Source organism: Streptomyces sp. NPDC002994 (assembly GCF_040611155.1).
In the GTDB taxonomy this organism is placed as follows: Bacteria; Actinomycetota; Actinomycetes; order Streptomycetales; family Streptomycetaceae; genus Streptomyces.
The window spans coordinates 1-187,145 of the sequence record NZ_JBEXNQ010000018.1 but is presented as its reverse complement, the minus strand read 5'-3'; the positions used below and the strand labels follow the sequence as shown (position 1 = coordinate 187,145).

At 70.4% G+C, this 187,145-nt stretch carries 183 protein-coding genes, 1 rRNA gene, 4 pseudogenes and 2 riboswitches; of the genes and pseudogenes, 92 read left to right on the top strand and 96 right to left on the bottom strand.

All coding sequences use genetic code 11. From position 1 onward, the window contains the following. The 6 genes from ABZX79_RS24545 to ABZX79_RS24520 all read right to left on the bottom strand — a co-directional run. A partial coding sequence (locus ABZX79_RS24545; protein ID WP_355261534.1) for a condensation domain-containing protein occupies positions 1-1,584 on the bottom strand: 1,584 nt, incomplete at its 3' end. A 95-nt stretch (positions 1,585-1,679) separates the two neighbouring features. Further along, positions 1,680-1,898, bottom strand: a complete 219-nt coding sequence (locus ABZX79_RS24540) for an MbtH family NRPS accessory protein (protein WP_355261531.1) — start codon at positions 1,896-1,898, stop codon at positions 1,680-1,682. Between the two features lie 267 nt (positions 1,899-2,165). After that, complete coding sequence (locus ABZX79_RS24535) at positions 2,166-4,484, bottom strand: MMPL family transporter (RefSeq protein ID WP_355261528.1); 2,319 nt, start codon at positions 4,482-4,484, stop codon at positions 2,166-2,168. A 165-nt stretch (positions 4,485-4,649) separates the two neighbouring features. Beyond that, a complete protein-coding gene (locus tag ABZX79_RS24530; protein ID WP_355261525.1) occupies positions 4,650-4,898 on the bottom strand; it encodes a hypothetical protein in 249 nt (82 codons plus the stop codon). Next, complete coding sequence (locus ABZX79_RS24525) at positions 4,898-5,188, bottom strand: winged helix-turn-helix domain-containing protein (protein ID WP_355261523.1); 291 nt, start codon at positions 5,186-5,188, stop codon at positions 4,898-4,900. The genes ABZX79_RS24530 and ABZX79_RS24525 overlap by 1 nt, the downstream gene beginning before the upstream one ends. Positions 5,189-5,618: 430 nt before the next feature. Further along, positions 5,619-6,383: a 4'-phosphopantetheinyl transferase superfamily protein gene (locus ABZX79_RS24520; protein WP_355261519.1), complete on the bottom strand. Its 765-nt coding sequence runs from the start codon at positions 6,381-6,383 to the stop codon at positions 5,619-5,621. 246 nt (positions 6,384-6,629) lie between these two features. On the opposite strand from ABZX79_RS24520, the gene ABZX79_RS24515 reads away from it, so the two are divergent. Continuing rightward, the gene (locus ABZX79_RS24515) at positions 6,630-8,231 is read left to right on the top strand and encodes a tryptophan halogenase family protein (RefSeq protein WP_355261516.1); all 1,602 of its coding nucleotides are present in this window, start codon (positions 6,630-6,632) and stop codon (positions 8,229-8,231) included. A 61-nt stretch (positions 8,232-8,292) separates the two neighbouring features. Then, positions 8,293-9,645, top strand: a complete 1,353-nt coding sequence (locus tag ABZX79_RS24510) for a cation:proton antiporter (protein ID WP_355261513.1) — start codon at positions 8,293-8,295, stop codon at positions 9,643-9,645. Here ABZX79_RS24510 and ABZX79_RS24505 read toward each other — a convergent pair. From ABZX79_RS24505 to ABZX79_RS24495, 3 genes are all read right to left on the bottom strand, one after another. Continuing rightward, the gene (locus ABZX79_RS24505; RefSeq protein WP_355261510.1) at positions 9,642-10,031 is read right to left on the bottom strand and encodes a winged helix-turn-helix domain-containing protein; all 390 of its coding nucleotides are present in this window, start codon (positions 10,029-10,031) and stop codon (positions 9,642-9,644) included. The two genes, ABZX79_RS24510 and ABZX79_RS24505, sit on opposite strands and share 4 nt — an antisense overlap. A 282-nt stretch (positions 10,032-10,313) precedes the next feature. Beyond that, positions 10,314-11,411 carry a hypothetical protein gene (locus tag ABZX79_RS24500; protein ID WP_355261507.1) on the bottom strand — a complete coding sequence of 366 codons (1,098 nt, stop codon included), beginning with the start codon at positions 11,409-11,411 and terminating at the stop codon, positions 10,314-10,316. A gap of 72 nt (positions 11,412-11,483) precedes the next feature. Further along, a complete protein-coding gene (locus ABZX79_RS24495) occupies positions 11,484-11,978 on the bottom strand; it encodes a phospholipase (protein ID WP_355261504.1) in 495 nt (164 codons plus the stop codon). Positions 11,979-12,395: 417 nt separating this feature from the next. Between ABZX79_RS24495 and ABZX79_RS24490 the strand changes: the two genes are divergently transcribed. Together ABZX79_RS24490 and ABZX79_RS24485 are read left to right on the top strand one after the other, a co-directional pair. Further along, entirely contained in the window at positions 12,396-12,782 is a 387-nt protein-coding gene (locus ABZX79_RS24490; protein WP_355261501.1) for a hypothetical protein, read from the top strand. Between the two features lie 21 nt (positions 12,783-12,803). After that, positions 12,804-13,064, top strand: a complete 261-nt coding sequence (locus ABZX79_RS24485) for a hypothetical protein (protein ID WP_355261498.1) — start codon at positions 12,804-12,806, stop codon at positions 13,062-13,064. Between the two features lie 136 nt (positions 13,065-13,200). Here ABZX79_RS24485 and ABZX79_RS24480 read toward each other — a convergent pair whose 3' ends face one another. From ABZX79_RS24480 to ABZX79_RS24470, 3 genes are all read right to left on the bottom strand, one after another. Further along, positions 13,201-13,587: a hypothetical protein gene (locus ABZX79_RS24480; protein WP_355261495.1), complete on the bottom strand. Its 387-nt coding sequence runs from the start codon at positions 13,585-13,587 to the stop codon at positions 13,201-13,203. Positions 13,588-14,434: 847 nt separating this feature from the next. After that, positions 14,435-14,857, bottom strand: a complete 423-nt coding sequence (locus tag ABZX79_RS24475; RefSeq protein ID WP_355261492.1) for a secondary thiamine-phosphate synthase enzyme YjbQ — start codon at positions 14,855-14,857, stop codon at positions 14,435-14,437. Positions 14,858-14,906: 49 nt separating this feature from the next. Further along, positions 14,907-15,197, bottom strand: a complete 291-nt coding sequence (locus tag ABZX79_RS24470; protein ID WP_355261489.1) for a hypothetical protein — start codon at positions 15,195-15,197, stop codon at positions 14,907-14,909. A gap of 75 nt (positions 15,198-15,272) precedes the next feature. On the opposite strand from ABZX79_RS24470, the gene ABZX79_RS24465 reads away from it, so the two are divergent. Continuing rightward, the gene (locus ABZX79_RS24465) at positions 15,273-16,397 is read left to right on the top strand and encodes an NAD(P)-binding domain-containing protein (protein WP_355261486.1); all 1,125 of its coding nucleotides are present in this window, start codon (positions 15,273-15,275) and stop codon (positions 16,395-16,397) included. 24 nt (positions 16,398-16,421) lie between these two features. On the opposite strand, the gene mltG is transcribed toward ABZX79_RS24465, so the two are convergent. Together mltG and ABZX79_RS24455 are read right to left on the bottom strand one after the other, a co-directional pair. Beyond that, positions 16,422-17,243, bottom strand: a complete 822-nt coding sequence (mltG, locus tag ABZX79_RS24460; RefSeq protein ID WP_355261483.1) for an endolytic transglycosylase MltG — start codon at positions 17,241-17,243, stop codon at positions 16,422-16,424. Between the two features lie 146 nt (positions 17,244-17,389). Further along, positions 17,390-19,201, bottom strand: coding sequence for an ABC transporter ATP-binding protein (locus ABZX79_RS24455; protein WP_355261480.1), 1,812 nt, complete (start codon positions 19,199-19,201; stop codon positions 17,390-17,392). Between the two features lie 109 nt (positions 19,202-19,310). Here ABZX79_RS24455 and ABZX79_RS24450 point away from each other — a divergent pair, with 109 nt between their 5' ends. From ABZX79_RS24450 to ABZX79_RS24435, 4 genes are all read left to right on the top strand, one after another. Next, the gene (locus ABZX79_RS24450; protein ID WP_355261477.1) at positions 19,311-19,766 is read left to right on the top strand and encodes a MarR family transcriptional regulator; all 456 of its coding nucleotides are present in this window, start codon (positions 19,311-19,313) and stop codon (positions 19,764-19,766) included. A gap of 20 nt (positions 19,767-19,786) precedes the next feature. Beyond that, the gene (locus ABZX79_RS24445) at positions 19,787-22,726 is read left to right on the top strand and encodes an FAD-binding and (Fe-S)-binding domain-containing protein (RefSeq protein ID WP_355261474.1); all 2,940 of its coding nucleotides are present in this window, start codon (positions 19,787-19,789) and stop codon (positions 22,724-22,726) included. A gap of 62 nt (positions 22,727-22,788) precedes the next feature. Continuing rightward, complete coding sequence (locus tag ABZX79_RS24440; RefSeq protein WP_355261472.1) at positions 22,789-23,868, top strand: dihydrodipicolinate reductase; 1,080 nt, start codon at positions 22,789-22,791, stop codon at positions 23,866-23,868. Next, complete coding sequence (locus ABZX79_RS24435; RefSeq protein WP_355261469.1) at positions 23,865-24,347, top strand: carboxymuconolactone decarboxylase family protein; 483 nt, start codon at positions 23,865-23,867, stop codon at positions 24,345-24,347. Before ABZX79_RS24440 ends, ABZX79_RS24435 begins: the two co-directional genes overlap by 4 nt. Here ABZX79_RS24435 and ABZX79_RS24430 read toward each other — a convergent pair. Both ABZX79_RS24430 and ABZX79_RS24425 read right to left on the bottom strand, forming a co-directional pair. Continuing rightward, positions 24,334-25,980 carry a GMC oxidoreductase gene (locus ABZX79_RS24430; protein ID WP_355261466.1) on the bottom strand — a complete coding sequence of 549 codons (1,647 nt, stop codon included), beginning with the start codon at positions 25,978-25,980 and terminating at the stop codon, positions 24,334-24,336. The two genes, ABZX79_RS24435 and ABZX79_RS24430, sit on opposite strands and share 14 nt — an antisense overlap. Positions 25,981-26,101: 121 nt before the next feature. Beyond that, complete coding sequence (locus ABZX79_RS24425) at positions 26,102-27,721, bottom strand: peptide-N4-asparagine amidase (RefSeq protein ID WP_355261463.1); 1,620 nt, start codon at positions 27,719-27,721, stop codon at positions 26,102-26,104. A gap of 176 nt (positions 27,722-27,897) precedes the next feature. Here ABZX79_RS24425 and ABZX79_RS24420 point away from each other — a divergent pair, with 176 nt between their 5' ends. The 3 genes from ABZX79_RS24420 (at position 27,898) to ABZX79_RS24410 (ending at position 32,035) form a co-directional block, all read left to right on the top strand. Further along, on the top strand, positions 27,898-29,748 hold the full coding sequence (locus ABZX79_RS24420) for an ABC transporter ATP-binding protein (protein WP_355261461.1): 1,851 nt from the start codon (positions 27,898-27,900) through the stop codon (positions 29,746-29,748). Beyond that, complete coding sequence (locus ABZX79_RS24415) at positions 29,745-31,535, top strand: ABC transporter ATP-binding protein (protein ID WP_355261459.1); 1,791 nt, start codon at positions 29,745-29,747, stop codon at positions 31,533-31,535. Before ABZX79_RS24420 ends, ABZX79_RS24415 begins: the two co-directional genes overlap by 4 nt. An 89-nt stretch (positions 31,536-31,624) precedes the next feature. Further along, a complete protein-coding gene (locus ABZX79_RS24410; RefSeq protein ID WP_355261456.1) occupies positions 31,625-32,035 on the top strand; it encodes a DUF6234 family protein in 411 nt (136 codons plus the stop codon). Positions 32,036-32,446: 411 nt separating this feature from the next. Here the strand turns inward: ABZX79_RS24410 and ABZX79_RS24405 are convergent, their stop codons facing one another. The 5 genes from ABZX79_RS24405 to ABZX79_RS24385 form a co-directional block, all read right to left on the bottom strand. Beyond that, positions 32,447-33,937, bottom strand: coding sequence for a SulP family inorganic anion transporter (locus ABZX79_RS24405; protein WP_355261549.1), 1,491 nt, complete (start codon positions 33,935-33,937; stop codon positions 32,447-32,449). A gap of 20 nt (positions 33,938-33,957) precedes the next feature. Then, positions 33,958-34,566 (bottom strand): carbonic anhydrase, encoded by a 609-nt coding sequence (locus ABZX79_RS24400; RefSeq protein ID WP_355261453.1) that lies wholly within the window; start codon positions 34,564-34,566, stop codon positions 33,958-33,960. A gap of 84 nt (positions 34,567-34,650) precedes the next feature. Then, a complete protein-coding gene (locus ABZX79_RS24395; protein WP_355261450.1) occupies positions 34,651-35,040 on the bottom strand; it encodes a hypothetical protein in 390 nt (129 codons plus the stop codon). A 180-nt stretch (positions 35,041-35,220) separates the two neighbouring features. Continuing rightward, positions 35,221-37,176: an FAD-dependent oxidoreductase gene (locus ABZX79_RS24390; RefSeq protein ID WP_355261447.1), complete on the bottom strand. Its 1,956-nt coding sequence runs from the start codon at positions 37,174-37,176 to the stop codon at positions 35,221-35,223. 69 nt (positions 37,177-37,245) lie between these two features. Continuing rightward, complete coding sequence (locus ABZX79_RS24385) at positions 37,246-38,037, bottom strand: metal-dependent hydrolase (protein ID WP_355261444.1); 792 nt, start codon at positions 38,035-38,037, stop codon at positions 37,246-37,248. 122 nt (positions 38,038-38,159) lie between these two features. On the opposite strand from ABZX79_RS24385, the gene ABZX79_RS24380 reads away from it, so the two are divergent. The 4 genes from ABZX79_RS24380 to ABZX79_RS24365 all read left to right on the top strand — a co-directional run bounded on the left by ABZX79_RS24380 (position 38,160) and on the right by ABZX79_RS24365 (position 43,638). Continuing rightward, positions 38,160-40,673: a DUF3516 domain-containing protein gene (locus tag ABZX79_RS24380; protein WP_355261441.1), complete on the top strand. Its 2,514-nt coding sequence runs from the start codon at positions 38,160-38,162 to the stop codon at positions 40,671-40,673. A gap of 16 nt (positions 40,674-40,689) precedes the next feature. Then, on the top strand, positions 40,690-41,568 hold the full coding sequence (locus tag ABZX79_RS24375) for an acyl-CoA thioesterase II (RefSeq protein WP_355261439.1): 879 nt from the start codon (positions 40,690-40,692) through the stop codon (positions 41,566-41,568). Positions 41,569-41,702: 134 nt separating this feature from the next. Continuing rightward, positions 41,703-43,154: an aldehyde dehydrogenase family protein gene (locus ABZX79_RS24370; RefSeq protein WP_355261436.1), complete on the top strand. Its 1,452-nt coding sequence runs from the start codon at positions 41,703-41,705 to the stop codon at positions 43,152-43,154. Between the two features lie 16 nt (positions 43,155-43,170). Then, entirely contained in the window at positions 43,171-43,638 is a 468-nt protein-coding gene (locus ABZX79_RS24365; protein WP_355261433.1) for a VOC family protein, read from the top strand. A gap of 223 nt (positions 43,639-43,861) precedes the next feature. Here the strand turns inward: ABZX79_RS24365 and ABZX79_RS24360 are convergent, their stop codons facing one another. The 3 genes from ABZX79_RS24360 to phnA all read right to left on the bottom strand — a co-directional run bounded on the left by ABZX79_RS24360 (position 43,862) and on the right by phnA (position 47,813). Continuing rightward, positions 43,862-45,013, bottom strand: a complete 1,152-nt coding sequence (locus ABZX79_RS24360; RefSeq protein ID WP_355261430.1) for a TIGR03364 family FAD-dependent oxidoreductase — start codon at positions 45,011-45,013, stop codon at positions 43,862-43,864. Positions 45,014-45,085: 72 nt separating this feature from the next. Further along, on the bottom strand, positions 45,086-46,426 hold the full coding sequence (locus tag ABZX79_RS24355; RefSeq protein WP_355261427.1) for an MFS transporter: 1,341 nt from the start codon (positions 46,424-46,426) through the stop codon (positions 45,086-45,088). Between the two features lie 145 nt (positions 46,427-46,571). Beyond that, a complete protein-coding gene (gene phnA / locus ABZX79_RS24350) occupies positions 46,572-47,813 on the bottom strand; it encodes a phosphonoacetate hydrolase (protein ID WP_355261424.1) in 1,242 nt (413 codons plus the stop codon). 206 nt (positions 47,814-48,019) lie between these two features. Here phnA and ABZX79_RS24345 point away from each other — a divergent pair, with 206 nt between their 5' ends. The 4 genes from ABZX79_RS24345 to ABZX79_RS24330 all read left to right on the top strand — a co-directional run bounded on the left by ABZX79_RS24345 (position 48,020) and on the right by ABZX79_RS24330 (position 50,724). Further along, complete coding sequence (locus ABZX79_RS24345) at positions 48,020-48,925, top strand: LysR family transcriptional regulator (RefSeq protein ID WP_355261421.1); 906 nt, start codon at positions 48,020-48,022, stop codon at positions 48,923-48,925. 98 nt (positions 48,926-49,023) lie between these two features. After that, positions 49,024-50,112 (top strand): GntR family transcriptional regulator, encoded by a 1,089-nt coding sequence (locus ABZX79_RS24340; protein ID WP_355261418.1) that lies wholly within the window; start codon positions 49,024-49,026, stop codon positions 50,110-50,112. A 100-nt stretch (positions 50,113-50,212) separates the two neighbouring features. After that, positions 50,213-50,383 (top strand): hypothetical protein, encoded by a 171-nt coding sequence (locus ABZX79_RS24335; protein WP_355261415.1) that lies wholly within the window; start codon positions 50,213-50,215, stop codon positions 50,381-50,383. A gap of 50 nt (positions 50,384-50,433) precedes the next feature. Further along, entirely contained in the window at positions 50,434-50,724 is a 291-nt protein-coding gene (locus ABZX79_RS24330; RefSeq protein ID WP_355261412.1) for a hypothetical protein, read from the top strand. 12 nt (positions 50,725-50,736) lie between these two features. Here ABZX79_RS24330 and ABZX79_RS24325 read toward each other — a convergent pair whose 3' ends face one another. The 4 genes from ABZX79_RS24325 to ABZX79_RS24310 all read right to left on the bottom strand — a co-directional run bounded on the left by ABZX79_RS24325 (position 50,737) and on the right by ABZX79_RS24310 (position 54,943). After that, positions 50,737-51,708 (bottom strand): hydroxyacid dehydrogenase, encoded by a 972-nt coding sequence (locus ABZX79_RS24325; protein WP_355261409.1) that lies wholly within the window; start codon positions 51,706-51,708, stop codon positions 50,737-50,739. A 68-nt stretch (positions 51,709-51,776) separates the two neighbouring features. Continuing rightward, positions 51,777-52,628, bottom strand: a complete 852-nt coding sequence (locus ABZX79_RS24320) for a carbohydrate ABC transporter permease (RefSeq protein WP_355261406.1) — start codon at positions 52,626-52,628, stop codon at positions 51,777-51,779. 12 nt (positions 52,629-52,640) lie between these two features. Beyond that, positions 52,641-53,624, bottom strand: a complete 984-nt coding sequence (locus tag ABZX79_RS24315; RefSeq protein ID WP_355261403.1) for a sugar ABC transporter permease — start codon at positions 53,622-53,624, stop codon at positions 52,641-52,643. After that, the gene (locus ABZX79_RS24310) at positions 53,624-54,943 is read right to left on the bottom strand and encodes an extracellular solute-binding protein (RefSeq protein WP_355261400.1); all 1,320 of its coding nucleotides are present in this window, start codon (positions 54,941-54,943) and stop codon (positions 53,624-53,626) included. Before ABZX79_RS24310 ends, ABZX79_RS24315 begins: the two co-directional genes overlap by 1 nt. A gap of 196 nt (positions 54,944-55,139) precedes the next feature. On the opposite strand from ABZX79_RS24310, the gene ABZX79_RS24305 reads away from it, so the two are divergent. Beyond that, a complete protein-coding gene (locus ABZX79_RS24305) occupies positions 55,140-56,042 on the top strand; it encodes an SIS domain-containing protein (protein ID WP_355261397.1) in 903 nt (300 codons plus the stop codon). A gap of 12 nt (positions 56,043-56,054) precedes the next feature. On the opposite strand, the gene ABZX79_RS24300 is transcribed toward ABZX79_RS24305, so the two are convergent. Then, positions 56,055-57,305, bottom strand: coding sequence for an amidohydrolase family protein (locus tag ABZX79_RS24300; RefSeq protein WP_355261394.1), 1,251 nt, complete (start codon positions 57,303-57,305; stop codon positions 56,055-56,057). A gap of 161 nt (positions 57,306-57,466) precedes the next feature. Between ABZX79_RS24300 and ABZX79_RS24295 the strand changes: the two genes are divergently transcribed. Next, complete coding sequence (locus ABZX79_RS24295) at positions 57,467-57,958, top strand: glutathione peroxidase (protein ID WP_355261391.1); 492 nt, start codon at positions 57,467-57,469, stop codon at positions 57,956-57,958. Between the two features lie 69 nt (positions 57,959-58,027). Here ABZX79_RS24295 and ABZX79_RS24290 read toward each other — a convergent pair whose 3' ends face one another. After that, positions 58,028-59,254: an acyl-CoA dehydrogenase family protein gene (locus ABZX79_RS24290; protein WP_355261388.1), complete on the bottom strand. Its 1,227-nt coding sequence runs from the start codon at positions 59,252-59,254 to the stop codon at positions 58,028-58,030. A 139-nt stretch (positions 59,255-59,393) separates the two neighbouring features. Between ABZX79_RS24290 and ABZX79_RS24285 the strand changes: the two genes are divergently transcribed. Continuing rightward, on the top strand, positions 59,394-60,041 hold the full coding sequence (locus ABZX79_RS24285; protein ID WP_355261385.1) for a TetR family transcriptional regulator: 648 nt from the start codon (positions 59,394-59,396) through the stop codon (positions 60,039-60,041). Between the two features lie 130 nt (positions 60,042-60,171). On the opposite strand, the gene def is transcribed toward ABZX79_RS24285, so the two are convergent. Beyond that, positions 60,172-60,717 carry a peptide deformylase gene (def, locus tag ABZX79_RS24280; protein WP_355261382.1) on the bottom strand — a complete coding sequence of 182 codons (546 nt, stop codon included), beginning with the start codon at positions 60,715-60,717 and terminating at the stop codon, positions 60,172-60,174. A 160-nt stretch (positions 60,718-60,877) separates the two neighbouring features. Between def and ABZX79_RS24275 the strand changes: the two genes are divergently transcribed. From ABZX79_RS24275 to ABZX79_RS24255, 5 genes are all read left to right on the top strand, one after another. Continuing rightward, positions 60,878-62,116: a MurT ligase domain-containing protein gene (locus ABZX79_RS24275; RefSeq protein ID WP_355261379.1), complete on the top strand. Its 1,239-nt coding sequence runs from the start codon at positions 60,878-60,880 to the stop codon at positions 62,114-62,116. A gap of 195 nt (positions 62,117-62,311) precedes the next feature. Continuing rightward, complete coding sequence (locus tag ABZX79_RS24270; RefSeq protein ID WP_355261376.1) at positions 62,312-63,040, top strand: glutamine amidotransferase; 729 nt, start codon at positions 62,312-62,314, stop codon at positions 63,038-63,040. 137 nt (positions 63,041-63,177) lie between these two features. Then, positions 63,178-64,203 (top strand): 6-phosphofructokinase, encoded by a 1,026-nt coding sequence (locus tag ABZX79_RS24265; RefSeq protein ID WP_355261373.1) that lies wholly within the window; start codon positions 63,178-63,180, stop codon positions 64,201-64,203. Between the two features lie 124 nt (positions 64,204-64,327). Beyond that, on the top strand, positions 64,328-65,287 hold the full coding sequence (locus ABZX79_RS24260) for a cytochrome c oxidase assembly protein (RefSeq protein ID WP_355261370.1): 960 nt from the start codon (positions 64,328-64,330) through the stop codon (positions 65,285-65,287). Between the two features lie 79 nt (positions 65,288-65,366). Further along, complete coding sequence (locus ABZX79_RS24255) at positions 65,367-65,525, top strand: hypothetical protein (protein ID WP_215128910.1); 159 nt, start codon at positions 65,367-65,369, stop codon at positions 65,523-65,525. A gap of 68 nt (positions 65,526-65,593) precedes the next feature. Here ABZX79_RS24255 and ABZX79_RS24250 read toward each other — a convergent pair whose 3' ends face one another. Both ABZX79_RS24250 and ABZX79_RS24245 read right to left on the bottom strand, forming a co-directional pair. Next, the gene (locus ABZX79_RS24250; protein ID WP_355261366.1) at positions 65,594-65,995 is read right to left on the bottom strand and encodes a subtilase-type protease inhibitor; all 402 of its coding nucleotides are present in this window, start codon (positions 65,993-65,995) and stop codon (positions 65,594-65,596) included. A 175-nt stretch (positions 65,996-66,170) separates the two neighbouring features. After that, positions 66,171-66,872, bottom strand: coding sequence for a TetR family transcriptional regulator (locus ABZX79_RS24245; RefSeq protein ID WP_355261363.1), 702 nt, complete (start codon positions 66,870-66,872; stop codon positions 66,171-66,173). Positions 66,873-67,111: 239 nt separating this feature from the next. Between ABZX79_RS24245 and galE the strand changes: the two genes are divergently transcribed. From galE to ABZX79_RS24225, 4 genes are all read left to right on the top strand, one after another. Further along, entirely contained in the window at positions 67,112-68,161 is a 1,050-nt protein-coding gene (gene galE, locus ABZX79_RS24240) for a UDP-glucose 4-epimerase GalE (protein WP_355261360.1), read from the top strand. Between the two features lie 11 nt (positions 68,162-68,172). Beyond that, on the top strand, positions 68,173-69,492 hold the full coding sequence (locus tag ABZX79_RS24235) for a UDP-glucose/GDP-mannose dehydrogenase family protein (protein WP_355261357.1): 1,320 nt from the start codon (positions 68,173-68,175) through the stop codon (positions 69,490-69,492). 100 nt (positions 69,493-69,592) lie between these two features. Beyond that, on the top strand, positions 69,593-74,026 hold the full coding sequence (locus ABZX79_RS24230) for an aminotransferase class I/II-fold pyridoxal phosphate-dependent enzyme (protein WP_355261546.1): 4,434 nt from the start codon (positions 69,593-69,595) through the stop codon (positions 74,024-74,026). Positions 74,027-74,033: 7 nt separating this feature from the next. Then, positions 74,034-74,771, top strand: coding sequence for a class I SAM-dependent methyltransferase (locus tag ABZX79_RS24225; protein ID WP_355261354.1), 738 nt, complete (start codon positions 74,034-74,036; stop codon positions 74,769-74,771). Between the two features lie 3 nt (positions 74,772-74,774). On the opposite strand, the gene ABZX79_RS24220 is transcribed toward ABZX79_RS24225, so the two are convergent. Beyond that, positions 74,775-76,583 (bottom strand): glycoside hydrolase family 15 protein, encoded by a 1,809-nt coding sequence (locus ABZX79_RS24220; RefSeq protein WP_355261351.1) that lies wholly within the window; start codon positions 76,581-76,583, stop codon positions 74,775-74,777. A 182-nt stretch (positions 76,584-76,765) separates the two neighbouring features. Here ABZX79_RS24220 and ABZX79_RS24215 point away from each other — a divergent pair, with 182 nt between their 5' ends. The 5 genes from ABZX79_RS24215 (at position 76,766) to ABZX79_RS24195 (ending at position 80,158) form a co-directional block, all read left to right on the top strand. After that, on the top strand, positions 76,766-77,341 hold the full coding sequence (locus tag ABZX79_RS24215) for a GNAT family N-acetyltransferase (RefSeq protein ID WP_355261349.1): 576 nt from the start codon (positions 76,766-76,768) through the stop codon (positions 77,339-77,341). A gap of 109 nt (positions 77,342-77,450) precedes the next feature. Next, a complete protein-coding gene (locus ABZX79_RS24210; RefSeq protein ID WP_355261346.1) occupies positions 77,451-77,954 on the top strand; it encodes a PEP/pyruvate-binding domain-containing protein in 504 nt (167 codons plus the stop codon). Next, the gene (locus ABZX79_RS24205; protein ID WP_355261343.1) at positions 77,938-78,126 is read left to right on the top strand and encodes a hypothetical protein; all 189 of its coding nucleotides are present in this window, start codon (positions 77,938-77,940) and stop codon (positions 78,124-78,126) included. Before ABZX79_RS24210 ends, ABZX79_RS24205 begins: the two co-directional genes overlap by 17 nt. Positions 78,127-78,333: 207 nt before the next feature. Then, complete coding sequence (locus tag ABZX79_RS24200) at positions 78,334-79,047, top strand: lysophospholipid acyltransferase family protein (RefSeq protein WP_355261340.1); 714 nt, start codon at positions 78,334-78,336, stop codon at positions 79,045-79,047. A 64-nt stretch (positions 79,048-79,111) separates the two neighbouring features. Beyond that, positions 79,112-80,158, top strand: coding sequence for an NAD-dependent epimerase/dehydratase family protein (locus ABZX79_RS24195; protein ID WP_355261337.1), 1,047 nt, complete (start codon positions 79,112-79,114; stop codon positions 80,156-80,158). Between the two features lie 56 nt (positions 80,159-80,214). On the opposite strand, the gene ABZX79_RS24190 is transcribed toward ABZX79_RS24195, so the two are convergent. The 8 genes from ABZX79_RS24190 to ABZX79_RS24155 form a co-directional block, all read right to left on the bottom strand. Next, positions 80,215-81,792, bottom strand: a complete 1,578-nt coding sequence (locus ABZX79_RS24190) for an alpha/beta hydrolase (RefSeq protein ID WP_355261334.1) — start codon at positions 81,790-81,792, stop codon at positions 80,215-80,217. Between the two features lie 171 nt (positions 81,793-81,963). Then, positions 81,964-82,731 (bottom strand): urease accessory protein UreD, encoded by a 768-nt coding sequence (locus ABZX79_RS24185; protein ID WP_355261331.1) that lies wholly within the window; start codon positions 82,729-82,731, stop codon positions 81,964-81,966. Continuing rightward, positions 82,728-83,405: an urease accessory protein UreG gene (gene ureG, locus ABZX79_RS24180; protein ID WP_355261328.1), complete on the bottom strand. Its 678-nt coding sequence runs from the start codon at positions 83,403-83,405 to the stop codon at positions 82,728-82,730. Before ureG ends, ABZX79_RS24185 begins: the two co-directional genes overlap by 4 nt. A 30-nt stretch (positions 83,406-83,435) precedes the next feature. Then, a complete protein-coding gene (locus ABZX79_RS24175; RefSeq protein ID WP_355261325.1) occupies positions 83,436-84,152 on the bottom strand; it encodes an urease accessory UreF family protein in 717 nt (238 codons plus the stop codon). A gap of 2 nt (positions 84,153-84,154) precedes the next feature. Continuing rightward, complete coding sequence (locus ABZX79_RS24170; RefSeq protein ID WP_355261322.1) at positions 84,155-85,876, bottom strand: urease subunit alpha; 1,722 nt, start codon at positions 85,874-85,876, stop codon at positions 84,155-84,157. Further along, positions 85,869-86,180 (bottom strand): urease subunit beta, encoded by a 312-nt coding sequence (locus ABZX79_RS24165; RefSeq protein ID WP_355261319.1) that lies wholly within the window; start codon positions 86,178-86,180, stop codon positions 85,869-85,871. Before ABZX79_RS24165 ends, ABZX79_RS24170 begins: the two co-directional genes overlap by 8 nt. A 16-nt stretch (positions 86,181-86,196) precedes the next feature. Next, positions 86,197-86,499: an urease subunit gamma gene (locus ABZX79_RS24160; protein ID WP_355261316.1), complete on the bottom strand. Its 303-nt coding sequence runs from the start codon at positions 86,497-86,499 to the stop codon at positions 86,197-86,199. Between the two features lie 409 nt (positions 86,500-86,908). Beyond that, positions 86,909-87,190 (bottom strand): type II toxin-antitoxin system Phd/YefM family antitoxin, encoded by a 282-nt coding sequence (locus ABZX79_RS24155; RefSeq protein ID WP_355261313.1) that lies wholly within the window; start codon positions 87,188-87,190, stop codon positions 86,909-86,911. 63 nt (positions 87,191-87,253) lie between these two features. Here ABZX79_RS24155 and ABZX79_RS24150 point away from each other — a divergent pair, with 63 nt between their 5' ends. From ABZX79_RS24150 to ABZX79_RS24135, 4 genes are all read left to right on the top strand, one after another. Further along, positions 87,254-87,898: an ATP-dependent Clp protease proteolytic subunit gene (locus ABZX79_RS24150; protein ID WP_355261310.1), complete on the top strand. Its 645-nt coding sequence runs from the start codon at positions 87,254-87,256 to the stop codon at positions 87,896-87,898. Positions 87,899-87,906: 8 nt separating this feature from the next. Further along, a complete protein-coding gene (locus ABZX79_RS24145; protein WP_355261307.1) occupies positions 87,907-88,215 on the top strand; it encodes a hypothetical protein in 309 nt (102 codons plus the stop codon). A gap of 313 nt (positions 88,216-88,528) precedes the next feature. Next, positions 88,529-88,712, top strand: a riboswitch (cyclic di-AMP (ydaO/yuaA leader). Positions 88,713-88,714: 2 nt separating this feature from the next. After that, on the top strand, positions 88,715-89,188 hold the full coding sequence (locus tag ABZX79_RS24140; protein WP_355261304.1) for a C40 family peptidase: 474 nt from the start codon (positions 88,715-88,717) through the stop codon (positions 89,186-89,188). A gap of 43 nt (positions 89,189-89,231) precedes the next feature. Continuing rightward, positions 89,232-89,618 (top strand): VOC family protein, encoded by a 387-nt coding sequence (locus tag ABZX79_RS24135; RefSeq protein WP_355261301.1) that lies wholly within the window; start codon positions 89,232-89,234, stop codon positions 89,616-89,618. A gap of 31 nt (positions 89,619-89,649) precedes the next feature. Here the strand turns inward: ABZX79_RS24135 and ABZX79_RS24130 are convergent, their stop codons facing one another. Further along, positions 89,650-90,288, bottom strand: a complete 639-nt coding sequence (locus ABZX79_RS24130) for a LysE family translocator (protein ID WP_355261298.1) — start codon at positions 90,286-90,288, stop codon at positions 89,650-89,652. A gap of 84 nt (positions 90,289-90,372) precedes the next feature. On the opposite strand from ABZX79_RS24130, the gene ABZX79_RS24125 reads away from it, so the two are divergent. Next, on the top strand, positions 90,373-91,287 hold the full coding sequence (locus ABZX79_RS24125; RefSeq protein WP_355261295.1) for a LysR family transcriptional regulator: 915 nt from the start codon (positions 90,373-90,375) through the stop codon (positions 91,285-91,287). Between the two features lie 26 nt (positions 91,288-91,313). Here ABZX79_RS24125 and ABZX79_RS24120 read toward each other — a convergent pair whose 3' ends face one another. After that, a complete protein-coding gene (locus tag ABZX79_RS24120; RefSeq protein ID WP_355261292.1) occupies positions 91,314-91,769 on the bottom strand; it encodes an ATP-binding protein in 456 nt (151 codons plus the stop codon). A gap of 227 nt (positions 91,770-91,996) precedes the next feature. Here ABZX79_RS24120 and ABZX79_RS24115 point away from each other — a divergent pair, with 227 nt between their 5' ends. Next, entirely contained in the window at positions 91,997-92,857 is an 861-nt protein-coding gene (locus ABZX79_RS24115) for a helix-turn-helix transcriptional regulator (RefSeq protein WP_355261543.1), read from the top strand. A gap of 9 nt (positions 92,858-92,866) precedes the next feature. Further along, a complete protein-coding gene (locus tag ABZX79_RS24110) occupies positions 92,867-93,085 on the top strand; it encodes a DUF397 domain-containing protein (protein WP_355261289.1) in 219 nt (72 codons plus the stop codon). Positions 93,086-93,088: 3 nt separating this feature from the next. Here the strand turns inward: ABZX79_RS24110 and ABZX79_RS24105 are convergent, their stop codons facing one another. Further along, on the bottom strand, positions 93,089-94,246 hold the full coding sequence (locus ABZX79_RS24105; RefSeq protein ID WP_355261286.1) for an 8-amino-7-oxononanoate synthase: 1,158 nt from the start codon (positions 94,244-94,246) through the stop codon (positions 93,089-93,091). A gap of 178 nt (positions 94,247-94,424) precedes the next feature. Here ABZX79_RS24105 and bioB point away from each other — a divergent pair, with 178 nt between their 5' ends. From bioB to ABZX79_RS24080, 5 genes are all read left to right on the top strand, one after another. Next, positions 94,425-95,579, top strand: a complete 1,155-nt coding sequence (gene bioB, locus ABZX79_RS24100) for a biotin synthase BioB (protein ID WP_355261283.1) — start codon at positions 94,425-94,427, stop codon at positions 95,577-95,579. Next, positions 95,572-96,885 carry an adenosylmethionine--8-amino-7-oxononanoate transaminase gene (locus tag ABZX79_RS24095; protein WP_355261280.1) on the top strand — a complete coding sequence of 438 codons (1,314 nt, stop codon included), beginning with the start codon at positions 95,572-95,574 and terminating at the stop codon, positions 96,883-96,885. Before bioB ends, ABZX79_RS24095 begins: the two co-directional genes overlap by 8 nt. A gap of 251 nt (positions 96,886-97,136) precedes the next feature. Continuing rightward, positions 97,137-97,832, top strand: coding sequence for a dethiobiotin synthase (gene bioD, locus ABZX79_RS24090; RefSeq protein ID WP_355261277.1), 696 nt, complete (start codon positions 97,137-97,139; stop codon positions 97,830-97,832). Between the two features lie 26 nt (positions 97,833-97,858). Then, positions 97,859-98,221, top strand: a complete 363-nt coding sequence (locus tag ABZX79_RS24085) for a VOC family protein (RefSeq protein WP_355261274.1) — start codon at positions 97,859-97,861, stop codon at positions 98,219-98,221. A gap of 39 nt (positions 98,222-98,260) precedes the next feature. Next, positions 98,261-98,986, top strand: a complete 726-nt coding sequence (locus ABZX79_RS24080; protein WP_355261271.1) for a class I SAM-dependent methyltransferase — start codon at positions 98,261-98,263, stop codon at positions 98,984-98,986. A 10-nt stretch (positions 98,987-98,996) separates the two neighbouring features. Here ABZX79_RS24080 and ABZX79_RS24075 read toward each other — a convergent pair whose 3' ends face one another. After that, positions 98,997-99,368, bottom strand: a complete 372-nt coding sequence (locus ABZX79_RS24075) for a fic family toxin-antitoxin system, toxin component (protein ID WP_355261268.1) — start codon at positions 99,366-99,368, stop codon at positions 98,997-98,999. Then, positions 99,365-99,592 carry an antitoxin gene (locus ABZX79_RS24070; RefSeq protein WP_214978322.1) on the bottom strand — a complete coding sequence of 76 codons (228 nt, stop codon included), beginning with the start codon at positions 99,590-99,592 and terminating at the stop codon, positions 99,365-99,367. The genes ABZX79_RS24075 and ABZX79_RS24070 overlap by 4 nt, the downstream gene beginning before the upstream one ends. A 101-nt stretch (positions 99,593-99,693) precedes the next feature. Here ABZX79_RS24070 and ABZX79_RS24065 point away from each other — a divergent pair, with 101 nt between their 5' ends. From ABZX79_RS24065 to mug, 6 genes are all read left to right on the top strand, one after another. Then, a complete protein-coding gene (locus ABZX79_RS24065) occupies positions 99,694-100,119 on the top strand; it encodes a GNAT family N-acetyltransferase (protein ID WP_355261265.1) in 426 nt (141 codons plus the stop codon). Positions 100,120-100,277: 158 nt separating this feature from the next. Next, complete coding sequence (locus tag ABZX79_RS24060) at positions 100,278-101,651, top strand: hemolysin family protein (RefSeq protein ID WP_355261262.1); 1,374 nt, start codon at positions 100,278-100,280, stop codon at positions 101,649-101,651. Then, complete coding sequence (locus tag ABZX79_RS24055; RefSeq protein WP_355261259.1) at positions 101,648-102,670, top strand: hemolysin family protein; 1,023 nt, start codon at positions 101,648-101,650, stop codon at positions 102,668-102,670. Before ABZX79_RS24060 ends, ABZX79_RS24055 begins: the two co-directional genes overlap by 4 nt. Before the next feature lie 83 nt (positions 102,671-102,753). Beyond that, a complete protein-coding gene (locus ABZX79_RS24050) occupies positions 102,754-103,533 on the top strand; it encodes an SGNH/GDSL hydrolase family protein (protein WP_355261257.1) in 780 nt (259 codons plus the stop codon). Between the two features lie 96 nt (positions 103,534-103,629). Continuing rightward, positions 103,630-105,072: an adenylosuccinate lyase gene (gene purB, locus ABZX79_RS24045; protein WP_355261254.1), complete on the top strand. Its 1,443-nt coding sequence runs from the start codon at positions 103,630-103,632 to the stop codon at positions 105,070-105,072. Between the two features lie 10 nt (positions 105,073-105,082). Beyond that, complete coding sequence (gene mug, locus ABZX79_RS24040) at positions 105,083-105,640, top strand: G/U mismatch-specific DNA glycosylase (protein ID WP_355261251.1); 558 nt, start codon at positions 105,083-105,085, stop codon at positions 105,638-105,640. 28 nt (positions 105,641-105,668) lie between these two features. On the opposite strand, the gene ABZX79_RS24035 is transcribed toward mug, so the two are convergent. Then, positions 105,669-106,106 (bottom strand): hypothetical protein, encoded by a 438-nt coding sequence (locus tag ABZX79_RS24035; protein WP_355261248.1) that lies wholly within the window; start codon positions 106,104-106,106, stop codon positions 105,669-105,671. Between the two features lie 40 nt (positions 106,107-106,146). Further along, the gene (locus ABZX79_RS24030; RefSeq protein WP_355261245.1) at positions 106,147-106,884 is read right to left on the bottom strand and encodes an ABC transporter permease; all 738 of its coding nucleotides are present in this window, start codon (positions 106,882-106,884) and stop codon (positions 106,147-106,149) included. Between the two features lie 61 nt (positions 106,885-106,945). Between ABZX79_RS24030 and ABZX79_RS24025 the strand changes: the two are divergent. Next, positions 106,946-107,089: pseudogene (locus tag ABZX79_RS24025) on the top strand (LuxR C-terminal-related transcriptional regulator); the annotation flags it as partial. 99 nt (positions 107,090-107,188) lie between these two features. Next, positions 107,189-108,346: an ROK family transcriptional regulator gene (locus ABZX79_RS24020; protein WP_355261242.1), complete on the top strand. Its 1,158-nt coding sequence runs from the start codon at positions 107,189-107,191 to the stop codon at positions 108,344-108,346. A 43-nt stretch (positions 108,347-108,389) separates the two neighbouring features. Here the strand turns inward: ABZX79_RS24020 and ABZX79_RS24015 are convergent, their stop codons facing one another. Both ABZX79_RS24015 and ABZX79_RS24010 read right to left on the bottom strand, forming a co-directional pair. After that, positions 108,390-109,154 (bottom strand): GntR family transcriptional regulator, encoded by a 765-nt coding sequence (locus ABZX79_RS24015; RefSeq protein ID WP_355261239.1) that lies wholly within the window; start codon positions 109,152-109,154, stop codon positions 108,390-108,392. A 138-nt stretch (positions 109,155-109,292) separates the two neighbouring features. Further along, complete coding sequence (locus ABZX79_RS24010) at positions 109,293-110,174, bottom strand: RNA polymerase sigma-70 factor (RefSeq protein WP_355261236.1); 882 nt, start codon at positions 110,172-110,174, stop codon at positions 109,293-109,295. 149 nt (positions 110,175-110,323) lie between these two features. On the opposite strand from ABZX79_RS24010, the gene ABZX79_RS24005 reads away from it, so the two are divergent. The 3 genes and pseudogenes from ABZX79_RS24005 to ABZX79_RS23995 all read left to right on the top strand — a co-directional run. After that, positions 110,324-111,154 carry an alpha/beta fold hydrolase gene (locus tag ABZX79_RS24005; RefSeq protein WP_355261233.1) on the top strand — a complete coding sequence of 277 codons (831 nt, stop codon included), beginning with the start codon at positions 110,324-110,326 and terminating at the stop codon, positions 111,152-111,154. Positions 111,155-111,345: 191 nt separating this feature from the next. Then, positions 111,346-112,983 carry an alkaline phosphatase D family protein gene (locus tag ABZX79_RS24000; protein ID WP_355261230.1) on the top strand — a complete coding sequence of 546 codons (1,638 nt, stop codon included), beginning with the start codon at positions 111,346-111,348 and terminating at the stop codon, positions 112,981-112,983. Positions 112,984-113,090: 107 nt separating this feature from the next. Next, a pseudogene (locus ABZX79_RS23995) lies at positions 113,091-114,443 on the top strand (GNAT family N-acetyltransferase); the annotation flags it as partial. On the opposite strand, the gene ABZX79_RS23990 reads toward ABZX79_RS23995, so the two are convergent. Further along, positions 114,421-115,674, bottom strand: coding sequence for an aminotransferase class I/II-fold pyridoxal phosphate-dependent enzyme (locus tag ABZX79_RS23990; RefSeq protein ID WP_355261227.1), 1,254 nt, complete (start codon positions 115,672-115,674; stop codon positions 114,421-114,423). The pseudogene ABZX79_RS23995 and the gene ABZX79_RS23990 sit on opposite strands and share 23 nt — an antisense overlap. A 59-nt stretch (positions 115,675-115,733) precedes the next feature. Here ABZX79_RS23990 and ABZX79_RS23985 point away from each other — a divergent pair, with 59 nt between their 5' ends. The 4 genes from ABZX79_RS23985 to ABZX79_RS23970 all read left to right on the top strand — a co-directional run bounded on the left by ABZX79_RS23985 (position 115,734) and on the right by ABZX79_RS23970 (position 120,223). After that, entirely contained in the window at positions 115,734-116,255 is a 522-nt protein-coding gene (locus ABZX79_RS23985) for an Lrp/AsnC family transcriptional regulator (RefSeq protein ID WP_355261224.1), read from the top strand. A 49-nt stretch (positions 116,256-116,304) separates the two neighbouring features. After that, a complete protein-coding gene (locus ABZX79_RS23980) occupies positions 116,305-117,996 on the top strand; it encodes a DUF885 domain-containing protein (protein ID WP_355261221.1) in 1,692 nt (563 codons plus the stop codon). 108 nt (positions 117,997-118,104) lie between these two features. Then, positions 118,105-118,980 (top strand): ATP-grasp domain-containing protein, encoded by an 876-nt coding sequence (locus ABZX79_RS23975; protein ID WP_355261218.1) that lies wholly within the window; start codon positions 118,105-118,107, stop codon positions 118,978-118,980. Positions 118,981-119,425: 445 nt separating this feature from the next. Then, positions 119,426-120,223, top strand: coding sequence for an ATP-grasp domain-containing protein (locus ABZX79_RS23970; protein ID WP_355261215.1), 798 nt, complete (start codon positions 119,426-119,428; stop codon positions 120,221-120,223). A gap of 12 nt (positions 120,224-120,235) precedes the next feature. On the opposite strand, the gene ABZX79_RS23965 is transcribed toward ABZX79_RS23970, so the two are convergent. Then, positions 120,236-120,742 (bottom strand): rhodanese-like domain-containing protein, encoded by a 507-nt coding sequence (locus ABZX79_RS23965; protein ID WP_355261212.1) that lies wholly within the window; start codon positions 120,740-120,742, stop codon positions 120,236-120,238. Positions 120,743-120,836: 94 nt separating this feature from the next. Between ABZX79_RS23965 and ABZX79_RS23960 the strand changes: the two genes are divergently transcribed. Beyond that, positions 120,837-121,283: an Lrp/AsnC family transcriptional regulator gene (locus tag ABZX79_RS23960; RefSeq protein ID WP_214978733.1), complete on the top strand. Its 447-nt coding sequence runs from the start codon at positions 120,837-120,839 to the stop codon at positions 121,281-121,283. On the opposite strand, the gene ABZX79_RS23955 is transcribed toward ABZX79_RS23960, so the two are convergent. The 4 genes from ABZX79_RS23955 to ABZX79_RS23940 form a co-directional block, all read right to left on the bottom strand. Beyond that, positions 121,273-124,920, bottom strand: coding sequence for an SMC family ATPase (locus ABZX79_RS23955; RefSeq protein ID WP_355261208.1), 3,648 nt, complete (start codon positions 124,918-124,920; stop codon positions 121,273-121,275). The two genes, ABZX79_RS23960 and ABZX79_RS23955, sit on opposite strands and share 11 nt — an antisense overlap. Next, positions 124,917-126,086: an exonuclease SbcCD subunit D gene (locus ABZX79_RS23950; protein WP_355261205.1), complete on the bottom strand. Its 1,170-nt coding sequence runs from the start codon at positions 126,084-126,086 to the stop codon at positions 124,917-124,919. The genes ABZX79_RS23955 and ABZX79_RS23950 overlap by 4 nt, the downstream gene beginning before the upstream one ends. Positions 126,087-126,242: 156 nt before the next feature. Then, a complete protein-coding gene (locus ABZX79_RS23945; RefSeq protein WP_355261202.1) occupies positions 126,243-126,869 on the bottom strand; it encodes a YigZ family protein in 627 nt (208 codons plus the stop codon). Between the two features lie 31 nt (positions 126,870-126,900). Then, positions 126,901-127,455 carry a DoxX family protein gene (locus ABZX79_RS23940; protein ID WP_355261199.1) on the bottom strand — a complete coding sequence of 185 codons (555 nt, stop codon included), beginning with the start codon at positions 127,453-127,455 and terminating at the stop codon, positions 126,901-126,903. Between the two features lie 195 nt (positions 127,456-127,650). On the opposite strand from ABZX79_RS23940, the gene ABZX79_RS23935 reads away from it, so the two are divergent. Next, positions 127,651-128,049, top strand: a complete 399-nt coding sequence (locus tag ABZX79_RS23935) for a CoA-binding protein (protein ID WP_355261196.1) — start codon at positions 127,651-127,653, stop codon at positions 128,047-128,049. Between the two features lie 241 nt (positions 128,050-128,290). On the opposite strand, the gene ABZX79_RS23930 is transcribed toward ABZX79_RS23935, so the two are convergent. Both ABZX79_RS23930 and ABZX79_RS23925 read right to left on the bottom strand, forming a co-directional pair. Continuing rightward, on the bottom strand, positions 128,291-128,845 hold the full coding sequence (locus ABZX79_RS23930) for a YbaK/EbsC family protein (RefSeq protein ID WP_355261193.1): 555 nt from the start codon (positions 128,843-128,845) through the stop codon (positions 128,291-128,293). A 190-nt stretch (positions 128,846-129,035) separates the two neighbouring features. Continuing rightward, on the bottom strand, positions 129,036-129,791 hold the full coding sequence (locus ABZX79_RS23925) for an acyltransferase (RefSeq protein WP_355261190.1): 756 nt from the start codon (positions 129,789-129,791) through the stop codon (positions 129,036-129,038). Between the two features lie 144 nt (positions 129,792-129,935). On the opposite strand from ABZX79_RS23925, the gene ABZX79_RS23920 reads away from it, so the two are divergent. Beyond that, a complete protein-coding gene (locus tag ABZX79_RS23920; protein ID WP_355261187.1) occupies positions 129,936-130,466 on the top strand; it encodes a gamma carbonic anhydrase family protein in 531 nt (176 codons plus the stop codon). A gap of 40 nt (positions 130,467-130,506) precedes the next feature. On the opposite strand, the gene ABZX79_RS23915 is transcribed toward ABZX79_RS23920, so the two are convergent. Continuing rightward, positions 130,507-131,208, bottom strand: coding sequence for a DedA family protein (locus ABZX79_RS23915; protein WP_355261184.1), 702 nt, complete (start codon positions 131,206-131,208; stop codon positions 130,507-130,509). Between the two features lie 133 nt (positions 131,209-131,341). Beyond that, positions 131,342-131,779: a DUF4442 domain-containing protein gene (locus tag ABZX79_RS23910; protein ID WP_355261540.1), complete on the bottom strand. Its 438-nt coding sequence runs from the start codon at positions 131,777-131,779 to the stop codon at positions 131,342-131,344. Between the two features lie 109 nt (positions 131,780-131,888). Here ABZX79_RS23910 and ABZX79_RS23905 point away from each other — a divergent pair, with 109 nt between their 5' ends. Continuing rightward, entirely contained in the window at positions 131,889-132,878 is a 990-nt protein-coding gene (locus tag ABZX79_RS23905) for a hypothetical protein (RefSeq protein WP_355261181.1), read from the top strand. A gap of 14 nt (positions 132,879-132,892) precedes the next feature. Further along, positions 132,893-133,260, top strand: a pseudogene (locus ABZX79_RS23900) (MFS transporter); the annotation flags it as partial. On the opposite strand, the gene ABZX79_RS23895 reads toward ABZX79_RS23900, so the two are convergent. From ABZX79_RS23895 to ABZX79_RS23885, 3 genes are all read right to left on the bottom strand, one after another. Next, a complete protein-coding gene (locus tag ABZX79_RS23895; RefSeq protein ID WP_355261178.1) occupies positions 133,222-134,067 on the bottom strand; it encodes a fused MFS/spermidine synthase in 846 nt (281 codons plus the stop codon). The pseudogene ABZX79_RS23900 and the gene ABZX79_RS23895 sit on opposite strands and share 39 nt — an antisense overlap. A gap of 90 nt (positions 134,068-134,157) precedes the next feature. Continuing rightward, positions 134,158-135,339 carry an elongation factor Tu gene (gene tuf / locus ABZX79_RS23890; RefSeq protein WP_355261175.1) on the bottom strand — a complete coding sequence of 394 codons (1,182 nt, stop codon included), beginning with the start codon at positions 135,337-135,339 and terminating at the stop codon, positions 134,158-134,160. 93 nt (positions 135,340-135,432) lie between these two features. Beyond that, positions 135,433-135,600, bottom strand: a complete 168-nt coding sequence (locus tag ABZX79_RS23885) for a hypothetical protein (protein ID WP_355261172.1) — start codon at positions 135,598-135,600, stop codon at positions 135,433-135,435. A 124-nt stretch (positions 135,601-135,724) separates the two neighbouring features. Here ABZX79_RS23885 and ABZX79_RS23880 point away from each other — a divergent pair, with 124 nt between their 5' ends. Both ABZX79_RS23880 and ABZX79_RS23875 read left to right on the top strand, forming a co-directional pair. Beyond that, positions 135,725-136,432, top strand: a complete 708-nt coding sequence (locus ABZX79_RS23880; protein WP_355261169.1) for a TVP38/TMEM64 family protein — start codon at positions 135,725-135,727, stop codon at positions 136,430-136,432. 143 nt (positions 136,433-136,575) lie between these two features. Further along, positions 136,576-137,451: an undecaprenyl-diphosphate phosphatase gene (locus ABZX79_RS23875; protein ID WP_355261166.1), complete on the top strand. Its 876-nt coding sequence runs from the start codon at positions 136,576-136,578 to the stop codon at positions 137,449-137,451. Positions 137,452-137,470: 19 nt separating this feature from the next. On the opposite strand, the gene ABZX79_RS23870 is transcribed toward ABZX79_RS23875, so the two are convergent. Further along, positions 137,471-138,313 carry a pentapeptide repeat-containing protein gene (locus tag ABZX79_RS23870; RefSeq protein ID WP_355261163.1) on the bottom strand — a complete coding sequence of 281 codons (843 nt, stop codon included), beginning with the start codon at positions 138,311-138,313 and terminating at the stop codon, positions 137,471-137,473. Positions 138,314-138,436: 123 nt separating this feature from the next. Here ABZX79_RS23870 and ABZX79_RS23865 point away from each other — a divergent pair, with 123 nt between their 5' ends. The 4 genes from ABZX79_RS23865 to lnt all read left to right on the top strand — a co-directional run bounded on the left by ABZX79_RS23865 (position 138,437) and on the right by lnt (position 141,404). Further along, positions 138,437-138,610 (top strand): hypothetical protein, encoded by a 174-nt coding sequence (locus ABZX79_RS23865; RefSeq protein WP_355261160.1) that lies wholly within the window; start codon positions 138,437-138,439, stop codon positions 138,608-138,610. A gap of 245 nt (positions 138,611-138,855) precedes the next feature. Further along, on the top strand, positions 138,856-139,227 hold the full coding sequence (locus ABZX79_RS23860) for an alkyl sulfatase C-terminal domain-containing protein (RefSeq protein WP_355261157.1): 372 nt from the start codon (positions 138,856-138,858) through the stop codon (positions 139,225-139,227). Continuing rightward, the gene (locus ABZX79_RS23855; protein ID WP_355261154.1) at positions 139,224-139,706 is read left to right on the top strand and encodes a nuclear transport factor 2 family protein; all 483 of its coding nucleotides are present in this window, start codon (positions 139,224-139,226) and stop codon (positions 139,704-139,706) included. Before ABZX79_RS23860 ends, ABZX79_RS23855 begins: the two co-directional genes overlap by 4 nt. A 102-nt stretch (positions 139,707-139,808) precedes the next feature. Further along, positions 139,809-141,404, top strand: a complete 1,596-nt coding sequence (gene lnt / locus ABZX79_RS23850; RefSeq protein ID WP_355261151.1) for an apolipoprotein N-acyltransferase — start codon at positions 139,809-139,811, stop codon at positions 141,402-141,404. Here lnt and ABZX79_RS23845 read toward each other — a convergent pair. Together ABZX79_RS23845 and ABZX79_RS23840 are read right to left on the bottom strand one after the other, a co-directional pair. Beyond that, the gene (locus ABZX79_RS23845; protein WP_355261148.1) at positions 141,325-142,233 is read right to left on the bottom strand and encodes a Gfo/Idh/MocA family oxidoreductase; all 909 of its coding nucleotides are present in this window, start codon (positions 142,231-142,233) and stop codon (positions 141,325-141,327) included. The two genes, lnt and ABZX79_RS23845, sit on opposite strands and share 80 nt — an antisense overlap. Before the next feature lie 10 nt (positions 142,234-142,243). Further along, the gene (locus ABZX79_RS23840) at positions 142,244-143,476 is read right to left on the bottom strand and encodes an FAD-dependent monooxygenase (RefSeq protein ID WP_355261145.1); all 1,233 of its coding nucleotides are present in this window, start codon (positions 143,474-143,476) and stop codon (positions 142,244-142,246) included. A gap of 77 nt (positions 143,477-143,553) precedes the next feature. On the opposite strand from ABZX79_RS23840, the gene ABZX79_RS23835 reads away from it, so the two are divergent. The 3 genes from ABZX79_RS23835 (at position 143,554) to ABZX79_RS23825 (ending at position 145,513) form a co-directional block, all read left to right on the top strand. Next, positions 143,554-144,165, top strand: a complete 612-nt coding sequence (locus ABZX79_RS23835; protein ID WP_355261142.1) for a TetR family transcriptional regulator — start codon at positions 143,554-143,556, stop codon at positions 144,163-144,165. Positions 144,166-144,206: 41 nt separating this feature from the next. After that, positions 144,207-144,719 carry a DinB family protein gene (locus tag ABZX79_RS23830; RefSeq protein ID WP_355261139.1) on the top strand — a complete coding sequence of 171 codons (513 nt, stop codon included), beginning with the start codon at positions 144,207-144,209 and terminating at the stop codon, positions 144,717-144,719. 287 nt (positions 144,720-145,006) lie between these two features. Further along, positions 145,007-145,513 (top strand): hypothetical protein, encoded by a 507-nt coding sequence (locus tag ABZX79_RS23825; RefSeq protein ID WP_355261136.1) that lies wholly within the window; start codon positions 145,007-145,009, stop codon positions 145,511-145,513. Positions 145,514-145,538: 25 nt separating this feature from the next. Here ABZX79_RS23825 and ABZX79_RS23820 read toward each other — a convergent pair whose 3' ends face one another. Together ABZX79_RS23820 and ABZX79_RS23815 are read right to left on the bottom strand one after the other, a co-directional pair. Continuing rightward, positions 145,539-146,012, bottom strand: a complete 474-nt coding sequence (locus ABZX79_RS23820; protein WP_355261133.1) for a hypothetical protein — start codon at positions 146,010-146,012, stop codon at positions 145,539-145,541. A 58-nt stretch (positions 146,013-146,070) separates the two neighbouring features. Continuing rightward, the gene (locus ABZX79_RS23815) at positions 146,071-147,084 is read right to left on the bottom strand and encodes a transcriptional regulator (protein WP_355261130.1); all 1,014 of its coding nucleotides are present in this window, start codon (positions 147,082-147,084) and stop codon (positions 146,071-146,073) included. A gap of 103 nt (positions 147,085-147,187) precedes the next feature. Between ABZX79_RS23815 and ABZX79_RS23810 the strand changes: the two genes are divergently transcribed. Then, positions 147,188-147,595 carry a DUF3224 domain-containing protein gene (locus tag ABZX79_RS23810; RefSeq protein WP_355261127.1) on the top strand — a complete coding sequence of 136 codons (408 nt, stop codon included), beginning with the start codon at positions 147,188-147,190 and terminating at the stop codon, positions 147,593-147,595. A 9-nt stretch (positions 147,596-147,604) separates the two neighbouring features. Here the strand turns inward: ABZX79_RS23810 and ung are convergent, their stop codons facing one another. The 6 genes from ung to ABZX79_RS23780 all read right to left on the bottom strand — a co-directional run bounded on the left by ung (position 147,605) and on the right by ABZX79_RS23780 (position 153,011). Further along, positions 147,605-148,288: a uracil-DNA glycosylase gene (gene ung, locus ABZX79_RS23805; RefSeq protein ID WP_355261124.1), complete on the bottom strand. Its 684-nt coding sequence runs from the start codon at positions 148,286-148,288 to the stop codon at positions 147,605-147,607. A 68-nt stretch (positions 148,289-148,356) separates the two neighbouring features. After that, a complete protein-coding gene (locus tag ABZX79_RS23800) occupies positions 148,357-149,940 on the bottom strand; it encodes an ABC transporter substrate-binding protein (RefSeq protein WP_355261121.1) in 1,584 nt (527 codons plus the stop codon). 128 nt (positions 149,941-150,068) lie between these two features. Beyond that, positions 150,069-150,836 (bottom strand): SDR family oxidoreductase, encoded by a 768-nt coding sequence (locus ABZX79_RS23795; protein ID WP_355261118.1) that lies wholly within the window; start codon positions 150,834-150,836, stop codon positions 150,069-150,071. Between the two features lie 16 nt (positions 150,837-150,852). Then, entirely contained in the window at positions 150,853-151,614 is a 762-nt protein-coding gene (gene fabG, locus ABZX79_RS23790; protein ID WP_214971524.1) for a 3-oxoacyl-ACP reductase FabG, read from the bottom strand. 159 nt (positions 151,615-151,773) lie between these two features. Then, complete coding sequence (locus ABZX79_RS23785) at positions 151,774-152,160, bottom strand: DUF3037 domain-containing protein (RefSeq protein WP_355261115.1); 387 nt, start codon at positions 152,158-152,160, stop codon at positions 151,774-151,776. After that, positions 152,157-153,011, bottom strand: coding sequence for a HipA family kinase (locus ABZX79_RS23780; protein ID WP_355261112.1), 855 nt, complete (start codon positions 153,009-153,011; stop codon positions 152,157-152,159). Before ABZX79_RS23780 ends, ABZX79_RS23785 begins: the two co-directional genes overlap by 4 nt. 65 nt (positions 153,012-153,076) lie before the next feature. On the opposite strand from ABZX79_RS23780, the gene ABZX79_RS23775 reads away from it, so the two are divergent. Next, entirely contained in the window at positions 153,077-155,197 is a 2,121-nt protein-coding gene (locus ABZX79_RS23775) for a prolyl oligopeptidase family serine peptidase (protein WP_355261109.1), read from the top strand. Positions 155,198-155,257: 60 nt separating this feature from the next. After that, positions 155,258-155,740: a Rieske (2Fe-2S) protein gene (locus ABZX79_RS23770; protein ID WP_355261106.1), complete on the top strand. Its 483-nt coding sequence runs from the start codon at positions 155,258-155,260 to the stop codon at positions 155,738-155,740. On the opposite strand, the gene ABZX79_RS23765 is transcribed toward ABZX79_RS23770, so the two are convergent. Then, positions 155,727-156,377, bottom strand: coding sequence for an isochorismatase family protein (locus ABZX79_RS23765; RefSeq protein WP_355261103.1), 651 nt, complete (start codon positions 156,375-156,377; stop codon positions 155,727-155,729). The two genes, ABZX79_RS23770 and ABZX79_RS23765, sit on opposite strands and share 14 nt — an antisense overlap. Before the next feature lie 133 nt (positions 156,378-156,510). Here ABZX79_RS23765 and ABZX79_RS23760 point away from each other — a divergent pair, with 133 nt between their 5' ends. Continuing rightward, positions 156,511-156,978 (top strand): pyridoxamine 5'-phosphate oxidase family protein, encoded by a 468-nt coding sequence (locus tag ABZX79_RS23760; protein ID WP_355261100.1) that lies wholly within the window; start codon positions 156,511-156,513, stop codon positions 156,976-156,978. 42 nt (positions 156,979-157,020) lie between these two features. Here ABZX79_RS23760 and ABZX79_RS23755 read toward each other — a convergent pair whose 3' ends face one another. Continuing rightward, a complete protein-coding gene (locus ABZX79_RS23755) occupies positions 157,021-157,926 on the bottom strand; it encodes a LysR substrate-binding domain-containing protein (protein ID WP_355261097.1) in 906 nt (301 codons plus the stop codon). Positions 157,927-158,000: 74 nt separating this feature from the next. Between ABZX79_RS23755 and ABZX79_RS23750 the strand changes: the two genes are divergently transcribed. Further along, the gene (locus tag ABZX79_RS23750) at positions 158,001-158,969 is read left to right on the top strand and encodes a DMT family transporter (protein ID WP_355261094.1); all 969 of its coding nucleotides are present in this window, start codon (positions 158,001-158,003) and stop codon (positions 158,967-158,969) included. Positions 158,970-159,092: 123 nt separating this feature from the next. Here the strand turns inward: ABZX79_RS23750 and ABZX79_RS23745 are convergent, their stop codons facing one another. Continuing rightward, on the bottom strand, positions 159,093-160,427 hold the full coding sequence (locus ABZX79_RS23745; RefSeq protein WP_355261091.1) for an aminotransferase class I/II-fold pyridoxal phosphate-dependent enzyme: 1,335 nt from the start codon (positions 160,425-160,427) through the stop codon (positions 159,093-159,095). 35 nt (positions 160,428-160,462) lie between these two features. On the opposite strand from ABZX79_RS23745, the gene ABZX79_RS23740 reads away from it, so the two are divergent. Both ABZX79_RS23740 and ABZX79_RS23735 read left to right on the top strand, forming a co-directional pair. Beyond that, the gene (locus ABZX79_RS23740) at positions 160,463-161,125 is read left to right on the top strand and encodes a pyridoxamine 5'-phosphate oxidase family protein (RefSeq protein ID WP_355261088.1); all 663 of its coding nucleotides are present in this window, start codon (positions 160,463-160,465) and stop codon (positions 161,123-161,125) included. A gap of 83 nt (positions 161,126-161,208) precedes the next feature. Then, a pseudogene (locus tag ABZX79_RS23735) lies at positions 161,209-161,356 on the top strand (FMN-binding negative transcriptional regulator); the annotation flags it as partial. A 60-nt stretch (positions 161,357-161,416) separates the two neighbouring features. Here the strand turns inward: ABZX79_RS23735 and ABZX79_RS23730 are convergent. The 3 genes from ABZX79_RS23730 to ABZX79_RS23720 all read right to left on the bottom strand — a co-directional run bounded on the left by ABZX79_RS23730 (position 161,417) and on the right by ABZX79_RS23720 (position 164,170). Beyond that, positions 161,417-162,394, bottom strand: a complete 978-nt coding sequence (locus ABZX79_RS23730; protein WP_355261085.1) for an EamA family transporter — start codon at positions 162,392-162,394, stop codon at positions 161,417-161,419. A gap of 161 nt (positions 162,395-162,555) precedes the next feature. Beyond that, positions 162,556-163,593, bottom strand: coding sequence for an EamA family transporter (locus tag ABZX79_RS23725; protein WP_355261082.1), 1,038 nt, complete (start codon positions 163,591-163,593; stop codon positions 162,556-162,558). Between the two features lie 40 nt (positions 163,594-163,633). Continuing rightward, positions 163,634-164,170 (bottom strand): Clp protease N-terminal domain-containing protein, encoded by a 537-nt coding sequence (locus ABZX79_RS23720; RefSeq protein WP_355261079.1) that lies wholly within the window; start codon positions 164,168-164,170, stop codon positions 163,634-163,636. A 199-nt stretch (positions 164,171-164,369) separates the two neighbouring features. On the opposite strand from ABZX79_RS23720, the gene ABZX79_RS23715 reads away from it, so the two are divergent. Continuing rightward, entirely contained in the window at positions 164,370-164,798 is a 429-nt protein-coding gene (locus tag ABZX79_RS23715; RefSeq protein ID WP_355261076.1) for an SRPBCC family protein, read from the top strand. 111 nt (positions 164,799-164,909) lie between these two features. On the opposite strand, the gene ABZX79_RS23710 is transcribed toward ABZX79_RS23715, so the two are convergent. Then, entirely contained in the window at positions 164,910-165,500 is a 591-nt protein-coding gene (locus tag ABZX79_RS23710; RefSeq protein WP_355261073.1) for a PadR family transcriptional regulator, read from the bottom strand. Positions 165,501-165,615: 115 nt separating this feature from the next. Between ABZX79_RS23710 and ABZX79_RS23705 the strand changes: the two genes are divergently transcribed. Then, positions 165,616-165,846, top strand: coding sequence for a hypothetical protein (locus ABZX79_RS23705; RefSeq protein ID WP_355261070.1), 231 nt, complete (start codon positions 165,616-165,618; stop codon positions 165,844-165,846). Between the two features lie 75 nt (positions 165,847-165,921). Beyond that, positions 165,922-166,749: a PhzF family phenazine biosynthesis isomerase gene (locus ABZX79_RS23700; protein WP_355261067.1), complete on the top strand. Its 828-nt coding sequence runs from the start codon at positions 165,922-165,924 to the stop codon at positions 166,747-166,749. Positions 166,750-166,809: 60 nt separating this feature from the next. Here ABZX79_RS23700 and ABZX79_RS23695 read toward each other — a convergent pair whose 3' ends face one another. After that, the gene (locus ABZX79_RS23695) at positions 166,810-167,610 is read right to left on the bottom strand and encodes a CPBP family intramembrane glutamic endopeptidase (RefSeq protein WP_355261064.1); all 801 of its coding nucleotides are present in this window, start codon (positions 167,608-167,610) and stop codon (positions 166,810-166,812) included. Between the two features lie 164 nt (positions 167,611-167,774). Between ABZX79_RS23695 and ABZX79_RS23690 the strand changes: the two genes are divergently transcribed. Next, positions 167,775-169,547 carry a substrate-binding domain-containing protein gene (locus ABZX79_RS23690; RefSeq protein ID WP_355261061.1) on the top strand — a complete coding sequence of 591 codons (1,773 nt, stop codon included), beginning with the start codon at positions 167,775-167,777 and terminating at the stop codon, positions 169,545-169,547. 21 nt (positions 169,548-169,568) lie between these two features. Here the strand turns inward: ABZX79_RS23690 and ABZX79_RS23685 are convergent, their stop codons facing one another. Further along, a complete protein-coding gene (locus ABZX79_RS23685) occupies positions 169,569-171,077 on the bottom strand; it encodes a glutamate-cysteine ligase family protein (RefSeq protein ID WP_355261058.1) in 1,509 nt (502 codons plus the stop codon). A 496-nt stretch (positions 171,078-171,573) separates the two neighbouring features. Between ABZX79_RS23685 and ABZX79_RS23680 the strand changes: the two genes are divergently transcribed. Then, positions 171,574-172,179 (top strand): hypothetical protein, encoded by a 606-nt coding sequence (locus tag ABZX79_RS23680; protein ID WP_355261055.1) that lies wholly within the window; start codon positions 171,574-171,576, stop codon positions 172,177-172,179. A gap of 338 nt (positions 172,180-172,517) precedes the next feature. Beyond that, the gene (locus ABZX79_RS23675) at positions 172,518-172,715 is read left to right on the top strand and encodes a DUF5999 family protein (protein WP_355261052.1); all 198 of its coding nucleotides are present in this window, start codon (positions 172,518-172,520) and stop codon (positions 172,713-172,715) included. An 82-nt stretch (positions 172,716-172,797) separates the two neighbouring features. Here the strand turns inward: ABZX79_RS23675 and gcvP are convergent, their stop codons facing one another. Beyond that, positions 172,798-175,683, bottom strand: a complete 2,886-nt coding sequence (gene gcvP, locus ABZX79_RS23670) for an aminomethyl-transferring glycine dehydrogenase (protein ID WP_355261049.1) — start codon at positions 175,681-175,683, stop codon at positions 172,798-172,800. A gap of 203 nt (positions 175,684-175,886) precedes the next feature. Further along, positions 175,887-175,983, bottom strand: a riboswitch (glycine riboswitch). 123 nt (positions 175,984-176,106) lie between these two features. Here gcvP and ABZX79_RS23665 point away from each other — a divergent pair. Continuing rightward, positions 176,107-176,475 carry a PRC-barrel domain-containing protein gene (locus ABZX79_RS23665; protein ID WP_355261047.1) on the top strand — a complete coding sequence of 123 codons (369 nt, stop codon included), beginning with the start codon at positions 176,107-176,109 and terminating at the stop codon, positions 176,473-176,475. Between the two features lie 377 nt (positions 176,476-176,852). On the opposite strand, the gene ABZX79_RS23660 is transcribed toward ABZX79_RS23665, so the two are convergent. The 11 genes from ABZX79_RS23660 to rrf form a co-directional block, all read right to left on the bottom strand. Further along, entirely contained in the window at positions 176,853-178,316 is a 1,464-nt protein-coding gene (locus tag ABZX79_RS23660; RefSeq protein ID WP_355261045.1) for a DNA polymerase IV, read from the bottom strand. A 109-nt stretch (positions 178,317-178,425) separates the two neighbouring features. Continuing rightward, entirely contained in the window at positions 178,426-179,055 is a 630-nt protein-coding gene (locus ABZX79_RS23655) for a MerR family transcriptional regulator (protein WP_355261042.1), read from the bottom strand. A gap of 176 nt (positions 179,056-179,231) precedes the next feature. Then, positions 179,232-179,705, bottom strand: coding sequence for a bifunctional nuclease family protein (locus ABZX79_RS23650; RefSeq protein ID WP_006123076.1), 474 nt, complete (start codon positions 179,703-179,705; stop codon positions 179,232-179,234). A gap of 53 nt (positions 179,706-179,758) precedes the next feature. Continuing rightward, positions 179,759-180,502, bottom strand: coding sequence for a MerR family transcriptional regulator (locus ABZX79_RS23645; RefSeq protein WP_355261039.1), 744 nt, complete (start codon positions 180,500-180,502; stop codon positions 179,759-179,761). A 17-nt stretch (positions 180,503-180,519) separates the two neighbouring features. Next, entirely contained in the window at positions 180,520-181,437 is a 918-nt protein-coding gene (locus tag ABZX79_RS23640) for an FHA domain-containing protein (protein WP_355261537.1), read from the bottom strand. 82 nt (positions 181,438-181,519) lie between these two features. After that, positions 181,520-182,326 (bottom strand): DUF881 domain-containing protein, encoded by an 807-nt coding sequence (locus tag ABZX79_RS23635; protein WP_355261036.1) that lies wholly within the window; start codon positions 182,324-182,326, stop codon positions 181,520-181,522. Positions 182,327-182,331: 5 nt separating this feature from the next. Continuing rightward, complete coding sequence (locus ABZX79_RS23630) at positions 182,332-182,664, bottom strand: small basic family protein (RefSeq protein ID WP_023543062.1); 333 nt, start codon at positions 182,662-182,664, stop codon at positions 182,332-182,334. Next, positions 182,661-183,581 carry a DUF881 domain-containing protein gene (locus ABZX79_RS23625; RefSeq protein ID WP_355261033.1) on the bottom strand — a complete coding sequence of 307 codons (921 nt, stop codon included), beginning with the start codon at positions 183,579-183,581 and terminating at the stop codon, positions 182,661-182,663. The genes ABZX79_RS23630 and ABZX79_RS23625 overlap by 4 nt, the downstream gene beginning before the upstream one ends. 97 nt (positions 183,582-183,678) lie before the next feature. Then, positions 183,679-186,174: a mannose-1-phosphate guanyltransferase gene (locus tag ABZX79_RS23620; RefSeq protein WP_355261030.1), complete on the bottom strand. Its 2,496-nt coding sequence runs from the start codon at positions 186,172-186,174 to the stop codon at positions 183,679-183,681. 118 nt (positions 186,175-186,292) lie between these two features. Beyond that, positions 186,293-186,901 (bottom strand): CDP-alcohol phosphatidyltransferase family protein, encoded by a 609-nt coding sequence (locus ABZX79_RS23615; protein ID WP_355261027.1) that lies wholly within the window; start codon positions 186,899-186,901, stop codon positions 186,293-186,295. Positions 186,902-187,044: 143 nt separating this feature from the next. Beyond that, positions 187,045-187,145: ribosomal RNA gene (gene rrf / locus ABZX79_RS23610) — 5S ribosomal RNA — on the bottom strand; the annotation flags it as partial.

Genomic DNA, 187,145 nt, shown 5'->3' with positions numbered 1-187,145 from the left:
CTCCTCACCACCGGCAACCACCGCGACAGCATCCGGCGTCGCCACCACCCGCTCCTCAAACACCTCATGCACACACCGCGACACACCCTCCAACGACCCCACCGGCCCCCCACCCAGCAACAACTCCCGCTCGGCCTCGTCGAGGATGTCGAGCCGGGACAGCGGGCGGGCGCAGTCTGCGACGGCGGACTCCAGCAGACGCACGAAGTGCCGCGTCATGCGCTCGACGGTGTCCCGCTCGAAGAGCGAGCCGGCGTACACCAGCTGCCCCTCGAAGGAGCCGGCCGCCGCGTCGTTGATCTGGAGCTCCAGATCACACTTGGCGATCCGGCTCGTCATCGGGTACGGCCGCACGTCCAGGCCCGGCAGGTCGAGTCCGCCGTCACCACGCTGGTGCATGGTCATGGCCACCTGGTAAAGCGGCGTACGGGACATGTCGCGTTCCGGCCGGAGGGCGTCGACCAGCTGGGCGAACGGCACGGCCTGGTGGTCGTACGCGTCGATGAGCGTGGCGCGGGCGCGCGAGACCAGGTCGGAGAAGCTCGGGTCGCCCTCCCAGCGCCCGCGCATCACCAGGCTGTTGATGCCGTAGCCGATCAGCCTGTCCAGCTGGGGGTGGGTACGGCCCGACACGGTCGTACCGACCGGTACGTCGCGCCGGCCCGTGTAGCGGCCGACCAGCGCCTGGAAGGCCGAGAGCAGCACGACGAAGGGCGTGGTGTCGTGGCGCCGGGCGATGTCCCGTACGGCGGTGGACAGGTGCGCGGACAGCGTGAAGGCGACCTCCGCTCCTTCGTGGCTACGGAACGCGGGCCTCGGCCGGTCCGCCGGCAGGTCGACGGGTGCCATGTCCGCGAGCTGCCCGCGCCAGTAGTCCAGGTGCCGGGACAGGGCGTCACCGGAGACCTCGTGGCGCTGCCAGGCCGCGTAGTCGGCGTACTGCACCGGGAGTTCGGAGAGCGGCGAGGGGTGCCCTTCGCGGAACGCGGAGTACAGGGCGGCGAGTTCGCTGCCGAAGACGCGAGTGGACCAGGCGTCGAAGGCGATGTGGTGGAAGACCACGGTGAGGATGTGGTCGTCCGGCGCCAGGCGTATCAGTCGCGCTCGGGCGGGCCATTCCTGCTCCACATCGAAGGGGGTGACGGCCTCCTGGGCGACCAGACCGGACGCCCAGCCCGGTGCGTCGAGCGCCCCGTTGCCCGGGTACTCGGCCAAAGGGAGGTCCGCTTCGGCAACGGCATCGTCGATGATCTGCACCGGCTCGGTGCCGGACAGCGCGTACCGGGTGCGCAGGATCTCGTGGCGGACGGTCAGCTCCGTCCAGGCCCGGCGCAGCGCCGCGACGTCCAGCGCTCCTCGCATCCGGAACGCGAACGGCACCAGATATTCGGCGCTGCCAGGTTCGAGCCGGTTGAGGAACCACATCTGCTGCTGCCCGTGCGACAGGCGCAGCGGGGCCGACCGGTCCACGGGGCTGATCCCCGGCCGGCTGCCGCGCGACGACGCCCCGCTGAGCCGCCGGCGGAGGAGCTCCTCCCGAAGAACGTCGACGCTGGCGTTTCGCTCGTTGTTCCCGGCGCTCATCTGCGTTGCTCCTCCTGCCACCGTTACTGCGTAGCCAACTCGATGTGGGACATTGATCACTGTTCTTCAACCGGCGTCGCTCTTCGGCCGGAAAATCAGTGAGCTGCCTGCTTTTCCATGCGTCGGCGCAAGCTCAGCGGACGCATATCCGTCCATACCTCGCCAATGTGCTCAAGGCACTCCGCGCGCGACCCGGTGGTGCCTTCGGCGCGCCACCCCGCAGGCAGCTCGCGGTCGGCCCACCAGATCGAGTACTGCTCTTCGTCATTGACCACGACGTGGTAGGTCTGGTCGTCGTCCCGCTCTTCGGCCATCAGAAATCCTCACGTGAGAGACGGAGATTCCGTATTCCTCGAATGCACTGCGATCAACGTCTGCAGTTTTCTCGCGGACCCGATACTTCGGCTATATCGCAGCTATGCGCGAACAGCGAGGGCGGGCAAGGCCGCTGAACGGGCGCCACTGAATGGACACAACGCGCTCAGGCCCGGGAGCCGGCGGTTGCCGAACTCCCGGGCCTGAGCGCCGTATTACCCCTCGCGGGGCGGCGAGGAGGTAAGGAGGTTGAGGTACGTCCCGTCCTACTGCACGGGGGATTGACTGACGGGACGTACCGGTTCGGGGCCCGGCGCCGCGGTATGCCGCGCCGCCGGGCGTCCGCGCCTGCCCTGGGAGGCGGACCAGGCGCGGTCACCGAGCAGGGCCATGGCGGCCGGAAGGAGCACTCCTCGGACGATGGTGGCATCGATGAGAATGGCCACCGCCATCCCGATGCCCATCATCTTGTACTCGATGGCGGTGAGGCTGACGAACACCGTGAACACGGCCGTCATGATGACGGCCGCGCTGGTCACCACACCGGCGCTGCTGCTGATGCCGCCGACGATCGCGTCGCGCGATGTCGCGCCGTTCGTCCAGCGCTCCTTGATCCGGCTGAGGATGAAGATGTGGTAGTCCATGCTCAGGCCGAACAGGATGACGAACATGAACAGCGGCAGCCAGGCGACCACTCCTCCGTAGGAAGTGAAGCCGAGCAGCGACCCCAGGTGTCCTTCCTGGAACACCCAGGTCAGTACGCCGTAGGCCGCGCCGATGGAGAGCAGGTTGAGCAGGATCGACACCAGCGAAATGGACCAGGAGCGGAAGGCGATGACCAGCAGGACGAAGGCCAGCGCCAGGATGAAGACGAAGACAGCGGCGGTGCGGCTGTTGAGCTGTTTGGCGAAGTCGTACGGCTGCGCCGTCTTTCCTCCGACCGCGTAGTCGAGTCCCTCCATATTGCCGAGGGCCGCGGGCAGCACCGTGTCCCTCAGCTTCTCCAGAGACCGGTTGGACGTGTCGTCGGTGCCCTTGCCGACGAGCGGTACGCGCACCACCATCGCGTCCCCGACCGGCACCGCCGTGATCGGCTCCGCGATCCCGTTGCCCGGAGTGGCCGCCTCCTTGTGCAGGACGTCGATCGCCTCCCGCAGGGCGGGGGTGTCGGCGCTCGTGCCGTCCTTGGTGCTGATCGCGACGCGCGCCGGGCTCGCCGCGCCGGGGAAGGCGTCGTTCATACGCACCGCGGCGTCCACCGGTGCGACACTGCGCGGCAGGCTGTCGGTGGTGGCCGGGTCCTGGAGTCGCATGCCGAGCGCGGGCAGCGCCATGGCCACCAGTACCAGCGCGGCGATGCCGCCCGTGAGCGCGGGGCGACGTACCACCGTACGGGCCACCGAGGACCACGTGCGGGACTCGCGCGCCACCGTCCTGCGTCGGCCGAGCCACGGGACACGGGCCTTGTCGATGCGGTGTCCCAGGGCGGCGAGCAGCGCCGGCAGCACAGTGACGGAACCGATCACCGTCAGGCCCACGACCACCACGGTGCCGGCGGTCAGACCCTTGAAGACGTCGAGCCCGCTGAACAGGAGGCCGCACACACAGACCATCACGGTGATCCCGGACACCACCACGGCGTGGCCCGACGTGCGAGCCGCGATCGCGAGCGCCTGGTGGGTGTCGCGTCCCGCGTGCCGTTCCTCCCGTTCCCTGCGCAGATAGAACAGCGAGTAGTCGATGCCGACCGCCATGCCGATGAGCAGCACGATGGAGGAGGCGGCGCTGTTGACCGGCACCACCTTGCCGATGGTCTGGAGGAGGCCGAAGGTGGCGACCACCGCCGTCGCGGAGAGGAGCAGGGGGATGCCCGCGGCGATCAGCGAACCGAAGACGACGAGCAGGATCACCAGGGTGAGGGGCAGCGAAGTGACCTCGGCGCGCTTGAAGTCGTCCTTGATCGCGTCGTCGACCACCGCGTTCAGGCTGCGGTCTCCAGCCTGCACGATCCGCACCTGCGGATGGCTGTCCTGCACCTTCTTCACCGCGTCGACCACCGCGGTGTAGTGCTGCTTCTGCTTCTCGATGGGCCCGGAGATCTCGAAGGTCACCAGGCCTGACCGGCCGTCGTCCGACACCCAGCGCTCGCTGTTGCCGTCCAGCGGTGAACCGATGTCACGGACCGCTTCGCCGGTGCCGCGCAGCGCCAGCACCAATTCCTCGGCAGCCGACCGGAGCCGGGGGCTCTCCGTGAACTGCGGGCCGTCGGCCTCGCGTGACTGAATCAGTACGTTCTCGCGGATGGAGTCGCCGTCGTCCTGGGCGCGCACGATCTGCTGCGCCTTGCCGGCGCCGCCGGGGTCGGTGGAGCGGGCGTCGTGTCCGCTGATCAGCGTGCTGGACAGTACGGCGACGACAACCAGGGCCAGCCAGCCGGTGATCGCCAGGGCCCGGTGCCGGACCGACCATCCGGCGACGGTCTCCACGATCCCACCACGGGCGGGCCGTCCGGAATCGGAGGTGAGCGGTGCGTCCGGCCTTCCCTTATCGGGAGGAGTGTGGTTCGACTTGCCTTTGCGCAGCATAAACTGCTCTCCTTAACATGGAGGAGCGTTTCCAGGGAAAACTCGCCAACAGCGAGGGACATGCCTTCCGAATCTGGGCCGTCGAGTTGCCGCTCGGCGGCCCAGTCACTTGCTTGCCTACGCGCTCGCGCGCTTAATGACTCACGCGCCTGGGCGCTTAGGAACTCACTCAACTTCCTTGAGAATCCGCTCCATTGATTCCATCCGCTCCCGCAGCCCAGCCAATTGGCGTTCGGTCTCCTGTTGGGCGACGACGGCCTGCTCGGCCAGCTTGCGGTACTCCTGCTCGCGCGCCAGCAAGGCCTTGGCACGCCAGGTGGACCCGAACTGCCAAATGATCATGGTGACCACCGCAGTGACCAGAACGAAGGCGCCCATGACGCCGATGACTTCCTGCCAGTCGGTCTCGCTCATCAGACAGTCCCCTTCCCGTCACGCTGAGGCGCGCTGGTCAGAGTCGGCATCACGGCCGCGATCGAATCCGGCGTCAGGTAGACCGCGAAGGGGGTCACCTCGTAGAACTTCATCGCTTTCCCATCGGGTGAGATCTCCAGCTGCGCCGACACGAGCCCTGCCGTCTCCAGCTTCTTCAGGTGGACCTGGAGCAGCGCTCGGCTGATCCCCATGTCCCGAGCCAACTGGCTCACGTACTTACGCCCGCCGGCCAGCACCGCCACGACCCGCAGACGGTGAGGGTTGGCCAAGGTCGCCAACATCAGCACCAACTCGTCCCCGGTTGGCAGAGGCCTCTTCATAGCAGTACCCAGCACATGCCAAGAAACGTTAGCAGGTACTCATTCCTCTTGTCACCTGCAAGCAGGACGGTGGTCGCCCCGGCCGAGGCAGCCGGCATCGGGCCGATCCGGCTGCCGACGGGCAAGCCGACCGTTCGGTGACGGTGCCTGGCCTGCCCGCCGGCCAGCAACGGACCGTACGATGGCCGGGGTCGTCGCCGCGGCCGTCGCCGTAGATGCCCCGGCTCTCGGTGAACGGCGGGCACCGGCAGCTGTTCCAGCTTCCCGCAGCGGAGCAGAACGGACGCTGTTCACGCCGTCGGCACCGAGAGTGCAGCCGGCGCCAGGCACGGTCCCGAGGGCGCTCACGCCGCAGTCGCCGCCAGCCTTCGCACCCGCCCTATGCGCGGCCCGCGCCGTGCGCGGCCGACACGCCGTCCTGCTCACGCAGCACCACGGACCGGACGCTCCCGGCCTCCTGGGCCAGCGCGCCGGAGAGGCCGGGTGGCAGGCCGAGGTCCTGCACATGCCACCGTCCGGCGACAGCCGGTTCCGTGTGCTCGACGGTCACCGGCCCTGCTTCGGCGGGCGACACGTCCAGAGCCCGCAGATCCGCGACGACACCGACACCGCACGCCTTGAGCACCGCTTCCTTGCGGGTCCAGGCCCGGTAGAACAGCTTCTGCCGCTCCTCGAGCGGATCCGTGCTCAGCATCCGCGCGAGCTCGTCGTCAGTCAGCGCGTCCTCGATGATGCGGTCGATTCCGGTGCGCTGTTCGATGTCTGCACCCACCCGTGTCCCTGCCGTCACGGCGAGCAGCCAGTACGGTCCCGACCGGGAGAGGCTGAAGTCGAGAACGGTGACCGGGCCCACGATCCGGGGCCGTCCGTGTCCCAGGTCGCCGCAGCGCGGACAGGCATGCCGGCCGAACCGTACGGCCTCGGGCGGTACGCCCAGGTAGTGGCCACCGAGGATGCGGCGGACCGCCGCGTGCGCGCCCGCGTAGTGCGCCGCGGCCGCCTGGCGACCGGACCTGCTGCGGACCAGGCGCAGTTCGTCGTCACTGAGCAACGCCGCGTCAAGCGGCAGGAGCCGGTCGCCCGCCCGGCCGTGCCAGACGTGGACGGCGCCCGTCGTGCGGAAGCGGCCACTGGTCGCAGTCATACCGGGGTGCTCCTCGCTCGCAGTCACTCGAATTCGCTCGTGGGACGGGACGTGCGTCCGCATGATCCGGCCGCCGCCTATACCCGTCCTATAGGCGCGTCGCGCGTACTCCGACGCAGCGGTGGGCGAACTGGCGGCCGCAGCAAAGGAGTTGCTTGCTTTGAGCACCTATAGGCCCGTGATAGGGCGCCCTCCGACCCTGAGTGGACTTCAGCGCCGACCGCTCCGGAAGAAGAGAGTCCGCATATGCGCAGCACCGACAACCGGATCCAGAAGGTCGTGATCCTCGGGGGTGGTACAGCCGGCTGGATGACCGCCGCCTACCTGGGCAAGGCCCTCCAGGACACCGTCGACATCACCGTCCTCGAAGCTCCCGCGATTCCCCGTATCGGCGTCGGTGAGGCCACCGTCCCCAACCTGCACCGAACGTTCTTCGAGTACCTCGGTATCGCCGAGGACGAGTGGATGCGCGAGTGCAACGCGAGCTTCAAAATGGCGGTCCGCTTCGTCAACTGGCGTACGGACGGGCGCGGCGAGGCCCAGGCCCGCACACTCGACAACGGAGGGCCCGACCACTTCTACCACCCGTTCGGGCTGCTCCCCGACTACGACCAGACGCCGCTGTCCCACTATTGGTTCAACCGCAAGCACGAGGGCCGTACGCAGGAACCCTTCGATTACGCGTGTTTCCGCGAGCCACCGGTCATGGACGCCCTCAGAGCCCCACGCTGGATGGACGGCAAGCCCGCCACCCGCTACGCCTGGCACTTCGACGCCCAGCTGGTCGCCGACTTCCTGCAGCGCTTCTCCACGAGCAAACAGGGCGTGCACCACGTGCAGGACGAGATGACCCGCGTGGAGCAGGACGAGCGCGGTTTCGTCACCGCCCTGCACACCAAGTCGGGGCAGGTACTGGAGGCCGACCTGTTCGTCGACTGCTCGGGCTTCCGCGGCCTGCTCATCAACCAGGCACTCGGCGAACCGTTCATCAACATGAGCGATCACCTGCTGTGCGACAGCGCGGTCGCCACCGCGGTCCCGCACGACGACGAGAAGCACGGCATCGAGCCGTACACCTCCGCAATCGCCATGTCCTCGGGCTGGGCGTGGAAGATCCCGATGCTCGGCCGCTTCGGCACCGGCTATGTCTACTCCAGCCGGTTCAGCTCCCAGGACGAGGCCACCGAGGAGTTTTGCGCGCTGTGGGGTCTCGACCCCGAGGAGACGAAGTTCAACCACGTGCGCTTCCGGGTCGGCCGCAACCAAAGGGCCTGGGTCAACAACGTCGTCAGCATCGGCCTCTCCTCCTGCTTCCTGGAGCCCTTGGAGTCCACCGGGATCTACTTCATCACCGCCGCGATCTACCAGCTCGCCAAGCACTTCCCCGACCGCACCTTCAACAAGGCGCTGGTCAACCGCTTCAACAACGAGATCGAGGTGATGTTCGACGACACGCGGGACTTCATCCAGGCCCACTTCTACTACGCGCCGCGCACCGACACCGCGTTCTGGCGGGAGAATAAAAAGCTCACGCTGCCGGACAACATCCGGGAGAAGATCGCCGCGTACCGGGCCGGGCTGCCCATCAACTCCCCTGTGACCGACGAGAGCACGTACTACGGCAACTTCGAGGCGGAGTTCCGAAACTTCTGGACGAACGGCAGTTACTACTGCATCTTCTCCGGCCTCGGCCTCGAACCGGACGCCCCGCTGCCGGTGCTTGCCCACAAACCCGAGTCGGTCGCGGGCGCCGAGCCGCTCTTCGACCTGGTGAAGCAGCAGCAGCAGAACCTCGTCGACACGCTGCCGTCCACATACGACTACCTGCGCCACCTGCACAACAGCTGATCCGACCGCCCCAGCCCGGCGGCCCCGGTCACCGGACCTCCCCGCGCAGAAGGAGCCACTCGTGTCCGCATCCGATCCAGTGCCCGACCTGCTGATCGCCATCCCTGCAGTGATCGTCGCCTGCCGGGTCGGGGCCGCTCTCGCCCGCCGCGTCGGCCAGCCTCCGGTGGTCGGCGAAATCGCCACGGGCATCCTGTTGGGACCGTCGCTGCTCGGCTGGCTGTGGCCGGAGGCACAGGCCTGGCTGATACCGTCGGCCGCCATCCCCTACACCGGCGCGCTGGGCCAGCTCGGGCTGCTGGTGTTCATGTTCCTCATCGGCCTCGAACTGGACCTGGGGGCGCTGCGCGGTCTCGGCCGTACAGCGCTCGCCGTCAGCCAGGCCAGCATCGCCCTGCCGATGCTCCTGGGGGCCGCGCTGGCCTTCGGCATGTACGGGCCGCTCGCCCCCGAGGGCACGGAACGACTGCCGTTCGTGCTGTTCATCGCCGTGGCTCTGAGCATAACGGCCTTCCCTGTGCTGGCCCGTATCCTCACCGACCGCGGGATCTATCACACCCCCCTCGGCGCCCTCGCCATGGCGAGCGCGGCCTTCAACGACGCCATGGCGTGGTGTCTGCTCGCGATCGTCGTGACCATCACGCAAAGCGGCTCCGCGCTGGATCCGGTCCTCACCGCCGCCTTGTCGGCGGTCTTCCTCACGGTCATGCTGTACGTCGTACGGCCGGTCCTCGCCCGCTGGGGAACGAGGGCTGCCCGAGCGGCGAAGTCCCGTGCGCCGAAGCCCGGCTGGGACTCGGCGGCCGCCGGGCAGGACAGCCTCGTCCTGGTCGTCCTGTTCGCCGGGCTCTGCCTGTCCTCGCTCGCCACCGACCGCATCGGCCTTCACGCATTGTTCGGCGCGTTCGTCTTCGGCATGGCGATGCCACGGGAGTCACTCCAGATCGAGCACGCCGCCTCTCGGCTGCGCACGGTGGTCATCCCCCTGCTCCTGCCCCTCTTCTTCGCTCATACGGGGCTGCGCACCGACATCGCCATGCTCGGTGACGACCCTGCGCAGTGGCTGTGGGCCGGCGCCGTGCTCGCCGTCGCGGTGATCGGCAAATGGGGGGGCAGCGCCGCGGCGGCCCGCGCCTGCGGTCAGGACTGGCGGAGTGCGCTGTCGCTGGGCGCGCTGATGAACTGCCGCGGACTGACCGAACTCGTCATTCTCAACATCGGCCTGGAGCTGGGCGTGATCGGCCAGGACCTGTTCACCATCCTGGTCCTGATGGCCCTCATCACGACCGCGCTCACCTCCCCGGCCCTGACCCGGCTGCGCCGCCGGGACGATCCGTCCGGGTCGTCACCGGACGAGGAGCGCGGGGCTCCGGCAGCGGCCGGGCACGACGTCGGCCGGGTCGCGGGAGGTTAGGAAGGGTCGTCGGGCTCCCGCGCGTCGACCGGCTCGTGGCCATCGGCCGAAGTCCAGTCTTCGGCCGACGCCGTACCGATACCTCCCCGGTACTCGTCTGCCTGCACAGCCGCCAGAATCATCTTGACGTCCACGTTGAGTTCGAACGGCCGCAATTCGAAGTATTTCAGCGCCTTTCCGCCGTCGGACAGATCCAGACTGCCCGCGACGAGCCCGACCTTTTCCAAGCGCTCCAGATGCAAGTACAGCAGCGGGCGGGATATTTCGAGACGGCGGGCCAGCTCGCTGACGTACATCCGGCCGTGGGCGAGCTCGGCGATGACCCTCAAGCGCTGCGGGTGCCCGACGGCAGCCAGCACAGCCAAGAGCTCGTCGCCGCCGACCATTACCCACCTCTGATCCTGGAGGAATCCGTACGGCGAGACTTGCCCACGACCTGGACGGCTGTCAAGCAATATGAGAACCACCGAAGGCCCCACCGGCAGCGGATACTTGGATTCCGGTACTGCACCTGCGGTTGAGGTGACGAGGCCGCAGTTCTAGGGGCTGCGGCCTCGTCGTTTGTAGTGGCTGGTTCGGGCCGGCGAGCCCCTGACAGCGCGGCAAAGCGCTCGGCTGCGAAACCCCAGCCGAGCGCCTGCATAAACTGCTCGCGGCCTGGCGGAACGTCAAACAGCTGTCAGGGGCGGCAGTTTGACGGAGTACTGGGAATTGGACCAAAACTCCGTGTAGTGGGCCGATGCCCACAGTGTGCCGTCGGGGGCGCCGGTCAGACGGAAGACGTTGATGTAGCTGACGTACCCCGGATCGTCGATCGGGTTGGGCACCTGGTCCCAGGACCGGCCGTTCCACTTCACGATTCCGGAACTCCCGTTGTAGCCCTCGACGACCAGGCCGGCGTGCAGCTTGCCGTTGACCCACGTCAGTTCCGTAACGGATACGGCACCGGGGGCCGTTACGTCCGCACGGCTCCACGTCGTGCCGTTCCAGCGCAGGACAGCGGTGCCTCCTGCGGCCCATATTTCATCGGTGCCGTGGCCGGTGATTTCGGACAAGGCTCTGATGCCCGCAGGAAGGGCCACCTGCTTCCAGGCCGACCCGTCATAACGGGTCACGTAACCGAGGCAGTTGGTGCCCTTCACGTCCGTGCACGTCTGGCCGGCCGCCCAGATGTCGGTCGCGGAGTTCACGTGCACGGAAGTGAGCGTGGTCCTGCCGCCTGCCGGCTGGGGCAACTTGGCGATCTTCCACGCGGAGCCGTTCCAGTGGCCGACCGTCGCGGGCAGCGCGGTGGCGCCGGCCTGGGTGGTGGTGCCCACCGCCCAGACGTTGTCGGCAGAGACGGCCTGGACGTCATGGAACGTCGCGGTTCGGTCGGCCGGGTTGCGCTTCTGCCAGACCGAGCCGTTCCAGTGGCTCACCTGCGAGGAATGGTCGTAGTTGTTCCCCACGACCCAGAAGTCCTTGTCTGAAGTGGCCGCCCAGATGCTGCTGTCCGGCTGATCGGCCGGCTTGGGCAGCTGGGTCCTGGTCTTACCCTCGTACAGCCAGTAACTGGAGACCTCACCGCCGCCCGGATCGCCCCCGTAGTAAATCCCGCCCCGTGCGAAGGCGGTGTCGCCGTCGACGGGTAGGTAGTCATCGACCCAGGTGGCGGTGGCGGGGTCCGGGACGTCCTCCCAGCCGTTGGCTGCCGCGGCGGCCGGCGCTCCCGCGATGCCTGTCACCACACCGGCCGTGGCCAGGGCGACGAGGCATCTTCTCAACTTGTGGGCATTCCTGCTGATCACTCATCCTCCAGGGAGTGGGAGAGGGCGCGGTAGACAACCGTGCGCCGACTACGCTCTGGTGTCTGCCGCGGCGTCTACCGCCGCCGAGAAGCCGAACTTGTCAACGGCCTGGTAGTACGTCCATGCGGCTGCGTCGCAGGAGGTCTTCTTGACGCCCGAGTACGCGGAGCAGACCCGCTTGAGGTCCGCGTAGAAGGCATCATCCAGGCGGGCCTTGTTGCTGCTGAAGGTTCCGGCTGCCTTGTAGTTGCGGTAGCCGAAGTCGTGGCGGGCGCACGCGTTCTGGAACGGGAAGCCGAAGGGGTTGTCCGGCGATGTGGTGCAGTAGTCCGTGGACCAGTCGAAGCCGTACGCGCTCCAGGAGCCCTGGTTGTCGCGGGCGGCCGCCCAGACGTTGTAGCTGCTGGCGCTGGTCTGGGTGAAATTGCTCAGAACCTGTGGCTTGTCGGCGGGCGCGGCGTTGGCGGGGGACGCCGCCAGGCCGAGCGCGAGGGGCAGGGCGAGGGCTGCGGCGAGGGACGACGTAACACGACGGCTGCGCATCAAGAGCCTCCGGCAAGGGTGGGGGGTTCCACTGCCTGCGAGGGGATTCGCGGGCTCGGCCCAGCCTTCTGGAGGGTGCTACAGCTCACCTATACCGGGCACCTGCTGAGGTGCATGCCCACGGCAGCCTCGGGGACGCCAGTTGGCGGGGCGACCGCCGCGCTGGACTCGCCCTCCGCCACCAGGGCCGGCACCGGAAGGTGCAGATCCCTGTGGCGCGGCGCTCGAAGTACAGTGCGGAGTTCTGTTCCGACGCGTTCGCGTCGGGCGGGCCTCAACCTGCGACCCGGCGCCCGGTCGACTCGCCGTCGGCGACATGTGCCGCGTCGGCATCCCGCCGACTCTTGTCCACGTCATCGACGTCGCCCACTACGACCCGCCCCAGGAGACCGGCCGGCTGCCGCGCCCCCGCCGGAAGTGGTCGTTCTGTTCGTGGGCCGCTCGTACGATTCCCGCCTGGAGGAACAAGGCGAAAGCTTCGACCCTGACGATGATATTCCGCTTACCTTCGACCTGGTCTTCCGCCCCTACGCCTTCCTCGAGCCCGGCGACGAGGTCGCGGACGCCGCCGGCCGGCCCTGTAACTTCGACGACCCATGGAACTGGCATCCCTTCGACGGCGCCGAACCTCATGAGCCCACCTGGCCGCTCACCCTCCTCGCCCACAACAGCCAGGCCGACGTGAAGGCCACCAAAGCGGCAGCCGCCGTCGCCAACGCCACGAGAAACGGCTTCCACCAGGAGGAACGCGCCCGCTGGAGCGCCATGGCCCGAGCGAACCCCACGCCGTCCGTGAACCGTTGACGCACACCGGCTCCGGCAACGATGTCCTGCCGTGACTCCGCCGACAACGTGGACGTGGCGGTGGCCGACCCCAACGCCACCGAGATCGCTGCCCCCTTCCCGGAACGCCGGGCGGTATGCGACCGCCACATCGTCTGCCGACCGCCGACCGCCGACCGCCGGCTGAGCGGCGTTCTCTCACGCGCCGAAATCCTCTCCGGCGGCACACCGCGCGGGGCCGCAGGCCCTGATCGCGCTCCGCGCCTGCGCACCCTGTCCCTGGCTCTGCTCGGACTGCCGTAGGAGACAGCAGACAGGCCTGGAGGTCGCCGGACACCAGCCCTGCAGTCGCGGCCGAAGGCGCTACCCGAGGAACACCGGACGTGAGCGGGCCCACGCGTCAGTCCTGACCTGATCAGAAGGTATGTGATTGCTGGGATCAGTCGTTGTCCTCACCCACATCGTATGGAAACTCGGCGCTGCGCTGCTCCTCCTGGGCCAGGAGGTCCGCGTAACGGGCCGTCAGGTCCCCGTCGCCGCAGGACCGCGCGGCGGCGTGGGCCGCGCGGTACAGGATCGGCGGTCGGCGGTGGACTGTGCCGAGAAGAGCCATGCCGGTGATGAGGGTCTGGTGGGCGAGGGCAGAATTGCAGGAGTCGGCGGCTGAACGTGCGAGCAGGAAGTGCTCCTCGGTGAGGGCGAGGGCAATGGCCGTGTCTCGCCAGTCGCCGTCGGCACGGGCGGGCTCGATGTCGAAGAGTGCAGGCCGGTCGGAACCTGGCGTCGGGGCCGACGGGCCGTCGAGGACGGTGAGCGCACGTTGCATCGACGTCCATGCCCGGTCGAGGTCGCCGGCCTGTCGTTCCAGGGCGGCCAGGCGGGTGTACGCGGAGCCACGGGCCAGGTCGGTGTCATCCGGACGAAGAGCTCGGTGGGGCGGCGCAGGGACAGCCCAAGGGCCGCGAGAAGTTCGTCGCGGCGGGCGTCGAGGCCGGGGGCGTAGGAGGTGCGGATATCGGCCTCCGCTTCAAGGGCCGCAGCGAACACTTGCTCCTCTCCGGTTTCCGGCGGGAGGTGCAAGTGATCCCGCCAGCCGGGGAGGCCGGTCAACAACTCCAGCGCGTCGGCGATGCTTTCGGCGATCAGACCCGCAAGCCCCTCCGAGTCGGCGTACAGCACACCTTCGTCGCCACAGAGGAAATAGGTGCCGCCGGTGTCGTCGCCGGCGATCCCCACCAGCGGCGCACCCGATGCCAGACGGACATCCTCACCGTGGTCCGCCCGGCCGATGTCGAAGTCGAAGGGAAAAGCGGCGAGTTCAGCAAGGCGCGGGTTCTGCCGGAGCTGGTCGAGGAGGCGGGTGTCGGAACGGGACATGCGACGGACCGTAACAGCCTGCGGGACGGGCGCTGTCGCCTGGACGATGCCCGCACAACCATGGCCTCACCAGGGCGTACGGGGATCGCGGCGGTGGTCCGACGGGTGTCGCGGGATGCGCGACGACCCTGGTTGTCCGCGTCGCCGCCCCTGACCCTCCATGGGCGGACAAGGCACGCGCACGCCGAGCGTGATCGCGCTGGCCTGCGCAGATCACCACAACCCGGATCCCGGGCGAACCAGACGCCATTTCGTGGGGCGGGCCGGATTCCGACACTGCTGTGCCGTCACATGCGTCACCCGAGGAAGCTCAGCCTGACCTGGCGATCGGGGTTGTCCTTGTTGGTGTCGACCAGGCAGACGGACTGCCAGGTGCCCAGTTCCAGCCGGCCGCCGACCACCGGCAGCGTGGCGTGCGGTGGTACCAGGGCCGGGAGGACGTGGTCGCGGCCGTGGCCCGGGGTGCCGTGGCGGTGTTGCCAGCGGTCGTCGGCGGGGAGCAGGTGGTGCAGCGCCGCGAGGAGGTCCGAGTCGCTGCCCGCGCCCGTTTCGAGGATCGCGATACCGGCCGTCGCGTGCGGGACGAAGACGTTGAGCAGGCCGTCCCTGCCGCGCGCCGCCTGCTCGAGGAAGCGCTCACACTCCTGGGTCAGGTCCGCCACGGTCTCGTCCGAGCCTGTGGTGACGTTCAGGATGCGGGTGGTGAACACGTCGGACATGCCTCCATGATGTCTCACGAGCTCGTCCGAGGAGTGGGAGGAGTGGGGTCTACGCGCCCGGCAGGGTGTCCAGGTCGGGCTGGACCTCTACCGTGCATTCGGCGTCCTCCGGGCCCACGCCCTCCGCGTCGCGCCATACGCAGATGCGTACGTGGTGGACACCCGAACCCTCGTGATCCCACTCCGTCGCAAGGTCACGCACCACCACCGCGGCCACGAATTCGGCGTCCTCCGGCGGGGTGGCTGTGGTGATGGTGCCCCGGTAACGGGCGCCCAGGGGGTGCCAGCCGGCGCTTCCTGCGGGTGCGTCCACTCGGTACACGTATTCGACGGGGGTCATTCCGGCACCGTACCCGCATCGCACGGGATTACGTGGGGCGGGAAGATCCGGCCCCATCGCCCCGTTAGTAGAAACATGAACAATATTGGGGTGCGGGATGTGGACGTCGTGGTGATCGGTGCCGGGCAGGCCGGTCTCTCCAGCGCCTACCACCTGCGGCGCGCGGGCCTGGAGCCCGGCCGCGACTTCGTCGTGCTGGACCACTCCCCGCACCCGGGCGGCGCGTGGCAGTTCCGGTGGCCCTCGCTGACGTACGGGAAAGTCCATGGGATGCATGCACTTCCGGGCATGGAACTGACGGGCGCCGACGACGACCGCCCCTCCTCCGAGGTCATCGGGGAATACTTCGCGACGTACGAGCGCACCTTCGGCCTGCGTGTGCACCGGCCCGTGGACGTGTCGGCCGTACGTGAGGGAGAGGGCGGGCGGCTGCTCGTCGAGACCCCGCAGGGCATCTGGTCGGCGCGCGCCCTGATCAACGCCACGGGCACCTGGGACCGGCCCTTCTGGCCCCGCTACCCCGGCCAGGAGACGTTCCGCGGACGGCAGCTGCACACCGCGAACTACCCGGGTCCGCGGGAATTCGCCAGGCAGCGGGTGGTCGTCGTGGGCGGCGGGACCTCGGGCGTACAGCACCTGATGGAGATCGCCGGCGCCGGGGCGCGGACGACCTGGGTGACGCGGCGGCCGCCGGTCTTCCGCGACGGCCCGTTCGGCGAGGAGCAGGGGCGGGCCGCCGTCGCGCTCGTCGACGAGCGGGTGCGGCGCGGGCTGCCGCCGCAGAGCGTCGTGTCGGTGACCGGACTGCCCGTCACGGAGGCGGTCGCGCGGGCCCGCGCGGAGGGCGTGCTGGACCGGCTGCCGATGTTCGACCGGATTACGCCGAACGGGGTGGCCTGGGCCGACGGACGCACGGTCGACGCGGACGTCATCCTGTGGGCCACCGGATTCCGTGCCGCGATCGACCACCTGGCGCCGCTGAAGCTGCGCGAGCCGGGGGGCGGCATCCGCGTGGAGGGCACGCGGGCGACCCGCGACGAGCGGATCCACCTGGTGGGCTACGGGCCTTCGGCCAGCACCATCGGGGCCAACCGGGCGGGGCGGGCCGCCGTACGCGGGATCATGCGGCTGCTGGAACGGGAGCGGCGGACGGAAAGGGAGCGGCGGACGGAAAGGGAGCCGGTCGCGGTCGGCGGCTGAAGAAGAGGTCGGTGGCTGAAGGAGTCAGCCGCCGTTCTTGCTCGCGCCCTTGCGGTTCGCGTTGAACTCCGCGACGTTCTTCCGCTGTTCGGCGTAGCTGTCGGTGAAGCGGGTGTCCCCGGGCGCGACAGTGACGAAGTACAGCCAGTCCCCCGGCGGCGGGTCGAGCGTCGCGTCCATCGCCTGGCGGCCCGGGTTGCCGATCGGGGTCGGCGGCAGGCCGGCGCGCTCGTACGTGTTGTACGGGGTGTCGATCTTCGTGTCCGCGTGGCTGGTGTCGAGGGTCGAGCGCTTCAGTGCGTAATTGATCGTCGAGTCCATCTGGAGCAGCATGCCCCGCGTCAGCCGGTTGTCGATGACGCGTGCGACCTTCCTCATGTCCTCGGCGGTCTCGGCCTCGGCCTGCACGATGCTGGCGATGACGACGTTCCGGTAGGACGCGGGAGTGGCGCCGAAGTTCTTACGGGCCGTGTTGACCATGTACGAGAGCAGGCTCGCCGGCGTCGTCTTGTCGTCGATGGGATAGGTGGCCGGGAAGAGGAATCCCTCCGGGTTTCCCTTGGCCGCGCGCGGCAGGTTGAGGTTCGCCTCGGCCGCCGCCTTCTCGGTGGTTCTGGGCGCGACGCCGAGCGCCTTGTCGACCGCGGCGTACACCTGGGACGACCGCCATCCCTCCGGAATCAGCAGGCTCCGCGGCTCGCGCTTCTCCTCCCTGAGCAGCAGCAGAGGCACCAGGACCGCGGCGGTCGCCACTGTTGCGGCCAGTCCCGCGACCAGCAGCAGTCGGGCGCGGCGCGTCAGACGGGGGCTGTTCGCGGGCCGTTTCTGTGCGGACTCGTTCTCCATGTGGGCACGCTAACTCGCCTCACTCGCCGTTCCTGGGATGCCGAGAACGGCAATCGGGCCGGCTGGTCCGACCGAGGTCTCGCCCGGCGCCGCTTCTCCCCCGTCCCGGGGGAGGGGCGGCGCTGTCGCGTCACCACCCATGACTCTCAGGTGGCGGCGGGCGAGAGCCTGGCGTCCCTGCGCACGAGGGCGGCGTACCGGCCGTCCCGTGCGAGCAGTTCCTCGTGCGTGCCGCGCTCGACGGTCCTGCCGCCGTCGAGGACGACGATCTGGTCGGCGTCCCTGACCGTGGAGAGCCGGTGCGCGATGGTGATGGTCGTGCGGCCCGCCGACAGCGCGTCGATGGCCTGCTGCACGGCATGCTCCGTACGGGTGTCGAGCGCGCTCGTCGCCTCGTCGAGGATGAGGACGGGCGGGTCGCGCAGGATGGTCCTGGCGATCGCCAGGCGCTGCTTCTCGCCACCGGAGAAGCGGTATCCCCGCTCACCGACCAGCGTGTTGTACCCGTCGGGCAGTGAGGCGATGTGGTCGTGGATCTGCGCCGCCTCGGCGGCCGCGCGCAGTTCCTCGTCGGTCGCGTCCGGCTTGGCGAAGCGCAGGTTCTCGGCGACGGAGGCGTGGAAGAGGTACGTCTCCTGGGAGACCACGCCGACGGCGCGGGCCAGCGTGTCGAAGTCCAGGTCGCGCACGTCGACGCCGTCGAGGGTGACGCCGCCGTCCGTCACGTCGTACAGCCGGGGCACCAGATAGCTGAGGGTGCTCTTGCCGGAGCCCGTCGGTCCGACGACCGCCAGGCTGCCGCCCGCCGGGACCGTGACGTCGATTCCGGTGAGCGTGGGGCCGGCCTTCTCGTCGTACGTGAAGTGCACGTCGTCGAAGCGAACTTCGCCGCGGATCTTCTCCAGCCGGACCGGCTTGTCGGGCTCGGTGATGTCCACCGGCAGGTCGAGATACTCGAAGATCCGCTGGAAGAGCGCGAGCGAGGTCTGCATCTGCACACCGGTCGACAGGAGGCTCACGGCCGGCCGGAACAGGCCCTGCTGGAGCGATACGAAGGCGACGAGCGTACCGAGGGAGACCGCTGCCCCGCCGGTCTGCATGGTCAGGCCGGCCGCCCAGTAGATGACGGCGGGCATGGCGGCCATCACGATGCCGATGGTGGACATCCGCCAGCGCCCCGCCATGTTGGAGCGCACCTCGAGGTCGACGAGGCGCTCGGACTCGTCGGCGAAGGACTTGGTGAGGGAGTCGGCGCGGCCCATGGTGCGGCCGAGCAGGATGCCGCTGACCGACAGCGACTCGGTGACGGTGGCGGCCATGGAGGCCATCTGTTTCTGCCGCTGCGTGGTGATCTTCTTGCGCTCGCGGCCGACCCGGCGGCTGATCCACACGAAGACCGGCAGCAGGAGGAGGGAGACGACGGTCAGTCGCCAGTCGAGGGCCAGCATGGCGACGACCGTGGCCACGACCGCGGTGAGGTTCGAGACGAGCGAGGTCGCGGTGGAGGTCACCGTCGCCTGCATGCCGCCGATGTCGTTGGCGATACGGGACTGCACCTCGCCGGTGCGGGTCCTGGTGAAGAAGGCGAGCGGCATGCGCTGGAGCTGGGCGTAGACGGCGGTGCGCAGGTCGTGCATGACGCGCTGGCCGACCGTCGTGGAGATCAGGGTCTGGAGCACGCCGAAGACGCTCGTCACCACGGCGGTCAGGATCATGCCGAGGGCGAGCAGGCTCAGCAGTCCCGTACGCCCCTGCGGGATGGCGGTGTCGAGGATCTCCCGGAGCATGAACGGGGAGGCGACGGCGACGAGCGACGAGGCGGCGACGAGCAGGCCGACGACGGCCAGCCGGCCCCGGTAGGGGCGGAAGAGCCGGAGAATGCGGCGCACCTGCGCGGGCTCCTCCGGCTGGGCCGGATCGCGGGCCGGGGGTGTCCACGTGGGCCGGTCGGGATGCATGGGCTCCTTCGAGAGGGTGAGGTTACGGATTTTCAGAGCCTAGCCGATTGTTACCTGTACTCACAATGACTGTATTCATAATGAGCATGGTCCTGATAATGTTCCCGGTATGAGCACCTCAGACGCCGACGGCCTGCTGGCCGAGCAGCTGCTCCGGCTGACGCGCCGGCTTCACCGGATCCAGCGCGAGCAGATGGACCCGATCGGCATCACGCCCGCGCAGTCACGCCTGCTGCGCACCGTTTCGCACTACGACCTGCACCACGAGCCGCCGCCGAGGATGGCCGACCTCGCCAAGCGCCTCGACGTGGTCCCCCGGGCCGTGACCACGCTCGTCGACGGCCTGGAGGCGAGCGGGCGGGTGCGCCGCGTGCCCGATCCCACCAACCGACGGGTGATCAGGATCGAGCTCACCGACACCGGCCGCGCCACGCTCCGCGCCCTGCGCACCGCGCGCCGCGACGCCGCGGAGGACATCCTGGCTCCATTGGACGCCGATCAGCGCGAGGTGCTCGGCGGCCTGCTGTCCGCTCTGGTCGACGGAATGCCGGAGCGCCGCTGCTGAGTCGAGGGGACTGACCCGCATTGCCTCTGCTGGAGCCCGACCCCGGATCCCTGCGCCCCGCCGCCCCGCACGGCCCCGCCCCCGACCGAGTGCCGGACGCCATGGCCGGCGGCACACCGGAGCCGCTGCGCGGCGAGCTGACCGCGCTCCTCGGCCCGGACAAGGTGCTGTGGAAGGTCTCCGACCTCGTGCGGTACGCGTGCGACGCCAGCCCGTACCGCTTCGTCCCCCAGGTCGTCGTGGTCGCCGAGGACATCGACGACATCTCGGCGGTGCTCTCGTACGCCCACGGCAGGGGCCGCGAGGTCGTCTTCCGGGCAGCGGGCACCTCGCTCAACGGCCAGGCCCAGGGCGAGGACATCCTCGTCGACGTACGCCGCCACTGGGCAGGCATCGAGGTCCTGGACGGTGGCGCCCGCGCCCGGATCCGCCCGGGGACCACGGTCGTACGGGCCAACGCCTCCCTCGCGCGCCACGGCCGCGTCCTCGGCCCCGACCCGGCGAGCGCCATCGCCTGCACGATCGGCGGCGTCGTGGCGAACAACGCGTCCGGCATGACGGCGGGCACCGCCCGCAACTCCTACCGCACAGTCGCCTCCCTCACCTTCGTGCTGCCGACCGGCACGGTCGTCGACACCGCGCACCCGGCAGCCGACGAGGAACTGGCGCACGCCGAGCCCGGCTTGTGCGCGGGGCTCATGGCGATCAAGGCGGAGATCGAGGCGGACGCGGAGCTCACCGCCCGTATCCGCGCCAAGTACGAGATCAAGAACACCAACGGCTACCGGCTCGACGCCTTCCTCGACGGCGCGACGCCCGTGGAGATCCTGCGGGGCCTGATGGTCGGCTCCGAGGGCACCTTCGGTTTCCTCTCCGAGGTCGTCTTCGACACGCTGGAGCTGGACCGCGAACTCTCCACCGCGCTGCTCTTCTTCCCCACGCTGTCCGCCGCGGCCGCCGCCGTCCCCCGCTTCAACGACGCGGGGGCGATCGCCGTCGAGCTGATGGACGGCAACACGCTGCGCGCCTCGGTGAGCGTCGAGGGCGTACCGGCGGACTGGGCGCGGCTGCCCCAGGAGACGACGGCGCTGCTGGTCGAGTTCCGGGCGCCGGACGAGGCGCGTCTCGCGACGTACGAACGGGCCGCGGCCGAGGTGCTGAGCGGGCTCGAACTCGTCGTACCGGTCGCCTCGGTGACCAATGAGTTCACCCGGGACGCGAAGACGATCGCCGGGTACTGGAAGGCCCGTAAGGCGTTCGTCACGGCGGTCGGCGGCGCCCGCCCCGCCGGTACGACCCTGATCACCGAGGACTTCGCCGTACCGCCGTCGCGGCTCGCCGAGGCCTGCGAGGCCCTCCTGCGGCTCCAGAGCCGGCACGGATTCGACGCGGCCGTCGCGGGTCACGCCGCGCACGGGAATCTGCACTTCCTGCTGGCCTTCGACGCCGCCGACCCCGCGGACGTGGCGCGGTACGCCGCTTTCATGGACGACTTCTGCCGGCTGACCGTCGAGCGCTTCGACGGCTCGCTCAAGGCCGAGCACGCCACCGGCCGCAACATCGCGCCGTTCCTGGAGCTGGAGTGGGGAGCGAAGGCGACGGAACTGATGTGGCGTACGAAGCAGGTCATCGACCCCGACGGAGTGCTCGCGCCGCGCATCGTCCTGGACCGCGACCCGAAGGCGCATCTGCGCGGCCTCAAGACCATCCCCAAGGTCGAGCTGATCGCCGACCCGTGCATCGAGTGCGGCTTCTGCGAACCGACCTGCCCGAGCGCCGATCTGACGACCACTCCGCGCCAGCGCATCGTGCTGCGCAGGGAGATGACGCGCCAGCCGGCAGGTTCACCGGTCCAGGACGGGCTGCTCGACGCGTACGGGTACGACGCGGTGGACACGTGCGCCGGGGACTCGACCTGCAAGCTCGCCTGCCCTGTCGGTATTGACACCGGCGCGCTGATGAAGGACTTCAGGCACCGCAGGCATTCGCCGCGCGAGGAACGGATCGCGGCGCTGACCGCCCGGCACTTCGGTGCCGTCGAGGCGTCCGCGCGCCTCGCCGTGGCGGCCGCGGACCGCGCCGGCGACCGACTCCTCCAGGCGGTCACGGGCCTGGCCCGTAAGGCGGTACGCCCGGACCTGGTGCCGCAGTGGCTGCCGCAGCTCCCCGGCGCCGCCGCCAGGCCCCTCCCCCGCACCGCGCGCACGGGCGCGCACGCCGTGTACTACCCGGCCTGTGTGAACCGCGTCTTCGGCGAGCCGGAGGGCTGTCGGGGGCCCTCGCTCCCGCAAGCCGTGGTCGCCGTGTCGCGGCGCGCCGGACGGCCCGTGTGGATCCCCGGTGACGTGGTCGGCACGTGCTGCGCGACGATCTGGCACTCGAAGGGCTACGCGGCGGGCACCACGGTCATGGCGAACCGCATCGTCGAGACCGCCTGGGGCTGGACGGCCGGCGGCACGCTGCCACTGGTCGTCGACGCGTCGTCCTGCACGCTGGGCATCGCGCACGAGGTGGTGCCGTACCTCACCGAAGCCAACCGCGAGCTGCACGCGGAGCTGACCGTCGTCGACTCGGTCGTCTGGGCCGCCGACGAGCTGCTGCCGCGTCTGACGGTGCTGCGCAGGGCGGAATCCGCCGTCCTGCACCCCACATGCTCCATGCGGCACTTGGGCGACGAGGAGCACCTGCGCACCGTCGCGCAGGCGTGCGCCGAGGAAGTCGTCGTACCGGACGACGTACGCTGCTGCGCGTTCGCCGGCGACCGCGGGATGCTGCACAAGGAGCTGACGGAGTCGGCGACGGCGCGGGAGGCGGCGGAGGTCGGGGTGCGCGAGTACGACGCGTATCTCAGCGCGAACCGGATGTGCGAGGTGGGGATGGAACACGCGACGGGCCGCGCCTACCGGTCCGTACTGCTGGAGCTGGAGCGCGTGACCCGCCCCGCCGGCCTGGCCGGATAACTCCCTTTTATTTACGGTCACATGCCTGGGAACCGAAGGGACCTCGCGCTACCCTCCGCCGCATGATTTCCACGGTGGTATGGGGCACCGGCAACGTCGGCCGCGCGGCTGTCCGTGCCGTCGACGCCCACCCGGCGCTGGAACTCGCGGCCGTTCTTGTCCACGACCCCGGCAAGGTCGGCCGCGACGCGGGGCATCTCGGCGGGCTCGGCCACGAGCTGGGGGTCGCGGCGACCGACGACATCGACGCGGTGCTCGCCGCCGGCCCCGACGCCGTGGTGTACGCGGCGTCCGGCGACCTCCGCCCCGACGAGGCCCTGGCCGACATCGTCAGGGCGATCCGCGCCGGAGCCGTGGTCGTCACCCCCGCGATGTACGCGCTCTACGACCAACGAGCCGCCCCGCCCGAGTTGCGCGAGCCCGTGCTGGCCGCCGTCGCGCACGGCGGCGGCTCGCTGTTCGTCTCCGGTGTCGACCCCGGCTGGGGCAACGACGTACTGCCCCTGCTGATCAGCGGACTCGCCACCACCGTGGACGTGATCCGCTGCCAGGAGATCTTCGACTACTCCACCTACGACCAGCCCGACTCGGTCCGCGATCTGGTCGGCATGGGCCGGCCGATGGATTACGAGCCGCTGATGCTCGCACCGACGGTCCCGACGATGGTGTGGGGCGGGCAGATACGGCTGATGGCCAGGGCGCTCGGCGCCGAACTCGACGAGATCCGCGAGACCATGGCCCGGCGCCCGCTCGACGCCACGGTGACCACGCGAACCATGGGCGAGTTCGAGGCAGGCACTCAGGGCGCGGTGCGGTTCGAGGTGCAGGGCATCGTCGCGGGCGAACCCCGCATCGTCATCGAGCACGTCACCCGCATCCACCCGTCCTGCGCACCCGACTGGCCGGCGCCGCCCGACGGCGCCGGCGCGCATCGGGTCATCATCGAGGGCCGCCCGCGCATCGAAGTCACGGTCGAAGCCACCGACGAGGGCGAGAACCGGTCGGCGGGCGGGAACGCCACCGCGGTCGGCCGGCTGGTGGGCGCCATCGACTGGCTCGTGGACGCGAAGCCCGGACTCTACGACGCCCTCGACGTCCCCCTGCGCCCCGCCGTCGGCAAGCTCGGAAGGAGCCAGCGATGAACATCGACATCCCCGAGGGCAAGAACGCGATCGAGTACGTGTGGGGCGAGATGGTCCCCGGCATCGGGCCCGCCGCCTCGAACTTCTCCCTCGCGGTGTACGCCCACACCGCCCTGGGGCTGCGCGAGTTCGAGGCCGCTCGCCTGCGGATCGCGCAGCTCAACGGGTGCGCCTTCTGCCTCGACTGGCGGACCGAACGGGACGGACAGAAGGTCGAGGAGGAGTTCGCCGACGCGGTGACGCACTGGCGCACCACCGACGCCTTCGACGACCGCACCCGCCTGGCCGCCGAGTACGCCGAGCGGTACGCCCTGGATCACCACGGCCTCGACGACGAGTTCTGGTCGCGGATGACGGCGTACTACAGCCAGCGCGAGATCGTGGAGCTGAGCATGAGCATCGGCTCCTGGCTCGCGTTCGGCCGGCTCAACCACGTGCTGGGCCTCGACACCGTGTGCGTGATCGCTACAGATCGGTAGCGATGATCCTTTCGATGTTGCGTTCGGCGAGCGCGGTGATGGTGACGAACGGGTTGACACTGGCGTTGCCGGGGATCAGCGAGCCGTCGATGACGTACAGGCCGGGGTGACCGTGAAGACGGCCGTAGTTGTCGGTGGCCTTGTTCAGCACAGCGCCGCCGAGCGGGTGATACGTGAGGTGATCGCCCCAGATCTTGTACGAACCGAAAAGGTCGGTCCGGTAGATCGTCCCCTCCTTCGCGTTGATCTTGTCGAAGATCGTCCTGGCTGCGTCGATGGACGGCTGCTTCCACGCGGTCTGCCAGTTCAGGTCCGCCTTCTGGGTCGCGGCGTTCCAGGAGAACTCGGCGCGGTGCGGGTTCTTGGTGATCGACAGATAGAACGAGGCGTACGTCTCGATCCCGGTCGGCAGCGGCGCCACCTCGGCGAACGCGCCGCCGGCCGCCCAGTTGTCGATGCCGGCCGTGGGCATGGACGACTGGAGCTTGCCGGTCGCGTCCCACATGTGGTTGGCACGGCCGCACATGACGTTGCCGTTGTCGCCCCAGCCCTTGCCGGTCTCGTCGTTCAGACCGGGCAGCGCGCCGGTCGCCTTGAGCTTGATCAGCAGCTTACTGGTGCCGACACTGCCCGCCGCGAAGAAGACCTTGTCCGCGCTCACGCTCTTGGTGGCCGTGGTGGCGCCGCCGGTGTTGATCTGCTCGATGACGACCGTGTAGCCGCCGCCGGACGCCGCCGGGGTGACCGAAGTGACCCTGTGCAGCGGCGAGATGGTGACCTTGCCGGTCGCCGTCGCCCTCGCGAGGTAGGTCTGGAGCAGCGACTTCTTGCCGTGGTTGTTGCCGTAGAGGACCTCGCCCTCCAGCGCCGATGTGGGGACGGCTCCGGCCGCCTCCTGCTTCATGTACTCCCAGTCGTAGACGTTGGGCACGAAGACGAAGGGGAAACCGGAACGCTGGGCGTGCTTCCGGCCGACCCTCGCGTACTGGTAGCACGCGGCGCTCTCCCACCAGGCGGGGTCGACGGAGCTGACCCCGAGCCCGGCGTTGGCGCGCGGGTAGTAGACGTCGTACATCTCGGCGGCGTTGACCGTCGGGAGGACGGAGCCGAAGTTCTCGCGTCTGGGGGTGACCGCCATGCCGCCGTTGACCAGCGACCCGCCACCGACGCCGCGGCCCTGATAGACCGTGATGCCGCTGAAGTCCTCGGCGTCCAGGATGCCGGTGTGGCGGGGGACGTCCTTGTCGAGCGGGAAGCCGAGGAAGTTGCTGAGGGGCTGTTTGGTCTTGGTGCGGAGCCAGAACGACCGGTAGTCCGGCCTGGTCGTGTTGGCGAAGATCTTGCCGTCCGGACCGGGCCTGTCCCAGGACATGCCCATCTCGATCATGTGCACGTCGACGCCCGCCTGGGCGAGACGCAGAGCGGCGACCGAGCCGCCGTATCCGGTACCGATCACCAGCACCGGAACGTGAGCCCCGGAGGCGATCGGAGCGGCAGCGGGGGCGGCCTTCGCCCGAGCCGCCGGGGCGTGCCCGGCGAGGGCAACGCCCCCCAGAATGGAACCAGTTCCAGCGATGAACCCACGACGCGAGACGCCCTTGGAACCGGCACCACGCCCGCCAGTGGCAGTCATGTGATGTTCCTCACTCTCAGGTGAATGGGAACAGGTTCTACTGCTGCTGGCTTGTGAAGTCACTACATACCTGCAAGTAATCTGGTAGGTGCCCGGCCGCGTACCGACCGGGCACCGCCGGTCAGCAGCGCAGCCGGTCCTCCGTCACCGTTCCCTGCGCCGTCTTGATGCTCCGGTCGTAGCAGCCCGCCGTCCCGTACAGCCGGTAGCGCTCACTCGACGTGCCGACCGCGTGCCGCTGGTCGCGCGGGACGTTCGCGGTGTACGTCGCGTCGCCCTCGTACGCGTCGTCGAACCGAGACCAGGACACCCGTTTCCCGCCGCGCTCCGTGGAGGTGTCGGCACGGTCGCCGAGCGCGAGCACGGTACGCAGCCGGTCGCCGGCACCGAGGGTGGTCGTGCCGTCCATCGTGTACGTCCGGTGGGCGCGCACGGCGGTGGCCGGGCCGCGGCCGTCGGTGGTGACGGTCTCGTTGTCCGTCCACCTGCCCTTGAGGGCGTCCAGCTTCTCGCCGTCGGTCCAGCGGTGGACGGAGGTGTTGGTAAGCCTCCGGTCGACGGTGGTGACGACGCGCCCGTGCGAGGTGTTCACATGACCGGAGACGGTGAGCCGGTGACCACCCTTGGTGTCGAGGCGGTATTCCGAACCCGGCGTGTACGTGGAGGAGTTGGCCGGTGAGCCGTTGTCGTGCCGGGTCAGCGCGCCCGTAACCACCTTGCTCCCCTTGTCCTGCCACACCAGCACATTGACGGGCGTGCTCCAGCCGGTCCGCCCCTCGGGGACACCGACGACCGAGACCTCCACACGGTGCGGGCGGCCGTCGTTGAGCCTGCCCGCGAAGGGCGTCAGGTCGTACTGGATGGGCTTGATGTCGAAGGCGCGTGGGCCGGGGATCACGTACCAGAGGAAGGGGTTGGACCAGCCGCCCGTCCACACCGTCGGGAACGGCGCCGCGATTCCCGCGAGTTGCCCGTCGACCTTGATCTGGACCTCCCGGTAGGGGCCGTCCGGGGTCTTGCAGGAGTACGGCGCCTCCTCGGGGACGGACAGGTACCAGTACTCCTCGCAGCCGCCGCCCGAGCCCGTCGCGTACACCTCGGCGAGGATGCGTTCGGAGTTGCGCGGGGTGGTGAGGGAGTCCCCGCCGTCGAGGGTGAGGACGCGGTCCGGCGTGTTGGCGGCCGGCTTGGTGCGGCCTTCGGCGGCGTAGAAGGTCAGGGTCGCCCTGACGTCGATGATGCCGGTGTACGTCTCGTTGACGACATTGCCGATGAGCATTTCGACAGGCTGTTCGCGGCGCAGGGTGTCGCTGTAGCGGGTGACGTCCTTCTCCACGGACCAGGCGATTCCTTCGGGAGAGGGCTGCGGGGTGGAGGTGCGCAGTACCTCCACCCCGCCGATGTGCAGGTAGCCGAGGCGGTCGTACTGCCGTCCCGCGACCTTGCCTTCGAGGCGGAGCACCACCTTGCTCCAGCGGTCGCCGCAGTCCTTCGGGGGCGCGTATCCGCCCCGGTACGGCGTGAAGTCGCGGAACTGGGCCTGCGCGACGGTGACGTGGCAGGACCGGGTGCCGGGGGTCTCGACGGGTGGCGCGGCGGTGACGGGATCGTGCCAGTCGCGGCCGAATTCGACGGGCGGCTCAGCTGCGGCGGTGGCCGCTCCGGCCTGGCCCGCCCCGAACACCGATCCGGCGGCCAGGGCCAGGGCGGCGAGCACGCACATGACTTTTGGTCGTCTCATGCGTCAGGAGTGAAGCGTGGGACGGCCCGGAGCACCAGAGCGAGATGTTGGATCTTGGCGCGTTCTGTGTGCCGGCGCCCATAAATCGATTGCGATTTCAGGTGGAAAAACGCGAACCTTGCACGGTTTCGCCAGCCCAAGCCAACCCAAGCAAGCACACCGAGCCGTGGGACGTCATGCAGATTCGCGATCTTCCGTATCCCGATCCGGGCGTCCCCGACGTCCGGTCCGGTCCCCGATTCCTCTACTGGCTCGGGCGGAACCAGCTCGGCGGGCAGCTCAAGTCGCTCTCCTGGGGCCTGCTGCACCAGTTCGGTGTGGCAGGCCTGCCGCTGGGCGTGGGGCTCGCCGTACAGGCCGTGGTCGACAGATCCGGCAGCCGGCTGGCACTGGCCGCCGGGCTGATCGCCCTGCTGGGTGTGGCCGTCGCCCTCGGCGACACCATGCTGCACAGGACCGCCGTCACCAACTGGATCACCGCCGCCGCACGCGTGCAGCAGCTGCTGGCCCGCAAGACGGCGGAACTGGGGTCCGCGCTGACCCGCAGGGTCGCGGCGGGCGAGGTCGTCGCGGTCTCCACCGGCGACGTCGAGAAGATCGGCTGGTTCGTCGAGGCGCTCTCACGCTTCGCCGCCGCCGCGCTCACGCTCGTCGTCGTGTGCGTGGGGCTGATGGTCTACCAGCCCGCGCTCGGCATCGTCGTGGCCATCGGGGTGCCCGTACTGGCCCTGGCCGTACTGCCCTTGCTGCCGAAGGCGACCCGGCGGGCGGATGCCCAGCGCGAGAAGGCCGGCAAGGCCACCGAGCTGGCGTCCGACACCGTCGCGGGCCTGCGCGTACTGCGCGGTATCGGCGGCGAGGACCTGTTCCTCGGCCGCTACCGCAGCGCCTCGCAGGAGGTACGCAAGGCGGCAGTGCGCAGCGCCCGCATGTGGGCGCTGATCTCGGCCGTCCAGGTGCTGCTGCCGGGCCTGCTGCTGATCACGGTCGTGGTGTACGGCGCGAAGCTCACCCTCGACGGCCGGATCGCGGTCGGCGAACTCGTCACCGTCTACAGCGCGGTGACGCTGCTGCTTTATCCTCTCCGGCACTTCGAGGAGATCGCCATGGCGTACTCCTTCTCGCGGCCGTCCGCCAAGCGGGCCGCGCGGGTGCTGGCGCTGGAGCGCACGGCGTACGCGCCGGGTGACCCGGCGGCTTCCGCCGCCGAGGAGACCCCGGCCGGCGACCTGTACGACCCGGCCACCGGACTGCTCGCCCCCGCGGGCCGGCTCACCGCCGTCGTGTGCGGCGACCCGGACCTGGCGGGCGTGCTCGCGGAGCGCCTCGGCGGTCACGCCACCACGGACCCCGCCACCGGTGAAGCGGCGCCGCCTTCGGCGCTGCTCGGCGGGGTGGCGCTCGACGACCTGCCGCTCATCACCGCGCGCGGTGCGGTCCTGGTCCAGGACAAGGACCCGGTGCTGCTCTCGGGCACGCTGAGCGAGCTGCTCGACGTACCGGCTTCGGGGAACGTGGCGGCGGCGGACGCGCTGGACGCGGCCCAGTGCGACGACGTACTGGCCGCGCTCGCCCAGGCGTCGACGGACAGCACGGACGACCCGATGCGCACCCGCATCACGGAGCGCGGGCGTTCACTCTCCGGCGGCCAGCGTCAGCGCCTGGCGCTGGCGCGCTCGCTGGTGACCGACCCCGAGGTGCTGGTCCTGGACGAGCCGACCTCGGCCGTCGACTCGCACACCGAGGCGCGGGTCGCGGCGGGCGTGAAGCGGCTGCGGACGGGGCGTACGACCGTCGTCTTCGCGTCGTCGCCGCTGCTGCTCGACCAGGCCGACCGGGTGGTGCTCGTCCACGAGGGCGAGGTCGCCGCGGTGGGGGTGCACCGCGAACTGCTGCGCACCGACGCGCGGTACCGCGCGGTAGTCACCCGCGAGACAGATGCCGAGGACGCCGCGAGCGCCGAGAGCGCGCGGGCCATGGAACAGGCCGACGTACCCGTACTGGAAGAAATCGAGGAATCAGCATGATCGGCGTGGCGCCACCGACGTACGACCCGGCGGCACCGGAGTCGGCTGGGTTGTTGCCGACTCTGCCCGTCGGCAGTCCGGCGACCGTACGGACGTACGTGAGCGAGCTGATGCGGCGGCACCGCAGGGCGTTCGCCGTGCTCGTGTCGTTCAACGCGGTCGCCGTCATCGCCTCGATGGCGGGCCCTTACCTCCTGGGCTCGCTCGTCGAGGATCTGGCGGCCGGGGCGCGTGAGCTCCACCTTGAGCGTACGGCGGCGATCTTCGCGCTCGCCCTGCTCGTCCAGACGCTCTTCACCGGCCAGATGCGGCTGCGGGCCGCGATGCTCGGCGAGGAGATGCTGGCCGACCTGCGCGAGGACTTCCTCGTACGGGCGGTCGGTCTGCCGCCGGGCGTGCTGGAACGGGCGGGCACCGGTGATCTGCTGTCGCGCATCACCACCGACATCGACCGGCTGGCCAACGCGATGCGCGAGGCCGTGCCGCAGCTCGCCATCGGGGTGGTGTGGGCGGGGCTGCTGATCGGCGGCCTCACCGTCACCGCGCCGCCGCTGGCGCTGGCGGTGCTGGTGGCCGTTCCGGTGCTGGTCATCGGGTGCCGCTGGTACTTCAAGCGGGCGCCGTCGGCGTACCGCTCGGAGGCGGCGGGGTACGCGGCGGTCGCCGCGATGCTCGCCGAGACGGTGGACGCGGGGCGGACCATCGAGGCGCACCGCCTCGGCGGGCGCCGGGTGGCCCTGTCGGAGCGGCGGGTCAGGGAGTGGACGGCGTGGGAGCGGTACACGCTGTGGCTGCGGACCGTGCTCTTCCCCGTCATCAGCGTCACCCACATGACGATCCTCTGCTCGGTGGTGCTGATCGGCGGCGTCTTCGTCCTGGAGGGCTGGATCAACGTCGGACAGCTGACGACGGGCGCCCTGCTCGCGCAGATGCTGGTCGACCCGGTCAACCTCATCCTGCGCTGGTACGACGAACTCCAGGTCGCGCAGGTGTCGTTGGCCCGGCTCGTCGGCGTACGGGAGATCGAGCCGGACGCGGGTGACGCGAAGGTGGCGCCGGACGGGCGTGCGGTGCGCGCCGACGCGGTGCACTTCGGGTACCGGGCGGACGTCGACGTACTGCACAAGGTGACGCTGGACGTGGCGCCGGGAACGCGGATGGCCCTGGTCGGTCCCTCGGGCGCCGGAAAGTCAACCCTCGGACGGCTGCTCGCGGGGATCTACGCGCCGCGTACGGGGGAAGTGACCCTGGGCGGCGCCGAGTTGTCGCGGATGCCGGCCGAGCAGGTGCGCGCGCATGTGGCGCTGGTCAACCAGGAGCACCACGTCTTCGTGGGCTCCCTGCGCGACAACCTGCTGCTGGCCCGCACAAGCGCGCAGGACACCGACCTGTGGGCGGCGCTCGGCGCGGTGGACGCGGACGGCTGGGCGCGGGCGCTGGACGACGACCTCGACACCGAGGTCGGTTCCGGCGGCCACGCGCTCACCCCTGCGCAGGCGCAGCAGATCGCGCTGGCCCGACTGGTGCTCGCCGACCCGCACACGCTGGTGCTGGACGAGGCGACGTCACTGCTCGACCCGCGCGCGGCCCGCCACTTGGAGCGCTCGCTGGCCCGCGTCCTGGACGGCCGTACGGTCGTGGCGATCGCCCACCGGCTGCACACCGCGCACGACGCGGATGTGATCGCGGTGGTCGAGGAGGGCCGGATCACCGAACTGGGCAGCCACGACGAACTGGTGGCGGCAGACGGCGCGTACGCGGCACTCTGGCGCTCCTGGCACGGCTAGCGGCGGCGGGGGCAGCGGATCTCGCGGTCTTCGCCGATCTGAGTACGCGCACTCATGCGCCCCGCGCGCGCCGGCGCCAGTGTGCAGGCATGAGCAACGCTCGCAGTCGTCCCCGTCTTGCCGCCGACGTCCTGGCAGCACTCGCCGCGCTCCTCGTCGAGGCAACGGTGGTGGTCGGCGTGTGGTTCGTCGTCGGCATCAACGCATGGGCGGACAACAAGAGCGGCCGCGAGCCGGAGGGGCTGTCCTACGGGGCGCAGATGCTGATCGGCGCCGGCGCCGCGGGGGCCGTCGCGCTCGTCGTTGCCGTCTTCTGCGGCCGCGCCCGGATGTGGGTGACCACCTGGACGCAGGCGCTGGCAGCCGTGGTGCTCACCGTGGGCGTCCTGGGCTCGTTCGCGTACGAGCGCCACACCGCGCCCCCGCCCGCGCGGCCGGACCACGTGTGGGAACAACCGCCGTGCCGCAGCGGCACCGACTGCAGCGAGAGCGGCGGCTAGAGCCGGCACCGGGCGCGCCCGGCGTCTCGCAGGACCCCACCCCGTGCGGGGCGGAGTACGTAAGCGCGGTGGCCCCCACCCGAGCGGACGCCGTCCGTGCCCGACCTGGCCACGGGGGGCATGCCGCCCCGCCCACATGGACTCCCCCGTGCACCGCGGAGCGCGTAAGCACGGTGGACCCCCACCCGAGTGGGACGCCGTCCGTGCGCGACCTTGTCGCACCGGGGTGTCCGCCCCGCATGGACCGTCCCGCGCGAGGCGGGGTGCGTAACTGGGGTGGACCGCCACCCCAGAGGCGCCCTCCGTGGGCGCCCTCGTCGCACGGCGGGATGTCCGCCCCGCCCCACATGGACTGCCCCGTGCGGGGCGGGGCGCGTAAGCGCGGTGGACGCCGGCGCCGCTGCGCGTCGGTCAGGCCGCGACGTGTACTGGCTTCACCCCCGCTTCGTTGTGGCGCTCCGCCCATGCCGTCAGGGCCGCGCCGCAAGCGTGATCCACGTGGCGCAGGCCCGAGAGGTCGAGCTCGATCGGCCGGTCGCGGGGCAGCGCCTCCAGTTCGTCGAGGAGCTTCGGGAGCCGCAGGAAGGTCGCGTTGCCGAGGACACGGACGCGTACCGGGCCCTGCTCGTCCTCGTCGCCGCCAGAGACCTCCACATGGACGTGCGAGATCTCCCACGCCGACTTCGCGACCGCCAGCAGCAGGCCGATCAGTACCCCTTCGAACATGTTGGTCACCACGATCGCGAGCGCCGTAGTGCCGAGCACCACCGCCTCACCGCGGTGTTCGCGCCACAACGGGACGAGTTCCTTCACCGGGATCAGCTTCCAGCCCGCGTGCACCAGCACACCGGCCAGCGCCGCCACCGGAATCACGCCGAGCGCCGCCGGGAACGCCGCGGCGAAGACGAGCAGCCATACCCCGTGCAGCACGCGGGAGGCCTTGGTGCGCGCCCCCGCCTGCAAGTTGGCGGAGCTGCGTACGATCACCGCCGTCATCGGCAGCGCGCCGAGCATTCCGCACACCGCGTTGCCCGCGCCCTGGGCGACGAGTTCCTTGTCGTAGTCGGTCCTCGGGCCGTCGTGCAGCCGGTCCACCGCGGCCGCGCTGAACAGGCTCTCGGCCGACGCGATCAGGGTGAAGGCGACCACCGTGCCCAGCAGACCGACCTCGGCGAGCTGTGCCAAGTCGGAGACGCCCGGCGGCTGTACGGCGTCGAGCAGCCCCTTCACCTCGACCCGCGCGACCGGCGGGTCGAAAACTACCGCCGCCACGGTCGCGAGGGCGACCGCCGCGAGCGGGGCGGGCAGCACGCGCGCCGCCGCGGGAATCCTCGGCCACAGCACCAGCACCGCCACCGTGCCGACCCCGATGCCCAGCGCGGCCAGGGCCGGTCCCGAGCCAAAGGTGTCGGCCGCCAGCCCCGGCAGGCCGCCGATCTTCGCGAGGCCTCCGGCGGGCGCCCCGGCGTCGGCCAGGGCGTACAACTGGCCGGCGATCAGCACCAGGCCGATACCGGCGAGCATGCCCTGCACCACCGCGATCGAGATCGCCCGGAACCAGCGGCCCAGCCGAAAGGCGCCCATCGCGAGCTGCAGCACTCCGGCGCCCAGCACGATCGCGCCGAGTGCGCCGATCCCGTACTCCTGCACGGCCTCGTACACGAGCACGGTCATCCCGGCCGCCGGGCCGCTGACCTGGAGTGAGCTGCCGGGCAGCAGTCCGGTGACGAGTCCGCCCACGATCCCGGTGACCAGGCCCAGTTCGGCGGGTACGCCGGAGGCGACGGCCACGCCCACGCACAGCGGCACCGCCACCAGGAAGACGACGAGCGAGGCGGTGAAGTCGGCACGGAGGTCACCCGGACCGCGCCGTCCCCCGAAGCGCTTCGCAACGGCCTTGATGACGGTGTTCACACCGGCGCTCACAGCGGGAGGAACGCGTCGGCGGCAGGCTGGTGCGCCAGGACCAGTCCCGTGTCCACGGCGTAGAACCAGCCGTGCAGCCGCAGTTGTCCGGCGGCCAGCCGCTCTGCCACGCAGGGGTAGGCGCGCAGCCGCTCCACCTGCTCGCGGACGTTGCGCTGGACGGCCGCCGCCACCTCCGTGTCGGCGTCCGCGTGGAGTTCCGCCAAGTCGTCCGGCAGCTGGCTGTTCAGCCAGCCCTCGACCGCCGGTACGGCGCCGAGGTCCTCACCGCGCACCCGCGCGCCGATGGCCCCGCAGTGGGAGTGCCCGCACACCACGATGTCGGGGACCCGCAGCACACTCACCGCGTACTCGATGGTCGCGGCCTCACCGCTCGGCCGGTCCGGGCGGTAGCCGGGCACCGCGTTGCCCGCCGTACGCAGCTCGAAAAGCTCGCCGGGGCGCGCGCCGGTGATCAGGGAAGGAATGACGCGGGAGTCGGAGCAGGTGATGAAGAGCGCCTGCGGTGACTGGCCTGCCGCCAGCCGCCCGAACCACTCGCGCTGCTCGTCGCGCGCCGCTATCCGTTCGCCCAGGGAGCGGGCATGGTCGATGAAGGTCTGCATGGGGGGGTCGCCTCCAGGAGCGATGACAGTGCCGGGATGTGACGGATCAGTACGTACGGGAATCGGTCCGTACGGGCCGCGTCATCAGCAGCGGAAAACCTGGAGGGCGACGGGGAAGTCCCCGGATCTCGACGGCGCGTGGCAGTACGCCGCGCCGCCGTCGGCGGGAAGGGCGTGCCGCGGGAGCTCCACGGGCGGGGAGGACAGGGCGCAGACCGCATGGACGGCCGTCTGCGGGGCGCCGGTCTCCGGCCGCTGCGCCCGGCGGACCTGACCGTGGTGGGCCGTGGAATCGGAGTCGGGGGGCGAACAGGAACCCTGCGCGGCCACCGGCGGCGCCGTCCCGGGTTCGGCAACGGCCGCGGGACCGTCAGCAGAAGGCTTCGCCACGGCGTGGCCGGTCGCCACCGTGAGGGAGAGCAGAGCGAATACCGCCAGCAGCAGCGCCTTGGCGGCCGCGGTGATCCGCAGCACTGTTTCCCCTCCCCGTGACGTCGTATCGAAGATCGCCACCATTGTGTCCTGGAAGAGGTACTGGACAGCAACTCGGGAATTTACAACGCCGTTAACTCTCCGCGAACAGGTCCACATCACCCCCGCGGGGACGGTCCGGACGGCGACGGCCGCCCGGACCGCTCCCGCGGCACGACGCTGTCAGCGGCTGCCGTGTACCTCCAGCGCCGCCCGGACCGCGGACTCCAGCGCCCCTTCGATCCAGGCGGGCTTGAGCGAGGTGTGACACCCGGCGAAGTGCAGCGGGCCTTCGCGGGTGCCCATGTCCGGGAAGATTTCGGTGTGCTGGCCGGGCAGGAGTACGGACGCCTCCCCGTAGGCGTACGGGTCGCGCTGCCAGCTTTGCGTGCGGCCGACGCCGGTGAAGAAGACCTCCAGCCGCTGCCCGTACACCTCCTGCATGCCGCGCAGCGCCAGCGCGTACCGGGCCTCGTCGTCGTAGGAGTCCCAGCGCCGGGCGTCGTCCGCCCAGCTGTACGAGGCCAGTACGACGCCTCCGTCGCTGCCCGGCACGGGGTGGGACGGGTTGAACATGAAGCGGTTCGGGTTGTCGGTCACCGACCCGCCGCCGATGACCTCCGCCGCCTCGGGCTGGTCGCGGGAGACCCAGCAGTGTGCCGCGTAGTGCGTGCGCTGTGCCTCGGAGAGGTGCCCGGGCGGCACGGAGGGGTGGGCTCCGAGCAGCCGTCCGTCGTTCGCGACCCGGCCCTTGCGGTAGGCGTCGTACAGGCCGGGGTCCATGGCGTTCAGCTCGCGCCGCCAGTCGTCCTCGCTCAGCTCCCACCACCGGCGGCTGAATTCGAGCAGGACCTTGGTGGCACTGTCGTAGTGCACCTCGCAGACGGCCCGGCGCTTGCCGTACGAGAGCTGGGGCGAGACCTGGACGTGCCGCAGGCCGGAGAAGGGGATGGTGACGATGGCGGTGTCGCCGGAGAACTGCTCGCGCACCACTTCGCCGTCGCGCCCCTCGGAAACGGTGTGCAGCCGCACGCGCGGCCCCGGGGCGCCCGCGTCGCGGGTTTCGATGCGGGTGACGCGCCGGTCGAAGCGCACTTCGTCGCGTACGTCGTCGAGGAGGGCGTCCGCGAGGACCGCGGTGCCGCCGGTCAGCTCGTAGAACTTGGTGCCGGGGCTGATCAGGGACGCGCCCATGAAGCTGTGCATGAAGGACAGCGGGAGCCGGGACGTCATGTTCTCCAGCGTGCCGATGAGGTCGATCGTCCGCGTGTCGAGCTTCGCGTGCTCGGTGAGGAAGCGGTACATCGACCAGTCGCCGAAGCGCTGGACGATCCGGGCCCAGCCTTCGACCAGCTGGGGCATCGGCTTGTTGACGCGGGTGCCGTCGGGCCGGCGGGTGCTGTACTCGTCGCGGACCGGGTCGAGGGCGCGGCGGACGATCTCGGAGGCGGGGACATTCACGTACTCGCGCGGCACGCCGAAGGACCGGTTGATCGCCTGCGGGTTCTTCGCGTAGTCGCCGCGCCGGGCCCTGATCCCGTTGACGCGGATCCATGTGCGGTACACCGGCTTACCGTCGGGGTCGGTGTCGATGTAGTAGAAGGGCCGGCGTTCGATGCCGAGATGGTCGATCAGCCCGATGACCAGGGGGTGGCTGCCGGGGATGCGCATGGCGCCCGCCTCGGCGTACTGCTTCGGATCGGCGAACGGCTGCTTGGCGTTCTCGTGGCCGCCGGTACGGAAGGTCTTGATGCGGCCACCCGCGCGGTTTCCGTTGGCCTCCACGACGGTGACCCGGTGACCGGCTCGCTTGAGCAGCGACGCGGCGACCATCCCGGCCGGTCCCGCGCCGATGACCAGCACCTTCTTCCGCGCGGCGCCGGCCCTCGGGAGCCCGTCACGGAGAAGGATCTTCTCGTACCTGGGGACGAGGGGTTTGTTGTCCTCATCGACCACCAGCAGGGCGCGGGCGACGGTGAGGCACGTCTGCCAGTCGGCGGTGGAGCGGGGCGCGGCGGGCGCGGCGGCGGCCGCCTCTGCGGGAGCAGCCGCCCCGGCGACGGTGGTGACGGCGGCGGCCGTAGCCACCGCGCCGGTACGGGCACTGAATTGACGACGCGTCAACTTCGGGGATTCCATGATCTCAAGAACTGGATCTTGGCCCGCGCGGCAGCGGGTCCGCGTCAGGATTCACCCGAACGGAACGCGTCATATGAAGTTCATCGCCGCCGCGCCGCCCACTCCCCCGAGCAGCATGAACACCGGCATGAGCACCTTCAGCTCCACCCAGCTGCCCGCGCGGAACCGCAGCGCCTTCGGCGGGCCGATCGGGTACCAGCGCTTGCGGCCGACCGGGATCGGCCACAGGATCGGGCAGCCGGAGACGGTGAGCGCGTCACCGATGTCGTGCACCAGCGCACCGAGCACGATCGGCAGGCCGAGCCACAGGTACTCCTGGCCGTCGCCGGTGAACAGCCAGTCGGCGCCGTTGCCCGGTTTGTCCAGTACGCCCGCCAGAATCCACGCGCTCGTCGCGCCGAGCAGCCACACCAGGATGTCGCTGGACATCCTGGCGGCCCGCCACAGCAGGCCTTCCACCGCCAGCACCAGGTGGATGAAGAGGAGCGCGAGGACCGCCCAGCGTCCGCCGGTGTACGCCAGGGCCGACGCACCGGCGCCGATCATGACCGCCCACAGCCAGGTGTGGGTGAGGGTGCGGTGGCCGCCGGTCCTGCGCGGGTCGGAGGGCTTTTTTGTCGCCTTGTAGACGGCATACGACAGCTTGTCGACGATCTCGCACATGCCCTTGGACACCGGTCCGAAGGCGCGCGAGATGGTCGCGGACTTGTGGTCGAGGTCGGGAGCGAGGGCCGCGCCCGCGCAGATCAGGGCGCCGACGACGATCACGGGCCACGGCATCGGATGTCCGGCCGCGGCTGCCGCCGCCCCCACCCCCAGCCAGGCCGCTGCTCCTGACAGTGAGTGCGCCGGTCCCATCATGGTCGTTCCCCGCCCCGTTTGCTCTTGTGGTGTGGCCCAGTTGACACGGCAGCGTATCGCTCGTGATCTTCGTGCGACCGACCGGTTCCCTGTTCAGGGGGGAAGCCAGGCAAGATGGGGGCGTGACCCTTATCGATCAGATGCCCCCGACCGCCGACCCCGATGCCCTTTTCGAGGCTTTCTCCTCATGGGCCGAGGGCCAGGGCATCAGTCTCTATCCCGCTCAGGAGGAGGCGCTGATCGAGGTGGTCTCGGGCGCGAATGTGATCTTGTCCACCCCCACCGGCTCCGGCAAGAGCCTGGTGGCGGCCGGTGCGCACTTCACCGCCCTGGCCCAGGACAAGGTGACCTTCTACACCGCGCCGATCAAGGCGCTGGTCTCGGAGAAGTTCTTCGACCTGTGCAAGCTCTTCGGTACGGAGAACGTCGGCATGCTGACGGGCGACGCGTCCGTCAACGCCGACGCCCCGGTCATCGCCTGCACGGCGGAGGTACTGGCCTCCATCGCGCTGCGCGACGGCAAGCACGCCGACATCGGCCAGGTCGTGATGGACGAGTTCCACTTCTACGCCGAGCCGGACCGCGGCTGGGCCTGGCAGATCCCGCTCCTGGAACTGCCGCAGGCGCAGTTCATCCTCATGTCCGCGACGCTCGGCGACGTCTCGATGTTCGAGAAGGACCTGACCCGCCGCACGGGCCGCCCGACATCCGTCGTGCGCTCCGCGACCCGCCCGGTCCCCCTCTCCTACGAGTACCGCCTGACACCCATCACCGAGACCCTGACCGAGCTGCTCGATACCAAGCAGGCGCCGGTCTACATCGTGCACTTCACGCAGGCGGCGGCCGTCGAGCGGGCGCAGTCGCTGATGAGCATCAACATGTGCTCGCGCGAGGAGAAGGACCGGATCGCCGAGCTGATCGGCAGCTTCCGCTTCACCACGAAGTTCGGCCAGAACCTCTCGCGGTTCGTGCGGCACGGGATCGGCGTCCACCACGCGGGCATGCTGCCCAAGTACCGCAGGCTCGTCGAAAAGCTCGCGCAGGCAGGCCTGCTGAAGGTCATCTGCGGTACGGACACGCTCGGCGTCGGCGTCAATGTCCCGATCCGTACGGTCCTCTTCACGGCCCTCACCAAGTACGACGGCACCCGCGTACGCACCCTCCGCGCCCGGGAGTTCCACCAGATCGCGGGCCGCGCCGGCCGGGCCGGCTTCGACACGGCGGGCTTCGTCGTCGCGCAGGCGCCCGAGCATGTCGTCGAGAACGAGAAGGCGCTCGCCAAGGCGGGCGACGACCCGAAGAAGCGCCGCAAGGTGGTCCGCAAGAAGGCCCCCGAGGGCTTCGTGGCCTGGTCGGAGACGACCTTCGACAAGCTCATCGGCTCCGACCCCGAGCCGCTGACCTCCCGCTTCCGCGTCACGCACACCATGCTGCTGTCGGTCATCGCCCGCCCCGGCAATCCCTTCGCCGCCATGCGCCACCTCCTGGAGGACAACCACGAGCCGCGCAAGGCGCAGCTGCGGCACATCCGCCGGGCGATCGCCATCTTCCGCTCGCTGCTCGACGGCGGCGTGGTGGAGATGCTGGAGACCCCGGACGCCGACGGCCGTTCCGTACGCCTGACCGTCGATCTCCAGCATGACTTCGCACTCAACCAGCCGCTGTCGACCTTCGCGCTGGCCGCGTACGAGCTGCTGGACCCGGATTCCCCCTCGTACGCCCTGGACATGGTGTCCGTCGTCGAGTCGACCCTCGACGACCCCCGCCAGATCCTCGCCGCCCAGCAGAACAAGGCGCGCGGCGAGGCGGTCGGCCAAATGAAGGCGGACCGCGTCGAGTACGAGGAGCGCATGGAGCGGCTCCAGGAGATCACGTACCCGAAGCCGCTGGAGGAGCTGCTGTGGCACGGGTACAACGTGTACCGCAAGAGCCACCCGTGGGTCGGCGACCACCCGGTGTCGCCGAAGTCCGTGGTGCGTGACATGTACGAGCGGGCCATGACGTTCGCCGAGTTCACCTCGCACTACGAGCTCGCCCGCACCGAGGGCATCGTGCTGCGCTACCTGGCGGGCGCGTACAAGGCCCTTGAGCACACTATCCCGACCGACATCAAGTCCGAGGACCTGGAGGACCTGATCGCCTGGCTCGGTGAGCTGGTCCGCCAGGTCGACTCCAGCCTCCTCGACGAGTGGGAGCAGCTGGCCAACCCCGAGGTGGAGACGGCCGAGCAGGCGCAGGAGCGCGCCGACCAGGTCAAGCCCGTCACGGCGAACGCGCGGGCGTTCCGGGTGCTCGTACGCAACGCCATGTTCCGCCGCGTCGAGCTGGCCGCCCTGGACAACGTCCGGGAGCTGGGCGAGCTGGACGGCGAGTCCGGCTGGGACGAGGACAAGTGGGGCGAGGCCATGGACGCGTACTGGGACGAGTACGACGACCTGGGCACCGGGCCCGACGCCCGCGGTCCGAAGCTCCTGATGATCGAGGAGGACGCCGAGCACGGACTGTGGCGCGTCCGCCAGATCTTCGCCGACCCGAACGACGACCATGACTGGGGTATCAGCGCGGAGGTCGACCTCGCCGCCTCGGACGAGGAGGGCCGGGCGGTCGTCCGCGTCACCTCGGTAGGCCAGCTGTAGAAGAGGAGAAGCACCCGTGACGACGAACCCCGCCGAACGGCTCGTCGATCTGCTCGACCTGGAGCAGATCGAGGTCAACATCTTCCGCGGCCGCAGCCCGCAGGAGTCCCTGCAACGGGTCTTCGGCGGGCAGGTCGCGGGCCAGGCCCTAGTCGCGGCGGGACGTACGACCGAGGGTGAGCGGCCCGTGCACTCGCTGCACGCGTACTTCCTGCGGCCCGGCCGCCCCGGCGTGCCGATCGTCTACCAGGTGGAGCGGGTGCGGGACGGGCGTTCCTTCACCACCCGGCGGGTCACGGCGGTCCAGCAGGGCCGGACGATCTTCAACCTGACCGCTTCCTTCCACCAGCCGGAGGAGGCCGCCTTCGAGCACCAGCTGCCGCCGCGCCTCTCCTTCCCGGACCCGGATTCGCTGCCGACGGTGGTGGACGAGATCCGCGAACACCTCGGGGAGCTGCCGGAGGCGCTGGAGCGGATGGCCCGCCGCCAGCCCTTCGACATCCGGTACGTCGACCGGCTGCGCTGGACCGCCCAGGAGATCAAGGCGGCGGACCCGCGCAGCGCGGTGTGGATGCGGGCGGTCGGACCGCTGGGCGACGACCAGCTCGTACACACGTGCGCGCTGGCGTACGCGTCCGACATGACGCTGCTGGATGCGGTCCGTATCCCGGTCGAACCCCTCTGGGGCCCGCGCAATTTCGACATCGCGTCGCTGGACCACGCGATGTGGTTCCACCGGCCGTTCCGGGCGGACGAGTGGTTCCTGTACGACCAGGAGTCCCCCATCGCGACGGGAGCACGGGGGCTGGCGCGCGGCCGGATCTACGACCGTGCGGGCAACTTGCTGGTGTCGGTGGTGCAGGAGGGGCTGTTCCGCCGGCTGCCGCCGTCCTGACGCGGATAGGGCCCTGCTATGGGGCGCATTCGTGAATCGCGCATTGTGACGAGCCCTCCTCCTGCGCGAGCCTGGCCAGGTCCGGCCTCCCATCGGGTGCCGGTGAGTCCAGCGCGTCCAGTGAAGGGGAGGGCATGGCAAAGCACCTTCGGCTCAACTTCATCGACGGACAGTGGATCCCGGCGGAATCGGGACAGCTCCGCGAGAACATCAATCCGGCCGACTTCGCCGACGTCATCGGTGAGTTCGCCGAATCCGGCGGGGTCGACGTGGACCACGCGGTCGAAGCGGCCTCGGCCGCACTTCCCGCCTGGCGCGGGCTCGGGCCGGTCAAGCGGGCGGCGTATCTGGCCGGCGCCAGTCGCCTCCTCGGCGAGCGCGCCGAGGAGGTCGCCGCCGTCATCACGCGCGAGCAGGGCAAGCTGCTGAGCGAGGCGCGCGGCGAGGTGAGCAGGGCGCGGGCCGTCGTCGACTTCACGGCGGGGCAGGCGCGGCTGCTGGGCGGGGTGACGGCTCCGGCGGAGGAGGAACGTACCTTCGCGTACACCTTCAGGAAGCCGATCGGGGTCGTGGGTCTCGTGGCGCCGTGGAACTTCCCGCTGGCCATACCCCTGTGGAAGGTCGCACCCGCGCTGCTCTCCGGGTGTACGGCGGTGCTGAAGCCGTCGCCCCTGACACCGCTCACCTCGGCGCTGCTGGTCGAGATCTTCCAGCAGGCGGGCGTGCCCGACGGGGTGCTGAATCTGGTGCAGGGCGATGTGGCGGCGGGTGAGGCACTGGTGGCCAACGCGGAGGTGGCGGGCATCAGTTTCACCGGTTCGCTGCCGGTCGGCACCGCCATCCACGCGGGCGGGGCGCACCGGCTGCTCCGTACGCAGCTCGAACTCGGCGGCAAGAACGCGCTGATCGTGTGCGACGACGCCGATCTCGGCAAGGCGGTGGACGCGGTCGTGCACGGCGCGTTCGGGCAGGCGGGGCAGCGGTGTTCGGCGACGAGCCGGGCGGTGGTGGATGTGCGGGTGCGGGATGAGTTCCTGGAACGACTCGTCGAACGGGTCGCGGACCTGCGGGTCGGGCCCGGGGACGATCCCGCGTCGCGGATCTGCCCGGTCGTCAACACCGCGCGCATGGACGCGGCTCTGGCGGCGATCGCGGGGGCGCAGCGGGACGGCGGCAAGGTGCTGTGCGGGGGCGGACGGGAGGAGCGGGAGGATCTGGCGGAAGGGTGTTACGTACGGCCGACTGTCATCCGCGATGTGCCGTGGGACAGCGAGCTGGCCCAGGAGGAGGTGTTCGGGCCGGTGCTGGCGGTGGTCGACGCGGAGGGGTTCGACGAGGCGATGTCGATAGCCAATTCGGTGAAGTACGGGATGTCGGGGACGATTTTCACTGCCTCGCAGTCGCGGGCGTTCGAGGCGATCGACCGCTTCGAGGCGGGGATGCTGCATGTGAACCGGCCGGGTGTCGGGGCGTACGCGCATCTGCCGCATGTCGGGTCGAAGGCGTCGCAGTACGGACCGCCGGAGTGCTCGCCGCAGGTGTGGGACTTCTACACGGAGTGGCGCTCGGCGTGCATCAGTTACTGAGGGGCATGCTGAGGCCATGACTTCTTCCTCTTGGCCTCGGCATCTCGACGTGGGGGCCGTGCGATTCGCACGGCCCACCGCGCGTTACGACGACGTCCTTGCCTTCTACCGTGACGACTTGGGGCTGCCGGTCCTCGGGCAGTGGCGGGGGCATGAGGGGCATGCTGGGTACGACGGGTTGCTGTTCGGGCTGCCGGGCAGTCCGGTGCACATGGAGATCACGCAGCACGGTTCGCCACCGCGAGTTCCGGAGCCGCATCCCGAGAACCAGCTCGTGCTGTACCTGCGGGGCGCGGCTGCGGTGGACGCGGCGGTGCGGCGGATGCGGGAGCGGGGGCATGAGCCGGTGAAGGCGGCGAATCCGTACTGGCCGGAGCGGGGCGCGGTGCTTTTCGCCGACCCGGACGGCTGGCTTGTGGTGCTGGCGCCGTGGGTGTTCGGGGAGGATCCGGTCCCTGTGCCGGTGCCTATGCGGCTGGCGTAGGGCTTTTCCCCCACCCCGCCCCTTCCCGAAACTGGGGCAAGCCCCAGGCCCCGGACGGGCTGGATGGTTGCCGCAACGCGGCACTATTCAGCCCCTCCGGCGTTTGAGGAGCGGGGTCTGGGGCAGCGCCCCCACGCGGCGGAGCCGCAAAGTGTCACAGCGGGAAGGGGCGGGGTGGGGAAAAGGCCCGCCGCAGGCGCCCCGCCCCCGCCCCCGTGCCGGGTCAGCGGCCTGCGATTACCTCCTCCGCCAGGCCGAAGGAAAGCGTCATCCCGGCGCCGCCCACTCCATTGACCACCGTGACGCCCGGCTCGGGCTCCGCGATCAGGTCGGTACGGCCGTCCCGCAGCGACGGGTAATAGCCGGCCCACCGCTCCGTGATCTCCGGATTCGGCAACTGGGCGAACGTACCGAGGTAGTCGACGATCGCCCGGTTGATCTCCTCGCTCTCGAACGGGTCGAGCGTCTTCGCGTACGCATGGCTGTCGCCGATGGTCAGCCGGCCGTCCGCGGTCTGGGACAGGAGGACGTGGATGCCGTTCTCGCGGTGGAAAGGCATCTGGTCAGCCATCCGCGCCGCCAGCCGCTCCTTCGACTCGCAGTCGTCGAACGCCGCGTAGTGCAGCAGCGTCAGACCGCCGCACAGCATCGGGCCGAGCTGCCAGCCGTCCGGCTGCGGGCCCGTGCGCAGCATCTGGAGCTTGCAGCGCATCAGGTGCCGCTGCGAGGCGAAGACCTCGGGGTAGAGGGTCTCGAAGTCGTTGCCGCTGCACACGAAGACGCGGCCGACCTCCCAGTCGCCCGCCGTGGTCGACACGCCGGGCAGGTTGATGCCGCGTACGGTCGTGCCGAACCGTATGTCGACGCCGTACTCGGCGGCCAGGTGCGCCGCGACCGCCGGTATCGCGCGGCGCGGGTCCACGTTCAGCTCGGTCGGGCTCCACATCGCGGCGAGCAGCCCGTCGGCGCGCGCCGTGGTGCTGCGCTCCAGCGTCTCCCGCGCCGTGATCATCCGGGCACCGCGCTCCCGAGCCGGCGGCGTGATCGCGAGGAACTCCTCCAGGACCGCGACCTCGTCGGGATGGTGGGCGAGGTGCAACGAGCCGCTCTGGGCAGCCCACAGGCCCGTCTTGGCCGCGATCTCCAGCCAGATCTCGCGGCTGCGCAGCGCCCGCTCGTAGATCGCGCCGCGCTGCTGGCCGATCGACCAGATCATGCCGAAGTTGCGGATGGAGGCGCCGACGGCGAAGTCGTCGCGCTCGAACAGGACGACACGGTCGCCCCGCTTGGCGGCGGCGAGCGCGTGGGCGAGGCCGACGATGCCTCCGCCGACCACGGCGGTGTCGGCTCGGTTGACGGTCGTCATGGTCGTCATGGGGTCCGGTCCCCTCTCAGGGCGTACAGCGGGAAGGTGAAGGCGCGGCACGGGACGTACCGTTACGTACCGTTACGCGGTACGGGGAAGCCTGTTCCAGTGCGGCAGCATCAGCAGGCCCGCCAGCAGCGCGGCCCCGGCGAAGCCGGTGAACAGCGCCTCGCCCGACAGGAAGCCCGGCAGCAGTCCGCCCAGGATCGCGCCGACCGAGCCGCAGCCGTTGACCAGACCGGCGGCGGTGCCCGCGCCCTTGGCGGAGCCGAAGTCGACCGCGGCGACGCAGGAGATCATCGCGTCGGCGGCGTACACGGAGAGGCCGATCACCGCGAGGACGGCGATCATCACCTGGGCGCTGCCGGCCGCCGTGAGCGGCATGAACAGCGCGAGCGCGCCCGTCAGTACACCGAGCGCGATGACGCAGGCCGGCACGCGGCGGGACTGGAAGACCCGGTCGGAAAGCCAGCCGACGAGGACGGGAGCGAGTACGCCCGCGACGCCGAAGGCGACCGGGATGAGCGTGGCGCCGACTTTGTCGATCTCGGGGAGGCGGCGGCTTACGATCACCGGGCCCCAGAGGAGGATGGCGTACCGGGCGGGCTTGAGCAGGAAGTACGCGAGGCCGAGTGTGAGCACCATGCGGTCGCGCAGCGTGTCGCGGTAGAGCGCGAGGCCGGTGACCGCCGGGGCCTCGGTGGAAGCCGGTGCGTCGTCGGTGTGCTCGTCCAGGCCCGCGTCCTTGGGCGAGTCGCGCTGGAAGAGCAGGAAGAGCACCAGGACGACGGCGAGGCTCGCCGCGCCGGCCAGGAAGGCGACCCGCCAGCTGTCGAACACCGCGTACGCGATCCAGCCGAGGAACGGCGGGGCGGCGAGACCTCCGAACGCGTAATTGGTGCTCCACAGCCCCAGGACGCGGCCGCGCTCCTTCACCGTGAAGAAGTTGCCCATGTTCTTGCACAGCGGCGCCCAGCCCGCCGACTGCGAGAGCCCCTGGAGGACCATCGCGCCGCCGAACACCAGCAGGGCACTGCTCACGCCCATCACGCAGGCCGCGACGACCGCCCCGATCATGCCGCCGATCACCACGACGCGCGGACCGAAGCGGTCGGCCCACATGCCCCACAGGAATTGGCCGGCGGCGTAGGCGGCGAGGTAGACCGCGTCGATGACACCGAGCGCGCGCTCGGTGAGCACCGTGTTCACCGCGGGGTCTTCCAGGATGCCGAGCTTGGCGACGGAGAAGGCCTGCCGTGCGAAGTAGAAGCCCGCGTACGCGAGCCAGGTGATCGCGAATATCTGCCGGCGCCAGCGCGCGGCGCGGGCGGACCGCAGGACCGGTGAGACCTGGTCCAGCGCTTCGCGAGTGGTGATCTTGGTTCTTGGTTCTGGTCCTTGCTGTGGTGCGAGGTCGGCCATGGCGGTGTCCTGTCCTCGACGTACGTGAAGGGTTGGGGAGTTGTACGAGTTGAGCGGTCGTACGCGGGTGTGGCTCGGCCCCGGCGCACGCCTCAGCAGCGCGCCGGGGCCGGGTCAAGGGGGAAGGGGGGAAGGGGGAAGGGCGTCAGGCGGTGAGCGAACGGCCCGCCGCCAGGGCGTTGCCCACCCAGTAGGCGTCGAAGTTGCGCAGCCGGTGCCCCTCGGGAAGCGGCCCGGTCGGTGTGTTCACCAGGAACGGCACCTTCTGCTCGGTGAGCCCGCCGTGCGAGCGCAACGGCTCCTTGAAGCCGGAGATGTCGTGCCGGGCGGGGGTGGTGCCCAGCGCCGTGTTGCGCTCGGCGATGACGACGATGTCGCCGATCCGGTCCCCGGGGAGTTCGAAGCGCTCACACGCCTCCTCGCGGGTCAGGACGGTGTCCACGCCGTCCAGCGCGGCGATTTCGCCCACCAGGGCCGCGATGTCGGCGTCCGCCGGCAGGTGCACGGTGGCGTACGACCCGAGCGCGCCGTGGTGCACGGTGTACGGGTCGGTGATCGGCAGGATGACCCGCGCCGCCGCCGCGCCGAGCCGCGCGTCCAGGACGTCCTGGAGGAAGACGACCTGCGCCACGCCCTCCGCGTCGCTCTTGGCGTTCATGCCGTGGTCGGCGGTGACGACGAGGACCGCGCCGAGGGCGTCGATCTGCTCGAAGTAGCCGTCCAGCATGGCGTAGAAGTCGTTCGCGACGGGGGACCCGGGCGCGTGCTTGTGCTGGATGTAGTCCGTCAGCGACAGATACATCAGGTCGGGACGGTCCTTTTCCAGTACGTCGGTGCCCGCGGCCATCACCAGCTCGCTCAGCTCCGCGCTGTAGACGGAGGGCAGTTCCATGCCGACGCGTTCGAGGACCTTGCTGATGCCGTTGTCCTCGTCCGTCACCTGGTCGGCCTTCTCGGCGGAGAACACCACCCCGTCGACCAGGTCACGGCCGAGCAGCCGGCGCAGCTTGTCCTTCGCGGTGATGACCGCGACCTTCGCTCCCGCCCGCGAGAACTCCGCGAACAGCGTCGGTACGCGCAGCAGAGCCGGGTCGTTCATCATGACCTCGGTGCCGGTCCCGGTGTCGTAGAAGTAGTTGCCGCAGATGCCGTGCACGGCGGGCGGCGCGCCGGTGGCGATGGAGAGGTTGTTGGGGTTGGTGAAGGACGGCATGGTGCAGTCCGCCCGCAAGTCGCTGCCGCGCTCCAGCATTTTCTCCAGGAAGGGCATCCGGCCGTCCGCGATCGCCCGCTCGTGATAGGCGTCCTCGCTGCCGTCGATACAGACCACGACGACGGGCCGCTGGGGCCAGGCGTAGCCGCGCCCGTTCACCTCGAGCACCTTCATGTACGGATCCACCCCTGAGGTCGAAGTAACGAAGCGGTGGTTCCCGCGTCGTGCTCCATGGGTAGCACCGGGCGGGGCCGCCGCAGAACCCACGGGATTGCTATGACGGCCATAGCCGATTTCAGGCCATCCCGGCCCCTCCCCAGCAGGTCGTTTCGCGGCTAGGCTCACCGCTCACCGCGCCGGTGATCAACGTCAGGGGGCCCGTGGAACTCAACCTCCACCGACTGTGGATCTTCATGCAGGTGGTCGAGCACCACGGCTTCTCGGCGGCCGCGCAGAAGCTCTACATGAGCCAGCCGTCCGTCTCCAACCAGGTGCGCCGGCTCGAACAGTCCCTGCGCGTCACGCTCATAGACCGCTCGGGCGCCCGGATCCGGCCGACCGCCGAGGGCGAGGTCCTGGCCGAGTACGGGAAGCGGGTCTTCCTCCTCGCCGACGAGGCCGTCGCCGCCGTACAGCAGGTCAGCGGTCTCGCGTCGGGACGACTGCTGGTGGGCGGCACGACCACGGTGGGGACGTACCTGCTGCCGTCACTGGTCGCCCGCTATCAGGAGCAGCATCCGGGCATCGAGTGCGACATCTTCGTCGGCAACAACGAGGCGGTGCTTGAGCGCCTGCTCGGCGGCGCCATCGGCATCGCGGTGGTCGCGGGCGCCCCGGCGGCGACGCAGCTCGTGATGGAGACCGTCCTGGACGAGCGGCTGGTGCTGATCGCCGCGCCTTCACACGCACGGGTGGGCACCGGCGACGTACAGCCGTCGGATCTCGCGGGTTCGCGCTTCCTGCTGCGCGAGCCCGGCTCGCAGACCCGTGAGCTCCAGGAGCAGGTGCTGGCGGATTGGGGGCTCGCGGACGTCTCGCACAGTGACATCTGGGGCCCCGAAGCGATCAAACAGTGTGTGGCGGCGGGCCTCGGGGTCTCACTGATCTCGGAACACGCGGTCGTCGACGACGTACGGGCCGGAACGCTGGCCGTGATTCCGGTCAGCCCCAGGCCGCGGCCCCGCCCCATCAATCTCGTACAGCGCCGCGACCGACTGCTGTCCCCGGCGGAACGAGCCTTCGTGGGACTGCTGCGGCAGGTCGGCAGCTGGCCGCGGGAGCTCTGAATTGCCTGCGGACGTCAGAGAGCTCCGAGGATAGGATTCAAGGAGCATTCCGCCGGTAATCGCGGATTGCTCCTTTCATTGAGTGCCCAGGGGGGACCGTGTCGGCCCGAGAGCTCAAGTTCCGCAAACTCACCGCCGATCTGCGGCGCGGCATCCACGACGGCACCTGGCCCCCCGGCAGCAAGCTGCCCACCGAGCGGGCGCTCGCCGCCGAGACCGGCCTGTCCGTCACCACGGTCCGCAGGGCGTACGAGGACCTGGTCGCCCAGGGCCTGGTGGAGCGGCGGCAGGGCGCGGGCACGTTCGCGCTGGGCCGCCCGCCGCGCGTACCGGACAGGCGCAGGATCGTCGGCGTACTCGTGCCGGACACCGCGCTCTACTACCCGCGTGTCCTCCAGGGCATCCAGGAGGTCCTGGCCGAGGCCGGCGCCCAGTTCGTGCTGGCGTGTTCCCACTACGACCCGAAGGCGGAGGACGCGGCGATCACCGAGCTGCTGTCGGCGGGAGTGCACGGGCTGCTGCTGGTGCCCGGGCTGCACGCGTCCGACGATCCGGCCCGGCGTACGGACGAGCTGCTGCGGCTGCCGGTGCCGGCCGTGCTGGTGGAGCGGCGGCTCGCGGCGGCGGGGCCCGGCGATCCCACGGAGCACGTGTGCACGGACCACGAGGGTGGCGCGTACGACGCGGTACGGCATCTGCGCGCCCTCGGGCACGAGCGGCTGGGGCTCGTCGTCCGCGTCGACGCGCCGACCGCCGCGCCCATCGGGACGGGGTTCGCCCGCGCCGTCGCGGACTTCGGGCTGCCCGAGCCGGCGTACGACAGTGCGCCGATGGACGCCTGGGGCGCGGAGCGCGCCGACGCGACCGTGGCGCGGTTCGTCGCCGCCGGGGTTACGGGGGCGCTGTGCTTCGGGGACCGTGAGGCGGCGCTGGTGCAGTCGGCGGCGCGGCGGGCGGGGCTGCGCGTACCGGAGGACCTGGCGATGGTGAGCTACGACAACGAGTTCGCGGACGTGGCGGAGATCCCGCTGACGGCGGTGTCCCCGCCGAAGTTCCAAGTGGGTCGGCTGGCCGCGCAGATCCTGCTGCGCCGGCTGGCGGACGGCGACGCGTCGCCGCTGCATCAGGTGCAGTTGCGGCCGAATCTGGTGGTACGGGCGTCGTGTGGTGGGCGCGGGGACGGCTGAGCATCTGCCCGCCGAGGCCGGCGAACGTACCCCCGCACTGGTTTTTGGTACGGGCGCATGCCCGTAGCGATGTCCTGGGGGCGCCGCAGGGAGGATGCACATGAGCACCACCGCGCGCGAAGAAGGACAGCATCGCCAACCGGATCGACGCGCAGGCACGGGCCGCGGCGTACGGAGGACTCGTCAACCGGTGGTCCTGCTGTGGACCAGCCCACTGGCGAAGAAGTGGTCCGAGGCCCGGCCCGAGGAGCCGGGGGAGGTGGCGCGCTGAAGTCCGCCCTCCTGTGGTCCGACCCGCAGCCGGCGACTCCTAGGTAGGTCGTGGACGTCAGCTGCGTCACGGACGGCGGCCTGTTCGTCTACAAGGTCTTGGCGGCCGGCCGCTCCACGTACGCGGACCTCCGCTCGCAAGCGACCCGCCTCCTCGAGATCAACCACACCCTGCCCAGCCCCGCCGACGGCCTCTATCTGGTTCTCTGCGAACCGCCCGCCGAGGACTGCTCGGCCAACACCGTCCGCGACGTCTTCGGCGTCCACGTCCTGTGGCGCATCCCACCGCACAGCTGGGGCGGCCGCGACACGAAATCCGCGTTGGGCCTGAGCCAGGAGTAACACCGACGGGCGTCAGGCGATGCGGGGCAGGTCCTGCGCCCGCACCTCTCCCAGCAGCCGCTCACCCGCCACGAACCGCTCCGCCTCCGCCACCGCGAACTCCCCCAGCAGCCGCACCTCCGTACCCATCGCCCCGGCGATGTGCGGCGTGACCAGGACATTCGGCAGCCCCAGCAGCACGTGCCCCGGCGGCAGCGGTTCCGGGTCGGTGACGTCCAGTACCGCGTCGATACGCCCGTCCGCGCAGTGCGCGGCCAACGCCTCCGTGTCGACGAGCCCGCCCCGCGCGGTGTTGATGAGAATCGCGCCATCACGCAGCAGCGCGAGCGCCCGCGCGTCGATCAGATGCCGGGTCCCCGGCAGCAGCGGCGCGTGCAGCGTGACGATGTCCGAGGCCGTCAGCAAGGCGTCCAGAGCGACCAGTTCGCCGCCCAGCGCAGCCGCCTCCGCAGCCGCCAGGTACGGGTCGTGCACCAGCAGCCGCACCCCCGCACCGGCCAGCCGCGCCAGCACCAGCCGCCCGATCTTCGACGCCCCGACGACCCCGACCGTACGGTCGAGGAATCCGGTCGCCGGAGACACCGTCAGGTCTCGGGGGCGGCCCGCCCGGTACTCCCCCGCCGTCCGGAACGCCCGCTTGGCCGCGAGGTGGATGGCCGCCACCGTGTAGTCGGCGACCGGCCCCGCGTTGGCGGGCGCCGCCGACGAGACGGTGATGCCCCGCTCCCAGACCTCGGGGGCGAGCACCTGCTTGACCGAGCCCGCCGCGTGCATGACGGCCCTCAGGCGCGGCGCGTCCGCGAGCACCCCCGCGTCGACCAGCGGGCACCCCCACCCCGAGATCAGCACATCCGCGCGGGACAGCGCTTTGCGCGCCTCCGGCCGCCCGAAGTCGTCGACCACCAGGTCCGGTACGTCGAAGCCGGCGGCCAGCCGTGCCCGTACGCCGCCGGGGAGGGCGAGCGCGGCCACGTCCGGGCGCATGGCGATGAGAGCCGTAAGTCGAGATGACGGTGACGGTGACACAGTGCGGTTTGCCTTTCCATTGCCGGCTACTTGCCGGATCCGAGCGTCATGCCCTCGATGATGCGGCGGCCGAGCCAGACGTAGAGCGCCACCAGCGGCAGCACGACCACCGCGATGCCCGCGAACAGACCGCCCCAGTCGGCCCCGTTGTACTGCATCTGCTGCATGAAACCGAGCAGCGCCAGCGGCAGTGTCTGGAGTTCCTGCTCCTGGATGAAGACGAGAGCGAAGAACGTCTCGCCCCAGTGCTGGATGACGTTGAGCAGCAGCAGAGTGATCAGCCCCGAGCGCGCCAGCGGCAGCATGATCCGCCAGAAGGTGTACGAGGGTGAGGCGCCGTCCAGGGCCGCCGCTTCCTCCAGCTCGGCGGGCAGCGACCGGAAGAATCCGGTCAGGAAGAAGACCGCGAACGGCATCGAGGTCGCGGTGTAGAGCAGCCACAGCCCCCAGAGGTTGTTGACCAGGCCCAGCGGCGCCATGACCTGGTACAGCGGCAGGAACACGGCGTGCGCCGGGATGCCGAGGCCGATGGCGAAGAGGGAGGTGCCGGCGCCCGCGCTCCGCGCCCCGAGCCGGCTCAGGGCGTACGAGGCGGGGGCGGCCAGGAGTGCGGTAGCCAGCGCCGTACCGCCCACCAGCAAGAGGGAGTTGAGGGTGGCTGGGCCGAAGTTACCCGCGTTCCAGGCACGTTCGAAGTTCTCCCAGTGCGGCGCGCCCGGCACCGACCAGGGCGAGGCGATGATCTCCCGGGTCTCCTTCACCGAGGAGGCCAGGATCCACACCAGTACGAGGACGTTGAAGGCGACGAACGCCCAGACCAGCGGGGCGCCGAAGAGGCGCTGGGCCCGCCCGGCGCGGAGAGTTGAAGCAGAGCTCACGGTGTTCCCCGTTCAGAATTCGAGCGCTTCGCGCCGCATCATCCGGCGGATCAGCACCACCAGGACGCCGACGAGCGCGAGGGTGACGATCGCGGAGGCCGCGGCGATGCCGTACTGCGGGACGCCGGTCGGCGCGAAGACCGAGGTGTAGGCGTACAGCGACGCGGTCCAGGTGGCGGTGGCCGGCATGGAGCTGGTCGACCCGGCCATGGCGAGGATGAACTCGAAGGTCTTCATCGCGTTGATGGTCCACAGCACCGCGCAGATCCCGATGACGTCCCAGGACAGCGGCAGCGTGACGTGCCCGAACCGCTGCCAGGCGTTTGCCCCGGCCAGGGCGCAGTCCTCGTACAGGTACGGCGGGATCCGATCCACGGCCGCCATGATGATCGTGGTGTAGTAGCCGGTGCTCATCCAGATGATGCCCAGCATGATGATCTTGAACTGGTTCTCTTCGGCGAGCCAGGCCGGCGGGTGCGCGACGCCGATGGAGCGCAGGGCTTCATTGAGCAGGCCGTCCGCCTGGAAGAGGAATCCCCAGAGGATCGAGATCACCAGCGCCGGCACGATGTTGGGGAAGAAGATCACCGAGCGGGCGGTGGACCGCCCCGCCAGATCGCGCAGCAGCATCGTCAGGACGAAGCTGAGCAGGAAGGTGACGGCTCCGCCGCCGAAGAGCAGCAGCAGCGTGTTGCCGAAGGACGTCCGGAAAGCCGGGTCCTGGAACATCCGGGTGTAGTTGTCCGCACCCACCCACTCCATGGGCCCCGCTCCTGCCCACTTGTGCAGGCTGATCCAGGCGGTGGCGACGACCGGTGCGAGCAGGAACGCGGCGTACAGGAGGAAGGCCGGGAGGACGAAGGGGAGGTACAGGCGCTTGCGGTGGGCGGCGAACGGGCCCTCGGCGCCCCGGTCCGCCGCAGCCTTGCCATCCTTGCGGCGGCGGCGGACCGAGGCGGTGGGGCGGGTGCCGTCGCCGGCGACGACAGTGGTCATCAGCCGGTCCGCTTCCAGTGGTCGGCGCTCTGCGCGGCGAGCTGGTCGCTGAAGTCCTGCGCGGAGATCTTGCCGGTCACCAGCCTGGTGTGCAGCGGGTGGAAGGTCTTCGTCCACCACTCGGCGAAGTCCATGTCGACGCCGTCGAAGGTGTGGTACGGGGTGTTCTCCTTCAGGGACTTGGCGGCGTCGGCCATGGCCGGGGCGACCGTGATGTCCTCGCGGGCGACGATGCCCTGCGCCTCGTCGGCGTACGCCTGCATCTGCTGCTTGCTGTAGAGGAAGGCGACGAACTTACGGGCCGCCTCGCCCTGCTTCGCCTTGCTGGGGACGACCCAGCCGAAGGTGGTCGCCTCGACGGGCGTGCCGGCGCCGGGCGCCCCGTCCGTCGGGAACGGCAGCATCTTGAAGTCGAAGCCGGACTTGGCGTACGGCTTGGTCTCGCCCGCGATCCATGAGCCCATCAGGAGGAAACCGGCCTTGCCCGTCGCCCACTTCTGCTGGATCGCGGGGAACTTGCTGGCGTCGTAGCCGTCGGCGAAGTACCCGCCCTTGGCGAGACTCGACACACGCTCCGCCGCCTTGACGTAGGCGGGTTCCTTCCAGAGCTTGCCCGTCTTGTCGGCGGCGGCCCGGTGGAAGGAGCCGGGACCCTTCGCCGCCACGACGAAGTTGCTGTACCAGTAGGCGCTGTAGTCGGGGATGTCGGCGTCGAGGGCGAGCGGGGCGCGGCCCGCCTCCTTCTCGGCGTCGAGCGTCGCCCGGAAGGCGTCCCAGTTCTTCGGGGATTTGCGGCCGAGCGCGGGGAAGGACTTCCCGTCGTACCAGAGGCCGCCCGCGACGACGGCGTACGGCAGGACGACCTGCTTGCCGTCGGCCTTGCCCAGTTCGAGGTACTTCTCCGGCACCACGTCACCGACTGTCTTGCCGCTCTCGCCGGGGATCGGCTCCTTGAGTACGTCCCAGAGATCAGCGGCCGAATTCGTCGACACCATCATCGACTTGACCTGGGGAAGGTTACGGTCGATGAGGTCGGCGGCCGGTACGCCCCGGAGCGTCGGCTGGAGCTTCTTCAGTACGTCGCGCCCCTGCCACTGCACCTTGACCTTGATGCCGGTCTCGGCGGTGAAGTCCTCGATGGCGGCGGACAGGGCCTTCTGCTGCGGCTCGCCCTCCTTCCACATGGACCAGTACGTGAGCTCCTTGCCACTGCCCGCGGCGCCGCCGCCACCTGCCGCGCCCGCGCACCCGCCCAGCCCGAGAGTGAGCGCCCCGGCCGCGCACATGGCCGCTGTCCGCCGGATCCACCGTCTGTTCATCGCCCTGCTCCTCAACACCGTGCCTCGTTGTCTGTTGAGCGGCAGGTCTACTGACCGATGAAGCACGCAATCAATAAGCAATCACCGAAGTGATACGGAAAATTTCGATGATTGCTCGCTCATTGCTCATTGCAGTGGTGCGCGGACGGGGCTAAAACATCTCCCCACAGCCAAGGAAAAAGGAAAAGGGGACTCCATGAGCGCCGCCGCACGACACGTCACCGCGGAAATCGCGAGCCAGCCGGAGTGCTGGACCAGGGCGGCGGAGCTGGCGGTCTCCGCCGCCGACCGGCTGCCACACCCCGGCGAGCGGGTGGCGGTCGTCGGCTGCGGTACGTCGTATTACATGGCCAGGGCCTACGCCGCGCTGCGGGAGGCCGCCGGCCTCGGCGAGACCGACGCGTTCCCGGCCTCCGAGGCGGCGCTCGGCCGCCCGTACGACCGGATCGTGGCGATCAGCCGCTCCGGTACGACGAGTGAGGTGCTGTCGCTGCTCGGCAAGGTCGCCGGGCGCATCCCCACCCTCGCCCTGACCGGCGTCGCGGGCTCCTGGGTCGCCGGCCGCGCGGACGCCGTCATCGACCTCGGCTTCGCCGACGAGAGCTCCGTCGTCCAGACCCGGTTCGCCACCACCGCCCTCCAGTTGCTGCGCGCCGGCCTCGGCACCGACCTCACGCACTCCGTCACGGACGGGGAACTCGCCGTCGTCGAGCCGCTGCCGCGCGCCTGGCGCGAGCGTACGCAGTTCACCTTCCTCGGCAGCGGCTGGACGGCCGGTCTCGCCGACGAAGCCGCGCTGAAACTGCGCGAGGCCGCGCGGGCCTGGACCGAGTCGTACGCCGCGATGGAGTACCGCCACGGCCCGATCAGCATCAGCGACGAAGCGAGCCTGGTGTGGTCCTTCGGCGAGCCCCCGGCCGGCCTGGAGGACGAAGTGGCCGCCACCGGCGCCCTGTTCACCGCCGACGCACTGGACCCAGTGGCCTCCCTGGTCCGCGCCCAGCACCTCGCCGTGGAACTCGCCGCCCGTCGCGGCCTGAACCCGGACCGCCCGCGCCATCTGTCGCGCTCGGTGATCCTGGCGGGGGCGGCCGCCTGAGCGAGGTCCGACTCATGCGAGATTGCCGAGGTCCTTGCAGGTCACGCCGTCCTTCATGACGAGCAGAATGTTGGCGGGCGTGCCGAGGGCGGCGATGTCGGTCAACGGGTTGCCCCGTGCGACGACGACGTCGGCACGCTTGCCTGCCTCCAGCGTGCCGATCTCGTCCGCCAGCCCGAGGAGTTCGGCGGCCTCACTCGTCCCGGCACGGATCGCGCCCATCGGCGTCATCCCGCAGTCGACGAGGTACGCCAGCTCCCGCAGGTTCGTGCCGTGTTCCGCGATGCCGCAGTCGGTTCCCATGGCGACGCGGACGCCCCGCGCGACGGCGTGCGGGATGTGCCGGCGGGCGACGGCCTGCCAGTGCTTCTTCTTCTCGTACGCCCAGGCCGCCACCTTCTGCGGGTCGGGGTCGGTGTTCGCGGTGGTGAGCGTCGGCACGAGAAACGTGCCGCGCTCCAGCATCAGGTCGATCGCCTCGTCGTCGATCGCGTAGCCGTGTTCGACGCTGGCGACTCCGGCGCGTACGGCGTTGAGAATGCCGCCGCGGCCCTGGGCGTGCGCGGCCACCTTCGTGCCCCGGTGGCCTGCCGCGATCTCGGTGATCGTACGGATCTCGTCCTCCAGGAAACCGTCGTCGTCCGGATGGTCGGTCGGACTCCACACGCCGCCGGTGGCCGCGACCTTCACGCAGTCGGCGCCCTTGCGGAGCACCTCGCGCACGGCCCTGCGACATTCGGTGGGCCCGTCGGCGAGGCGGCCCATGACGGGGTCGTTCTCGCCGTTGTCGGTGGCCGCCCGGAAGTCGCCGTGGCCACCGGTGGGGGTGAGCATGGCGACCGCGACGAGCAGGCGCGGACCGGCGAGCAGCCCCGACTCGACGGCCTCCCGGTGGCCGGCGTCCGCGCCGCCGAGGTCGCGGGCGGTGGTGACGCCCGCGTCGAGGGTGAGCTTCATGCGCGGCGCGGCGAGAAACGTCCGCAGCGAGGGGGGCATCGCGGCGACCTCGGCGTGGCTGAGCGCGCCGCCGGGCGCCGCCATGTGCACGTGGCAGTCGATGAACCCGGGCAGGATGGTGTTCCCGTGTACGTCGATACGCCGCGCCGGGGCGGGCAGTGCGGGGAGGCGAAGTTCCCCGGACGGCCCCGCCCAGCGGATGAACCCGTCCTCGATGAGCACCGCTCCGTCCGCGACCGGCTCGCCACCGGTGCCGTCGATGAGCAGGCCGTTGTGGAGGAGTACGGGGGTGCTGGGGCCGGTCATGGCGCGATTCCTTCCCAGGAGTGGTGCGTGCACCACCACACGGTGGTGTAAGCGTCCTCGGCCGGAACCTCGGTGCCCTTGAGCGGGGAGTGGTCTGAAACAGTACGAACCAGTGACCGACGGCCGGGAGCACCGGCCGCCCATAGCCATAGGAGACGGCGATGAGCCTGTTCGACATCCCCCTGCGCACGCTGACCGGTGAGCCGACCACCCTGGCGGCCTACGAGGGCAAGGCGGTGCTGGTGGTGAACGTCGCGTCCAAGTGCGGACTGACCCCGCAGTACGCCGGCCTGGAGCGGCTCCAGCAGACGTACGCGGACCGGGGCTTCACGGTGCTCGGTGTGCCGTGCAACCAGTTCGCGGGTCAGGAGCCGGGCAGCGCGGAGGAGATCAGCACCTTCTGCTCGGCGAGCTACGGCGTGACGTTCCCGCTGCTGGAGAAGATCGAGGTCAACGGCGATCACCGGCACCCGCTGTACGTCGAACTGACCTCGGCGAAGGACGAGGCCGGCGAGGCCGGGGACGTCCAGTGGAACTTCGAGAAGTTCCTGGTGAGCTCGAAGGGCGAGGTCGTCGGCCGGTTCCGCCCGCGCGTGGAGCCGGAGGCGGCGGAGGTCGTGGCGGCGATCGAGGCACAGCTCCCGTCGGCCTGACGGCACGTACACGCGAAGGCGCCGTCCCCCCGGTGTGCGGTGGGACGGCGCCTGCCGTACGCCGACGGGCTAGCGGATCGGCATGCCCGACAGCGTGCGGGCGATCACCAGGCGCTGGATCTCACTGGTGCCCTCGAAGATCGTGTAGATCGCGGCGTCGCGGTGCATGCGCTCCACCGGGTACTCGCGCGTGTAGCCGTTGCCGCCGAGGATCTGCACGGCCTGCGCGGTGACCTTCTTGGCCGTCTCGCTGGCGAACAGCTTGGACATCGAGCCCTCGGCCGAGGTGAACGGCTTGCCCGCGCTCGCCATCCAGGAGGCCCGCCAGACCAGCAGCCGCGCCGCGTCGATCTGGGTGCGCATGTCGGCGAGCTGGAAGGCGACGCCCTGGTTGTCGATGATCGGGCGGCCGAACTGCTCGCGGGTCTTGGCGTAGTCGAGTGCGACCTCGTACGCGGCGCGGGCGGTGCCCACCGCCATCGCGCCGACGGCCGGGCGTGACGCCTCGAAGGTGGCCATCGCGGCGTTCTTCACGCGCTCGCCGCCCTTCTCGGCGCGCTCGCGGGCGCGGGCGAGGCGCGCGTCGAGCTTGTCCTTTCCGCCGAGCAGGCAGTGGCCGGGGACGCGGACGTTCTCCAGGACGACCTCGGCGGTGTGCGAGGCGCGGATGCCGTGCTTCTTGAACTTCTGGCCCTGGGAGAGGCCGGGCGTACGCGGCGGGACGATGAAGGAGGCGTGGCCCTTGGAGCCGAGCTCGGGGTCGACGAGGGCGACGACGACATGGACGTTGGCGATGCCGCCGTTGGTCGCCCAGGTCTTGGTGCCGTTCAGCACCCACTCGTCCTTGGCTTCGTCGTATACGGCGCGGGTGCGCATCGCCGACACGTCGGAGCCGGCGTCGGGCTCGGAGGAGCAGAAGGCGGCGACCTTGACGTCGTCGGGGTCGCCGTACATCTGCGGGATCCAGGTGCCGATCTGCTCCTCGGTGCCGTTGGCGAGGACGCCGACGGCGGCCAGGCCCGTACCGACGATGGACAGGGCGATGCCCGCGTCGCCCCAGAACAGCTCCTCCATCGCCATCGGGATGCCGAGGCCCGTCGGGTCGAAGAACTGCTGCGCGTAGAAGTCGAGGGAGTAGATGCCGACCTTGGCCGCCTCCTGAATGACAGGCCAGGGCGTCTCCTCGCGCTCGTCCCATTCGGCGGCGGCCGGGCGCATCACATCGGCGGCGAACCCGTGGATCCAGTCGCGGACCTGCTTCTGGTCGTCGTTGAGTTCGAGCGTGAACTCGGCCATCGTCCCCTCCAGGCGTTACTTGCGGTAACAGGAGTCTGTTACCGGTAAGTAGACCGTGTCAACTGCGGCAACACGGCCGACGGTCATGGTGTTACGTTTCCCAGGCGTCACGGAATCGCTTTGGGCGGGGAGACACATCATGGAAACCACACAGCAGGACGCTCAGCAGCGCTCGGCTGCCGCACGGCGACGGCGGGAGCTGCTCGAGGCGGCGGACCGCGTGGTGCTGCGGGACGGGCCACAGGCTTCCATGAACGCGATCGCCGCGGAGGCGGGGATCACCAAGCCGATCCTGTACCGGCACTTCGGGGACAAGGGCGGGCTCTACCGCGCGCTGGCCAAGCGCCACACCGATGCGCTGCTCTCGGCGCTGCGGGCCGCGCTGGACGCGCCGGCCGAGCGGCGGCAGCGGGTCGAGGCGACGCTGGACACGTACCTCGCGGCGATCGAGGCGCTGCCTGAGGTGTACCGGTTCCTGATGCACCCCGCCGAGGACGCGCACCAGCCGGAGCAGGGCTTCGACGTCGGCCGCCACTCCGCTCCGCTGCTGCGGCGGCTCGGGGAGGAGCTGGCGATGGTGATCGCGGAGCGGGTGGACCTTGGTCCGGGCAGCGAGCAGCTGGCGCGGGTGTGGGGGCATGGGATCGTCGGCATGATGCACGCGGCGGGTGACTGGTGGCTGGGCGAACGGCCGTGCTCGCGCGAGCAGTTGGTGTCCAGCCTCGCAGACTTGCTCTGGGGCCGCCTGGCCGCCGCCGGCGACCGCGTGGACGGCCCCGGCTTCTGACGCCGGCCCACGGCCACACCGGTGCGCGGAGCCTCTTCCGCCACCCGCGCCCCTTCCCGGCTGTGACATGTGCGGCTCCGCCGCACATGTCACAGCCGGGAAGGGGCGCGTAGGGGAAAAGCCACCAGCCCTAACCCCGGCCACCCCACGGCGCCCGCCGCGCCGCCCGCAGGGCCTTCGCTCGGCGCCAGCCGGTGAGGCGGTCCGTGTAGACACGGCCGGACAAGTGGTCGCACTCGTGCTGCAGGCAGCGAGCGAAGAAGCCCGTGCCCTCCACCCGCACCGGCGCGCCCGTCACCGAAACCCCCTCCACCACCGCCCGGTCGAACCGCTCCGTGCCCGCCTCGATACCCGGCAGCGACAGGCACCCCTCGGGACCGCGTACGGTGATGCCGTCGGCCTCGACCAGGCGTGGGTTGACGATGTGACCGACATGCCGGACATCTTCATCGTCCGGACAGTCGTAGACGAAGACACGCAGCGGTACGCCGACTTGATTGGCCGCGAGGCCAACCCCCTCGGCGGCGTACATCGTGGCGAACATGTCCTCGACGAGCCGGACCAGCGAGGGACCGAAATCGGTCACCGTCTCGCAGGGCGCGTGCAGCGCCGGGTCACCGAGCAGTGTCATGGGTCGTACGAGCCCGGAACTGCCGGGAATCGGGCGGTGTCGCATGGCGGAAAGCGTACGGGCAAACGTACGTTCCACCGGCGGCCGCAGCGCCCCGGTGGTGCCGGGGTGCGGGGGCCCGGCTGGATCTCGATAGGCTGAGCCCCGACGTTGACCGGTGGACCTGGGGCAAATGCGGCGCCGGATGCAAGGAGGATCAGTGACGATGGCAGGCAACACGGAGCCGTTGTCGCCGCGGGCCAAGCTGGCCGTGACGGCAGGCAAGGCCGCGGCGGCGGTGTCCCGCGCCGCGGGACGCGGCAGCGGATCCGTGATCGGCGGCAAGGTGGCGCTCAAGCTCGACCCCGACCTGCTCGGGCGGCTCGCCCAGCATCTCGACGTCGTGCTCGTCTCCGCGACGAACGGAAAGACGACCACGACCCGGCTCATCGCCGAGGCTCTGCGGGCCAGCGGCCCGGTCGTCTCCAACGCGCTCGGCGCCAACATGCCGGCGGGCATCACCTCCGCCCTGGCAGGCGGCTCGGACGCGAAGTACGGCGTGATCGAGGTCGACGAGAAGTACCTCGCCGGAGTCGCGCGCGATGTGACGCCGAAGGCGATCGCACTGCTCAACCTCTCCCGCGACCAGCTCGACCGCGCCGCCGAGACCCGGATGCTCGCCGAGAAGTGGCGCGAGGGCCTGTCCGGCACGAAGGCCGTCGTCATCGCGAACGCCGACGACCCGCTGATCGTCTGGGCCGCGTCGTCCTCGCCGAATGTGGTGTGGGTGGCCGCCGGTCAGGAGTGGAAGGACGACGCCTGGTCGTGCCCCTCCTGCGGCGGCGTCATGCAGCGCCCCGGCGACGACTGGTTCTGCGGCGAGTGCGGCTTCCGCCGCCCGGCCCCGAGCTGGGTGCTGAGCGGCGACCACGTCATCGACCCGCACGGTTCGGCCTGGCCGATCCACCTCCAGCTGCCCGGCCGCGCCAACAAGGCGAACGCCGCCACCTCGGCTGCGGTCGCGGCCGTCTTCGGTGTGCCGCCGCAGGTGGCGCTGGAGCGGATGTACGAAGTCCAGGCCGTCGCCGGCCGGTACGACGTCGTCCAGTTCCAGGAGCGCGAGCTGCGGCTGCTGCTGGCGAAGAACCCGGCGGGCTGGCTCGAAACGTTTTCCCTCATCAACCCGCCGCCCACGCCGGTCATCCTGGCCGTCAACGCGCGCGGCGCGGACGGCACGGACACCTCCTGGCTGTGGGACGTCGACTACACCCGCCTCGCCGGCCACCCGATCTTCGTGCTCGGTGACCGCAAGCTGGACCTCGCCGTGCGCCTCGAAGTCGCGAACCTGGACTTCCGGGTCTGCGAGACGCTCGACGAGGCCGTGCAGTTGGCGCCGCCCGGGCTGATCGAGACGATCGCCAACTACACCGCGTTCCAGGACCTGCGCCGCCGCGTCGGCAACTAGGGGGGCGTCCGGTCGATCTCCGCGGCGTCGCGGTGTCTGGCACGCGTATCTGCCGTGTTGTCGTCGGTCGCCGACGCTCCGCGTCGGCTCCCTCCTCCGCCTCGCAGCTGCCCGCACCAGACACCGCTCCTTCTCCCACGGAGATCGACCGGACATCCCCCTAGCCCCGCGTACACCGGAAAAGGACAAGCAAGCATGAGCGACAACAGCCTGCGCCTGGTGTGGATCTACCCGGACCTGCTGAGCACGTACGGCGACCAGGGCAACGCCCTCGTCGTCGAGCGCCGGGCCCGTCAGCGCGGTCTCGACGTGCACCGTGTCGACGTACGCAGCGACCAGGCGATCCCCACTTCGGGCGACATCTACCTGATCGGCGGCGGCGAGGACCGGCCGCAGCGCCTCGCGGCCGAACGGCTGCGCCGCGACGGCGGTCTGGAGCGCGCGGTCAGCAACGGCGCGATCGTCTTCTCGGTCTGCGCCGGGTACCAGATCCTCGGCCACGAGTTCATCAACGACCTCGGCGAGCGCGAGCAGGGCCTCGGGCTGCTCGACGTGGTCAGCACGCGCGGCGAGGGCGAGCGGTGCGTCGGCGACGTCCTCGGGGACATCGACGAGCGCCTCGGCCTGCCGCCGCTGACCGGGTTCGAGAACCACCAGGGCATCACCCATCTGGGCCCCACGGCGCGGCCGTTCGCCCGGACGCGGATCGGCAAGGGCAACGGAACCGGTGACGGCACTGAGGGCGCGTACAACGACACCGTCTTCGGTACGTACATGCACGGTCCCGTGCTCGCCCGCAACCCCCTCATCGCGGACCTGCTGCTGAAGCTGGCCCTCGATGTGAACGCGCTGCCGCCCACTGACGACCGGTGGTACGAGGCGCTGCGCGCCGAGCGCATCTCGGCGGCGACGCAGCCTGCCTGACGGCCGGCTGACGCCCGGCTGTCGTCCAGCAGTCGGACTGCCGGTTCGGCCCCGTCACTCTGCGCGAGTAGGGTGACGGGGATCCAACCGGACGACGTGGTCCGGTCACCGGCCCACGTTGCAAAGGTATTCCGGGCATGCGCATTGGTGTACTCACTTCCGGCGGCGACTGCCCCGGCCTGAACGCCGTCATCCGTTCCGTCGTGCACCGCGCCGTCGTCGATCACGGCGACGAGGTCATCGGCTTCCACGACGGGTGGAGGGGTTTGCTGGAATGCGACTACCGCACGCTCGACCTTGACGCGGTAGGCGGCATCCTGGCCCGTGGCGGCACGATTCTCGGCTCTTCCAGGGTCCAGCCCGCGCATCTGCGGGACGGCGTCGAGAAGGCCCGCGGCCATGTCGCCGACCTCGGACTCGACGCGATCATCCCGATCGGCGGCGAAGGCACGCTGAAGGCGGCGAACCTGCTGTCCAACGCGGGGCTGCCGATCGTCGGCGTACCGAAGACCATCGACAACGACATCGCCTCGACCGACGTCACCTTCGGGTTCGACACGGCGGTCGGCGTCGCGACCGAGGCCCTCGACCGGCTCAAGACCACCGCCGAGTCGCACCAGCGCGTGCTGATCGTCGAGGTCATGGGGCGGCACACCGGCTGGATCGCGCTGCACTCCGGCATGGCGGCCGGCGCGCACGCCATCGTCGTACCCGAGCGGCCCTTCGACATCGGTGAGCTGACCGAGCTGGTCGGCAAGCGCTTCTCGGCCGGCAAGCGGTTCGCGATCGTCGTGGTCGCCGAGGGCGCCAAGCCTCGTGAGGGCTCCATGGAGTTCGACATCGGCGGCAAGGACATGTACGGGCACGAGCGCTTCGCGGGCGTCGCCCGGCAGCTGTCCATCGAGCTGGAGGAGCGCCTCGGCAAGGAGGCCCGGCCGGTCATCCTCGGCCACGTCCAGCGCGGCGGCACTCCGACGGCGTACGACCGCGTCCTCGCCACCCGCTTCGGCTGGCACGCGGTGGAGGCGGCGCACCGCGGTGAGTTCGGGATGATGACGGCGCTGCGCGGCACGGACATCGTGATGGTTCCGCTGGCCGAGGCCGTGGAGACGCTCAAGACGGTGCCCACCGAGCGGTACGCCGAGGCAGAGTGCGTGCTCTGATCAACTTGGTGCGTGTCTGAACTACTGCCCCCGGCCGCGGACGCGGCCGGGGGCAGTTCTAGTCTGTAGCGGACAACCGGCACGAATTGGGTCGCCCCCACATCGCCCCCACGGGAGTACGCAGATGGATCACAGCGGGCACGGCAGCGGCATGAACATGGATCTGCCGCCGTTCACGCTGGGACGGGGGCTGGAGTTCTCCCCCGACCTCTTCTTCCTGGTGGGGTGCCTGCTGGCGCTCGCCCTGTACGGGTGGGGCGTGGTGCGGCTGCGTCGGCGCGGTGACACCTGGCAGGTCGGCCGGACGATCTTCTTCGTCGTCGGCGTGCTGAGCGTGGCGCTCGTGATGTGCACCAAGCTCAACGACTACGGCATGGTCATGTTCAGCGTGCACATGGTGCAGCACATGGTCATCAGCATGCTCTCGCCGATCCTCCTGCTGCTCGGCGCTCCGGTGACGCTGGCGCTGCGCGCGCTGCCGGTGGCCGGGCGCGGGAACCGCAAGGGTCCGCGCGAGGTGCTGCTGATGCTGCTGCACAGCCGCTACATGAAGATCGTCACGCATCCGGCGTTCACGATCCCGCTGTTCATCGCGAGCCTGTACGCGCTCTACTTCACGCCCGTCTTCGACTTCCTGATGTCGAGCAAGCCGGGGCACGTCGGCATGATGGTGCACTTCCTCGCCGTCGGCCTGGTCTTCTTCTGGCCGATCATGGGCATCGATCCGGGGCCGCACCGCCCGGGTTATGTGATGCGGATGCTGGAGCTGTTCGCCGGTATGCCGTTCCACGCGTTCTTCGGCATCGCGCTGATGATGGCGACCCAGCCGATGATCGGTACGTACGCGAACCCGCCCGCGTCGCTGGGCATCGACGCGCTGAGCGACCAGCACGCGGCGGGTGGCATCGCCTGGGCGTTCTCGGAGATCCCGTCGGTGCTCGTGCTGATCGCGCTGGTCTTCCAGTGGTACCGGTCCGAGCAGCGGGTCGCGCGGCGCTCGGACCGGGCGGCGGACCGCGACGGCGACCAGGAGCTGGCGGCGTACAACGCCTATCTCGCCTCGCTCCAGGCGCGCGGCCGCTAGCCGGCCGGTAACGTCGGCACAGTAGCGCGGGAGCACTTTAGGGGTGACGATGGCCCTCCATCAGAAGGAGGGGGTGCGCATGCCCGGTTCTGCCAAGTCGATGGGGGTGCTCACCGTCGGGACGCTGATAGTCATCTCGGCGTACACGGCGGCACTCGGCAGCAACGGCTGGCTGTGGTTCGGCTGGGTCGTGCTCGGACTGGTCACGGTCGGGATGGCCGCGTCGCGCAGCCGGTGAGGAGCTGACAGCCCGAGCAGCTGCTGAAACGAAACTTCACTGCGCGACGCCGCACGGGCACCGCGTGATCAGAAGCGGAAGACCGGCCCGGTCGCGGTGTCGAGCACGCACGCGTTCGGGTAGGTCTTGTGCCATGCCATCGGTACGCCGCGCCAGCTGCCGGAGGCGCTGACGGTCACCGGCTCGTACTGCTTGGTGCACGCGCGCGGGTTCCCGGGCAGCGTGTCGAAGTCACCCTTCGCCTTCTCGAGCGCCGCGCACGCGCCGGTGGCGTCCGGGTGGGGCCCTGAGGGCCCGGGAGCGCACTGGAGCAGGACACCCCGGACCCAGGTGCTCCCCGAGCCCGAAACGGTGAGGAAGAGGCCGCTGGGCGACTTGCGGTCATCGGTGTCGGCCGCCGCCCGAGCCGGCACGGCCGCAGCGGCGAGGGCGAGCAGGGCGACTGCGGTGACCGTGGCTTTGGAGCGCATCCGGACCTCCTGGGGCGGGGACGGGGTTGCCTGGCGGCTGGGTGCCGGGGAGAGCCAGGCCACCCCCCGCCACGGCCACCGGCAAGCGACCGCGCCGCCCTCGTCGCACACACGAGTACGCGCACTGCTCCGTACGGCGCAGACGGGGCGCGCGGCCCCTGCGCCTGCCGGCACGTCACCCCAGCAGGGCGTCCAGGCCCGCGGCCAGCCCCTCGGGGCCGCCGCGGCCGGCCATCGCGACGGCGGTGGACCGCAGCCGTGGCAGCTCGGCCGCCGGCATGCGGTGCAGACCCAGCCGGAAGGCCGGGTCCGGTTCGCCCGGCTCGTCGTCCATGGCCCGCAGCTCGACCAGGAGGTAGCCGAGCAGCCAGGCGGTGAAGGTCCGGTGGATCTCCACGGCCGTGCGCTCGCCGAACCCCGCGTCGTACAGCAGCGCCAGGACGCGTTCGTCGCCGCGCAGTACGGGAAGGGGCCTGCGAGCCAGCGGCGTGGACAGCATGCGGGTGGCCAGCAGGGGCACGACGTGCGGGTGGCGCAGGGCGACGCGGTGGGTGGCGAGCGCGATGCGGTGCAGTTCGCGGCGCCACTGCGCCGGGTCGGTCGTGGTCCCCGGCGCCTGGTTCAGTTCTTGGTGCAATTCCTGCCAGAAGGCCTCCACCAGCCCGTCCAGCAACGCGTCCTTGCTCGGGGCGTAGCGGTACAGGGCCATCGCCTCGACGCCCAGCTCGGCGCCCAGTTTGCGCATGCTCAGGGCGGACAGGCCGTCGCGGTCGACCACTTCCAGTGCCGTGGCCAGCACGCGTTCCCTGTTGAGCCGTCCGTAACGCCCCCGGTCGCTGGCGCGTCGCCCGCCGCCGTCCCCCGTGTCCTTCGGCATGACCCGCCTCCGCGCTCGTCCGGTGACTCCGGCTTTGACGACTTTGACGACTTTGATGATCTTGCCGCCGGTCACCGCTTGACATCGGGTAACAACGGTCGCAAAGTCGGACATATACGGAGTAAATATACATCAGCAGCGTACAACGTTCTCCATCAGGAGCGTCTGCCATGACGCACAGCGAGCCGGTGAATGGGGCGCTCCCAGACCGAGCGCCTCCCCGCGACAGAACGGGGCCCGTGAGCCCACCGTCGACTCTCCTTCTCACCGGCGGCGCCGGCTTCATCGGCAGTCATGCCTGCGTCGAGCTGCTCGACCACGGCTACGAACTGATCGTCGTCGACAACTACTCCAACAGCACTCCCCACGTCTTCGCCCGCGTGGAAAGGATCGCCGGCCGGTTCGTCGGCGCCGTGTACGAACTGGACATCCGTGATCGACGCGCCCTGTCGGCCGTCTTCGACCGCCACTCTGTGGACGCTGTCGTGCACTTTGCCGCGCACAAGGCCGTGAGCGCGTCGACACGGATGCCCATCGAGTACTACGACACCAACATCGGCGGCACCACCTCACTGCTGCGGGCGATGCACGAGCACGGAGTGCACCAGCTGGTGTTCTCCTCGACCGCCTCCGTCTACGGAGACGCCGGGCACGGGCCGCTGAACGAGGCCACCCCCGCCCGTCCGGCCAATCCGTACGCGGCCTCCAAGTGGCTCTGCGAACAGATCCTCGCCGATGCGTGCCACCGGCACCCGGAGTTCACCGTGCTGGCTCTGCGTTACTTCAACCCGGTCGGCGCCCACCCCAGCGGTCTGCTCGGCGAGGATCCCTCCGGAACTCCTGACAATCTGATGCCCTGCCTGGCTCAGGTGGCCATCGGCCGTCGGCATCGGCTCCGCGTCTTCGGCAACGACTACGCCACCCCGGACGGAACCGCGATCCGCGACTACATCCACGTCATGGACGCGGTCGACGCGCACCGCGTCGCGCTGGACCACCTCGCCGACAGCCCGGGCATGCACACGTACAACCTGGGTCTGGGGAAGGGCCGTTCGGTCCTGGAAGTCGTCTCCGCCTTCAGCGCGGCGTCCGGCGCGCCCGTTCCGTACGACATCGCGCCCCGCCGCCCCGGCGACGTGCCCGAACAAGTCGCCGACGCGTCGGCGGTGGAGCGCGCCTGGGGGTGGCGCCCCACCCGGGGACTGGCCGACATGTGCGTGGACGCCTGGCGATTCCAGCAGCTCAACCCCCATGGTTACGCCGGTACCGCCCGGCGGGCGGACGGTTAGGAGCGGGCGCCATGCGGATGACAGTCATCGGCACCGGTTACGTCGGAACGGTGCACGCCGCATGCATGGCCGGCCTCGGCCACGAGGTGCTGGGCACCGACGTCGACGCCGAACGGATCGCCGCCCTCTCAGCGGGCAGGACGTCCCTGCGCGAGCCCGGCCTGCACGAACTTCTCGCCAAGACCGTCGCATCGGGCCGGTTGCGCTTTTCCACCTCCCTCGCCGAGGCCGCCTCGTTCGCGAGGACACACTTCGTGTGCGTCGGCACCCCGCGGCAGCCCGACAGCGACGCAGCCGACCTGCGGTACGTCGACGCTGTCGTGGACGATCTGGGGCGGCATCTGCGCCCCGGTGCTCTGGTCGTGGGCAAGTCCACCGTGCCGGTCGGCACGACGGCCCGGCTCGGGCGCAGGCTCGCCGCTGCCACCCGGGAGAGCGAGGTCGCCTGGAACCCCGATTTCCTGCGCGAGGGCTCCGCGGTCGAGGACGCGATGCGGCCGGAGCGGATCGTCGTGGGCGTCACCTCGGAGCACGCCGAAGCGGCCCTGCGGGCGGTGTACGACCCCATGCTGCGCGCGGGGGTGCCGTTCTTCAGCACCGACCCCGCCACGGCCGAACTGGTCAAGGCCGCGGCGAACTCCTTTCTCGCGACCAAGGTGTCCTTCATCAACGCCATGGCCGAGGTGTGCGACGCGGCGGGCGCCGATGTGACGGTCCTGGCGAAGGCAGTCGGCGCGGACTCCCGGATCGGCGCTGACTTCCTCGAACCGGGCCTCGGCTTCGGCGGGAGCTGCTTCCCCAAGGACTTCCGGGCCTTCGCGGCCCGCGCCGAAGAGATCGGAGCGGGCGAGGCGGTGGCTTTCCTGCACGAGGTCGACCGCATCAATACCCGGCAGCGGTGGCGCACCGTAGCCCTGGCGAGGCGGCTCACCGGCGGGTCGTTCGCCGGACGCCGGGTCGCCGTACTGGGCGCGGCCTTCAAGCCGGGCAGCGACGATGTGCGCGACTCGCCCGCCCTCGCCGTCGCGGCGGCCGTGCGCCAGCAGGGGGCCGTCGTGCGCGTGCACGACCCGCAGGCCATGGACAACGCGCGCGCCGTATATCCCGACCTGGGTTACGCCCCGGACATCCGCAAGGCGTGCCAGGACGCTGACCTGGTCCTGCATCTCACCCCCTGGCCGGAGTACGGGGACATCGACCCCGGCGCCCTCGCCGCGGTCGTGCGCAGGCCCCTGCTGCTGGATGCCCGTAACTGCCTCGACGCACGGCGGTGGCGCTCGGCCGGCTGGTCGCTGCACGCGCTCGGCCGCCCCATCGGAGGCACCTCATGACCAGCCGGTGGGATGCGGCCCGGGGGATGCACCGGCGTACCGGCTGTGCCTAGGATCGAAGAGGAGGCGTATGCCCGTGACTCGGACGACCCGTGGGCTGATGACCGGTTACGTCGTCCTCGTCGTCGGCGCGACAAGCGTTTACATGATGCTGCCGCCGACGCGTACGCCGCTCTGGGGAGCCATCGGTCTCGCGGGTGTGGCAGCCGTACTCATAGGTGTACGCATCAACCAGCCGGCGCACCGCTGGCCGTGGTGGGTGCTCGCCGCCGCGCTGCTCGCGTTCGCGGCGGGAGACACGTACTACAACGTGATGGAGGAGTACTTCCAGGCGTCCAACCCGTTCCCCTCGCCGGCGGACGCCTGTTATCTCGCGACGTATCCCCTGTTCGCCATCGGGCTGTTGGGGCTGGTCAGGTACCGCTGGGTGGGCCGTGACCTGCCGAGCCTGCTGGACGCGCTGATCTTCACCGCCGGACTCGCCCTGCCGGTCTGGGTCTTCCTGGTGCAGCCGCTCGCGCAGGTCGAGGGCCTGACGTGGGTGCAGCGTGCCATCAGCATCGCCTACCCCCTCGGCGACGTGCTCGTACTGGCCCTACTGGTCCGGCTGTTGACCCCGGGTTCGCTGTCCGGCCGCAACCGCTCCGTGCAATTGCTCGTCCTCGGCACGCTCACGCTGCTCGGATTCGACATCGCGTACGGGATCCTCCAGCTCAACGGGTTGTGGCAGACCGGCACACTGCTGGACACCGGCTGGGTCGTCTTCTACACGGCCTGGGGACTGGCGGCGCTGCATCCGTCGATGCTGGAGCTGACCGCGCGGGCACATCAGCCGCAGTCCCTGCTTCCGCCGCCGATGCGGCTCGTGCTGCTGTCCGCAGCCGTACTGATCGCGCCCGGGATCCTGCTGTACGAGGGGCTGCGCGGCACTCCCCATGACGCGGCCGTGATCGCCGCCTTCTCCGGCGCCCTGGTCCTGCTGGTCATCTTCCGTCTCACGGGGATGGTCGTGGCACACCGCAAGGCGGTGGCCCGTGAAGTGGCCCTGCGGACGGCGGCAGCCTCGCTGGTCTCGGCCATGAAGCCGCGGGAGATCGCGCGGGCCTGCGAGGCCGCGGTCACCACGCTGTTCGGGCCCGGGGTCCGGCACGCGAGCATGCTGCTGTCGGCCAGTCCCGGCGAAGACTGGCACAAGGACTCCGAGCCTTCACGCTCCGGCCCCGGCGACTGGCGGGACGCCAGTACGGGCCGGACGCCGCAGGGCCAGCCGGTCACCCTCGGCCTTCGCCGCACGCACCTGGTGGCGGTCGCGGAACTGGGCCCCGGGATAGCCGCCGGCCTGGCGAATCTGCCGACTGCCCTGGTGTGCCCCATGATCCAGCCCGACCGGCCGGCCGGGGGCGAGCTGCCCGGCGTACTGCTGGCGGCCGGCCCCCAGAAGCACCTCGCGGAGATGCGCAGCTCCTTGGAGATCCTGGCGTCCCACGCGGGGCTGGCGATGGAACGCATCGCCCTCCGTCAGGAGATCATCCGACGGGAGAGCGAGGCGTACTTCCGCACGCTGGTGCGCAACGCCGCGGACGTCATCCTCATCGTCGGCGACGACAACAGCGTCCGCTACGCGAGTCCTTCCGCGAAGGCCGTGTTCGGCGACGTACACCTGATCGGTACGCCGTTGCCCGATCTGGTGGACGCGCGGGACCGCGACCGGGCGGCCAGGGTCCTGACGGCCATGTGGAACGGCGACCACCGCGAGTCGCAGGATCACTGGTACGTACCCCGTGAGAGCGGTCGCATCGAAGTGCAGGTCCGGTGCCGCGACCTGCGCCACGACAGGACCGTCCGCGGGCTTGTCGTCACCCTGCGGGACGTGACCGAGCAGCGCCAGCTGGAGCACGAGCTGACGCAGCGGGCCTTTCACGATTCGCTGACCGGCCTGCCCAACCGGACGCTGCTGCTGGAGCGGATCGAGCGCGCGCTGCTGCGCGGCCGCCGCGAGTCGTCCCTGACCTGCGTCCTCTTCATCGACCTCGACGACTTCAAGATCGTCAACGACACGATGGGCCACACGATCGGGGACCAGCTCCTCACCGCGGTGGGCAGCCGGCTGTCGGAGACCCTGCGCCGCACCGACACCGCCGCGCGGCTCGGCGGTGACGAGTTCGCGGTGCTGATGGAGGACGCCAAGCAGCCCATCGACGCCGAACTGCTGGCCGCACAGGTCGTACAGACCCTCAACCGGCCGTTCCGCCTGTCCGACGCCTCGGTGAGCGTCTCCGCCAGTGTGGGCGTGGCCACGGCGAGGGACAGCGCCGACAGCGAGGAGCTGCTGAGCCACGCCGACCTGGCCCTGTACGCCGCCAAGGCCGCGGGAAAGCGCCAGTGGCGGCGCTTCCAGCCGCGGCTGGGCGTTCGCATGCTGGAGCGGCACGACCTTCAGGCAAGTCTGGGCACGGCCATCGCCAACGAGGAGTTCGCCCTGCGTTACCAGCCCGTGGTCGACATCACCGCGGGTGATGTCGTCGGCTTCGAGGCGCTGGCCCGCTGGCCGCACGCCCAGCGCGGCCTGGTCCCGCCGCAGCAGTTCATCACGCTCGCCGAGGAGACGGGACACATCACGCCACTGGGCGCCTGGGTGATGGGGAGCGCCGCCATCGACATCGCCGGGCTGCAGCGCGCTACGCCGCGTACTCCGCCGTATGTGAGCGTCAACGTGTCGGCCCGGCAGTTCCGCGAGACCGAATTCCTGGACGACGTGTGCAAGGTGCTCGCGACCCCCGGTCTCTCGCCGGGATCGCTGCAGCTGGAACTGACCGAGTCCGTGCTCATGCGCAGGGACGGTCAGATCGAGGCCGTCATGCACGCGCTCAAGGAGCTGGGCGTACGCATAGCCGTCGACGACTTCGGTACGGGATTCTCCTCGCTGCGCTATCTGCGGGAGTTCCCGATCGACGTACTCAAGATCGACAAGTCGTTCATCGACGACATCACGAAGGACGCCCAGCAGGTCGCGCTCGTCGAGGGGATCGTCCACATCGCCGACACACTCGGCCTTCAGGTCATCGCCGAAGGAATCGAGGACGCCGGACAGCGCGATCTCCTCGCCTGCATGGGCTGCCGTTTCGGGCAGGGCTATCTCTTCGCCCGGCCGATGACGGTGGAGCAGGGTGACTACCTCCTGCGTCACCCCGACGGGCACTTCCGGCCGGAGGCCGAACGGCCCGGAAACCGGGCAGTCGTCACCCGCCCGGCCGCCCGGGGAAACGCCCAGGGAAAGGAGAAGAGCATGCGAGAAGCGGCTGCTCAGCCCCTGGGCGTAGTGGATCCACGCTGGGGTGATCTGGAACATCTGCGGCGGACGAGCCCGATGAGTGACGCGGTCCTCGACGAAGTACGCGGCCGGCACATCCGCAGCGGCGATCACTGGCTGATCGACTTCGCCTCCTGCAACTACCTCGGCTTCGACTGCGAGCCGGAGATCATCGACGCGATCGAGCCGGCCGTACGCCGCTGGGGAACGCACCCCAGCTGGTCGCGGCTGCTCGGCAGCCCACGGCTCTACCCCGAGATCGAGGAGCGGCTCGCCGCGCTGCTCGGGGCTCCGGACACGCTGCTGCTGCCCACGGCCACCCTCATCCACCACTCGGTGATCCCCGTCCTCGCGGGCAAGGGGCACGTCTTCGTCGAGGCCGCGGCGCACCGGACCGTGTACGACGGCTGTGTCTCCGCCCGGGGGCAGGGCGCGACCTTGCAGCGGTTCCGCGCCGACCGGCCTGACCAGCTCGACGCGCTGCTGCGCGCCGTACCGGCCGAGTCGTCCCGGCTCGTCTGCCTGGACGGTGTGAACAGCATGACCGGCAACATTCCGGACCTGCCGGAACTGGCGGCGATCTGCCGGGACCGCGACGCGACGCTCTACATCGACGACACGCACGGCTTCGGTGTCATCGGTGAGCGGCGGGCGGACGAGCTCTGCCCGTACGGATCGCGCGGTAACAGTGTCGTCCGGCACACCGGGGAGACGTACGACAACATCGTGCTCGTCGGCGGCTTCTCCAAGGCGTATTCGTCACTGCTGGCCTTTCTGGCGCTGCCCACCTCGCTCAAGGACCTGCTGAAGGTCGCCGCTGGTCCCTATCTGTACTCCGGCCCCTCGCCGACGGCGTCCCTCGCCACCACGCTCGCCGGTCTGGACGTCAACGACCGCCGCGGTGACCTCATCCGCGCCGGCCTGCACGCCAAGAGCGTGCGGGTACTCGACCACGTCCGCCGCCTCGGCCTGGAAACACCGAACGACGGCGTGCTGCCGATCGTGGAGATTCCGCTGGCGGACGCCTCGGACCTCGACGCGGTCGCCGGATTCCTGTGGGACAACGGCATCTACGTGACCCTGGCGGCCTACCCGCTCGTACCGCGCGACCGGGTCGGTTTCCGCATCCAGATCACGGCCCTGAACTCCGACGAGGACATCGAGCGGCTCAACGACACACTGACCCGGCTCTCCGAGCACTTCGCACTGCGGACGGGGAGCTGAGAGTGCCGTGCCCGGGCGTACGCCGATCCGCAACGACGATGTGGACTGGGACAGCTGGCCCGTCCAGGACTACCTCGCGGAGAACTACCGCGAACTGCACCCGTCGGACGCGGCGGTCATCTCGCACCACTCCGCGTTCTACCGCCGGTTCGCGGCCGGCGAGGTCGCCCGCTCGGTCGAGTTCGGAGCCGGGCCCAACCTGTATCCGCTGATGCTCGCGGCGGCCGCGAGCCACCGTATCGACGCGGTCGAAGCCGGGTCCGCGGGGGTCGCGTACCTGAGGCGGCAGCTGGGCCGGGGCCCCGACGACAGCTGGCAGCCCTTCTACGCACTGTGCCGGCGGCTGAACCCGGGCCTGCCGGGAACGCTGCCCGAGGCCCTTGCGCGGGTCCGCGTCGTCCACGCCGACGTCCGGGACCTGACGCCCGGCACCTACGGCATCGCGTCGATGAACTTCGTCGCGGAGGGTGTCACCGAGGACTGCGAGGAGTTCGCGGACTTCTGTGACTGTTTCGTACGCTCGGTGGCGCCCGGTGGGCATCTGGTGGCGGCCTTCATGGAGAACATGCCGACGTACCGGATAGGTCCCGCGTCGCAGTGGCCCGGCTGTCCGGTGAACCCGGCCGTCGTCCGGGAGGTTTTCACACCGCTGACCGCCCAGCTCACGGTCACGCGGATCGACGCCGATCCGACGCTGCCTGATTACGGGGACTCGGGGATGGTGCTGCTTACGGCGGTCCGGTGAGCGTTACTCCGGGGTGACACCGGCCCGCTGGAGCGCGAACGCCGTTTCCACCAGGGCGATGTGGCTGAAGGCCTGTGGGGCGTTTCCCAGCTGGCGGCGGCGACGCGGGTCCCACTGCTCCGAGAGCAGACCCACGTCGTTGCGGACGCCCAGGACCCTTTCGAAGGTCTCGCGTGCCTGGTCCAGGTGTCCGGTCGCGGCCAGGGCGTCGGCGTACCAGAGCGAACACGCCACGAAGGTGCCCTCGGAGCCGTGCATCCCGTCCACACTGTGCACGCTGTGCTCGCCGCTGCCGTTGTGCGCGTATCGCCGTACGAAGCCGTCGTGGTCCAGCGCCCGCATCGCCCGGACCGTGCCGCGCACGCGTGCGTCGTCGGCCGGCAGGAAGCCGAGCTTGGGAATGAGGAGGGCGGACGCGTCGAGGGCGGAGGAACCGTAGAACTGCACGAACGAGTCCTGCCGCGCGTCCCACCCCTCCCGGCACACCTCCTGGTGCACCGCGTCCCGCATGGCCCGCCACTGACCGGAGGACCCGTTCCTGCCGAGGAGCGTTCCCATGCGCAGCGCGCGGTCGGCGGCGACCCACGACATGACCTTGGAATGGACGAACTGGCGCCTGGGTCCGCGGACTTCCCACAGTCCCTCGTCCGGTTCGCGCCAGTGCTGCTGGAGATAGCTCATCAGGGCGTTGACCAGGCTCCACATGTGGGGCTGCATCGGGATTCCCGCGCGCAGCGACCAGTAGAGCGTGTCCAGCACTTCGCCGTACACATCGAGCTGGAACTGGCCTACCGCGGCGTTCCCGAACCGGACCGGGCTCGCCCCCTCGTATCCGGGCAGCCAGGGCGCTTCGCTCTCGGGGAGGTGCCGGTGCCCTTCGATGCCGTACACCGTCTGCAGGTCGGCGGGTTCGCCGGCGATGGCGCGCAGCAGCCAGTCGAGCCAGGCCGTCGCCTCGTCCCGGTAGCCGCTGCGCAGCAGGCAGGACAGGGTGAGGGTGGAGTCGCGCAGCCAGCAGTAGCGGTAGTCCCAGTTGCGTTCACCGCCCATGCATTCGGGCAGCGAGGTGGTGGGGGCCGCGACGATGCCGCCCGTGGGGGCGTAGGTGAGCGCTTTGAGGGTGATCAGGGACCGCACAACGGCATCGCGCCACGGTCCCTGGTAGCGGCACTGGGCCACCCAGTTGCGCCAGAAGTCGGTGGTCGCCTTGAGCGCCGTTTCCGGCGGGACACACAGGGGCGCGGGCAGGGCGGTGAGGTGCGAGGGCGTCCACACCAGCATCAGGGTCAGCCGTCTGCCCGCCGGGACGGTGAATTCCAGGAGGGTCGAGTCGGCACGCTCCAGCCTGCGCACCGCGCCGTCGGCGCTCAGCCAGGCGGAGTCCGGTCCGGCGACCGCGACCGTGAAATTGTCGCTGGCCCGTACCCAGGGAACGACCCTGCCCTGGTGGAACCGCAGTTTCAGTTCGCTGCGCAGGGTGACGGATCCGGATATGCCTTCCACGGTGCGCACGACGCAGGGGTGCTGACCGCGTGGCGGCATGAAATCCGTGACCCGTACGGTCCCGGCTTCGGTCTCCCAGTACGAATCCAGCACCAGGGTGTCCTGGCGGTACGCCCGGTGGGAGCAGGCCGCGGCGCCGACGGGCGAGACGCGCCAGAATCCGTTGTCCCCCGTGCCGAGCAGTGCGGCGAAACAGGCGGGGGAATCGAAGCGCGGAAAACACAGCCAGTCGATCGACCCGTCCCTGCCGATCATTCCGGCAGTCTCGAGGTCGCTGATGATGGCGTAATCCTCGATTGGATTGCTCATGATCGGAGTACGCCGTCGTACGCGAAGCCGCTGCCTAAATTATACGGCAGTTGGCCCCGGGCGGCGCCCAGGATCCGCGTCCGGCAGGGGCCTCGCGAGGGAGGTGCGGTTCATGACGTGGGAGACTATCCGAAACAATTTTCATTTCCAGTAACGGCCCGCAGGGCTCCGGAGAGGCAACGATGAAAGACCTGACACGGCGTGCGGAGGTTGGCCCGTACGTGATACGTCACGCCACCCCCGAGGACGTGCACGGCGCGCGCAGCGTCATGCTCGACACCTTCTACCGGGAGTTCCAGTACGGCTACGTTCCCGCCTGGCACGCCGACGTTGTCGACATCGAGCGCACGTACCTCGACGACCCGCGCCACGTCCTGTTCGTGGCCGTACGCGACGGCGAGGTGGTGGGCACCACCGCGGTGCACTCACGCGGCCCGGCCCATCCGCCGCACCCCCAGTGGCTCGCCGAGCGCTACCCCTGCGGTCGCACCGCCCAGCTCGCCCGCGTCTACGTACGCCCCGCACACCGCAGGCACGGGCTGGCCCGGGCGATGGTGCGAATGGCCTGCGAGTTCGCCGCCGCGACCCCGGGCTACGAGCGCGTCTACCTGCACACCAACGTCGACGTCCCGGGCGCGGAGGGCTTCTGGCGCAGCCTCGCCACGGAGGTGTTCGACGACCGTACGACGAGCGAGGACGGCGGGTTTCGAACCGTCCACTTCGAGATCCCGTTCAGGGGAGAGTTCCACGCCGGCTGAATGCCGTGCCGCGCCAGTCGCCGGACTCCCCGCGCTGCGATCGCGCGGACGCGGGGACGCGTTCAGAGTGGGCCACAGGACGTTTCGCGCGTGACCGAAGGAGTCTGCTGTGAGCAGCGGCCTGGAGCGGCTGGCGGTGATTCCGTTGGAGGCCGAAGAGGCCCGGAACCCGGCGGTGACCGGCGCCAAGGCGGCGAACCTGGCCCGCGCCGCCGCGGCCGGGCTGCCCGTACTGCCGGGCTTCACCCTCATGCCCGCACCGCCGTCGGCGACCGCGGCGCACGGCGAGGCCGCGCTGCGCGCGGCCTGGCGGGAGCTGACCGGTGAGGAAGGGCGGCCGCTGGTCGTACGGTCCTCCTCGGCCGTCGAGGACACTAGCGACTCCTCGATGGCCGGGCTGTTCGCCTCCGTACTGGACGTGCGCGGATGGGAGAGCTTCACGTCCGCCGTGCGGACGGTCCTCGGCTCCGCCCGCCGGAGCGAGCACGACGGCATGGCCGTGCTGGTCCGTGATGTTCGAGGCGGACCCGTGGCGGGGGGTGTTCGTCCACTGCGGCGCCGGCGTCAGGCGCACCGGCTCCATAGCCGTCGCCTATGTGGTGAACACCGGTGAAGCGGCCTCGAAGCAGGCCGCGCCGCGCAACCTCGCCGTGGGCCCGCCGTCGATGGAGCAGGTCTGGTACGCGCTCTCCTCCGAGCGGGACGAGATGAGCCAGCCGCCGGCCGCCGTCGAGGCATTCAGCCGCATCTTCGACGCGCCGCGCCGGATCATGGCTTCGCTCTGACGCTCCGACACTCCGAGGAATCGACGAATCGACGAATCGACGAACCTGATGACATACCAGGAACGTCGGCACCAGATTGGTATTGCCCCGGCCAGGCACGGTTACGCGGGACGACGGCTGCCCATACACTGACGGTCCCCCCGCGATACCCAGTGACCTGGCAGTACGCAGCCCTGGAGCCGATCCGGCGGAACGAGGAGCAGCCTCATGTTCTATTACGTGCTCAAGTATGTCCTTCTGGGGCCGCTGCTGAGACTGCTCTTCCGGCCCCGGATCGAGGGGCTTGAGCACATTCCCGACGAGGGCGCCGCGATCGTGGCGGGCAATCACCTGTCGTTCTCCGACCACTTCTTGATGCCCGCCATCATCAGACGGCGCATCACCTTCCTCGCCAAGGCGGAGTACTTCACGGGCCCCGGCATCAAGGGACGGCTGACCGCCGCGTTCTTCCGCAGCGCCGGTCAGATCCCCGTCGACCGGTCCGGCAAGGAGGCGGGGAAAGCCGCCATCCGCGAAGGGCTCGGCGTACTGAGCAAGGATGAGCTGCTGGGGATCTACCCGGAGGGCACCCGCTCGCACGACGGCCGGCTCTACAAGGGCAAGGTCGGAGTGGCGGCGATGGCGCTCAAGGCGGGGGTGCCCGTCGTGCCGTGCGCGATGGTGGGTACGTTCGAGATCCAGCCGCCGGGACAGGTGCTGCCCCGCATCAGGCGCGTCACCATCCGGTTCGGTGAGCCGCTGGACTTCTCGCGTTACGCGGGGATGGAGGACCAGAAGGCGGCGCTCCGCGCGGTCACCGACGAGATCATGTACGCGATCCTCGGACTGTCCGGGCAGGAGTACGTCGACCGGTACGCCGCCGAGGTCAAGGCGGAAGCCAAGGCGGAGCAGGCGAAGAAGTTCCCGCGGCTCCTGCGCTGACGGCGAATCAGCGGACGGCGAACGTTTCCCCGCCGTCGTCTCCCGCGCGCATAACGTCCTTCGTATGACCAAGGGAAGCGCATTCGTCATCGGAGCTACAGGACAGATCGGGCGGGCTGCCGTACGGGCGCTCGCCGAGGACGGCTGGGACGTGACCGCCGCGTCGCGCGGCGGCGGCCGCGACGAGACCTGGCCGCAGGAGATACGGGTGGCATCGGTCGACCGGGAGGACGATGCGGCGCTGGCCGGCGCGCTCGGCGACGGCTGCGACGTACTGGTCGACATGGTGGCGTTCGAAGAGCGTCACGCGCGGCAGCTGACGGGGCTCGCGGACCGCGTCGGTTCCGCGGTCGTCATCTCCAGTGGCGCCGTCTACGAGGACGACAAGGGCCGCAGCTTCGACACCCAGGACGAGCCCGACGGGTTCCCTCAGTACCCGGTGCCGATCCGCGAGAGCCTGGCCACCGTGGCGCCGGGTGACACGACGTACGGGACCAGGAAGGTCGCGATCGAACGGCATCTGCTGGCCGCCGCCGACCGGCTGCCGACCACCCTGCTGCGCGCGGGCGCGGTCCACGGACCGTACTGCCGGACTCCGCGCGAGATCCACTTCGTCAAGCGGGCGCTGGACGGGCGGCCGGTCAGGATCCTGGCGTACGGCGGACTCAGCCAGTTCCACCCGGTGCACGTCTCCAACGTCGGGGAGCTGATCCGGCTGGCGGCGGCGCGGCCCGGCGCGCGGGTGCTCAACGCCGGTGATCCCGGTGTGCCGACGGTCGCGGAGATCAGTACGGCGATCGACGCGGTCATGGGGGTGCGGAGCGAGCTGGTGCTCGTGGACGGGCCGCCGCCGCGGGACGGCCTCGGGGAGACGCCCTGGGGGCCCGACCACCCGATCGTCTTCGACATGTCGGCCGCCGAGCGGGAGCTGGGATACCGGCCGGTGACGACGTACACCGAGTCGCTGTCGGCCACGGTGGAGTGGCTGGCGGATCAACTCCGCCGCCAGGACTGGCGGGAGGCGTTCCCGAAACTGTCGCAGAGGTACGGGCCCGGCGGCGGACCCTTCGACTACGCGGCGGAGGACGCCTGGCTCGCCGGCGCCCGGTAGACGCGAGGAGGGGGCGGCCGGGATTTCTCCGGCCGCCCCCTCACCCGTTCAGACCGTTACGGCTTCGGTGTGGCGTGCGGGGCGCACGTCACATCGTGGCTGTCGGTCTTTCCGGTGAGCAGGTAGGTGTCCACCCGGTCGTTGACGCAGGGGTTGGCCAGCCCGGTGACGCCGTGCGAGCCGGCGTCCTTCTCCGTGATCAGGCGCGAGCCCTTGAATCGCTTGTGCAGCTCGACGGCGCCCTCGTACGGAGTGGCGGCGTCACGCTCGGCCTGCACGATCAGCACCTTCGGCAGCCCCTTGCCGGACTTCACGTTCAGCGGGGTCTGCTGCTTGGACGACCAGGTGGCGCAGGGCAGGTTCATCCAGGCGTTGGCCCACGTCATGAACGGGTGGTCCTGGTGCAGCCTGGTGTTGTCCCGGTCCCACGTCTTCCAGCTGGTGGGCCACTTGGCGTCCGCGCACTCGACGGCCGTGTAGACGGCGTTGCCGTTCTCGGAGGCCGCGTTGCCCGCGGTGTTCGACATGTCCGGCGCGATCTCGTCGACGAGCGCCTTCGTGTCACCCGCGACGTACTTGCTCCAGATCTCGGCGGTGTGCGCCCAGGCGGAGTCGTAGTACGGCGCGCTCTGGAAGAAACCGACGAGCTCGGCCGGACCGACGACGCCGCCGATCGGGCTCTGCTTGGCGGTGGCGCGCAGCTTCACCCACTGCTGCTCGACCTTCTCGGGGGTGTCCCCGAGGTGGTAGGTCGCGTCGTTCTTGGCGACCCACTGCTTCCAGTCGTCCCAGCGCATCTGGAAGGCGACGTCCTGGTCCAGGTTGGCCTGGTACCAGATCTTCTCCTTCGACGGGTTGACCACGCTGTCGACGACCATGCGGCGGACGTGGCCCGGGAACAGCGTTCCGTAGACCGCGCCCAGGTACGTGCCGTACGAGACGCCGAGGAAGTTCAGCTTCTTCTCACCGAGCGCGGCGCGGACGACGTCCAGGTCGCGTGCGGTGTTCGGCGTGGTCATGTGCGGCAGCAGCCAGCCGCTGCGCTCCTGGCAGCCGTCCGCGTACTCGGCGGCCAGCTTGCGCTGGGCGAGCTTGTCGGCCTCGCTGTCGGGCACCGGGTCGAGCTTCGGCGCCTTGACGAACTCCTCGGGCTCGACGCAGGAGATGGGCGAGGAGTGCCCGACACCGCGCGGGTCGAAGCCCACGAAGTCGTACGCCTTCGAGGTCTTGGCCCACAGGGGGTTCTTCGTGGTGACCCGGCGCGGGAACTTCATGCCCGAGCCGCCGGGGCCGCCCGGGTTGTAGAGGAGAGCGCCCTGACGGTCCTCCTTGGAGCCGGTGTTGCCGATGCGGTCGACGGCGATCTTGATCTTCCGGCCATTCGGCTTGGCGTAGTCGACCGGGACGGTGACCCAGCCGCACTGGATGGGCTTCTCAATGCCCCAGTCGGCCGGGCAGTCGCGCCAGTCGATGCCCGTCTTCGCCGCGCGGTCGGCGGCGATCCGCACGCCGCGCGCCTCGGACGTGCTGGTGCTGCGGCCCTCGGCGCCGGCGGCCGGCGCTGCTATCGCACCGGCCATCAAGGTGCCCGCTATGAGAGTGCCGGCGGAGCCGAGCGCTGCTGTACGCCTCAAGTGGTGCCTCCCCCTGTGAGTGTTGTGCCGTACGTGACGACAGTGGTCATGGTCAGATCATGTACGGGCGCATCCTGTCGCCTGAAGGTGTCCGGGCAACAGCCTGTACTCGTGTTCTTTACCAATCCCATAACCGGAGAGCCGTGTCCCGCTGAGCGGTGCACATGGCGGTCACCCAAATGTCTGAAGTGCCCCGTCCAGTACGCGCCGCAGTCGCAGCGCGTCGACCGCCACCGCCGTGACCAGCACGGCGGGCCCGGCGAGCGGGGTGAGGACCGCGCTGTCGCCCAGAAGAGTGGTTTCTGGCGGTTTGTTCTCAAAGTCTGGGTTTACGACGATGAGTTGGCCGGTCGCCCGATGCCCACCCAGCACCGCTCCCCCGTCCCAGCCGCCGGGCGCCCCCGGACCGTACGACAGTTCCTGGTCAAGCAGCGGGCGGCCGGCCCGCAGGACGGTGAGGCGGGTGGTGAGCGTGCCGGACTCCTCGCCGTACCGGCCGAGAATCTGCTCCTCGCGCAGGACCAGACGGGCGGACGCGGCGAGCTCGACGCGGGTGGTCATGCGAAGGTCGCTGCCGCGGGCCGAGATGAGCGGTTCCGGCAGCCAGCGCAGGCGCGCGTCGGCTCCGGCCGTCAGCCGTACGTCGTAGCGGGCGTGCAGGCCGCCGCGGCCGGGCAGGGCCACCGTGGCCGCGGCCGAGTCCACGGCGAGCGCTGCGCCGTCCCGTACCTCCGCCTCGACGGCCAGCCGGTCACCGCCCAGCGGCGCGCTCATCGCGCCGACGACGGTGACCCGGGCGTACGCACCGGTCCCGCGCGTACGGCGCAGGGCGAGCGGCCCGTCGCTCTCCAGGACGGGCAGGCGGGTGCCGCCCCGGCCGTCGGGGACGGCCGCGATCCGGGCAGTCGCCGCGATGCCCGTCGGCGCCACGGTGGTCATGCGGACCAGGCGGCGAGCTGTGCGCGGACCCAGTCGGCCACCGGCTTCACTCCGTCGGCGGAGGTCAACGAGGTGAAGGCGACGGGGAGTTCGCCGCGCTGCGCCTCGGCGTCGCGGGCCATGCGGCCGAGGTCGGAGCCGACGTACGGCGCGAGGTCGGTCTTGTTGACGACCAGCAGATCGGCTGTCGTGACGCCCGGGCCGCCCTTGCGCGGGATGTCGTCACCGCCCGCCACGTCGATGACGAAGACCTGCGCGTCGACGAGGCCTCTGGAGAAGGTCGCGGTGAGGTTGTCGCCGCCCGACTCGACCAGGATCAGGTCGAGCGGTCCCACCGCGTCCTCCAGGTCCTCGACCGCTTCGAGGTTGGCGGAGATGTCGTCACGGATGGCGGTGTGGGGGCAGGCGCCGGTCTCGACGGCCTGGATGCGCTCGGGCGGCAGAACGGCGTTTCGGAGCAGGAATTCGGCGTCCTCGCGCGTGTAGATGTCGTTGGTGACGACGGCGATGGACAGCTCGTCGCGCAGTTCGCGGCAGAGGGCGGCGACGGTCGCGGTCTTGCCGGAGCCGACCGGGCCGCCGAGCCCGATGCGCAGGGCGCGCTTCGTACCGTCGGGGCGGGCGGCGTCGGCGCTGACGGCCATGGCCCTGTCGTGGCTGTGGTCGAGGTGCATGGTGTGCGGCTCCTTAAGCGATGTGCGGTGTTACGAGGCGAAGAGGCGTACGGGCCAGGCGGCGTGCGCCTCCGCCGTGATGTCGAGCAGTGGCGCCGAAGCGGCGGGCAGCGCGCCGGTTCCTTCGTCCCGTGCGCGGATGGCCGCTTCGGCGGCGCGCCGCGCGACCTGGTCGAGTTCGGGTGCGAGGCGGGCGAGGACGCCGGTGGCCTCGAAGGGGTCCAGACCGAGGAGGCGTACCACCGCGGTGGCGGGTCCGCCGACGGTCTCGTACGCGACGCAGTGTGCGGCGTCCTCGGGCCCGAGCCCCGCCGCCCGGGCGGTGACGCCGAGCACGACGGGCTGGTGCGCGCCGCGCGGGCGGGCGGCGGCCAGCGCGTCGAGCGCGTCGCACGGCCAGGTGGCGCGGGCGGCGCGCATCAGCTGCCGGCCGAGCTTGCGCGCCGTCGCCCGCAGGGCGGGTGACGGCGTACGGGCGTCGGCGGCCTCGTCGAGTTCGAGGGCGTCCACGCCGAGGGCCGCGGCGGCGGCCAGCGCCGCCGAGGTGAGGCCGGTGGTGTGCAGGCGGCCCCGGCAGAAGGCGGCGAGGTCCGCGGCATCGCGGATCCGCCCCGCCTTGACGGCCGCCTCGGCGCCACCGGAGTGGGCGTGGCCCCCGGCGGGAAACCGCCCGTCCGCGAGGACGAGAAGGGCGGCCCGTGACCCGTGCGCCGGGAACTCGCCGCGAGTGTCAGCAGAAACGTCCATGGTCAGAAGAGGAAGTAGCGCTGGGCCATGGGCAGTTCGGCCGCCGGCGCCGGTTCGACCGCGTCGCCGTCGATCGTCACCGTGAAGGTGTCCGGGTCGACCTCGACACGCGGCAGGGCGTCGTTCTCGCGCATGTCGGCCTTGGTGACCCGCCGGGTGTTCCGGATGGGTACGAACCGCTTGCCGAGCCCGAGGCGTTCGGGCAGCCCGTCCTCGATCGCCGCCTGCGCCACGAAGTTGAAGGAGTTGGCGGCGGGAGCCCTGCCGATCGCGCCGAACATCGGACGGGGCATCACCGGCTGCGGAGTCGGAATGGAGGCGTTGGCGTCGCCCATCTGCGCGTACGCGATCTGTCCGCCCTTGATGACGAGCTGCGGCTTGACGCCGAAGAAGGCGGGCTCCCACAGCACGAGGTCGGCGAGCTTTCCGCTCTCGACCGAGCCGATCTCGTGGTCGAGGCCCTGCGCGACGGCCGGGTTGATCGTGTACTTGGCGACATAGCGACGCGCACGGTGGTTGTCGGCGCGGCCGTCGCCCGGCAGCGCGCCCCGGCGCTTCTTCATGACGTGCGCGGTCTGCCAGGTGCGCAGCGCGACCTCACCGATGCGGCCCATCGCCTGCGAGTCGGAGGAGATGATCGAGATCGCGCCGAGGTCGTGCAGGATGTCCTCGGCCGCGATGGTGGACGGCCGGATCCGCGACTCGGCGAAGGCCAGGTCTTCCGGCACGGCCGGGTTGAGGTGGTGGCAGACCATCAGCATGTCGAGGTGTTCGTCGATGGTGTTGACGGTGTGCGGCCGGGTCGGGTTGGTGGAGCTGGGCAGGACGTACGGCTCGGAGACGACCGTGATGATGTCCGGCGCGTGCCCGCCGCCCGCCCCCTCGGTGTGGTACGCGTGGATGGTACGCCCGGCGATGGCGGCGAGGGTGTCGCCGACGAACCCGGCCTCGTTCAGCGTGTCGGTGTGGATGGCGAGCTGCGCGCCGGTCTCCTCGCACACGCCCAGGCAGGCGTCGATGACGGCGGGCGTCGCGCCCCAGTCCTCGTGGATCTTGAACCCGAGCGCGCCACCGCGCAGTTGGGCGTGCATGGCGTCGCGCGACATGGTGTTGCCCTTGCCGAGCAGCCCGATGTTCACGGGGTAATGCTCCAGCGCCTCGAACATCCGGGCCAGGTGCCAGCCGCCGGGCGTGACCGTGGTGGCCTTGGTCCCCTCGGCGGGTCCGGTGCCGCCGCCGACGAGCGTGGTGATGCCGCAGGAGAGGGCCTGGTCGACGACGGTCGGCGAGATGAAGTGCACGTGCGCGTCGATGGTGCCGGCGGTGAGGATCTTGCCGTTGCCCGCGATGATCTCGGTCTCGGGGCCGATGACCAGGTCGGGGTGTACGCCGTCCATGGTGTCCGGGTTGCCGGCCTTGCCGATGCCGGTGATCCGCCCGTCCCGCAGGCCGATGTCGGCCTTGACGATGCCCCAGTGGTCGAGGATCACCGCGCCCGTGATGACGGTGTCGGGAGCTCCCTCGGCCCGGGTCGTACGCGCTTGGCCCATGGACTCGCGGATGACCTTGCCGCCGCCGAACACCGCCTCGTCACCGGCGCGTCCGGGCCCGCCGCAGCGGTCCTCCTCGATCTCGATCAGCAGGTCGGTGTCGGCGAGGCGGATGCGGTCGCCGGTGGTGGGGCCGAACAGGTCGGCGTACACAGGGCGCAGGAGCTCAGGCATCGAGGGCACCTCCGGTGGTCCCACGCAGTCCGGCGACGACGCGTCGGCCTCGGACGGGGACGAGTTCGACGTCGACGGGGATGCCGGGCTCGAAACGCACGGCGGTGCCCGCGGCGATGTTCAGCCGCAGGCCGCGGGCGGCGGCGCGGTCGAAGGCGAGGCCCAGGTTGGCCTCGGCGAAGTGGTAGTGGGAGCCGACCTGGACGGGCCGGTCGGCCGCGTTGAGGACGGTGAGGCGGGTGACGGGCAGGCCCTCGTTGAGGGGGACCGGGTCGTCGGCGTACAGGATTTCTCCGGGGATCATCGGCCGTGTCTCCCCGTCAGGCGATCGGTTCGTGGACGGTGACGAGCTTGGTGCCGTCCGGGAAGGTCGCCTCGACCTGTACGTCGTGGATCATCTCGGGGATGCCCTCCATGACGTCGTCACGGGTGAGCACCTTGCGGCCCAACGACATGAGCTCGGCGACGCTGCGGCCGTCGCGGGCGCCTTCGAGAATGTGGGAGGTGATGAGGGCGATCGATTCGGGATGATTGAGTCTCACGCCGCGAGCGCGGCGCTTCTCCGCCACGTCGGCCGCCACATGGATGAGCAGTCTTTCCTGCTCGTGCGGGGTCAGTTGCACGCGTGCTACCTCCAGTCGTACCGCCAGGCCGCCCGGACGGGGGCAGGCGGAGTCCAACGCGTCAACGAGGCCGGGACGTAACGGAACCACAGCGTCCACCTCGGGCGCAGCGGGACCATATCCGACTTCAACACTCTGTTGACCTGCGTTTTCTGACCGCACGGCCAGGCATTGCACGTTAGAGCGGAAGTTTTTCCAACGCGTTAACTGGCCCTTTGCGAGTCCATGGTCATCAACGCGTTCAGCCCGCCCCCACTCGCGCCCGGCCTGACCGCCGTACTGAGGGGAGCGCGACGACGGCCGGCAGCCAGGGCCCAGGAAGCGGCCGCCGTCGGCTGAGCGCAGCACAAGACCGGCCGCGCGCCCCCGCTTCAGCGGACCGGGCGCACGGCCTTTTCGTACGCGCTTCTCAGCTGTCGGGGGCTTCGCCGCGGTGTTCGGCGGCGATGCCGAAGCGGCGCCGTTCGCCTCCAGCGGACGACGCCGAGCCGATCGTGGAGATGGAACTGATCACCGACTCCTCGGCTGCTTCCTGCTCGCCCTCAAGTCGTGCCAGGTCAGCGGCGGAAACAAGCGCCACCAACGGCTTTCCGTGGCGCGTCACCACTACCCGCTCACCGCCGTAGACGACGCGGTTGATCAGCTCGGCCAGCTCTGCACGGGCTTGCGTCACCGGAATCTCGTAGGCCATGCTCCCCATAGTACGAGCTGTACGTCCTGTACATTTTTTACAGAGACTTCCGGAGGCACCGCCATGTACCGACCGATCCCGCACAGCGCCCGCTACGTACTGCCGGAGTTCACGGAGCGCACCAGCACCGGGAGCCGCACCCTCGATCCGTACTCGAAGCTGCTCGAGGAGCGGATCGTCTTCCTCGGGACGGCCGTCGACGACACCGCGGCCAATGACGTGATGGCGCAGTTCATGCATCTCGAACACGACGCCCCCGACCGGGACATCTCGCTCTACATCAACTCCCCCGGCGGCTCGCACACCGCCATGTCCGCGATCTACGACACGATCCAGTTCGTCTCCTGCGACGTCGAGACGATCTGTCTGGGCCAGGCCGCCTCCTCCGCCGCGCTGCTGCTCGCGGCCGGTACACCGGGCAAGCGCCTCGCGCTGCCGGGCGCCCGGGTGCTGCTCAGCCAGCCCTCCATCGACCGGCCCGTGCACGGCCAGCCCTCCGACCTGGAGATCGAGGCACGGGAGTTGGAGCGCATGCGGGGGACGCTCACCCAACTCCTCGCGCGGCACACCGGGCAGAGCGTGGAGCGCGTCGACGACGACATCGAGCGCGACAAGGTCTTCACGGCCGAAGCGGCGGCGGCGTACGGCCTGGTGGACCATGTCGTGCCGAGCCGCAAGGCCACGTTCGCCTCCTCCGCCGCGAGGTGATTCCGCGCATGCTGCCGCCCGAACTGCCGCCGCTGCCCGCACTGACACGCGCGGAGTGCGATTTCGTCGACCGCTACCTCGAAGTGCTCGATCTGATGGGGCGCATCAATCCTGCGCACGGCGCCGACACCTACAGCGCGCTGCGGGCGGCCCAGACTCTCGCCGGGAAGGCCGCCGGCCTGCGGGACGCCCTGGCGCTGATGCACGAGCGGGGCGAGACGCGCCTGCATGCCGCCACGCTCGCGCGGGCTTTGCGGGTGCTCGACGGAGAGCGGCGTGCGGGCCGTGTCACCCTCCCTCCCGCGTCCGCGAGTTGAGGCACGCGCGACCGCTTACCCCATTGGCGTACGAGAAGGGCTCATCCAAACGGGGTAGGAAATACCTGAACAGCGGTACGGCCCCACTTGCGCAACACGCCTACTCGCTGGGCGGAATGACCCGTTCCAGTGCTGGTACAGCGTTCGCCAGCCCCCTGCGCCCGGATCCGAAAATGGCCCTGTCCACCCGAACGGGTCATCGGTGAGCAGCCTCACAAAACGTCGTTTCGGCTCGGAAATCCGGCGGTTCATGAGTCAAGATCCGTGGGACGACAAGCCCCCGCCACCGCGGCGGGGCGGTCCGGGCGGACGCTGAGTCCTGCCGCCGCTTCGGATGACTGGTCGACAGGAGTGCATCGGCAGGAGTGGAGGACCCAGGCAGTACGGGGTGACCGGAGACGGTCGTCCCTCGGGGTGAAGCCGCAGTACGCGGCCGGGCATCTTCGCCTGTCCGAACCCGACAGGTCATCCTTCACAGGCGGCTGACGAAGGGTTGCGCATGACCGCGCACAGGAATGTTCCGACCGTACTGTCCCGGGCCGGAGCCGCTTCGGCTCTCACTCTCGCCGCGATCGGCGGCACGATGCTGGCACCGGGGGCCGTCCCCGAGGCGCACGCCGCATCGCTCTCCGCGAAGGCGCTCAACGTCGCCGCGTCGAAGAAGGGGGCCCCGTACAAGTACGGGGCGACGGGCCCGAGCCGGTTCGACTGCTCGGGGCTGACGCTCTATTCGTACAAAAAGGCCGGCAAGACCCTGCCACGCACCGCTCAGTCCCAGTACAACAAGACCCGGCACATCTCCGCCTCCAGCCGACAGCGCGGTGACCTGGTCTTCTTCCACTCCGGGGGGAGCGTGTACCACGTGGGTATCTACGCGGGGAGCGGCAAAATCTGGCACTCCCCCAAGTCGGGGGCCGTGGTGAGGCTGGAGAAGATCTGGTCCAAGAGCGTCCGGTACGGCCGGGTGCGCTGAATATTCCGAGCGACTGCCGGTCCGGGAAGGTACGTTCGCCGCCATGACCTTCATAAATCCGGTACGTCACATCACCTTCGACGCCCACGACCCGTACACCGTCGCCGAGTTCTGGTCCCACCTGACCGGCTACAAGCTGCTGGACGAACCGGGCGACGACGAGGTGCTGATCGATCCGGAGCAACCCAATGTGCCCGGGCTTCTGTTCATCCGGGTCCCTGAGGGAAAGACCGTCAAGAACCGCATCCACCTCGACATCCAGCCGCCGCACGGCACGCGGGATGCCGAGGTGGAGCGGCTCGCCGCGCTCGGCGCTCGGATCGTCAGCGACCGGCGCGTCGAGGACGGCCGCGGCTGGGTGGTCATGGCCGACCCGGAGGGCAACGAATTCTGCGTGGAGCGCGGCGCGGAGGAGATACGGCCCGCCTGAGTACGGCCCTCTTGTGTACGGTCCTCTTGAGTTACGTGGCCGCCACCACCGGGCCTGCCAGCAGGGCCACCCCGAGCACGCCGAGCGCGGCCCCGCTGACCACTTCCACGGCGCGGGCCGCGCCCGGCCGCCGCAGCCACTCGCCGAGTCCGTCCACCAGCAGGGCCACGGCGGGGAACCACAGCAGCGCGAGTACGACGACGATCGTGGCGAGCAGCAGCGTCCTGGGCAGCGGCTGCTGGTCCGCCGGCACGAACTGGGGCAGCAGGCTGAGGAAGAGCACCGGCGCCTTGGGGTTGAGCGCGTTGGTGAGGAAGCCCTGGCGCAGGCTGCGGCCGGCGCCCCGGGCCGCGGCCGTCTCCGTTTCGTTCAGCCGCGGCGCCGGGCGACGCAGCGCGGACCGCAGGGCCCGGCAGCCGAGGTAGAGGATGTAGGCGCCGCCGAGCAGCTGGATCGCGCGGAAGAGAGCCGGCACCGCGACGAGTACGGCCGCGAGCCCGGCCACAGCGAGCGCCGTGTGGACCAGGAGCCCGCCCGCGACCCCTATCGCGCACGCGACCCCGTCCCGGCGTGACGCCAGTGCGTTGCGTACGACGACCGTGAAATCAGCGCCGGGCATGGCGACCATGCCCGCGGCGACGCCGGTGAAGGCGACCAGTTGTGCGTCCATGCCCTCAAGCCTGGCCGCTCCGGGGCTTTAGCATGTACTTGCGATCTTCTGGGTCTGCCTAAAGGAATGCTTAAGGGGCCGCAGATGTACGACCCGACACGGCTCGCGGCGCTGGTGGCGGTCGCCGAGGCCGGTTCGATCACCCGGGCCGCCGCGCGCCTCGGCTACACCGCGCCCGCCCTGTCCCAGCAGCTCGCCAAGCTGGAGCGCGAGGCGGGCGCCGCCCTGCTGGTGCGCCACCACCGCGGGGCCCGTCTGACGGCCGCGGGGGAGCTGCTGGCGGCGCGGGCCCGGCGCGTACTCGACGAGATGGACCAGGCGCGGCACGAACTCGCGCGCCTCGCGGGGCTGTCCGGCGGGCGCCTGCGCGTCGGTACGTTCACCACGGCCGGGATCCATCTGCTGCCGCCCGTGCTCAGTGCGTTCCGCCGCGCCCATCCCGACGTGGAACTCGCGGTCGCCGACTACGAGCCGCCGGACGGTGTCGCGGCGGTGGCCTCGGGCGCGGTCGATCTGGCGCTGACCCATGCGTACGCACCCGCTCCCCCGGTGCCGATGCCCTCCGCCGTCGCGGCGGAGCCACTGCTGGACGAGGAGCTCGTACTCGTGACGGCGCCCGGGCACGCACTCTCCGGCGGGTCGGGGCGGCTGCCGGTGGCCGAGCTCGCGGGGCAGCCGCTGATCAGCAGTGCGCCGTCGCATCCGGCCCGGCAGGGGGTGGAGGCGGCGCTGGCCGCGGCGGGGGCGACCCCGGCGGTGGTGTGCGAGTCACCGGGTTACGCCCTGGTGTGCGCGCTGGTCAGCGCGGGGCTCGGGGTGGCCGTGGTGCCCGAGATGGTCGCCGCGATGGCGATGACGCCCTTGGGCGTACGGGCGCTGGAGCCGGCCGGGCTGCGACGCACGATCTCGGTGGTGCACCGGCCCGGCGAGACGAGCCCGGCGGCGGACACACTGCGCGCGCTGCTGCGCGGCGCCTTCGGCCGGGCTTCCGCCGCCTGATCCCGGGCGTACCGCTGAGACGGGGCCTACCGCTGCACTGGCTGCTGGACGGGCTGCTGAACGGGGACGGTCCAGGGCAGCTCGATCCACACGGTCTTGCCGCCCTCCTCGGTGGGCCGGACGGAGACCCGCCCCCCGCACTCGGCGGTCAGCCAGCGGATGATCACTATGCCGCGCCCGTTGTCCTGCTGGACGGCCGCGGGAAGCCGTTTCGGCCAGCGGGGGTGGCTGTCGGTGACGCCGATGCGAAGCTGCTCGTCCCGCTCCAGCCGCACGTCCACGGTGAACGTGGGCGACTGGCCGAAGGTGTGCTGAACGGCATTGGTGGCCAGTTCCGAAACGATCAGCCGTACGGTATCGGCGGCGTCGGATCCCGGGGCCATGCCCCACTCGCCGAGAATCTCCGCGACATATCTCCTGGCCGCGGAGACCGAGGCTGGCTCGCTCGGCAGAGTGACGGATACTTCCTGGTGATCTGCCATGGCGACGCTGTCCCTTTCCCACCGGGGCCGGACTCCGACTCGTAGCGGATGAACTTCGAGGACGGCCTCGGATTGCGCTTCGCGCCAGAGTGCCACTCATCGTGCCGTGATAGGGGGTGATCCCCCAAGATATGCATATATCTGTCGCTCGAAGCGGTGAACTCTGCTACGCGAGACCGTATTCGGGGTCGTATCCGTGCATCCTCGCCCGTTGGAAGGAGGCGGATATGCGGCACAGTCCGGCGGTACGTCGGCGCAAGCTCGGCGAGGAGCTGCGGAGACTGCGCGACAGGGCGGGGCTCACCAGCCCCCAGGCCGCCCGCCTGGTCGGGTGGCATCAGTCGAAGGTGAGCAGGATCGAGACGGGGCGCAGCGCCGTGAAGCCGTCCGACGTGACCCGGCTGCTCGACGCGTACGGAGTGACGGATCCCCAACTCAGGGAACTGGTCGACGCGTTGACCGGACCGTCGGCACCCGAGGGCGGCCGGCACTGGTGGCACGCGTACCGCGGCCTGCTGCCACCCCAGTACCGTGACCTCATCAGCCTGGAGTCGCAGGCGAGTTCGGCGCGCACGCTGGAGACCGCGGTGGTGCCCGGGCTGCTCCAGACCCCGGACTACGCGCGGGCGGTGACGCGGGCCGCGCTGGCGCACCTGCCGGCGGCGAAAGTCGATTCGCTGGTCGAGGTGCGAATCGCCCGTCAGAAGGTGCTGCGGGCGGCGGCGCCACTGGAATTGAGTGCGGTGCTGGACGAGGCGGTACTGCGTCGGCCGGTGGGCGGCCGGCAGATCATGAAAGAGCAGTTACGGAAGTTACTGGCGGTGGCAGAATTGCCTCATGTCCGTTTACAGGTCCTGCCGTTTGATTCCGGGGCGCACATCGGACTCACCGGCCCTTTCATTATCTTCTCTTTTCCGAACATAGCTGATCTGGATGTGGTCGTTCTCGACCATTTGACGAGTAGCCTCTACCTCGAACGGAAAGAAGACCTCAAGGCGTACAACGCCGCGTTCAAGGCACTTCAGGCACAGGCCCTTTCACCCTCGGAGTCATTCGCTCTCATCGCCGGTACCGGTGATGTCCGGTAGGGAGGCACCATGTCAGCACCGCTTGGATACGTCCGGTGGCGGCGCAGCAGCCGCAGCACCGGGATGAACAACTGCGTCGAGGCGGCCCGCCTCGCCGACGGCCTGCTGGCCGTGCGCGATTCCAAGAACGTCACACGGCCCGCCCTGCTCTTCGCGGCGGACACGTGGACGTGCTTCCTTTCGGCGGTCCGTGACGAGGCGCTCCGCCCGGGGAGTCGACCCCAGTGAGTCTCAGAAGGCGGCGGTGGGCGCATTCCGCACGACCGTGGCCACCGCTTCCTCGATCTGCTGGTCGGTCAGGTCCGCCCGCGCGGTCAGCCTGAGCCGGGAGATCCCGTCCGGCACCGAAGGCGGACGGAAACAGCCCACCACCAGACCGGCCGCCCGGCAGTCGGCGGCCCACCGCACCGCCGCCTCAGGCGAGGGCGCCAGTACCGACACCACGGCGGCGTCGGGGCGTACGGCGGACAGGCCCGCGTCCGTCACTCCCCGGTGCAGCGACACCGCGACGGTACGGGCCCTCGCCGCCAGCCCCGGTTCGCGGCGCAACAGCCGTACGCTCGCCAGCGCGGCGCCCGCGGCAGCCGGCGCCAGACCGGTGTCGAAGATGAACGTACGGGCCGTGTTGACCAGGTGGTCGATGACCCGGGCCGGTCCGAGGACCGCTCCGCCCTGGCTGCCCAGGGACTTGGAGAGCGTGAGGGTGGCGACCACGCCGTCCGTACCCGCCAGGCCCGCCGCGTTCAGCGCTCCCCTGCCTCCGTCGCCGAGGACTCCGAGGCCGTGCGCGTCGTCGACGAGGAGGGCGGCTCCGTACGTACGGCAGGCGGCCGCCAGTTCGTAGAGTGGGGCGGCGTCGCCGTCCACCGAGAAGACGGAGTCGGTGACCGCGAGGGCGCGGCCGTCGTGCGCGTCGAGCGTCTTGCGTACGGCCGCGGGGTCGGCGTGCGGCACGACCGCGGTGGTGGCGCGCGCGAGCCGGCAGCCGTCGACGATCGAGGCGTGGTTGAGGGCGTCGGAGACGATCAGCGAACCGTGGCCGCCGAGCGCGGTGAGGGCGGCGAGGTTGGCGGCGTAACCGGAGGAGAGGACGAGGGCCGCCTCGAAACCGCAGAAATCGGCCAATTCCCGCTCAAGTTCGGCGTGCAGTCGCGTGCTGCCGGTGACGAGCCGCGAACCGGTGGCGCCGGCGCCCCAGCGGCGGGCGGCCTCCGCCGCGGCGGAGGTGACCTCCGGGCGGTGGGTGAGTCCGAGGTAGTCGTTGCTCGCGAGGTCGAGCAGAGGGGACTCGGCGGGGCGCGGACGCAGGGTCCTGACGAGGCCGGCCCTGGCGCGCAGCGCCGCCTGTTCGTCGATCCAGTCGAACGGGTCGAACGGTCCCTGGGGCATGGCGGAGTCCCTTGGTAGGCCCTTTTGCAGGCTCGCTTGTAGGCTCTTTTGTAGGCAGCCCACAGACACTAGCCGGGCGCGCGCGAGGTCAGGGTGTGGCAATACCCACACCTCGTGAGGCCGCTCTTGTGCGGTTCCTCCTTGGCCGCAGGTGGTGCCGTAGTCCAGGATCGGCTTCATGGACCTGCTGAACACGCTGGTGGAGAAGGGGCTGCGGCGCGAGCTGCCGACCCGCGAAGAAGCGCTCGCCGTGCTGGCGACCTCCGACGACGAGCTGCTCGATGTGGTGGCCGCGGCCGGAAAGGTACGCCGCCAGTGGTTCGGACGGCGGGTGAAACTGAACTATCTCGTCAACCTCAAGTCGGGCCTGTGCCCTGAGGACTGTTCGTACTGCTCGCAGCGGCTCGGCTCGAAGGCCGAGATCCTGAAGTACACCTGGCTGAAGCCCGACGAGGCGTCGAAGGCGGCGGCCGCGGGCGTCGCGGGCGGTGCGAAGCGGGTGTGCCTGGTGGCGAGCGGGCGCGGGCCGACGGACAAGGACGTCGACCGCGTCTCGAAGACGATCGAGGCGATCAAGGACCAGAACGAAGACGTCGAGGTGTGCGCCTGCCTCGGGCTGTTGTCGGACGGGCAGGCGGAGCGGCTGCGGGCGGCGGGTGCGGACGCGTACAACCACAACCTGAACACCTCCGAGGCGACGTACGGCGGCATCACCACCACCCACACCTACGCCGACCGCGTCGAGACCGTCCAGCAGGCGCAGGCCGCGGGCATGTCCGCGTGCTCGGGTCTGATCGCGGGCATGGGCGAGACGGACGCCGACCTGGTGGACGTCGTCTTCGCGCTGCGCGAGCTCGACCCGGACTCGGTGCCGGTGAACTTCCTCATCCCCTTCGAGGGGACGCCGCTGGCCAAGGAGTGGAACCTCACCCCGCAGCGGGCGCTGCGCATTCTGGCCATGGTGCGGTTCGTCTGCCCGGACGTGGAGGTACGGCTGGCGGGCGGGCGCGAGGTGCATCTGCGCACGATGCAGCCGCTCGCGCTGCACCTGGTCAACTCGATCTTCCTCGGCGACTACCTGACCAGCGAGGGCCAGGCCGGCCAGGCCGACCTGGAGATGATCGCCGACGCCGGTTTCGAGGTGGAGGGGACGGACACGACGACGTTGCCGGAGCACCGGGGCGGTGGCGGCTGCGCGTCGGCGTGCGGCGAGCCGTCGGCGTGCGGCGAGCCGGCCGCCGAAGAGGAGACCCCGGAGATTCCGGCCGCCCGTACGGACCTGGTGTCGGTGCGCCGGCGGGGAGCCGGGACGGACCTCGCGCCCAATGCCTGAGCCGCTGTCTCCCGGGGAGCTGCTGCGGCTCGACCGCGACCACGTCTGGCATCCGTACGGTCCGATGCCCGGCCGGGCCGAGCCGCTACTGGTGGAGTCGGCGTCCGGCGTACGGCTGCGACTCGCTCAGCCCGCGCACGGCCAGGACGAGTTGATCGACGGCATGTCGTCCTGGTGGTCGGCCGTCCACGGCTACAACCACCCCGTGCTCAACGAGGCGGCGCGCGGTCAGCTCGACCGGATGAGCCATGTGATGTTCGGCGGGCTCACCCATGAGCCGGCCGTGCGCCTGGCGGCGAAGCTGGTGGAGATCACTCCGGAGCCGCTTCGGCACGTCTTCCTGGCCGACTCCGGATCGGTGTCGGTCGAGGTCGCGGTCAAGATGTGCCTCCAGTACTGGCGCTCGGTCGGCCGTCCCGGCAAGCAGCGGCTGCTGACCTGGCGCGGCGGCTACCACGGGGACACCTGGCAGCCGATGTCGGTGTGCGACCCGAAGGGCGGGATGCACGAACTGTGGCAGGGGGCGCTGCCGCGCCAGGTCTTCGCGGACGCGCCGCCGGCGTCGTACGACACGTTCGACGCGTCGTACGCCGATCACCTGCGCGCGCTGATCGCCCGCCACGCGGACGAACTGGCCGCGGTGATCGTGGAGCCGGTGGTGCAGGGCGCGGGCGGGATGCGCTTCCACTCTCCCGAGTACCTGCGGGTGCTGCGGGAGGCGTGCGACGAGCACGGGGTACTGCTGGTCTTCGACGAGATCGCGACGGGGTTCGGCCGTACGGGAAGGCTGTTCGCGTCGGAGCACGCGTCGGTCTCGCCCGATGTGCTGTGTCTGGGCAAGGCGCTGACCGGTGGTTACCTGACGATGGCGGCCACGTTGTGTACGTCCGAGGTGGCCGACGGGATCTCGCGCGGCGAGGTTCCGGTCCTGGCCCACGGCCCGACGTTCATGGGCAACCCGCTGGCGGCCGCGGTGGCCTGCGCCTCGATCGACCTGCTGCTCGGCCAGGACTGGCAGGGCGAGGTCAAGCGCATCGAAACGGGCCTGCGCGAAGGCCTGGCGGAGGTGGCGGGGCTGCCGGGCGTGCGTGACGTACGCGTGCTGGGGGCGATCGGCGTCGTACAGCTGGACCGTGCTCTTGACGAAGCCGCCATGGCGGCGGCGACGCGGGCAGTGGTGCGGGAGGGCGTCTGGCTGCGGCCGTTCCGTGACCTGATCTACACGATGCCGCCGTACGTCACGAACGACACGGACCTGGCCCGCATCTGCGGGGCGGTACGGGCGGCGGCGACGGCGGGCGCGTGAGCGGTCGCACTGGGGCTCCGCCCCAGACCCCGGACGCCCTGCGGGCGTGTCCTCAAGCGCCGGACGGGCTGGATTTTTCGGCGGAGCCGGATTTCGCCCCGTGTCAGGACGTTGCGCGCCGCACGGCACAAACCCGCTCGCCCAACCATTCCAGCCCCTCCGGCGCTTGAGGACCAGGGGTCTGGGGCAGCGCCCCTCACAAAAGCCCCCGCTCTCGCCCACCACAAGACCAACCACCAGGAGCACACCGCATGGCCGTCATCGTCGTCAGCGGCACCGGCACCGAGATCGGCAAGACCGTCGTCACGGCCGCAGTCGCAGCCATCGCCCGAGCCCAGGGCCGTACCGTCGCCGTGCTCAAACCCGCCCAGACCGGGCTCGCTCCGGGAGAGCCGGGAGATGCCGATGAGGTCGTCCGGCTGGCGGGCGACGGAGTCGCGGGGGCCGAACTCGCCCGATTCCCCGAGCCCCTGGCACCCGCGACGGCCGCCCGCCGCGCCGGCCTGCCCCCCGTGCGGCCGCACGACGTCGCCACGGCGGCAGCGAAGCTCGCCGCCGAGTACGACCTCGTACTCGTCGAAGGCGCCGGCGGCCTCCTCGTCCGCTTCGACGACGAAGGCGCCACCCTCGCCGACGCCGCCCGCCTCCTCGGCGCCCCCGTCCTCGTCGTCACCCCGGCCGGCCTCGGCACGCTGAACTCGACGGCTCTGACCGCCGAGGCCCTGCGCGCCCGCGACATCGAGATGCTCGGAGTCGTCGTCGGCAGCTGGCCCAGCGCCCCCGGCCTCGCCGAACGCTGCAATCTGACCGACCTGCCCGAGGCGGCCGGTGGAGCCCCCCTGCTCGGCGCCGTCCCCGCGGGCGCGGGAGCCCTGGCCCCCGCCGAATTCCGTACCCGCGCCACGACGTGGCTCGCGCCCGCGCTCGGCGGCACCTGGCGCCCGTAGCACCGGTAACCCGTAAGGTCGTCGGCATGCGAGCACGTATCGACGAGATCGTCTTCGACTGCGCGGAGCCGGCCGTACTGGTCCGCTTCTGGGCCGCCCTGCTGGGCGGCGACCCGGTCGACCGGAGTCCGGACTGGTCGTACGTCGACCCGCCGGACTCGATCCGGGTCGCGTTCCAGCGCGTACCGGAGGGGAAGGCCGCCAAGAACCGCCTCCACCTCGACCTGCACGCGGGCGACGTGGCCACGGCAAGCGCCGAGGCGGAGCGCCTCGGGGCGACCAGAACCGGCGGCATCGTCGCCGACGAGCAAGGCTCCTTCCAGGTGCTGCTGGATCCGGAAGGCAACGAGTTCTGCTTCGTGAGCGGCGTGAGCGGCACTACGGGGTAAGAATCGCGGTAACCGTACGCCCGCCGGAGGAGGTCCGCGATGCCGAAGCGCCGCCGCAAGGTTCCCCGGGACGCCGTGCACCACCCGCTTTTCGCCCGTTTCTACGCCCGCGTCAGCGTGCTCGCGGACCTGAGAAGCGGGGTGGCCGCGCACCGCGCGGAGCTGCTGTCCGGTCTGTCGGGCCGGGTCATCGAGATCGGCGCGGGCAACGGGCTGAACTTCGCCCACTACCCGTCGGCCGTCTCCGAGGTCGTGGCGATCGAACCGGAGCGCAGCCTGCGCCAGTTGGCCGTGAAAGCGGCCCTGGACGCCGGTGTCCCGGTGGACGTCGCGCCGGGCGCGGCGGAGGCGCTGCCGGTCAAGAGCGAGGCGTTCGACGCGGCGGTGGTGTCGCTGGTGCTGTGCAGCGTACGGGACGTACCGCGCGCCCTCTCCGAGATCAAACGTGTGCTGCGGCCCGGCGGAGAGCTGCGCTTCTTCGAGCACGGCAGGGGCGAGGGCCGGGCGATGGTGACGGCGCAGCGGGTGCTGGACCGCACCGTATGGCCGGTGCTTTTCGGAGGGTGCCACACCGCGCGCGACCCGCTCGCGGGCATCGCGGCGGCGGGGTTCGAGATCGGCACCTACCGGCGGCTGTTCGTACCGGAGAAGGGCCCGCGGCTGCCGTCGTCGCCGTGTGTGCTGGGGGTGGCCCACCGGCCGCCGGAACCCCCTGAGCCGACTGCGCCCACGGAGCCGAGTGCACCCACAGAAGGCGTCGCCTAGGCCGGCGCCCTCACAGGCTCCACTGCCGCAGCTCTTCCGCGATCACACGCACGTCCGCCTTGCCCTCCTTGACGAGCCTGGCCAAGTCCCTGACCTGCTCGGGCGAGGTTCCGACCTTCAGTCCGCACGCGACGAGATAGCCGTAGGCGACCGCCGAGGCGAACATCGCGTTCGAGCGCTCCAGCGCCGGCACGTGCAGCAGCAGCTGGAGCAGGGCGGCCGCGCGGGCGGCTGGATCGCTGTAGACGGGGATGCCGAATATCTCCGCCTCGTGCCGGGCCACGGCGGCGACGAGTGCGCCCCAGTCGACCACCTGCGGGTCACCCGGGGTCTTGTGTTCGGCGATCATGAGGAGCCAGGCGAGGTCGATCTTGAGACTCAACGCTTGCCTTCGCGCTCCGAGCCGAACTCCTCCGCGAAGACCGATTCGTACTGCTTCATAAAGTCCGACGCGGCCTCGACGAAGGTACGTCCCACCTCGCCCGCGTCCTGTCGGACCAGCTCCTCGATGTAGCGGTTCACGCTCATCCCGCGCTGCAGGGCGCGCTGCCGCGCGGCCTCGGCGGTGGTCTCGTCCACCCGTACGTTCAGCTGAGTCTTTGCCACACCATCAAGCTAGCGCGGCGGCGCTAGCACCGGCAAGAGACCGCGCCAAGGGGTGAGAAAAATGGTCGACGCCGCGACGAGCGGGATGGTGGGATGCCCGCATGGATGATCTTCGTATGCGGGCTGCGGCACCCGGCGACCTCGACGCCGTACTGGCCTTCTGGAAGGACGCCGCCGAGGGCACGAGCATCAGCGACGACCGCGCGGGCGTCGAACGGCTGGTCGCCCGCGACCCCGATTCGCTGATCCTCGCGGAGCTCGGCGGCGAGCTCGTCGGCACCGTCATCGCGGGCTTCGACGGCTGGCGCTGCCACCTGTACCGGCTGGCCGTGCACCCCGACCGGCGGCGGCGCGGCATCGGATCGGCTCTGCTCGCGGCGGCGGAGGAACGTTTCGTGGCGCTGGGAGGGCGGCGCGGCGACGCGATGGTCCTGACGGAGAACGAGCGCGCGCACCATGCCTGGCGTGCCGCGGGATACGCCCCGCAGCCGCAGTGGCGGCGGTGGGTCAAGCCCCTGGCCGACTGACTCGGCCGGCGTGTGGCGCAATTTGCCCGTCCTTTACCATGGGCGGATCATTCACCCCCTTTTGAAAGGTGTGAGCGTCCGCCCATGGGCGAGCCTCCCAGTAGTCGACATCGCGCACTCCTCCCGGCCCTGCCCGATCATGGGACGGAGGTGAACCGATGACCGAAGTGCTTCTGCTCGCCGTGGCCGTGCTGCTCTCACTCGCCTGCGGAGCCTTCGTCGCGGCGGAATTCTCGCTGACCACGATCGAGCGCGGAGACCTCGAGCGCGCCGTGGAGCGCGGCGAGCGGGGCGCGGCAAGTGCCCTCAAGGCCGTACGCAGCCTTACGTTCCAGCTCTCCGGCGCCCAGCTCGGCATCACCGTGACCAACCTCCTCGTCGGCATGCTCGCCGAGCCATCCGTCGGCAAGCTGATCCGCGGCCCGCTCGAAGACGTCGGCCTCTCCCGCTCGACATCGTCATCGGTGGCTCTCGCCATTGGTACGGCGCTCTCGACCGTCGTCCTGATGGTCGTCGGCGAGCTGGTGCCCAAGAACTGGGCGATCTCCTCGCCGCTGGGCGTGGCCAAGGTGGTCGCGGCCCCGCAGCGGATGTTCAGCCTGGCGTTCCGCCCGCTCATCAGCCACCTCAACGGCTCGGCGAACCGCATCGTGCGGCGCTTCGGAATGGAGCCGGCCGAGGAACTGGCGTCCGCCCGCACCCCCCAGGAGCTCGTCGCTCTGGCGCGGCACTCCGCGCGGGAGGGCGCGCTGGAGGCCGACACCGCCGAGCTCTTCGTCCGTACCCTCAACCTGGCTGAGCTGACGGCGGAAAACGTGATGACCCCGCGCGTGCAGGTCACCGCACTCGACATTCAAGCCACCGCGGAGGACGTCGCGAACGCCACCCGCGCGACCGGGCTGTCCCGCTTCCCCGTCTACCGGGGCAGTCTGGATTCGGTCGTCGGAATCGCGCACATCAAGGACGTACTGACCGTGCCCGCCGAGCGCAGGCCGTCGTACCCCGTCTCCTCTCTGGTGCGCGAGCCCCTGCTCGTACCGGAGTCGCTGACCGTGGACCGGCTCCTCGACCGGCTGTCGGGCAAGCGCACCATGGCCGTCGTCATCGACGAGTACGGCGGCACGGCGGGGGTCGTGACGCTGGAGGACATCGTCGAGGAGGTCGTCGGCGAGGTGCGCGACGAGCACGATCCGCACGAGACGCCGGACCTCGCTCCGGCGGGCGAGGACGCCGACGGGCGGGTGCTGTGGTCGGCGGACGGTGCGGCCAGGACGGACCAGCTGGAGCGGGTCGGACTGCGGGTGCACGAAGGCCCGTACGAGACGCTCGCCGGGCTGGTCGCCAACGAGCTGGGACGCATCCCGGCCGTCGGCGACAGCATTGAACTGGCCGGGTGGCAGCTGGACGTGGTGGACGCGGCCGGCCGCCGTGCGGCGCGTGTGCTGCTGCACGCGCCGCTGCCGGGTGACTCTGTTGACGGCTCCACTGCTGCCGACTCGTTCGGCTCCGGCGAAAAGGAGGCCGGGCGATGACCGCGGTCCAATTGCTCATCGGCCTGCTCACGCTGGTCGTCAACGCCTTCTTCGTCGGCGCGGAGTTCGCGCTGATCTCCGTACGCCGCAGCCAGATCGAACCGGAGGCCGAACGCGGGAACCGGCGGGCGCACAGCGTCCTTTGGGGGCTCGAACACGTCTCGGCGCTGCTCGCTGCCGCCCAGCTGGGCATCACGCTGTGCACCTTGGTGCTCGGCGTGGTCGCCGAGCCGGCCATCGCGCATCTGCTGGAGCCGGTCTTCCATGCCCTCGGTGTGCCGGACGGGCTGACGCACCTGATCTCGTTCGTCATCGCGCTCGCCCTGGCGACGTACCTGCACATGCTGTTCGGGGAGATGGTGCCGAAGAACATCGCGCTGGCCGAGCCGGTCAGGACCGCGCTGCTGCTCGGGCCGCCGCTGGTTGCGCTGGCGCGTGCGCTGCGGCCGGTGATCTTCGCGATCAACGCCTTCGCCAACGCGCTGCTCAAGCTGCTGCGGGTGGAGGTCAAGAACGAGGTGTCCGCGACGTTCACGGACGACGAACTGGCGCGCCTGGTCACGGACGCGGGCCACGCCGGCCTGCTCGACGACCGCGCGGCCGAGCGGCTGCACGACGCCCTGGAGCTGGGCCGGCGCCCGGTGCAGGACGTGGTCATGCCGGTGGAGCGCGTGGTGTTCGCCCAGATGGGGACGACACCGGAGGACCTGGAGCGGCTGTCGGCCGAGTCGGGTTTCTCCCGCTTCCCGGTGCTGGAGGGGCTGCGGATCCTGGGTTATCTGCATGTGAAGGACGCGCTGGACGCGACACCGCGCAACGTGCCGTTCCCGGTCTCCGCGCTCCGGCCGATCGCCCGGGTGCGGGCGGCCACGCCGCTCGACGACGTACTGACGGCGATGCGGCGCAGCCGGACGCATCTGGCGGCGGTGCTGGGCGACGACGGTAATCCGGCGGGGCTGGTCACGATGGAGGACGTGCTGCGCGAGTTGGTGGGCCGGCCGGATCAGCGGCAGGCCTAGGGGCGCGCGGGCGTCGCGTCTCGGTGGCCCACGCGGTGGCGCACGCGAACGACTCCCCTTGCCGGGATAGCATCGCTCCCGCCATGGAACCGAATGCCACCTACACCAGTCTTGTCGCGGTCGGCGACTCGTTCACCGAGGGCATGTCGGACGCCCTGCCCGACGGCACGTACCGGGGCTGGGCGGACCTGCTCGCCGCGCGGCTCGCGGCGCGCACGCCCGGTTTCCAGTACGCGAATCTCGCCGTACGGGGAAAGCTGATCGGCCAGATCGTCGCCGAGCAGGTCGACGTCGCGGCCGCCATGCGGGCGGACGTCGTGACACTGGTGGGCGGGCTCAACGACACGCTCCGGCCGAAGGTCGACATGGGCAGGGTGTGCGGGCTCCTCGAAGAGGCGGCCGGGAAGCTGGCGCCGTCCTGCAAGCAGCTGGTGCTGATGCGCAGTCCCGGCCGCAACGGTCCGGTGATGGAGCGCTTCCGGCCGCGTATGGAGGAGCTTTTCGACTTCGTCGACGGGCTGGCGGCGCGGCACGGCGCCCTGGTGGTCGATCTGTACGGCGCACCCGTGCTCGCCGACCCCCGGCTGTGGCATGTGGACCGGCTGCATCTGACGGCGGAGGGGCACCGGCGGGTCGCGGAGGCGGTGTGGCAGACGCTGGGTCTCGCGGCCGAGGACGACTGGCGCACGCCGCTGGCACCCGGCGTACTGCCCGGCTGGGCGGCGCGGCGCGGGAGTGACCTGCGGTTCGCGCGCGAACACCTGGTGCCGTGGATCGGGCGACGCGTCACGGGGCGTTCCTCGGGAGACGGGCGTCCGGCCAAGCGCCCCGACCTCCTGCCGTACGCCCCTCCCTCTCCGTAGCGCGTCTGTCGTCACGCTGATCGTTGACGTCTCGTAGGTAGCCACAAACGGGACCGCGGCGCTGGCCTGCAGAAACCGCCAGTAGAATCTGGTCACGTGACTGCTGCTCCTGCGAAGCCTCGCATCCCCAATGTCCTGGCCGGCCGCTACGCCTCCACGCAACTCGCCGTCCTGTGGTCCCCCGAGGAGAAGGTGAAGCTGGAGCGCCGGCTGTGGCTCGCCGTGCTCCGTGCTCAGAAGGACCTCGGCATCGAGGTGCCCGACGAGGCCCTCTCCGACTACGAGCGTGTGCTCGACCAGGTCGACCTGGCGTCGATCGCCGAGCGCGAGAAGGTCACGCGCCACGACGTGAAGGCGCGGATCGAGGAGTTCAACGCGCTCGCGGGCCACGAGCAGATCCACAAGGGCATGACGTCCCGCGACCTCACCGAGAACGTCGAGCAGCTGCAGATCCGGCTCTCGCTGGAGCTGATGCGCGACCGTACGGTCGCCGTCCTCGCCCGCCTCGGCAAGCTGTCCGGGGAGTACGCGGAGCTCGTCATGGCGGGCCGCTCGCACAACGTCGCGGCCCAGGCCACGACGCTCGGCAAGCGCTTCGCGACGGCGGCCGACGAGCTGCTGGTGGCGTACGGGCGCCTTGAGGAGCTGCTCGGCCGCTACCCGCTGCGCGGGATCAAGGGTCCGGTCGGTACGGCGCAGGACATGCTGGACCTGCTGGGCGGGGACGCCGAGAAGCTGGCGGACCTGGAGCAGCGGATCGCCGTTCACCTCGGCTTCTCGCAGGCCTTCACGTCGGTGGGCCAGGTGTACCCGCGCTCGCTGGACTACGAGGTCGTCACGACGCTGGTGCAGCTGGCGGGGGCTCCCTCCTCCGTCGCCAAGACCATCCGGCTGATGGCCGGGCACGAGCTGGTGACCGAGGGCTTCAAGCCCGGCCAGGTCGGCTCGTCCGCGATGCCGCACAAGATGAACACCCGCTCCTGCGAGCGTGTGAACGGCCTCATGGTGATCCTTCGCGGCTACGCCTCGATGACGGGCGAGCTGGCGGGCGACCAGTGGAACGAGGGCGACGTGTCGTGCTCGGTGGTACGCCGGGTCGCGCTGCCCGACGCGTTCTTCGCCTTCGACGGCCTGCTGGAGACCTTCCTCACGGTGCTCGACGAGTTCGGCGCCTTCCCGGCGGTCGTGGCGCGCGAGCTGGACCGCTACCTCCCCTTCCTCGCGACGACCAAGGTGCTCATGGCTTCGGTACGGGCCGGGGTCGGCCGCGAGGTCGCGCACGAGGCCATCAAGGAGAACGCCGTCGCCTCCGCCCTGGCGATGCGCGAGCAGGGCGCCGAGCGCAACGAGCTGCTGGACAAGCTCGCGGCCGACGAGCGGATCCCGCTGGACCGGGCCCAGCTGGACGAGCTGATGGCCGACAAGCTGTCCTTCACCGGGGCAGCGGCGCAGCAGGTCGGCGCCGTGGTTTCCCGTATCGAGGAGATCGCCAAGCAGCATCCCGAGGCCGCGGCGTACGCCCCCGGATCGATCCTCTGACCCGCACGGCATGACACCCGAAGAACTGCTGGCCGCGCGCGACCGCCTCGTCCCCGACGTGGTCGCGGGCGGCCTGCGGGTGCTTTTCTGCGGCATCAACCCCGGGTTGATGTCGGCCGCTACGGGCCACCACTTCGCCCGCCCCGGCAACCGCTTCTGGCCGGTACTGCATCTCTCGGGTTTCACCCCCCGGCAGTTGAAGCCTGCGGAGCAGGACGAGCTCCTTTCCTATGGCCTTGGCATCACCAATGTGGTCGCCAGGGCGAGCGCGCGGGCCGACGAGATAAGCGACGCGGAGTTCCGCGCGGGCGGCCGGATCCTGACGGAGAAGGTCGAACTGCTCCGGCCGAAGTGGCTCGCGGTGGTCGGCATCACCGCCTACCGCACGGCCTTCGGTGAGCGGAAGGCGTCGGTCGGCCCGCAGGAGCGGACAATCGGCGAGACCCGGGTATGGGCCCTGCCGAACCCCAGCGGACTCAACGCCCACTGGACCGCGCGGACCATGGCCGAGGAGTACGCCCGGCTGAGGGCCGCGTCGCAGGCGAGCGACGAGGCCGGTAACCAGTAGCCGGCCGCCAGGAGCCGGAATTCGGCGACTAGGGCGGGTCTACCTCGGTGACGACCGCCAGCAGCTCGTACGACGGCGCCTCGTTCTCCCCGGCCAGGCCCACCGCCACCCACCTGCCGTCGGCACGCCAGATGTGCACGAGGTCGAACCCCGCGCTCAACTCGTCCCAGGGAGCAGGTATCTCATCTCCCAAGATGCTCCGTTCCAGCACACTCCAGAGGCTGAACACCTGGGGCTCACCCCACTTGCCGCCGAGCACGGCCAGCAGCGCCTCGTACTCCGCCACGCACTGCTCCCGCATCTCCAGACGCTGAGCGGCGTCCGCGTCCTCCAACTCGTCGGCCGCGCTCAGCTGGGCCGTGTGATAGCCGGGTCCGCTGAATCCGGTGGCCGACCTGCGGCGCTGGGCCGGGAATTCCTGTGCGCGCAGCAGGTCTATGAGGGCGAGATACCGTGCGGTGCTCATGTCGTCAGTAAACCTCCCACCACTGACAATTGGCCTGCCGTCAGGCGTCGCGACGGCGCACGGCCCACCATCCGGCGAGCACCGCGGCCGCTGCCCAGGCCGCGGTGACCGCAAGCCCCGTCCACGCCCCGAGATCACCCTCAGGATTGAGGCGCAGCACCTGCTGTCCTGCGCGGTCCGGCAGATACTGGGCGACTCCTCCGGCTATGTCCCCCACCACGAAGGAGACGATCAGAATGAAGGGGATGAGCAGGCTGAGGACGGCGACGCCGCTGCGCAGCAGCGCGGTGAGACCTGCGGCGAGGAGCGCCATGAGCGCGAGATATATACCGCTGCCGACACAGGCGCGCAGCGCGCCCGGGTGGCCGAGGCCGATGGCGTACTCCCCCATGAACGCCTGTCCCGTCAGGAAGGAAGCGAAGCTGGTGGCGAACCCGACAACGAGCGCGAGGCCGCCCGTAACCGCCATCTTCGCCGCATAGAAGAGCCCTCTGCGCGGCACCGCCGAGAGTGAGGCCCGCAGGGCGCCGTTGAGGAACTCCGAGGACAGCGCCGTCGCTCCGAAACTGATGGCGGCCAACTGGCCGAAGTTCAGGGCGTAGAAGGCGCCGAACACGGGGTCATATCCGTCGTTGTCGGCCTCGGCCTGGCCGACGGTGGCATACGCGAGCACCGTGATGGCGAGGGTGACGGCGAAGACCGCTACGAGCGAACCGGCGGAGGCCCGCACCGACTTGACCTTGATCCATTCGGAGCGGAGGACCGCGGTGGTCGACATGATTCAGGCCTCCTGGTTGGTCGTAGGGGGAACAGTTGAGGAAATCGAGGATGCGGCGGAGGCGAACTCGGTCGCCGCCCAGCTCGTCGTCGGCAGGGAAACGGTGAAGACCCACGTCAGTGCGGTGCCGGCCAAGTTGGGTGCTCGCGACCGTACGCAAGCGGTCATCGCCGCGTACGAGTCCGGATTCGTCTCCCCGAGCTGACGCGCCCCGGCGCGAAGGCCTGCTCGGGCGGCGCTCGCAGTGCTCGGAGCCAGCGAGTACGATCCGGCAGAACAAGCGCGCGAGCTGGGAGGACACACCGTGGGGCGGTTGACCGGCGGGGACCCCTCCTTGCTGCGGCGGATCAATTCCGCCGTGGTGCTGCACGCCCTGCGGGGCGCCGGCTCGCCGACGCTCACTGACCTGACCCGCATCACGGGCCTGTCACGGCCGACGGTCGAGGGTGTGGTCGAAGGGCTGATGGAGACGGGGCTCGTCGTCGAGGCCCCGGCCGAGGACGGCGAGGCGCGGCGGCAGGGACGGCCGGCGCGGAGGTTCCGGTTCCGCGCCGAGGCGGGGCACCTGATGGGCGTCGAGATCGGTCCGCACCGCATCGCTGCCCTGCTGTCGGGCCTCGACGGCCGTGTCATCGGCGCCGGCTCACGCACGGTGTCCGAGACCGCCTCGGCGGACGAGCGGCTGGAGCGGGTGCGCGCCATGGTCGCCGACGTACTGCGCCGAGCCGGTGTTCCCCGCAGCTCACTGCGTGCCGTCGGAGTCGGGGCCCCGGGCATCGTGGAGGCCGACGGGACCGTACGGCTGGGCACGGCCCTCCCCGACTGGACGGGGCTGCCTCTCGGCGAGCGGCTCCGCCGGTCCTTCCGCTGCCCCGTACTGGTCGAGAACGACGCCAACGCGGCGGCGGTCGCCGAGCACTGGAAGGGCGCCGCCGTCGACTCGGACGACATCGTCTTCGTACTGGCCGGGCTGAGCCCGGGCGCGGGATCACTGATCGGCGGGCGACTGCACCGGGGGTTCGGCGGCGCGGCCGGCGAGATCGGAGCGCTGCATCTGCTGGGCCGCGAGGCCACGCCGGAGATGCTCCTGTCGACGACGGACGAGCCGGTGCTCCCCCTCGACGAACAAGCCGTGGCCACCGTCTTCCGGCGCGCCAGGCAGGGTGACTCCGCCGCGCAGGAGGCCGTCGAGCGGTTCATCCAGCGGCTGGTGCACGGCGTGGCGGCGCTGGTCCTGGCGCTCGACCCCGAGCTGGTCGTGATCGGCGGGTGGGCGGCTGGCATCGACGGCGTACTGGAGCCGCTGCGCGGCGAGTTGGCGCGCTACTGCCTGCGCCCGCCCCGGGTGGCGCTGTCGCTGCTGGGTGAGGCGGCGGTGGCGACGGGGGCGCTGCGCCTCGCCCTCGATCATGTCGAGGAAGAGCTCTTCGCCGTCGAGAAAACGGTGACGGCCCGCCGTTGAGTGCGACGGGCCGTGCCGTACGACGGTCGGGCTCACCGCGGAATCAGGAGGCCCTGCGCTCCTGGGTGTGGTGACTGATCTCCAGGTCGCCCGAGTCACCGAAGGTGAGCCGGCAGGTGTCCGCCCGGTAGGTGGCCACCGATACGGCGGCGGTCCTGCCCTCGGCGAAATAACGCGTGGTGACGACGAGGACGGGTGCGCCCGGCAGGCGGTCGAGTTCTTTCGCGTCGTCCGCGCGGGCCGAGCCGAGCTCGACGGCGCGGTCCTGGCCGTCCATTCCGAGGCGCTGCAGCTCCCGCAGCACACTGCGCGCGCGGGCGGCGCCCGAGGGCGCTTCGATGGCCGCGAGGTCCGGCACGGAGGCGACCGGGACGTACAGCAGCTCGGCCGCGACCGGCTGGCCGTGCGATACGCGGATCCGGCGGACCATGTGGACCTCGTCGTCGAAGTCGCCGTCGAGCATGCGGGCCACGGCCGCCGGGGGGACCGCACTGGTGCAGTCGAGGGGCTGCCAGGAGTCGCCGGTCGCTCCCGGCCAGCCGTGCTGCGAGGTACCGACGTCCACTCCCACGCGCGGCGGGGCGACGGTGGTGCCCACGCCGCGGCGGCGCTGCAAGCGGCCTTCCAGCTCCAGCTGTTCGAGCGCCTGACGGAGCGTGGCACGCGCGACGCCGAAGCGCGCGGCGAGTTCGCGCTCGTTGGGCAGGATCTCACCGACCGCGAAATCGGAGTCGAGCGCCTCGCTGAGCACGGTCTTGAGGTGCCAGTACTTCGGCTCCGGCGCCGTATCGAGCTGCGTGGTCCCCACCCTGATCCTCCGCAATCGGCCTGGTCCCCGGGCGAGTTTCCACGCCCTTGTTTATTAAAGGTTCCTGCACTATCTCTGCGACCATAAGTCCGGGGTCTGCCTTGGTCAAGACCAATCAGCGCAGGACGGGTGCTGTCCTTACGCGGCGAGTGTGGTGAGCTTGTCTGGATTTCGCACGATGTAGACGCACTGGATGAGGCCGTCCAGGACGTCAAGCTGGAAGACCGCGTCGGGCTTTCCGCCGGACAGGACGAGCAGAGCCGGACCGCCGTTGACTTCCAGGAAGCGGAACTCGCTGTCGGGGATGCCCTTCCTGGCCGCCCCGAACAGGAAACGGCCCACCTTGTCGGCGCTCTCGATGACCCGCAGCGGCGCCTTGGCCTTGCCGCCGCTGTCGCCGACGAGCCTGACGTCCGGCGCGAGCAGCGCCAGCAGCGCGTCGAGGTCCCCTCCGGACGCTGCGGCAAGGAACCGTTCGGTGAGGTCGCGTCGTTCCGCGGGATCCACGTCGAAGCGCTGCCTGCGTTCCTCGACATGCCGCCGGGCGCGTCCCGAGAGCTGCCGTACGGCTGATTCCGAGCGTTCCAGGGTGGCTGCGATTTCGCCGTACGGGAAGCCGAAAGCCTCCCGCAGTACGAAGACCGCGCGCTCCAGCGGGGAGAGCGACTCGAGAACGACGAGTACCGCGAGCGAGACGGAGTCGGCGAGAACCGCGCGTTCCGCGGTGTCTTCGACGGTCGCACCGAAGTCCGTCTCGAGCGGCTCGGGGAGCCACGGTCCGACGTACGCCTCGCGCCGTGCCTGTACGTGCCGCAGCCGGTCGATGGCGAGCCGGGTGGTGATCCGCACCAGATAGGGACGTGGTTCCCGTACGTCGTCGCGCGCCTGGGCGGACCAGCGCAGCCACGCCTCCTGTACGACGTCCTCGGCGTCGGCGACGCGGCCGAGCATCCTGTACGCCACCCCGGTCAGAACGGGGCGGTGCTCTTCGAAGACATCGGTCGCGGTGTCGGCAGTCACTCCCCCATCCCATCCGACCGTTCCCGCCGTGTCCAGGCAGCGCGGGTACGTCGCGGCCGGAACTGTCCGGCCTCTTGAACTCCAAGCTACTCAGCGGTAATTGTTGCTGACACGTTGTCTAGCGCCGACCCCACCCAGGGAGCAGCAACATGGCCGCACAGGTCTCCTTCAGCATCGAGTCCCCCACGGGCAGCCACACGCTCTCCGTCGCGTACGAACGGGCGGGCGCCGGCGAGCCGCTGCTGCTCCTCCATGGCATAGGCCATCACTGGCAGGCGTGGCAGCCGGTGATCTCCGCGCTCGCCGCCGAACGCGACGTGATCGCCGTGGACCTGCCCGGTTTCGGCGGATCGACCGCGCTCCCCGACGGTCTCTCCTACGACCTGTCGACGGTCGTTCCCGTACTCGGTTCGCTGTGCGAGGCGCTGGGCATCGAGCGCCCCCATGTGGCGGGAAACTCCCTCGGCGGCCTGCTCGCCCTGGAGTTGGGCCGCGAAAAGCTCGTGCGGTCGGTAACGGCGCTGTCCCCTGCCGGTTTCTGGACGGAGAGCGAGCGCCGCTACGCCTTCGGCACGCTGCGCGGGATGCGGTTCGGGGCCCAGAACCTCCCGCTGTCGGTCGTGGAGCGCATGGCGCGCACGGCCGTCGGCCGGGCCGCGCTCACCAGCACCATCTACGCGCGGCCCGGGTGGCGTTCACCGGAGGCCGTCGTCGCCGAGACCCTGGCGCTGCGCGACGCGACCGGGTTCACCGAGACGCTTTCGGCGGGCCGCCGCGTCCTGTTCACCGACGACGTTCCCGGCATACCCGTCACCGTCGCCTGGGGCAGCCGTGACCGCCTGCTGCTGCGCCGCCAGGGCGTCAGGGCCAAGCACGCGATCCCCGGCGCCCGGCTGGTCAGGCTGCCCGGCTGCGGCCACGTTCCGATGAACGACGACCCCGCGCTGGTGGCCCGGGTCATCCTCGACACGAGCAGCTGACACGCCCTCGTCGCAGGACGATCGGTTACGGGTGCGCCTGATGGCGGGTGCGGCGCGGCTGTGGTGGAGCGTGTCGGACCGGTTCCCGGGAAGGGTCGTCAGTTGTTCACTTGTGGTTCGTGTGGTTGCCGTGGCCGGGCACTAGGCATGGCGTCGCATGCTCGGACCGAACCGTCACTGGAGGCGCATCGATGCCGTACCGCCGACCGCAGAGCCAGCCGCAGAGCCGGCCGGAGAGTCAGTCCCCCGACCGACGTACCGTCCTGCGCGGCTCACTGGCCGCCTCGGCCGCGCTCGCCCTGCCCGGCGCCGCAGTCGGAACGACCGCCGCCGCCGCGCCCGCCCAGACGCTCTCCGGCCGCCCCCGCGCCGCGTGGGGCGTACAGACGGGCGATGTCACCTCGTCGTCGGGGCTGGTGTGGGTACGGTCCGACCGCCCGGCCCGGATGATCGTGGAGACGTCCGCGACCGAGTCCTTCCGCCACTCCCGCAGATGGCACGGGCCGCTGCTCGGCCCGGGTACGGACTTCACCGGGACGACGTCACTGCGTGGACTGCCCGCGGGCGAGCAGGTGCACTACCGGGTCACCCTCGCCGATCCCGACGATCCCCGGCGCACCGGGGAAGCGTTCCAGGGAACGTTTCGTACGGCATCCGTCAAACGACGCGACGGTGTGCGCTTCCTGTGGTCGGGCGACATCGCGGGACAGGGGTGGGGCATCAACCCCGACATCGGCGGCTACCGCGTGTACGAGGAGATGCGCCGCCTCGACCCGGACTTCTTCCTGTGCAGCGGCGACACGGTCTACGCGGACGGCGTCATCCAGCCGAGCGTGACACTGCCGGACGGCCGGGTGTGGCGGAACATCACCACCCGGGAGAAGGCGAAGGTCGCCGAAACGCTGGACGAGTTCCGCGGCAACTTCCGCTACAACCTGCTGGACGAGAACGTACGCCGTTTCAACGCGCAGGTGCCCTCCATCGTGCAGTGGGACGATCACGAGGTACGCAACAACTGGTACCCCGGTCAGATCCTCGACGATGCCCGCTACACGGAGAAGAACGTCGACGTACTCGCGGCGCGGTCGATGCGAGCGTTCAGCGAGTACTTCCCTCTTTCCACCCTTCCCGCGCGCGCGAAGGGTGGAAACGAGAATGACGGCCGCGTCTACCGGGTGGTCAGGCAGGGCCCCCTGCTCGATGTCTTCGTGCTCGACATGCGGACGTACCGCAACGCCAACTCGCCCGGCCGGCAGCCCGACGACACGACCGGGATCCTCGGCGCCGAGCAGCTCGCCTGGCTGAAGCGGGAGTTGTCGCGCTCCCGCGCCGTGTGGAAGGTGATCGCCTCCGACATGCCGCTGGGGATCGTCGTCCCGGACGGGGCCGCCAACTTCGAGGCGGTCGCGCAGGGCGATCCCGGTGCGCCGCTGGGCAGAGAGCTTCAGATCGCTGAACTCCTGCGTCACATCAAGCACGCCCGTATCACCGGCACAGTGTGGCTCACCGCCGATGTGCACTACACATCAGCTCAGCACTACGACCCGTCCCGCGCGGCGTTCAAGGACTTCGCGCCCTTCTGGGAGTTCGTGTCCGGGCCGCTGGCCGCGGGTGGCTTCCCGGCGACCCGGCTCGACGCCACGTTCGGCCCGGACCAGGTCTTCCTCAAGGCACCGACGCGCGCGAACGTCTCGCCCATGGAGTCCCCGCAGCATTTCGGCGAGGTCGAGATCGACGGCGGAAGTGGTGAGCTGACGGTGCGGCTGCGCGCCGAGGGAGGCGTGGTGTTGTTCAGCAAGGTGCTTCAGCCTGGCCGGATGGAACTCTAATTTGATTGAAAACGGGCACTAACTGCCCAGAAGCACACTTAACCCGTCAGTCACAAAGCGTTCGTGATCACGCAACAACACTCGGTCACAGTGGTGCCATGACCAACATGACCGAAGTGACCAAGAAGGCTCGCCACAGGCACCACTGGCGACGGGATCTCGTCGAACTCGCCGCCCTGTTCACGGCGGTGGCCGTCGCCGATGCTGTCGCGAACATGATTGCGCACGGACCGGACGGGCCGTACCTCCTGGTGATCTCGGCCGTGGTGCTGACCGCCACGGCGGGGTTCCACACCTGGTGGGCACGACGGCACAGCCATGCTCCGCCGCCGGCCGGTACCGGTACCAGGAACGGCACAAGCGCCGCCGGTACGAACACCGGTGCCCCCGGCGCCGGATCCCCCGCCCCCGAGACGGCCCTGTGGCGGATGCGTACCACCGTCAAGGACGAGCCCGGCAGCCTCGCGCTGCTGTGCACCGCCCTGGCCCGGCACCGGGTGGACATCCTCACCCTCCAGACCCACCCGCTCGCCGAAGGCACCGTCGACGAACTGCTGCTGCGTGCCCCCGCCACCCTCCAGGCCGCCCAGCTCACCCGTGAGATCGCCGCCGCCGGCGGCACCGACACCTGGCTGGAGCGCGCCGACGCCCACGACCTGGTCGACGCCCCCACCCGGGTGCTCGGCCTCGCCACCCGCACCGCGCTCGACGCCGCGGAACTGCCGCTGGCCCTGCGCCAGTTGCTCGGACGCTGCACGATCCACTCGCTGCCCGCGACCACCCTCACCGGCCGGCCCACCGGTGAGACCGCCCCGGTCGAGGGCGCTCTCGACGGTACGGTCATGAAGCTGCGCGACCCGTCCGGCGGGGCGATCACCATCGAGCGCCACTATCTGCCCTTCACCCCGACGGAGTTCGCGCGCGCCCGCGCCCTCGTGGAACTCGACGCCCGCCTCGGCCCGCGCATCCCCCGCAGCGAGGACGTCCTGACCCTCCCCGAGGGCAACGAGATCACCGTCCGCAGGGCCGGACTCGACGATCTCGCAGCCGCCCGCGCCATGCACGACCGCTGCGGCGACCGCACCCTGAGCCTGCGCTACCACGGCCCGGTGGGCGACGCCGACCGCTACCTCAGCCACCTCCTCAGCCCGCGCTTCGGCCGCACCCTCGCCGTCCAGACCGCGTCCGGCCGCCTCGTCGCCCTCGGCCATCTCCTCTGGGACGGCGACGAGACCGAGGTGGCGCTGCTCGTCGAGGACGCGTGGCAGCGCCGCGGCATCGGCTCCGAGCTGCTGCGGCGCCTGGTGGCGCTCGCCGTCGAGGCGGGCTGCGAGAGCGTGTACGCCGTCACCCAGTCGTCCAACACCGGCATGGTCGCGGCCATGCGCGGCCTCGGCCTGCCCCTCGACTACCAGATCGAGGAGGGCACGCTGGTGGTCACCGCGCGGCTGGCCGCATCGAGGACGACCGTACGACCGCGTCCCGCCCAGCAGGCACACCAGCAGGCACCGGCACCGGCGCGGCAGCCACAGACACCGGCCGGGCGCCCCCAGCAGCGCTGAGCGCCTCGCACAGGTCCCGCCACAGATCCTCAACGTCCTCCAGCCCGGCCGACATCCGCAGCAGCCGGTCACTGACCCCCGAGGACCGCCGGTCTCCCTCGGCCACAATGCGGTGGCTGATGGAGGCCGGATGCTGGATGAGCGAGTCGACGCTGCCGAGGCTGACGGCCGGCGTGATCAGCCGTACGCCCGCGATCACCGCGTGGGGATCGCCGTACACCTCGAAGGCCACCATCGCCCCGCCCAGCTTCGGATAGTGCACCCGCGCCACCCGCGGATCGGCGGCCAGCCGCCGGGCCAGCTCGGCCGCCGTCGCCGATGCCGCCCGCATCCGTACGGGAAGCGTGGAAAGCCCGCGCAGCAGCAGGTACCCGGCCAGCGGATGAAGCACGCCACCGGTCGCGAACCGCACCTGACGCAGCTGACGCGCGATCTCCTCGTCGCACGCCACCACCCCGCCCAGTACGTCGCCGTGTCCGCCCAGATACTTGGTGGCGCTGTGCAGGACGATCCGCGCCCCGTGCTCCAGGGGCCGCTGGAGCACGGGCGTCGCGAAGGTGTTGTCGACGAGCAGCGGCACCGAACCGCAGGACCGCGCGACCGCCCGGATGTCCACCTCGGCGAGCGTCGGATTGGCCGGCGTCTCCACGATCACGAGGCCGGTGTCGGGGCGTATCGCCTCCGCGATGCCGGCCGGATCCACCCAGGTCACCTCGGTGCCGAGCAGCCCGGCGTTCAGCAGGTGGTCGCTGCAGCCGTACAGCGGCCGTACGGCGACGACGTGGCGCAGGCCGGCGCTCGCCCGTACGAGAAGTACGGCGGTGAGCGCCGCCATGCCGCTGGCGAACGCAACCGCGCTCTCCGCGCCTTCCAGCCGCGCCAGGGCGTCCTCGAAGCGGGCGGTGGTCGGGTTGTCGAGACGGGAGTAGACGGGCGGTCCGTCCGGCCGGGCGCCGGTGGCGGCGAACTCGTCGATTCTGGCCGCCTCCCCCCGGCTGTCGTACGACGGATAGGTGGTCGACAGGTCGAGCGGCACGGCGTGCACGCCGAGCCTCGCGAGGTCTTCGCGGCCGGCGTGCACGGCTTCGGTGGCCAGGGCCCGGGGTGTGGTCGAGGCGTCGGTGTTCATGACCTGACTCTGAACAGCTACCCGGAAGTACGGACGGAACTCCGTGTTACGTTCGGGCCATGGCCGAATCTGTCGTACTTGACCCGGTCGATCTGCACATACTGCGCCTCCTGCAGAACGACGCGCGGACCACCTACCGTGACCTGGCCGCCGAAGTCGGAGTCGCGCCCTCCACTTGCCTGGACCGGGTGACGCGCCTGCGCCGCTCAGGGGTGATTCTCGGCCATCAACTGCGCCTCGACCCCGCCAAGCTCGGCCGCGGCCTCGAAGCCCTGCTGCTGGTCCAGGTGCGCCCGCACCGGCGCGAGCTCATCGGCCCGTTCGTGGACCGCGTCAGGGCGCTGGCGGAGACGCGCGCGCTCTTCCATCTGACCGGACCCGACGACTATCTCGTCCACGTGGCGGTGACCGACACGGCGGACTTGCAGCGGCTGGTTCTTGACGAGTTCACCTCGCGGCGCGAAGTCGCCCGCGTGGAGACCCGGCTGATCTTCCAGGCCTGGGACTGCGGACCGCTGCTGCCACCGGCTGCGGGGGCGCCGGGGGCGGCCGCGACCAAGACGCCGATGTCAGGCCACTGACCCGCAAACGGTAGTGACGCGGAGGCCTTGCCCGTACGAGGATGTCGGCATGTCAGTCACTTCGAGCAGCCCGCTCGCCCTCCCCCGTCAGGTCGCCGACGCGTACGTCGACGCACTCATCGCCCTCGACCCGATCACCGGCACGTACCTGGGAGTGAGGGAGAGCTCCCGCAGCCTGCCGGACTTCTCACCACAGGGGCAGAAGGCACTCGCCGAGCTGGCCCGCACCACTCTGGCCGAGCTGGACAAGGCGCAGGACCTGCCGGGCGCGGACAGTGACGTCGAGCGGCGCTGCGGCCGGCTGCTCCGCGAGCGGCTGACCGCCGAACTCGCCGTACACGAGGCCGACGAGAGCCTGCGGGCCGTCAGCAACATCCACTCCCCCGCGCACAGCATCCGCGGCGTCTTCACCGTGACGCCGACCGAGACGGACGAGGACTGGGCGGCCGTCGCCGAGCGGCTGCGCGCGGTGCCGGACGCCCTTGAGGGCTACCGGGCGTCGCTCGCGCTCGGTCTGGAGCTGGGGCTGCTGGGCGGTCCGCGCGCCACGGAGACGTTTACCGGCCAGCTGACCGAGTGGGCGGGAGACGGGCGCGGCTGGTTCGAGGAGTTCGCTGCAGCGGGACCCGACGCGCTGCGCGCCGAGCTGGACGGGGCCGCCCGCGGCGCCACCGGTGCGGTCGCCGCGCTGCGCGACTGGATGCGCGATGTATACGGTCCGGCCGTGAAGGACGCGCCCGACACCGTGGGCCGCGAGCGGTACGCCCGCTGGTCGCGCTACTTCAACGGCACCGACCTCGATCTGGACGAGGCGTACGCGTACGGCTGGTCCGAATACCACCGCCTGCTCGGCGAGATGAAGACCGAGGCGGAGAAGATCCTGCCGGGCGCGGCCACGCCGTGGGAGGCGCTGTCCTGGCTCGACGAGCACGGTACGCACATCGAGGGTGTCGAGGAGACGCGGGTCTGGCTGCAGGGCCTGATGGACGAGGCGATCGAAGCGCTCGACGGTACGCACTTCGAACTGGCCGATCGGGTACGGAAGGTGGAGTCCCGCATCGCGCCCCCCGGCAGCGCGGCCGCGCCGTACTACACCACTCCCTCGGAGGACTTCTCACGCCCGGGCATCACCTGGCTGCCGACGATGGGCGAGACCAGCTTCCCGGTGTACGACCTGACGTCGACCTGGTACCACGAGGGCGTTCCCGGGCACCACTTGCAGCTCGCGCAGTGGGTGCATGTCGCGGACCAGCTGTCCCGCTATCAGGCGTCGGTCGGCATGGTCAGCGCCAACGCCGAGGGCTGGGCGCTCTACGCGGAGCGGCTCATGGACGAGCTGGGCTTCCTCGGCGACGCGGAGCGCAGGATCGGCTACCTGGACGCACAGATGATGCGCTCGACGCGGATCATCGTGGACATCGGCATGCACCTGGAGCTGGAGATTCCGGCGGACTCCCCCTTCCACCCGGGCGAGCGCTGGACTCCGGAACTCGCGCACGAGTTCTTCGGGATGCACAGCGGCCGTCCCGCGGACTTCGTGGAGAGTGAGCTGACCCGCTATCTGTCCATGCCGGGCCAGGCGATCGGCTACAAACTGGGCGAACGGGCGTGGCTGCTGGGCCGTGAGAACGCCCGCAAGGCGCACGGCGACGCCTTCGACGCGAAGGCGTGGCACATGGCGGCGCTGTCGCAGGGCTCGCTGGGCCTCGACGACCTGGTGGAAGAGCTGTCGAAGCTCTGACCGCTGCTTGCGCGGGGGTACGTACGGCGGCCGGGCTCAGGCCGGTTTCATCGGCCCGGCCGCCGTGGCCGCCGTCACGCGCGTCCGTACCGACAGGGAGTTCCTTTCATGAGCACCGGCTATCTCTTCTGCTCCGACCCGCTCGGTGCGAGACGTCCCGATCCGGTCTTCGCCGAAGAGGTGGCGGTCGCGCGCCGCGCCGGCGGGGAAACCGCGCTCCTCGACCATGACGCCCTGCTCGCCGGGGACACGGGGGCGGCGCTCGCGCGGGTGGCGCGCGGATCGGGTCCGTACTGGTACCGGGGGTGGATGACCCCGGTGTCCCGGTACGAGGAGCTGGCACACGGCCTGCGGGCGCGCGACTGCGAACTGCTCACGCCCGCGTCCAGATTCGGCCGCGCGCACGAGCTCCCCGGCTGGTACGACGTCTTCGCGGAGCTCACGCCGCGCAGCGTCTGGTGCGCGATTTCGCATGGAGAGCCACCCTCGGCACCGGAACTCGCGGCGCTCACCGCCCCGCTCGGCCCCGGTCCCGCCGTCGTCAAGGACTTCGTCAAGTCCCGCAAGCACGAGTGGGACGAGGCGTGCTTCGTACCCGCGCTCGCCGACACGCAGAGGCTTTCCGCCGTCGTACGCCGCTTCTTCGAGCTCCAGGGAGACTCGCTCGCGGGAGGGCTCGTGGTGCGGGTGTACGAGCGGTTCGTGCCGGGCGGCGAGGCACGCGTGTGGTGGGTCGACGGCGAGCCCGTGCTCACGACGGCGCATCCGGACTCCCCCGCCGAGCTTCCCGCGCCGGACCTCACCGCTGTACGCCCCGCCGTGCGGGCACTCGGGTGCCGCTGGGTGACGACCGATCTGGCGCTGCGCGAGGACGGGGTGTGGCGGGTGGTGGAGGTCGGCGACGGGCAGGTCAGCGGCCTGCCCGCGGGGGCAGACCCGTACGCGCTGTACGACGCCCTCACCCGCGCCGGAAGCCGGCCGTAGCGTCCGGGTGCGATGTCCTGGCCCGAGCGGGTTCGGCCCCCAGGGGGACTCGGCAGCGGTTACGCGGGGCTTCGCCCCGCGCCCCCACACGGCGCTCCGCGCCGCCGCGTAAGCCCGGCGCTGCGCGCCGCCCCCTGCCCCACCCCGCCCACCCGCTGGAACGGGGCTGCGGGAGGCACAGGTCTCCGGTGAGTGGCGGAACGCCGTAGGCGCCTGCGGCAGCTCGCTGAGGGCCGCCCATCCCCCGCAGCCGCCGACGGCGCCCAGCCACCCACCGGTGAACCGCACCTCGGCAGCCCCGTTCCAACAGGCGGGCGGGGGTAGGCAAGGCCACGGCGCGCAGCGCCGGGGATCCACCCACAGCCTCGGGGTACTGATGTCACCCCGTTCCCAGGCGGGCAAAAACCACTACCCCCGCCCCCACGACATGCGGCAGCCTCACCCCATGCCCACTCCCCGACGCACCCTCGCCCTGTCCCCGCGCGTCACCGCGACCGGTCACGCGCTCGCGGCCGCCGCCCGCCGGCGCGGGCTGGGGTGCGAGACGCTGCGCGAGTGGCGCGCACCGGACCGGCCGCACGGCATCACCTCGCTGTACGCGGGGCCACTGTTCGCCGACGCCGTCTCCGGCGGTCTCGGGCTCGGCCTGCTGGAGCCGGCGACGGACTGGCTCGCGAAGCTGCCGTACGAACTCACCCGCCGGCACATCGAGTTCACCACGGTCGCCCGGGCCCGCGCGCTTCGCCGCCCCGCCTTCTTCAAGCCGCCGAACGACAAGAGCTTCCCGGCTCGCGTCTACCCGGACGGCAGCGGACTGCCGGGGCCCGACGCGGTGGACGACGACACTCCGGTGCTGGTCAGCGACATCGTCGCGTTCAGCGCCGAGTACCGGCTGTTCGTACTGGACGGCGAGGTCGTGACCGGCAGCCGCTACGCGGTGCGCGGCGGCCTCGACGTCGTACCCCTGGAGGAGGACGCGCTCCACGCGCAGGTGCTGGACTTCGCGTCGCTGCTCCGCGCGCCCGGCGTTCCGCCGCTGCCGAGTGCGGTCGTCGTGGACGTCGGTACAGTCGACGGGCGGTGGGCCGTCGTGGAGGCCAACGCGGCCTGGGCGAGCGGGCATTACGCGTGCGACAGCGACGCGGCGCTCGACGTGGTGCTGCGGGCGGCGCGTCCGGCGGCCGAGGTCGGGCGGCAGGACTCGCCGTTCCTGCGGCCGCCCGTACACCAAGTCGTACGGTGAACGGGCCGGCCGTCAGCAGCCGCAGTTGTCCGAGCCGACGGGCGCGGTGAGCGGGTCGGCGTCGCGCCGCTCTCGGCCCTCCCAGGTCTCGACCTCGAAGCCCTCGCGGATCCAGTACTCGATGCCGCCGAGCATCTCCTTGACCTGGTAGCCGAGTTCGGCCAGGGCGAGCGCGGCGCGGGTGCCGCCGTTGCAGCCCGGGCCCCAGCAGTAGGTGACGACCGGCACGGACTTGTCCAGCAGCTTCTCCGCCTGCGTCGGGATGAGCGCCGTCGGGAGGTGCAGGGCGCCGGGGATGTGGCCCTGGTCCCAGGACTCGGTGGAGCGGGAGTCGATCACGACGAAGCCGGGGTCTTCGCCGGACGCGAGGACCGCGGCGACGTCGGACACGTCGGCGTGGAAGGCGAGGCTGGCACCGAAGTACGCGGCGGCCGCGGCGGGGGCGGCCGGCGGGACACGGAGAACGGCGTTCGCGCTGGTGGCGGCGGTTTGGGCGGTGGTGATCTGTGTCGTCGTCATGGCTAAAAATCTACGACGAGTGATCATCCAGCTGAAGTGAGATTCCCCGGCTCTTCTCTTGATCTGCCGGTGGATTCCCTGTTGTCTCGGGGACATGACCGGATATTCACCGGACGCCACCGACTGGCGCATCCTGGAAGCCCTGCAACGCGAGGGCCGGGCGACGTTCGCCGAACTGGCGCGCACTGTGTCCATGTCCCCGAGCGCCGTGACGGAGCGCGTGCGGCGGCTCGAAGAGGCCGGGGTGATCTCGGGCTACACGGCCGTCGTCGAGCAGGAGCAGCTCGGGATGCCCATTCTGGCGTTCGTACGGCTGCGCTATCCGCACGGCAACTACAAGCCGTTCCACGACCTGCTCGAAGTGACGACCGAGGTGCTCGAAGCCCATCACGTCACGGGCGACGACTGCTTCGTCATGAAGGTCGCCGCCCGTTCGATGAAGCACCTGGAGGAGGTCTCGGGCCGGTTCGGCACGCTCGGCTCGGTCACCACCAGCGTCGTCTACTCCTCGCCGCTGCCACGGCGCGCGCTCAGCCGCTGACGCCGGCCGTACGATGGCGGACCACGGAGCCGTGCCGGTCCTTGACGACCTCCAGCTGGGTGGTGACGCGGCGCCTCAGGTCGGCGACGTGGCTGACGATGCCGACGCTGCGGTCGCGTTCGCGCAGGGAGTCCAGTACGTCGAGGACCTCGTCCAGGGTCTGGTCGTCGAGGCTGCCGAAGCCCTCGTCGATGAAGAGCGTGTCGAGCCGTACGCCGCCGGCCTCGTCGGTGACCACGTCGGCGAGGCCGAGGGCGAGAGCGAGCGAGGCGAAGAACGTCTCGCCGCCGGAGAGGGTCGCCGTATCGCGCTCGATGCCCGTCCAGGCGTCGACGACGTGCAGGCCGAGTCCTGATCGGCCGCGGCCGCCGGTCCGGGCGTCGGAGTGGACGAGGGTGTAGCGGCCGGACGACATGAGCTGGAGGCGGGCGGTGGCGGCTGCCGCGACCTGCTCCAGGCGGGCCGCGAGTACGTACGACTCCAGCCGCATCTTGCGTTCGTTGTCGGCGGAGGTGCCGGCGGTGAGGGAGGCGAGACGTGCCACCCGCTCGTACTCCTCGCGCAGCGGGCCGAGGCGTCGCGTCTCCTCGGCGGCCTGCCGCGACAGTGCGGTGAGCGCGGCGCAGCACTCGCGGGCGGCGTCGAGTGCGGAGGCGGCTTCGAGCAGTCCGCGCTCGGCGGCGTCGTGCTCCGCCTGGGCTTGCCGCGGTGCGGCCTGCGGCCGGTCGGCGGCCGCGGCGGTCTCGGGTTCCGCCAACCGGTCGGCGACGGCGGCGTGTTCGCGCTGCCAGTCGTCGATGCGGTGCTGGAGGTCGCGCTGCTCCGCCTCCCCGAGCAGTGCCTGGGCAGCGGCGCCCGGGGTGTCGAACCCGGCCTTGAACGCGGCGTCGGCGAGCCGGTCGTCGGCCTCCTTGAGGCGCTGGGCCGTGGCTTCGACCGCCCGTACGGCTTCCGCGGCCTCACCCAGCACCCGGACGCGGCGCTCCAGCAGGGCGGCATGCGCGGCGACGGTGCGTTCTTCTCCGCGGCCGAGGGCCACTTCGGCTTCGCGGTCGGCCAGTTCACGGTCGAGCGTTTCGCGCTGCGAGGTACGGGCGGCCGCCCGAAGCTCGGCCTGCTGCTGCGCTTCGACGCGTCGCGCGTACTCCCGCTCGGCACGGTCCAGCGCCTCGCGGGCGGCGTGCAGGCCGGCGGCGGTGGCGTGCGCCTCGGCGTGCTGTCGCCGCAACTCCTCGACGAGGGCGGAGAGCTCGCCGACGCTCACGTCACGAGGACGGGCCGGCTCAGCCGCCGGTCGCGCGTACTGGGCCGGGATCCCGGCACCTGCCTCCGGAGAGACCTCAACGCCGGTGTCGCCGCCGAGCCCGTCCATCCCGCCGGCTTGGCCCACTTCCTCCACCGGGGCACCCGAGCCTGCACCCCCAGAACCACAGGCACCGGCACTGGCACCCGCCGCGCCAAAACCGTCCGCCCAACCGGTTCGCCCTTCCCCGTCGACCGGGGATCCGGAAGCGACGGCCCGCTGCGGGAGCACAACGCCGACGCCGTCGAGCCCGCCGGGCCCGCCGGCTTGGCCCGCCTCGCCCACCGGGACAGCCGAGTCTGCACCCCCAGAACCGCCGACCGCACCACCACCAGCCGCACCACCGGGCCTCGCTTCCCCGTCGGTGGGGGATGCGGAGGGGGCAGTCCGCTGCGGGAGCACTGTGTCGGCGGTCGGCTCCTCGCTGCGTCCCACAGTTGCGTCCGCGAAACCGGGTGCTTGTGCCGCAGGGCGCACCGCACCGACTTCGCCTCCGGCCGCGCGGCGGGTCGCGGCGGTGATGCCGGTTCGCGCCCGGTCGGAATGCGCCGCGTCGTAAGACGCCGCTTCCCACGGGTCTCCGCCCGCGGGGGAGCCGCCCGCCTCGGCGCGGGCCGCCGCGTGGTCCTCCCGTAGCGCTGCCAGCGCGCGCTCCGCCGTGCCGCGCGCCGCCTCGGCGTTCGCGAAGGCCTCGTACGCCGCTTCTTCCGCCGTACGGTCGACCTGGTCCGCCGCCGCGCGCGCGGGCTTCGGGTGCTCCTTGGAGCCGCAGACCGCGCACTCTTCACCGTCGCGCAGGCCCGCCGCCAGCTCCGCCGCGATGCCCAGCAGCCGGCGTTCCTTCAGGTCCAGCCACGTCTCGTGCGCCGCGACCGCGCTGTCACGAGCCGTCCGCAGCCGGTCCTCGGCGGCCGTCACCCGCTCGGCGAGTACGTCGCGCCGGCGCGCGGCGTCGAGTCTGCGGCGGGCCGGTTCGAGCCGGCCCGCCAGGTGCTCCGCGCGGGTCACCGCGTCCTGCGCCGCTTCGATGCGTTCCTGGCAGCGCCTGCGCGTCGCGTCCCAGCCTGCCAGCCAGTCGGCGGCGTCCCGCAGCAGCTCGTCGTCGGAGCGGGCCTGGCGTTCCAGCTCCGCCCGCTCCCGGCCGATCTCCTCGCTGCGGCGCTCCGCCCTGCGTGCGGCTTCGAGGCCGCCGAGGTCCTGGCGGAGCCGGCGTTCCTGCGCGGCGAGCTGCTCGGCCCCGGTTTCGGCGAGGTCCGGGGGCAGTTCGGCCCGCGACCGCTCCCGGGCCCCGGCCGCCGCGCGGTGCTCCCGCTCGGCGTCGTCGCGCACCGACAGCGCGGGGGCTACGCGGTCGGCCCGGCGCGCGCGGTCGTGCCGCTCGCGCAGCCGCTCGTACTCGGGACGCCTCGCTTCGAGTACGTCGGCGCGTCGGCGGGCGTCCTCGTAACGCTGCTGGAGAGCGGCCAGTTCACGCTCGGCCTCCAGCCTGCGGCGGGCCTCGGCCTGCCGGCTCCCGGCAGCGGCGACGGCCGACTCCGCGATGTCCAGCCGCTCCCGCGCACCGCTGCGTGCGATCGCGGCCCACTCCCGTACGCCCTCGGCAAGCCCGGGCTCTCCGGGCTGCGCGTCCGGCAGCGGCCAGGCTCGCGCGTCCGCGCTGTCGCCCGCCGCCTGCGCCATCCGCTGCGCGACGGCGAGGAGCCGCTCGTCCCCTGCCCGTACCTGCTGCTCGGCCGCCCGGCGCAGTTCGGCGAGACGGTCCTCGACCGCGGCGAAGCGGCGGGTGTCGAAGAGCCGGCCGAGGAGCTTGCCGCGGGCCTCCGCGTCGGCGCGCAGGAAACGCGCGAAGTCGCCCTGGGGCAGCAGTACCACCTGGCAGAACTGCTCCCTGCTCATGCCGAGGAGCTGCGTGATCTCCTCGCCGATCTCCTGGTGGGACCGGCTGAGCGCCTTCCACCCGGCGTCAGGGGTGTGCTCGCGCAGCCAGCTCTGCGCCTTCTCCGTGGTGAAGCCGGTGCCCTTCTTCTTGGGGCGCGGCTGTGCGGGCCGCCGGGTGATCTCGAGCCGCCGCCCGCCCACCGTCAGTTCGAGGCGTACCTCGGTCGGCAGGTCGTGCGGAGCGTGATCGCTGCGCAGCGACGCTCCCGGGCTCTGCCGCGCGCCGGGCACGGCGCCGTACAGCGCGTAACAGACGGCGTCCAGGACCGAGGTCTTGCCCGCGCCGGTCGGCCCGTGCAGCAGGAAGATCCCGGCGGCGCTGAGCGCGTCGAAGTCGACTTCCTGGGTGGCGCCGAAGGGCCCGAAGGCCGTGATGTGCAGCGAGTGCAGTCTCACCGGGCGACCTCACGCCTGGTGTCGTCGACGCGTACGTCGTCGAAGGCTCCGAAGAGCACCGTGCGCTCCCGCTCGTCCGGGCCGCTGCCGCCGCGCACATGGGCCACGAAGTCCTCCGCGATCTGCTGGTCGTCGCGCCCCTTGAGGCGCTGGGCGTACGACGCGAGGGGGTCTTCGGGGGCCCGCTCGGGTTCGAAGACGAGGCTGATGGTGTGCGGGAAGCGCGCGCTGAGCCGCGCCATGGGTTCCGTGGGACGTACGGGATCGGTGAGTGTCGCCTCGATCCAGGAGTCCTCGTGGCGTTCCAGGGAAGGGTCCTCGATCAGCTCTTCCAGGCGCCCGCGGATCCGGGCGACCCGCCTCGGTACGGGGCAGTCGAGGCGCTCCTGTGCCTCGATCTCCCCGCCGGGCCCGAGGTCGATCAGCCACATCGTCTTACGGTGGTCCGCTTCCGAGAAGGAGTACGCGAGCGGGGAGCCCGAGTACCGCACCCGCGCGGTGATGGCCTGGGAGCCGTGGAGGTGGCCGAGGGCGACGTAGTCGACGCCGTCGAAGACGCCGGCGGGTACGGAGGCCACGCCGCCGATCGTGATGTCGCGCTCACTGTCGCTCGTTTCGCCGCCCGTGACGAAGGCGTGCGCGAGAACGACCGATCGGGTGTGCTCGGGACGCCCGGCGAGGTCTGCCCGTACGCGCTCCATCGCCGCTCCGATGACCGCTTCGTGCCCCACCCTGGACACCTTGAATTCTTCGCGCACCAAGGCCGGCTCCAGATACGGCAGCCCGTAGAACGCCACGTCACCGTGCGCGTCGCGAAGTACGACGGGTGTCGCACAACCGGCGGGGTCGGTACGCAGGTGGATCCCGGCCCGGTCGATGAGCCCGGCGCCGACGCCCAGCCTGCGGGCCGAGTCGTGGTTGCCGGAGATCATGACGGTCGCCGCGCCGGCGGCGGCGAGCTGGTGCAGGGCCCGGTCGAAGAGCTCGACGGCGGCCAGCGGTGGCACAGCCCTGTCGTACACGTCGCCGGCCACCAGTACGACTTCCACGTCCCGCTCGCGGACCGTCGTCACCAGGTGGTCGAGGAACGCGGCCTGGGCGTCGAGCAGGCTGACCCGGTGGAACGACCGCCCCAGATGCCAGTCCGACGTGTGCAGAATCCTCAAGAAACGGCCCCGACCTGCATTTTTACTTCCTCCGCCCCCTGAGCCCGCACCGAATCAGCGCGGACCTGACTGTCAGCACCGACCACGTTAGCGCCGCTCAGCACCTCGCCCACCACGGACCTCGGTTTTGGCCGCCGGGTGCCCCGCCGGGCCCGCTCAGGTGTCGCCGTACGCCTCGCCGCCGAGATCGAACCCGGCGGTGCCCGCCGTGGTGTCGGCGAGCCAGGCGCGGAAGGGCTCGATGTCCGCCTCCGGCAGCCCGACCTCGATCGTGACCGCCTCGGCGTACCGGACGTCGCGCACGGCGCGCCCGGTCGCCCGCAGGTCGTTCTCCAGCTTTCCGGCGCGCTGGTGGTCGACGGTGACGGTGGCGAGCCGGAAGCGCTGTCTGGTGATCGTGCCGACCGCGTCCAGGGCTTCGCCGACCACTCCCCCGTACGCCCTGATCAGCCCGCCCGCGCCGAGTTTCACACCGCCGTAGTAGCGGGTGACGACGGCGACGGCGTACCGGACCTCCCGGCGCAGCAGCATCTGGAGCATCGGTACGCCCGCTGTGCCGCCCGGCTCACCGTCGTCGCTCGCCTTCTGCACGGAGGCGTCGGCTCCGACGACGTACGCGAAGCAGTTGTGCGACGCCGTCGGGTGTTCCTTGCGGACGCGTGCGATGAACTCCTGTGCCTCGCGTTCGGTCGCGGCGGGCGCGAGCGCGCAGAGGAAGCGCGACCTGTTGATCTCGGCTTCGTGCACGCCCGCGCGGGCGACGGTCCGGTACTGCTCCTGCATTCGGCCCACCCTATGCGCAGGCCGCAGGGGGTTACTTCCGGAGCAGCAGGATCACGGCCGCGACCACCAGGCCGAGCACCACGGCGGCTACGCCGTACGCGAGGCGGTGGGTGCGCAGGCCGGGCAGGAAGCGGTCGACGGCGTACCGGCCGGGACCGGTCAGCGTGAGCGCCACCGCGGCCGCCGTGAGGAGCACTTCGTACTCCACGCCCTCGGGAGCGAAGAAACCGCCGCCCCACTTCACCGCGAGCACGTTGACCATGGTGCCGACCACGGCCGCGCCCGCCAGCGGGGTGAGCAGGCCGAACGCGAGCCCGAGGCCGCCGAAGGTCTCAGTGAGGCCGGCCACGGCTGCCATCGCCTCGCCGGCCGGGTAGCCGCTCGCGGTGAAGAACTGACCGGTTCCTTCGAGCCCTCCGCCGCCGAACCAGCCAAAGAGCTTCTGTGCGCCGTGGACGGCCATGGTCAGGCCGAGGGCGAGACGGAGCACGAGGAGGCCCGCGTCGTAGCCGTGGAGGGAGGGGGTGCGCCGGTCCGCGGTGCCGCTGATGATGGGTACGCCGAGGGTGCTGGTGGGGGGAGTCATGTGAGGGGCTCTCTCCTTGGTTGTCGATACTTGAAACTTCAAGTCACACGTCGCGACGTACACATCGATACAACGTTGAACAACAACGTGCCCGTGAACAGATGGCGCGCGTTCCGGGGAATGCCCGTACGCCGCCGTCCGTTAGTCGCATGCAGCAGTCACATGCGGTGACGTTTCGACTTCAGGAGGCAGGGCGTGCACGGCGACCCGGCAACGATCCGCAAGATCCTCACGCAGTCCGGCGACACCTGGGCGGTGGTGGGCCTGTCCAACAACCGCTCGCGGGCGGCGTACGGCGTCGCGGAGGTGCTCCAGCGCCACGGCAAGCGCGTCGTGCCGGTACACCCCAAGGCCGAGACGGTCCACGGCGAGCAGGGGTACGCGTCGCTGGCCGACATCCCGTTCCCCGTCGATGTCGTGGACGTTTTCGTCAACAGCGACCTTGCGGGCGGCATCGCGGACGAGGCGGCGGCGATCGGCGCGAAGGCGGTGTGGTTCCAGCTCGGCGTGATCGACGAGGCGGCGTACGAGCGCACGCGCGCGGCAGGGCTCGACATGGTCATGGACCGCTGCCCGGCGATTGAGCTCAAGTGAACAGAGCCCAGACATACAGTCCCCGGTAGTCCGTCTCAATACCCCATGAGTTCCAGCCGTCGCCGAAAGCCCTGGGATAGAGCGGATCTGCCGGGGGCCTGGCCAGAGCCAACAAGCGAGTCACGCGGGTCGGCGAACGTCTCCACCGACGGTGCGGCTCACTCTGGTTTTCTGGTGTAATAGGAATTTTCCTCCCAATTCACCACAAGTCAATAGCCCGGTATGCCCGGATTCACCGGATTCAGATGCCGAGCCCGTCGATGACGACCGCGCCCGGCAGCCCGGCGAAGGCCTTGCCGGGCACGATCAGCTTGCCCCTGCGGCGGCCGCTTCCGATCAGTACCCAGGGGACGCCGGTGACGGCGGAGTCCACGAGCAGCGGCCAGTCGGCGGGCAGCCCGATCGGCGTGATGCCGCCGTACTCCATGCCGGTCTCCCCGACGGCCGTGTCCATCGGGGCGAACGACGCCTTGCGCGCGCCCAGGTGCTTGCGGACGGCGCCGTTCACGTCCACGCGCGTACTGGAGAGGACCACACAGGCGGCCAGGGTGCTCTCGCCACCCCGTTTGCCCGCGACGACCACGCAGTTCGCCGACGCGTCGAGAAGAGCGGCGCCGTAGTGCTCGACGAAGGCTGCCGTGTCGGCGATGGCGGGGTCGGTGTCGACGTAGATCAGCTGGTCGGCGGGTACGTCGTGACTCCACGCGCGCACGGCGTCCGCGACCGGCGCGGTCAGCTGGTCGAGGCAGTCGGGGGCAGGGCAGGCGTGGTCGAAGTCTCCGAGAGGTGCGCGCATGCGTCCGACGCTAACACCCGTCGCGCCGGGGGTCGTTCGCCGTCTCGGCGTACGGGCGCCATCGCCGTATTCGCCAACCCGCTGCCCGTTGATCACCATGCTGTGCGCGCTCGTCATGCTGAAGGCGCGACCGCGCCACGTGCAGGCGGTGGTGGGTACGGCAGTGGTCGCCGCCGGGTGAGCCACGGGCTCACTCTGCGGTTTCGGCCTCCAGGTCGGCCAGTGCCAGCAGTTGCTCCGGAGTGACGCCCTCGGGGATCGGTACGGGCGCGGGCGTCCGCAGCGGCGGCTGCCAGCCCTTCGCCGCGTCCCAGCTGCGTACGACCCGGGCCGGCGCCCCGGCCACCACCGCGTGGTCGGGGACCTCGCCCCGCACGACCGCGCCCGCCGCGACGACGACGTTACGGCCGAGACGGGCGCCCGGGAGGATCACGGCGCCGGTGCCGATCCAGCAGCCCGGGCCGATCTCCACCGGTTCCATGCGGGGCCACTGCTTGCCCACGGGGACGTCCGGATCGTCGTAACTGTGGTTCGTGGACGTCACGTACACGAACGGCCCGAAGTAGCAGTCGTCCGCGATGGTCACCGTCGTATCGGCGATGACGTGACTGCCACGGCCCAGGACCACACCGTTGCCGAGCCGCAGGATCGGGTCGGGGCCGAGGTCCAGGCCGGGCATCATGCCGGCGGTCAGCGTGACCTGCTCGCCGATGATGCAGTGGTCGCCGAGATGGATCCACTCCTCGCCGAAGACGGTGCCCTGCGGGAAGGCGAGCTTCGTTCCGGTGCCGATCGAACCGAAGCGCAGCCGCCCCGGGCGCTCCGCGCTGACCGCTCCGGCCTGCTGGACCCAGCTCCATCCGCCGTGTACGGCGCTGGTCACCAGGCGGCGACGCCAGGCAGCCAACGCAGACAACGATGAGAACGTGTTTCTGTTCTTCGGCACCCGCACACGGTAGTCGGCGGGAGCTGGGCGGCCCGGAGTGGCCTGCTGTGATGTTCGCCCCACCCGGCAATCCTTGGGCCCAAGGGCGTCGCTTACGGTTTCCCTGGCGCGGCCGACCGGCACAGAAGAACCAAGGAGCACGCGATGGCAGAGCAGGCTTTGATCACCGGCGTGGGCGGCAAGGAGCCGAGGATCGACCCGGCGGCCTTCGCCGCGCCGACGTCCGTCGTGATCGGAGACGTCACGCTGGGCGCGGGCGCCAGCGTCTGGTACCACACGGTCCTGCGCGCCGACTGCGGACCGATCGTCCTCGGCGCCGACAGCAACATCCAGGACAACTGCACCGTTCATGTGGACCCGGGCTTCCCCGTCACGGTCGGCGACCGCGTCTCCGTCGGGCACAACGCCGTACTGCACGGCTGCACGGTCGAGGACGACGTACTGGTCGGCATGGGCGCCACGGTGCTCAACGGCGCGCACATCGGCGCAGGATCACTGATCGCGGCGCAGGCGCTCGTGCCGCAGGGCATGCGAGTGCCCCCGGGCTCGCTGGTCGCGGGCGTACCCGCCAAGGTGAAGCGGGAGCTGACCGACGAGGAGCGCGAGGGCATCAAGCTGAACGCCGCGATGTACCTGGAGCTGGCCAAGGGCCACCGCGAGGCGCACGCGGAATAGCGGGCCGGCGGACCAGCGGACTAGCCGCGCCGGGCGGCCGTCATTCGGCGGTCGCCGCGACCCTCTCCGGTGCGGCGGCCTCCGACCGCTCCGCGGCCGCGGACAGCTCCGCGGCCGCCGACTGCGCCTCTGCCTGGGCGGCGGCCTTCTTCGCGCGGTTCTTGAGCACGAGCATCGAGGTCAGGCCGAACAGCACGGCGACGACCAGACCCAGCCAGGAGAAGCGCTTGAGCCACGCCTCAGCGACCACGCCCACCGAGTAGATGACGGCCGTGGTGCCGCCGGCCCACAGAATTCCGCCGAAGACATTGGCGATGAGGAACTTCCAGTACGGCATGCGCAGTACGCCCGCGAGCGGCCCCGCGAAGATCCGCAGCAGTGCGACGAAGCGGCCGAAGAAGACCGCCCACATGCCCCACTTCTCGAACGAACGCTCCGCCATGGCGATGTTGGCTTCGCTGAAGTGCTTGGGGAACTTGCGGCCCAGTTTCGCCAGCAGCGGCCTGCCGCCCTTGCGCCCGATCGCGTAACCGATCGAGTCACCGATGATGGCGCCCGCCGTGGCGCACGCGCCGAGGACGTACGGGTCGATGTCGCCGTGCTGCGAGGCGAGCAGGGCCGAGCTGACCAGAACGATCTCGCCCGGCAGCGGAATGCCCAGACTCTCCAGCCCGATGACGACCCCCACCAGGAGGTAAATACTGACCGCCGGGATGGTCTCGAGCCACTCCGTGATGTGCAACGCCGGTTCCTGTCGTCGTGGAAGGTGCGGCTTACCGCCGTGCGCCCCCGTGGCACACGGCGGGCAGCCTACCCGCACCTCACCGTGCCGTGACGGCGTCCGGGAGGTCGCACCCGTCACACGAGGCCGGAGATCAGCTGTTGGGACGCAGCGTCCAGACAACCGTCATTTCGCCCGTCACGGCTCCGTCCTCACGCTGGATGGAGATCTCGACCGGGAACTCGGGGCGCTGTCCGGCGTCGAGCTCCGCGACCACGTCCGCCACCGGGCGGCCGAGCGTCGCGGTCGCGGTGACCACGCCCATGGCGAGCTTCTTGTAGCCGATCTCCGCCTTGACGGCGAGCGGCACGGCCCGCGACAGCTGGTCGCCGAAGGCGGCGATGACGATGGCGCCGCTCGCCGACTCGGCGAGGGTGAACATGGCGCCGGCGTGCGGGCCGCCCACGTGGTTGTGGTAGTCGGCCCGGTCCGGCAGACGGACCACGGCGCGCTCCGCGGTGGTCTCCAGGAACTCGAGGTTGAGGGTACGGGCCATGGGAACCGTGGCGACGAGCATGTCGCCGACTGACATCTGATCTGCGCTCATGGAGCGCGAGGTTACCCGCGAGTAGGCAAGCTTGGCCATCCCCTCGGGGGGCGGACGTTACGACTGCCGCCGTTCACCCCTATCGTTACTGGCCATGTGGCCAGGACAGCAGCCGCCCGGGGGCGAGCAGAACCCGCAGGACGCGAACCAGAACCCGTACCAGCAGCCTGGTTACCAGCAGTCGGGGTACCAGCAGCCCGGTCACCCGCCGGCCGGCTATCAGCAGCCGAATCCTTACCAGCAGCCGGCCGCGCCGCAGTACGCGCCGCCGATGCCGCCGGGTGGTCTCCGGCCGCCGGGCGGCAACGGGAAGAAGACCACCGTCATCGCGATCGTCGCCGCCACCGCCGTCGTCGCGGCGGCCGTGATCACCGGCGTGGTGGTCCTGGGAAAGGACGACAAGGGCGGCTCCACCCGGGCAGGCGACAAAGAGACATCGTCGCCGCCCTCCGCCACGCCCGAGGAGCCCTCCGCTCCCGCCTCACCCGCCTCTCCCGCCGAGAATCCACGCGGCGGCTCGGTCGAGGGGGCCGAGCCGACGATTCCCGGCTGGAAGGTCGTGACCAACCCGAAGTACGCCACTCGCTTCGACGTACCGCCGGAGTGGGAGGTGCAGTCGCCCGGGCAGAGCATCAGCTTCACGGACGACAAGGACAAGCCCCTTGTCTCGGTCTCCGCACCGGCCTACTTCAAGAGCGGATGGTGCGGCAAGAACAGTCTGCTCGGGGCCGCCGGGACCCGGGGCGCGAACGGGGCGAGCACGACCGGTCCCGAGGCCGAGAACGTGGCCGGGGCATGGGTCTTCGCCGGTTACGACCAGGAGGAGACCGGCACGTTCAAGATCTCCAAGGCCACGCCGTTCACCGCCAAGTCCGGGCTCGAGGGCAGCGTTTCCGTCGCCACCGTCACGGGCGTCAAGAAGAAGACCAAGTGCGACACCGACGGCAAGTCGATCGCCTTCGCCTTCAAGAACGCCAACGGTGACTTCGCCGTCTGGAGCCTGTTCACCTCGAAGGGCGTCAAGGACGAGCTGCCGGACGCGACCGTCAGGCAGATCCTCAGTACCGTCCGGCTGGCCGACTGACCCCGCACCCCCACTTCCCGCTGCCCCTGCCGTCGGCGGCGCTCGCCGTGCCACTGCCGGTGGCCGGTCTCGCCGCGGTGATGTTCTTCAGCGGCGTCGCCATCGAGGTGTTCGGCGTCTCCTGGATGACGGCGCTTCACCAGGAGATCCCGGAGCAGAAGTCCTCGCGGGTGTCGGCGTACGACTGGTTCGGCTCGGTCGCGATGCTGCCGCTGGCGACGGCGGTGGCGGGGCGCTGGTGGTCCTCGTCACGGCCGCGGTGCTGTTCGTCCCCGACGTACGGAATCTGACGCGCCGTAGGTATGAAGGGGAAGTGGCGAAGACGGAGGCCGCCTTGGCCGTGTCAGCCGATGCTGAAGGCCCCGCCGGGCGGCTCGGGTGACTCCACCGCGTCGACGTCCCGTACGGCCGTCGCGCCCCTGATGAAACGCGCCAGCGCGGGGCCGCTCTCCACGCGCGCGGGGAACACGTCGGCGGCGGTCCTGCGGGCGAGGGCCGCCGTGTCGATGGAGGCGTGCGAGGCGATCAGCACCGCGTTGCCGAAGCGGCGACCGCGCAGCACACCCGGTTCGGCGATCAGGGCGACCTCTTCGAAGACGCCCGCGAAGGTGGCCACTTGGGAGCGGAGGAACGCGAAGGGCGCGCCGTCCGCGAGGTTGGCGGCGTAGATCCCGCCAGGACGCAGGACGCGTTCGGCCAGGCGTGCGTACTCGACGGACGTGAGATGTGCGGGCACCCGGGAACCGCCGAAGACGTCCGCGACGATGACGTCGGCGGACGCGGTGGGGGCGTTTTCGAGCCACTGGCGCGCGTCGGCGCCATGCACCCGTACGCCGGACCCCTCGGGCAGCGGCAGGTGCTCGGCGACGAGCGCCAGCAGGCCCCGGTCGGCCTCCACGACGTCCTGGCGCGAGCCCGGCCTGGTGGCGGCCGTGTAGCGGGGCAGCGAGAGGCCGCCGCCGCCGAGATGCAGGACGTCGAGGGGTACGCCCTCCTCTGCCGCGCAGTCGACGACATGGGCCAGCCGTCGCGCGTACTCGAACTCCAGGTGGGCCGGGTCCTCCAGGTCGACGTACGACTGGGGCGCACCGTCGACCGTCAGCAGCCAGGCCCGCGGCCGGTCCACGTCGGGCATCAGTTTGGCGGTGCCCCAGTCCACGTCCTGGATCACGGGTATCGGCTCGTCCACCCCACCATTGTGCGCCGCGGGTCACCCCGCCCAGACCCCGGCCTTTGAGGACCGAGGCCTGGGCGGAGCCCCAGCGGGGACGGACGCGCCTCAGGCAACCAGGCCCGTCACCGTGCCCGCGCCCACCGTGCGTCCGCCTTCCCGGATCGCGAAGCCGAGGCCCGGCTCCAGCGGCACCTCACGGCCCAGCTCGACGGTCACCGTGACCGTGTCGCCGGGGCGTGCGACAGCCGTTTCGCCGAGGTCGATGTCGCCGACGACGTCCGCGGTACGGATGTAGAACTGCGGCCGGTAGCCAGTCGTGACAGGCGTCGTACGCCCGCCCTCACGCGCCGACAGGACGTACACCTGCGCGGTGAAGCGCCTGATGGGCGTGACGCTGCCGGGCGCCGCCACCACATGCCCGCGGCGCACCGCGTCGCGCGGCACACCGCGCAGCAGCAGCGCGACGTTGTCCCCCGCCTCGGCGGACTCCATCGGCTTCCCGAAGGTCTCCAGACCGGTCACCACCGTTTCAGCCTCCGCGCCCAGGACTTCCACCCGGTCACCGACCCTGATCGTGCCGCGCTCGACGGCACCGGTGACGACTGTGCCGCGCCCGGTGATCGTCAGCACGTTCTCGACGGGCATGAGGAAAGGCGCGTCCGTGTAGCGCTCCGGAATCGGTACGTACGTGTCCACCGCGTCCAGCAGCGCCTCGATCGCCGCCGTCCACCGCGGGTCGCCCTCCAGCGCCCTGAGCCCGGACACCCGCACGACCGGCACGGCGTCGCCGCCGTAGCCGTGCGCGGACAGCAGGTCGCGCACCTCGAGCTCTACGAGGTCGGTCAGCTCCTCATCACCGGCGTCGGCCTTGTTGAGGGCGACGACGATGTGGTCGACGCCGACCTGGCGGGCGAGCAGGACGTGCTCGGCGGTCTGTGGCATGATCCCGTCGAGCGCCGACACGACGAGGATCGCCCCGTCGAGCTGGGCTGCCCCGGTGACCATGTTCTTCACGTAGTCGGCGTGGCCGGGCATGTCGACATGCGCGTAGTGCCGGGTGTCGGTCTCGTACTCGACGTGCGCGATGTTGATGGTGATGCCGCGCAGCGCCTCCTCGGGGGCCCGGTCGATCCGGTCGAACGAAACGTAAGAAGTGCTGCTGCCGGTCCCGCGCTCGCTGAGGACCTTGGTGATGGCGGCGGTCAGTGTGGTCTTGCCGTGGTCGACGTGGCCCATGGTGCCGATGTTCAGGTGCGGCTTGGTGCGTACGTATGCCGTCTTGGGCATGGTGATCTTCCCTCGGAAGGTCGAAGCGTGATGGGGACCCCTGGGCCTTGCCGACCCTCCCCCTGTGGGGTCCGCCGGACGATCCGGGAAGGGTCAGCTTCGGGCGCCGCCGAAGGGCGCCGCGGCAGCTGCGACTGCGGCCACGAATGCCGCTGCGACTGCGACGGCCGCTGCGACTGCGGTGGTGGCGAGGGTGTACGGGGCAGCCTTCGGCGCGGCCGCGACTGCGGTCCGCGCTGCGAGGAAGGCGTGCCTGAACATGCGTTGATCCTCGCCGACGGACACCCGCGCGTCGAACGATTTATCCGCGACGCGTTGACCGCGCGACCGCCTCGTGCGGTGCGCGTTACGGCGATCACATGCGCTTGTCGGTTAGTCTCCCCGGATGCTCGACACCGCCGCCCCGCCCGCGCCCGCAGGGTTCACCGTCCGCTGCACCAGGACACTGCTCTCCCCGTGGTCGCGGCTGTCGCTGCTGGTGTTGATGCTCGCGGCAGCGGTGACGACCGTGCTGATCTTCGAACCGCAGCGGCTGCTGAGCGCGGGGTGGCCGCCGCAGCTGAGCGGCGCGGCCGCCGTGGTGCTCTTCGGTGTCGCGTACGGGCTGTGCACGGCGGCGTTCGTACCGCGCCCGATCCTCAACCTGGCCGCGGGCGCCCTCTTCGGCTCACAGGCGGGGCTCGTGGCCGCCGTCGCGGGAACGGTCGTCGGCGCGGGAATCTCCTTCGGCCTCGGCCGGACGCTGGGCCAGGGCGCGCTGCGTCCGCTGCTGCGGGGGCGGGCACTGCTCGCGGCGGACGGTCAGCTGAGCCGGCACGGTTTCCGCACGATGCTCGCCATCCGGCTGTTCCCGGGTGTGCCGTTCGCCGCCGCCAACTACTGCGCCGCGGTTTCCCGCATGGGGTGGCTGCCCTTCCTGCTGGCCACGGGGATCGGTTCGATCCCGAATACGGCGGCGTACGTCATCGCGGGAAGCAGCGCCTCGTCCCCGACGTCGCCCGCGTTCCTGATCGCGATGGGCTTCATCGCGCTGTCGGGTCTCGCCGCGGCGGTGGTCGCCTGGCGCAAGCGCCACCGCCTGCGCGGCGAGTAGGCCCTCTCCGCCTGATCGGGTAGCAGTCGGGGGCTTCCCTCAGCGCCGACATCTTCGGGCGATACGCTGCGCACCAACTGACCTTGACTGCACCTGCACGCTGCACGCCGCTGCACAAATACATCCGGGACGGCCTTAGCCCCATGAGTTGGTTCGAATCATTCATCCTCGGACTCGTCCAGGGGCTCACCGAGTTTCTGCCGATCTCGTCGAGCGCCCATCTGCGGCTCACAGCGGCCTTCGCCGGCTGGCACGACCCGGGGGCGGCCTTCACCGCGATCACCCAGATCGGCACCGAGGCGGCCGTCCTCATCTACTTCCGCAAGGACATCGCCCGGATCGTCTCCGCGTGGTGCAAGTCCCTCGTCGACAAGTCGATGCGCGGCGACCATGACGCCCAGATGGGCTGGCTCGTCATCGTGGGCTCCATCCCCATCGGCGTACTCGGCGTCACCTTCAAGGACCAGATCGAGGGCCCGTTCCGCGACCTGCGGCTGATCGCCACCACCCTGATCGTCATGGGCATCGTCCTCGGTGTCGCCGACCGCCTCGCGGCGCGCGACGAGGCCGGCGGCAAGCACCGCGCGATCCGGGAGCGCAAGACGCTCAAGGAACTCGGCGTACGGGACGGCCTGATCTTCGGCATCTGCCAGGCCATGGCCCTGATCCCGGGCGTCTCGCGCTCCGGCGCGACGATCAGCGGCGGACTGCTGATGGGCTACACCCGCGAGGCGGCGGCGCGCTATTCGTTCCTGCTCGCCATCCCCGCGGTGCTGGCGTCCGGCGTCTTCGAGCTCAAGGACGCGAGCGAGGGCGGCCATGTGTCGTGGGGGCCGACGATCTTCGCGACGATCATCGCCTTTGTTGTCGGTTATGCCGTGATCGCGTGGTTCATGAAGTTCATCACGACCAAGAGCTTCATGCCGTTCGTGATCTACCGGATCATTCTCGGCATCGTGCTGTTCATCCTGGTCGGTACGGACACTCTGAGCCCGCACGCGGGCGAGTCGGCGGGCTGATCCGCGGGGCTGAAAAAGCTCACCAGTGCGAAGGGCGCGTCAGCGCGGGCGGGAGCCTGGTGCCGGCGTCGCCCTTCGCCGCGTTCAGCTGCGACTGGGTGAGGAAGAAACTCCCCGTGAGGTCGGCGCCCGACAGGTCGGCGTCGCGGAAGTCCGCCCCGATCAGGTCGGCCACCCTCAGGTCGGCGCCCCTGAGGTCGGCGCCGATGAGGTAGGCGCCCCTGAGGTTCGCGCCGTGCAGGTCGGCGCCCTTGAGGCCGGCGCCTATGAGGTCGGCTCCCCTGCGGTCCTTCTTCCTCTTCTTCGTGACACCGGCTCGCACGAGTTCGCTCGTACGCAGAAGGAGAACGCTGACGTCGCTACGGTGTGCTGCCACGTCCAGGGCCAGGAGCTCGTCCGGACTGCCCTGCACGAGGCGCTCGATCCTGGTCAGCGCGTCGCGCAGGTCACCGTGGAGGGCGCGGGCCGGTTCCAGCTCCAGCGCCTCGGTCAGGTACCAGAGCAGCTCGTGGAGCTGCCGCACGACCGGGAGCAGCGCGAACATCTGCTGCGCGGTGCCGGGGGCCTGGCGCCAGTCCTGTCCGGCGTACGTGACCTGGGAGATCTGCTGCCCCGCGCCGAAGCAGTCGTACACCGTGCAGCCCTGGAAGCCCTGAGGCCTCAGGCGCTGGTGAATACCGCAGCGGAAGTCCGCCTGGAGGTTCGGGCAGGGCTGCCCGGCGTCCTTGTCCATCGCGAAGTCGGCGGAGGCCGTGAAGGCCAGTGCGACACAACACAGTCCGAAGCAGTTCGCACAGTCCGCGCGCAGTTCGAGGGCGCCTCGGCCAGGGTCGGATTCCGCATGAACGCGCTGCTCGGACAAGGTGCGTGATCTCCTGGTACGTGTCCGGGCACCGCCGCCCGGTGCCCGGAGATCAACTTTAGTGCGAGGAAAGCCACTGCCGTTCTGGTGCTCACTGTCAGTGCCTGGACGTAGTCTTATCGCATGTACCGCTCTCCCCCGCCGGTTGGATCCGTGCGGCCCCTGACCGAGGCGAATGAGGCAATTCGCGCTCTGGTCGAGTCGCGCGCGGACGAGGCATGGCCTGCGGACGAGTACGAGATCCTGCTCCTGCGGTGGGCCGCGGCCGTGCGCGGAGAGGTCGCCGAAGCGGCCTAGCCGCGCCCCGGACCCGCTTCCCGGCTCTCCACTCGGCCGTCGTACCGCCTCCCCTACGGTGCTCATGGGCACCGCCCTCACCAGCACTTCGCCCTGAGGTCACACAGCGTGACCTCGATCTTCCCTTCTCCGACACCCGGGATTTCGAGAACGCTGACCGCGGCTTTCTGGGGTGCCTCACCCCCGCCGTCGTCACAGCGGCGGACGGAAGGGTCGGCGTTCTGCTGGACACCAGCAACCCCGGCATGGCGATGGCGCTCAGTGTTGTCCAGCTCATCGGCTCGATCGCGGCGCGCATCGACGGCCCGCGCGCCTGGAACGAAGACCTCGTCATCGACCTGCGGCTGACCGACGAGGCCCGCCGCTACCGGCTCACCCTCCACAACGGCGCTCTCACCCAGCGCAGCGCCCTGGACGGCTCGCAGGTCCGTACGCCCGCGCAGCTGACGCTGACGCTCACCAAGCCGCAGCTGCTCGGCGTCCTCGCGGGCGCTGAGTCGGCTGTTCGGCCTGGTGACCCGGCCCCCGAAGGACTTCGCGATCGTCACCCCCTGACAGCCCTTGGCGTGCACGGCACTTGGCTTGAGGACACTCGCTGCCGGAGACTGAGCCGATGACGCAGCGTGTAGAGCTCGCGACCGTGATGGACCGACTGGCCATCGACGCAGTGATCACCGGGTACGCGGTGGCCGTGGACGACGCCAACTGGCTCGAATACCGCGCCCTGTTCACCCCTGACGGCCGGGCCGACTACCGCACGGCCGGCGGCATCGAGGGACCGGCCGCCGAAGTCGCGGGCTGGCTGATGGAGACGATGCGGCTCTTTCCCGTACGCCAGCACCTCATCGTCAACCGGCGTCTGCGGCTCGAAGATGTCAACGGCGACACCGGGGACCGGGCGGAACTCCAGGCCGACTACGTGAACCCCATGCGGCTCGAAACCGCGCCCGCCGACGGCAGGGACAACGGCTCCGTGCCGTCGACCGAGCCGAACTTCATGTCCGGCGGACGCTACGCGTTCAGCCTGCTGCGTATGGAGGGCGGCTGGCGGCTGCGCTCCGTGGTCGTGCGGGAGAAGTGGCGGCGTACGACATGAGACGCGCCCCGGTGTCCGCGATCGGCGCGCTACCCCACACTGGGGGCAGGGACTGCTCCGGGACTCCTCACGGAGCTGAACGGCAGGACGAGGAGGAGCCGCATGCGGATTCGGGCCGGCCGGTGGGAGTGGCCGTCGTCGCCCTGGTGGCGCGGCGCCGCCGCGGTGGCGCTCGGCGCGCTGCCCGCGCTCGCCTTCCCCGCACCCTCCCTCTGGTGGTTCGCGTACGTCGCCCTCGTGCCGTGGATGCTGCTGATCCGCTCCGCGCCGACGGGCCGGCGGGCGGCGCTGGACGGCTGGCTCGGCGGCACCGGGTTCATGATCGCCGCGCATCACTGGCTGATGCCGAGCCTGCATGTGTTCATCGTGGTGCTGGCCGCGCTGGTCGCGCTGCTGTGGCTGCCCTGGGGCTGGCTGGTCCGCTCGATGCTGGGCGGGACACCGTCGGCCCGCCGTGCGACGGCCGCGCTCGTCGTCGTCCCCTCCGGCTGGCTGATGGCCGAACTCGTCAGGTCCTGGGAGGGGTTGGGCGGTCCCTGGGGGCTGCTCGGTTCGAGCCAGTGGGAGGTCGCCCCGGCGCTGCGGCTGGCCTCGGTCGGCGGTGTGTGGCTGGTGAGCCTGCTGGTGGTCGCGGTCAACACCGGCGTCGTCGTGCTGCTGGCGGTGCCCCCGGCCCGTACACCCGTGGTGGCCGCCCTGACGGCCTGCGCGGTCGCGGCGGGCGCGGTGTGGGCGTGGGCGCCGCGCCCCGAGCAGTCCGGCCGGGTGCGGGTCGCGGTCGTACAGCCCGGTGTCGTCAGCGGCGGGGACCGTCCCGAACAGCGCTTCGCGCGCGGCGAGGCGCTGACCCGCGACCTGGCGGGGCAGGATCTCGATCTGGTGGTCTGGGGCGAGAGCAGCGTCGGCGCGGATCTGACCGAACGCCCCGACCTCGCGGCCAGGCTCGCCGACCTCTCCCGGCTCGTTGACGCACACGTGCTGGTCAATGTCGACGCGCGGCGCTCCGACCGGCCCGGCATCTTCAAGAGCTCGGTGCTGGTCGGACCGCAGGGTGTCACCAGCGAGCGCTACGACAAGATGCGCCTGGTCCCCTTCGGCGAGTACGTCCCGGCGCGTTCCGTGCTCGGCTGGGCGACCTCGGTGGGCAAGGCCGCCGACGAGGACCGCAGGCGCGGCACGAACCCCGTGGTGATGACACTGCCCGGCGGCGGCGCCACCGGCGGGCTGCGCGTCGGTCCTCTGGTGTGCTTCGAGTCGGCGTTCCCCGACATGAGCAGGGAACTGACCCGTGGCGGCGCGCAGGTGCTCGTCACCCAGTCGGCCACGTCGACCTTCCAGAACAGCTGGGCCCCCGAGCAGCACGCCTCCCTCGCGGCGCTGCGGGCCGCCGAGAACGGACGCCCGGTGGTGCACGCGACGCTCACCGGCGTCAGCTCGGTGTTCGGCCCCGGCGGCGAGCGCGTCGGCTCGCCGCTGGGGACGGACGAGAGCACGTCCGCGGTGTACGACATCCCGCTGGCCGAGGGCAGGACGGCGTACGTCGGCGCGGGCGACTGGGCCGTCCACGGCGCGCTCGCCGTACTGGTTCTGCTGGGGGCGGCCGAGGGCGTACGGATTCTCAGGCGGCCTGCTGCTCCTCGGCCGCCCGGACCACCCGCTCGCACAGCTCGTGCGTCAGCAGCGCGTCCTGGGCGCTGAGCAGCTTTCCGGCCCGTACGGCGTCGAGGAACGAATCGACGGACTGCTCGATGCCGCGCTGGTGCGCCACCGGCACCCAGTCGCCGCGGCGGCGCACGGTCGGCTGCCCCTTGTGGTCGATGACCTCGGCGAGGTTGATGACCTGGCGCTTGGCGTTCTGGCCGGAGACTTCGAGGATCTCCTCGGTGGAGCCGTTCATCCGGTTCATGGTGCCGATCGCGGTGAACCCGTCGCCGGAGAGCTGGAGGACGACGTGGTGGACCAGGCCCCCGACCACCTTGGCCCGTACGTCGATGTGGTCGACCGTGCCGGGGACCAGGAAGCGCAGGGTGTCGACGACGTGGATGAAGTCGTCGAGGACGAGGCTGCGCGAGTCCTCGGGCAGGCCGACGCGGTTCTTCTGCATGATGATCAGGTCGCGCGGGTGCTCGGCGCACTGCGCGTACCCGGGGGCGAGTCGGCGGTTGAAGCCGACGGCGAGGCTGACGCCGCGCTCGTCCGCGAGCCGCACGAGCCGCTCGGACTCGGGGAGTTCGTACGCGAGCGGTTTGTCGACGTACGTCGGTACGCCCGCTTCCAGGAGGCGGGTCACGATCTCGGGGTGCACGGCGGTGGGCGCGTGCACGAAGGCGGCGTCCAGGCCCTGGGTGAGCAGCGCGTCGAGGCTCGTGTGGCAGTGCCCGTCGGGGACGCGGTAGGTCACGGCGACCCGCGCGAGGGTGGCGGGCGTGCGGGTCTGCAGGTGCAGTTCGAGCCCCGGCCGGGTGGTCAGTACGGGCAGGTATGCCTTCTGCGCGATGTCTCCGAGCCCGATGACGCCGACCTTCACAGGGGCCTCCCTAACGCTGTACGTGGTGATCCCGGACCTGGTGGTCCCGTGCCCCGGCAGCATACGTGCGCTGCGGCGGCAGCCAGTTAGCGATGCCGTCGAAGGTGCGCAGGGCCAGACCGGGACCCAAGCCAGCGAGGATCATGAGGGTGTCGCGCAGGGCGACGGCCGGGGCGCTGCGGACCGACATCAGTTTGGTGATCTTCGCGGACTGGCGGACGATGCCGGTGGTACGCGGCAGCCGGTCGGCGGAGTACGCCGCGAGGCCCGTCCCGAGCTCGTCCGCGTCCGGGAGGTGGTGGGCGAGGACGATGCCGTCCTCGATGGCCTGGTTGCCGCCCTGACCCATGGTGGGTGCCATGGCGTGCGCGGCGTCGCCGAGCAGCGCGGTCCTGCCGCGGTGGAAGGCGGGGAGCGGGGTGATCAGGTGGTGGACGTCGTGCCGCAGGACCCGCTCGGGGTCGGCCGCGTCAAGGATCGCGGGGACGGGGTGGTGCCAGTCGCCGAACCTGCGCAGGAGTTCGGCCTTCTCACCGTCGGCCGAGCGGCCTCCGGCGGGGGCCACAGCGGCGGCGTACGCGTAGACCCGGCCGTCCTTCAGCGGCTGGCTGCCCCAGAGGGCGCCGCGGCCCCAGGTCTCGTGGGGCTCGAAGGGGGCGGCGGGGGCCGGTACGACGACGCGCCAAGTGGTGATTCCGGCGTAGACGGGGCCGGGGTGTTCGGGGAAGAGGGCGCGGCGCGTCGCGGAGTTGATGCCGTCGGCGCCGATGACGAGGTCGGCCTCGACGTCTCCGTCGGGCGTGGTGACCACGGCGGGCCGGCCGCCCGCCACGCCGGGATCGGCCAGTGTCGCGGGGGATCCGGTGCGTACCGCGCCGTCGGGCAGCCGGGCGGCGATGCGGTCGATGAGGGTGGCGCGGTGGACGAGGACGAGGGGACCGCCGAAGCGCTCGGTGGCGGCGGAGCTGTTCGTACGGGCGAGCCAGCGGCCGCCGGGGGCGCGCACCCCGCCGTCGCCCTGCCAGGCGGCCAGCTCGCGGATCTCCTCGCCGAGGCCGATGACGTCGAGGGCGTGGTGCCCGTTGGGCGCGAGCCCGATCCCGGCGCCGACGGCTTCCACGGCTGCCGCGCGCTCCAGGACGGTGACCTGCCAGCCACGCTGGTGGAGGGCGACGGCGGCGGTGAGCCCGCCGATTCCGCTTCCCACGACGACGGCACGGGGCTGGGCATTGCTGATGGTCATGACTACTCCTCGGCAACTACACCTGTAGTGACTCCACGAGCGTACTACAGGTGTAGTTGGCGCGATAGATTGTTCCCATGACCTCACGCACCGCCACGGGTCGCTCCCGCCCCGAGCTGATCACCGACGCCGCCCTGGCCCTGCTCGTGGAGCGCGGCATGCGGGGGCTCACCCACCGTGCGGTGGACGAACGTGCCGGGCTGCCGCAGGGCTCCACGTCCAACTACGCCCGCACGCGCCAGGCGCTGCTGGAGGCGACAGTGCGCCGACTGGCAGAGCGCGAGGCCCGGGTGCTCGCCCTGGACGAGATCCCCGCCCCGTCGGCCGGGCTCGACGGCATCATCGGCGCTCTCGCGCTCGTCCTCCACCGCCACCTGACGCACCACCGCGAGCTGCTCGTGGCCCGTTACGAACTCGGCCTGGAGGCGACGCGCAGGCCCGAGCTGCGTGCGTTCTACGACGCGGCGGGCCGGCACCGGTTCCGCGAGCCGCTCAACCAGCTGATGGCGGCGGCCGGTTCGCAGGAACCGGAACGGCACGCCCTGTCCCTGGTGGCCTGGTGCGAGGGGCTGATGTTCTCCTGCGCGGCGGGGGCGTACCACTCGGCGGTGCCCAGCGAAGAGGAACTGCGCAAGGGGTTCAGTGAGTTGCTGCGCGGGATGCTCGGCGCTCCGGGCGTCGGCACATAAGGGCTGGCGGCGAGTGGAGGGGGTGAGTGACGATGACCGCCATGACTACTCCTGAGCGCATCGATCCCTCCACCATCGCCGGTGAACGCGAGATGCTGGAAAGCTGGCTGGAGTTCCACCGCGAGACGCTGGCGCTCAAGTGCGCGGGCCTGAGCGAGGAGCAGTTGCGGGAGACTGCCGTTCCGCCCTCGGACATGTCGCTGCTCGGTCTCGTACGGCACATGACGGAGGTCGAGCGGGGCTGGTTCCACCGGGTGCTCTCCGACGAGGACGCCCCCAAGCTCTACTACAGCGACGAGAACCCGGACGGCGACTTCCATTTCACCGACCAGGACACCTGGGAAGAGGCGCACACCGCCTGGCGGGCCGCGATCGACAGGGCGCGCGAGCTTGCCGCGCCGCACTCACTGGACTACATCGGCGAGGGCAAACACCGCACCGGGAAGCCCTACAACCTCCGGTGGATCTACGTCCACATGATCGAGGAGTACGCCCGCCACAACGGCCACGCCGATTTCCTGCGTGAGCGCATAGACGGCACGACGGGCGACTAGCCCGCACCCGCACCACCCGGGGCTCCGCCCCGGACCCCGGCCCTCAATCGCCGGACGGGCTTGGTTTCCGCGGAACATCCAGCCCGTCCGGCGTTTGAGGACACGCCCGCAGGGCGTCCCAAGGCTGGGGGCTTGCCCCCAGCACGCGGCGGAGCCGCAAAATGACACAGCGGGAAGGGGCGGGGTGGGTGGGGAAAAAGCCCCTCACCCCGGCCCGGATCACTCTTGTGGGCCAATCTCGCCCGCGCGCACCCGTAAACCGCCCCGCGCCCACCAAAGTTGCCCGCGTGCACCGAACGAGAACCACAGCGAAGATCCTCCTGGGAGTGGCGGTCTCGGCCGCCTCCGCCACCGTCACCGGATGCGTGGCCGTGGAGCCCGGTCCGCCCCCTGCCCCCGTGCCGGCGGCGGACGCCGCGCCGCTCTCGCGGGACCAGGACGTACAGCCGCAGATCATCCAGGCTCCCGCCCGCGAGGTCCTGGACGCCGCGCTCCCGCGGTCCAAGCGGGCCGCGCCCCGGGGCGAGCCGCGAGAGACCCCGGAGGTACGCCGCCCCGCGGCGCCCGCACCACCCCGCCGCCCAGCCGCAGTTCCGGCCCCGGCCCCCGCACGGCCCGCGCCCGCCGCCCCCGCACCCCCCAGAACCGCCGTACCGGTGCCGCGCGTCCTCCCGTCCCTGCCTGCTCCCGCCGCGGGAGCGGGAGCCGACGTATGCGCGCTCGGAGAGGGATACGGCGGCTGGCAGCACGACAGCGCCCAGGCCCGCATCTGCCGCGAGACGTACGGGCGTTGACGCACGCGAGGCGGCCGCACATTGATCAGCCCGCGTCCGCGATCCTTCGCTCGAGTCGGTCGATGGCCGCCCTCACCCCGTCCCCGTAACCGTCGTCCCCCAGCGCATCCGACGCCGCCCGCGCCCGCCCCAGATGGGTGCGCGCGGCGTCCGGACGGTGCAGCTTCAGATAGTCGGCGGCAAGGTTGAGATGGAGCGAGGGATAGAACCCGCGCACCGCGACCGATGAATCGTGCCGGGCCACCCGCTCGTCGGTCAGCCCGTCGGCGGCGGCCAGCGCCCGCAGATCCCAGGCCAGTTCGTCCCCCGCGTCGTCCTGCGTGTCCGCCATATAGTGCGCGAGCGTGCAACGGTGGAACGGATCCCCCTCCTCGCCGATCTCCGCCCACAGCTCACCGAGGCGGTTGCGCGCCTCCTCGCGGTCACCTGCGTGGAGAAGCATGATCGCCTGCCCGATCCGCGTCATCGTGACGTCCTCGGACGTCTCCTGCTGCTCCATGACCTTGTTCTCCTGTCGCCCGCCGCACGCAAGACCAGTAATCCCGACGATCTCGACGCTAGACCCCGCCACTGACAATCCGGCTCAGGCTCGGGCGCGCGGCCGCACCGTCCTGGTAGCGCTCGGCCAGGCCGGTGACCGTACGGGCGACCTCCGCGCGCAGTTCCGGCGGCCCCAGCACCTCGGCCTCCAGCCCCAGCCGCAGCAGATCCCCCAGCGCCACAGGCAGCGCCTCGACGCGCAGCACGGTCTCGACCCACCCCTCCTCGTCCGGCGGCCCCGCCTCCCGTACAGCCTGGGACCCGGCCGCCCCGAACTGAACCGGCAGCAGCCTCAGGCCGCGCGGTGACACCCGCAGCCGGGCCTCGCCCCGCAGCACCCCGGCCTCCATCCGGCGCGCGCTCTCCTGCCAGTACGCCGCCAGATCGAACCCGGCCGGCCGCTCGAACCTCTCCTCCAGTGCCTCCACCGCGAGCATCCGCGACACCCGGTACGTACGCACCGACTCCCCGGCGTCCGCCACGAGATACCAGTTGCCGCCCTTGAGTACGACGCCCAGCGGCCCCAGTTGGCGGTGTACGTCGCCGCGCCAGCTCCGGTAGTGGACCCGCAGCAGCCGCTGCCGCCAGACCGCCCCGGCGACCTCGGCGAGGTACGGCGCGGGGTCCGCGTCCCGGAACCAGGCGGGGGCGTCGAGGTGAAACCGCTCCTGGACGCGCCGGGTGCGTTCACCGAGGCCGTCGGGCAGTGCGGCGCCCAACTTGAGCTGCGCCGTGGTGAGGTCGGCGGCGAGGCCCAGTTCGGCCGCCGCCGCCGGCATGCCGGCGAAGTGCAGCGATCCCGCCTCGTCACTCGTCAGGCCGGTCAGCCGGGTGCGGTAGCCGTCCATCAGGCGGTAGCCGCCGGCCGGGCCGCGGTCGGCGTACACCGGCACCCCGGACGCGCCGAGCGCCTCGACGTCCCGGTAGACGGTACGGACGGAGACGTCCAGCTCGGCGGCCAGTTCCGGGGCCGTCATCCGGCCCCGGTTCTGCAGCAGCAGGAGCAGGGAGAGCAGTCGGTCGGCGCGCATGGGCCAAGTCTGCCCGCGTACCTGACAGAAGGTGTCAGGTACGGACCGGATGCTGGTTCCCAGGAGCGCGAATGTGTCGCGCCGGCTGTTGAAAGGAACCTCCATGCCCACACAGGCCACCGGAAGCTTCACCTTCGCCAACTGGGACGAGACCCCGGTCGCCGGGACGGACGAGGCCTCCAAGCTGGCCCGCGCCACCGTCACCAACACCTTCACCGGCGCCATCGAGGCAGCCGGGACCACGTGCGAGTACTCCATCGCGTACGTGACCGGGAAGACCGGCGTCTTCGCCGGTCACCAGCTGTTCAGCGGATCCGTGGACGGTCGCGAGGGGACGTTCGCCGTCGAGGAGCGGGGCACCTTCGGCGAGGACGGCACGGTCCACTGCGCCTTCGAGGTGGTACCGGGCTCGGGGACCGGCGCTCTGGCCGGGCTGAGCGGGACGGGCGGCTACACCGCGCGACACGGCGAGCCGTCCGTCCCGTACACCTTCAGCTACGACCTGAGCTGATCGGGCAGATCAGCCGAGGTTCGGCACAGTCCAGTCGATGGGCTGGTGCCCCTGCGCCGCCACCGCTTCGTTGATCTGCGTGAACGGCCGGGACCCGAAGAACTTCTTCGCCGAGAGCGGCGAAGGGTGCGCGCCCTTCACCACCACGTGCCGCTCCTCATCGATCAGCGGAAGCTTCTTCTGGGCGTAATTGCCCCAGAGCACGAAGACCGCCGGGTCGGGCCTCGAGGCCACGGCGCGGATCACCGCGTCCGTGAACGTCTCCCACCCCTTGCCCTTGTGGGAGTTCGCCTCGCCGGCCCGGACCGTCAGTACGGCGTTGAGCAGCAGGACACCCTGCTCGGCCCACGGCATCAGATAGCCGTTGTCCGGGATCGGGGTGCCCAGCTCCGCGTTCATCTCCTTGTAGATGTTCCGCAGGGACGGAGGCACCTTGACACCCGGCCGCACCGAGAAGCACAGCCCGTGCCCCTGCCCTTCGCCGTGGTACGGGTCCTGGCCGAGGACCAGGACCTTCACCCGGTCGTACGGTGTGGCGTCCAGGGCGGCGAAGACCTCCTCGCGCGGCGGGTAGACCGGCCCGTTCGCCCGCTCCTTCTCGACGAATTCGGTGAGCTGCTGGAAATAGGGCTTCTGCAGCTCGTCTCCGAGGACGCCGCGCCAGGACTCGGGCAGCATGTCGGTGTCGGTCACGTCAACAACCTCCGGTAAACGATCAGTTCTTCATCAAAGAACCTACCCGCGGCCACTGACAACGGTTCCTACCAGCTGGTCTTCTTGTGCAGCTGCCACACCTGCATGATCGTCTGCGGGTCCAGCGCGCGTTCGGCGCCCGCGATCTCGTCGGAGGCGGCGACGTACAGCTTGCCCTGCCACAGCGGCAGCAGACGAACGTCCTCCAGCAGGATCTCCTGGGCGCGCCCGAACTGGTCACCCACCGCGGCCCGGTCGCTCTCCTGCCGCGTCTTCGGCAGCAGGCTGGCCGTGATCTCCGGGGTGTCGTACGGCGTACCGACGGCGTTGTTCTCACCGACGAAGGGGGCGACGAAGTTGTCCGGGTCCGGGAAGTCCGGGGACCAGCCGCGGCCAAACACCGGGTACTCGCCCTTCTGGTATCCCTTGGCGAACTCGTTCCACGGGCGGTGCTTCAGCGTGATCTTGAACAGCCCGGACGCGTCCAGCTGCCGCTTCAGCTCGGCGAACTCCAGCGCGGTGGCCGATCCGTACCGGTCCGAGGTGTACCAGAAGGTCAGCGGGACCGGCTCGGTGATGCCCGCCTCGGCGAGAATGTTCCGCGCCTTCGGCACACTGGGCTCACCGTAGGTGTCGAAGAAGCTGGTCGCGTGACCGGCGACGCCGCTCGGGATCATCGAGTACAGGGGCTCGGCGGTGCCCTTGTAGACCTTGTCCACGAGGGCGCCCCGGTCGACCACCTGGGCGATGGCCCGGCGGACGGCGGGCTTGCGCGCGGAGGGGTCCCTCGGGTTGAACACCAGGTAGCGGATCTCGGCGCCGACCGCCTCGACGACCTGGAGTTCCTTCTCCTTGGGCTGGCCCTCCAGATCGATGACCTGCTCCGCGGTCAGACCGCGGAACGTCGCGTCGATCTCCTTCTTCTTCAGCGCGTCCACCATCACGGCGGAGTCTTTGTAGTAGTGGATGGTGACGGCTTCGTTCTTGAGATCGGCGAACCCCTCGTACTTCGGGTTCTTCACGAGCTCGGCCATCTTCTCCGGCTGGTACGACGCGAGGTTGTACGGGCCCGAACCGGTCAGCTGGTTGCCCGTGCGGAGCTTGTCCTTCGGGTAGTCCGCGGGGCTCACCATCGACATCGCGGGCGTCGCGAGCACGAACGGGAAGGTGGCGTCCGGCTTGTTCAGCCGGAAGGTGATCTTCCGGTTGCCGCTCGTCTCCACCTTGTCCAGGCTGGAGAGAAGCCCGCTCGGGCCACCCTTCTCGCCGATCGCGACAATCCGGTCGATCGAGTACTTCGCCGCCTTGGCGTCCAGCGCCGTTCCGTCGGAGAAGGTGAGGCCCTCGCGGAGCGTGCAGGTGTACACCTGGTTCGAGCTGTCCGTGAAGGAGCACTTCTCGGCGGCGTCGGGCTCAGGTGTGGTGCTCCCTGTGGGGTAGCTCACCAACGTCTGGAAGACGTTTCTGTACAGCTCCCAGGAACCGTCCCATGCGCCGGCCGGGTCGAGTGTGCTGGGCGTGCTCGTGGTACCGACAGCGAGCTTCTGCTCCGTGTCGGACTGATCACTGGACAGCATCCCGCAGCCGGTCGTCAGCAGGGATATGGACACAAGGGCTGCAGCGGACTGCAGACATCTGGTCCGGTTGAACACGTGCACGCTCCTCGATCAGCCATGGGTCGGCAGACCATACCGCAGCGCCCTGCCGACTCAACGGGCAGACCCGGCAGGGCGCTTGGGCGTAATCCAGCATATCCAGAGTAAAAATGGAGTAAAACGACTCAGTGGACGCCGGCGTTCAGGAAGATACCGCCGTCCACGACGAGTGTCTGCCCCGTGATCCAGTCCGACTGGTCCGAGGTGAGGAAGGCGGCCGCTCCCCCGATGTCCTCGGGAACGCCGAGCCGTCCCAGCGGGTACGCCGCGGCGGCCTCCGCCTCGCGGCCGTCGTAGAGCGCCTGGGCGAACTTGGTCTTCACCACGGCGGGCGCGATCGCGTTGACCCGTACGCCCGGCGCGAACTCGTGCGCCAGCTGGAGGGTCAGGTTGACCATCGCGGCCTTGCTCATGCCGTACGCGCCGATGAAGGGCGAGGCGGAGATGCCGGCGACGGAGGCGATATTGACGATCGCCCCACCGTTCTCCTTCTGCCACGCCTTCCAGGTCTGCTGCGCGAACCCGAGAGCGGAGATCACGTTGGTCTCGTACGTCTTGCGGGCGACACCCAGGTCCAGCTCCGCGATCGGCCCGAAGACCGGGTTCGTGCCGGCGTTGTTGATCAGGAAGTCGACCCGTCCGAACGCTTCCATGGTGCGCTCGACGGCGATGCCCTGGTGCGCCTCGTCGTGGGCCTTGCCCGGGACGCCGATCACCCGGTCCGCGCCGAGCTTCTCCACGGCCTCCTTGAGGGCGTCCTCATTGCGCCCGGTGATGCACACCCGGTCGCCGCGGGCGACGAGCGCCTCGGCGACGCCGTAACCGATTCCGCGGCTCGCGCCCGTGATGAGCGCGACCTTCCCGCTGTCCCGTACCTCTGCCTCAGCAGCCATGTTTTTCAGTCCCTCGTCAGTTGAGCGGGCCGCCGGCGACGTACATGACCTGGCCGGAGACAAAACCGGCGTCCTCGCCCGTGAAGAAGGCGATGGCGTTGGCGATGTCGTCCGGCGTGCCGACGCGCTGCACCGGGATCTGGGTGGCGGCGGCGGCCTGGAACTCCTCGAAGCCCATGCCCACGCGCGCGGCGGTCTGCGCGGTCATCTCGGTGACGATGAAGCCGGGCGCGACGGCGTTGGCCGTGATGCCGAACTTGCCGAGCTCCTTGGCGAGGGTCTTGGTGAAGCCCTGCAGACCGGCCTTGACGGCGGAGTAGTTCGCCTGGCCGCGGTTGCCGAGCGCCGAGCTGCTGGAGAGGCTGACGATACGGCCGAACTTGGCGTCCACCATGTGCTTCTGGCAGGCCTTGGCCATCAGGAACGCGCCCTTGAGGTGCACGTTCACGACGGTGTCCCAGTCGGACTCGCTCATCTTGAAGAGCAGGTTGTCGCGCAGGACACCCGCGTTGTTCACGAGGATCGTCGGCGCACCGAGCTCCGCGGCGACGCGCGCGACGGCGGCCTCGACCTGGGCGCTGTCGGAGACGTCACAGCCGACGGCGAGCGCCGTGCCGCCCGCCGCGGTGATCTTCTCGACGGTGTCCTTGCACGCGGCCTCGTCGAGGTCGAGTACGGCGACGGCGCGGCCCTCGGCCGCAAGACGGACCGCGGTGGCGGCGCCAATGCCGCGCGCCGCCCCGGTCACGATCGCGACACGCTGCTCGGTGGTGGACATGCTGGTTCTCCTCGCCCTTGGATGCGGCGCCCAGGTCGACCGAGAGTGAGTACCCGATCACTGAGCAACCGCTTAGTAGCTTCAGCAGACGTGACGCTAGAAGCCATGGCACGCGGTGTCAACGGCCCGAGGAACGACCTGGGCGATCCGTCGCGCGGATCACCGCACCAGCAGGTCGAGCAGACGCTCGACCTCCGCCTCCGGATCCGCCGTGAGGCCCGTGTGTACAGGACCCGGCTGTACGACGGTGCTGCGCGGCGCGATGAGCCAGCGGAAGCGCCGGCCCGCGTCGTCGCCCGCCGCCTGCCCCGCCGCCTCCCCGCCGCCGCAGACGCCCTCCACAGCGCGCAGGGCGGCCCGTACGCCTGCCACGTCGGCGTCGGGGTCGAGCGCCCTCAGCTTGGCCTCGTCGAGGTGGGTCCTGGCGGCGACGAAGGACTTGGCGCGGCAGTAGACGAGCACACCCGCGTTGAACATTTCGCCGCGCTCCACGCGCGGCACCACGCGCACCAGCGCGTACTCGAAGACATCCCGCTTGGTGTTCACTGCGCGCCGTCCTTCTTGTCCTGCTTGGTCGGGTGCGGCCACGGCTTCAGGTGATCCGTCAGCCATCCCGGGGCCTGCGACGGCTTGCCCTTGGCCGGGGGGCTCAGCGTGATCCGGTCGTGGATCGTGGCGGCGCGCGGCAGCAGGGCGTCGACGTAGGCGCGGCGCAGCGCGTCGGTGCTCCCGAAGCCGGGCTCGTCGACCAGCCACTCGACGGGGACCTCGGCGGCGACCTCGGTCAGCAACTCCTCGGTGACCAGCGGCGCCAGCTCGGCGGCCGCGGCCGCGATGTCGGGGCCGAAGGGCGCGAGCACGTGGTCCGAGGCGTTGTACGGCTTCGCGGACGCGCTCTGGGCGGTCGGCCAGTTGTGGTGCCAGATCATGGTGGCGCCGTGGTCGATGAGCCACAGATCGCCGTGCCAGACAAGCATGTTGGGGTTGCGCCAGGAGCGGTCGACGTTGTTGATCAGCGCGTCGAACCACACCACCCGGCCCGCCTCGGCCGGGTCCACCTCGTACGCGAGGGGGTCGAACCCGATCGATCCGGGGAGGTAGTCCATCCCGAGGTTCAGTCCGCCGCTCGCCTTGAGCAGTTCCTGGACCTCCTGATCCGGCTCGGCCAGGCCGATCACCGGGTCGAGTTGGATGGTGACGAGTTCGGGGACGCGCAGTCCGAGCCTGCGGGCCAGTTCTCCGCAGATGATCTCGGCGACCAGGGTCTTGCGGCCCTGTCCGGCGCCGGTGAATTTCATGACGTACGTACCGAGATCGTCGGCCTCGACGATCCCCGGGAGCGAGCCGCCCTCACGCAAAGGCGTGACGTAACGGGTCGCTGTGACTTCGGAGAGCATTTCCCCAGATTACTGCCGTACCGGCGCGGTTCTCGATCACATATTCGCGCCCCTAGGGTGCCCGCATGGACGCCCAGGGTTTTCCTCGCCAGTTCGCCCGTACGCGCCGCTTCTCACTCGGGATCCCCCGGCGGTTCACTGTCTCGCCCGACGGCCAACGGGTCCTGTTCGTACGGTCGGACGCGGGCGACGACCCCGTCAGCAGGCTCTGGTTGTACGAGGACGGGAGCGAGCGGATACTCGCCGGGCCCGAGGGCGCCGGCGACGTTCCCGAGGCCGAGCGGATCCGCCGGGAGCGGGCCCGCGAGACGTCCCAGGGGGTGGTGGCGTACGCGACCGACCTGGACGCCCTCGTGGTGGCGTACGCCCTCGGAGGCGAGCTCTGGACCGTACGGACGGACGGGGACGGGAGCGAAGCCACCCCACGCCGTATCCCGACGGCGGGCCCGGTGGTCGACCCGCGGCCGTCCCCCGACGGAACGCTCGTCGCGTACGTCACCGGCGGCGCCCTGCGCACCGTGCGAACCGACGGCACCGGGGACCGGCCGCTCGCCGTTCCCGAGAACGCCGACGTGACGTACGGACTCGCGGACCATGTGGCGGCGGAATCGCTCGACCGGATGCGCGGCTACTGGTGGTCACCGGGCAGCGAGGCCCTGCTCGTCGCGCGCGTGGATACGTCGATGGTGCAGCGCTGGTACATCGGCGATCCGGCGTATCCCGGGAACGCACCGCGGTCGTTCCCGTATCCGGCCGCCGGAACAGCCAACGCCCAAACTACGATGCACGTCGTACGAGTTGACGGCGAGCGGGTAGCGGTACGGATGCCTGTCGAGGCCGACGCGGAACTCCACGCGCAGGACCGGTGGACGGACGGGGCCTTCGAATATCTCGTCACGGCCTGGTGGGACTCCATGGGACCGGCCATGAACGTTCAGACGAGGGACCAGCGCACGGCGTACCTGATGGGCATCGACCCCGTAACGGGGGAAACCTCGCTGCTGCACCGCCAGCGCGACGCGGCATGGCTGGAGTTCGTTCCCGGAGCGCCCACACGCACGTCCACCGGTTCACCCGTCCTTGCGTTCGTACCGCCGGGCAGTGACGTCCGCGGCCTGAGGGCGGCCCGGCACGGAGCCGTCGCACCGCCCGGACTGAATGTTCGCGAAGTGCTGTGCACCCTGGGCGAGCGCGTCCTGTTCACCGCGAGCGACGAGCCGACGGAGGTCCATGTCTGGTCGTACGAACCGGACTCGGGTTTCGTCCGGCTGAGCGAGGGTCCCGGTGTCCACACGGCCGCCGCCGGCGGCGACACGGTCGTACTCGACAGCATGACGCCCGACGGGCACACCGTGACCGTGCTGCGCGACGGCAAGTCCGCCGGGCACATCGCCGTACGCGCCGAGGAACCGCTCGTCACGCCACGGCCGGTCCGCCTCTCCCTCGGCGAGCGCGAGCTGCGCAGCCTGCTCTTCCTCCCGTCGTGGCACGAGCCGGGGACGGGCAGCCTCCCGGTCCTGCTCAGCCCGTACGCCGGTCCCGGGATCCAACTGGTGGTGAAGGCCCGGGCATGGTGGACGGCAGTGGGTCAGTGGTGGGCGGAGCAGGGTTTCGCCGTACTGATGACGGACGGGCGCGGTACGCCCGGGCGCGGCGTGGAGTGGGAGAAGAGCATCCACGGCGATCAGCTGACGCCCGTACTCGAAGACCAGGTCGACGCGCTGCACGCGGCGGCCGCGTACTGCGCCGACCTGGACCTGGGGCGGGTCGCGATCCGTGGCTGGTCCTTCGGCGGCTATCTGGCGGCCGCCGCCGTACTGCACCGCCCCGACGTCTTCCACGCCGCTGTCGCGGGCGCGGCGCCCACCGATCTGCGGCTCTACGACACGCACTGGAAGGAGCGCTACCTCGGCCACCCCGACGCACTTCCGGAGAACTACGAGCGCTGCTCACTCGTCGAGCACGCCCACAAGCTGACCCGGCCGCTGATGCTGGTCCACGGCATGGCGGACGACAACGTGCTGCCGGCCCACATGCTGCGCTTCTCGGCGGCGCTGCTCGCGGCCGGGCGGCCGCACAGCGTCCTGCCGCTCCCGGGAGCGAGTCACCTCGTTACCAAGGAAGGTGTGGCGGACACCCTGTTGCTGCTGGAACTCGACTTCCTGAAGAAATCGCTCGGGTGCTGAACACCGGGGTCCGCTCCCGCGTACAACATCACGTAGCCAGTCGTCGAAGAGGAGTGCCGCATGACGGGATCTCAGGAGACAGGGCGGCTGTTCGGCCGCCGTACGGTCGTCGCCGCGGTGGGTGCGGCCGGGGTCGCCGCCGCGCTGACGGCCTGCGGTGGATCGGACAGTGACAGCCCGGCCGGTACCGCTGCCGAGAAGCCCGCGGGCGGCGGGGGCGAGGCGGGCGGCAGCGGTGGTGGCGGCGCCGGCGCGGGCGCGGTTCTGGCCAAGACGGCCGACATCCCGGAGGGCGGCGGCAAGGTCTTCGCCGACAAGGGGCTGGTCGTCACCCAGCCCACGGCGGGGCAGTTCAAGGCGTTCTCGTCGAAGTGCACCCACCAGGGCTGCGCGGTCAAGGACGTCGCGAACGGGATGATCAACTGCCCCTGCCACGGGAGCATGTTCGACGCGACGGACGGCAGCGTGAAGGGCGGCCCGGCGAAAGCGCCGCTTCCGGCCGCCGCCATCAAGGTCGAGGGCGACTCGATCACCCTCGCCTGACCCGCCGCGGGCGCTTCCAGCAGGTGAGCACCGCGTCGGTCGTGGTGATCGTGGCGACGAGCGCGAGCGTATTGCGGATCATCGCGGGGGTGTAGTCCGAAGGCACTCCCGCGATGGCGTCCGACGGCACCACGACCGTGTGGCCGAGGTTGACCGCGTCGAAGACGGCGTTGGGAATCGCCACATTGGCCGAGACCCCCGTGACGAGCAGGGTGCGGCAGCCGAGGTTGCGCAGCAGTGCGGGAACGTCCGTTCCCGAGAGCGGCGAGAGGCCGTGCAGCCGCCGTACGACGAGGTCCTCGTCCGCGACTTCGATCGGTTCCGCGACGCGCACCGCGGTCGTTCCCGTGAGCTGCTGTACGGGCAGCCGTGCGGCGGCGCGGAACAGCCGTGCGTTGTGGCCGGCGCCGCGCCCGTCGGGACGCCGCTGCGCCACCGCGTGCAGCACCTGCACCCCGGCGTCGTGCGCTCCGGCGACCAGCCGCGCGACGCGTACCAGGGCCCCCGAGGAACGGGCTTCTTCGGCGAGTTCGGGAAGGGCGCTGTCCGGACCGACGACACCCTGCTGGCATTCCACGGTGAGCAGCACGGTGGTCGCCGGATCGAGCTGCTCCACGAGCTGTTCGTACGACGGCAAGGCTCCTCCTCGGGTCTGAGCGCGCGAGGTTAACGGCCATTGCGCGATGAGGGAAGAGACCCCATGATTTCTGACACCAAGTCAGAAACCGCGAAGCCATGAAGCCATGAAGCCATGGAGGGGACGGACGCCCATGACCGCCATTCAGCGCAGAGGCCGCCGCATCATGATGACGGACGCCGAGCGGGACGCCTTCCTCACCGAGCAGCGCACCTGCCGGGTGGCGACGGTCTCGGCGGACGGCACCCCGCACGTCGGCGCCCTGTGGTTCGTCTGGGACGGCACTTCGCTGTGGCTGTACTCGATCACGCGCAGCCGCCGCTGGGCGCAGCTGCGCAAGGACGCCCGGCTCGCCGTCGTGGTCGACGACGGCGTGGAGTACGGCGAGCTGCGCGGCATCGAGCTCTCCGGCACCGCCGTCTTCGTGGGCGAGGCGCCGCGCACGGGCGAGCCGTGCCCCGAACTCGACGTACCGGAGCGGCTGTTCCCCCCGAAGTACTTCGGCATGACGCAGATGCCGCACGACGGCCGGCACGCCTGGCTGCGGCTGACACCCGACGCGGTGACGTCCTGGGACTTCCGCAAGCTCGGCGGTTCCTGAGCCCGGGGCCCGAGCCCCCGCCGACGCCACCCGGGCCGGCCTTCAGCTGACAACCGCCGCGCCGGCCGCGCACAGCGCGTCGACCGCCGCACGGATGGAAGGTCGTCGGTCCGCGTCGGCGCGCCAGACGGCGTACACGTGCCGCCGCATCGCATGCCGCACCGGTACGACGCGGACCCGCTCCGGCACAGGACCGCGCCCCAGTCGCGGCGCCACGCACACCCCGAGCCCCTCGGCGATCAGCGCGAGCTGGGTGGCGTGCTCCTCGGCGACATGCGCGATCCGGGGCTCGACCCCCTTGCCGCGCAGCGTGAACATCAGCCACTCGTGACAGAACTCCCCCTCCGCCCAGGTGACCCAGTCGTCGTCGGCGAACTCCTCCAGATCCACGGTGGTGCGGCCCGCGAGCGGATGATCGACATGCATGGCGACATCGGCGGGGTCGTGGAGCAGTTCCTGCTTCGCGAGCCCGTCGGGCATGGAGAGCGGCCTGTTGTACCAGTCGAGTACGACGGCGAGATCGAAGTCGCCCCGCACGACCCCGCGTACCGAATCGGCGGGCTCCAGCTCCCGCATCTGCACCCGCAGTTGCGGATGCTCGCGCCGAAGTGCGGCAAGGGCCGACGGCAGCAGGCCGCGCGCGGCCGTGGGGAAGGCGGCGACAGTGAGGTCACCGACGGCCCGCCCGCTCTGTGCCTCGATGTCGGACTGCGCGAGCTCGACCTGGGAGAGGATGCGCGCGGCGTGGTCGGCGAGCAGCCGCCCGGCGTCGGTGAGGCGGACGCCGCGGCCGTTCTTGGCGAGCAGGGGCTGGCCGACCTCGCGCTCCAGCTTGGCCATCTGCTGCGAAACGGCGGAGGTCGTCACATGCAGTCCCTCGGCCGCGCCGCTGACCGAGCCGTGCCGGGCGAGGGCGTCGAGCGTACGCAGGCGCTCCAAATTCAACATGTAAGCGATGCTAAGCGATCCGCTCCATGAAATCTCGCTTGTGCTACGAAGTTGAGCGGGCCAGGGTTACCACCATGAGCTCGACGTCCACACCCCGCGCCGTACTGCCCGCCCCCGCCCCCGGCGCTGTCGCCGACGCCCTTCCCTCGCCCGTCCGCCACCCGGCCCTGGACTGGCGCATCCGGTTCGCGGTGCTCGCGCTCATCTGGGGCTTCAGCTTCCTGTTCATCAAGGTCGGCACGCAGGCGTACGCGCCCTTCCAAGTGACCCTCGGGCGACTGCTCTTCGGTACGGCCGTCCTCGCCGCCGCGATGGCGGTGAAGCGGGTGGGGCTGCCGCGCGGCGCCCGCACCTGGGGCCATCTCGCCGTCGCCGCGTTCTTCCTCAACGCCCTGCCGTTCTCGCTCTTCGCGTACTCCGAGCTGACGATCCCCTCGACGCTCGCCGGCATCTGCAACGCCACCTCGCCGCTGTGGGGCATGGCGCTCTCGGTGGTCGCCTTCTCCGAGGACCGCCCGACCCGCCGCCGCGTCGCGGGACTCGGCATCGGCTTCATCGGCGTACTGACCGTGCTGGGCGCGTGGCAGGGCTTCTCGGGCCTGGACTTCGGCGGTACGGCGATGGCGCTGCTGGCCTCCCTCAGCTACCCGATCGGCTGGATCTACCTGCGCCGTACGCTCGCGGGCAGCGGCAACTCCGCCCTGTCCATGACGGGCGCGCAGCTTCTCCTGGGTACGGTCCAACTCGCCTTGGTGACCCCGTTGTTCACCACCATGCCGACCTCGTTCCCGGTCGTGCCGCTGCTCGCGGTGGTGGCGCTCGGCGCACTCGGCACCGGCTTGGCCATGCTCCTCCAGTACGGCCTGGTGGCGGAGATCGGCCCCACGACGGCGCAGATGGTCACGTACTTCATCCCGGTCATCGCCACAGTCGCGGGCGTGACCCTGCTGGATGAACATCTGAGCTGGAACACCCCGGTGGGCGCCCTCGTAGTCCTGGCGGGGGCGGCCCTGACCCAGAGCCGCCCCCGAGGCGGCAACTGAAGCGCGCGGACGGGCGTCCGGGGCACCCTGGCAGGCCTGACCGATCCCGGCCGCGCCCCGCATCCCGCCCGTCCGGCGCATAAGGACCGGGGCCCGGGGCAGCGCCACCAGCCCGCGTGGCCCTCACCCATGGCGTCGCCCACCCGGCGCCGGCCCCGCCGCCGAAGCGACAGCGTCGGCGACCGACCCGACCTCGGCCGGGGCAATCGCCGAAACGGTCACCCGCACACCCGGCCCCGCCGCCATCCGATACCGCGCACCCGGCGCGACCGCCCACCCCGAGTGCAGCAGCCGCGCCACCACCCCCGTCTCGTCCGCCACCGGCACCCACACATTCAGCCCACTGCGCCCGTGCGCCTCCACCCCCCGCTCCGCCAGCGCCCGCACCAGTGCGTCGCGCCGCTCGCCATACGCACGCGAGACGGCCCGTACATCCACGGCCCCCGCCTCCCACAGATCGACAACCGCCCGCTGCAACAGCCGGCTGACCCACCCCGGCCCGAGCCGCTGCCGCCCCGCCACCCGGTCCACCGTGACCGGGTCGCCGGTCATCATGGCGAGCCGGAGATCCGGCCCGTACGCCTTCGCGACGGACCGTACGAACACCCAGTGGTCCGTCACGCCCGCGAGCGGATGCACCGGAAGATCCACAATGGCGTGCCCGTGATCGTCCTCAATCAGCAGCACTCCCGGATACGCCGCCAGAACCCGGCGCAGTTCCTCCGCCCGTGCGGCGCTCACCACCGCACCGGTCGGGTTCTGCGCCCGGTCGGTGACCACGAGCGCCCGCGCCCCGCCACGAAGCGCCCGCTCGACCTCACCCGGCAGCGGCCCGTCGTCGTCGAGCGCGACGGGTACGGCGCTCAGCCCGAGCGCGGGAATCAGATCGAGCAGGCTGCTCCACCCCGGATCCTCGACCGCGACCGCGTCGCCCGGCTTCAGGTGCGCGGCCAGTACGCGCTCGATCGCGTCGAGCGATCCCGAGGTGACGGCGACAGGACCGCCCGGCACCCCGTCCGCGTCGAACGCGGCCCGCGTGAGGCGCGCGAAGTCCCCGTCCACGGCCTCCTGTCCGTACAACCCCGGCCGCCGCGCGTTGTGCCGTACCGCGGCCGCGAACGCGTCATGCAGCGGCGGCAGCAGCGCCGGATCAGGATTGCCCTCGCTCAAGTCACGCACACCGGGCGGTACGTCGACCCTGATCAACTCCCGCGCCGTACTGGCCGGCCGCGGACGCACCCGGCTGCCCCGGCGCCCCGAGGTCTCGATCACCCCTCGTTCCCGCAGGGTGCGGTACGCGGCCGCGACGGTATTCGGATTGACCCCCAGCTCCCCCGCCAACTCCCTCATTGGTGGCAGCAGTTGCCCGGGCTCCAGCTCCCCGGAACCGACCGCACGCTCCACACTCGCGGCGATCTCAGATGCACGCCGCCCACTGATCCGATAGTCTCCTAGCACAAAGACCATTATGCACTAATACAATGGAGATTCCAATGACGGAGCCCACCTCCTACGCGCCTTCCGAGCGCACGGTCCCCACCCGTTCCCGGGAACGCGCGTCGTACGACCGCGAGCAGGTGCACGCGATCCTCGACGAGGGTTACGTCTGCCATCTGGGCTTCGTCCGCGACGGCGCTCCCGTGGTCCTGCCGACCCTCTACGGCCGCGTCGGTGAGCGCCTCTACGTGCACGGCTCCACAGGTTCGCGCCCCCTGCGCATGGCCGGCCAGGCCGACCCCGGCCTCGCGGTCTGCCTGACGGTCACGCACGTCGACGGGCTCGTCCTGGCCCGCTCCGCCTTCCACCACTCCATCAACTACCGCTCCGTGGTGGTCCACGGCATCGCGCACGAGGTCATCGACGAGGCGGAGCGCCGCACCGCCCTCGACGCACTGGTCGACCACGTGGTCCCCGGCCGCTCCTACGACTCGCGCCCGGCCAACACCAAGGAGCTCGCGGCGACCGCCGTGATCCGCCTGGACCTGGAGGAGGTCTCCGCGAAGGTACGCACCGGCGGCCCCAACGACGAGCCCGAGGACGCCTCGCTCCCGCACTGGACGGGCGTGGTCCCTCTGACGCGCGGTTACGGCGCCCCGATCCCGGCAGCGGACCTGGACCCGGCCATCACGCTCCCCGACTACCTCACCACCCTCTGAGCAGGCCGACCGTACTCATCCTCGCCGTCCACGACTTCGGGCAGCCGGCGGTGAACGGACTCCCGGGCGACCCCCCGTCCACGGCCCACCTCGTGGACGACCCGTCGGAATAGGCAGACCTGCTGAAACCGCCAGGTGGCCCACTTCCAGCCGGAGGGCGGTTCGGCCCCCGCCGCTGTCGGCGAAGCACCGTACGGCCGCATTCCGTCCGGCATCCGCGGCCTGCGCCTGAGGGCCGGGGCGGGAAGGGGCGGGGTGAGGAGAAAACCGCCCCACCCCGCCCCCGCCCCGCTACGCGAGAACCACCTGTGCCCTACGCCCCAGCGCCGCCGTCCGCGCCTCCGCGACCGCGAGCCCCGCCACCGCCGCGAGCAGCAACAACGTCCCTACCACGGTGGCCACCGCCAGCCGCTCACCCAGGAGGACAACCGCGATGACGGCGGCGCTCACCGGTTCGAGCAACGTAATCACCGACACGGTCGCGGACCGGACGACCGCCGCCCCGGCGAAGTAAAGGGCGTACGCAAGCGCCGTCGGCACCGTGGCCATGTACACCAGCAGCCACACCACCCGCTCCGGATCGGCGGTGTGCGGCAGCAGCCCCTCGGCAGCCGCGAACGGCAGCAGGCACAGCGAGCAGATGGCAAACGCCCACGCGGTCGTATGGAACGGATCGGCGCCGCCCCCGTCCCGCCCGAGCCGCCGCGTCAGCAGGGTCATCGCCGCGTACCCGCCCGCTGACAGCAGCGCGAAGAAGACGCCGACGGGTCGCACCGACGCGTCCCCGCTGCCCAGCACCATCACGGCGAGCCCGACGACCGCACCGACCACGGTGAGCACCCCGGCGCGGCCCAGCCGCTCCCCCATGGTCAGCCGCGCGCCCAGCGCGATCAGCACCGGCCCCGCGCCCATGGTGACGACGGTCCCGACGGCGAGCCCGGTGGCCTGCACGGCCGCGAAGTACGCGCTCTGGAAGACCGTGAGCCCCAGGCCGGTGACAAGAACGCGCATCAGCCGCCGCCTACCCGGCTCGACGGGCGCGGCAACCGCCGCGACCACCCGGCGCCGGTGCACCGCACGCGCGGCCACGAGCAGCACCAGCCCACCGGCGCAACGCCAGAAGGACAGGGCCAGCGGCCCGAGATCGCTGGCCAGGAAGGTGAGAGAGGCGACCGCTCCCGCGGTGCCCCAGGCCGTTCCGGCGACGATGAGATAAATCAGGCCACGCCCAACGGGCAGGCCTGAGGAAGGACAGGAAGATTTCGACACGTGACTTCTCCGCGTGAAGACGGGACAGGTGGTCGCTCGACTCCGCACGCGGGCAGCGACGAACCGCTCGGGGACTGCCCGAGCCCGGTCTTCGTCTTCGGCAATGCCGCCCGCGTTACGCGGCGGGAGGCGGAAGCACAGTCATACGCATGATCGTCACCCTACGGCGCGGTCCGCCCGGCGGACAACTCCGTTTCCGCGTCCGCGTCCGCACCCACACCCACGCCCGTACCCACACCCACGCCCGTACCCACGCCGCTCGCCGACCCACCAGCGACCGGCCCGCCCGGAGCCTTCGGCGCCGACGACTGTGCGATGAAGGCACCGACGAGCACCACGGCCCCGCCGATGATCTGCGGCGCGGACAGGTGCTCCCGCAGCAGCACCCACGCCAGTACGGTCGCGATGACCGCCTCCAGGCAGGCCACCACACCGGCCACCTGAGGGGACAGTTTGCGCACCGACACCACACCCGTGACGTACGCGACGACAGTGGCGATCAGTACGATCCAGCCGAGCAGCAGCGCGGCCGGCACGTCAGTCCCGCCCAGCTCCGCACGCCCCGCGAGCAGCGACCAGTCCATGCCCCAGGGGCGTGCCACCACGGTCAGCACCGCGGCGCCGATGAGCAGCCCGTACGCGATGACACCGAGCGGATCGGCCGCGTCCTCGCCCGTACTGCCCTGGTCGGAGAGCACGAAGTAACCGACCTGACAGCAGGCGGCACCGAGCGCGAACAGCAGCCCGAGCGCGTCGAAACTCAGCCCGGCCCACACCTCGACCACGCAAGCCAGGCCACCGACGGCCAGCACGACGCCGACCGCGGCGGCGCGCGTCACCGGCCTGCGCTGCACGAACCGGACCCACCCGAGCACCAGCGCCGGGGCAAGGTATTCGATGAGCAGCGCGACGCCGACCGGAATCCGGGACAGCGAGGCGAAGTAGAAGGCCTGCACACCGGCGACCGCGAGCAGGCCGAAACCGGCGAGCAGGGCGGGCTTGCGCAGCAGCAGGTCGCGGTGGCGCCAGGCCACCGGCAGCATGATGAGAGCGGCGCCCGCCACCCGCAGCCACACCACGTGCAGCGGGTCGAGCCCCGCCTCGATCAGCGGCTTGGCCGCGACACCTGAACCACCGAATGCGAATGCCGATACCAGGGCAAGCCCCAGGCCGGCGCTCTTCCCCTGAGACGCGTGCATCGGGACATCATGCCAGGTGAGGTCAGGAGCGTCATCCCGGTCACGCCTGACGAGATTCTTCGAAGAGACGCCCCGCCAGCAGTTCCGCGTCCACACCGGCCCGCCGGAGCACTTCGACCGCCCGGCACTCGGCGTCCGAGGCGAGTACGGCGAGCAGGTCGAGCCCGCGGGCGCGCTGATCGCCGCGCGCCGTGGCGCGCTCCAGGGCGCCCTCCATGGCCGTGACGGCGGCGGGCGACCAGCCCGCCACACCCGCCGAGTCCCGCACCACGGGCACCGTGCCGGAATCCTCCACGGCGCCCTGCCAGCGCAGCCCGTAGCCGATGCTGCGCTGCACGAGGTAGCCGAGCACCCTGGCGACCTGCGGCGGACCGCCGTCGAACGCGGCCCTGACCTCGGGGTCGGTCTCGATCACCGAGTGCAGCAGATGCGCGGTGTCGATCTGCCGGTCACCGTCCCGCAGCGCCCGCCTGCGCGCGCCCGCGACCACCGAGGCGAGCTCGGCGGTGAGCCTGGCATCGATGTCTGCACAGTGGGGAGCGGGCTGCTGGGGAACCCGCGGCGTACGGCTTTGCACACCTCCCAGCTCACCAGTCACCGACGCCGGGAACATCCCCGCCGGGGAGCATTTGCGCATCCCACCGAAGTTGGGCAACGGCGCCCCGCTCTCCTCCTTACGGATGAGATCTGACAGTTCATCAGTATTGAATGTTCCGCCCCACCCGGCTACGTTCCGCGACACGCAGCCGAGGAAACCGACGAGAAGGGGTGGTCGCATGGCCGAAGCCAGCGCGGAGGCACACATCGGGGCACCGGCCGAGAAAATCTGGGCGCGGCTGACGGACTTCTCCTCGTACGCCGAGTGGAACGCGACCCACACCAGCTTCCCCAAGGGCGGCCCGGCGGTGCTCGAGGTCTCGGCGACGTACGAGGAGAACATGAAGCTCATGGGCTTCCCCGCCGAGGTCACCTGGACGGTCGAGGAACTGGAGCCGGCCCGGCTGCTCGCGACGAGAGGCAAGGGCCCGATGGGCGTCAACCTCGCCATGCGCTACTCGCTCACGCCCGACGGCGACGGAACCCTGGTACGCATCGAGGGGGAGTTCACCGGCGCCGCCGTCTCCCTGATGGCGGGCAAGCTCAAGGACTCGGCGGGCGCGGCCCTGAGCGAATCGCTGCGCAAGCTCGACGGCCTGGTCACCTGAGACTCCGCCGAGACTCCACTGAGGCTGCGTACGGACAACGGCGCCCCGCGGTTGCCCGCGGAGCGCCGCTTTCGGTGACGCTCTGTCCCCGCCGCCTCTGTCCCCGCCGCCTCAGTCCTCGTCGGCGAGGATCAGATAGAGCTTCTTGCGGGACTCGTTGATGACGGCGAGAGCCTTCTGCCGCTGCTCGGCGGAGCCGGTCTTCCAGACCTGGCCGAACGCCTCCATCAGCCCGAATCCGGCCTGCCGGACCTCGTTCATCGCGTCCCAGTCGACGCCGCGCCCCGCTTCCTCCCACGGAGCCTGCGGCCCCGCCCCGGCCTCGGTACGCCCCGCGTCGGTGAGCGTGAACAGTTTCTTGCCGCCCTCGCTCTCACTGACGATGAGGCCTTCGTCCTCAAGCAGCTGGAGCGTCGGGTAGACCGAGCCGGGGCTGGGCCGCCAGGCCCCGCCGCTGCGCTCGCCGATCTCCTGGATCATCTCGTAGCCGTGCATGGGCCGGTCCGCCAGCAACGCCAGGATCGACGCGCGTACGTCGCCGCGCCGCGCCCGGCCCCGCGGCCCGCCGCCCCGGCCACGTCCGCCACCGCCCCACGGCCCGCCGAACGGCGGCCCGAAGGGACCGAAGGCGGCACGCCGCCCCTCGAAGCCACCGGGACCGTGATGGCCGGGCCCGCAGTCCCCATGTCCATGTGAACGCATCGCTACGCTCCTTCCATCGTTGATCAGTCGCGATACTCCAACGATATATCGGAAGGAATCGACCGGCAAGCACTCGCCGGGCATCAAATTGCTCCGTCACTGATCCGGGAGAGCGATGGCGGCCGAGAACCAGGAAGTGCTCCAAGACCGTTACTGGTTGCAGGTCGCCTGGGAGGAGTACGGGGACTCGGTCTACTGGCAGGCCTTCGACTCGGCCACTCGCAGCGAAGTGTTCGTCCAGCAACTGCGCCCGCGCTCCCGGGCGTTACGCGCCCACCGGAAGGCCGGCTCAAGCCTGGCGGAACACTCCCGCCCGGACCCGGGTGAGGCAGATCGTCTTGCGTGACGAGTCTCAAAAAGAGACCAGCCATCCGAAATTGGCCTTGGCCTGCGGCTTTGTCCTGCCCCTACGTTCATGTCCATGCGGATTCGAATCGTCGATGCCTTCACCGACCGCCCCTTCGCCGGCAATCAGGCGGCAGTGGTACTGCTGGACTCCGGCACGTTTCCCGACGACGCCTGGCTTCAGCAGGTGGCAGCCGAGGTGAACCTCTCCGAGACCGCCTTCGCGCACCCACTCCCGGCGGGCGGCGACGCGGACTGGGCGCTGCGCTGGTTCACGCCCACCGCCGAGGTCGCCATGTGCGGCCACGCCACCCTGGCCACGGCCCACGTCCTGCACACGACGGGCGCGACTACAGGCTCTCCCACCGGCGCCGTGCGCTTCTCGGCGCTCTGCGGCATCCTCACCGCGACCGCGCAGGACAGCGGCGCCTTCACCCTCGACTTCCCGACCGCGCCGCTCACCGCTGTCCCGGTCCCCGACGGCATCGGCGAAGCCCTGGGCGCCGAGATCCTCTCGGCCCACGACACCGGTCCGTACATCGGGGACCTGCTGGTGGAGCTGGCCGACGAGCGGACCGTACGCGCGCTCACGCCCCACTTCCCCGGCCTCGTCGCCCACTCCAAGCGCGGCATCATCGCCACGGCCGCCGCCGAAGACCCCTCCCGCGGCTACGACTTCGTTTCGCGCTGCTTCTTCCCCCAGCTCGGCATCGACGAGGACCCGGTGACCGGCAGTGCGCACACGGCCCTCGCCCCGTACTGGTCGCCGCGCCTCGGCCGCGACGAGCTGACCGGGCTCCAGGCCTCCGCCCGCTCGGGACTCGTCGCCACCTCACTGCGCGGCGACCGCACCCTGCTGACCGGCGGCGCCGTCACCGTCATCGACGGCGAGCTCCTGGCCTGACAGCCCGAAGGGGGCGTACGAACCTTCCGTACGCCCCCTCCTCGCCCCACACGCCCACCGCTACAAGGTCGGCAGCCACCCCACCTTGCCCGCCAGCAGCGCGTACCCCACGAACGCCCCCACATCCAGCAGCGTGTGGGCCACGACCAGCGGCCCGACCCGCCCCCACCGCCGGTACAGCAGCACGAAGACCGCGCCCATCACCATGTTGCCGATGAAGCCGCCGATCCCCTGGTACAGGTGGTACGAGCCACGCAGCACGGAGCTCGCCCCCAGAGCGGCCATCGGCGACCACCCCAACTGGTCGAGTCTGCGCAGCAGGTACCCGACGACGATGACTTCCTCCAGTACGGAGTTCTGCATCGCGGACAGGATCAGCACAGGGAACTTCCACCACACCGGCGGCAGCGATTCCGGCACCACCGTGAGGTTGAACCCCGACTCGATGGCGACCAGGTAGAACGCGAGCCCGGCGCTGCCGATACCCGCCGCGACCAGCACCCCGCGCCCCAGGTCCGGCCACGGCCGCGTACGGTCGAATCCGACCGCGCGCAGCCCCGCTCCCTCCCGCATCAGCAGGTACGCGACCAGCGCGACGGGCACCAGCGCCGACGTGATGCCGAACAGCTGCCAGGCGAGATCCAGCCACGGCCGCCCGGGCGTGGCCGACGTATTGAGATTCGCCGCCTGGTCCTTGAGCCCGCCCGGTTTCGTGACGGCTCCGACAAACCTGATCAGGGACGACACCCCGCTCGCGCCCAGCGAGAGCGCGAGCACCACCACGACTTCGATCCGCAGGATCTGTCGTGTCACCCCCGGTCCGGGAGGAAATTCAGCCACCCGCCCCACCTCTGCCTGCACACCAGCCTCCAGTTCAGCAATCCCGCCTCATCCCCAACTCCGCCCCGCTAGGGTCTCGAATGCAGGTACGAAGATCGCGCGCGACAGGCCGGGGGGACGAGCGCCTATCCAGTAGCGGAGCCCCCTTTTTCTTTGTTCGAGATTCAAGGAGGGGCTCCACTGCCATGGGACGTCACAGCTTGCCCGACGACGAAGCGAACGACGGCACCAGGTCCGGTCCACGCACACAGCGCCGCACGGTCGCCATCGCCACCGCGCTCGTCCTGAGCGTGGCCGCGGGAACGGCGCTCGCCGTCCGCGGCGACCTGCTGTCGTTCTCCGGGTCCTGCTCGGACTCCGCCATCCGTCTGAAGGTGGTCGCCTCGCCCGATGTCGCCCCGGCCGTGCGCGCGGTCGCCGGGCACGCCCGCGACAACGAGGTCACCTCCGACGGCCGCTGCCTCGATGTGGACGTGGTCGCCCGCGACGCGTACAAGGTCGCCGACGCGGTGGGTGCCGGCCGGGCCGGCCCCGACTACCAGGTCTGGATTCCCGACTCCGATCTGTGGGTACGGCGCGCCCTGGGCTCCGGTGACGGATCGGCCGTGACCCCGGTCGGCAATATCGCCTCGTCGCCGGTCGCCCTGGCCATGGTCCCCTCAGCCGCCAAGTCGCTGGGCTGGCCCGGGAAGACGTACACCTGGGCCGAGCTGTCCGCGGCCACCACCGAGAAGGACACCCTGCGCCTCGGCGCGGCCGACCCGGCCCGCAGCGCCACCGGCCTGCTCGCGCTGACGAGCATCGGCCAGTCCGCGCACAAGGCGGACCCCGACAGCGACACCAAGGTCGCGGCCACCGCCAAGCTCCTCTCGCAGCGCGTCTCCGACAGCGACCCGCAGGTCCTGCAGACGCTGGCGCGGGACGACTCCGGTACGGAGAAGGGCAATCCCCGCCGGAACCAGGCCGTACTCCTCTCCGAGCAGGCAGCCTTCGCACACAACACCGCGGGCGGCGCACCCGGCGTGGACCTCTTCTACCCGAAGGACGGTGCTCCGCAGCTCGACTACCCGTACGCCCTCGTCAACGAGCCCGAGTTGTCCACCGACGAGAGCCGCGCGGCCATGCGCTTCATGACGCTGCTCGGCGAGCCGCACAGCCGCAAGCTCCTGGCGGACCGCGGGTTCCGTACGCCGGACAAGCCGGTGTCCGAAGGTGTCGTACGGGTCGCGGGCGGCCGCGCTCCCCAGCCGTACGCGTCGACTCCGGCCGAGCCGCTGTCCCCGGAGAGCGTCCAGGAAACGCTCGGCATGTGGACCATCACGGTTCAGAGCGCCCGGCTGACGACCGTGGTCGACGCCTCGGGCTCGATGGCCGCCCCCGTACCGGGGCGCGGCGGCCAGTCGCGCATGGACGTCACGAAGGCGTCGCTGCTCCAGGCCCTGTCGCAGTTCACCCCGGAGGACGAGATCGGCCTGTGGGACTTCGCCACGAACCTCGACGGCCCGCGCGACTACCGCAGGAAGGTGGCGACCACCCGGCTCGGCGACCCCGCGTCCGGCGGCGGCACCCACCGCGACAAGCTGTCGGCCGCCTTCTCCGCGCTGTCCCCCGTGCCGGGCGGCGCGACGGGCCTGTACGACACCACGCTGGCCGCCTACAAGGACGCCCAGGCCGGCTACGCGAGCGGCAAGTTCAACGCCGTCGTCCTCCTCACCGACGGCTCGAACCAGGACCGGTACAGCATCTCCCGCAGCGCGCTGATCGCCGAGCTCGAGCAGCTCACCGACCCGAAGCGGCCGGTCCCGGTGATCGCCATCGCCGTGGGCCCGGACGCCGACCGGGACGAGGCCGAGGCGATCGCCTCCGTCACGGGCGGCGGCGGATACCAGGTGAGCGACCCGGCCGAGATCCACGCCGTGATCCTCAAGGCCATCATGGAGGCGGGCCAGAGCGCCTGATCAGGCCCGCCCCACGGCCGCTCACGCCCGCCCCGGGAACCCCACCGGCCAGGTGTGCACCGGATCGCCCTGGTGCATCAGCTCGCTGTAGCGGCGCGTCGTGGCGGCCAGCGCGGCTTCGCGCTCCAGGCCGGCATCCAGGGCGCGGTGGTACGTGTCCACCTGCCAGGAGGCTCCATTGACGCGCCGCCTGCACCGCTGCTCGATGACACCGAGGTAGTAGTCGCGGTCCGCGGGCTCGATGCCCCAGGCGTCGAGCCCGGCCGCGGCCAGCGGCAGCAGCTCGTCCCGTACGAGCTTCACGGCCGGCACCCGCGCCGTCCCGCCGACGCGCCCCGGCTTCGGCCAGATGATCTCCGCGTCGATCCCATGGCGGCACGCGGTGTCGAAGTTCTCCTCAGCGGCCTCGAAGGGCAGCCGCGTCCACACCGGCCGCGCGTCCTCGGCGAGGGCCCGCACCAGCCCGTAGTAGAAGGCCGCGTTGGCGATCACATCCGTCACCGTCGGCCCGGCGGGCAGCACCCGGTTCTCCACCCGCAGATGCGGTACGCCGTCCGCCAGCCCGTACACCGGCCGGTTCCAGCGGTAGACCGTCCCGTTGTGCAGCACGAGCTCCTGGAGCCGCGGCACCCCGCCGTCGTCGAGCACCAGCAGCGGGTCCTCGTCGTCGCAGATCGGCAGCAGGGCCGGGAAGTAGCGAAGGTTCTCCTCGAAGAGCTCGTACGCCGACTCCACCCACCGCTCGCCGAACCACGTCCGCGGCCGTACGCCCTGGGCCTGCAGCTCCGGCGGGCGGGTGTCGGTGGCCTGCTGGAAGAGGGGCGGCCGCGACTCACGCCAGAGCTCGCGTCCGAAGAGGAACGGCGAGTTGGCACCCAGTGCGATCTGGATCCCCGAGACCGCCTGCGCCGCGTTCCACACGTCCGCGAACCGCCCGGGCGTGACCTGGAGGTGCAACTGCACGGACGTACAGGCCGCTTCGGGCGCGATGGAGCCGAAGGTGCAGGTCAGACGCTCCACACCGGAGATGTCGAGGGTGAAGTCCTCCCCCCGCGCGGTGACGATCTGATCGTTGAGCAGCTGGTAGCGGTCGACATCGGAGAGATTCGCCGAGACGAGATCATGGCGTCCGAGCGTCGGCAGAATTCCGATCATCACGATGCCCGCGCCGACCTCCGTTGCTTTCCTGTGGGCATATCCCAGGCCGGTGCGCAGTTCTTCCGCCAGTTGATCGAGAACACGGCCGCCCAGCCGGTGCGGAACAATATTTACTTCCAGATTGAACATGCCGAGTTCGGTCTGGAAATCACGGCTGGCGATCCGCTCGAGCACCTCCGCGTTCATCATCATCGGCATGCCGTCGGCCCCCGCGAGATTGAGCTCGATCTCCAGTCCCATGAGGTTCTTCGGACGGTCGAAACGCTTCTCCGCCAGCAGCCGCCCCAGCCCCTCCAGGCACTGCTGGAGTTTCTTCCGGTACCTCTGCCGGTCAGACAGATCGAACCCGCCTGCCACGACCTTCTCCCCCATCGAAGCATCCCTCCTCGAGTGGGCGGCTCACAGCATCGGGCACTCACGTCACGGTCGATGATGCCCAGGCGGGCTGATCAGTAACGCCCCACGCCCATCAATCACCGCGTACCCTCTTTGGAGAACCTCAGTGGCACATTCACTCGGCATGCGGCAGAAAGCAGATACCACCCGGTTGCCGCTGGTGAAAAGGGCCGACGAGATTCGGCCTACCGCTCGTGCGGCAACTCTCCAGGCCACGGGCCTACACCCCAGATGAATGGGTAGATTCTCCGCAGGAAAGGGTCCGGATACGGCCTTGCCCGCAATGCGGGCGACGGCTAGCAGAAACACCATGTGAACACGGCTCGTATAAACTCCGCAGACGAGGCAGAGAGTTGGCGCCCCGGCCATCGCCCCACGGCCCCCCTCTGACCCCGGAACGCAGACAGCGCCGTCCGCACCGCCCACGCACACCCACGCATCACCGTGTCTCCCAAGTGAGAGGCGACCCACCATGCCGCTGCTTGTCCCCCCGGCTCCCGCGCCCGCCCTGCGCAGCGTCCTCGCGGCACTCGGTTCCCCCACCGCCGTCCGCGAGGCCCGTCCCCCGGCCCTCCGTACGGCTGTGGGACCCCTCAGCCCCGAGTTGCCGCTCCCCGTCCACGTACTGGACGGGATCATCCCGTCAAGCAGGCCACCGCGCACCCGGCTGACCGGCTGGCGGTTCCTCATCCGCAGCGGCGACCGTACGGTGGCCGCCGCCGACACCATGCTCACCCCCGACGGCTGGGCCTTCTCCCACTTCTGCGAGGGCCCGTACATCGCCTCCAGCATGCTCGCGCTGCGCCAGGCCGAGGCGCTGACCGGGCGCTACCAGCCACGCCTGCTGTCCGTACCGGAGCTCTACATGCTCACGCTGTGGCTGCACGACGGCCCGGAAGCCGGCACCGACGCCTCCGAGACCATGCCGCTCCCGACGGACCTGCTCGTACCGCTGGCGCCCGCACCGCCGGGCATCGCCTCGCACCGCCCGCACCGGGCCGCCGATCTGCTGCCACTGCTCACCCACCGGCTCACGCCACCTGCCGCCACCGTCCCGCTCCTCAGCCAGCCCGCCTGACGACACCAGCCCGTTCCCGGGCGCCCTTCGCATCCACTGTGCCCCGTGCCCGCTCCGGCCACGGGGCACAGTGCCGCCCTCACTCGGCACCCACCCGCATCCCCCATCCGGACTAGCCCGTATCGGCCACCCCGAACCACCCGAAGAGGCCTCCCGGTTGAGCTGAACCGTCCGCACGAGTGATGCGTCATTAATCAGTAAGGAGAGCTGCCGTGAAATCCCTGCGGATCGACGCCCGTGGGGCAACACTGGGACCGGACCGACTGATACGGGGGGCGGCCATGAACACCGCATCGAGCCGCAGGACACTCACCACAACGCAGCGAAAGAACCCTTCCATGTGCCAGCACCAGCCAGCCTGCCCGACTGCCGAATCCGCCGACCGGGAGGCCGCCCTTCTTGTGGCGCACTACCCGGAGCAGGGCTGGAGCCTGCTGTGCAACGGGGTTCTCGTCTTCGAGGACACCGGTGAGCTGCTGCCGGACGGCCAGATCATCGCGCCGCACCGTCCACTTGACGTGGTCAAGGCTGCCTAGCCGGCCGGCACGCGCGACACCTGTACGCCGCTACGACGAGGGGCCGGCCCGGAGGAATCCTCCGAACCGGCCCCGACGCACATCAGTTGTCGTACTCGTCCAGCGGCGGGCACGAGCAGACGAGGTTACGGTCACCGAACGCACCGTCGATCCGGCGGACCGGCGGCCAGTACTTGTCGGCGGCCGAGACCCCGGCCGGGAAGACCGCTTCCTCACGGCTGTACGCGTGCTCCCACGCGCCGCCCAGCGCGGCCGCCGTGTGCGGCGCGTTGCACAGCGGGTTGTCGTCCGCGGGCCACTCGCCGGCTCCGACCTTCTCGATCTCCCCACGAATCGCGATCATCGTGTCGCAGAACCGGTCGATCTCGGCCAGGTCCTCGCTCTCGGTCGGCTCGATCATCAGCGTGCCGGCCACCGGGAACGACATGGTCGGCGCGTGGAAGCCGTAGTCGATGAGCCGCTTCGCGATGTCGTCCACGCTCACGCCGGTCGCCTTCGACAGCGGCCGCAGGTCGACGATGGCCTCGTGCGCCACCAGCCCGTTCGGACCGGTGTAGAGCACGGGGTAGTGCGGCTCCAGGCGCTTGGCGATGTAGTTCGCGGCGAGCACGGCGACCTGCGTAGCCCGCTTGAGCCCTTCGGCGCCCATCAGGCGGACGTACGCCCACGAGATCGGCAGAATGCCCGCGGAGCCCCAGGGAGCGGCCGAGATGGGCCCCACGCCGGTCTCAGGGCCGGCCGTCGGCTGGAGCGGGTGGTTCGGCAGGTACGGCGCCAGGTGAGCCCGTACGCCGACCGGTCCGACGCCGGGGCCGCCGCCGCCGTGCGGGATGCAGAACGTCTTGTGCAGGTTCAGGTGGGACACGTCCCCGCCGAACTTGCCCGGCTTGGCGAGCCCGACGAGCGCGTTGAGGTTGGCGCCGTCGACGTACACCTGGCCGCCGGCCTCGTGCACGGTCGCGCAGATGTCGGCGACGTGCTCCTCGAACACCCCGTGCGTGGACGGGTAGGTGATCATCAGCACCGACAGCTCGTCGCGGTACTGCTCGATCTTGGCGTGCAGATCCTCGACGTCGACCTCGCCGTCCTCGCGGGTCTTGACGACGACGACCTTCATGCCGGCCATGACGGCGCTCGCCGCGTTCGTCCCGTGCGCGGAAGACGGGATCAGGCACACCGTGCGCTGGTCGTCGCCATTGGCCCGGTGGTACGCCCGTACGGCCAGCAGGCCCGCGAGCTCGCCCTGCGAACCGGCATTCGGCTGGATCGACACCGCGTCGTACCCGGTGACCTCGGCCAGCCGCTCCTCCAGCTCGTGGATGAGCGTCAGGTACCCCTGCGCCTGCTCGACCGGCGCGAAGGGGTGGACCGCCCCGAACTCCGGCCAGGTGACCGGCTCCATCTCGGTGGTCGCGTTCAGCTTCATCGTGCAGGAGCCGAGCGGGATCATGCCGCGGTCGAGCGCGTAGTCGCGGTCGGCGAGCTTGCGCAGGTAGCGCAGCATCGCGGTCTCGGAGCGGTACTGGTGGAAGACGGGGTGCGTAAGCACCTCGTCGCTCCGCAGCAGCCCCTCGGCCAGCACGTCGCCCACCTTCGCATCGAGCGCCTCGATATCGGCGTCGACCCCGAAGGCCGCCCAGACGGCGGCGATCTGCGCCCGCCCCGTGGTCTCGTCACACGCGACGGAAACAGAATCGGCATCGACCAGCCGCAGATTGACCCCACGCTCACGGGCCGCGGCGACAACGCCGGCCGCCTTGCCCGGCACACGCGCGGTCAGCGTGTCGAAGTACGAACCGTGCACGACCTCGACTCCACCACCGCGCAGCCCCTCGGCGAGCAGCGTCGCGTACCGGTGCGTACGCCGCGCGATCATGCGCAGCCCGTCGGGCCCGTGATAGACGGCGTACATCCCCGCCATGACGGCGAGCAGCACCTGCGCCGTACAGATATTGCTGGTGGCCTTCTCCCGGCGGATGTGCTGCTCACGCGTCTGGAGCGCCAGCCGGTACGCCTTGTTCCCGTCCGCGTCGACGGAGACACCGACGAGCCGCCCGGGCAGGCTGCGCGCGAACTTCTCGCGTACGGCCATGAACCCGGCGTGCGGACCACCGAAGCCCATCGGCACACCGAAGCGCTGGGTGGTACCCACCGCGATGTCGGCGCCGAGCTCACCGGGCGAGGTGAGCAGCGTCAGCGCCAGCAGATCAGCGGCAACGGTGACGACAGCCCCCAGCGCATGCGCCTGCTCGACAACCGGCTTGAGGTCCCGGACAACGCCCGAAGCACCGGGGTACTGAAGCAGCACACCAAAGACACCACGCTCGGCGACCTCGGCCGGAATCCCTTCCGCCAGATCAGCGACAACAACCTCGACACCGGTCGGCTCCGCACGCGTCTGAATGACTGCCACGGTCTGCGGCAGCGTGTCGGAGTCGATCAGGAAGACACCTTGCTTGACCTTGCCGACGCGGCGCGAGAGCGCCATGGCCTCGGCGGTGGCGGTGCCCTCGTCAAGCAGCGAGGCACCGGAGGTAGGCAGCCCGGTCAGGTCGGCCACCATCGTCTGGAAGTTGAGCAGCGCTTCCAGCCGGCCCTGCGAAATCTCCGGCTGATAGGGCGTGTAAGCCGTGTACCAAGCCGGGTTCTCCATGACGTTGCGCAGGATCACCGGCGGTGTGAAGGTGCCGTAGTAGCCGAGCCCGATCATCGGGGCCAGCACCTGATTGCGGTCGGCGAGCGTGCGCAGCTCGGCCAGCACCTCGGCCTCGGTGCGCGCGTCGGGCAGCCCGAGCGCCTCGGCGCTCTTGATGACGTCCGGCACCGCGGCCGCGGTCAGCTCGTCGAGCGAGCCGTAACCGACCTGGGCGAGCATCTTGGCCTGAGCTTCGGCATCGGGCCCGATGTGGCGCTGCTCGAAGGGGATGCCACGCTCAAGGTGTGAAAGCGGAATGCGGTTTGCGGTCATCTGCGGAAGGCCTCCTGGTCTGACACGACCTGCGAGGGGCACCACGACACGGGTACCCGGACGGCCTCCCCCTCTGTCATCTCAACCTGAGAGCTTCACCGGAAGACCGCGCGCGTGACGTCGCTGACGTCGAGGGTCGTTCCGGCTTTCACCGTCGGTGAGGAAGGGATCCATACGGAACCCGCCCTGCTTTCCAGAGTGACCTCGTCCGTGCGGTACGGGGGCCTGAGAGATTCCGGGGAGGATTTGCTCCTTCGGCGTCTCCGGCATATTCACCGGAGACTCTCCCGCACGGGGTCAGCAGCCATTGGCCAGCCTACCAGCGAGCCCCGTCGTGGATCCCTCGAGTGGCCGAGTCCACAGATGTGCCCTTTCGTAGGCTTTACGGGGCATACGAACCAGCTGCGATCAGTTGGAGGGACCGTGCAGACCGACATCGATCCGCGCAGCCTGATCGGCCGCAAGGCATACGACCGCAATGGCACCAAGATCGGAACAGTGGACGAGGTGTACCTCGACGACGCCACGGGAGTCCCCGAATGGGCGGCGGTACGCACCGGGCTGTTCAGCCGTGACGCCTTCGTCCCTCTGGAGCCCAGCAAGGTCGTCGACGACTCCCTCCGCGTCCCCTACGACCGCGCCCTGATCCGGGACGCCCCGGACTTCGGCGTCGGCCGCCACCTCTCCCCCGAGCAGGAACTCCAGCTCTACCACCACTACGGCCTGGACATCGCCTCCCCCGCCCCCGACCGGGACTTCGGCCACCTGGCAGGCGAAGACCCCCCAAGCTGACACCACCCCACCCCAAGGCCGCCCGGGGCCCACCCCCCGAAGCCACACCCCCCGGCACCCACCCCGCCCGCCACTCCACACCAGCCCCGGCACCCACCCCATCCGGCGGTGCCCCGCCCGGGGGGCACCTGGGGTTGCAGGCTTCGACCACCGCCCCTTCCCGGAACCAGCCCGTCCGGCGCTGGAGAACCCGGCCCAAGGGCATCCCGGGCTACAGGCTTCAGCCGCCCCCCTTCCCCTATCAGCCCGTCCGGCGCTTGAGGACACGCCCGCAGGGCGTCCGGGGGCCTGGGGGCTCGCCCCCAGTTTCGGGAAGGGGCGGGGTGGGGGAAAGAAACCGGCGCACCAAAGCCCCGGGCAGGACAACTCGAGCCCCGCTAAAGACGCGGCATTTCCTCCCCCGCCCCCGGCAGGGACTCCGGCCGCGAGGCCGACGACGCTCCGTCCCCGTCCCCACCCACCCGCACCCCCACCAACGGCAGCGGCTCCGACGCCACCAGATCCGGATCGTCCACCTTGAAGGTCCGCACCCGCCCCGGCGGCGACGTCGGCTCCTCGAACCGCACCGTCACCCGCCCGACGCCACTGCCCTGCACCCACCCCGCTCCGTACTCGGCGTGCCGCACGTCCTGCCCGGCCAGCCACCGCCGCTCCGGAGGCGGCTCAGGCACCGGAACCACCGGCCCACCCGTCACCACCGCCTCCCCGCCACCACCCGCCTCCGCCTCCGCCTCCCCGCCGGCCACCGCCAAACCGGCCACCGCCGCATCGGCCGCCTGCGCGAACAGATCCTCCTGCGTGAAGTCGGCGAGCCCCGTGACTCCCACGCCCAGCAGCCGCACGCCACCCGTGGTGTCCACCGACTCCAGCAGCCGCCCCGCGGCCTCCCGCACCACCGTCGGATCGTCCGTCGGCCCACGCAGCGTCTCCGACCGCGTCAGCGTCGAGAAGTCGTACCTGCGCACCTTCAGCACCACGGTCCTCCCGGACCGCCCCGCCGCCCGCAACCGCTGCACGCACCGGTCGGACAGCCGCACCACCTCGTTCCTGACCCGGACCCGGTCGTGCAGATCGACCTCGAAGGTGTCCTCGACCGACACCGATTTCGCATCCCGCTCGGCCACTACAGGCCGTTCGTCGTGCCCGACGGCCATTCGGTACAGCGACACCCCGTGCGCCTTCCCCAGCAGCCGTACAAGCTCGTCCTCGCCCGCTTCCGCCAGGTCGGCGACGGTCGTCATCCCCGCCCGCCGAAGATGCTCGCCAGTGGCCGGCCCGACGCCGGGCAGAATGCGCACCGGCATCGGCGCCAGCAGCTCCCGCTCCGTCCCCGGCTCAATGAGCACCAGTCCGTCCGGCTTGGCCTGCTCAGACGCGATCTTCGCAAGCATCTTGGAGCCCGCCAGCCCCACAGACCCCGTGAGCCCCGTGACGGCCCTGATGTCGGCCCGCAGCAGCTCTCCCGCCCTGCGGGCCGAGGCCGAGTCGTCGGCCACCCCGCCCGCCTCCAGGTCCACGAACGCCTCGTCCAGGCTCAGCGGCTCCACCAGCGGGGAAAGCCGTCCGAGCAGTTCCAAGACCTGCTCGCTGACCGACCGGTAGAGAGCGAAGCGCGGCATCAGATAGGCCGCGTTCGGGCACAGCCGGCGCGCCTGCGCCACCGGCATCGCGGAATGCACCCCGAAGCGCCTGGCTTCGTACGACGCGGTGGCGACGACCCCGCGGGTCCCGATCCCCCCGACCACCACCGGCTTTCCGCGCAGACTCGGCTTCGCTGCCTGCTCTGCGGCGGCGAAGAAGGCATCCATGTCCAGATGCAGGATGGTCGGCGCGGATCTCACACCACCGATGCTGCCGTACGGCACTGACAATCGGGTGTCCGGCAGCGCGTCGAATCGGCGCCCGGCAGCGCGTCATAGGGACAGAAGAGGCCGAAGAGGTACCGCCCGCTCAGCCGGCCTTGTTACGGCGCCGTGCGAGCTCATCAGTGGGGTTGTGCCCGACCAGCGTCTCGCCCGTATCGACGCGCTCGCCGTGCAGCTGGGACAGCGCGCTCTCCACGTCCCGCCACACCACACCCACGGCGATCCCGAAGACGCCCTGCCCGCCCTGGAGCAGCTCGACGACCTCGTCGGGCGACGAGCACTCGTACACCGTCGCCCCGTCGCTCATGAGCGTCATCCGCTCAAGATCCTGGAATCCCCGCGCCCGCAGGTGCTGCACAGCGGCGCGAATGTTCTGCAGCGCGACACCGGTGTCCAGGAATCGTTTGACGATCTTGAGGACGACGACATCGCGGAAGCTGTAAAGACGCTGGGTGCCGGACCCGTAAGCGGGCCGCACGCTCGGCTCCACCAGCCCCGTACGCGCCCAGTAGTCGAGCTGCCGGTACGTGATCCCCGCCGCCGCACACGCGGTCGGCCCCCGGTACCCGATGCTCTCCGTGCTCGCACTGGTATCGGCCGCCGTCGTCCCGCCCATGGCCGACGTCACGCCCTGCCGCCCCACCAGAGGGTCGACCGCACTGCCGTGAAGCGGATACGGCCCGCCCGCCACCGTACCGTCGCCGCTGCTTCTCACGCCGACCTCCGTCCTTGACCTGCCCTGTCGACGGTAGGCAGTCACCCGGGGTGCGTCAACGATCGCCACACTCGGCACGCCGAGTGATAATCACCCTGAGAGTGGTTTCCCGTGCCCCACTTCGGGGAAAGGCTACTCGAATGCGCGGACAGCGCCTGGCGCACGGCGTGCGCGGCTCACTGGCTGTTGGTCCCGAAATCCTCGGGAGAGATCTGGTCGAGGAACTCGCGGAACTTCTCCACCTCATCCTCCTGTTCGTCAGGAATCGCGATCCCCGCGTCGTCCAGCACGCCGTCACTGCCGTAGATCGGCGTTCCGGTGCGCAGGGCCAGCGCTATGGCGTCCGAAGGCCTCGCACTCACCTCGACTCCGCTGGCGAAGACCAGCTCGGCGTAGAAGACCCCTTCCCGCAGGTCGGTGATGCGGACTTCGGTGAGCTCCTGGCCGACCGCTTCCAGTACATCCTTGAAGAGGTCGTGGGTCAGCGGCCTGGCAGGAGCCATCCCCTGCTGGGCGAAGGCGATCGCGGTCGCCTCCCCCGGCCCGATCCAGATGGGGAGGTACCGATCGCCTCCCACTTCACGCAGGAGCACGATCGGTTGGTTCGAGGGCATTTCTACCCGGACACCTACGACGTCGAGCTCGTTCACACAGCAACCCTAGGACGTGCCTGGCAGGTTTGGGTAGTCGGGCTCCCCCGAGCTCAGTGCAGCCGCACGCCGAGGGCTGTCTGAATGAGGGCCGAATGGAGCTTGACGGACAGCTCCGCGAGCTCCTTGGCGGTGGCCTCCGCATGGGCTCTGGTCTGCGGATTCCGGTGTCGGCGCAGCGGCGCGACCACCTGTTCGACCAGGCCGGCCTCACGATCCGCCGCCGCTTTCACGGCGCGCAAATGCCGCGGCTCCAGACCGAACCGGCCAAAATCGGCGACAAGCTTGGCCACCGTGACGACCTCGGCGTCGTAACCGCCACCCGGCAGGGGCGAGATCAAGCCGTACGACTCCCAGACATCGAGCTCCTCCTCGCCGACCTCGGCGGCCGCCAGAAGCTCGTCCCGTCCGATCCGGGCCGCGGTCGGCCTGTCGGCCCCGTGCCCGGGCGCGTCGTCGGGCGGTTCGCCCGGCCCACCGGCAACCGGAAGCCGCACCTGCTCACCGCGCTCCAGCGCGTCGAGGTGCTCACGAATGACCTTGAGCGGAAGGTAGTGATCGCGCTGCATACGCAGCACCTGGGCCAGCCGCTCGACATGGTCGGGGCTGAATTTGCGGTAGCCGGAGGGCGTCCGCTGCGGTTCGACGAGTCCCTCGGTCTCCAGAAAACGAATCTTGGAGATGGTGACCTCGGGGAACTCGTCACGCAGCAGGTTCAGCACGGTGCCAATACTCACCAGCCGGTCGCCCGCGGTGGCGGTGCCGTTTCCGGCACCGCCCGTCGGTGTTCGCTGCATGGACCTTCCCGTACGGGTCAGATGGCCCGCTGGCTCGCGTAGAAGACCAGCCGGTACTTACCGATCTGCACCTCGTCGCCGTTCGACAGCGGGACCGAGTCGATCCGCTCCCGGTTGACGTAGGTGCCATTGAGGCTGCCGACATCCGAGACGGTGAACCCGCCGTCCGCACCCCGGCGGAACTCCACGTGCCGCCGCGAGACAGTCACGTCATCGAGGAAGATGTCGCTCTGCGGGTGCCTGCCGGCCGTGGTGAGCTCGCCGTCCAGGAGGAAGCGGCTGCCCGAGTTCGGGCCGCGGCGCACCACCAGGAGCGCCGCACCGAGCGGAAGGGCGTCGACGGCCGCCTGGGCCTCCGGCGAGAGCGACGGAGCGGCGGTCTGTCCCGTCGCCTCCGCCTCGTACGCCTCGAGCCCGGAGATGGAGATCGTCGACGTCGTCTCCGAGGGACGCTCGGCGGCCACCCCGGCCCGCAGCGGTGCTCCACAGTTGGAACAGAAACGACTGGCCTCGGCATTGCGGTGCCCGCACCTCGTACAAACCGGCAAGGCCGACATGGACGGATCCTCCTGCCGCGGCTGCCCCTGAGGGGCACTTGAGGCTGACGATTCCCCGAAACCTATGCGGCCGGGACCAGCGGGGTCAACAGACGACGCGCCCGGTCCACCCGAAATGTCACCGCCCGGACCAGCGACCTCGTCCCGGAAGAGCGGGCGCTCACCACCCTGCTCGTCAGCCTCTCCACCGCGCTGAGCACGGTGGCGCGCAGTGCTGTTCGCACCGTCCTCGCGTGCACTCTTGCCGAACAACTTCCCAAACAACTTCACGGGCGATTCCCCTTGACTGAAACAGACCCGCCCGTGGGGCAGGACGAACCCTGAATGAACACACCTGCCGAACCGGACATCTTCACAACGTCCGTATCCACCAAACAGTTTCCACCACGCACCATGCCTTCGGTGCGCCGACCCCCCGCAACCTCATGCCCTTGTCCCCGTGCCCCCATGCGCCCCCGCCTCACTGCGATGACGACTGAGCGTAGTCAGGCTGCTTCGCTGGTCGCAAGGCATCCACGACGATCTTCTGGGAGCGGACAACCGTAGCGACCGCCCGCTCCTCCTCCAGGGTCTGGACAACCCCGCCAGGGATGTTGAGCGCGGGCTCCAGGTCCTCCGGCTTGCCGATCACCTCGAAGCGGTATGGCGCGGTGACCTTCCGCCCGTCCACCTCGATTCCGCTGCCGCTGTCCAAGAAGTACGTGTCCGCCACGACCCTGACGTCATTGATCTGGATCGCTTCCGCACCGGCCGCACGCAGTTCCTGGATCGCGTCCAGCAGCATGTCGGCCTCGACCGTGGAGTGCGGGTCCGTGATCGTCAACGTGATGCCGGGCCCTTGCGCCGCCACCGTGCCGGCCAGCACACCGAGCTGACGCTCCTTCTCCAGCGTCTGCTTGCGCGCCTCTTCGGCCTGGTCCGAGCTGTTCTCCAGCTCGGTCTTCTGATCGTCGAGCTTCTGCTTCTCGTCCTCGAGTCGCTGCGTACGATCGTCCAGCTCGTCGAGGATGCGCACCAGGTCCTCCTGACGCGCTCCGCGCAGCGAACTGTCGTCGCTGTTCGACCTGACCTGAATGGCGAGTCCCAGCCCCAGCACGAACAACAGCAGCGCCACGATCAGCTGCGCCCGAGTGACCCGCGGCGGCCAGAGCGCCGTGATCAGCCGCTGACGCCCCGTCGCGGGCCGCTGAGCCGGCCGCTCCTGAGCCTGCGGTGCCTCTTCGTCGCGCTGCGGGCTGTCTCGCTGCGAGTTGTCTTCTGTACTCATCTGCCTCACGCCCGGAACACGTGACGGCGAATCGCCGCCGCGTTGGAGAAGATCCGGATGCCGAACACCACGACCACGCCCGTGGACAGCTGCGCGCCGACGCCCAACTTGTCACCCAGGAACACGATCAGGGCCGCCACCACGACATTCGACAGGAACGAGACCACGAAGACCTTGTCGACAAAGATTCCGTCGAGCATGGCCCGCAGGCCACCGAAGACCGCGTCGAGCGCCGCGACGACGGCAATCGGCAGATACGGCTCGACCACCGCCGGTACCTCGGGCCGGACCAACAGTCCGACCACGACTCCCACGACGAGGCCCAGTACGGCGATCACGATGTGCCCTTCCCTGTGTTGGCCGCGTCCTGCCCGGCCCCCGCGACCAGCGGCTCTGCTGTACGTACGATCAGGCTCGGCGCGGCGGGAAGCCGGACGTCGTCCTGAACGGAAATGCTCCTGCGGATGCCGTAGCTCTCCTGCAGCACACGCAGGTACTGGCCATCGGCGCTGTCCTGGAATCTGGTACTCAGCCGCTCCCCCGGCCCCACCGCCAGCACCGTATACGGGGGCACCAGCGGCCTGTTGTCGACCAGTATGGCGTCGCCGGCGGCCCGGATCGCCGACAGGGACGTCAGCCGCTGGCCATTGATGGCCACCGCCTCCGCACCCGAGGACCACAGGCCGTTGACGACCCGCTGCATGTCCCGGTCCCGCAGCCGGCCCGTATCGGAGAAGCTGGTGCTCTCCCGCGGCCCGCCGCCACCCTCGTCGCTGTCCTTGGCATCGTCGACGACGAGCTTCACACCCGGCCCCTGCACCGCCGTGGCACCGGACAGCAGAGCCACCAGCCCGCCCTGGTCCCCACCGTGCTTCTCCAGCGCCTTGCGCTGGCGCTCTCCCACCTCGGCCCGGAGCTTGTCGACGTTCTCCTCGATCTGGTCCGCCGCCGCGGTCTCCGCCTCAACCCGGCTGATGAGCTCTTCGCGCTCCTTGGCGATCACCGGCGCCTCAATCCGCGCCTGCGCGGCACCGACGGTGACGACCAGCGCGGCAAGCACAAGGCCGGCCGCCAATCCGAGTTTCGCGCGCATCGAGCGCGGCATGCCTTCGGTGCCGTCGGCCTTCCTGCGGGCGGTCGCCTCCGCGTAACCGTCGTCGAGGCTGTGGTCCATCACATTGGTCAGCAGCGACATGGACGCGTCGGGGCGCCGAGGTGGCGGAGAGGTGCTCCGATCAGGGGACTGCTGCGACATGCCGCACATCGTCGCACGTCGCGGCAGCTACCACCGAATGGCCCCACCGGTGTGCCGGACGGCGGCGTCGCACCCCGTCCGGCACACCGGTCACACGTCAGTGACCTGCGCTGTCCACGACCGCGGACCACTCGTCGAGCAGCGCCTGGGCCGAATCGTCATCGGGCCCCTCGGCCCACAAATGAGTGACAGCCTCCGCGGGGTCGGGCAACACCATCACCCATCGCCCGTCCGCCTCAACCACCCGCACACCGTCGGTCGTGTCCACGAACCGCTCTCCGGCGGCCTCGACCACGCGGCGCATGACGAGACCCTTCACAGCCCACGGCGTGGCCAGATCACGCCGCAGCACATGGGCTCGCGGTATCCGCGCGTCGATCTGGCTCAGCGTGAGCTGCGTCCTGGCCACCAGCCCGATCAGCCGCACGAAGGCCGCCGCGCCGTCGAAGACACTGCTGAACTCCGGAATGATGAAGCCGCCGCGCCCGTCACCACCGAAGATGGTGGACTCCTCACGGCCGACCCTCGTCAGGTCGTCCGGCGAGGTGGTCGTCCACTCCACCTGCGTTCCGTGGTACGCCGCGACCTGCTCGGCGATCCTGGTAGTCGTCACCGGCAGCGCCACCCGCCCACTGCGCCGCTCAGCCGCGACAAGGTCGAGCATCACCAGCAGCGCCCGGTCGTCCTCGATGATTCGCCCACGCTCGTCGACGAGCGACAACCGCTCACCCACCGGGTCGAACCGCACCCCGAAGGCTGCCCGCGCCGAAGCGACGATCTCACCGAGCCGCACCAGACCGGAGCGGCGTGAATCGATCGTCTCGGTAGGCCTGGACTCGTCCAGCCCCGGATTGATGGTCAGCGCGTCGACCCCGAGCCGCCCGAGGAGGCTGGGCAGAACAAGGCCGGCGCTTCCGTTGGAAGCGTCGACGACAACCTTGAGCCCCGAGTCGGCGATACCCGTTACGTCGAGGTTCCGCAGCAGCGACCCGGTGTAGGAGTCGAAGACACTGGCCGGAAAGTGCAGGTCACCGATCTCACCGGGGAAGGCCCGCCGGTACTCCTGCCGCGCGAACACCCGGTCCAGCTTCCGCTGCCCGGCCTGCGACAGATCCGCGCCCCGCTCGTCGAAGAACATGATGTCGACGGAGTCCGGCACACCCGGAGTCGTCCGGATCATGATGCCGCCGGCACTGCCCCGCGCCGTCTGCTGACGTGCCACAGGCAGCGGTACGTTCTCCAGGTCGCGTACGTCGATGGCGCTCGTCTGCAGCGCCGAGATCACCGCCCGCTTCAGCGCTCGCGCACCACGCGAGTGGTCACGCGCGGTGGTGACCGTCGCACCCTTCTTGAGCGTCGTGGCATAGGCGCCCGCGAGGCGAACAGCCAGCTCCGGAGTGATCTCCACGTTCAGAATCCCGGAGACACCACGCGCGCCGAAGAGGTGCGCCTGGCCCCGGGACTCCCAGATCACCGAGGTATTGACGAAGGCACCGGCCTCGATCGTCTTGAACGGGTAGACCCGCACATTGCCCTGAACAATCGATTCCTCACCGACGAGGCACTCGTCCCCGATGACGGCGCCGTCCTCGATCCGGGCGGCCCGCATGATGTCGGTGTTCTTGCCGATGACACAGCCGCGCAGGTTGCTGTGCTGGCCGATGTAGACGTTGTCATGCACGACGGCCCGATGGAGGAACGCCCCGCTCTTGACGACCACATTGGAGCCCACGACCGTGTGCTCACGCAGCTCAACGCCGGCCTCGATCTTGGCGTAGTCACCGATGTAGAGAGGCCCGCGCAGCACCGCGTCCGGATGCACCTCGGCGCCTTCGGCCACCCACACACCGGGAGAGATCTCAAAACCGTCGAGATCCACGTCGACCTTGCCCTCGAGTACGTCGGCCTGCGCCTTGACGTAACTCTCGTGCGTGCCGACGTCCTCCCAGTAGCCCTCGGCGATGTAGCCGTAGATCGGCTTGCCTTCCTTCATCAACTGAGGGAAGACATCACCGGACCAGTCGACAGAGACGTCCGCCTCGACATAGTCGAACACCTCGGGCTCCATGACGTAGATGCCCGTATTAACAGTGTCCGAGAAGACCTGCCCCCACGTGGGCTTCTCCAGGAACCGTTCGACCTTTCCTGCTTCATCCACAATCGTGATGCCGAACTCCAGGGGGTTCGGCACCCGGGTCAGGCACACCGTGACCAGCGCGCCCTTCTCCTTGTGGAATCTGATCAGATCAGTGAGGTCGAAGTCGGTGAGGGCATCGCCAGAGATAACGAGGAAGGCATCGTCCTTCAATGCTTCTTCGGCATTCTTCACACTGCCGGCAGTGCCGAGTGGCTTCTCCTCATTGGCATAGGTGAGCTCCATTCCAAGCTCTTCGCCGTCACCGAAGTAGTTCTTGACGAGCGAGGCCAGAAACTGCACGGTCACGACGGTTTCATTGAGCCCATGCCGCTTGAGCAGCCGTAGCACATGCTCCATGATCGGCCGATTGGCAACCGGCAGGAGCGGCTTGGGCATGCTCGAGGTCATGGGGCGAAGGCGCGTGCCTTCACCACCAGCCATCACGACGGCCTTCATGTCGGAAAAGTCCTCCTCGAAGAGAGACGACGGTCTAGCCGACTTCGCCCGTCCGGGACTGCCCGAGAGGCATCATGCGCAGACAATCGGGCGCCGGACAGCGCCACAATCGGCAGGCTCAATCGGCCGCGGTCTCCGCCTTCACCAGCCGGCGGACCTGGACCACGTAGAGGATTCCTGCCCACCAATACAGAGTTGTACCCCATCCAGCGAACGCCCATCCGAAAATAGCAGCCAGTGACGGCAGCCACCCGGTTCCGTCACTGAGAAGCAGCAACGGGAAGGCGTACATGAGGTTGAAGGTAGCGGCTTTCCCCAGGAAGTTCACCTGCGGCGGCGGATAGCCGTGCTTGCGGAGGATGCCGACCATCACCAGGAGCATGAGCTCACGGGCCAAAAGGGCAGCTGTGAGCCACAGCGGCAGGATCTCGCGCCAGGTGAGTCCGAGCAAGGTGGAAAGGATGTACAGCCGGTCAGCCGCAGGATCGAGCAGCCGCCCGAGCTTGCTGATCTGGTTCCAGCGACGGGCGAGCTTTCCGTCGAGATAGTCGCTGATGCCGCTGAGCATCAACACGAGCAATGCCCAGCCATCGCTCTTGGGCCCACCGAACACGGGCAGGAGAATCAGCCACAGAAACAAAGGCACGCCGGCGAGGCGAGCCATGCTGAGGATGTTCGGGATGGTGAGCACCCGGTCCGTCTGAACGCGGGTCTCCTGGACCTCCACCCGGGGGCCTCCTGAGGAAACGTGCCAATGATGTCCCCGACCCTACCCTCAGCCACAGCCACCGAGCACACAGGGGTACGAACACCTCCAGAACGCAGAAAAGCCCCGCACCATGAATGGTGCGGGGCTAGTCCACAATGATTGTTCGACGGCGTCCTACTCTCCCACAGGGTCCCCCCTGCAGTACCATCGGCGCTGAAAGGCTTAGCTTCCGGGTTCGGAATGTAACCGGGCGTTTCCCTAA

Coding starts and splice junctions, on each gene's coding strand:
- ABZX79_RS24540 (WP_355261531.1), bottom strand. CDS start 1,898: ATGGCCGAAGAGCGGGACGACGACCAGACCTACCACGTCGTGGTCAAT.
- ABZX79_RS24535 (WP_355261528.1), bottom strand. CDS start 4,484: ATGCTGCGCAAAGGCAAGTCGAACCACACTCCTCCCGATAAGGGAAGG.
- ABZX79_RS24530 (WP_355261525.1), bottom strand. CDS start 4,898: ATGAGCGAGACCGACTGGCAGGAAGTCATCGGCGTCATGGGCGCCTTC.
- ABZX79_RS24520 (WP_355261519.1), bottom strand. CDS start 6,383: ATGACTGCGACCAGTGGCCGCTTCCGCACGACGGGCGCCGTCCACGTC.
- ABZX79_RS24515 (WP_355261516.1), top strand. CDS start 6,630: ATGCGCAGCACCGACAACCGGATCCAGAAGGTCGTGATCCTCGGGGGT.
- ABZX79_RS24505 (WP_355261510.1), bottom strand. CDS start 10,031: ATGGTCGGCGGCGACGAGCTCTTGGCTGTGCTGGCTGCCGTCGGGCAC.
- ABZX79_RS24495 (WP_355261504.1), bottom strand. CDS start 11,978: ATGCGCAGCCGTCGTGTTACGTCGTCCCTCGCCGCAGCCCTCGCCCTG.
- ABZX79_RS24485 (WP_355261498.1), top strand. CDS start 12,804: ATGTCCTGCCGTGACTCCGCCGACAACGTGGACGTGGCGGTGGCCGAC.
- ABZX79_RS24480 (WP_355261495.1), bottom strand. CDS start 13,587: ATGCAACGTGCGCTCACCGTCCTCGACGGCCCGTCGGCCCCGACGCCA.
- ABZX79_RS24475 (WP_355261492.1), bottom strand. CDS start 14,857: ATGTCCGACGTGTTCACCACCCGCATCCTGAACGTCACCACAGGCTCG.
- ABZX79_RS24470 (WP_355261489.1), bottom strand. CDS start 15,197: ATGACCCCCGTCGAATACGTGTACCGAGTGGACGCACCCGCAGGAAGC.
- ABZX79_RS24465 (WP_355261486.1), top strand. CDS start 15,273: ATGAACAATATTGGGGTGCGGGATGTGGACGTCGTGGTGATCGGTGCC.
- mltG (WP_355261483.1), bottom strand. CDS start 17,243: ATGGAGAACGAGTCCGCACAGAAACGGCCCGCGAACAGCCCCCGTCTG.
- ABZX79_RS24455 (WP_355261480.1), bottom strand. CDS start 19,201: ATGCATCCCGACCGGCCCACGTGGACACCCCCGGCCCGCGATCCGGCC.
- ABZX79_RS24450 (WP_355261477.1), top strand. CDS start 19,311: ATGAGCACCTCAGACGCCGACGGCCTGCTGGCCGAGCAGCTGCTCCGG.
- ABZX79_RS24440 (WP_355261472.1), top strand. CDS start 22,789: ATGATTTCCACGGTGGTATGGGGCACCGGCAACGTCGGCCGCGCGGCT.
- ABZX79_RS24435 (WP_355261469.1), top strand. CDS start 23,865: ATGAACATCGACATCCCCGAGGGCAAGAACGCGATCGAGTACGTGTGG.
- ABZX79_RS24430 (WP_355261466.1), bottom strand. CDS start 25,980: ATGACTGCCACTGGCGGGCGTGGTGCCGGTTCCAAGGGCGTCTCGCGT.
- ABZX79_RS24425 (WP_355261463.1), bottom strand. CDS start 27,721: ATGAGACGACCAAAAGTCATGTGCGTGCTCGCCGCCCTGGCCCTGGCC.
- ABZX79_RS24420 (WP_355261461.1), top strand. CDS start 27,898: ATGCAGATTCGCGATCTTCCGTATCCCGATCCGGGCGTCCCCGACGTC.
- ABZX79_RS24415 (WP_355261459.1), top strand. CDS start 29,745: ATGATCGGCGTGGCGCCACCGACGTACGACCCGGCGGCACCGGAGTCG.
- ABZX79_RS24410 (WP_355261456.1), top strand. CDS start 31,625: ATGAGCAACGCTCGCAGTCGTCCCCGTCTTGCCGCCGACGTCCTGGCA.
- ABZX79_RS24400 (WP_355261453.1), bottom strand. CDS start 34,566: ATGCAGACCTTCATCGACCATGCCCGCTCCCTGGGCGAACGGATAGCG.
- ABZX79_RS24390 (WP_355261447.1), bottom strand. CDS start 37,176: ATGGAATCCCCGAAGTTGACGCGTCGTCAATTCAGTGCCCGTACCGGC.
- ABZX79_RS24385 (WP_355261444.1), bottom strand. CDS start 38,037: ATGATGGGACCGGCGCACTCACTGTCAGGAGCAGCGGCCTGGCTGGGG.
- ABZX79_RS24370 (WP_355261436.1), top strand. CDS start 41,703: ATGGCAAAGCACCTTCGGCTCAACTTCATCGACGGACAGTGGATCCCG.
- ABZX79_RS24365 (WP_355261433.1), top strand. CDS start 43,171: ATGACTTCTTCCTCTTGGCCTCGGCATCTCGACGTGGGGGCCGTGCGA.
- ABZX79_RS24360 (WP_355261430.1), bottom strand. CDS start 45,013: ATGACGACCATGACGACCGTCAACCGAGCCGACACCGCCGTGGTCGGC.
- ABZX79_RS24355 (WP_355261427.1), bottom strand. CDS start 46,426: ATGGCCGACCTCGCACCACAGCAAGGACCAGAACCAAGAACCAAGATC.
- phnA (WP_355261424.1), bottom strand. CDS start 47,813: ATGAAGGTGCTCGAGGTGAACGGGCGCGGCTACGCCTGGCCCCAGCGG.
- ABZX79_RS24335 (WP_355261415.1), top strand. CDS start 50,213: ATGAGCACCACCGCGCGCGAAGAAGGACAGCATCGCCAACCGGATCGA.
- ABZX79_RS24325 (WP_355261409.1), bottom strand. CDS start 51,708: ATGCGCCCGGACGTGGCCGCGCTCGCCCTCCCCGGCGGCGTACGGGCA.
- ABZX79_RS24315 (WP_355261403.1), bottom strand. CDS start 53,624: ATGACCACTGTCGTCGCCGGCGACGGCACCCGCCCCACCGCCTCGGTC.
- ABZX79_RS24310 (WP_355261400.1), bottom strand. CDS start 54,943: ATGAACAGACGGTGGATCCGGCGGACAGCGGCCATGTGCGCGGCCGGG.
- ABZX79_RS24305 (WP_355261397.1), top strand. CDS start 55,140: ATGAGCGCCGCCGCACGACACGTCACCGCGGAAATCGCGAGCCAGCCG.
- ABZX79_RS24300 (WP_355261394.1), bottom strand. CDS start 57,305: ATGACCGGCCCCAGCACCCCCGTACTCCTCCACAACGGCCTGCTCATC.
- ABZX79_RS24295 (WP_355261391.1), top strand. CDS start 57,467: ATGAGCCTGTTCGACATCCCCCTGCGCACGCTGACCGGTGAGCCGACC.
- ABZX79_RS24290 (WP_355261388.1), bottom strand. CDS start 59,254: ATGGCCGAGTTCACGCTCGAACTCAACGACGACCAGAAGCAGGTCCGC.
- ABZX79_RS24285 (WP_355261385.1), top strand. CDS start 59,394: ATGGAAACCACACAGCAGGACGCTCAGCAGCGCTCGGCTGCCGCACGG.
- def (WP_355261382.1), bottom strand. CDS start 60,717: ATGCGACACCGCCCGATTCCCGGCAGTTCCGGGCTCGTACGACCCATG.
- ABZX79_RS24275 (WP_355261379.1), top strand. CDS start 60,878: ATGGCAGGCAACACGGAGCCGTTGTCGCCGCGGGCCAAGCTGGCCGTG.
- ABZX79_RS24270 (WP_355261376.1), top strand. CDS start 62,312: ATGAGCGACAACAGCCTGCGCCTGGTGTGGATCTACCCGGACCTGCTG.
- ABZX79_RS24265 (WP_355261373.1), top strand. CDS start 63,178: ATGCGCATTGGTGTACTCACTTCCGGCGGCGACTGCCCCGGCCTGAAC.
- ABZX79_RS24260 (WP_355261370.1), top strand. CDS start 64,328: ATGGATCACAGCGGGCACGGCAGCGGCATGAACATGGATCTGCCGCCG.
- ABZX79_RS24255 (WP_215128910.1), top strand. CDS start 65,367: ATGCCCGGTTCTGCCAAGTCGATGGGGGTGCTCACCGTCGGGACGCTG.
- ABZX79_RS24250 (WP_355261366.1), bottom strand. CDS start 65,995: ATGCGCTCCAAAGCCACGGTCACCGCAGTCGCCCTGCTCGCCCTCGCC.
- ABZX79_RS24245 (WP_355261363.1), bottom strand. CDS start 66,872: ATGCCGAAGGACACGGGGGACGGCGGCGGGCGACGCGCCAGCGACCGG.
- ABZX79_RS24235 (WP_355261357.1), top strand. CDS start 68,173: ATGCGGATGACAGTCATCGGCACCGGTTACGTCGGAACGGTGCACGCC.
- ABZX79_RS24230 (WP_355261546.1), top strand. CDS start 69,593: ATGACCGGTTACGTCGTCCTCGTCGTCGGCGCGACAAGCGTTTACATG.
- ABZX79_RS24220 (WP_355261351.1), bottom strand. CDS start 76,583: ATGAGCAATCCAATCGAGGATTACGCCATCATCAGCGACCTCGAGACT.
- ABZX79_RS24215 (WP_355261349.1), top strand. CDS start 76,766: ATGAAAGACCTGACACGGCGTGCGGAGGTTGGCCCGTACGTGATACGT.
- ABZX79_RS24200 (WP_355261340.1), top strand. CDS start 78,334: ATGTTCTATTACGTGCTCAAGTATGTCCTTCTGGGGCCGCTGCTGAGA.
- ABZX79_RS24195 (WP_355261337.1), top strand. CDS start 79,112: ATGACCAAGGGAAGCGCATTCGTCATCGGAGCTACAGGACAGATCGGG.
- ABZX79_RS24185 (WP_355261331.1), bottom strand. CDS start 82,731: ATGACCACCGTGGCGCCGACGGGCATCGCGGCGACTGCCCGGATCGCG.
- ureG (WP_355261328.1), bottom strand. CDS start 83,405: ATGCACCTCGACCACAGCCACGACAGGGCCATGGCCGTCAGCGCCGAC.
- ABZX79_RS24175 (WP_355261325.1), bottom strand. CDS start 84,152: ATGGACGTTTCTGCTGACACTCGCGGCGAGTTCCCGGCGCACGGGTCA.
- ABZX79_RS24170 (WP_355261322.1), bottom strand. CDS start 85,876: ATGCCTGAGCTCCTGCGCCCTGTGTACGCCGACCTGTTCGGCCCCACC.
- ABZX79_RS24165 (WP_355261319.1), bottom strand. CDS start 86,180: ATGATCCCCGGAGAAATCCTGTACGCCGACGACCCGGTCCCCCTCAAC.
- ABZX79_RS24155 (WP_355261313.1), bottom strand. CDS start 87,190: ATGGCCTACGAGATTCCGGTGACGCAAGCCCGTGCAGAGCTGGCCGAG.
- ABZX79_RS24150 (WP_355261310.1), top strand. CDS start 87,254: ATGTACCGACCGATCCCGCACAGCGCCCGCTACGTACTGCCGGAGTTC.
- ABZX79_RS24145 (WP_355261307.1), top strand. CDS start 87,907: ATGCTGCCGCCCGAACTGCCGCCGCTGCCCGCACTGACACGCGCGGAG.
- ABZX79_RS24140 (WP_355261304.1), top strand. CDS start 88,715: ATGACCGCGCACAGGAATGTTCCGACCGTACTGTCCCGGGCCGGAGCC.
- ABZX79_RS24135 (WP_355261301.1), top strand. CDS start 89,232: ATGACCTTCATAAATCCGGTACGTCACATCACCTTCGACGCCCACGAC.
- ABZX79_RS24130 (WP_355261298.1), bottom strand. CDS start 90,288: ATGGACGCACAACTGGTCGCCTTCACCGGCGTCGCCGCGGGCATGGTC.
- ABZX79_RS24125 (WP_355261295.1), top strand. CDS start 90,373: ATGTACGACCCGACACGGCTCGCGGCGCTGGTGGCGGTCGCCGAGGCC.
- ABZX79_RS24120 (WP_355261292.1), bottom strand. CDS start 91,769: ATGGCAGATCACCAGGAAGTATCCGTCACTCTGCCGAGCGAGCCAGCC.
- ABZX79_RS24115 (WP_355261543.1), top strand. CDS start 91,997: ATGCGGCACAGTCCGGCGGTACGTCGGCGCAAGCTCGGCGAGGAGCTG.
- ABZX79_RS24110 (WP_355261289.1), top strand. CDS start 92,867: ATGTCAGCACCGCTTGGATACGTCCGGTGGCGGCGCAGCAGCCGCAGC.
- ABZX79_RS24105 (WP_355261286.1), bottom strand. CDS start 94,246: ATGCCCCAGGGACCGTTCGACCCGTTCGACTGGATCGACGAACAGGCG.
- bioB (WP_355261283.1), top strand. CDS start 94,425: ATGGACCTGCTGAACACGCTGGTGGAGAAGGGGCTGCGGCGCGAGCTG.
- ABZX79_RS24095 (WP_355261280.1), top strand. CDS start 95,572: ATGCCTGAGCCGCTGTCTCCCGGGGAGCTGCTGCGGCTCGACCGCGAC.
- bioD (WP_355261277.1), top strand. CDS start 97,137: ATGGCCGTCATCGTCGTCAGCGGCACCGGCACCGAGATCGGCAAGACC.
- ABZX79_RS24085 (WP_355261274.1), top strand. CDS start 97,859: ATGCGAGCACGTATCGACGAGATCGTCTTCGACTGCGCGGAGCCGGCC.
- ABZX79_RS24080 (WP_355261271.1), top strand. CDS start 98,261: ATGCCGAAGCGCCGCCGCAAGGTTCCCCGGGACGCCGTGCACCACCCG.
- ABZX79_RS24065 (WP_355261265.1), top strand. CDS start 99,694: ATGGATGATCTTCGTATGCGGGCTGCGGCACCCGGCGACCTCGACGCC.
- ABZX79_RS24060 (WP_355261262.1), top strand. CDS start 100,278: ATGACCGAAGTGCTTCTGCTCGCCGTGGCCGTGCTGCTCTCACTCGCC.
- ABZX79_RS24055 (WP_355261259.1), top strand. CDS start 101,648: ATGACCGCGGTCCAATTGCTCATCGGCCTGCTCACGCTGGTCGTCAAC.
- ABZX79_RS24050 (WP_355261257.1), top strand. CDS start 102,754: ATGGAACCGAATGCCACCTACACCAGTCTTGTCGCGGTCGGCGACTCG.
- mug (WP_355261251.1), top strand. CDS start 105,083: ATGACACCCGAAGAACTGCTGGCCGCGCGCGACCGCCTCGTCCCCGAC.
- ABZX79_RS24035 (WP_355261248.1), bottom strand. CDS start 106,106: ATGAGCACCGCACGGTATCTCGCCCTCATAGACCTGCTGCGCGCACAG.
- ABZX79_RS24030 (WP_355261245.1), bottom strand. CDS start 106,884: ATGTCGACCACCGCGGTCCTCCGCTCCGAATGGATCAAGGTCAAGTCG.
- ABZX79_RS24005 (WP_355261233.1), top strand. CDS start 110,324: ATGGCCGCACAGGTCTCCTTCAGCATCGAGTCCCCCACGGGCAGCCAC.
- ABZX79_RS24000 (WP_355261230.1), top strand. CDS start 111,346: ATGCCGTACCGCCGACCGCAGAGCCAGCCGCAGAGCCGGCCGGAGAGT.
- ABZX79_RS23990 (WP_355261227.1), bottom strand. CDS start 115,674: ATGAACACCGACGCCTCGACCACACCCCGGGCCCTGGCCACCGAAGCC.
- ABZX79_RS23985 (WP_355261224.1), top strand. CDS start 115,734: ATGGCCGAATCTGTCGTACTTGACCCGGTCGATCTGCACATACTGCGC.
- ABZX79_RS23980 (WP_355261221.1), top strand. CDS start 116,305: ATGTCAGTCACTTCGAGCAGCCCGCTCGCCCTCCCCCGTCAGGTCGCC.
- ABZX79_RS23975 (WP_355261218.1), top strand. CDS start 118,105: ATGAGCACCGGCTATCTCTTCTGCTCCGACCCGCTCGGTGCGAGACGT.
- ABZX79_RS23970 (WP_355261215.1), top strand. CDS start 119,426: ATGCCCACTCCCCGACGCACCCTCGCCCTGTCCCCGCGCGTCACCGCG.
- ABZX79_RS23965 (WP_355261212.1), bottom strand. CDS start 120,742: ATGACGACGACACAGATCACCACCGCCCAAACCGCCGCCACCAGCGCG.
- ABZX79_RS23960 (WP_214978733.1), top strand. CDS start 120,837: ATGACCGGATATTCACCGGACGCCACCGACTGGCGCATCCTGGAAGCC.
- ABZX79_RS23945 (WP_355261202.1), bottom strand. CDS start 126,869: ATGCAGGAGCAGTACCGGACCGTCGCCCGCGCGGGCGTGCACGAAGCC.
- ABZX79_RS23940 (WP_355261199.1), bottom strand. CDS start 127,455: ATGACTCCCCCCACCAGCACCCTCGGCGTACCCATCATCAGCGGCACC.
- ABZX79_RS23930 (WP_355261193.1), bottom strand. CDS start 128,845: ATGCGCGCACCTCTCGGAGACTTCGACCACGCCTGCCCTGCCCCCGAC.
- ABZX79_RS23920 (WP_355261187.1), top strand. CDS start 129,936: ATGGCAGAGCAGGCTTTGATCACCGGCGTGGGCGGCAAGGAGCCGAGG.
- ABZX79_RS23910 (WP_355261540.1), bottom strand. CDS start 131,779: ATGTCAGTCGGCGACATGCTCGTCGCCACGGTTCCCATGGCCCGTACC.
- ABZX79_RS23905 (WP_355261181.1), top strand. CDS start 131,889: ATGTGGCCAGGACAGCAGCCGCCCGGGGGCGAGCAGAACCCGCAGGAC.
- tuf (WP_355261175.1), bottom strand. CDS start 135,339: ATGCCCAAGACGGCATACGTACGCACCAAGCCGCACCTGAACATCGGC.
- ABZX79_RS23885 (WP_355261172.1), bottom strand. CDS start 135,600: ATGTTCAGGCACGCCTTCCTCGCAGCGCGGACCGCAGTCGCGGCCGCG.
- ABZX79_RS23880 (WP_355261169.1), top strand. CDS start 135,725: ATGCTCGACACCGCCGCCCCGCCCGCGCCCGCAGGGTTCACCGTCCGC.
- ABZX79_RS23875 (WP_355261166.1), top strand. CDS start 136,576: ATGAGTTGGTTCGAATCATTCATCCTCGGACTCGTCCAGGGGCTCACC.
- ABZX79_RS23865 (WP_355261160.1), top strand. CDS start 138,437: ATGTACCGCTCTCCCCCGCCGGTTGGATCCGTGCGGCCCCTGACCGAG.
- ABZX79_RS23860 (WP_355261157.1), top strand. CDS start 138,856: ATGGCGATGGCGCTCAGTGTTGTCCAGCTCATCGGCTCGATCGCGGCG.
- ABZX79_RS23855 (WP_355261154.1), top strand. CDS start 139,224: ATGACGCAGCGTGTAGAGCTCGCGACCGTGATGGACCGACTGGCCATC.
- lnt (WP_355261151.1), top strand. CDS start 139,809: ATGCGGATTCGGGCCGGCCGGTGGGAGTGGCCGTCGTCGCCCTGGTGG.
- ABZX79_RS23840 (WP_355261145.1), bottom strand. CDS start 143,476: ATGACCATCAGCAATGCCCAGCCCCGTGCCGTCGTCGTGGGAAGCGGA.
- ABZX79_RS23835 (WP_355261142.1), top strand. CDS start 143,554: ATGACCTCACGCACCGCCACGGGTCGCTCCCGCCCCGAGCTGATCACC.
- ABZX79_RS23830 (WP_355261139.1), top strand. CDS start 144,207: ATGACTACTCCTGAGCGCATCGATCCCTCCACCATCGCCGGTGAACGC.
- ABZX79_RS23820 (WP_355261133.1), bottom strand. CDS start 146,012: ATGGAGCAGCAGGAGACGTCCGAGGACGTCACGATGACGCGGATCGGG.
- ABZX79_RS23815 (WP_355261130.1), bottom strand. CDS start 147,084: ATGCGCGCCGACCGACTGCTCTCCCTGCTCCTGCTGCTGCAGAACCGG.
- ABZX79_RS23810 (WP_355261127.1), top strand. CDS start 147,188: ATGCCCACACAGGCCACCGGAAGCTTCACCTTCGCCAACTGGGACGAG.
- ABZX79_RS23795 (WP_355261118.1), bottom strand. CDS start 150,836: ATGGCTGCTGAGGCAGAGGTACGGGACAGCGGGAAGGTCGCGCTCATC.
- fabG (WP_214971524.1), bottom strand. CDS start 151,614: ATGTCCACCACCGAGCAGCGTGTCGCGATCGTGACCGGGGCGGCGCGC.
- ABZX79_RS23780 (WP_355261112.1), bottom strand. CDS start 153,011: ATGCTCTCCGAAGTCACAGCGACCCGTTACGTCACGCCTTTGCGTGAG.
- ABZX79_RS23775 (WP_355261109.1), top strand. CDS start 153,077: ATGGACGCCCAGGGTTTTCCTCGCCAGTTCGCCCGTACGCGCCGCTTC.
- ABZX79_RS23770 (WP_355261106.1), top strand. CDS start 155,258: ATGACGGGATCTCAGGAGACAGGGCGGCTGTTCGGCCGCCGTACGGTC.
- ABZX79_RS23760 (WP_355261100.1), top strand. CDS start 156,511: ATGACCGCCATTCAGCGCAGAGGCCGCCGCATCATGATGACGGACGCC.
- ABZX79_RS23755 (WP_355261097.1), bottom strand. CDS start 157,926: ATGTTGAATTTGGAGCGCCTGCGTACGCTCGACGCCCTCGCCCGGCAC.
- ABZX79_RS23750 (WP_355261094.1), top strand. CDS start 158,001: ATGAGCTCGACGTCCACACCCCGCGCCGTACTGCCCGCCCCCGCCCCC.
- ABZX79_RS23740 (WP_355261088.1), top strand. CDS start 160,463: ATGACGGAGCCCACCTCCTACGCGCCTTCCGAGCGCACGGTCCCCACC.
- ABZX79_RS23725 (WP_355261082.1), bottom strand. CDS start 163,593: ATGCACGCGTCTCAGGGGAAGAGCGCCGGCCTGGGGCTTGCCCTGGTA.
- ABZX79_RS23715 (WP_355261076.1), top strand. CDS start 164,370: ATGGCCGAAGCCAGCGCGGAGGCACACATCGGGGCACCGGCCGAGAAA.
- ABZX79_RS23710 (WP_355261073.1), bottom strand. CDS start 165,500: ATGCGTTCACATGGACATGGGGACTGCGGGCCCGGCCATCACGGTCCC.
- ABZX79_RS23705 (WP_355261070.1), top strand. CDS start 165,616: ATGGCGGCCGAGAACCAGGAAGTGCTCCAAGACCGTTACTGGTTGCAG.
- ABZX79_RS23700 (WP_355261067.1), top strand. CDS start 165,922: ATGCGGATTCGAATCGTCGATGCCTTCACCGACCGCCCCTTCGCCGGC.
- ABZX79_RS23690 (WP_355261061.1), top strand. CDS start 167,775: ATGGGACGTCACAGCTTGCCCGACGACGAAGCGAACGACGGCACCAGG.
- ABZX79_RS23685 (WP_355261058.1), bottom strand. CDS start 171,077: ATGGGGGAGAAGGTCGTGGCAGGCGGGTTCGATCTGTCTGACCGGCAG.
- ABZX79_RS23680 (WP_355261055.1), top strand. CDS start 171,574: ATGCCGCTGCTTGTCCCCCCGGCTCCCGCGCCCGCCCTGCGCAGCGTC.
- ABZX79_RS23675 (WP_355261052.1), top strand. CDS start 172,518: ATGTGCCAGCACCAGCCAGCCTGCCCGACTGCCGAATCCGCCGACCGG.
- gcvP (WP_355261049.1), bottom strand. CDS start 175,683: ATGACCGCAAACCGCATTCCGCTTTCACACCTTGAGCGTGGCATCCCC.
- ABZX79_RS23645 (WP_355261039.1), bottom strand. CDS start 180,502: ATGCAGCGAACACCGACGGGCGGTGCCGGAAACGGCACCGCCACCGCG.
- ABZX79_RS23635 (WP_355261036.1), bottom strand. CDS start 182,326: ATGAGTACAGAAGACAACTCGCAGCGAGACAGCCCGCAGCGCGACGAA.
- ABZX79_RS23625 (WP_355261033.1), bottom strand. CDS start 183,581: ATGTCGCAGCAGTCCCCTGATCGGAGCACCTCTCCGCCACCTCGGCGC.
- ABZX79_RS23620 (WP_355261030.1), bottom strand. CDS start 186,174: ATGAAGGCCGTCGTGATGGCTGGTGGTGAAGGCACGCGCCTTCGCCCC.